Source organism: Streptomyces sp. R35, from assembly GCF_041053035.1.
Lineage (GTDB): Bacteria > Actinomycetota > Actinomycetes > Streptomycetales > Streptomycetaceae > Streptomyces > Streptomyces lutosisoli.
In genome coordinates this window covers 10055907-10283553 of the sequence record NZ_CP163440.1, presented here as the reverse complement: position 1 = coordinate 10283553, position 227647 = coordinate 10055907, and the positions used below count along the sequence as shown (strand labels likewise).

The following is a 227647-nucleotide window of genomic DNA, read 5'->3' as shown; positions in this document are numbered from 1 at the left end:
CGACTGGCCGGCCTTCAGACCGTCGGCGACGGTGCCCTTGGACGAGGCGTCCGTGATCGCGGTGTTGGTCGCGGTCTGGACCGGGCCCCACGTCCAGTCCGGGACGATGGTGTCGGCCGCCGCACCGGCGATCTTGTAGACGTCGTCGCCGCCGAAGTAGCCCTGGTCGTCGAAGACTCCGGCCGCCACCTCACGGAGTTCCGCGTTGGCGGGCAGGGCGCTGCTCGGGGCCTCCAGCTTGCTCAGCCGGGCCTTCACGGCCGCCGGCGTGGTGGCCGCCCACGCGGCGAACTCGGCCACCGCCTCGACGTGCTTGGTGCCCTTCGGCACGGCGTAGGAGGTGCCGCCGTACATGCCGGTGGCAGCGGTGCCCCAGTTCGGCAGCGGGGCGATGGCCCACTTGCCGGACTGCTTCGGGAAGGCCGTCATCTGGCCGCCCGCGCTCCACGAGGCGCCGATGTAGCTGGCGACCGTACCGTCGTTCCTGGCCTTGGTGAACTCCGGGCTGGTGAAGCCGGCCGTCGCGACGAGGTCGTCGTCGACCAGGCCCTGCCAGTAGTCCGCGACCTTCTTCGACGCGGCGTCGTTGATCCCGACCTTCCAGGCGTCGCCCTCGGTGCCGTACCACTTGGCGCCGGCCTGCCAGGCGAGCGCGGGGAGCAGCGCCGGGTCGTCGTTGGCCCAGTCGCCGATACGGACGTTCTTGTCGGCCTTCTTGATCTTCTTGGCGGCCGCCTTGTACTCGTCCCAGGTGGTGGGGACGGCGACGCCGGCCTTCTTGAAGATGTCCTTGCGGTAGTAGAGGAGGTTCGGGGTGGCGTCGTAGGGCACGGCCCAGGTCTTGCCGCCGAGGGTCACCCGGTCCTGGATGGACTGGGAGAACTTGGCCTTGACGGTGTCACCGACCTCGCTGCTGATGTCCTCCAGCATTCCCTGGCTGGCGAACTCGGGAAGCTGCGGGTACTCGATGCCGACGACGTCGGGGGCGTTGCCCGCCTTGATCGCGTTGGTGATCTTCGCGTAGCCGTCGGGGCCGCCGGTGATCGCCGAGAACTTGACCTTGATGTCCTTGTGGGTCTTGTTGAACTCGTCGGCCACCTGCTGGGCGCCGAGGCTCCACCCCCAGTAGGTGAGGGTGACCGGCTTGGTGGCGGTGCCGGCCTTGTCCGAGCCGTCGTCGCCGCCGCAGGCGGTGGCGAACATCGCCAGCGAGAGTGAGACGGCGGCCGCGGCAAGGGCGGAACGGGACGTGCGAGAGGTGAGCTTCACTGCTCGGCTCCTCGGGGGCGGGCCGCGGTGCTGCATGTCGCGGCGGGTGAGGCACATCTTTGGGCCCCGCCCCGCAAGGAGTCAATAGAAAAACAAGATTTCCGAAAGGAAACGAAAGCGAAGCAGCGTTTCACTTACGCTTCACTGGAAGCGCGCACGCGCAGCTCCGGCAGGATCGCGATACGGCGCCGCGGACGTCCCGGTTCCGCCAGCCTCAGCAGCAGCAACTCGACCGCCGTGGCGCCGACTTCGTGCTTCGACGGGGCCACCGCACTGAGCGGCAGATCGGCGAGTTCGGCCACCTCGTCGTCGTACGAGACCAGGGCCACGTCGCCGGGAACCGACAGGGACGCGGCGCGCAGGCGCTGGAGCAGGAGCATCGCGTCGTTGTCGGTGTGGACCAGGGCGGCGTCGATCGCCCTGTCCCGCACGCCCCGCACGAACTCCTCCAACGCCTGTTCGTAGGCGGGCTCCCCCACGTCGTAGTTGCTGAGGTCGATGAACGCGGTGTCCTCCGGGGCGTCGAGGCCCGCGGCACGCATCCCGGCCAGGTAACCCTCCCGGATCCAGGGCGCGGTCGGAGTCCCCGAGCGCAGCAGCAGGGCGACGCGCCGCCGTCCGCCGTCCAGCAGATGACGTACGGCGAGACGGGCGCCGTAGGCGTGATCGGTGCCCACGTGCTCGGCGGCGGCGTCACCCTGTTCCGGCCGGCGCTCGACCAGCACGACCGGCACGTCGAGATCCTCGTACCACTGCCGGCCCACGGCGCCCCGCGTCTCGGACGGTGCGAGCAGCAGGCCCGCCACGCCCTCCGCGATCAGCTGCTCGGCCTGCGACTTCTCCGTCTCGGGGTCGTAGGCGGAGACGCCGAGCAGCAGCCGGATTCCGCGCGTCTCGGCCGCCTCGCGGGCACCCTTGATCACCTCGGGGTAGTAGTAGGCGGAGGACGGAACGATCAGCCCGAGGGCCTGCGTTCGCCGCTCCACGGCCTCGGCCCCGGCCGCGGGCGTCACACCCTCCGTCCAGCCCTTCGGAAGCATCGCGCCGCCGTGCACCCGCACCAACAGCCCCTGCTCGGCCAGCACTTCTACGTCCTTGCGCACCGTGACCGGGGAGACCCCCAGCTCGGCGGCGAAGTCCGTCACACGCATCGATCCCTGCTCGCGCACCCGGCGCAGGATCACCTGGTGCCTCTCTTCCGCGTGCACGGCGGCTCCCCTCTGCTCACATGCCCTGATCAGGGCCAGACTATCGCTTCCGCACCCACCTTGACGTTTACTTTCGAACGAAGGTAAAGCAAGAATTCCGTGCGTAAACCATTGCTGGCGCGTGGATGAGCGTGTTAGAACCCCTGGACCGCCCACACCGCCCGGCTGCCGATCACACCGTCGGACTCTTCCGCCTGCTCACCACCCCTCCCGCAGAGGACATCAGTCATGCCTTCTTCCTGGTCCCGCCGACGATTCCTCCAGGGATCCACGGCGACCGCTCTCGCCCTCGGCGCTGTGAGCACCGCGTCCTTCCCCTCTGCCGCCGCCTCCGAGGACGACGAGTTCGCCGCCCTTCGCGCCAAGTGGCGCGACCTGATCCTCGGCACGGACTTCGACCCCGCCTCCGAGCCGTTCCGCACCCAGCTCGCCACCCTCGGCAGCACGGCCGCGGCTCATCTGGCCGCGATGGCCCCGGCGACGGGCTCACTGTGGCCGGACCTGGTCTGGGCGGACCCGGAGCCCGACACCGACGCGGAGTCGTACGCGTACTCCTCGAAGATCTCCGGCAGTTACAGCAGGCTCAGCACGCTCGCCCAGGCATACGCGCAGCCCGGCACCGGCCTCACCGGCGACCCGACGCTCCTGAACGGCATCGTCACCGGCCTGGACCACATCAACTCCCAGGTCTACAACGAGAACACCACGCGCTACGGCAACTGGTGGGACTGGCAGATCGGCGCCCCGCAGAATCTGATGGACGTCTGTGTGCTCGTGTACGACGCGCTGACGGAGACTCAGATCGCCGGCCACTGCACGGCGGTCGACGCCTTCGTGCCCGACTCGGCGGTCGGCGCGTACACCGGCACCAGCACCGGCGCCAACCGGGTCGACCTGTGCCGCGCGATGATGGTGCGCGGGGTGGTCGGCCGCAGCCCGGCGAAGATCACGCTCGCCCGGGACGCCCTCTCCCCCGTCTTCCCCTACGTCACGACGGGCGACGGCTTCTACGCCGACGGCTCGTACATCCAGCACACCTCGATCCCTTACATCGCCGGGTACGGAACGGTCCTCAACGACGGCCTCGGACGGCTCTTCGCGCTGCTGCGCGGCTCCAGCTGGGAGGTCACCGACCCGAACAGCGCGCTGTTCCTCGACACCATCGAGAAGGCCGTGGCGCCGTTCCTCTACAACGGTCTGATCATGGACAACGTCGCGGGCCGCGGCATCAGCCGCAGCGCCGCCGACGACCACACCCGCGCGCACGGACTGCTCGGCTCGATCCTGCTGCTCGGCCAGGGCGCGAGCCCCGAACAGGAGGCCCGCTGGCGGACGTTGGTGAAGGGCTGGCTGGAGCGCGACCGCCACGAGCCCGCCACGAGCAACCTCAATCTCAGCATCGTGCGCCTCGCGCCGCTGCGCGCCCTGCTCGCGGACACATCGGTCGAGGCCGCTCCCGAACCGGTCGAACACCGGATCTTCGCGAGCATGGACCGGGTCACGCACCGCCGCCCCGGCTGGGCCGCCTCGCTCAGCATGGCCTCGAAGCGGATCGCCCACTACGAGTACGGCAACGGCGAGAACGCGCGCGGCTTCCACACCGGCGCCGGCTGGCTGTCCTGGTGGGGCGACGACTTCGGCGAGACGCAGTACTCGGACGCCTTCTGGCCCACCGTCGACCCGTACCGCCTGCCCGGCATCACCGCTTCCAGGAAGCCCCTGGCCGACGGCGAGGGCGGCAACTGGGGCAACCCGAAGCCCGACGCGGCCTGGGTCGGCGGCGCCACCGACAGCGAGTACGCGGCGGTCGGTCAGCACCTCAAGGGCCTGTCGAGCACGATGAGCGCACGGAAGTCCTGGTTCTTCCTGGACGACTCGGTCGTCTGTCTCGGCGCGGGCATCTCCGCCGCCGACGGGTACGCGGTCGAGACCACCCTCGACAACCGCGCGCTGGGCACGTCGGGCTCACCCGCTCTCACCGTCGACGGCGAGACGCAGCCCAACACCCAGGGCTGGACGGGGAAGTTCAGAAACGCCTCCTGGGCCCACATCGAGGGGCACGCCGGCTACGTCTTCCCCGGCGGGGCCACGTTCAACGCCGTACGCGAGGAACGGACCGGCGCCTGGCGGGACATCAACACCGGCGGCTCCACCACCGCGCTCACCCGCCGCTATCTGACCCTCTGGACCGACCATGGCTTCCTCCCCGCCAGCGCCGGCTACGCGTACGTCCTCATGCCCGGCGCGAGTGCCAGGGCCACGGCGCATCGCGCGCAGGACGCGGGCCGGCTGAGGATCCTCGCCAACACCGCCCGCCAGCAGGGCATCCGCAGCCCCCAACTGGGCCTCACCGCCGTCAACTTCTGGGAGCCCGGCAGCCTCGGCCTCCTCACGGCCAGTGCTCCGGCCGCCGTCCTCGTGCGGGAACACCGGGACGGCACGGCCACCGTCTGTGTCGCCGACCCCGCCCGCGAGGCCACCGCCCTCGAAGTCGTGTGGCACCGCCCGGTCCGGGAGGTGCTCTCCCAGTCCCCGACGGTCACCGACGCCCGCACCGGGCACGGTCTCAAGCTCACCTTCGGCGACCTGACCGGAGCCGCCGGCTCGACGCACACCGTCAAGGTGCGGCTCGGCTGAGGACTTCGGCCGGTCCGCCCCTACGCCCATGTCACACCCGTACGACCTTTCAGGAGCAACGATGCACTGGAACAGCCCGCGCTCTCTCCGCCACCTCCTGCGCCGGACCCTCGGCCGGAGCGTGCTGCTCGCAGCCGCCACCGCACTGACCGTGCCGCCCGCCCTCGCCTCACCCGCCTCCGCCGCCGGCACCTTCCCCGTCTTCACCAACGAGCGCAACGCCACCACGCCCGGCCTGGAGCAGTACGGCGCGGTGAAGGCCACGGTGGCGTACGACTGGTTCGCCTTCACCTGTGACACCAGCGCGTGCTACTCGAACGGCGGGGCGCTGCCCACCGAGAGCGCGTACAAGACCAAGATGCTCGACTACATCAGCCAGTTCGGCGCGGGCGACACCGCCCCGGTGGTCCTGGACATCGAGAACATCGTCGTCACCAAGCTCTCCGGGACGGCCGCGGCCAACGCGTTCGACCTCTGGAAGGAGCTGATCACCTGGACGCACGAGGTCGCGCCGTCGGCGCCGGTCGGGATGTACGGCTACGACTACAACGCCACCAACAACACCCTGACGAAGGCGCTCCACGCCGACGGCCTGCTCGACTTCTTCGCGCCGCGTGCGTACTGGGACAGCGGGGAGACCGAGTCGAGCTGGAAGACCCAGTTCGACGCGTCCGTCGCCAACGACCGCTCGCTCGTCCCCGACCAGCCGATCTACCCGTACGTCAGCCCCAACATCATCGGCGGCGGCTATGTGTCGGGCACCACCTGGAGCTACATCCTGACCCAGGTCAAGGCGGGCGCCGACGGTGTCGTCGTCTGGGAGCCGGGCGCCGCCGACTCCACCGCCTGCAACTGGGTGTCGCAGAACTCGTACGAGATGGGTGTCATCACGGGGACCAGCAGCAGCGGACCGCTGACGGCGACCGCGTCCGCGCCCAGCGGCAACTGCACCGTCCCGCGCGGCGCCACCACCAGCGTTCCGGTGACCATCAAGAACACCTCCAGCTCCACCACCGCGGCCACGACCATGCAGAGCTTCACCGGTGCGCCGCAGGGCATCTCCGGCACCTGGCAGTACTGGAACGTGCCCGCGCTGGCGCCCGGCGCGACCTGGAACACGGCCCTCTACCTGACCATCCCGTCGGCCGAGACATGGAGCACCGCGCTGTTCCATCTGCGCACCGGTCTGAGCGACACCCGCTGGGCCACGGTCGTTCTCTGACATCGCCGGCTTCTCGTACGGAAGGTTCCATGCGCGGCTTCACGAATGAGCGCGGCGAGCGTGTGCCGGGCCTGCACCAGTTCGGTGCGGTCCGGTCCACGGTCGTGTACGACATCTTCAAGTTCACCTGCGACGACGACGGCGGCCACGCGCGCGGCGGCGCGCTCCCCGGCCGGGCCGCCTACCAGGCCCAGGTCCACGCCTATATCGAGCAGTTCGGCGGTGAGCCGGGCGCTCCGGTCGTGCTCGACTTCGAGGACATCCTGCTCACCGAGCTGTCCGGGCGGGCCGCCCGCCACGCGCTCGACCTCTGGAAGCGGCTCATCATCTGGACGAAGGAGACCGTCCCCGGCTCCCCGGTCGGGATGTACGGCTTCGACTGGAAACCCGGAAACCGGGAACTGACACGGGAGTTGTACGAGGACGGGCTGCTCGACCTCTTCGCGCCCGAGGCGTACTGGTGGCCCGATCAGACCCGTACGACGTGGACCGACCGGTTCGCGGCGGCCGTCGGCCACGCACGCGCCCTGGCGCCGGGCAAGCCGGTCCATCCGTACTTCCATCCCCACTACATCGGGGGTGGCGAACTGCCGCCGGACGTCTGGTCGTACAGCGTCGACCGGTTCCGCGAGCTCGCCGACGGGGTCGTCATCTGGGAACCCAGCACGACCAACGCAGGCTCGCCGGCCGCCGGTTGGGTGTCCCGGTACGCACAGGAGTGGTGCCATGTCTCCGACGCTGCCGGTCCTCTCACCGTCACCCTCGGGTCCGTCGCCGCCGTCCGCGGGTCGACCGTCACCGCTCGGCTGACCGTCACCAACGTGTCCGCCACGGCCACCGACGCCACCCCGATCGACAGCGCCGATGCCTCCTTCGACTCCCCCGTCGTTCCGGCACTGCCGCCCGGCGCCGCGTGGACCTGCGCGGCCGGCATCACTGTGCCGCCGCACCACCCCTACAGCACGATCCCGCTCCGTCTCGCCCTCGGTGCTCAGGAGGTGTGCCTGGGCATCGTCGTCGACTGAGCCGAGCCAAGGGCGCCGAAGGCGGATGCCCGCCGATGTCCGGGTATCTCTGGCGGATTGCGGGGACACCGGGTATCGAGACGGCCATGGACGACACCTCTCTTCCCGGTCTCCCCGTCCCTCCCCCGCCCGGCGCGAGCGCGCTGCCGCAGGGGACGTACGACGGCTCGCTCGTCCTGGTCACTGGCGGCGGGACCGGGCTCGGCAAGGCGATCGCGGCGGAGTTCGCGCGGCTGGGCGCCGATCTGGTGCTCGTCAGCCGCGGTGAGGAGCATCTGCGCTCCGCGCGGCGGGAGTTGGCGGCGCTGGGCACGCGGGTGACGACGGCCGTGTGCGACGTACGGGACGCGGAGCGCATCACCGAGGTGTTCGACGCGTGCGGGCTGCCCGACGTGCTGGTCAACAACGCGGCCGCCAACTTCCCCGTGCCCGCCGAGGACATGTCCCCGAACGCCTGGCGGGCGGTCGTCGACATCACCCTGACCGGAACGTTTCTGATGAGCCGCGAGTTCGGCCGCCGTCATCTGGCCGCGGGTACGCCCGGTTCGATCATCGACGTCGGTGCGTCGTACGCCTGGACGGGCGGCCCCGGTTTCGCGCACAGCGCGGCGGCCAAGGCGGGCGTGCGCACCCTGGTCCGGACGCTGGCCGTGGAGTGGGGGCCGTACGGCATCCAGGTCAACGGCCTGGTGCCCGGGCTGATGCCGCACGAGGACATGACCGACGACATCCGCGGGAACCTGGACCGGGCCGACGCGCACGACGCGCGCCAGCCCGCCCTCCGGGTCGGCGCGCCGCGCGAACTCGGCTGGGCCGCCACCTTCCTGGCATCCCCCTACGCCCGTTTCATCACCGGCCACACGCTGGTGGTGGACGGTGCGAACTGGCAGCGCAGGGGGCTCGTCAGCCCGCCGGTGGTGCCGGTGCGGGAGCAGATGGGGCGCGGGCCCTTCACCGGCTGATCGTCACCCGGCCAGTGCCCCGAGGTCGAGCCGCGCGAGGCGCTCGGGGTCGGCCAGGATGTTCATGGCCACGATCCGCCCGTCGGCGACGGTGACGCCCATGACCGACATCGGCTGCCCGTCGAGCAGCGCGACGACACCGACCTCGCCATTGATGAGCACGAGCCGCGAGGATGCCGCGAACCGCGCGAACGTGAGCGCCTGTCGGGCCACGGCCGCCGCACCGCGGACCAGCTTGGAAGCCGCCGCTCCGCCGACCAGCGGGCCCGAGTCCGCGCGCAGCACGACATCGGGGTCGAGGACGGAGAGGAGGGCTTCGAAGTCTCCGCCGCGCGAGGCCGCGAGGAAGGCGTCGAGGACCTTCTTCTGCCGGGTGAGGTCGGGCTCGGGTTCCGGAGCGGCTCCCTGTACCCGGCGGCGGGCCCGGCTGGCGAGCTGGCGGGTCGCGGCCGGGGAGCGGCCCACGATGGCCGCGATGTCGTCGAAGGGCACCGCGAACATGTCGTGGAGCACGAACGCGAGCCGCTCGGCGGGCTCCAGTGTCTCCAGGACCACGAGGAGGGCGAGCCCGACCGAGTCGGCCAGCAGCACCTCCTGCTCGGGGTCGATGCGTGCCAAGGGGCTGATGACCGGGTCGGGGACGAAGGTGTCCTCGATGGGATCCTCCCGGCGCGAGGCCCGGGAGCGCAGCATGTCCAGGCAGACCCGGCCGACCACGGTGGTCAGCCAGCCCCCGAGGTTCCTGACCTCGTCGGCGTCGGTCCGGCTGAGCTTCAGCCAGGCCTCCTGGACCGCGTCGTCCGCCTCGCTGAGCGAGCCGAGCATCCGGTAGGCCACCGCTCTCAAGTGGCCCCGGTGCGCCTCGAACCGGTCCGCGAGAAGTTCACTGTCGTGCATCGGTCCTCCCCCATCTTCCGTCGTACGGAACGCCGTACAGAACGTGTGCAGAACACTGACTGATCAAAACATGCCGGTCACTTTCCCTCGAAACGCGGCACGCGCCGGGCGCCCTTCGCCGCGTATCCCTCGCGCGCGTCCTCGGACGTCAGGGTGAGCGCCGCCGACATGGCCGTGCGGTCGAGGGCCGCGGCGAGGCCGGCGTCCGCGTAGGTGTCGATGTCGTGTTTGATGCCCTGCACGGCGAGGGGCCCGTTGGCCGCGATCTCGGCGGCGACGGAACGGGCCGTCTTGTCCAACTCTGCGGGCGCGACGAGGAGTTGAACCAGATGGAGGCGCTCGGCCGTGACCGCGTCCAGCCGGCGCCCGGTCAACGCAAGGAACTTGGCCCAGCCCGCGCCCGCCTCACGGGCGATCCGCAGATCACCGCCCGCGTCGACCGCGACCCCGAGCTGCGCCTCCGGCAGCGCGAACACCGCGTCGTCGGCCGCGACACGCAGGTCCGCCATCAGCGCGAGTTCGAACCCGAAGCCCAGGCAGTAGCCCCGTACCGCCGCCACGACCGGCTGCGGCAGCCGGGCGAAGGCCGCGAACCGTTCGTGCGCCCAGCGGATGCCCTCGTAGTAGGCGCGGGCACGCTCCGCGGCGGACCGCCCGGTGATCGCGCCGCCCGGCGCCGTGACGTCGATCCCCGCGCAGAAGGCCCGCCCCTCGGCCCTCAGCAGGACCACCCGGATCGACTCGTCGAAGCGGATCCGGTCGGCGAACAGCCCGAGTTGACGCGTGGACTCCCAGCTCCACGCGTTGAGCTTCGCCGGGCGGCAGAGGGTGAGGACGCCGATGCCGTCCTCGACGTCGAGGCGCAGCCGCTCCTCGCCCTCCGGGATGTCCGTACGTGTGGTGTCGATCATCCGTACCCCCTAAGGATTCTGACAGTCCGTCAGAATCCTAGGGGCGCTCGGAGACCTCAGACCTCGTCGCGCGTCAGCGCCAGCAACCGGTCCAGGACACGGGGCCCGCCGGCCCGTACGCCGTCGTGCTCGAACTCGTCCGTCACCCAGGTGCGCAGGCCACGGATCGCGCGTGCCGTGCGCAGGGAGTGCTCGGCGTCCACGTACATGTCGTCGTGGTAGACCGCAGCGGCGACCGGCACCTCGTTGGCGGCGAGGCGGGCGGGGTCGTACAGCGGCTGCCAGTCGGTGCGGGCGGCCAGATGCTCGGCGGTCTCGCGCAGCGGGCGCAGCGCCGGGTCGGTCTCGAACGTCCAGGGGTGCACGGATTCGCCGGTGAACAGCAGCGGTCCGTCGTCCGCGAGGGTCTTGGCCGCGTCGAACTGCGGGAACTCGGCGCGCACCCGCTCGGCGGACCAGGCGGTGGGGCGGTCGCCCTGGGCGTAGCAGGCCTCGTGGACGAGCGCGTACAGCGGGTGACCGGCGTACGACAGGAGGCCCTGGACGTCCTCCTGGAAGGCGTCGGAGAGGGCCGGGCCCTGCGGGGTGCGGACGAAGGCCTCCTCCAGGAGGTAGTGGAGGCGGTGGCTGCCCTCGCTGCCGCCGAGGACGATGCCGAGCGACTGGAAGGCCTCGACGGTCAGGCGGTAGCCGCCGTTCAGGACCGGCTCGTGCTGGAGCAGGTAGTCCGCGATCTGGCGGGCCCGCTCGACGTCCTGCGGGTAGCGCGCGTAGTGCGCGGCGACCTTGCGCTCGATGCGGGGGTACGCGGCCCGGTAGACGTCGTCCGCGTGCCCGTCGAGGGTGGGCAGCCCGCCGGTGATCACGGCGGCGCGCAGTCCCTCCGGCGCGGTCGACAGGTAGTGCACCGCGCAGAAACCGCCGAAGCTCTGGCCGAGGACGGTCCAGGGGGCGCCGCCCGTGAGCCCGGGCCGGATGGCCTCGCAGTCGCGGACGATGGAGTCGGCGCGGAAGTGCGTGAGGTAGTCGGCCTGTTCGCGCGGGCCGCCGCGCAGCGGGAGGGTCTGCCGGTTGGCGGGCGTGGAGTGGCCGGTGCCGCGCTGGTCGAGGAGCAGCACCCGGAACTCCTTCAGCGCACGGCCGAGCCAGGCCTGCTTGCCGACAAAGCGGTTGGCGCCGAAGCCGGGACCGCCTTGGAGGTAGACCAGCCAGGGAAGGTCCTGCTGTGCCTTGTCGGCCCTGTCGCTCGCGACGACCTCACGGGCGAACAGCTCGATGCTCTCCCCCGCCGGGTCGTCGTGGTCGAGGGGCACGGTGAAGCGGTGGTCGGTGAGGACGACACCGGGCTGGCGGTAGCTGACGGTCAACAGGGCTCCCGAGACGAACGGATTCCAGGCTGCGTCCCAGTTGAGCACATGTTCCGCGGGCGGCGGAGTCCAGGGATCAAGAACACTTACTGAACACCGGCTCAGCCCACTCGTCGGCGGGGGCCGCCCGGCAGCCCCTGCTCGCACTGAACCGACGGTCAGCGCACCGACAGACTGGAGCGGCGCACCACCAGCTCCGGCTGGAGCACGACCCGCCGGTGCTCGTGCGGCGCGGGGGCGGTCTCCGCCTCGATCTCCTCCAGGAGCAGCTCGGCGGCGAGCGCTCCCATGGTCACGGCGGGCTGGCGTACGGAGGTGAGCGGGACGGCCGCGGCGGCGGCGAACTCGATGTCGTCGTAGCCGACGATCGCGAGGTCGTCGGGTACGCCGACCCCGGCCGCGTACATGGCCTGCAGGACGCCGAGGGCCAGCAGGTCGTTGGCGCAGAAGACGGCGGTGGGGCGCTCGGCCAGGCCGAGCAGCCGGGCGCCGGCGTCGCGCCCCGCGGCCACGTCGAGACGCTCGGTGGGCAGCTCGCGCAGACAGTCCGGGCCGAGTCCCGCCTCGGCCAGGGCGTTCAGGGCGCCGGTGCGGCGGTCCCTGACCTGGTTGAGTCCGGGCGGCCCGCTGACGTACGCGATGGAGCGGTGCCCGGCGTCCACGAGATGCCGTACGGCGAGCGCGCCGCCCGCCACGTCGTCGACCGAGACCGAGCACTCGGTGGTGCCCTCGGCGACCCGGTCGACCAGCACGAACGGGATGCCGTTGCGGCGGAACGCCTCGATGTTGCGCCCGCTCGCGTCGGTGGGCGTCAGCAGCACCCCGCGCACCCGCTGCTCGGCGAAGAGCGACAGATAGTCGGCCTCCTCGCTCGAGCTCTGCGCACTGTTGCAGACCATCACACCGAGCCCGGTGTCCCGCGCGGCGCGCTCGGCGCCCCGCGCCACGTCCACGAAGAACGGGTTGCCCATGTCGAGGACGAGCAGGCCCATGATCCGGCTGCGACCGGCCCGCAGCTGGCGTGCGGATTCGCTGCGGACATAGCCGAGCCGGTCGATGGCGGACAGCACCCGCGCCCGGGTCTCGGAGGCGACCGAGTCGGGGCGGTTGATCACGTTCGAGACCGTACCGACGGAGACTCCGGCGACACGGGCGACGTCCTTGATACCCACCGGCTGGGCCATCGGGCTGGAACCTCCAGGGAAACAAGAAGCGGCGGGCTGGCCCTCACACTACCCGCGTGAGGGCCGCGCCCGGTGGTCACGAAGGCAGCTGGAAATCGACGACGTGGAGGGCCGACGGCGTCGTGCCGCTGGACTTCTCCTGGTACATGAACGACAGCTTCCCATCCTGCGAGACACGCATCTCATCGATCACGACCTCACCGAAGGCGTTGAGGGCGCTGCCGTCGTACAGAAGCGTCCAGTCGGTGTACCCGGACGACTTCGAGGCGCCGGCGATCCGGCCGAACGGCATGATCGCGTAGGCGTTGTTGTATTTGTCGAGGACCAGTTTGGTGCGCTGGCTGGAGTTCAGGGCGATCGGGATCTCGGTCTTGGTCCAGGTGCCCGAGGAGTTCTTGCGGACGTGGAAGGCGCGCCCGTTGGCCGTCCGGTCGGTGACGTAGTTGGTCGTGCACTGGCCGAAGCGGCCGGGTACGTAGCTGATGATCGCGTGCGGCAGGCCGGTGGAGTCGGTGGCCTGGCTCTCCTGGTTCATCAGGGAGTGGTCGGGGTTGAGGGAGTCGATGACAAGTCCGCTGTCGGTGACGGCGACCGTGTCCGACGCCCCGGTGGTGCCGACGAGGGCGCCCGCGTCGTTGCGCCAGGTGCGGCCGCGGTCGGTGGAGTAGACGTAGCCCGTGTCGTGGTTGGTGATGCCGCCGCTGTTGCACATCACGGCGGCGTTCTGCTCACGCCAGGTGAAGAAGGAGTGCAGCCGGCCGTTGACGTCGTAGTCGATGCCGTGCAGATACATGTTGCGGACGGTGCTGGAGCCGTGCGAGCTGGTGTACGTACCGGTCGAGCTGGACCACTCCCCGAGAGCCGTCCAGGACGAACCGTCGTACTCCGCGAGGGCGTTGCGGCCGTTTCCGGAGATGCCGACGCGATAGCTGAGCTGGAGCTTGCCCTCCGGTGTCGAGACGAACTGCGGATAGGTGAACTGTGTCGTGAGCGCGAGGCCGTCGAGGGTCGTCTGTACGGAGCCGAAGACGGCGGAGGTCCAGCTGGTGGAGGCCGGGTTGTCGAGCAGGCCCGCCACCGACTTCACGTAGAAGAAGCCGTCGCTGTGGGAGTCCATGTTGAGGTGCAGCCGGCCGTCGGTCTTCGACACACCCATGGAGATGACGTTGTGCGAGTCGGAGCTCTTGAGCGTGTGGGCGAGGGTGACCGTCGACCAGCTCGCCGCGCCGAGCACCCGGCGGGCGACGACCGCGCTGCGGTCGGTGGTGTACCAGGCCGCGTACTGGTAGCCCTTGTAGGTCAACAGCCCGTTCTTCTGGAACGAGTTGTTGTTGACCAGGCCGTCGTAGGACACGAAGAACAGGGCCTGGGCGTCGAGTTGGGTGGTGCCGGTCAGCGTGACGGACGGGCCGGGGTCGGCCGCCCGCGCCGTACCGGCTCCCAGACCGGGGCCTGCCACCGCGCCCAGCAGTGCCGTCGCGAGCAGTGTGCGTCGTCTCATCGTGCGGAGCTCCTGGTCAGGCTAGATGGAACACTTCGGTGAGAGGCTTCATGGCTTCGTCGGGTCTGGCGCCGTCCAGCGACTCGAAGAACGGCGCCATCTCCGCCTGCCAGCGGGCATTGATGTCGGTGGCCTCCATGCCTGCCTGTGCGGCCGCGAAGTCCTCGGTCTCCAAGTAGCCGACCAGCAGGCCGTCTTCGCGCAGGAAGAGCGAGTAGTTGTGCCAGCCGGTGGCCGAGAGCGCTTGAAGCATCTCGGGCCACACGGCGGCGTGCCGCTCGCGGTACTCGTCGAGGCGGTCCGCACGGACCTTCAGCAGAAAGCACACACGCTGCATCAATGACCCTCCCGGTCCTACAAGGTGGACGTCTAGAAGTTGAACTGGTCGATGTTCTTCGCGTTGAACACGGTCGGCTTGCCCAGGCTGATCACGCCGTCCTTGCCGATGGTGTACGAGCCCATGTCACCGGCCTTGAAGGTCTCGCCCTCCTTGCCGGTGATCTGCCCCGAGGACAGCGCCACGGCGGTCCGCGCGGCCAGCTCGCCGAGCTTCGCCGGGTCCCACAGCTCGAAGCCCTCGACGGTGCCGTTCTTGACGTACTTGCGCATGTCGTTGGGGGTGCCGAGGCCGGTCAGCTTGACCTTGCCCTTGTACTTGGAGCCGGACAGGTACTGGGCCGCCGCCTTGATGCCGACGGTGGTCGGGGAGATGATCCCCTTGAGGTTCGGGTGCTCCTGGAGCAGGCCCTGGGTCTGCTGGAAGGACTGCTGGGCGTCGTCGTTGCCGTACGCGACCTTGACCAGCTTGACGTCCTTGTACTTGGAGTCCTTCAGCTCGTCCTTCATGAAGTCGATCCAGGTGTTCTGGTTCGTCGCGGTCTGCGCGGCGGAGAGGATCGCGATCTCGCCCTTGTAGCCGATCTGCTCGGCGAGCAGCTGCACCTCGGTACGGCCCAGGTCCTCGGCGCTGGCCTGGGAGACGAAGGCGTTGCGGCACTCGGGCTTGGTGTCCGAGTCGTACGTGACGACCTTGATCTTGTTGGTCATGGCCTGCTTGAGCGCGGTGCACAGGGCGCCCGGGTCCTGCGCGGAGACGGCCATCGCGTCGACCTGCTGCTGGGTGAGCGTGTTGACGTAACTCACCTGGCCGGAGGTGTCGGTGGCGCTGCTCGGGCCGACCTCCTTGTACGTGGAGCCCAGCTCCGTCAGCGCCTTCTCGCCGCCCTTGTCCGCGGAGGTGAAGTAGGGGTTGTTGACCTGCTTGGGCAGGAAGCCGACGGTCAGGCCCTTCTTGGTGGCCGCGTTCGGGTCGGCCTTGCCGGTCGCGACGGCCGAGCCGCCCTCGTCCTTGACGTCGTTCTTGGTGGTGCCGCCGCAGGCGGTGGCGGCCAGGGCGAGCGAACTGACGGCGGCGAGGGCGACACAGGCCCGACGGATCGATGACTTGCGCATGGCGGAAGTTCCTTTACGAGGGTGAGCGGAAGGGTGACAGGGCGGGGCCGGGTGGGAGTTACGAGGCCGGAGTCGAGGCAGCTCTGCGGCCCGCCCTCGCTACGGAGATCTGCCGCGCGACCCGGGGGCCGAGCACGGAGACGACGAGCAGCACGCCGGTGACGACGATCTGCGACTGCGCGGAGACATTCAGGAGGCTCATCACGTTCTGCAGCGCGCCGAGCAGGAAGACTCCCGCGATCGCGCCGCCGAGCGTGCCCTTGCCGCCGTCGAAGTCGATGCCGCCGAGCAGCACGGCCGCGACGACGGAGAGTTCGAGGCCGGTGGCGTTGTCGTAGCGGGCGCTGGCGTAGTGCAGCGTCCAGAAGATGCCGGTCAGGGAAGCCATGACGCCGGTGGCGACGAAGAGGATCAGCTTCTGCCGCTTGACGCGGATGCCGGCGAACCGCGCGGCCTCCTCGTTGGCGCCGATCGCGAAGGACGAGCGTCCGAACGGGGTGGCGTGCAGTACTACCACGGCGATGGCCAGCAGCACCAGGAAGGGCAGGAAGGCCTGCGGGAGGAAGGTGTTCCCGAGGCGTCCGGCCGCGAAGTCCAGGTACTGGGTGGGGAAGTCGGTCACCGAGTCCTGGCCGAGCACGATCTGCGCGATGCCACGGTAGGCGGCGAGCGTACCGATGGTGACGGCCAGCGACGGCAGCCCGAGCCGGGTCACCAGCAGACCGTTGACCAGCCCGCACACCAGGCCGAGCAGCAGGCACAGCGGAATGATCGTCTCGATCGACATGCCCTGGTTCCACAGGGCGCCCATCACCGAGCCCGACAGGCCTGCCGTGGAGGCGACCGAGAGGTCGATCTCACCGGCCACCACCAGCAGGGTCATCGGCAGGGCGATCAGCGCGATCGGCAGGGTGTTGCCGATCAGGAACGACAGGTTGAGGGCGTTGCCGAAGCCGTCGACGAAGCCGAAGGAGAACAGCAGCAGAACGATGAGGAGGGCGCCCACGACCGTGTCCCAGCGGACGGCGCGCGCGAGAGCGGAGTCAGCCATGGCGGGCGTTCCTCTTCTTCAGGGCGGAGGCCACGCGCAGCGCGACGATCCGGTCGACCGCGATGGCGAGGATGAGCAGGATGCCGTTGATGGCGAGCACCCAGACGGAGCTGACGCCGAGGGCGGGCAGCACGCTGTTGATGGAGGTCAGCAGCAGTGCGCCGAGGGCCGCGCCGTAGACGCTGCCGGAGCCGCCGGTGAAGACGACACCGCCGACCACGACCGCGCTGACGACGGTCAGTTCATAGCCGGTGCTGGTGCCGGAGTCGACGTTGCCGAACCGGGCGAGGTACAGCGCGCCCGCGAGCCCCGCGAGACCACCGCAGACGATGTACGCGGTCAGGATCCGCTTGCGCACCGGGATGCCGGCGAGCCGCGCGGCCTCCGGGTTGGAGCCGAGCGCGTACAGCTCGCGGCCGCTGCCGAAGTGCTTGAGGTAGTACGCGGTGACCAGCAGCACCGCCAGGGCGATCAGCGCGAGATACGGGACCGCCGAGATGCCGCCGGAGCCGAAGTCGACGAAGCCGCCCGGGAGGTCGGCCGCGGTGATCTGCCGGGAGCCGACCCAGATGGAGTCGATGCCGCGGATGATGTAGAGCGTGCCCAGGGTGACGACGAGCGCGGGCACCTGGCCGAGGCTGACGAGCAGTCCGTTGATCAGTCCGCAGCCGATGCCGAGCAGGACCGCGAGGAGCACCGCGACGACGGGGTTTCCGCCGCCGTGCAGATAGGTGCCGGCCGCGAAGGCGCTGATGCCGAGCGTCGAGCCGACCGACAGATCGACGTTGCGGGTGATCACCACCAGGGACTGGCCGGTGGCGACCAGCACCAGGATGGTCGCGTTCAGCAGCAGGTCCTTGATGCCCTGTTCGGACAGGAACTGGCTGTTGCCCATCTGGGTGATGGCGATCATCACCAGGAAGACGACCAGGATGGCGAGTTCGCGCATCTTGAAGACGCGGTCCACCAGCCGGGTGCCGCTCGACCTGGGCACCTCGGCGGCGGGGGCGGGGTTGGGTGCGGTCACCGTCATACGGCGGCCCTCCGGGGGATGTTCGGGGTCATACGGGCAGCCCTTTCCATGACTGTCATGCGGCGGCCCTCCCGGTGGCTGCGGCCATCACGGTTTCCTCGGTGGCTTCGGAGCGCGGAATCTCGGCGGTGAGCCGGCCCTCGTGCATCACGAGCACGCGGTCGGCCATGCCGAGGATCTCGGGCAGGTCGGAGGAGATCATCAGGACGGCCACCCCGTCGGCGGCCAGCTCGCTGAGCAGCCGGTGCACTTCGGCCTTCGTACCGACGTCGATGCCGCGGGTCGGCTCGTCGACGATCAGCACCTTGGGGCCGGTGGCGAGCCACTTGGCGAGGACGACCTTCTGCTGGTTGCCGCCGGAGAGCGTGGAGACGGTGTCGGCGATCCGGGCGTACTTCACCTGGAGCTTGACCGCCCAGTCGAGCGAGCGGCTGCGCTCGGCGCCGCGGTCCACCAGGCCCGCCCTGACCGTCGTACGCAGCCCGGTCAGGCCGATGTTGCGTTCGATGGACATGTCCATCACCAGACCCTGGGCGCGCCGGTCCTCGGGGACGAGGGCGAGCCCGGCGGCCATGGCTGTGGAGGGCGCTCCGTTGGTCAGCGTCCTGCCGTCGACCTCGACCTCACCGGCATCCCAGCGGTCGACGCCGAACACGGCCCGGGCGACCTCCGTGCGCCCCGCGCCGACGAGTCCGGCGAGACCGACGATCTCACCGCGCCGGACGTCGAAGGAGACGTCGGTGAAGACGCCCTCACGGGTCAGCCGGCGCACGCTCAGGGCGACCTCGCCCGCCTCGACGTCCTGCTTGGGGTAGAGCTCGTCGAGGTCGCGGCCGACCATCCGGCGGACCAGGTCGTCCTCCGTCATGCCCTCCAGCGGCTCGCTGGAGATCCAGGCGCCGTCCCGCAGGGTCGTGACCCGCCGGCAGATCTGGAAGATCTCCTCCAGTCGGTGCGAGATGAACAGCACCGCCGAGCCCTGCTCGCGCAGGGTGCGGACAACGCCGAAGAGGCGGGCCACCTCGCTGCCGGTCAGGGCGGCGGTCGGCTCGTCCATGATCAGGACGCGGGCGTCGAAGGAGAGTGCCTTGGCGATCTCGACGATCTGCTGGTCGGCGATGGACAGGCCGCGCGCGGGGCGGTCGGGGTCGAGTTCGACGCCGAGGCGCTTCATCAGGGCGGCGGTCGCCGCGTGGGTGGCCTTGTGGTCGATCCGGCCGAACGCCCGCCGGGGCTGGCGGCCCATGAAGATGTTCTCGGCGATCGACAGATCGGGGAAGAGCGTGGGCTCCTGGTAGATCACCGCGATGCCCGCGTCGCGGGCGTCGGCGGGACCGTGGAAGACGGTGGGTTCGCCGTCCAGCAGCACCTGACCGGCGTCCGGTCGGTGCACGCCGGCGAGCGTCTTGATGAGGGTCGACTTGCCCGCGCCGTTCTCTCCGGCGAGCGCGTGCACTTCGCCGGGAAACAGTTCCAGGGACACGTCCCGCAGGGCTCGTACGGCGCCGAAGGACTTCGAGATGTCCTTGAGCGCCAGCACGGGGGCCGGTCCCGTATCGGACGGGTGGGTCATGAGGGGCTCCTCGACGACGCCGGCAGGACTGCCCTCGCAGCGTCGTGAAAGGTTTCAATTGGGTTGCCGGGACGTTAGGCAGGTCACCCAGGTCACGTCAATGGGTTCGTGTCGAAATTTTTCGATGACCAAAGGTCACAACAGAGTCACGGCCAACAGCCTGCGCCGCGGGGGTTGACAGCCCCTCGGGAGGCTCATAGCTTCGGCTCCTGAATCGTTTCAGAGTGAGCTTTCAAGAAGCCCTTCCACATTCGAAGTCGTAGGAGCCCCGAAGTGACCGAGCTCGCAGCGGTGAAGACCGCGCTCAAGACCCAGGCCGTCGAGACGCCGTCATGGGCGTACGGGAACTCGGGAACCCGTTTCAAGGTGTTCGCGCAACCCGGAGTGCCGCGCAACCCCTTCGAGAAGCTGGACGACGCCGCGAAGGTGCACGAGTTCACCGGGGCGGCGCCGACCGTCGCCCTGCACATCCCCTGGGACAAGGTCGACGACTACGCGGCCCTGGCGAAGTACGCGGAGGACCGCGGCCTGAAGCTGGGCACGATCAACTCCAACACCTTCCAGGACGACGACTACAAGCTCGGCTCCATCTGCCACCCGGACGCGGCGGTGCGGCGCAAGGCGATCGACCATTTGTTCGAGTGTGTCGACATCTTGGACGCGACGGGGTCCAAGGACCTGAAGCTGTGGTTCGCGGACGGCACGAACTATCCCGGGCAGGACGACCTCCGTGAGCGCCAGGACCGGCTCGCCGAGGGTCTGGCCCAGGTCTATGAGCGGCTCGGGGACGACCAGCGGATGCTGCTGGAGTACAAGTTCTTCGAGCCCGCCTTCTACTCGACGGACGTCCCCGACTGGGGCACGGCGTACGCGCACTGCCTCAAGCTCGGCGACAAGGCGCAGGTCGTGGTCGACACCGGGCACCACGCGCCCGGCACCAACATCGAGTTCATCGTCGCCACGCTGCTGCGGGAGGGGAAGCTCGGCGGGTTCGACTTCAACTCGCGGTTCTACGCCGACGACGACCTGATGGTGGGGGCCGCCGATCCCTTCCAGCTGTTCCGGATCATGTACGAGGTGATCCGTGGGGGTGGGTTCACGCCGGATGTGGCCTTCATGCTCGACCAGTGCCACAACATCGAGGCGAAGATCCCGGCGATCATCCGTTCGGTGATGAACGTCCAGGAGGCCACGGCCAAGGCGCTCCTCGTTGATCGTTCCGCGCTCGGTGAGGCTCAGCGGAGCGGGGATGTGCTGGCGGCGAATGCTGTGCTGATGGATGCGTACAACACTGACGTGCGGCCGCTACTGGCCGAGGGCCGCGCCGAGCTCGGGCTGGACCCGGACCCGGTTGCCGCGTACCGCCGCTGCGGCTGGGCGGAGAAGATCGCCGCGGAGCGGGTGGGTGGGCAGCAGGCGGGTTGGGGGGCGTAGCGGGCTGCATCGCGTCTGCCGGGTGACGCCGGTTGCAGGCTGCGGGCCGGATGTGGCTGGTCGCGCAGTTCCCCGCGCCCCTGAAGGGGCGCTCCCCTCGGCCCGCGGCTGAGATATCCACCCTCTTGATCTACTAAGGACTGAGAACACCATGGCAACCCATCCCGAGGCCGCCGCTCTGCTGGCACGGTCGCACCGGCTCGGCGCCGACCCCCGCAACACCAACTACGCCGGTGGCAACGCGTCCGCGAAGGGCACCGAAACCGATCCCGTGACCGGGGGTGATGTCGAGCTGATGTGGGTCAAGGGGTCGGGCGGTGACCTCGGCACGCTCACGGAGGCGGGGCTGGCCGTGCTGCGGCTGGACCGGCTGCTGGCGCTGAAGGACGTCTACCCGGGTGTCGAGCGCGAGGACGAGATGGTCGCCGCGTTCGACTACTGCCTGCATGGCAAGGGGGGCGCGGCGCCGTCCATCGACACCGCGATGCACGGTCTGGTGGACGCGCCGCACGTCGACCACCTGCACCCCGACTCCGGGATCGCGCTGGCCTGCGCGGCCGACGGGGAGAAGCTGACCGCCGAGTGCTTCGGTGACAGCGTGGTGTGGGTGCCGTGGCGCCGGCCGGGCTTCCAGCTCGGGCTGGACATCGCGGCGGTCAAGGAGGCCAACCCGCAGGCGATCGGCTGTGTCCTGGGCGGGCACGGCATCACCGCGTGGGGTGCCACCGCCGAGGAGTGCGAGCGCAACTCGCTGCACATCATCCGCACAGCCGAGGCGTTCCTGGAGGAAAAGGGGAAGGCGGAGCCGTTCGGGCCGGTCGTCGAGGGGTACGAGGCGCTGTCCGAGGCCGAGCGCCGGGAGCGGGCCGCGGCCCTCGCGCCCTACATCCGGGCCATCGCCTCCCAGGACCGTCCGCAGGTCGGCCACTTCACCGACGCGGACGTCGTCCTGGACTTCCTCGCCCGCGCCGAGCACCCGCGGCTCGCCGCGCTCGGCACCTCCTGCCCGGACCACTTCCTGCGGACGAAGGTCAGGCCGCTCGTCCTCGACCTGCCGCCGGCCGCCGACCTGGACGCGGCCATTGCCCGGCTGAACGAGCTGCACGGCGAGTACCGCGAGGAGTACGCCGCCTACTACCAGCGGCACGCCCTGCCCGACTCCCCGGCGATGCGCGGCGCCGACCCGGCGATCGTGCTCGTGCCCGGTGTCGGCATGTTCTCCTTCGGCAAGGACAAGCAGACCGCGCGCGTGGCCGGCGAGTTCTACGTCAACGCCGTCAACGTGATGCGCGGTGCCGAGGCCGTCTCGACGTACGCGCCGATCGAGGAGTCGGAGAAGTTCCGCATCGAGTACTGGGCTCTTGAGGAGGCCAAGCTCCAGCGGATGCCGAAGCCCAAGCCGCTCGCGACGCGGGTGGCGCTGGTGACGGGCGCGGGCAGCGGCATCGGCAAGGCGATCGCCGAGCGGCTGGTGGCCGAGGGCGCGTGCGTGGTGGTCGCGGACCTGAACGGGGAGAACGCCGACGCGGTCGCCTCGGCCCTCGGCGGCCCCGACAAGGCCGTCGGCGTCACCGTCGACGTGACCTCCGAGGAGCAGATCGCCGAGGCGTTCAAGGCGGCGGTGCTGGCCTTCGGCGGGGTGGACCTGGTGGTCAACAACGCGGGCATCTCCATCTCCAAGCCGCTGCTGGAGACCACCGCGAAGGACTGGGACCTCCAGCACGACATCATGGCCCGCGGCTCCTTCCTCGTCTCGCGCGAGGCGGCCCGGGTGATGACCCGGCAGGGCCTCGGCGGCGACATCGTCTACATCGCCTCCAAGAACGCGGTCTTCGCCGGCCCCAACAACATCGCCTACTCCGCGACCAAGGCCGACCAGGCCCACCAAGTACGCCTGCTGGCCGCCGAGCTGGGCGAGCACGGGATCCGGGTCAACGGCGTCAACCCCGACGGGGTCGTGCGCGGCTCGGGCATCTTCGCGGGCGGCTGGGGCGCGCAGCGCGCGGCGACGTACGGCATCGAGGAGGAGAAGCTCGGCGAGTTCTACGCCCAGCGGACCATCCTCAAGCGGGAAGTGCTGCCGGAGCACGTCGCGAACGCGGTGTTCGCCCTGACGGGCGGGGACCTGACGCACACCACGGGGTTGCACGTCCCGGTCGACGCCGGCGTCGCCGCCGCGTTCCTTCGATGACGCGGGTGACGCGGGTGACGCGGGCAACGCAAGTGACACGGAGACTCAATTGACTGCTCCCCTCCCTGAAGGGAGAGGAATCCTGGCTCAGGCTGCCTCCTGGAGCAGCGCTCCGGGAGGTCTCACGCCCTCGACACCAGCCGGGTTCAGACCAGCCCGGACGAGCATCACGCGGGCGGAGTTCTTGTCCCTGGGGGACACGGTTCCACACGCGATGCAGGTGAAGGTACGTTCCGAAAGAGGAAGTGCGTGCTTGGTTCTCGCTCCGCACGATGCGCAGTCCATGGTGGTGTGCGCGGGGTGCACGAGGCGGACGTCCCGCCCGTGCTTGCGGCCCATCTCCAGCAGGGCCTTCTTGGTGGCGCCGATGGCGGCGTCGGCGGCCTTGCGGGCCATGGTGGTTCTGGCGAGGAACTTGGGGCGGAAGTCCTCCACGGCGATCGCGTCGTGGTCGGTCACGACACCCTTGGCCCACTTGCGGCCGGTGTCCTGCCGCTGCCGGGCAACGTTCTTGTATGCCTTCGCCCGCAGCTTCTTCGCTTCGCGGTAGCCCTTCGACGCAGCCTGTCCCTTGGCGGGTTTGCGGCGGGCCATCATCCGGTCGTACCGCGACAGTTTCACCTTGGCCTTCCGGCCATGCTGGGCATGGGGGAGGTCATGGGCGTCCGAGGTGGTGGTGGCGGTCTCCTTGACGCCCCAGTCGATCCCGATCACGCGGCCGGTTGCGGGGAGCGGCTGGGCTTGGGCGGGGACAACGAAGGAGGCGTACCAGTGGCCGACGCTGTCGCGGTACACGCGCACGCTGGACGGGGCGGCGGGCAGCTCGCGCGACCACACCACGGTCAGGGCGATGCCGCCCGCGAGGTACAGGCGGCCGTCCTTCAGCCGGAACCCGCGCTTGGTGTAGTTGAGTGTCGGGTCGGCCTCGCGCTTCTTCTTCCACTTCGGCATCCCGGCCCGCTGCCGCTGCGGCAGGCGTTCCCTGATGTCCTTCTGCGCCTTCGCGCGGGACTTGCCGAAGTCCCGGATGATCTGCTGCTGCGGAACACTGGCACCCTCCCGCAGCCACGGCGTTCTCGCGCGGGCATCGGTCAGCATCATGTCGAGCTGGGCCGGACCGCAGGTCTGCCTGTCCTCGGGGTGCGCCTTGTTGTGCGCGTGCACGGCCTTGGACTTGGCCACGCACTCGTTCCACACCCACCGGCACCGGTCCCACTCCGCAAGCAACCGCGGGCGAGCGGTCGACGACACGCGGAGCCGGTAGGTGTACCGGGCATGCCCGATACCCTCCACCGCCGTTGGTGTCGTCATGACACCAAACTACCACTACGATTCGGGACATGACCGATGAAGTACGCATCACGCTCAGACTGCCCGCCGACCTTCATGCCTGGCTGGCCGCTCAGGCCAAGTCCGCCCGCAGGTCCCTCAACTCCGAGATCGTGTACCGCCTGGAGGGCGAGCGCACCACCGTCGAGCCAGACAGCGAATCGCCCTGACGGCGATTCGCCTTTCCCCGCCCTGCTCCGCAGAGGTCCGATCCCTCCCCGACCTGAAGGCCGGCGCATCCTCGGAGGAACCCGGTGACTGCTGTGAAGTCGTACGCCGCGGTCGACCTCGGCGCGTCCAGCGGGCGCGTCATGGTCGGCAGCGTCGGCCCCGACACCCTGGAACTCACCGAGGCGCACCGCTTCCCCAATCGCCCGGTGCGCGTCCCCGAGGGCCTGCGCTGGGACATCCTCTCCCTGTACGCGGGCGTCCTCGACGGTCTGCGCGCGGCCGGGCAGGTCGACTCGGTCGGCATCGACAGCTGGGCCGTGGACTACGGCCTGCTGGACGCCGACGGGGCGCTGCTCGGCAACCCGGTGCACTACCGCGACGCCCGCACGGAGGGCATCGCGGAGAAGGTATGGGCCACCGTGCCCGCCGCCGAGCTGTACGCGGCGACCGGGCTCCAGTACGCCCCGTTCAACACGCTGTACCAGTTGACGGCGGCCCGCCACTCGGCACAACTCGCTTCCGCTCAGCGCCTGTTGCTCATCCCGGACCTGCTGACGTACTGGCTCACGGGCGAGGCGGGCACCGAGCTCACCAACGCCTCGACCACCCAGCTGATCGACCCGCGCACGCGCGACTGGTCGTACGACCTGGCGACGCGGCTCGGCATCGACCTCAAGCTGTTCGCGCCGCTGCGCCGCCCCGGCGACCCCGCGGGACTGCTGCGGCCGCAGGTCCTGGAGGAGACCGGGCTGACCGGTCCGGTGCCGGTGACCACGGTCGGTTCGCACGACACCGCCTCGGCGGTGGCCGCCGTGCCCGCCACCGGGGAGCGGTTCGCGTACATCTGCACCGGCACCTGGTCCCTGGCGGGCCTGGAGCTGGACGCGCCGGTGCTCACCGAGGCGAGCCGGGCGGCCAACTTCACCAATGAGCTGGGCCTCGACGGCACGGTCCGCTATCTGCGGAACATCATGGGGCTGTGGCTGCTCCAGGAGTGCGTACGGGAATGGGGGCACCCCGGCCTGGGGGATCTCCTGTCGGCCGCCGCCGAGGTCGCGCCGCTGCGGTCCGTCGTGGACGCGGGCGACGCGGTGTTCCTGGCACCGGGCCGGATGGCGTCCCGGATCGCCGACGCCTGCCGGGAGTCGGGGCAGCCGGTGCCCAAGTCCCCCGCCGAGGTCACACGCTGCATCCTCGACTCCCTCGCGCTCGCCCATCGCCGGGCGATCACCGAGGCCCAGTCGCTCGCCGGCCACCCGGTCGACGTCGTGCACATCGTCGGCGGCGGCACCCGCAACGCCCTGCTGTGCCAACTGACCGCCGACGCCTGCGGCCTGCCGGTCGTGGCGGGTCCGGCGGAGGCGGCCGCGCTGGGCAACGTACTCGTCCAGGCCCGGGCCCACGGGCTGGTGGGCGACCGCGCGGAGATGCGTGAACTGCTCGCCCGTACCCAGCCGTTGCAGCGGTACGAGCCGCGAGGCGACACGGCGGCCTGGCAGGCTGCCGAGGCCAGGCTCGCCCCGTAATGAACCGCGAGGCGCGTACGCGGCCCGTGCGCGGTGTCTCCCACACTGCGCACGCGCCGCGTACGCTGCACTCATCCGATGATCGAGAACGAGGAGCCGCGATGCGTGTCGCTCTGTTCCTGACCTGTGTCAACGACACGCTGTATCCGGACACCGGCCGTGCCGTGGTGAAACTCCTGACCAGGCTAGGTGTACACGTCGACTTCCCGATGGGTCAGACGTGTTGCGGGCAGGCCCACTACAACACCGGGTATCGCCATGAGGCCGAACCGCTGGCCCGGCATTTCTCCGATGTTTTCGGGGAGTACGAGGCGATCGTGACGCCGTCCGGCTCGTGCGGGGCGATGGTGCGGGAGCTGTATCCACGGATGGGTGAGCGGGCGCGCGCCGAGGGGCGTGGCGACACCCTGGCCCAGACGCTGGCGCCGGTCGTACCGAAGACGTACGAGCTCACGGAGTTCCTCGTCGACGTACTCGGCGTGACGGACGTCGGCGCGTACTACCCGCACACGGTGACCTATCACCCCACCTGTCACGGCCTGCGCAGTCTGGGTCTCGGCGACCGGCCGCGCCGACTGCTCCAGGCAGTCAAGGGACTTGAACTGCGCGAGCTGCCCGGCGCCGACGAGTGCTGCGGCTTCGGCGGCACCTTCGCCGTCAAGAACCCCGATGTCTCAGCGGCGATGGGTGCCGACAAGGTGCGCAACGCCGAGTCGACGGGCGCCGATGTGCTGTGCGCCGCCGACAACTCCTGCCTGATGCACATCGGCGGCACGATGGGCCGCCTCAACACGGGCATGCGGCCCGTGCACATCGCGGAGATCCTGGCGAGCACGGAAGAGGAGCCCTTGGTATGAGCGGGACCTTCGTCGGCATGCCGGCGTTTCCGAAGGCCGCGCACGAAGCCGTGCACAACGCCACCCTGCGCGGCAATCTGCGCCACGCCACCCACACGATCCGCTCCAAGCGTGCCAAGGCGGTCGCGGAGGTGTCCGACTGGGCCGCGCTGCGCGGGGCGGGCAAGCAGATCAAGGACCACACCCTCCGCCATCTCGACGACTATCTGGTCCAGTTGGAGGAGTCGGTCACGGCGGCCGGCGGCATCGTGCACTGGGCCGCCGACGCCGACGAGGCCAACCGGATCGTCGTGGACCTGGTCAAGATGACCGGCGAGACGGAGGTCGTCAAGGTCAAGTCGATGGCCACGCAGGAGATCGGACTCAACGAGGCTCTCGAAGCCGAGGGCATCCACGCCTACGAGACCGATCTCGCCGAACTCATCGTGCAGTTGGGCAAGGACCGCCCCTCGCACATCCTCGTCCCCGCCATTCACCGCAACCGCGGCGAGATCCGCGACATCTTCGCCCGTGAGATGGGCGAGTGGGGCCGCCGGGCCCCCGAGGGACTGACCGACACGCCCGCCGAGCTGGCCGAGGCCGCCCGGCTGCATCTGCGGGAGAAGTTCCTGCGCGCCAAGGTCGGTGTCTCCGGCGCCAACTTCATGGTCGCCGAGACCGGCACGCTCGTCGTGGTGGAGTCCGAGGGCAACGGCCGTATGTGCCTGACGCTCCCCGAGACCCTGATCTCGGTCGTCGGCATCGAGAAGATCGTGCCGACCTGGCAGGACCTGGAGGTGTTCCTCCAGACGCTCCCCCGCTCCTCGACGGCCGAGCGCATGAACCCGTACACCTCGACCTGGACGGGCACCACGGACGAGGACGGACCCCAGACCTTCCACCTGGTCCTCCTCGACAACGGCCGCACCGACACGCTCGCCGACGAGGTCGGCCGCCAGGCGTTGCGCTGCATCCGCTGCTCGGCGTGTCTCAACGTCTGCCCGGTGTACGAGCGGGCGGGCGGTCACGCCTACGGCTCGGTCTATCCGGGCCCGATCGGCGCCATCCTGAGCCCCCAGCTCCGGGGCACCGGAAGCGAGATCGACGCTTCCCTCCCGTACGCCTCCTCGCTGTGCGGTGCCTGCTACGAGGTATGCCCGGTCGCCATCGACATCCCGGAAGTCCTCGTCCATCTACGGGAACGGGTCGCCGAGGGCGGTCAGGCCACGCGGGACGGCAACAGGGTCGTGCTCAAGCCCGCGAAGGGGCATGCCGCCGAGCGGGCGGCGATGCGGGCGGCACGCTGGGCGTTCAGCCATCCCGGCGCACTGCGCACCGGCCAGCGGCTCGCCTCGCGGACACGCCGCTTCCATCCGCGGACCCTGCCGGGCCCCGGCAGGGCGTGGAGCGAGACCCGTGATCTGCCGGCGGTGCCCGCGGAGCCGTTCCGCGACTGGTGGCAGCGTACGCAGGGCGGCAAGGAGGCGGAGGCGAAGTGAGCAGCAGGGATGTGATCCTGGGCCGGGTGCGGCGGGCGATCGCCGACGTACGACAGGACGACACGCCGTACGAGCAGGCCGTCGACCGGAGTTATCTGCGCGAGCACGGGGCTCGGAGTGTCGCGGAGACGGTTGATCTGCTCGCCGAGAACCTGGCGGACTACCGGGCGTTCGTGCACCACTGCGACGCCGATGGGCTGGCGTCGACGATCGCCGGGCTGCTCGCCGAGCGGGGTTCGGCGTCGGTGGTCGTACCGGCGGGCCTTGACGAGGCGTGGCTCGCGGCGACCGATGTGACGCGTGTCCCCGACCGGCTCGACAGCACACCGCACGAGCTGGACGCCGTCGACAGCGTGGTCACGGCGTGCGCGGTGGCGATCGCGGAGACCGGCACCCTCGTCCTTGACGGCTCCCCCGACCAGGGCCGCCGCCGCATCACCCTGGTCCCCGACCACCACATCTGTGTCGTACGGGTCCCCGACCAGGTCGTCTCCTCCGTGCCTCAGGCCCTGGAGCGCCTCGACCCGGCCCGCCCGTTGACGTGGATCTCCGGGCCGTCGGCGACCAGTGACATCGAGCTGGACCGGGTCGAGGGGGTGCACGGTCCGCGCACCCTGGAGGTGGTGCTGGTGAGCGGGGAGTGAAGGCCGCGGTTAGCGTGAGGGAATGATCCGGTTCGAGCAGGTCACCAAGCGCTATCCGGACGGTACGACCGCCGTGGACGGCCTCTCCTTCGAGGTCGCCGAGGGCGAACTCGTCACGCTCGTCGGCCCGTCGGGCTGTGGCAAGACGACGACCATGATGATGGTGAACCGGCTGATCGAGCCGACGTCGGGACGGATCCTCGTGAACGGTGAGGACATCGCCACCGTCGATCCGGTGCTGCTGCGGCGGCGCATCGGATATGTCATCCAGCAGGTCGGCTTGTTCCCGCACCGGACCATTCTCGACAACACGGCGACGGTGCCGACACTGGTCGGCTGGAAGAAGGCGAAGGCGCGGGCGCGCGCCGCCGAGCTGCTCGATCTGGTGGGCCTGGATCCGACGACGTACGGATCGCGCTATCCGGACCAGCTGTCGGGCGGTCAGCGTCAGCGGGTCGGGGTGGCGCGGGCGCTGGCCGCCGACCCGCCCGTGCTGCTCATGGACGAGCCGTTCGGGGCCGTGGACCCGGTGGTGCGCGAGCAGTTGCAGGACGAGTTCCTGCGGATGCAGCAGGCGGTACGCAAGACGGTGCTGCTGGTCACGCATGACATCGAGGAGGCGGTGCGGCTCGGCGACCGGATCGCGGTGTACGGGCAGGGGCGCATCGAGCAGTTCGACACGCCCGGCGCGGTGCTCGGCAGGCCCGCCACTCCGTACGTCGCCGAGTTCGTGGGCGCCGACCGCGGTCTGAAGCGGCTGTCGGTCACCACGATCGAGGTCGACGACCTGGAGCAGCCGCCGATCGCGCGCCTGGACGAACCCGCCGCACAGGCCGCCTCGCGACTGCACGCGGAGGGCGCACGCTGGGCCGTCGTGCTCGACACGCAGGGCGATCTGCACGGATGGGTCGGCGTCGACGAGCTCGGGGCGGGCGGCCATGTCGGCGACCTCGCCCACCGGATGCTGCATTTTCCGGGGGACACCCCCGGACCCCCAGCCTGGGTCCCGGTGGGCGCCCCGCTGAAGCAGGCCTTCGGTGTGATGCTCCAGCACGACGCCGGCTGGGTCGCCGTGCTGGACGGGGCGCGCTTCCTCGGCGTGCTGACCCCGGCGAAGCTGCACGAGGCGCTGCGACGGTCGGTGGACGCGGATGCGCGCGGCGTGCCACGGGGTCAGGTGGAGTTCGACTCCGTGGCGGACGCCTGAGTCGTGGACCGGGCGGTGCGGTCCGGCCGGTTCGAGCGGTCGAGGAGTCCGAAGGCCCAGCGTTCGTTGAAGCCCGCCAGGAAACCGACGGCGCACCAGAATCCCCAGAAGGCGGTGCCCTGTCCTTCCGCGTTGTCCGCGCAGATCTCGGCGGGCGTGGCGGGCATGTCGACCAGGGTGATGAAGCCGGCGTTGAGCAGGAAGTAGACGGCCAGCGCCAGGATCCAGCCGACGAAGACCCGGTAGACGCCTTCGTGCCGCATACCGCGGGCCAGCTGGCCGGGAGCGACCGCGCCCCGGTCGCCGTTCGTCCTGCGGCGCGTCAGCTCCTCGCCGCTGTTGCGCAGCCGTACGAGCACGCTGAGCACGGCCCCGAACGCCCCCACTCCCCCGCAGACGAAGGCGCCCATGAGGCTCCAGCGGTCGGTGCAGCCCACGTCGACCCGCAACAGGTCGAGCAGTCCTGCGGCTCCCACCACCAGGGGCACCATCAGCAGCACGACGCTGATGAGCGCCCCGAGGCTGAGCCCCACGTTGAGGCCGCGGCTGACGGCGAGCGCGCAGTCCTGGTCGATCCTCGCCCGCAGGCCGGAGATCTCCTTGCCGAGATAGTCCGCCAGGTGACGGTTGGGCTCGGTGTCGGTCAGCCGCCCGTCGCGCAGCACGTTGCTCAGTACGCTGCCGACGGTGATCCGCAGCGACTGTCTGGTCTGCGACTCGAAGGCCCGCTGCGATGCGCCGTAGAGCAGCTGAAGTTGCACCTGCTGCTTGGGATAGACGCTCTCGAACCGCTCGTACGCCGTCTCGCGGCCGGGCTCGACGAGATTCGCCAGCCCGTCGGCCTTGGTGTCGGTGCGGGCCCCCAGGACCGCTTCACGTAATGCCTGCCGCCATGTCCGGCGGAATCCCCCGTAATCCCCCATGGAGAACGTGTACCGAGGCCCGGCCACGGCGGGAACCCACCGCACCGCACCAGTCCGGTCACGGACGTCACGGACCTGTCACTTCAGCAGGCCCTTGTCCTTGAGAAAGGTCCGCGCCACGTCCGCCGGCAGCCGTCGCCAGCTGTCCACCTGCTGGTTCATGGATGCCAGATCGGCGGTGGTGAGTACGTCGTTGAGCTTGCCGAGCGCCTTGGTGACGCCCTCGCTGCCCGCGCGGGAGCGGTTGACGACGGGGACGATGTAGTCGGCGTTCTGCAGGTGCTTGTCGTCGGCGAGCAGGACCAGCCCGAAGTCGTCCAGGGTCGCGTCCGTGGTGGTGGTCAGCACCATCTGGTCCTGGCCGCTCTGCACGGCCTGCTTCGCCTGGGTGGTGCCGACACCCTTCGGGTCGACGGCGGTGATGCCGATGCCGTACGTCTTCTTCAACCCCGGTTCGCAGTACGGCCGTTGCACGCACTCGTCGCCCGCGGCGAGCCGCACCTCCAAGCCGGACCTCCCGAGGTCGCCGAGCGTCCTGAGGTGATGCTCGCGGGCGTACGCCCCGGTCACCGCGAAGGCGTTCTGGTCGACGGCCTTGCCGGGGTCGAGGACCGTGAGGCCGCGGGGCGTGGCCAGTTCACGCAGGGCTGCCGTCGTGGTGTCGAGGTCGGGCGAGCCGACAGGTGGTGCGCCGGCTCCGTTGGTCTTGGCGTTCAGCCAGTCCGCGAAGGTGGCCGCGTATTCGGGGACGACGTCGATCTGGCCCGATTCCAGGGCGGGTTCGTACAGTTCCCGGTTGGCGACGGTCAGCATGGACGTCCGGTAGCCGGCCTGGTTCAGCAGCTGCGCGTACATCTGGGCCAGCAGGTCGCTCTCGGTGAAGCCGGCCGAGCCGATGGTCAGGTGTTTGCTGTCGCCGGGCGCGGCGGTGACCGCACTCTGGTTCTCCAGGGTCGGGCCGGTGGTGCAACTGCTCAGCAGGAGCAGCGTCAGCAGGGCGCCGCGCCGTCTCGTGGCGAGCCCCTTGTGCGGCGCGAGGCGACGGCTCATCGCGAGCCCCTCACCCAGTGCGGTGCCAGCCGTTCCGTGACTTCGAAGATCCCCTCGACGATCAGCGCGAACACGGCGACCAGGACGGCACCGGCGACGACCTGGGGCGTACTCGCCAGATTGAAGCCCGCGGTGATGATCCGGCCGAGCCCGCCGCCGCCCGCGAGCGCGGCGATGGTGGCGGTCGCGACGAGCTGGACGGCGGCGATCCGCACCCCGTTCATCACCATCGGGAGCGAAAGGGGCAGTTCCACGTGAAACAGCATCTGTCGCCCGGTCATCCCCATCCCGCGTGCCGACCGCACCACGTCGCGGTCGACCTCGCGCATCCCGACGTACGCGTTGGTGAGCAAGGGCGGCACGGCGAACAGGACGAGGGCGACGACGGTCGGGCCCTCGCCGTACTTCCCCAGCGGGGTCAGGAGCAGCAGGACCAGGACCGCGAACGTGGGGACGGCCCTGCCGACGTTGGAGATGTTGACGGCGAGCGCGCCGCCCTTGCCGAGGTGGCCGAGGACGAGGGCGACGGGCAGCGCGATCAGACAGCTGATGATCAGACAGACGACGGTCAGCACGAGATGCTGGGCGAGCCGGTGCCAGATGCCGTCGTCGCCCGACCAGTGCGCGGGGTCGGTGAGCCAGTCCCAGGCGTCGGTCAGGGTGGTCATCCGCGGGCCGCCCTGGTCCAGGGGGTGATGAGCCGCTGCACGCCGAGCAGCAGGAGGTCGGCGGCGACGGCGATGACGACGCACAGCACGGACGCGGTGAGGACCTGGGCCTTGAAGTAGGTGTTCATGCCTGCGTAGATGAGGTTGCCGAGCCCTCCGAAGCCGACGATCGCGCCGACCGTGACCAGCGAGACGGCCGAGACGGTGGCGATCCGCAGCCCGGCCATCGCGGCGGGCACGGCGAGCGGCAGTTCCACGGTGAGCAGCAGCCGGATGGGCCCGTATCCCATGCCGCGCGCGGCCTGCCGGGTGTCCTCGGGGACGGCGCGCAGGCCCGCGAGGATGTTCCGTACGAGGAGGGTCAGGGAGTAGAGGACGAGGCCCGCGACGACCAGGGCGGCCGACAGTCCATAGACGGGCAGCAGCAGCGAGAACATCGCCAGCGACGGGATCGTGTAGAGGACCGTGGTCACCCCGAGGACCGGACCTGCCGCCCAGCCCCAGCGGCGGGCGAGGACGGCCAGCGGCACCGCGAGGGCGAGCCCGATGAGGACGGAGACCACCGTGAGCTGGAGGTGCTGGCCGACGGCGTCGAGGAGGATCTGGCGGCGCGTGCTCAGATACTCGCCGCAGATCCACTCGTTGCGCGCGAGGCAGTCGTCCGGGGGCGCCGTCATCTGTCCATTGCATCGGGGCCGCCGGGAGGTCGGCGCGTTCTGGTGACCCGTACGGGGTGTCGCTGGCTACACCCCGGAATACGGGTTCTGCGCCCCATGTGGCCCGGCCCGGCTCTCCGTAGCGTCGTGGGCGAGGCACAGGGCGTGCCGGACGGAGAGTGATGACGATGTTTCGCCGAGCGCGACGTACGCACGACTCGGGACCCGCCCCGGAGGCTCTGCGGCTGGTCAAGGTCAGCAGGACGTTCGGCGCCGGGGAGAGTGCCATGACCGCCCTGGACGGGGTGACACTCAGCCTGGCGCGGGGCACGTTCACCGCCGTGATGGGGCCTTCGGGGTCCGGCAAGTCCACGCTGCTGCAGTGTGCGGCCGGGCTCGACCGGCCCGACAGCGGCATCGTGATGGTGGACGGCGCGGAGATGACGGGCGGCGGCGAGGCCGAGTTGACGAGGTTCCGGCGCAGCCGGATCGGTTTCGTGTTCCAGCAGTACAACCTGCTGCCGACGCTGACCGTCGCGCAGAACACGGTCCTGCCGCTGAGGCTCGCCCGGCGGCGCGTCGACCGTGCGCGGGTCCAGGAGATCCTGACGGCCGTCGGTCTCGGTGACCGGCTCGGCCACCTGCCCGACCAGCTCTCCGGAGGACAACGGCAACGTGTGGCCATCGCCCGTGCGCTGGTCACCGAGCCTCGGGTGATCTTCGCGGACGAGCCGACCGGTGCGCTGGACACGCGCAGTGCGCGCGATGTGCTGCGCCTGCTCCAGGAGGCGGTACGGGTGCACGGCAGGACCGTGGTCATGGTGACGCACGACCCGGTCGCCGCCTCGTACGCCGACTCCGTGGTGTTCCTCGCGGACGGACGGCTGGCGGGCCGGATGCAGGCGCCGACGGTGGACGCGGTGGCCGAGCGCCTGGCGCACCTGGGCGACGACGCGTTGCTGGAGGTGTGAGGTCATGTTCGCTCTGGCCCTGCGTTCGATCCGCAAGCGCCCCGGGCGCTTCACGGCGACGCTGCTGTCCGCGTTCCTGGGCGCGGCGATCATCATGACGTTCAACTCGATGCACGACACGGCCGGGCAGCCGGGCGTCGACCCGGTGAGCGCGGAGTCGCTGTCCACCGCGGCGAGTGTCGTCGGCGGCTACGGCACGCTGCTGGTGTTCTTCGCGGTCGCCTCGACGCTGACGGTGAATGTCCGTCAACGCGGCGCCGAGATGGAGCTGCTGCGGTGCTCGGGGGCGACTCCGGCGCAGATCAGGCGGATGGTCGTCGGTGAGTCGGTGGCGGTCGCGCTGGTGGGCTCGGTGCTGGCGATCGGTCCCGCGATGCTCGGCGGGCGGGCCCTGCTCACCGTCTTCCAGGACAGCGGTCAGGTGGCGCGGTCCGTGGACTACTCCTTCGGTCCCATCGCCCTCGTGTCGGGCATCGACATCACGGTGCTGGCGGCGGCGGGCGCGGCGTTCCTCGCGGTGCGACGGGCGACGCGGCGGCGCCAACCCCGGGGCGGGGCACGGAAGTTCTTCACCTACACGGCCCTGACCGTCGGCGTCGTGGCCGTCTGCTCGACCTTCGCCTTCTCCGCGAACGACGCCGCGCTGATGGCGCCTCCCGCATACGGCGCGATCCTGCTGTCGGTGGGGTTCGCGCTGCTGTCCCCGAGGCTGCTGAAGGGGCTGCTCGACCGGCTCCCGCTGCCGGGCCCGAGCGGCAGTCTGGCCGTACGCAATCTACGGCGGCGCGCCGACGAGCTGTCCGGTGTCCTGATGCCGCTGATCCTGTTCACCTGCATGGCGACGGCGACACTGTGCATGCAGGCGGTCGAGAACGACGCGATCGACGCCTCGGGCGTACACAAGTCCATCGACGCCAAGAACCTGGAGACCCTCAACCTCGTGGTCGTCGGCATCGTCGTGGTCTTCTCCTGCGTCATGCTGATCAACTCCCTGTACGCGGCGACGACTTATCGCGGCCAGGAGTTCGGCCAGCAGCGGCTGGCCGGTGCGACACCGGGCCAGGTGCTCGCCATGGTCGGCACCGAAGGTGTGATCCTGACGGTCACCGGAGTCTTCTTCGGCACCGTGGCCGGGCTCGCGGGGATCCTCCCGTTCACCCTGGTCCGTACGGACACGACATGGCCGGGCCGGGGCCTGGGCATCTGGCTCGCCGTCGTCACGGTCGCGACGGCGGTGACGCTGGGGACCAGCCTGTTCACGGCCCGGCGCTCCTTGCGGACGCCCGCGGTGGCGGCGGTGATGCTTGCCGCGTGACCGGACGCCCGATGCGCCGATGGGGCACCCGCCCGAGCGGGTGCCCCATCGGTGGGTGACGCCCGCGCACCACCGCGCGGTCGGCCCGGCCGTCGGGCAACCGCTCTTCGTATCACCGCGATCATGCCGCTGACCAGGTGTTCCGTTCAGGTGTTCAGGTTGTGTTCAGGCACGTCGCCGCCCCTGGCAACTCCTGCACCAGAAGCCCCCAAGCGATGGCAAAGACCCCTGTGGCAACGTCAGTTCGCCATGTCATCGTGCGGGCATGAGCACAGAGCACCTCACCCGTCACCGTCGCGTCGCCACCCCCTCCGCCACCGCCCTGGCGAGCAAGGTTCCGGAAGTCACCGTCTACTTCTGGGTGATCAAGGTGCTGACCACCGGTATGGGCGAGACGGCCTCCGACTTCCTCGCCCAGAACCTCGGCCCCGTCCCCGCCGTCGGACTCGGCGGCGTGGCTCTCGCGCTCTCGCTGGCCGTGCAGTTCGCCGTCCGCCGCTATGTCGCCTGGATCTACTGGACGGCGATCGTCATGGTCAGTGTGTTCGGCACGATGGCCGCCGACGTGCTGCACGTGGGTCTCGGCGTCCCGTACACGCTCTCGACGCCCTTCTTCATGATCGCGCTGGCCGCCGTGTTCGCCGTCTGGTACGCATGCGAACGCACGCTCTCCATCCACAGCATCCGCACCCGCCGCCGTGAGATCTTCTACTGGGCCACCGTGCTGGCCACCTTCGCGCTCGGCACCGCCGCCGGGGACCTCTCCGCCACGATCGGCCTCGGCTACCTGGGCTCGGCCGTCCTGTACGCCGTCGCCATCGCCGTCCCGGCCGTCATGCACCGCTGGGGCTCCCTGAACGCGGTGGCCGCCTTCTGGTCCGCGTACGTCATCACCCGTCCGCTCGGCGCCTCCGTCGCCGACTGGATGGCGCTCGGCCACTCCCGCGGCGGCCTCGCCCTGGGGCTGGGGCCCGTCACCGTGTCCTGGACCGTCGCCATCATCGGCTTCGTCGGCTACCTGGCCGTCTCCCGAGGCGATGTGCAGGACGGCTCGGACTCCCTGTCCGGCGCCGTGTAAGCACGTCGGAGTCCTGGGGAGGGCTACCTCGCGGGGTGCCTGGTGTCGCCCGTCACCTGGGCGATCCCCCCTGATGAAGTCGGCCGCGTCGGTGTTCGCGCCGTGGCCCTCATCCCCGTACATGAGGGAGTTGACGTCGTCGCCGAGGTTGTCCAGAGCGGCGGCGAGATTGCCGACGACCGACAGCGCGGTGTCGCTGTCCTTGGCGCCGACGCATTGCCCGCCAGCGAGCTACGTTCCCCGCGACCACCGGTCATCGACGCCGACTGACCAGCGGGCACGGCCGGCCGCCGGCAGGCGTCTTCCCCGCAACCATAGATCCCCCGCGACGGCCTTGCCGGTGCCTTTCTCCGCTGAGAGGGTCATGCGCGGGGGCGGCACTTCACCACACCGAACACACCCGGTACACGCCGGGCTCCGCAGGAGGACGGTCCGACGAGACGTCCACATCCGACGCCGATCCCCAGGACGGCGCGCCCCTGGTCCGGATCATCGTCCACGGCCTGGCGCGACGCCCCGCCGCGGACGAAGGCCCCCTCCCCCGGTCCGTGGCCACCCCTTCCCCACGACGCGCCGGCACATGCATGACGAATTGAGGGATGTTGTCGATGAAGGAGCCTTGGTGACAACGCATTTGACCGTGACGAGCACAGAGATGATCACGCCCAGCCTGCGCCGGGTGTGGTTCCGCAGTGAGGATCTGTCGGCCTTCGCCGACAGCGTCCACACGGACCGCTACGTCAAGCTGGTGTTCCCGAAGCCCGGAGTCAGCTACCCGGAACCGCTCGACGTGCGCGCCCTGCGCCGCGTGCTGCCACCCGAGGACCTGCCCGACGTCCATACCTACACGGCGCTCTTCCCGGACGTCGAGTCGGGGACCATGGCCATCGACTTCGTGATCCACGGTGACGAAGGCGTCGCCGGCCCCTGGGCCGCGGCCGCCGCCCCGGGTGACCGGCTCATGGTCAACGGCCCCGGAGGCGGATACCGGCCCGACCCGTCCGCCGACTGGCACCTGCTGGTGGGCGACGAGTCGGCCCTGCCGGCGATCACCGCCGCCCTGACGGAGCTGCCCCGTGACGCGGTGGCCAGGGTCGTGGCGCTCGTCGACTCCCCCGCGCACGAGCCCGCCTTCCGTCTGCCGGAGAACGGCGAGGTCACCTACGTCCACCGGCGCGGCACAGACCAGGAGAACCAACTCGTAGCCGCCGTACGGGACATGGACTGGCTGCCCGGCCGAGTGCACGCGTTCGTCCACGGTGAGGCGCAGGAGGTCATGCACGGGCTGCGGCCCCACCTTCTCACCGAGCGCGGCCTGTCCCGTGAGCAGGTGTCCATCTCGGGCTACTGGCGGCGCGGCAGGTCCGAGGACGGCTTCCGGGTCTGGAAGTCCGAGTTCGACCGCAAGGAAGGCACGGGCCGCGCGGGCCGCCCCGGCGCTGCCGGCGGCCGCCGCGCCGGGACGGGAGCCCGGCCTTGACCTACTCCCGGTCGACCCCTACCCCATGCTCCCAGGGGCCTTTGGGGCAGGGCCGGTAGCTGTCCCTCGGCAACGAATGGGAACGCCTCGGCCGCACTGTCGTGGACGTACTGGAACGCCTCGCCGCGGGATCCCCGCCCGGGCCGCGCATCTCGCGAGCGCGGACGCGGGCGGGCTGGCTGGCTGGCTGGCGGACTGGCGGGCGGGCGGGCGTCAGCTTGTCCGGCTCGGCCATGTTCGTCCCGGGCGCCGGAGACCGACGGCCGACGACCAGGCGAGCCGGAGCCGGGCGTGGGCCCGACGGCTCACAGTTCACTCATCGATTGCAGCTGGGCGAACTCGCCGGCGAGCAGGCCCATCACGACGAGGTCGTGGTGCCGGCCGGCGAAGAACACTCGATCACGGAGGCGGCCCTCCTCCACAAATCCGAGCCGACGTTGAAATGCCAGCGATGACTCGTTGTGCGCGAAGATCCGCGCTTCGCACTTGTGATAGCGCCGCTCTGCGAACATGAAGCGCAGCAGAAGAACGACGGCTTCTGCCGCGTAGCCCTTGCGTCGATGATCAGCGCCGATTGTGACGCCGTACTCGAACCAGCCCGCAGTTGGGTCAGCTTGGTGCGAGCCGACGGCGCCGACCGTCTCCCCCGTCTCGATGGCTTCGACCACCAGCTGGAAGCGGTCGCCATCGGACTTGGCGGCGGCCTGCTCCTTCGCCCAGGCGCGGTAGCCCTCGGCGGAACGGGGTGGGTGCAGCAGGTCTCCCGACCGCTCCTCGTCGGCGGCGAAGCGCATGAAAGCGGTCCAGTCGTCGGGCTCGATACCGCGCAAGCGTACTCGTTTACCCGTCCAGAACGTTGTCATCCCCTATTCCATCACGCCGCAGGGCGCGAGTTCCGGGCTTTCACCCACCCCTGAAACCGTCTGTGACCTGGCACTTCGAGGTTTCCGTTCAGCCGAACCCGATCGGCATGGCGGACCGCTCGGCCAGCAGCCCCACTCCCAGAGCACGCCCGCAGTCGTCTCGTTCGAGGTCGCCCGGGGGCCTGCTCTGAACAGCACACGGGGTTCGGATCCTTCGGGGAGCCACGGCAGCGGCACGGTCGTGGTCGGCGGTGCTTCGTCTCGGCGCCACCGGGCCATCGCGGGTGGGACCCCGACAGCAGGTGCCGGCAGGTCCTGTACGTGTCCAACGCTCGCCGCACGACAGCTATCTGAGCCTCCGTCAGCATTGCCAGAAACCGTTGTGCTCGATCTCCCCGTACGCGACCATCCCACGACGTAAGGCCGCGCTCGCCGAGCGTCGCCCGGGACCAACGGAACTCGCCGCTCCATGGGTTGGCCGCCAGCCAAGCGCCAGTGACCGGACGCCGGTTCGCCTCCGGGTCCCGCTCTCCGGAGGTTCCCCGGCGCCACGACTCGCCGTGCCCGGTCAGACGGGGAACAGCAGGCAGCTGCTGGTGGTGTGGGCGAGCAGCCGGTCGGCGGAGTCGAAGAGCTCGGCCTGGGCGAGGGCCGTGCGGCGGCCGCTGTTGAGGACGGTGCCGACCGCTCGGATCTTGCCGGTGTCCACGGTGACCGGCCGCAGGAACTTCACGTTCAGGTCGAGCGAGGTGTACCCCGTGCCCTGCGGCAGGACCGACTGCACCGCGCACCCCGCCGCCGAGTCCAGCATGGTGGCGTACACGCCGCCGTGAACGCTGCCGATCGGGTTGTAGTGCTCCTCACCGGGCACCAGTGCGAAGACGACTCGGCCGTACTCGACTTCCTCGAGCGTCATGCCGAGGGTCGCCGAGATCGGTGGCGCGGGGAGCCGCCCGGCCTGCATCTCGCGGAGGAAGTCGAGACCGCTGTGCTGTCCGACCGCGCCGGCCGAGACGGCCGGGTCCTCCCAGTCGACTGTGCGTGACCTGCCCATGGCGCTCCTCGAATGATCTGGCTTCTGTATTCGAAGCTAGCCAGCGCCAGGCCTGGATGTCAATGTCGAAGCCAACCTACGATGGGGGGCATGACGTGGCTCGACACAAGCACGGAGAACTGCACGGTCCAGCGCACCCTCGACCTGGTCGGCGAGAAGTGGTCGCTGTTGGTCCTGCGGGACGCCATGAACGGCGTACGGCGCTTCGACGACTTCAGGCGGCACGTCGGGCTGTCCGAGTCCGTGCTGGCGGACCGGCTGCGCAAGCTGGTCGGGGCCGGGATCCTGGACACCGTCCCCTACAGCGAGCCCGGCAGCCGCACCCGCTACGAGTACCGGCTCACCCGCAAGGGCTGGGAACTGTGGCCGGCGATGATCGCCCTCAAGCAGTGGGGTGACCGCTACGCGGCGGATCCGGAAGGTCCGCCCCTGGAGGTCACGCACGCCGACTGCGGCGAGCCGGTCGAAGCCGTGGTCGTCTGCACCGCGGGGCACGGTGCGCTCACTCCCCCCAAGGCGCGCACGCGCCCAGGCCCGTCGGCGAAGCCCGCGGGCCTGACCGCTCGCTAGGCCCTGTCGTCACATTCCCGCGCGCCTCGCGGCGTCATGTGCGCTCCCCCACTGCCTCAAGGGCGTGGGAGGTGCCCCCACTCGCCCCGGTCGCGTCCGGGCGGCGCCGATACGATCCGTCGTATGAGAGCTGCCGGATCTGGTTCGACTACAAGCTCGGCGAACTCTCCTGATCCCGGCGCCCTGACGACCGGCCCCGAACCCTGGGCCGCGATGCTCGTCGGCCCCGCTTCCCGGGCCGGTCACCACCCGGTCACTGTTCGCGGAGATCCTTCACCCGGCGGAGCTTGCCCAGCGAGCGCTCCAACGTCTCGGGGTCGACGATCGCCACCTCGACGGTGACACCCACCCCGTCCTTCACACCCTGGACGATCGCCTTCGCGGCCGCCTCCCGCTGCTCGGTCCCGGCCCCGGGGCGTGCCTCGACGCGGACGGTCATGTGGTCCATCCGGCCGCGCCGGGTCAACTGCACCTGGAAGTGCGGCGCGACTCCGGGCGTTGCCAGCACGATCTCCTCGATCTGGCTGGGGAAGACGTTCACTCCCCGCAGGATGATCATGTCGTCGGAGCGGCCGGTGATCTTCTCGATACGGCGGAAGGCGGGCCGGGCGGTGCCGGGCAGCAGCCGGGACAGGTCGCGGGTCCGGTAACGGATGATCGGCAGGGCCTCCTTGGTGAGGGACGTGAACACCACTTCGCCCTCCTCGCCCTCGGCCAGCACCGTGTCCGTGAACGGATCGACCACCTCGGGGTAGAAGTGGTCCTCCCACACGTGCAGCCCGTCCTTCGTCTCGACGCACTCCTGGGCGACCCCCGGGCCGATCACCTCGGACAGGCCGTAGATGTCGACCGCGTGGATGTCCATGCGCTCCTCGATCTCGCGGCGCATCGCCTCGGTCCACGGCTCGGCCCCGAAGATGCCCACCTGAAGGGAGGTCGTGCGCGGGTCGACGCCCTGCCTCTCGAACTCGTCGAGCAGGGTGAGCATGTAGGACGGGGTGACCATGATGATCTCGGGCTTGAAGTCCTGGATGATCTGCACCTGGCGGGCCGTCATACCGCCGGAGGCCGGGATCACCGTACAGCCGGCCCGCTCGGCGCCGTAGTGCGCGCCCAGGCCGCCGGTGAACAGGCCGTAGCCGTAGGAGATGTGCACCTTGTGGCCCGCGCGGCCGCCGGCCGCGCGGATCGAGCGGGCGATCACGTCCGCCCACATGGAGAGGTCGTTCTCGGTGTAGCCGACGACCGTGGGGCGGCCCGTGGTGCCGCTGGAGGCGTGGATGCGCCGTACGTCCGCCATCGGGACGGCGAACATGCCGAAGGGGTACGTCTCCCGCAGATCCGCCTTGGTGGTGAAGGGGAACCGGGCCAGGTCCTCAAGGGAACGGCAGTCGTCGGGCTTGAGCCCGGCCGCGTCGAACTTCTTGCGGTACAGCTCCACGTTGTCGTACGCGTGCCGCAACGTCGCCCGCAGCCGGTCGAGCTGAAGCTCCCTCAGCTGCTCGCGGGTGAGGCGCTCGCCCTCGTCCAGCAGATCCTGGGGAAGCGGCTCACCCAGGCGGGCCGGGCTCGGTCCCGTGGCCGCGCCGGGCGTCGGTGCGGTGCTCATTGCGACTCCTTTGTCGTCGTGCTCCGGATGCTGCGGCTGCGTCCGCGGAACTCCGCGATCACGTCGTCGCCGCGCAGAACGCTCACGTCGTAGATGCCGCTGCGGCCGAACCGGATGCGCTCCCGAGCCGTGGCCACCAGGACGTCGCCCTCGTACGCCGGGGCGACGAAGTCGATGTCGGCTCCGGCCGCGACGGTCACGGGTCCGTGGCTGTTGCAGGCACAGGCGAAGGCGGTGTCGGCGAGCAGGAACAGATAGCCGCCGTGGGCGATGTGGTGTCCGTTCACCATCGCCGGGGTCACGGTCATCCGGAGCGTGGCGGTCCCTTCGCCCTGCTCGCGGAGCTCGATGCCCAGCGCCCGGGACGCCTCGTCCGCGGCGAACATCGCCTCGGTGGGTGTCGCCCCCGCCGATGTCGCGTCCGTGGTCTGCGTCACCTTTTTCACCACCTTGTGGCCCGACCGAACATTCGGTTAGCGTGCGGCACGGCCAAGTAATCCAGCATCACCACTGCCTGTCAAGAGGTGGAACGCATGCCCCGGAAAGCCCCCGAGCGTCCGGACTTCTTCGCCCGCCAGCGCACTCTGCTGGGGCAGGCCGGGGAGTCCACAGAGGAGTCCGTCCATGCCTGACGAGGTCTTTCTGATCGACGGAGCCCGCACCCCGCAGGGCCGCTACGGAGGCGCGCTGGCCTCCGTACGGCCCGACGACCTCGCCGCGCTGGTCGTCGGCGAAGCGGTGCGGCGCAGCGGGATACCGGGCGACGCCGCGGACGAGGTGATCCTCGGGGCGGCCAACCAGGCCGGTGAGGACAACCGGGACGTGGCCCGCATGGCCGTGCTGCTCGCCGGGCTCCCGGACACCGTGCCCGGTTACACCGTGAACCGGCTGTGCGCGTCCGGGCTGACGGCGGTCGCGAGCGCGGCCCAGGCGATCCGGTCCGGTGAGGCCGACCTGGTCGTCGCGGGCGGGGTGGAGTCGATGACCCGCGCGCCCTGGGTGATGGCCAAGCCCGGCACCCCCTGGGCCAAGCCGGGCGAGGTGCACGACACGTCGCTGGGCTGGCGCTTCACCAACCCGCGCTTCACGGCCGCCGACCGGGCCGTGGCCGCCGACGCGGGCCCCGGGACGGCGAAGGTGACCCTGTCGATGGGGGAAACCGCCGAAGAGGTCGCCGCGCTCGACGGCATCACCCGCGCCGACTCCGACGCCTTCGCGCTGCGCAGCCACCAGCGGGCGGTGGCCGCGCGGGAGGCCGGCCGGTTCGACCGCGAGATCGTGCCGGTGCCGGTGAAGGACGGCGCGGTCGTACGCGACGAAGGCCCGCGCCCGGGCACGACGCCGGAGAAGCTCGGCGGCCTGCGGACCATCTTCCGCCCGGACGGCATCGTCACCGCTGGTTCCTCCTCCCCGCTGTCCGACGGCGCCGCCGCACTGGTGGTGGCGAGCGCGGCGGCCGTCCAGCGGTACGGGCTCACCCCGCGCGCCCGGATCATCACCTCCGCCTCGGCCGGCGTACAGCCGAACCTGATGGGTCTCGGCCCGGTCCCCGCCACCGAGAAGGCCCTCGCCCGTGCCGGCTGGCAGACCGGCGCCCTGGACGCGGTCGAGCTGAACGAGGCGTTCGCCGCGCAGGCACTCGCGGTGATACGGCGGTTGAAGCTCGACGAGGAGCGGGTCAACGCCGACGGCGGCGCCATCGCGCTGGGCCATCCCCTCGGCTGCTCCGGCGCCCGCATCCTGCTCACGCTGCTCGGCCGGCTGGAGCGCGAGGACGCCCGCCGGGGCCTGGCGACACTGTGCGTCGGAGTCGGGCAGGGCGTCGCGATGCTCGTGGAACGCGTATGAGCGCCGCTTACGCGTCCCCGCTGGCCAAGGGACGCGGATGAGCACCCCGTACGAGACGCTCCTGGTCGAGGAGCGCGACGACCGGGTCGTCGTCACCCTGCACCGGCCCGAGGCCCGCAACGCCATCAGCGGGCTGATGATCCGCGAACTGCACGCCGTCTGCGACCTGTTGGAACAGGACCCGAAGCTCCTGCTGCTCACCGGGCACGGCGGGGTCTTCGCGGGCGGCGCCGACATCGCGGAGCTGCTGCGACGTGGCCGCGACGAAGCCCTGCGGGGCATCAACAGCCGTCTTTTCGAGCGGGTGCGCAGGCTGCCCATGCCGACCCTCGCCGCGGTCGACGGCTGGGCGCTGGGCGGGGGTGCGGAGCTGTCGTACGCCTGCGATCTGCGCATCGCGGGACCGGACGCGGTGTTCGGCAACCCCGAGCCGGGACTCGGCATCCTCGCCGCGGCCGGGGCCTGCTGGCGGCTGCCCGAGCTGGTCGGTGAGTCGGTGGCCAAGCAGGTGCTGCTCGCCGGCCGGAACCTGGACGCGCGGGCGGCGCTGGCAGCGGGGCTGGTCATCGATGTCGTACCGGCCGACAAACTCCTCGACGCGGCGCACGCGCTGCTGGACCGCATGGCGCGCTCCTCGGCCGCGGCTCTGCGCCTGACCAAGCTCGTGGTCGACTCGCCGGGCGCCCACCCGGTCGCCGACGACCTGGCGCAGGCGGTGCTGTTCGAAGGAGAGGACAAGCGGGAGCGGATGAGTCGCTTCCTGGAGAAGAGGAGCAGGGGATGAGCACCGCCGCAATGAGCACTCCGTCCGCACCCGCCGTCGTGGGCGTGATCGGCGGCGGCCGGATGGGCGCGGGCATCGCCCAGTCGTTCGCGGCCGCGGGCTCATCCGTGACCGTCGTGGAGAGCGGTGAGCGAGCCGTGGCCGCCGCTCTGGACCGGGTCGCCACCGGGATGGAGCGGGCCGCCGAGCGCGGCAGGCTCAGCGAGCCCGCCGCGGACGTGCTCGGCCGGGTCTTCGTCGTGGGTTCGGTCGACGAGCTGCCGCGTACGTGCGGTCTCGTCGTCGAGGCCGTCCCCGAGGACGCGTCGCTGAAGGCCCGGCTGCTCGCCGCCGCCGAGCGGGTCGTGAGTCCGGCGACCGTGCTGGCCAGCAACACCAGCTCCCTGTCGGTCACCGACCTCGCGGCGGCCCTCTCCCGCCCCGGGCGTTTCCTCGGCATGCACTTCTTCAATCCGGTGCCGGCCTCCGAGCTGATCGAGATCGTCGTCGCACCGGAGACCGGGGAGGAGACCCTGCGGCTGGCGCTCGACTGGACACGCGCGCTGGGCAAGAAGGACGTCGTCGTCAAGGACTCCCCCGGGTTCGCCAGCAGCCGCCTCGGAGTGACCCTGGGCCTTGAGGCGATCCGCATGGTCGAGGAGGGGGTCGCCGAGCCGGAGGCGATCGACGACGCCATGAGTCTCGGCTACCGGCACCCCATGGGCCCGCTGCGCCTGACCGATGTGGTCGGACTCGACGTACGCCTCGCCATCGCCGAACACCTGCACGCCACGCTCGGGGAGCGCTTCGCGCCGCCGCGGCTGTTGCGTGACAAGGTCGCGCGCGGCGAGCTGGGGCGGAAGACGGGACAGGGCTTCTACGCCTGGCCGTGAGCGGCACCGGTCCGGCCATGCCCGGCCCTGATCGTGCCCGGCCCTGACCACGCCCAGGTGCTGCCCGGCCGGGCGAAAGTCTTGCCCGGCCGGAAGAAAACCGTCACACTAGAACCGAACGAATGGTCGGTAGGGAAGCTGGTATCGATGACCACGACACACTCCGCCGCCGCGAGCGCCGACGGCGTCGGGCCGGCGGCCGAAGAGCAGCTCCAGGAGCACTTCGACGCGACTATCGCGCGCGACCAGCGGGTCGAGCCGCGCGACTGGATGCCGGACGGCTACCGCAAGACGCTGATCCGGCAGATCGCGCAGCACGCGCACTCGGAGATCATCGGCATGCAGCCGGAGGGCGAGTGGATCACCCGCGCGCCGTCGCTGCGCCGCAAGGCCATCCTGTTCGCCAAGGTCCAGGACGAGGCCGGACACGGGCTGTACCTGTACTCGGCGGCGGAGACCCTGGGCGCCGACCGCGCCGACCTGACCGAGCGGCTGATCGAGGGCCGGCAGAAGTACTCGTCGATCTTCAACTACCCCACCCTGAGCTTCGCCGACGTCGGCGTGATCGGCTGGTTCGTCGACGGCGCGGCGATCTGCAACCAGGTACCGCTGTGCAGGAGTTCGTACGGACCCTACGCGCGCTCCATGGTGCGGATCTGCAAGGAGGAATCGTTCCACCAGCGCCAGGGGTACGAGCTGCTGCTGACGATGATGCGCGGCACCGACGCCCAGCGGGCGATGGTCCAGGACGCGGTGGACCGCTGGTGGTGGCCGTCGCTGATGATGTTCGGTCCGCCCGACGACAACTCGCCCAACTCGGCCCAGTCCATGGCCTGGAAGATCAAGCGGCACTCGAACGACGAGCTGCGCCAGCGCTTCGTGGACATGACCGTCCCGCAGGCCGAGAAGCTGGGCGTCGTCCTGCCCGACCCCGAGCTGCGCTGGAACGAGGAGCGCGGACACCACGACTTCGGCACCCCGGACTGGGACGAGCTGATGCGCGTCATCAAGGGCGACGGACCGTGCAATGCCGAGCGGATCGCCCGGCGGCGCACAGCCCACGAAGAGGGCGCCTGGGTCCGCGAGGCGGCCACCGCCCACGCGGCCAAGCAGAATGAGCGAGCCCGGAAGGAAGCGGCGGCATGAGCGACACCGACGGCAAGAAGGACGGCTGGCCGCTGTACGAGGTGTTCGTACGGGGCAAGCGCGGCCTGAACCACGTACACGTCGGCTCGTTGCACGCCGCCGACGACGCGATGGCCCTGACCCACGCCCGTGACCTGTACACCCGTCGCAACGAGGGCGTCAGCATCTGGGTGGTGCGCTCGCAGCACATCGCCGCCTCCACCCGCGACGAGAAGGACCCGTTCTTCGCCCCCAGCGCCGACAAGGTCTACCGCCACCCGACCTTCTACGACATCCCCGATGACGTCCCGCACATCTGAGGAGCAGGGCATGAGTGACGACCACGTCTACATGACCCTCGCCGAGGGACACGAGGACGACACCCGCTGGGCGTACGGCACCGGCTTCGAGGACCCCCTGCACGGCGTCGACACCACCGTGCCCGACGGGGTCGACGCCGGGGAGCTGGCGGCCTCCTGCGTCGTGCTCGCCGACGACGCGCTCGTCTCCGCCCAGCGACTGGCCGAGTGGACCACCCGCGCCCCCGAGCTGGAGGAGGAGGTGGCGCTCGCCAACATCGGCCTCGACCTGCTCGGCCAGGCCCGCCTGCTCTACGCGCGCGCCGGCCAGGTCGACGGCACGGGCCGCGGCGAGGACGCGTACGCCTACTTCCGCGACGCCGACGACTTCCGCAACGTACGTCTGGCCGAACTCCCGTGCGGGGACTTCGCGTTCTCCGTCGTGCGGCTCCTGGTGCTGTCCAGCTGGCGGCTCGCGCACTTCGAGCGGCTCATGGCGTCCCCCGACCCCGTCCTCGCGGCGATCGCCGCGAAGGGCGTCAAGGAACTGACGTACCACCGGCAGTACGCGGCCGAGTGGGTGGTGCGGCTGGGCGACGGCACGGAGGAGTCGCACCGCCGGACACGTACGGCTCTGGAGCAAGTCGCCCCGTACCTGGGTGAGTTGTTCACGGCGTACGACGTACGGGACGAGGTCGTCGCCGTGCTGCGTCAGGTCACGGAGGCGGGCGGACTGCCCATGCCCGTGTACCGGCCGCTGCCCGGAGCCGGCCGCTCCGGTGACCACACCGAGCATCTCGCGCCGCTGCTGGCCGAGTTGCAGAGCGTGGCCCGTGCGCACCCGGAGGCGACATGGTGACCGTACTGACCGACGTGCGGCAGGCCCGGCACATCGCCGAGCAGGTGCCGGACCCCGAGCTGCCCATGCTGACGCTGGCCGACCTGGGCGTGCTGCGCGAGGTGTCGCTCGGCCCCGACGGCACGGTCGTCGCGAGCCTGACGCCGACCTACTCGGGCTGTCCGGCGATGGCGGAGATGCGGGCGGGTGTCGCCGCGCGACTGAAGGACGCCGGGTATGCGCGCGTGGAGATCCGCACCGTTCTCGACCCGCCGTGGTCCAGTGACTGGATCACTCCGGCGGGCCGCCGCAAGCTCGCCGAACACGGGATCGCCCCGCCCGGCGCCGCACCCCGTCGGACCGCCGGTCCGGTACCGCTGGTACTGACCCCCACCCGCCGGACGGTGGCCTGCCCGCGCTGCGGCTCGGCGGACACGGAGGAGACGTCCCGTTTCGCCGCCACGTCCTGCAAGGCGCTGTGGCGCTGCCGCGCCTGCCTGGAACCGTTCGAGTACGTCAAGGAGATCTGATGGACGACCTGATGGAGCCGGCCGGCGCCCCGGCGGTACGCCCGCGTACCCGCCGCCGGCCGGCCTTCCACTCCCTGCGGGTCGCCGCCGTGCAGCCCCTGTGCGAGGACGCGGCGGCGGTCAGCTTCGACATCCCCGCGGAGCTGGCCGAGGAGTTCACCTTCGCCCCCGGGCAGTCGCTCACCCTGCGGCGCGCGATCGACGGCCGCGACGAGCGCCGCTCGTACTCCATCTGCTCTCCGGCCGGATCGGTACCCCGCATCGGGGTGCGGGTGGTGCCGGGCGGGCTGTTCTCCTCCTGGCTCGTGAAGGAGGTGCGCCCCGGTGACACGGTCGAGGTCATGGCCCCGACCGGCGCCTTCACGCCCGACCTCACCACCCCGGGCCATCACGTGCTGATCGCGGCGGGCTCCGGCATCACGCCCATGGTGTCCATCGCCGAGTCGGTCCTGGCCGCGGACTCCCGCTCGACGGTCACCCTCTTCTACGGCAACCGGCGTGCCGGCACCGTGATGTTCGCCGACGAACTGGCCGACCTGAAGGACCTCTACCCGGCCCGGTTCGAGCTCGCCCACGTCCTCTCCCGCGAACCGCGCGAGGCCGAAGTGCTCTCCGGCCGGCTGGACGCCGAAAGGCTGTCCGCGCTCGTGGACTCGCTGGTCGACGTGGCGGGCGCGGACCACTGGTGGCTGTGCGGCCCGCACGGCATGGTCCGTGACGCCCAGCAGGTGCTGGCCGGGCTCGGCGTGCCGGGCGACCGTGTCCACCAGGAGCTGTTCTACGCCGACGACGAGCCCGTACGGGAGGTGCACCACCAGGACGCGGCCACCGAGGGCCCGGTCAGCCAGGTCACCATCACGCTCGACGGCCGCTCCACGGCCTCCGCCCTGCGCCGCGACCGGAGCATCCTCGACGGCGCCCAGAAGACGCGGCCCGACCTGCCCTTCGCCTGCAAGGGCGGTGTGTGCGGCACCTGCCGGGCCCTGGTCACCGACGGCAAGGCCGACATGCGCCGCAACTACGCCCTCGAACCCGCCGAGGTCGACGCCGGCTATGTCCTTACCTGCCAGTCCTTCCCCGTCTCCGAGACCCTGAGCGTGGACTACGACAGCTGACGGCCGCCCCCGTGTACGCGGGCGGGCCTACAGCTGCGTCGGCATCGCCGGTTCCGGGACGGCCGGTCCGGGAACCGCCGGCCCGGGAGCGGCCGGCTTCTGGAGCAGAAGCAGCGCCGCGTCGTCGTGCAGCCGGCCGCCCACATGGGCCAGCAGTTCGTCGTGGAGCGCGGTGAGGGTGCGCGCCGGCTCGTCGCACAAGTGGCGTGCCAGCCCTTCGGCCAGCGGGTAGAACTCACGGCTGTGGTTGCGGGCCTCGGTGACCCCGTCGGTGTAGAGCAGCAGCTGATCCCCGTCGGCGAAGGGCAGCACCTGGAGGCTGGGCGTCTCGTTCGTGAGGGCACGAATCCCGAGGGGCGGGGCCGGATGGGTCGGCTCGACCGCCACGACGCTTCCGGATGCGCGGACCAGCAACGGAGGCGCGTGTCCGCAGTTGACCAGCTCCAGATGCCCTGCCTGCGGGTATCCGGCGACCACGGCGGTGACGAAGTCGTCAGGTCCGAGGTTGCGCGCCAGGCTCCGCTCGATCCTGTCGACGACGGCGAGGAGATCGGGCTCGTCGTAGGCGGCCTCACGGAAGACACCGAGCACCAGTGCGGCGGTGCTCACGGCCGGCAGCCCCTTGCCGCGCACATCGCCGACGATCAGCCTGACTCCGTACGGGGTGGGCACGAGTGCGTAGAGATCCCCGCCGATACGGGCCTCCGCCGCCGCGGCGCTGTAACGGACAGCCACCTGGAACGGGCCCACGGTCGCGGGTACCGGCTTGAGAAGCGCGTGCTGGGCGGCCTCCGCGACCGAACGGACGGCCGCGAGCACCCGCTCACGACGCCCGCGCAGCGCACTGGCCAGACCACTCGCCAGTGTGACGGCCACCAGGGCGGACAGCACCGCCGACAGCTCGCGGGCCGGAACACCGTCCCTGGTTCCGAGCGTCGCGCCCAGCACCGCGGCGAGCAGGCCGACACAGAGGACTCCGCGCGGCCCGCTGGTGGTGGCGGCCAGCGCGGGGCCGACCGCGAACAGTGGCAGCCAGATCATCCCCGACACACCGACGACGCCGATGAGCACGATGGCGCAGACGAACAGCACGGGCAGTACGGGCGTAGCGGCGGCCATCTGCACGGCGATACGCCTCCGGACCGGTGCCCCGGGACCGGCCACCCGGTCCCTGAACGCCCGCATCGGCCAGTGGTCGCGACCGTGGTCTCGGGCCTGGCTCATGTCTTGTCCGCAGTCCTCATCTGTGCGCCGGACGCACTCCTGAAATGTCTGTTTCATCCAGGAAACGGGTTTGGCTCGGGCGCCACAAGAACAGGATTTTCAGATAGTGAGCGACAGGCCCCTGGTCACCCGATTCGCTGTCGGGATCAGTCGCTCCAGGACGTCCTCGAGCTGGGCGAGCCGGTTGGCCGGCATGGAGACACCGAGCGAGCCGAGCGTGTCCCCGCTGTAGACGGGCACGGCGACACAGACCGTACCGAGGGCATACTCCTCCAGGTCCGTGACCGCAGGGGCCAAGGGCGAGGAGTCGAGGTGGCGGAGCAGCCCCGGACGGCTGGTGATGGTGCGTGGTGTGAGGTCGGCGAGGTGATGCCGGGAGAGGTAGTCCTCGCGGGAGCCGTCATCCAGTTCTCGCAGCACCGCCTTGCCGAGCGCGGTGGCGTGCCCCGCGTCCTCGAATCCGACCCAGAGGTCGACCCGGGGCGCCCGGGGGCCGTCGACGATCTCGGCGACCCGGATCTCGCCCTCCTCGTAGAACGTGAGGTAGGCGGCGGTAGCGAGTTCGTCCCGCAGAGCGGCGAGCGTGGGACGGACCCGGCTGAGCAGCGCCTGCCCGCGCCCCGTGGTGTGCAGTGTCTGCACCTTGTCACCCAGGACGAACCCGCCGTCGTCCAGCTTCCGTACGTATCCGTCGTGGACCATCGTCCGCAGCAGGTGATAGGCGGTGGCCAGGGGCAGACCCGTCTCACGTGCCAGCTGCTTCGCCGGCACGCCGTTCTCGTGCTCGCCCACCGCCTCCAGCAGGCGGAAGGCCCGCCGCACGGATGTGATGAGCGTAGGCCCGTCGTGACCAGCCATACGACCAGCGTGCGCCGGGCACGCGGCGCGGGCAAGGCGCGCGGCCCTTCGCGACTCCGCGCGACCCTTCCTAGCCCTTGCGTCGCAGCCGTGCCGAGAGATGGTGCTGCAACGGCTGACCGACCGCCTCCAGGTCGTGGACGAACGTGAGCGTGCCGTCGTCGGTCAGCACGTAGTGACGGCGGGTGGCGCCGACCTTCTTGGCGGTGGGGGCGAGGGCCACCTCGTGGGTGGCGAGGTCGACCGTGTTGTCGCTCGCACGACCCACCATGATCTCCGCGATGCCGGTGGGCTGGGTGATCAGTGCCTCCACCCGGCCGTCGGGCTGAAGCCGCCACCAGCCGCTCTCCCGGGCCGACGGACGCAGCGGTGCCTCATCGGCGTCGAGCAGCCAGGCCCGGGCCTCGTAGCGCAGGAAGGGGCGGCCGTCGTGACTGAAGGTCACCTCCTGCGCGTACGAGAACTCCTCGGTGAGCGTCGGGTACCCGCCCTGACCCCGGCCGTACCAAGAGCCCAAGAGGCCGAGCACGGGCTCGAGCAGTGCGTGCGGTGCGGGCGCCTCGTCCGGTCGGTCGGCGTCGGGGTACGGGTGCTCCGCTGCGGGGTCGAACACGGTGTGCGCTCCTGGGGTCGGTGCCGGTGCCGGGTGGAAGCCTAGGGCGCCGATCCCCTCAGGGAGGCGCATGGGAGGCGCTCCTCTCCGCGAACGTTCGTTATAGTGAACACATCGTTTGGTGAAGTGGAGAGTGGCATGCAGGTCAGCACCTACCTCAAGGACACGTACCGGGATCAGGCCGACACACAGGTGATCGCCGTGGGAAGCCGGGAGGGCGCGCCGTGGGTGGCGGTCGCGGACTGCCTGTTCCACCCGCAGGGTGGTGGCCAGCCCGCCGACCGGGGGTGGCTGGACGGGAGCGAGGTCGTCCCGGTGCGGGACCACGAGTCGGGGCTGATCGTGGCGCGGGCGCCCGAAGGTGCTGGATTGCCGGTCTTCACTGAGGGACAGCCGGTCAAGGCCCGGATCGACCTGGAGGCGCGTAAGACTCATGCGGCGCTGCATACGGCCGGGCACCTGATCGAGGCGGCCGGCCGCGCCCAGGGATGGACCTGCGCCGGAAACATCCACTTCCCCGGTCAGGCGCGGATCGAGTTCACCGCGGACCGGCCCGATGCCCGGCTGGCCGACCCGCAGGGGCGGGAAGAGCTGACCGCAGCCCTGCGGGAGACGGTCGCGGCGGCCATCGCCGAGGACCTGCCCGTGACCGCGGACCATGGCGAGCAGGGGCAGCGCATCGTGCGTCTGGGGACCCTGCACGCCGCGCCCTGCGGTGGTACCCATGTGCGCAGCCTCGCCGACCTCGCCGAGGTGGCCCTGCCGACACTGAAGGTCAAGAAGGGCCGTATCCGCGTCTCCTACACCGCCGCGCACAGGCCCCGGTGATGGCGGGGGCACCGGCCGACCGGCGGCCTGCCAGCAGCACCGCCGCCGCGGTGGGCGCGCAGATCCGGCGGCGCCGTGAGCAGCGCGGCATGACCGGTTCCGAGCTGGCCCGGCGCTCGGGCCTGAGCAAGGCGACGCTGTCGCAGCTGGAGGCCGGCAAGGGCAATCCCACGATCGAGACACTCGACGCGCTCGCGGTGGCGCTGCGGATTCCGCTGACCGACCTGCTGACCCGGGACACCGATCCAGGCCCGGTGTTCGTGGCCGGTACGGCCGCGGTGGAGGGCGAGGTCGGACGGGAACTGCTGCGCCGGATCAGCGGCGGCAACAGCCTGGAGATCTGGCGGCTGCGGATGCCGCCGGGCACCGAACTGGAGGGCGTGCCGCACGCGACCGGCACGGTCGAGCACCTGCTGGTCGCCTCCGGCCGTGTCACCGCCGGACCCACCGACGCTCCCCATCGCCTGGGCCCGGGAGATCTCCTGGCCTTCGCCGGAGACGCCCCTCACATCTACCGCACCGGCACAGATGCCGCGGACATCACCGTCGTCATCGCTTCGCCCATCATCAACTGAGCGTCAGAACACCCCCTCTTTTCCTGCCTGAGGGCACGTCAGGGAAATGAGTCTGCCGCTGGTCCGGATGTGTATTTTGGCGGCTAATCAGGAAATACTCACTGAAATAGCCCTTTATATCAGGCTTGTGACCGTGTTTCAGTTCGGTTTCGCCTCCGCAGCGCACCGCCAGGAGGGCCGACCATGACCGAACCGATTCCCCCATCGCACTGGCGTCCACAACTGGAACCCTCGGCCTGTGAAGTGCCAGAGACCGATCACGAGTTCCCGCCACGCCCCGAAGTCATCATGGTGTCCGAAGCCGATCTGGCCCGGGACACAGGACAAGGTGGGTGAACCGTCCACGGTGTACCCGCCGGACCACTACAAGAGGACAGGAGCGAGGGGGCCGACCCAGGGTCGGCCCCCTCGCTGACGCATCCCCTCACTTCGGCGGTTCGACGACGAAGGTGCCCGGAGCGGGCCTGTTCTCGGCCATCGCCTCACCCGAGGCGGCCAGTCTGGCCCTCGCACGGATGGTGGACCCCGGCACCGCGTCCGTCATGAGTGGGCTGGGCACGGCGAACGGCATGCGCTGCCCGACGTTGCTCGACAGCAGGTCGGCGTAGCCGGCTACCGGCTCGGCGTCGAGTACGTCCACCTCTGCCCGGTCCCAGCCCGCCAGCCGCGGATGGGGCCCTGTACTGACCAGCCGCGCGACCAGATCAGTGCGGTTGTCGATCGCCTGCACCATGTCCGACGGTCACCGGTGAGGCGGGCCTTCGTGCCGGCGCGTGCCGTGGGCGTCGCTCGCTCTGGCGAAAGGCTGCGGGCCGCCCGTCGTACCCCTGAGCTCGGACCGCAGGCTCTGTTCGAGGAACGCCTCGGCGCCCGCCCAAGGCGCCATGGCCTGCTCCAGTGCGGCGAGCCGGTCCTGAAGGTCGTGGATCGTCTTGACCAGCCCGGGTACGTCCTCCGTCTCGTGCCTGGCCATGGCATGGACGGGCGCACGCACGGCACCCGCCGCCGAGATCGACACCGTGGCGGTCATCGTGGCGGCCGGCGCCGAGATGTCCGTGACGGAGACACCGGTCGCGGCCCCGGTGTACGACCGGGAACTGGGCTGGCTCGACGGGCTGAACGAGCTGTTGCCGGTGCTCCCGGGGTAGGTGTCGCCGTCGTCACCGCGGTTCGCCGCCCCTTCCAGGTCACGCTGGTTGTCCGCCTGGACCAGGCCCACCATGTAGTGGTTCTCGTTCGTGTTGTCCGACTCGCCTTCGTCGACATGCCAGATCAGCATGCCCGAGGCGGGCAACGAGCTGTCGTATCCGGTCTGTTGACGGTTCTCCACCAGGAAGTACTCGTTCCCCGGCAGGCCGTCCCTCCACAACCGCTGCACCTCGAAGCTGTTCTTGACGTCAGGGATGGACAGCGTCCCATTGCTCGTGACGTTGACGGCCTCGGCCCAGCCCTGCTGGACCTTGCACCACGCCGACGGATGCGTCGGGATGTCACCGCCGCCGCCCCATGAACCGGCGCCCATCAAGCACCAGTTGCCGACCCCTTCCGACGATCCGTCGATGTCGTACAGGTCGGGGAAACCGAACAGCAGGTGCCCCAACTCGTGGGCGCAGACGCCGATCTTGGCGTCCTCGGGAATGGTGAGATAACCGTAGATCCGGGCGCCGTCGGCGTTGTACGCGTTCGGCAGGACCCACTTGTGCGACCACATGTCCCCGCGGTTGCCGGTGGCTTCGCCCCCCGCGCCGGCGTGCAGGACGATGAAGGCGTCGACGAAACCGTTGCCGTCGTTGTCGTACGGCGCGTAGTTGATGAGCGGGTCGGCGCTGACGGCGGCGTCCCGGGCCATGATCTGCGCGCGCGCCTGCCCGGCCGGGCGGCCGATGCCGAAGTTGTTGTTGGCGTACCAGGAGAGCTTCTGCGGCAGCCGGACGGGACCGGTGACCTCGCCGACGATGTCCACCAGACCGTGCGTCACTTCGCGGTAGTAGTCCCGGACACTGCCGTGCGGGAGCTCACCGAGGGAGAAGAACAGCTTCTCGAAGTGCTCCCTGTCCGCGGTCATCGGCTTGTCCGCGAAGTCCGCCAGGACGACGACGACCCGTATCGCGCCGGTCAGCGAGGCGCGGGTGGCAGCAGCGGTGCGGATGGCCTCGTGCGGTGTGCCCGGCGGGAATTCGTCGGCCGGGATGATGGCGCCGTCGTCGAAGCCGAGCATGCGCGGGGCACCACCGAGCCGGAACATACTCGCCACGTCCGATTCGCTGCGGACCCGCTCCAGTTCCTGCAGCGTCCTGGCACGCAGTTCCGGACTGGGCGCGATGGCGCAGAAATCCGACCAGACGGCGACCGTGGAATCCTGCACAGTAGAAAGATCAACCATGTCAAATCCTTCCCAAAAGGGACCTTTTGGTTGCATCTACAGCCAGTGACGCACATATGTACGACGCCTGCAACGCGATCATCTGGGCAGCCGCGACCATGCCGCCGCAGGCACCGCAACCTCTCGACGATCGGGGCCGGGCGCCTGCCATGCGGAATTGGGTCCATCAGGTGACAGCTGTCCGTGTCGCCTGCGGAAATACGACCACCGGGGAGATCGGCCGTCTTAGATGACAAACAGGAAATGCCCCTTCACTGCGGGCAATTGACGTGAGGAGCGGAATAAATGCCGGGTAAGGATGCCACCGAGTTTACGGTGAGCGTGAGCCCGACCGCCGATTTCGGCGCATCGTCAGACGGCCCCAAGGTCCGCAAGTCGCTGAGTGTGTCGCACCGTCCCGGGCTGAGCGGGTCGGAGCATTCCCCCAGCTGGCCCGAGCAGAGCGCAGAGGCGAAAAGCAGAGGGCCTGCCGTACGACCGCTGAGCGAGGGGAACGACTGATGCTGAAATTCATCAACCAGTACCCGCAAAAGCTCTCCGTGACCATCATGTGGTACACGCCCAACTGCGTTGACGGAGGAGACTGGACGAAGAAGGGCTGGTGGAATCTGGCTCCCGGACAGAGCGCTGTCGTCCACGGCGGCGATCTGTCGGACATCAACCGCTACTGGTGCTACTTCGCACACGCCGCGGACGGAGCGTTCTGGGCCGGCGACCTCGCCCGGCAGGCTCCGTCTCGCGCGTTCGACTGGTGTGAGTGGACGAGCAGCACGGATTCCACACAGATCGGCTACCGCATGCAGGACGTCGGAGACCACGACGACCTGGACATCACGCTGACCCCCTGACGGTCGGCTCTCACCCGCGGCCAGGCCGACGCCACCGTGCCGGACGCCACAACCGCACAATCGGCCCGGCTGGAACTGCTCGGTCCGGCCGGCTCGTCGCCGGCCGGACCGAGCAGTTCCAGTAGCCACGTCACGGTGTCGCTTCAACGGGCGTGATCTGACCATGAATGGCGATCTTCCAGACCACGTGCAAGCCTGAGAAAGGCCCAAGGAGAAGTCCCCGCACGGGAACGACGGATGAACTTCGCAACGGAGATGATCCCGATGCCGATCGGCGAGCCGAAGGCTTCCCATGGAATGGTCGTGCTGGGTGAGGGGACGGTCTATCTGTCCCACATGCCGATGTTCATGGATCCCCACGCCGTTCAGTACGTTCTTGAAGTCACCCTGAAGAGCGCGACAGGTGACGCGCGGCAGATCTATGCCGATGACCGCCGGACTACGGGAACAGCTGTGTACACGCTGGCCCCCGAACCGTTCCGCATCTCAGATCTCGTCGCCCCGGAAGGGCAAGAGCCCAAGCTCACCTCGTTCACCGGTACGTTGTTTCGAGGTCATTTCGAGCGAGGCGGCACCGAAATCCTCGACCCGGTGACCGTCGAGGTGCAACGCGTTATCAATTTCCGGCACTTCGACCATCACGCCTCCCGGCCCCCGGCCCTGAATTACCTGGCCTTCGGGAAGGGAAGTGAGCTTTTCCTCGCGCATTGGATCACCAAGGCTCCGGACTTCGACCATCACATCGCGATTCGGCAAGCCTCAGGCAACGGGGGCACTGTGCTCACCGATGACATCCTCCGCAAGGGCCCGCGGCTTGAGATCGCCGGAAGGGCGGATCGCCCGGCAGACAGACTGCACGAGAGCAACCAGGTGACCGCGAAGTTTCTGGACGGCGGACCGGACGGCGTTGAACTGCAGCTCGCGATAGGGCGGGAGTTCTACGAAGAAGAAGGGGATCTGGCCACCGAGATGCATTTCCACTGATTCTCCTACGGCTGCCATGGCCGCGCCAAGTACATGGCCCTGCCCTGGCAGGGCGACTTCCACGCGTGCCACACCTACTGATGGCCTGCTTCCCACCCCGACGAAGTCCTTCCCGAGCCTGAGCACGACGCGCTCATTCAGGTCGCGGCCGAGGCGTTCCGGGAGTGGGACCGCGACGTCGGCGATGCTGACGAGATGGTCGCGAAGTGGAGCACTCACGGGAGCACGGACCGCCCAGTACCGACGCGAACAACGCTGGGACACCCCGTTCTGGCGCCGTCGGCACTGAAGCCGGACTGACGCACCAACGGGAGCGCGTCCTCGAGCTGAAGCGGCAGCTGCCGTAACTGCCGAACGCGCGGCCTTACTTGGCCGCCGGATTCACGCGGGCGACCATGGCGGAGGCCGAAGGGGAAAGGGCGGAAGCCGCGGCGCCCTGGCCGAGGCGGGCCGCCCACAGCCAGCCGGGACTGTCCGCGACCGCGTTCAACACGGAGGCGCCGGCCGGCGGGGCCACGATAATGATCTTGTAAGGCAAGGGCCTGTCACCGCGCGTACGGTGGATATGAGGCCTGACGGTTACGCCGGTGCAGGCACTGCCGGCAGCCGCCGCAGGCCACCGCACACGTCCGGTGGTGCTCCCGCGCAGGAGGGAGAAGGCAATGCCAACGCACAGGGTCGGCACACAGGAGGAATTCGACACAGCCCGCCAGGAGCTGCTCGTGGAGGAGAAGGAACTCACCCGGCGCAGCGACGAGCTCGCGCGGAAGCGGAGGGAGCTTCCGTGGGTGCCGGTCGAGAAGGACTACCGCTTCGAGACCGAGGACGGGACCAAGTCGCTCGCGGACCTCTTCGACGGACGTTCGCAGCTGCTCATATACCACTTCATGTTCGGTCCGCCGTACGAGGCCGGATGCACGGTCTGCTCCTCGATCGCGGACACCCTCGCGCCCAACGTGATCCACCTCAAGGCCCGCGACGTGACGCTGATCTGCTCCTCGCGGGCGCCGATCGACAAGCTCCTCGCCTACCGGGAGCGCATGGGCTGGAGCTTCGACTGGGTCTCCGCCGGCGGCAGCGACTTCCACCGCGACCTCGGCTTGCAGTACACCGAGGATGAGCTCAGGCCGTTCCTCGACGGCGACATCCCGCCGACCGTGAATCAGATGGCGGAACTGTCCGGCACGGACGTGCTCCACTACGTCACCGAAGGGCCCGGGATGAGCGCCTACGCGCTCTCGGACGGCACCGTCCACCGGACGTACGTCACCACCGCGCGCGGCCTCGAACCCGCCATGGCCTACTACGGCCTCCTCGACCGGACACCGCTGGGCCGCCACGAGGACGGCGAGGAGGCCTTCTGGCTGCGCCGCCACGACGAGTACGGCAAGGCCTGAATGGCCGTCCGGTCCCGACCTGCCCTGCGGGCAGGGATCTGGATTCCGTTTCCGTACAGCGGGGTTGATCAGTCGGGGCCGCTCCAGTCGAACGGGAAATGCTTGCTCGACTTGCCGCTGCGGTCCCAGCTGAAGCCGAAGGCGTCGGCCTGGTCCGTCGTGGCGCGGCCCCATGTGGCGATCTGGCCAGGGCCGACCTCGGCACCGCCGGCGTTGGGACCTGCACCCGCGCGCCGGCGGGCGGGGTGGGACCGGCCAGGGCCTCGGCGCGGGCGGTGACCCGGCCCGGGACCTCGACGCTCCACGGTCCCAGATCCTCGTCGATCTCCACGATGACAGGGGCGACTTCCATACCGCGCACCTCGAAGGGGGGCGAGCTCACCGAACTCCTTCGGCCAGCCCCCCACCTCACCGCTGAAGATGGTGCCGGGCGCGGCGCGCTGCTGGTCGTCGGCGCGCTCGTCGACGAAGAGGGCGGCATACGAGTCGGTGGCAGCGCCGGCATGCGTCTGCACGCCGAGGAAACCCCAGTCCTGCGCGGGGTCGCCGCCTCACCGCACACCGCCCGAAGCGGGGAAGACACAGCACTGAGCCGGTCTGGCCCGGCAGGGCATCTGCCTGCCGTTCTCCGCGTGCGCACGAGATCAGTTCGGTGGCCGCAGCCCAGCCATGGTGACCACGAAGAGCCGCCGTTCCGCCGCTTTGGAGAACAACCCGTCGGCCGCAGCACAAGGGAAGTCCGGTCACCGCCGAGAGCAGCTTCCCCTCCGTCCGCTTTTGGGCCCTCCGATTCTGTGATCTGCTGGAGGTGTCTTCGGACTGCTCACCGCTGTCCGTGGTGGGCGTTCCCAGGAGGCACGCCATGCTGCATCCTCACCTCGCCGCGCCGGAGCCCACCCGGCCCGGGGTCCTGCTGCCGAGGCGTGATCTGGCCCTCGGCTGGACTCTGCTGACGCTCATCGCCGCTCTGGCGTGGGTGCTCACGGTCGCTCAGTCCCGCGGCATGGGAATGCAGCCGGGCACCATGGGCCTGGCACTCCCACTCTTCCTGCTCCTGTGGGTGGTCATGATGGCGGCGATGATGCTGCCGTCACTGGCGCCCGTCGCCCTCACCTGGGTCCAGGCGATCAATCGCAGCGCGGCGGGCCATGTCCGGGCCCTGCGCATCAGCGAGTTCATCGGCGGCTGTCTGCTGGCCTGGGCCGGGTTCGGGCTGCTCGTGTACGCGATCCTGGCGGCGACCGGGTACCTGGTCGACGGCCACGCCGACGCGGGCCGCTGGATCGGCGCGGCAGCCTTCCTGCTCGCGGGAGTGCAGCAGTTCGGACCGCTGAAACGGATCTGTCTGCGGCACTGCCGCAACCCGATGTTCCAGCTGCTGCGGTACGCACGGTTCCGGCCGTGGGCGAAGGACCTGCGGGTGGGCGCGCACCACGGGCTCTACTGCGTCGGCTGCTGCTGGGGCCTGATGATCGTCCTGATCCCGCTCGGCGTGATGAACGTGGCGGCGATGGCGGGACTGGCCGCCGTGATCTTCTTGGAGAAGCTGTGGCGCGGGGGTCCTTGGCTCAGCTGGGCGGTCGGCCTCGCCTTCCTCGTACTGGCCGTGCTCGCCCCGTTCCAGGACTGGCTGCTGCCCGGTCTGCAGATGAGCGGTTCGTCGGTGGACCGGATGATGGCAGGCCCGGCGCTGTGAGCGGGCGTCGCTCGCCCCGCCAGGCGGCGCGGCGGCAGCTGAGGAATCCGGCGCTCGACACGCAGAACGGCACCACGTAGTTGACGGCCACGCGTACGACAGTGGCCGCACCGGCATCACCCGCCAGGATCACGGAGCCTTGATCGACCAGGGCTCCTCCCCTTCGCCACCCAGGCACTTGGTGGCGCCTCGCCCCAGCACAAGCGTCCCGCGAGAGGCCTGCACCAGGGCTGGAAGCCCAGGTCAGCGGACCCTTCCACGCGGTTTCAGGGGCACAGGCGGGAGTTCAGGAGCGGGCAGTGGCGCACCGTCGTAGCCCACCACCTCACCGAATCGGGAGCCCGTCATCCAGTCCGAACGGGCCTGTGCGATGTCCTCGTTGGACCGCCCGATGAAGTTCCACCACATGATCAGCTCCTCCTCGAAGGGCTCGCCGCCCAGGAGCATGAGCGCGGCGTCCGACTCGGCGCGCAGGGGGAGTTCGCTGCGGCCGCAGCCGAGGTAGAGCATCGAGCCGGGGAGTACCGGTACGCCGTCCACGTGGGCCTCGCCGGACATGGACAGGACGGCGTACTCGAAGTCGGGTTCCAGCGGCAGTCGTACGTCGGTGCCGCTCGCCAGGGCCAGGTCGGCGCCGACGATCGGGGTGTACGTCGTGCCGGGCGAGGTGGTGCCGTCGACGGTGCCCAGGATGAGCGTGGCCTTGAGGCCGGGAGCCGTGACGACGGGCAGGTCGGCGTGGTGCTCGAAGTGCGGGTCGGTGTGGCGGTGGCCGTCGGGGAGGGCGACCCAGAGCTGCGCGCCGTGCAAGAGGCGGGCGTGCGACTTGGGGCTCTCCTCGGAGTGGCTGATGGCGCGGCCCGAGGTCATGAGGCCCAGTTCGCGCGGGCGGATGGTCTGCAGGCTGCCCGTGGAGTCGCGGTGCAGCACCTCGCCCTCGTGCAGCCAGCTGACGGTCTGCAGGCCCATGTGCGGGTGCGGCGGGACCTGCATGCCGGGCTCGTCGGCGATGTCGTCGGGCCCGTAGTGATCGACGAAGCACCACGCGCCGACCATGCGGCGGCCCAGGTTGGGCAGCAGGCGGCGGACTTCGGTGGACTCGCCGAGCTTGACCCGGCGGGGGCTGAGGAGTTCACGCACCGGCTCGGCCACCACGAAACCGCGGCCACCGCAGAGTGCGGGAACCGCCTCGCGATCAAGATTGCTCATGGCGCACAACCTAGCCCCGTCGGGGACCCTCCGTCAGGCCATCGACCCGCCCATCGAGGGGCACTTGGCTCAGAACCGGCGCGGGACCTAGGACCTCGGTCGCAGGCGAGTACGCCGTTGGTCGGACCCGTCCGAAAATAGTAGCCATGGATATAGTAGCCATGTATGGTTTCTCTCATGAGTTCGGTACCCGAGAAGGCGACGCCAGGTTTCCTGGTCTGGCGTCTGTCGATGAAATGGCGCGTGGCCGTCGACCGCGCGGTCGCCCCGCTGGGCCTGACCCACGCGCAGTACTCGCTGGTGGCGTCGCTGTACGGCATGGACAGGGAGGGGCTGCGGCCCAGTCAGCGCCGGCTCGCCGACCACACCGGACTCGAAGCGCTCTACGTGTCGAAGCTGGCCCGCGCCCTGGAGGCGGCAGGCGTCGTCGACCGCACCCGGGATCCGGCGGACCCCCGGGCGATCCAGCTGACCCTTACGGACGAGGGGCGCGAGATCGCACGCCGCGCGATCCGGGTGGTCCAGGGACTCCTGGACCAGCTTCTCGAACCCCTGGGCGGGCTCGACGGCGAGCGTACGAAGGCGTTCAGCCGCGAACTGGCCACCCTGCTCGACGTACCACTCGATCCGCAGGCCGAGACCGACGCGCATCGCGGCATCGGCCCACATCGTGACAACGACCGACATCCCGACAAGGAGCAGTCATGACCATCACCACTCCCCCCATCAGCACTCCCCCCGTTGGCGGCCAGGCCATAGGTCTGGCGCACTACGCGAGCCGAGCCCTCCTGGAGAGCGTGCTCGCCCGCAGCGGCACCACCTTCAACCAGTCCGTGGCCCTCCGCGCCGTCTCCGACAACGGCGGGACCGTCGAGCGCGACTGGCTCGTGGGCCGGCTGACCGGGGCGCTGAAGATCGAGGAGCCCGCGGCCCGGGCCACCGTCGACGAGATGACGGCCCGGAAGCTGCTGGAGGAGCCGACGGCCGAACGGGTGTCGCTCACGGACAGCGGCCGGGAGCTGTTCGAGGGGATCCGCACCGCCGGCAACGAGATCGCGGCCCGGCTGTACGCGGACATTCCGGCCGAGGACCTGGCGACCGCCGGCCGCGTGCTGACCCTCGTCACGGAGCGGGCGAACGCGGAGCTGGCGGGCGCGTAAGCAACTTCCCGCAGCACAGCGGGGCGAGAGCCTGTTGTGGAATATTCAACCAACCCTGGCGGTTGTGGCCTCTCGAAGGAGGTCAGCAGTGGAAACGACGTACTACGACCACGGGACGGCCGCGGAGCGCTGGGAGCGGGCGCGGATGTACTTCGACGCCAAGGACTACGCCGCCGCGGCGCGGATTCTGGGCGGGCTGGTCGAGGAGGTGCCGGAGCAGGTCGGACCCCGGCTGCTGCTGGCGCGCTCCTACTACCACTCGGCTCAACTGCGCCGCGCCGAGACGGAGTTGCGTGCGCTCGTGGAGCTCGACCCGGTCGAGCACTACGCCCGGCTGATGCTGGGGCGCACGCTGCAGCGCCAGGGGCGGCATGACGAGGCGGAGTCGCATCTGCGGATCGCCTCGGCACTGGCGGGCGACTTCGAGCAGGTGTGATCACACCTGCTCAGGTTTCTTTCGACGACAGGCCGGTCACCTCGGTGACCGGCCTCTTCGCGTCTCCCTCCGGCGTTCGCCCGCCCGGTCACGCCACCGGGCCGCCGTAGGTGCGCTTCCCCTTCCGGTACGCGATCTCGCCGAGGAGGACGTCCACGGCGATGAACACCGCGAGCGGGATGCCGAGCAGCGGGACGAAGTAGCCGAGGACGGCGACGGCCGCCATCGCCGGGACCAGGATCTGCGGCGGGACCTGCTGCCAGGTGCCGCGCGGAATGGGCCGGCCGAACGCGGAGGCGCGGCCGCGCTGCCACCACATGCGATAGCCCCACACGATGAGCAGGATCAGCGAGAGCGCGAGGGCCATCAGGGCGATCTGGTTCACGAGGCCGAACAGGACGCCGGTGTGCGCGTCGATGCCCCAGCGGGTCAGCTTGGCGAGCAGCGGGTAGTCGGCGAAGCGGAGTTCGTCGATGACCTTGCCCGTCGCCGGGTCCACGGCCACCGAGTCCTGCTTCTCGGGCCAGCTGCGCTGGATCTGCTTCACGACGTAGGCGGAGGAGGCGTCGGCGGGCGCCACGATCTCGACGGGGTCGCCGAGGCCCTTGGCGCGGGCGGCCGCGAGGATCTTGTCGACGTCGAGGGCGATGTCCGGTGTCGTGGCCTCCGCGGTCCCCGTGCCGGTGTGACCCGCGTGCTCGCCGCCGGTCGCCGACGAGACCGAGGGCGTCGCCTGGCCGAGCGAGGTCCTGAGGGTGTCGATGTTGGCCCCGGCGTACGTCGACCAGGTCAGACCGGTCGCCGAGAGGAAGATGAACCCGGCTGCCGCCCAGACGCCGACGGTGCCGTGCAGCCCGAGGGTGCGGCGGCGCCCACTGGTGCCGCGCACCGTGCGCTGGGCACGGCGCCGGCCGAACCACAGCACCAGGCCGCCGCCCGCGATCACCCACAGCCAGCTGGCGGCAAGCTCGCTGTAGAGGCGGCCGTTCTCGCCGAGCTGGAGGTTGGCGTGCAGCCCGTCGATCCAGGTGCGCAGCGGGAGCGCACCGGTGGACCCGTACTGTTCCAGGGCTCCGCGGACCTTCCCGGTGTACGGGTCGACGAAGACGGCGAGGGTGTGGTCGGCGTCGACGCCGGGGACGCCGGAGAGCAGTACGCGGGTAGTGGCGTCCGCTTCCGGTGAGGGGCGTACGGCGGAGACCGTGCCCTCGGGGTGGGCCTTGCGGGCGGCGGCCACCTGCTGGGACAGCGGAAGCTTGTGGTCGCCGGCCGGGACGGTCAGCTCATGCGCGTACACGATCTTCTCGGCCTGGAACGAGGCGGCGTACAGCAGGCCGGTCGTGGCGGCCACCAGCAGGAACGGGGCGACGAGCAGTCCGGCGTAGAAGTGCAGGCGCAGGACCAGGGGGCGCAGCGGGGACCAGATTCTTCGGGACGGTGTCGGCGCTACGGACTGCGGGGACTCGTCCGTCGTGGTGGAGGGAGCGGTGGACATCGGCGGGGTTCTCCGGTCGGGCAGGGGACGGAAACGGGCCGTGGGCCGGGGAGTTGGGCTCCCTTCGCCGGTGGCGGTCCAGTAGTCGGGGCGCGGAGCAGCCGAGTTCCCGGGCATGCGAGTGGCGTGCGTCACATGCGGGAAGATGCGGGACTCGCCCGGCGCCGCCTCGCTCGGCGCGGGCCGGCTTGGCATCCTGGCGCGATGGCATCCGAACGTGACCCCAGCATCTCGCGCCCCCTGAGCGACCTGGTCGAGGAACTCCTCTCCCACGAAGGCCCGTTGCCGATCGTCGCCGCCGGCGACCCGGTGCTGCGCCGGCTGGCCGAGCCCTTCGACGGCCAGCTGGACCCGGGGCTGCTGGCCCGCTTCGTCGCGGCCCTGCGCGCGACGATGCACGCGGCGCCGGGCGTCGGCCTCGCCGCGCCGCAGGTCGGCGTACCGCTTCGGCTCGCCGTCATCGAGGATCCGGCGCCGGTGCCCGACGAGGTGCGCCTCGCGCGAGGGCGGGTTCCGCTGCCGTTCCGGGTGCTGGTCAATCCGTCGTACGAGGGGGTCGGCGCGGGTCGGGCCGCGTTCTTCGAAGGCTGTCTGAGCGTTCCGGGCTGGCAGGCGCTGGTGGTCCGGCACGCCGAGGTGCGGCTGACGGCGCTGGACGAGCAGGGCCGCCCGGTCGACGAGGTGTTCACCGGCTGGCCCGCGCGCATCGTCCAGCACGAGACGGACCACCTGGACGGCATGCTCTACCTCGACCGCGCGGAGCCTCGCTCACTGTCCTCGAACCAGGCGATGGCGGACCGCTGGAACCAGCCGACGCCGGAGCGGGCGGCCGCGGCTCTCGGCTTCACGCTGCCCGGCTGAGAGCCGGCCTCGGCCGCACCACGGCGCGAGTCGAAGCCCGGCAGAGACTGACGGAAGGCTCGGGCCCGCGGAAATCCCGTGGCGCCCGCCCAAGTCCCTTCAGTAGCCTGGCCGTATGTCTACGCCCCGCATCTCTTAGCTCAAGGACCCGCTTCCACGCCACCCGTGTGTCCTTTTGCTGATTGATTCCCCGGAGCGTATTCCCATGATCACCGTTCGCGGTGTCGACGTGCGCGTGGGCGCCCGTCTGCTGCTGTCCGACATCTCCTTCCACGTCTCCCCCGGCGACCGCATCGGTCTGGTCGGCCGCAACGGCGCGGGCAAGACCACGCTGCTGAACACCCTGGCGGGGCAGGCGCGGCCCGCCGCCGGGTCCATCTCCCGTACGGGGGCGCTCGGTTACCTGCCCCAGGACCCCCGTGCGGCCGACCCCACGGTGACCGTCACCGACCGGATCCTGTCGGCGCGCGGCCTGGACCATGCCGTACGGACGCTGCGCGCGGCGGAGGCCGCGATGGCCGACGGCTCCGAGCGTGCGATGAACGCCTATGTGCGGGCGGAGGCCGAGTTCCTGGCGCGTGGCGGGTACGCGGCCGAGGCGGAGGCGGCCCGGGTCGCCGCGGGCCTCGGGCTGCCGACCCGGGTCATGGGCCAGCCGGTCGGCGCCCTGTCCGGCGGTCAGCGCCGCCGGGTCGAGCTGGCCCGCATCCTGTTCGCGGACCACGGCACCCTGCTGCTGGACGAGCCGACGAACCACCTGGACGCCGACTCGGTCGCCTGGCTGCGCGGCTTCTTGACGAACCATCAGGCGGGGCTCGTGCTCATCAGCCATGACACCTCGCTGCTGGCCGACGTGGTCAACCGCGTCTTCCACCTCGACCCGTCGCGCGCCACGCTCGACGTCCACAACACGGGCTGGCAGGCCTACCTCACCCAGCGGGACGCCGACGAGCGCCGCCGGGCCCGGGAGCGGGCGAACGCCGAGCGCAAGGCGGCGACGCTGCACGCGCAGGCGGACAAGATGCGCGCGTATGTGTCGACGGCCGTGGCGGCGAAGAACATGGCCCGCCGCGCCGACCGCATGCTCGCCGAGCTCGAACCGGTCCGGCAGACGGAGAAGGCGGCCAGGATCCGGCTGCCCGAGCCCGCCCCCTGCGGACGGATGCCGCTCGGTGCGATCGGCCTGGCCAAGGCGTACGGCGATCTCCGTGTCCTCGCCGGAGTCGACCTGGCCGTCGACCGGGGCAGCCGGCTGGTGATCCTCGGCCTCAACGGCTCGGGCAAGACCACGCTGCTGCGTCTCCTCGCCGGCCACGACACCCCGGACAGCGGGCGCGTGGTGCACGGTCATGGGCTGCGCCTCGGCTACTTCGCGCAGGAGCACGACACGCTCGACCCCGCCGACACGGTCCGGGGGCAGCTGGCCGCCACGGCGCCGCATCTCACGGACGGCGAGGTGCGGCGGGTGCTGGGCTCGTTCCTGTTCACCGGCGACGACGCCGACAAGCGCGTCGGCGTCCTGTCCGGAGGCGAGAAGACGCGGCTCGCCCTGGCGGGTCTCGTCCACTCCGGCGCGAACGTGCTCCTCCTCGACGAACCCACCAACAACCTCGACCCGGTCTCCCGGGCCGAGGTCCTGGCCGCGGTGGGCACGTACCCGGGCGCGATCGTCATGGTCACCCACGACGTGGGCGCCATCGAGGCCCTGCGTCCGGACCGGGTGCTGCTGCTCCCGGACGCGGACGAGGACCTGTGGAGCGAGGAGTACCTGGACCTGGTCTCCCTGGCCTGACGAAGTCCCGCGCGGCTGCCGCGCGACTTCCACCACGCCGCCTACTTGTCCCGGTAGCCCTCCAGCAGCCGCAGCCACACCTCGCTCACCGTCGGGTAGGAGGGCACGGCGTGCCAGAGGCGGCCGATCGGCACCTCACCGGCGACCGCGATGGACGCCGAATGGATCAGTTCGCCCACGCCGGGGCCGACGAAGGTGACGCCGAGGAGGATCTCGCGGTCGAGGTCGACGACCATGCGGGCCCGGCCGCGGTAGCCGTCCGCGTACAGGCCGGCGCCCGCCACCGAGGACATGTCGACGTCCACGGCCCGGACGCGGCGCCCGGCGGCTTCCGCCTCGGCGAGGGAGAGGCCCACGGCCGCGGCCTCCGGGTCGGTGAAGACGACCTGGGGGACGGCCGCGCGGTCGGCGGTCGCGGAATGGGCTCCCCAGGGGTCGGTCTCCAAGAGAGGCACCCCGGCGGCGCGGGCGGCGATGGCGGCGCCCGCGATCCGGGCCTGGTACTTGCCCTGGTGGGTGAGGAGTGCGCGGTGGTTGACGTCGCCGACCGCGTACAGCCACTCACTGCCGACCACCTGGAGGCTGTCGTCGACGTCGAGCCAGGAACCGGGTTCCAGGCCGACCGTGTCGAGGCCGAGGTCGTCGGTGCGGGGCGCGCGCCCGGTGGCGAAGAGGATCTCGTCGGCCTCGATCCGGTCGCCGGAGTCGGTCAGCGCGACCACCGTGGAGCCCTCCCGTGTCACCGCGGACACCGAGGTGCCGGTGCGCACGTCCGCGCCCGCCTCCTGCAAGGCCTCGGCGACCAGCTCCCCGGCGAAGGGCTCCATGCGGGGCAGCAGGCCCTTGCCGCGGACGAGGACGGTGACCTCGGAGCCCAGGGCCCGCCAGGCCGTGGCCATCTCGGTGGCGACCACACCGCCGCCCACCACGATCAGCCGCCCGGGCACGGCGTGCGCGCTGGTGGCCTCACGGCTGGTCCAGGGTTTGACCTGGGCTAGTCCCGGCAGGTTGGGGAGGAGGGCGCGGCTGCCGGTGCTGACGACGACCGCGTGCCGGGCGGTCAGTACATGCCGCTCGCCGTCCGGTCCCTCGACGGTCACCCTGCGGGGTCCGTCGAGCCGCCCGTGGCCGCGGTACAGATCGGCGCCGATGCCGTCCAGCCAGGCGATCTGGCCGTCGTCCTTCCAGTGGGACACGTAGTAGTCGCGGTGGGCGAGGACCGCGGGGGCGTCGAGGGGGCCCTGCACGGACTGCCTGAGTCCGGGCACACGGCGGGCGTCGGCGCGGGCGATGGCCGGGCGCAGGAGTGCCTTGCTGGGCATGCAGGCCCAGTACGAGCACTCGCCGCCGACCAGCTCGCTCTCCACGACCGCGGTGGAAAGACCTGCCGCGCGGGTGCGGTCGGCGACGTTCTCCCCCACGGGCCCGGCCCCGAGCACCACAACGTCGTACGCGATGGATTCCGTTTCCGTCATGGGCACAGTCTCGTTCCTGGTGTGCGCCGTGGCCACACGGGTACGCACGCGGAATACGCCCCCGGGAGGCGGCGTTGTGCAAACCGGCATGACCCGGACGCGAGGAAGAGGGATACACGTATGAGCAGCACCGTGGAGCTCACCAAGGAGAACTTCGACCAGACGGTCACGGACAACGAGTTCGTCCTGATCGACTTCTGGGCGTCCTGGTGCGGGCCGTGCCGTCAGTTCGCCCCCGTCTACGAGAAGGCCGCCGAGGCCAACCCCGACCTGGTGTTCGCCAAGGTCGACACCGAGGCGCAGCCGGAGCTGGCCGCGGCCTTCGACATCCAGTCGATCCCGACGCTGATGATCGTCCGCGACCAGGTCGCGATCTTCGCCCAGCCCGGGGCCCTGCCCCAGGCCGCCCTGGACGACGTCATCGGGCAGGCCCGGAAGCTGGACATGGACGAGGTCCGCAAGTCCATCGCGGAGCAGCAGGCCCAGCAGGCTCAGCAGGACGGTCAGTAAGGCCGCGTACGCGGTCTAGAACGGGTACGCCGCCACATCGCCGCGCACCGTCGTCCAGCGCACGTCGGTGAAGGCCTCCAGGTTGGCCTCACCGCCGAAGCGGGCGCCGGTGCCGGATGCGGCGATCCCGCCGAACGGCGCCACGGCCTCGTCGTTGACGGTCTGGTCGTTGATGTGGACGATGCCGGTCGGGATGCGCTCGGCGAGTTCGAGGCCGCGCGCGGTGTCCCGGGTCACGATGCCCAGCGACAGGCCGTACGGTCCCTCCGCCGCGAGGGCCGCGGCCTCGTCCAGGGCGCCGAAGGAACGGACCGGCGCGACCGGACCGAACACCTCCTGCGCGTACGCCGGAGTCGTGTCGTCGACTCCCGCGAGGACCGTCGGCCGGTAGAACAGCTTCTCGTGCGTGCCGCCCGCCGCCAGTTTGGCGCCGCGTGCCGTGCTGGACTCCACCAGCCCCTGGATCTTGGCGAGTTGGGCGCTGTCGATGATCGGTCCGAGGTGCACCTGCTCGCGGTACGGGTCACCCACGGCGAGCGCGTCGGCCTTGGCGGCGAGCCGCTCCACGTACTCCTCGTACAGCGAGGCATGGACCAGGTGGCGCCCCGTCGTCATGCAGATCTGGCCCTGGTGGAAGAACGAGCCCCAGGCCGCCGTGGAGATCACCGCGTCGATGTCGGCGTCCTCCAGGACGATCAGGGCGGAGTTGCCGCCCAACTCCAGGTGCGCGCGCTTGAGATGACGGCCCGCGGCCTCACCGACCGTGCGTCCGGCGGCAGTTGATCCCGTGAAAGAGATCACCGGCACCTGAGGGTCGGTGACCAGCGCCTGACCGGCCTCGGGGCCGCCGGGCAGGATGTGCAGCAGCCCCTCGGGCAGGCCCGCCTCGGCGAAGACCGCGGCCAGCGCGAGGCCGCCGCACACGGCGGTGCGCGGGTCCGGCTTCAGGACGACGCCGTTGCCGAGCGCGAGCGCCGGGGCCACCGAGCGGATCGAGAGGATCAGCGGGGCGTTGAAGGGGGCGATCACCCCCACGACACCGACCGGGACGCGGCGCGTGTACGACAGGCGCGGCGCCTCGGACGGCAGGATCTGGCCGGTCGGACGCGAGGCGAGCGCCGCGGCTTCGTAGCACTCCTGGGCGGCGACGTGCAGTTCGAAGTCGGCCTTGCCCGGGATGGAGCCGGACTCGCGGACGATCCAGTCACGCAGTTCGCCGGCGTGCGCGGCGAACAGGTCCCCCGCCTTGCGCAGCACGGCGGCGCGGACGAAGTGCGGGGCCTTGGCCCACTCGGCCTGGGCGGCGCGGGCGGTCCGCGCGGCCGTCGCGACGTCCTCGGCGGCGGCGAGCGTGACGGCGCCGAGCGGCTCGCCGGTGGCGGGCTCGGTGACGGTGTACTCACCGCCTGACAGGGTGCGGGACTGCCAGGTGGTGGGGTCGAGCAGCGGCATGACGGCTCTCCGATCGTTCACTGATTACCAGCGGGGCACAGCAGGCTCGTAGGACTCGTGGATCCCGTGCGGCCCGTCGAGCTCATAAAGCCAGCGGAAGTCCCGTGTAGTTCGCGGCCAGTTCGGCTGCCGCGGGGCGGGATGCCGTGATCCGGCGCAGTCGCGCGAGCTGCATCCGGTGTTCGAAGGCATCCCCATCTGGTTGAGCGTGCAACATCCTAGTCATGTCGTACGAGAAACGTGTGGCCTGCCACACCCGGGCGAGGCACAACTCCGAGTAGCGGTCCAGGAGTTCGGTCGATCCCGTGCGGTGCAGCTCGCCGAAGCCGCGCGCCAGGACCCGGACGTCGGACACGGCGAGGTTGAGGCCCTTGGCGCCGGTCGGCGGCACGATGTGGGCCGCGTCCCCGGCGAGGAACAGGCGTCCGTACCGCATCGGCTCGTGGATGGAACTCCGCATCCGGGTCACGGACTTGGAGGTGATGGGGCCGCGCGCCAGCCGCCAGTCGCCGTCGACCGCGAAACGCGAGTCGAGCGCGTCCCAGATCCGCTCGTCGGGCCAGTCGCGGACGTCGGTGCCGTTCGGGACCTGAAGGTACAGCCGTGACACGGACGGCGAGCGCATGCTGTGCAGCGCGAAGCCGCCCGGGCCGCGCGCGTAGATCAACTCCTCGCAGGAGGGCGGCACATCGGCGAGGATCCCCAGCCAGGAGTACGGGTACTCGTGCGCGTAGATGCGGCCCACCTCGGCAGGGAACGCGTCGGCCGCGACACCGTGGGAACCCTCGCAGCCGACCACGTAGTCGCAGCTCAGGGTCTGTTCGCGGCCCTCGTGCAGGAACCGCACGACGGGTGAGTCGCTCTCCGGCTTCTCGACGGCGAGCGCCTCGGCCCCGAACAACAGCGGTGGTCCCTCGGCGAGTTGGAGGGCCACGAGGTCCTTCACGATCTCCGTCTGGGCGTAGATCGTGACGGTACGGCCGCCGGTGAGCCAGGGGAAGTCGATGTGGTGGCGCTCGCGGTCGAAGCGCAGCTCGATGCCCTGGTGGATCAGGCCCTCGGCGTCCAGGCGGTCGGCGGCGCCGCACTCGCGCAGCGCGTCCACCGTGCCCTGCTCCAGCATTCCGGCCCGCTGGCGCTGCTCGACGTACGAGCGCGTCCTGCTCTCCAGGACGACGCAGTCGATCCCCCTCCGGTGCAGCAGCCGGGCCAGCAGGAGCCCGGCGGGGCCGCCGCCGATGATGCCGACCGTGGTCCGCATGAAGCGCCTCCGGTGTCCGATGCGGTCGGGGGACCGGATCCAGCCTCCCTCAGCTCGACTCGCGATGCACGACCCGCGCTCCCAGTACCTCGTGGGTCTCGGGCCCGGCGCCGGGTTCACGGACCGCCCGGTCGACCAGCTCGGCGAGGTCGCGTCCGGACGGCAGCTCGATGTGGACGGTGCTCAGCCGGGGCCGCAGCAGCCGGCCCAGCATCAGGTCGTCGGCGCCGATGACGGCCGTCTCGTCCGGGATGCCGATGCCCTCGTCCTGCAGGGCGCGCATCAGCAGCATCGCGTACTCGTCGTTGTACGCGAACACGGCGTCGAGGCCGAGGGAGCGCCAGCGCGCCGCGAGCCGGGCGGCGGCCTCCTCCTCGTACGCCAGTGGCAGCTCGGTCGCCGACGCGTCGGTGTTGTGCAGGGCCCGGCGTACGCCTTCGAGGCGGGGCTTGGAGAAGATCTCCAGGCCGGCTTCCTCGGGCACCACGACGCCGATGCGGCGGCGGCCGCGGGCCACCAGGTGGGCGCCCGCGCTGTGGCCGACCCGGTCGTGGTCCATGAGCAGCGCGTGCGCGCCCTCGACACGCTCGGGGCCCAGGGTGACGACGGCGCGGGCACCAGAGCGCTTGAGGACGGCCACACCCTGCGGGCCGAGCCCGCTGCCGGGGACCAGTACGGCGACCGGCCTGAGCTCCGCCCAGGCGCGGGCGGCCTCGTCGCCGTGCAGGCCGACGCTGCCGTACTGCACGACGGTGTAGTCGAGACGGCTCAGCGCCCACTGGAGTTCGTTGAAGAACTGGCTGTAGAGGGGGCCCACGGGCACGGACGGCGCGGGCATCAGGACCATGCGGCTGTGCCCGGCGCGCAGACTGCGGGCGGCGGCGTGCGGGACGTACCCGAGCTCCTTGGCGGCCTCGTGGACGCGGCGGCGGGTGGGTTCGCTGATCCGGACGGCGCTGGTGTTGTTCAGGACGTACGAGACGGTCGCGCGGGAGACGCCCGCCAGGCGCGCCACATCGGCGCTCGTCGGCACGGGTCGTTGTGCGGGTGACGGCGGGGCGGACTGCTTCGGTATCTGCACCATGACGTATCGCATCCTTGCAGAGGCACTGCGTGCCGCTCGGTGCCGGGGGGAGCCCAGGGCCTCCGGACGGCGGAACTCCCGCTTCCACAAAGGAACTTCCGCGTCCGGTGTCGGATGGCCCGTCCGGAGGTTACCGTTCGGTAGACGACATGCTTCGGAGGTGACCCGGATGGCTCCCGACCGTGCCGCAGGTCTGGCGGAGTGCGCCCGCGCCCTCGCCGCCGGCGAGGTGACCGCGCGCGAGGTGGTCGAGCGGGCGCTGGCCCGGATCGAGGCGACCCAGCCCACCCTGAACGCCTTCCGGCTGGTGCGCGCCGAGGCGGCGCTCGCCGAGGCCGACGCGGCGGACAAGGAGCTGGCGGCCGGGGTGCGGCGACCGCTGCTCGGGGTGCCGGTGGCGGTCAAGGACGACATGGACGTGGCGGGCGAGCCGACCGCGTTCGGCTGCCGGGGCGACCATCCGCCGCAGGCCGAGGACGGTGAGGCCGTACGCCGGCTGAGGGCGGCCGGGGCCGTCGTCATCGGCAAGACCAACACCTGCGAGCTCGGCCAGTGGCCCTTCACCGAGGGTCCCGCCTTCGGCGCCACCCGCAATCCGTGGCACAGCGATCACACCCCGGGCGGCTCGTCCGGGGGCTCCGCGGCGGCGGTGGCGGCGGGTCTGGTCCCGGCGGCGCTCGGCTCGGACGGCGCGGGCTCGGTGCGCATTCCGGCCTCCTGGACCCATCTGATCGGTATCAAGCCGCAGCGCGGCCGGATCTCGACCTGGCCGCGCCCGGAGTCCTTCCAGGGCATCACGGTCAACGGAACGCTCGCCCGCACGGTCGCGGACGCGGCCCTGCTCCTGGACGCGGCCGGCGGCAATCACGACGGCGACCTGCACCAACCGCCCGCGCTGCGCGTCTCGGACGCGGTGGGCCGCGATCCGGGCCGGCTGCGGATCGCGCTGTCGCTGAAACCGCCGTTCACCGCGCTGCCCGCCCGGCTCGACCCCGTCGTACGGGCGAAGGTCCTCGCGCTCGCGGAGCGGCTCGCGGCGCTCGGGCATGTGGTGGAGGAGGCGGAGCCGCGATACGGGCAGATCGGGCTCACGTTCATCCCGCGCGCCACGGCCGGTCTCGCCGAGCGGGTGCGCGATGCGCCGTTCCCCCATCTCCTCGACCGGCGCACCCGTGACGCCGCCCGCCTCGGCCGGCTGCTCGGCGGCGCGCCGCTGCGGGCGGCCCGGCGGGCCGAGGCCACGCTGCACCGGCGGATCGGCGCGCTCTTCGACACCTACGACGTGCTGCTCGCGCCGACGACCGCCGCTCCCCCGCCGCGGATCGGCTCGATGGTGAACCTGAACGGTCTCGGCACCGACCGGGCCATGATCGCCGCCTGCCCGTACGCCTGGCCGTGGAACATTCTCGGGTGGCCCGGCGTGAACGTCCCCGCGGGTTTCGTGGGCGACGGCCTGCCCGTCGGCGCCCAGTTGCTCGGCCCGGCGAACAGCGAGCCGCTTCTCGTCTCCCTGGCCGCCCAGTTGGAGGCGGACCGGCGCTGGCACGAATGGTGGCCGCCGCACCAGACTCCAGCGGACTCTCCGGCGGCGTAAGCGAGTTCCGGCCGTACTCTGTGACCATGGACGATGCGTCGATGGTCGGGTTGATGGGGCGGGTGACCGGCACGGTCGGACCCGGGCTCGTCGGCGAGGTGATCGTCCGGGTGCGCGGTGGTGCCGAGCACTTCCTCGCGTATCCCGCCGCCGCGAAGGACCGCATCGAGCGGGGCACGGTGGTGATGGTGGTGGAGTATCTGCCGCCGCGAACGGTGTACGTGTCGGCCGCGTACGACGCCTGACGCGCGCCCCGTACACGCCAGTCGACAGCTCGTCTGTGACGGGTTCGCCCCAGGTGAGAGCCGTACGCGTCAAGATTGCAACAAGGATCCGTCAGCGTCTGTACCCGCGCCTTGCACAGGAGCACACTCCCGTTCGTTCGGTGCCGATAGGGCACCATGCAAAGGGGGCGTATGCCGATGGTTGTCGGCGTCGTGGCGGGGGCTGTTGTCCTCGCACTGATCTTCATCGTTGTGGTCTTCAAGCTCATGTGGCGTGTCGCGGAGCCCAACGAAGCGCTGATCATCTCCGGTTCGAAGCATCGGACCGAAGGCCTTGAAGAGGGCATGGGATTCCGCATCGTCACGGGGCGCGGAACTCTGGTCCTGCCGGGTGTGCAGGCGGTGCGCAAGATCTCGCTCGATCTCAACGAGACCGAGCTGCACGTGGACTGCGTGACCCACCAGGGCATTCCGCTGAAGGTGCGGGGCGTGGTCATCTTCAAGGTGGGCGACGACTTCGTGTCGATCGCCAACGCGGGCCGCCGGTTCCTCGACCAGCAGAAGATGATGGCGGAGCGGGTGCACAACGTGTTCGCCGGTCATCTGCGGTCCATCGTCGGCGGGTTGACCGTCGAGGACATGATCCGCGACCGGGAGAAGCTGACCGGCCAGACCCGGGCCGCATGCGGTACGGAGATGGAGAAGCTCGGCCTGATCGTCGACTCGCTGCAGATCCACGAGATCGAGGACCCGACCGGGTACATCAAGAACCTCGCGATGCCGCACGCCGCCGCCGTACAGCGCGACGCGCGCATCGCGCAGGCGGAGGCGAATCGTCTCGCCACCGAGGCCGAGCAGAAGTCGTTCGCCCGGATGTCGGAGGCCACCCGGGACAGCGAGATCCTCCAGGCCGGTTACCAGGCCGAGCGCGACAAGGCGGCGGCGAAGGCCCGGCAGGCCGGACCGCTCGCCGACGCGGCCGCCCGGCAGGACGTCGTCGTCCAGGAGACCCGCATCGCCGAACTCGACGCCCTCCGCCGGGAGCAGCAGCTCCAGGCGGACGTCCGCAAGCCCGCGGACGCGAGGGCGTACGAGATCCGGGCCCACGCCGAGGCCGAGCGTGACGCGCGTATCTCTTCGGCGCAGGCCAAGGCCAAGGAGACCGAACTCGCGGCCGCGGCCGAGGCGAGCCGGGTCAAGTCGGCCGCCAACGCCGAGGCCGAGGCGACCAAGGCGAGGGGTGCGGCCGCGGCGACGGCGACCCGTGCCACCGGTGAGGCCGAGGCCGCCGCCGCGCAGGCCAAGGGTCTGGCGGCCGCCGAGGCGACGCGTGCGCAGGGTCTGGCGGAGGCCGAGACCATCAAGGCGCGGGCCGCCGCCCTCGCCGAGAACCAGGAGGCCGTGGTCGCCCAGCAACTCGCCGAGAACTGGCCGGAGATCGTCCAGGCGGGCGCGAGCGCGTTCGGCAACGTCGACCACATGGTGCTGCTCAACGGCGCCGACGGCATGGCGGACATGTTCGCCAAGGCGCTCACCATGGGCGGCACCGGCCTTGGCCTGGCACGCCAGTTGCTCGCGTCGATGAACCAGGACGGGGCGACGGGCAACGGTGCGGGGGCTTCGGCTGGGCTCAACGGGGTCGTGGCGCCGCGCACGGAGAAGGTGACGGTGGAGAAGGACGAGAGGTGAGCCGTTGAGGCAGTGAGGCCGTGAGTCGGTGAGGCTTCGGGGGTACGGGAGTTGGCTTCCGTACCCCCGAAGTAACGTGTGCACCGTGACTGCCTCTATCGACGAAGACGTGCCCGGCCGCTACGGGCCCACCGCGACCACCGAAGCCGAACCCCGCGAGGTCGGCCGGGTCAAGACCGAGTACTCCCCCGCGCATGACGGCGATCCGGATCCCGGCGAGATCGTCTGGACGTGGGTGCCGTTCGAAGAGAACGACGGGCGGGGCAAGGACCGGCCGGTGCTGGTGGTCGCTCGCGAGGACGCAGGGACGCTGCTTGCCGTGCAGTTGTCCAGCAAGCGGCACGATGGTGACCGCGAGTGGGTGCCGATCGGCTCCGGTCCGTGGGACCGGTCAGGGCGCGATTCGTGGGTGGACGTGGATCGTGTGCTGCGGTTGTACGAGGACGGTATGCGGCGCGAGGCGTGTGCGCTGGACCGGATGCGGTTCAATCTCGTGGTGCATCGGTTGCGCGAGCGGTACGGGTGGCGTTGAGCGGGGCGCGGTAAAGGCCGGTGGGATGCTGCGGGTCCGTTGTGGCTGGTCGCGCCCACGCGGCGGAGCCGCATGTGTCACAGCCCCGCGCCCCTGAAAAGCGGCGCGTTACGGGGCCCGGAGACTAGATTCGAACTGTTGCTCGAAGGCACTGCGTGTCGCACTGCCCGGCGTGCGGTCCAGGATTCCGAAGACGACGTGCTCGAAGTGGGCCTCGAAGCGGCCCTTGATCAGCAAGTCACGGAAGGCTTTCGCCACCTGGGCCGGGTCGTTCTGGAAGACGCCGCAGCCCCAGGCGCCGAGGACCAGGCGGCGGTAGCCGTGGGCCGCGGCCACTTCCAGGACGCGCTCGGCGCGGGTGGCGAGGGCGCGTGGGAGGTCGGGCGCGCGGTCCGGGGCGGTGCGCAGGACCACTCCGGCGTTGGGGGCCGCCGCGGTCAGGAATCCGGCCGGGTACGGCTCGTCCAGGAGCCGGCCGCGATCGTCGCGGATGACGGGCACGGCGGGTGAGTGGATGACACGGTCCGTGTAGAACGGGTCGCGGTGGCCGCGGTGGTGATCGTAGAACTCCCTGGCCCCCAGCAGGCACGTGTACAGCGCGGAGGCCCGGCACAGGGCCTCTTCCTGGGCCTGCGCGCCGTTCAGATAGCCGCCGCCGGGATTGCGTGCGGAGGAGAAGTTCAGGACGGCCACCGGGTCCTCGGCCAGGGCCGTGAGGCGTCGGGCGGCCTCCAGGCTGCTCTCGGCCGTGACCTCGAACAATGTGCCCGGGAGAGCGGCCGACGTGTCCTCCGCACTGGTCTCCGGTGCTTTCACCGGATCCGGGCCGTACATCCGCGTCCCGGCCCGCGCGGCATCGACCGCCGCGGCGATCGGTACCTCGCGCCCGTGGGACGCGCGGTACCCGCCCGCCGCGACGATCTCCTCCGTCTGCTGGGCGATCGCACGCAGGCGCGCGCTCATGGCGCGACCCCCGTACGCGCCACGAGCGCCCCCCGCGTGATCTCCCCCGTCGTGCCCATGAACGCATCGTGAGCGATGCTGGTCGTGCGGCGCAACAGAGTTTCGCGGCTCCGCAAACAGTGTTTCCCGGTCCCGAAAGCGGCGATCCGCACCCTTGTGCGAACCGCCGAGAAGGTCTTGGGTGGGACGAGCGATTGCCGGTTCGGCCCAACAGGACGCCGGGCCGGCGACATGGTGGAATCTCAGGAGGATCCCGACATGTCCGATTCGGTAAGTGACTGTACGGAGCACCGCTCCGCTGTCACCGAGGCCGAGGTGGAGGCGCTGGTCCGTGGCATCTGCTTCAAGACCGGTCCGCCCCGCTTCCTCGGTGTCGAAGTGGAATGGCTCGTCCACGAGCTGCGGCAACCGCGGCTCCCGGTACCACCCGCACATCTCGAAGCGGCCTACGCCGCACTGCGGACCCTGCCCCTGCGTTCGGCGCTCACCGTCGAACCCGGCGGGCAGCTGGAGCTCAGCTCCGCTCCCGCCGCCTCCCTGATGGAGTGCATCGGGTCCGTCTCCGCCGACCTCGACGCCGTACGCGCCACGCTGCGCGAGGCGGGCCTCGGCCTCAGTGGCTACGGCCACGATCCCTGGAACCCCCCGAGCCGCTTCCTCCATGAGCCGCGGTACGACGCCATGGAGCGGTATCTCGACCGTGCGGGGCCCGAGGGCCGCGCGATGATGTGCAGCTCCGCCTCCGTCCAGGTGTGCCTGGACGCCGGGTACGAGGAGCCGGGCCCGCTGGGTCACGGGCGTCGCTGGTGGCTGGCGCACCAGCTGGGCGCGGTCCTGGTGGCCGCGTTCGCGCACTCCCCTGTGGCCCATGGGCGGCGGACCGGCTGGCGCTCCACGCGGCAGTCTCTGTGGGCGGCGATGGATCCCGGGCGGAGCAGCGCGCCTCCTCAGGGCGGCGAGCCGCGCGCCGCGTGGGCCCGGCATGTGCTGGACGCGCCGGTGATGTGCGTACGGGCGCCGAGCGGGCCCTGGGACGTACCGGAGGGCATGAGTTTCCGGGCGTGGACCCGGTCCGGCACACCGCCGGACCGGGCGGACCTCGACTATCACCTGACGACCCTGTTCCCGCCGGTGCGTCCGCGCGGTCATCTGGAGCTCCGCATGATCGATGCCCAGCCGGGCGACGACGGGTGGATCGTGCCGCTCGCCGTGACGGCGGCGCTCTTCGACGACGCGGAGGCCGCCGAGACCGCCTACCGGACCGTGAAGCCCCTGGCCGAGCGGGCGGACACGCAGCCGGCCCCGTGCAATCCGCTGTGGCGGGACGCCGCGCGGTACGGCCTGGCCGACCCGGAGCTGCGGGAGGCCGCCATCACCTGTTTCGCGGCGGCGTCTCAGGCTCTGCCCCGGCTGGGCGCCACCACCGAAGTCCTGGACGCCGTGGCGGAGTTCACCGACCGCTATGTGGCGCGGGGCCGCTGCCCCGCCGACGATCTGCTCATCCGGTTCAACGGTCAATCTCATGGCCGGTCTCACGGCCAGTTCCACGGGAAGGACATCCGCACATGACCGCGCCCGATTCGCTCACGGACCCGGAGTCGCTCAGGACACGTGCGCTGGACGCGCTGACCACGGCCCGCGAACGCACCGCGCTCCTCACGTCCTGTGTCGAGGATCCCGAACTGACCGCCCAGCACTCGCCGCTGATGTCCCCGCTGGTGTGGGACCTCGCGCACATCGGCAACCAGGAGGAGCTGTGGCTGCTGCGCGAGGTCGCGGGGCGCGAGGCGATGCGGCCCGAGATCGACGGGCTGTACGACGCGTTCGAGCATCCGCGTGCCGAGCGGCCCTCGCTGCCGCTGCTGCCGCCCGCCGAGGCCCGCCAGTACGCGGCCGAGGTGCGCGGCCGGGCGCTGGACATCCTGGAGAGCGCCGCGTTCCAGGGCACACGGCTGACCGAGGCGGGCTTCGCCTTCGGGATGATCGCGCAGCACGAACAGCAGCACGACGAGACGATGCTGATCACCCATCAGCTCCGCAAGGGGCCCGCCGCCCTGACAGCGCCGGACCCCGCTCCCGCTCCCCTGTTCACCGGACCCGCCGAAGTCCTGGTGCCCGAAGGCCCGTTCGTGATGGGCACGTCCACCGAGCCGTGGGCACTGGACAACGAAAGGCCCGCGCACCGGCGTACGGTCCCGGCGTTCTTCATCGACACCACGCCGGTCACGAACGCCGCGTACCAGGCCTTCATCGAGGACGGCGGCTACGGCGACCGGCGCTGGTGGACTCCGGAGGGCTGGGACCACATCCGGGCGCACGACATCGAAGCGCCGCTGTTCTGGCGTCGCGAGGGCGGGCAGTGGCTGCGGCGCCGCTTCGGTGTCACCGAGGTCGTACCGCCCGACGAGCCCGTGCTGCACGTCTGCTGGTACGAGGCCGACGCGTACGCGCGCTGGGCGGGGCGGCGGCTGCCCTCCGAGGCCGAGTGGGAGAAGGCGGCCCGCCACGACCCGGCGGCCGACCGCTCCACCCGCTATCCGTGGGGCGACGCCGACCCCACCCCGGAACACGCCAACCTCGGCCAGCGCCATCTGCGTCCGGCCCCGGCCGGCAGCTATCCGGCGGGCGAATCGCCGCTGGGCGTACGGCAGTTGATCGGAGACGTGTGGGAGTGGACGTCGAGCGATCTGCTGCCCTACCCCGGCTTCGTGGCCTTCCCCTACCGGGAGTACTCGCAGGTGTTCTTCGGGCCGGAGTACAAGGTGCTGCGCGGCGGCTCGTTCGCGGTGGACCCGGTGGCCTGCCGGGGCACGTTCCGCAACTGGGACTATCCGATACGGCGGCAGATCTTCTCGGGGTTCCGGACAGCCCGGGACGCCGCGCCCGGGAGTTCCTGATGTGCCGTCATCTGGCGTTCCTGGGAACCGAGGAGCCGCTCGGCGCGCTCCTCGTGGAGCCGGAGCACGGCCTGTTCCGGCAGTCGTGGGCACCTCGGCGACAGCGGCACGGGACGGTCAACGCCGATGGCTTCGGGGTGGGTTGGTATGCCGAAGGGGATGCCGTGCCCGCCCGGTACCGCCGAGCCGGGCCCATCTGGGGCGACCAGTCGTTCGCGGACCTGGCCCGTGTCGTGCGGACCACGGCCTTGCTCGCCGCGGTGCGTGACGCCACCGTGGCGGGCGCGGACGGGGAAGCCGCGGCGGCGCCGTTCGCCGCGGGCCCCTGGCTGTTCAGCCACAACGGCGCCGTGCCCGGATGGCCAGGCTCGCTGGCGCCGCTCGTCCAGACGCTGCCCGCGGTGGAGCTGCTGTCGCTGGAGGCCCGCTGCGACTCGGCACTCGTCTGGGCGCTGGTCCTGCACCGGCTGCAGGGCGGTGACGAGGAGAGTCAGGCGCTGGCCGACACGGTCCTGGAGGTCGCCGAGGCGGCCCCCGGTTCCCGGCTCAACCTGCTGCTCACCAACGGCGAGACGATCACCGCGACGGCCTGGGGCGACTCCCTCTGGTATCTCACCGAGCCCGGCCGGCGCACCGTCGTCGCCTCCGAGCCGTACGACGACGACCCGCACTGGCAGGAGGTCCCCGACCGCACACTGCTCACCGCGAGCCGCACCGAGGTGCTGCTCACCCCGCTCAAGGACATGAACGACAACATGGCATCGGCACCATCGAAGGAGCCCCGTACGTGAGTCCGTTCCTTCTCACCCGCACCCTGCCCGAGGACGCCACGGACGCCGCTCTGCGCGCCGACGTCCTGCACGGCCTCACCAGCACGCCCAAGACGCTGCCACCGAAGTGGTTCTACGACGCGTACGGCAGCGAGCTGTTCGAGAAGATCACCGAACTTCCCGAGTACTACCCGACGCGCGCCGAGCGCGAGATCCTGATCCGCCGCGCGCCGGAGATCGCCGCGACGACCGGGGCACGCACCCTCGTCGAGCTGGGTTCCGGCTCGTCCGAGAAGACGCGGTATCTGCTGGACGCGCTGCCGGGACTGCACACCTACATGCCCGTCGACGTCAGCGAGAGCGCGCTCACCCAGGCCGGGCACGCCCTGATCGAGGAGCACCCGGGCCTCGATGTGCACGCACTGATCGCCGACTTCACCGGCGGTCTCGCCCTTCCGGACACGCCCGGACCACGGCTCGTGGCGTTCCTCGGCGGCACGATCGGCAATCTGCTGCCCGCCGAACGCGCCGCGTTCCTGGCGTCCGTACGGGCGCTGCTGTCGCCCGGCGACGCGCTGCTGCTGGGCACGGACCTCGTCAAGGACGAGTCGGTCCTCGTCGCCGCCTACGATGACGCGGCCGGTGTGACGGCCGAGTTCAACAAGAACGTGCTGGCCGTCGTCAACCGTGAACTCGGCGCCGACTTCGACCCCGACACCTTCGACCATGTCGCCCTCTGGGACACCGAGCAGGAGTGGATCGAGATGCGGCTGCGGTCGCGTACCGCGCAGACCGTGAAGATTCACGCCCTGGACCTCGCCGTCGACTTCGCGGACGGCGAGGAACTGCGCACCGAGGTCTCGGCGAAGTTCCGCGAGGAGGGGGTACGCGACGAACTGGCCGTCGCGGGCTTGGAGTTGACCCACTGGTGGACGGACGAGGAGGGCCGCTTTGCACTGTCGCTGAGCATGGCCGGGTAGGAGTCCGCGGATCTCCACGGCCGGGAGCCCGTGGAGATCCGTCAGCGGAGATCCGTCACTCGCCCTTGTCCGCCAGCGCCTCGGTGATGCGCTCGGAGGCGCGCCGGGCCTCCGTCGCCGGGTCGGATCCGTTGAGGACCTTGGTCATGTAGGCCTTGATCGGGTTGTCGGCCTCGACGGCGGCCCACTGGGGCGAGGAGGGGGTCGCCCGGCCCTGCGCGGCGCCCGCCGCCATGGCCGCGGCTCCTTCCTCGCCCGCCACCGCTTTGGCGAGGGTCGTCTTGTTGGGCACGTAGTTCATCGTCCGGGCCAGTTCGGTCTGCCACTTGGCGCCGGCGAGTGCCGCGACGACGGCCGTGGCACCGGGGCGGTCGTCCGTGTTCTTGGGCACCACGAGGTCGGAGCCGCCGGTGAAGACCGCGCCGGGCGCGGCAGCGGTCCTGCCGGGCACCGGGAAGAAGCCCAGCTTGTCCTTGAGGGCGGGGTTCGTCCGCTCGATGGCCTGGACGAGCCCGGGCACGGCCACGAGCTGGGCGACCCGCCCCTTGGCGAACACCCCGGCCTGCGGCGGATGTTCCTCGTCGGCGTTCACGGGCCCGTCGCCGAGCGCCTGGAGCCGCCGGTAGAAGTCCATGCCGCGCAGGGCGGCCGGTGTCTGCAAAGTGCCCCTCCAGGTCCCGGCGGAAGCCTCCTTCGCGAGGTCGCCGCCCTCGTCCCAGATGAACCCGGAGAGGGTGTACCAGTCCTGTCCGGCCAGATAAATTCCCTGGTTGCCCGAGGAGTTGAGCAGTTCGGTGTCCGCGAGCCACTGGTCGCGGGTCTTCGGCGGCTGCTTGATGCCCGCCCGTGCGAACAGGTCCTTGCGGTAGATGACGACGCGGTTGGCCGCGTACCAGGGAATGCCGAACTGGCGGGAGCCGAAGCTGCCGGGCTGGGCGAGGCCCGGCAGCCAGTCCTCCCTGCCCCAGTCGCGCATCGATTCAAGGGTCAGGTCACTCAGACCTCCCCCGTCCACGTACTGCGCGACCTGGGTGTTGCCCACCTCGATGACGTCGGGTGCGTCCTTGTCCTCCCGCTTGAGCGCCGTCTGGACCTTCTCGCCGATCCCGGTCCACTGCTGGATGCGGATGTCGAGCCGGAGGTCACCGTGCGTCCGCTCGAAGTCCTCGGTGAACCGCTTCAGGAAATCCTTGGACGCGCTGTCCTTCATCAGCCACACCGTGACGGTCCGCCGACCGGACCCCGCTTCCGGCAGGGCACCGCAGGCGGTGAGCAGGGAGGCGGTGACGCATACGACGGCGAGGAGGCGATGTCTCACGAGGGGTCCTGTTCTGTCTTGCGGACAGGGATGAGGGGCCCGGCGTGGGGGACGAGCTCAACGCTCGTACGGGAGTTCTGATTTTGGTATGGACCAATCACCCCCGTCAAGGGGTTCAGGTTCCGGGCACGGTGTCCTGGAAGGTGGTCCCGGCGCTCCGGTACGCGGCGACCTTGGCCGCCACCTGGGCGGGGCTGAGTACCTGGTCCTTGACGTGCAGGACGTAGTCGACCTGTTCGTCGTAGGCGCGGGGTGTCGTACTGGTCTGCCCGGCCAGGTCGATGAGCCACTGGTTGAAGTTGATCGACATGGGCCGCTCCGGCAGATACGCGGCGTCGTGCGTACCGAAGAGCTGTCCGTCGATGTAGTACGTGATGCCGCTGCCGTCGATCGTCAGGACCAGGTCGTGCCAGCCGTCGTAGCTCCGGCGCCCCTCGGTGTGCTGGTTGACCGCCTGCCACGGGTCCGGGTTGTAGGTCTCCCAGGACGTCGTGTAGAGGATGTTCGAGGGCTCGCCCCAGCCGCCGTTGGGCAGATACTCGAAGTCGTACTCGGCGTAGTCGTCGGCCATCGGCGCGGTGAGGTCGTTGATGGTGAAGAACGTCTGGACGAGATGGTCGCCGTCGGGCCCGGTCTTGGGCGCGTCGGAGAACCTGACACGTGCCGCGTACGTACCGTTCTTGAACTTCATGGCCTTGGTGAGGACTTCGGTCTGTTTCGTCGAGGCACCGGTCCCCGCGGTCGACGTCTCCAGGTTCATCACCGAGCCGGCGCCGGAGCCGGTGAAGGTGACGTTCTCGGGGGCCCAGGTCGCACCGGAGACTCCGGGGCCACCGGAGTTGGAGCGGACGTTCCAGCCGTGCTCGGAGATCCTCGGGTCGGTGTGGCCGGTGTAGGCGAAGTCGTCGAAGAGCGCGCCGCCGTCGGTGGGCGGGTCGGTCGGATCGGGGTCCGGGCCGGGCTCGTTGCCCGCGGGCGCGGTCCCCCAGACGAGCGTGTTCGCGCGGGTCGCCGTCACCTTGTCCCAGTTCGCGTACGAGGTCCGCTCGGCGCCGAAGGAGTAGTCGTCGCTCTGGTTCAGGGTCTGCCAGTCGGAGCGGTAGAAGCGCAGCTGCATGTCGCCCGTGTCGGCGCCGGCCGCGAGGCTGCCCGCGCCGGAGGTGAAGCCGATCTCCAGATAGCGGTCGGCCGTCGCCGTCGGCTGCGCGAGCGTGCCGAAGGTGCCGGTGATGTTCGCGCAGCCCTTCACGGCCCACGAACACGCGAAGCGGTAGGCCATGCCGGCCGAGTCGGCCTTGAAGTAGTAGCGGACCTTGACCTCGCTCAACTGCACCGGTCCGCTACCGGTGTTGGTGACCTTCAGCCAGGGTTCGCTCTGGTCGGCGCTCGCACCGGTCGCGCTGGTGCGGTACTGCACACTGAGCCCGTCGGCGGCGGCGGACGCGGGCAGGGCGGTGAGTCCGGCGAGGGCGAGCCCCGCGGCCGCCGCGACGGCGATGGCCGTACGTGCTCTGTTGCCTTGTCGGTTCATGGATGTGTCTCCTCTCGGAGGGCCGGCAGCCGTGGCTCCCGGTGTGGGGGATGAAGCGGTACGCCGAGGGCGTGCAGGCGTACGCGGTGATGCCGCAGCCGGTGCGTGAAGTCCGGCCAGGGCCGGGGCGCCGACCAGGCGTTCTCCGCGAGGGCGCACAGCCGCGGGAACGCCCGGTACTCGATGTGCGCGGGCGTGGGCAGATACTCGGTCCACAACTGGGCCTGGGTTCCCAGGACTTGGGCTGCGGCCTCGGGCTCCCAGTCGGCGGGGGCCGGACGGAAGGCATGCACGGTGTCGAGGCCGATCGGCGGGCCCGGCTGGGCGGGCGGTTCGGTGCGACGCCCGGACTCCCGGTAGTCGAAGTAGGTGGACCGGTGGGGCGCCATCACCACCTCGTGGCCGCGCCGGGCGGCGGCGAGACCGTCGGCCGCGTCCCGCCATGGCAGCACGGTGAAGGAGCGCGGCAGGGTCACGCCGTCCTCGCACCAGCCGAGGGGCTTGCGCCCCCGGCGGACGAGGAACTCCCCGATCTGCCCCATGAACCAGCCGTGCAGTTGTTCGGGCCCGGCGAGCCCCTGCTCCCGCGCCCGCCGCCGCGCGTCCGGATGCGCCGCCCATTCGATGGTGGGGCACTCGTCGCCGCCGACGTGGAGGTACGGCGAGGGGAAGGTGTCCATGACCTCGTCGAGGACGGTGCGGCAGAAGTCCAGGGCCCGGTCGTGGACGCCCAGCACCTGCTCGGACACGCCCCACTCGGTCCACACGTCCAGTCGGCGGTCCGGATCGTTGCCGAGCTCGGGGTAGGCGGCGAGGGCGGCCCGGACATGGCCGGGCATGTCGATCTCGGGTACGACGGTGACACCGCGCGCGGCGGCGTGGGCGACGAGGCCGCGCAGCTCGGCCCGCGTGTAGCTGCCGCCGTGCGGGATGCCGTCCCCGGCGGTCTCGGCACGCCGGGCGCCGATCTCGGTGAGCCCCGGGTACGCGGCGACCGGCATGCGCCAGCCCTGGTCGTCGGTGAGGTGCAGATGCAGGGTGTTCAGCTTGTGCAGCGCCAGCAGGTCGATGAAACGCCTTATGTACGAGGCGGGTTGGAAGTGCCGGGCCACATCGAGCATCGCCCCGCGCCACGCGTGGCGCGGTCCGTCGGTGATCCGTACGCAGGGGAGGGTCCAGGCGACACCGCGTACGGGGCTGTCCGCGAGAGCGGCGGGTGGCAGCAGCTGGCGCAGGGTCTGTACCCCGCGCAGCAGACCGGTGGGGCCGGCCGCGTGCAGGTGTACCGCGTCGGGGGTGACCCTCAGCCCGTACCCCTCCCGGCCGAGGGCCGTGAGCGTCGGGTCGAGGGTGAAGGCGATCTGCCCGTCGGCCGCCGTGGGCAGCGACAGTCCGGTGGCCGGGGCGAGGAGCTCACGCAGCAGCGCGACGGCCGCTTCGGCGCCTGGGGCCGGCGTGACTGTCGTACGTCCGTCAAAGGTGAACCGTCCGGGGAGTACGACGAGTCTGCCGGGCGCGGGCAGAAGCGAGACGTCGGCTGCGGGCATGACGAAGAACCCTTTCGCGGCGGGGCGCGACCTTACCAATTGGTCATCTGACCTCTTGCGCGACTTGAAGGTGGCATAGACCAATAGGCGCGTCAAGAGGCCTTGCAGGGACGGAAATTGGGGGAGCTGGGGGCCCGTCGTATCGTCAACTGGTCAGGTGGGCGGTTAACATCGGGGCTGACCAGCCGAAGGACCGCCGGGCGCTGATCGGCGTCATCGAGCACGGAGTGGGGAGCACATGGACGGCGTACTCAAGCGGGAGCGGGTCCGCGACTTCCTGCTCGGTCTCGTCGAGGACCGCGGTCCGGGGGCCGCCATTCCTTCCGAGCGCACACTCTGCGCCGAACTCGGCGTCTCACGGCCCACGTTGCGGGCCGCCGTCGACGAACTCGTCGCCACGGGGCTGCTGGTGCGCGAGCACGGGCGGGGCATGTTCGTGGCGCCGGCGAAGATCACCCAGGAGATCGTCCCGGACCGGCAGACGGCGAGCGTGCCGCTCGCCACCGGCAGCTGGTCGAGCCGCGTACTGGAGCTCGCGACCATCCGCGCGGGCGCCAGGATCGGCCGGAAGCTGCGGATGTCACCGGCCGCCGAGCTGGTCTACATCGCGCGGCTGCGACTGGTCGACGGCTCCCCCATGGCGATCGAGCATCTGCACATCCCGGCCGCGCTGGTGCCCTCGCTCACGCCTGCCGAACTGGAGGCCGGGGACCTCTACGCCCATCTGCGGGAACACCACCGGATCCAGGTCCACGAGGCGACCCAGTCGATCGAGCCGACCGTCGTCAGCGAGGCCGAGGCCAAGGTGCTGGGGGTCCCGGTCCTCTCCCCCGCTCTGCTGATCGAGCGCCTGACCACGGACACCTCCGACCGGCCGGTGGAGTACGTCCACTCCCTCTACCGGGGCGACCGCTACCGCATCGTCTCGCGGCTGTCGCTGGCCGCGCACCACGGCCGTACGGCCCGGGACGCGCCCGACGACTTCACCCAGGGCATCCCCGACATCTCGCGGACCGCCGCGCTGTGGGGCACCGTGGAATGACGCGTGGCACACCCGCCACGGCGAGAGGAGTACCCGCATGTCCGAGAACACGTACCGGGTCACCGAGATCGTCGGTACCTCCCACGAGGGCATCGACCAGGCCATTCGCAATGGGATCACCCGCGCCTCGCAGACCCTGCGCAACCTGGACTGGTTCGAGGTCACGCAGGTCAGGGGCCAGATCGAGAACGGGCAGATCGAGCACTACCAGGTCGGCCTGAAGGTCGGTTTCCGGCTCGACGAAGGCGAGTGACGCGGCCCCGGCCCCCGGGGTCACCACCCCTGAGCGGGCCCCTCAGGTCCGCCCCTCCCGCTCCTGCGCGTCCCTCAGCGCCGCGGACGCGGCCGCCCAGCGCGCCCTGACGACCCTGAACCCCGCCCGCTCCGCGTCCTCGCAGACCAGCTCGTCGTCGTCCACGAGGACGCGGATCTCGCGGTTGCGGGCCAGTCGGCGGAGGATCTCCAGTTTGGTGCGCCGGGCCGGCCTGCGGTCGTCGTTGCGCCGCATCCAGATGCGCCCATCCGGGAGCCCCTGCGCGGCCAGCCAGTCCTCGGTGTCGCGGCGGCACCGCTCGGGGCGGCCGGTCAGGTAGACCACCTCGCAGTCCTGCGCGCTCTGCCGCGCCAGCGCGATGCCCTCGGCCAGCGGTGGATCCTGCGCCGCGGCCGCGAAGAACGCGTCCCAGTCCCGAGGCTTGCTCTCCAGGAACCGCTGCCGATGCGCGGTGTCCGCGAGTGTGCCGTCCAGGTCGAACACGGCGAGCGGTCTGCTGATCTTCTCCTTCACGCCGACCACCCTAGACAGGGCCCGGGACGCCCCGCGCACCGCGGCGGCCGATCTCCCTCGTGAACACGTCCAACTTCTGCCTCGTCAGGCTCTGTTCACATCACCCAGCAAGCCCTTACCGTAATGCCTCGCACAGCATGTCGCACAACATTCGGTATTTCGAACAAGAACAGGGTGGTGGAGGGACACCACCGCCCGGTTCTTCGGCATGCGGAGGTCTTGGTGAACCCCCCTCTCGACAGACGTGGCTCCTTCCCCGTCGACGGCTTCCGCGTGTACGGCAAGGCCCTCACCGCCGCGGAAGTCGCCGCGCCGGCTGAGTGAACGAACCAAGGAGAGCCGCACATGACCACATCAGACAGTCCGCCACTCCCTGTTCAGCCATCCCGCCGGAGCCTGCTCCGCGCGCTGGTCACCCTGCCCGCCACCGCCCTCGTCCTGGGTGAACTGCCCGGACTGCTCGGCACCGCAGCGGCGGCACCCGCCCAGGGTTACGCCACCCGCTACACCATCGTGCCGTTCCTCAACAGCGACGACGGCACGGTCAACGTCTACGAGTCCGACGACGCCACCGACTTCCGGCTTCTGAAGGCATCCGCGTACACGCCTCCCAGCAACCGCATCCGCGACGCCAGCGTGTTCAAGCACACGGACGGCTACTACTACGTCACGTACACCACGCACACCTGGCAGGACGTCAGCACCACCATCGGCTTCGCCCGCAGCTCCGACCGGGTCAACTGGACGTTCCTGTACGACTACACGGTCCCGATCACCAACCTGTCCCGGGCATGGGCGCCGGAGTGGTTCGTGGACAGCGACGGCAGCGTGAACATCATCGTGTCCTGCTCGCTCACCAGCGACGAGTGGATCTTCACGCCGTATCTGCTGAAGGCCACTGACTCCGCGCTCACCGCGTGGAGTTCACCCGTGGCGCTGTCCGGCATCGGCAGCAACCACATCGACACCTTCATCGTGAAGAGCGGGTCGACGTACCACGCGTTCACCAAGAACGAGACGACGAAGTACATCGAGTACGCGACCGCCTCCAGCCTCACCGGCTCGTACTCCATCCAGAAGACCGGCGACTGGGCGGGCTGGGGCGGCACCCGTGAGGGGCCGGCCCTGATCCAGCTCGACAACGGCGGCTGGCGGATCTTCTTCGACGGCTACGGCGACGGCAGTTACTACTACAGCGACAGCTACGACACCTTCGCCACCTGGAGCGCCCCGAAGAAGCTGCCGGGCATCTCCGGCACCGCACGCCACTTCACCGTCATCAAGGAGACGGTCTCCGGAGGACCGAGTCTGTCGGCCGGCGTCACCCGCTCCCTCCGGTCGGGCAACTACACCACCCGCTACTGGCAGGAGCAGTCCTCCCTGCTCAACCTGCCCGTGGTGACCAGCTCCAGCACCACCGCGGAGAAGCAGGCGTCGACCTTCACGGTCGTGGCGGGCCTCGCCGACTCGAGCGGCTACTCCTTCCGGGACGCGGCGGGCAACTACCTGCGGCACTACGACTACCGGGGCCGTTTCGACGCCAACGACGGGACATCGACGTTCGCGAAGGACGCCACCTTCATCGCCCGGACCGGCACGGCGAGCGGCTCGATCCGCCTGGAGTCGTACAACTACCCGGGCTACTACCTGCGCCACTACAACTACCAGCTCCGCGTGGACATCGCGGACGGCACCGCCCTCTTCCGGCAGGACGGCTCCTTCGTCCCCGTCACCGCCTGGGCATGACAGACACCGCACGAGAGAGGGAGACACCCATGAGCCAAAGCCCGCTCCAGCCGTCCCGCCGCACTGTGCTGGGGGCGATGGCCGCCCTGACCGCCACCTTCACCATCGGCTCCACGCCCGCCCGCGCGGCGACCACCTCCGCGTACGTGATGGGCTACTTCACCGAGTCCCCGAGCGGCAACGGCTCCGACTACGGCCTCCACCTGGCCGTCAGCCCCGACTCGCTCCAGTGGACGCCGCTGAACCAGAACAACCCCGTGGTGACCCCGACCGAGGGCACCGGCGGACTCCGCGACCCGTTCATCCTGCGCAAGCAGGACGGCACGTTCGTGGTGCTCGCCACCGACCTCAAGGGCACCGACTGGAGCCTGCAGAGCCAGTACATCCACGTCTGGAACTCCACCGACCTGCGGTCCTTCACCGGTTACCACCGGCTGAAGCTGCATGAGATGGCCACACACAGCTGGGCGCCGGAGGCGTTCTGGGACGCGGGCCGGAGCCAGTACGGGATCATCTACTCGGCCGTCAACTCCAGTGGCCACAACGTCATCATGGTCAACTACACCACCGACTTCGTGACGGTGACGGATGCTCAGGTCTTCTTCGACCCCGGCTACGACATCATCGACGGCGACCTCGCCGTGGGCGTGAACGGTGTCAACTACCTGTACTTCAAGAAGGACCAGACGCTGGTGGGCGCCAAGTCCACCACCCTGGACCCGGGCAGCTTCACCGTGTTCAGCACGCCGGTCGCGCACGGCGGCACCGAGGCTCCGATCCTCGTCAAGTCCCAGACATCCAGCACTTGGTACCTCTGGGGAGACACCTATACGCCGAACGGCGTCTTCTACGCCTGGCAGTCGGCCGATCTCTCGACCGGCACCTGGACGGCGGTCGACCAGAAGCTCTACACCCAGCCGCTCAACTCCAAGCACGGCACCATCCAGCCCATCACGACGACGGAGTACAACAACCTGCTCGCCGCGTACGGAGCGCCTGCCTGGAACCGGCTGAAGTCGTACAACTACCCGGACCGGTACGTCCGTCACTCCAACTACGTCGGCCGCATCGACGCGTACCCGTTCGACCCGTACACCGACTCCCAGTGGAAGCTCGTGCCCGGTCTGGCCGACAGCTCCGGAGTGTCCTTCCAGTCGGTGAACTACCCGACCCGCTATCTGCGGCACTCCAACTACCAGTTGGTGCTGGACGTGAACGACAGCACCACGACGTTCGCCCAGGACGCCACGTTCTACCGGACCGCGGGGCTGGCCGACACCTCATGGTCATCCTTCCGCTCCTACAACTACCCCACGCGTTACATCCGTCACTCAAACTACGTATTGCGCATCGATCCGATCTCCACCTCCACGGAAAAGTCCGACGCCACGTTCTCGGTCGGCTACTGACCCCCCTTCGTCCCCAGGAGGCACCCCCATGTCCCCCCTCCGCAGAGTTCTCGCCTGTCTGGCAGCGGCAACGGCCGCTGTCGGCGGGCTCACGGCGATCGCCTCCCCCGCGGCTGCCGCCGACTCGGGCACCTTCAGCGTGCTCAGCTACAACGTCGCCGGACTGCCGGAGAGCCTCTCCAGCGCGTCCACGCCCCGCGACACGAGCACCACGGCGATCGGTCAGCGGATCGCCCCGTACGACATCGTCCACGTCGAGGAGGACTTCAACTACCACGCCTACCTCTACGCGGCCGACACCGCGCACGCCTACCGCACCCCCACCAGTGGCGGCGCCGGCATAGGCAGCGGACTCAACACCCTCTCGAAGATCTCCTACGACACCGACGACTTCGAGCGGGTCGGCTGGAACTCCTGCCAGATCGACTCGGGTGACTGCCTGACGCCCAAGGGCTTCACGTTCATGCGGGAGCGCCTCGCCGAGGGCGTGTACGTGGACTTCTACAACCTGCACACCAACGCCGGTACGAACGACGGTGACCTGGCCTCGCGCGCGGACAACCTCAACCAGCTCACCGCGTTCATCAAGAGCCACTCGGCGGGCAACGCCGTCGTCGTCATGGGGGACACCAACACCCGCTACACCCGCTCCGGTGACACCATCGCCGAGTTCGGCGCGGCCAACGGCCTGACCGACGCCTGGGTGCAGCTCATCCGCGGCGGCACCCCGCCCGCCAAGGGCAGCGACGCGCTGGTCTGCGACCAGACCGGGGCCACCGTGCCCAACACCTGCGAGGTCGTCGACAAGATCCTCTACCGGGGCAGCAAGCTCGTCTCGCTGAACGCCACCAGCTACAACAACGAGCACGCGAGCTTCCTGACCTCCGACGGGCTGATGCTCTCCGACCACGACCCGATCACCGCGAAGTTCAGCTGGTCGCGCACCTCCGCCTTCCAGCTGAGCGACCAGTTCGGCGGCCCGCACGGGGACTACTTCAACGACATCGACAGCGTGCCGGCGGGCGCCCGGGCCACCACCGTCTCGCTGCGCGCCGGTTCCCGCGTCGACCAGATGGGGCTGACGCTCAGCAACGGCACGACGCTGACGCACGGGGGCACGGGCGGCACCGCCTCGTCGCTCACCCTCGGCAGCGGCGAGTACGTCACCTCGGCGCAGCTGTGCCAGGGCCAGAAGGACAGCCAGACGAGGATCTTCTACGCCAAGTTCACCACCAGCCTGGGCCGCAGCCTCGCGGGCGGCACGACGACGTCGGACTGTGTGACCCGCACCGCGCCGTCGGGCTGGCAGATCGCCGGCTTCCACGGTCGCACGGGCGACGAGGTCGACAAGATCGGCTTCATCTACACCCAGCGCTGACCGTTCTCCGTACACGGCAACGGCCCTCCCCGCCACGCTCGTTCACGCGTGGCGGGGAGGGCCATATGCGTGGTGCTACCTCACGAAGAGAGCCACTCGGTGGCGTTCAGAGCGAGCGCGGCGTTCGTGGCGCCGGTGTCGTTCCAGCCGTCGTACAGCGTGTTGCCGGACTGACCGGTGCCGTCGTCGATCGGCGAACTGTCGCCCCAGAAGGCGACCTTGCCGCTGCCGAAGGTGCTGGTGGCGAAGAACGCGCCGGTGTTACCGGAGTAACCGCTGCGGTAGAGCAGGCCCTTGACGGCCGAGTTGTCGGCGGGCTTGAGCGTGGCCGTCGTACCGCTGGCGATCAGGCTCTTGGTGACGGTGCCGAACGAGCCGTGCAGGACCGCGTTGGTGCTGTCCGATATCGCCGCGGGGTAACCGGAGCTGATGCTCAGCGAGTCGATGGAGAAGCCGAACGGGTCGGTGGAGTCGACGCTGTTGTTGGTCATCAGGTCGTTGAGGATCTCGACCGCGTCGTAACCGTCGCTGTTGCGGTCGGCACCGGTGTGGTCGGAGACCATGAACAGACCGCCGCCGTTCTTCACGAACGTCATGATCGCGGTCTTCTCGGCGGTGGTGAAGAGGGTGTTCGGCTCGGGCAGCACCAGGGTGTCGAAGTTCGACAGATCGGTCGCGGCCGTACCGCCGTACGTCAGCTTGGAGCCCGAAGGCAGCGTGTCCAGCGAGTAGTCGCCGGTCTGCTGCAGCGCCACGCCCCAGGACGAGAGGGCGCCGGTCCAGTCGGTCTCGGAGGACGGGGAGGAGTCCTGGCTGAGCGGGTTCGGCTGGCTGGTGGAGATGATCCAGTCGGCGTTGCCGGCCGTCTCGGCGTGGCCGTTGTCGAACAGGACGCGGTGCGTGGTGGCCGCGTGGGCGGGGGCGGCCGAGGTCGTCTGGAGTGCGGCGCCCGTGAGCAGCACGCCGAGCGCGGTGAGAGCGGTGGCGAGTCTGTGGCGGGGCTTGGTGGGGGTGAGCATCCGGCATTCCTCCATGAGTGGGGGGACGGTGGAAGAGGCGGTGCGGGTCGCCGATCTGCGCGCGTAGAACGGCCGTTGAACAACTGCCGCTCGACACAAGCGTGGACAGTACACACAAGATCACGGGCACCGGGAGACCCGTACGCCACTTCTTAGAAAGCTCTTACCGTGCGGCACAACCGCCCCATGGCGAGGCTGAATTGACGAATCGTCAGGAGGCGTCGGCCAGCCAGGGCCTGACCTGCTTGCGCGCCTCGTGGAGACGCGACTTGAGCGTGCCGAGCGGGATACCCACACGCTCGGCGACCTCGGCGTACTCCAGCTGGCAGATGTCCCGGTAGACCAACGGCGCGACCAGGTGCGGGTGTTCCCGCTCCAGTCGCTCCAGCGCCTCCAGGAGGTCGACCCGGGAACCGGCGATGACGCTCGTGGTGCGCGGATCGACATGCTGCGACGCGTCGATCGCACCCGGCTGCTCGGCCGCACGCCGCTTCAGCTCGCGGTACTTCTGGCGGGCGCAGTTGGCGACGACCGTGTACAGCCAGGTACTGAAGCGGCTGCGGCCCTCGAAGGTGGTGATCTTCCGGGCCACTTGGAGGAGCACGTCCTGGGCCGCCTCCTCGGCGTCCTCACGGCAGGGCAGGAAACGGCCGCAGCGCCGTACGACCTCGGGCCGGACCTTCTGGAGCAGCGCGTTCAGCGCCGGCCCGTCACCGGCAGCCGCACGCAGAGCGAGCTCCTCGGTCTCCGCCGCGTCCTGCACCGGTCGCTCCCCTCGATGTGAATCAGAGGCCAGGCATGTTAGCCGCATGCCCCCGGGGACGCCGCGCATGGCCATGTCGAACCGGCCCTCATCGCCGACGACCTCACCCGGGCGAGCGCCGACCCCGGAACCGGCCACACACCCTCCAGCGCGGCGCCGCACGGAGCGACCCGCCGGCCCGCCGCACAGCCCGCGCAATGAATTCACCAAGCTTTCCCTAAGTTGCTGCACACTTATTGTTAGGTAAGGCTTACCTCCCTTAGGTTTCGTGCGCACCCCGCACAGCTGACCGGAGTCCCCATGTCCAGCACGAACATCGCCCTGCTCGGCGCCATCGCCGGCTTCACCATCTATCTCGGCCTCCCCATCGGCCGCCTGCGCAGGCCCACGCCGCGCCTCAAAGCCGGCCTGAACGCCGTGGCCATCGGCATCCTCATCTTCCTCGTGTGGGACGTACTGACCCATGCGTGGGAGCCCATCGACGAGGCGCTGAGCGAGCACAAGTGGGGAACGGTCGCTTCCGGGGGCAGCACGCTCGCCGCGGGCCTGACGATCGGGCTGGCCGGGCTCGTGCACTACGACGCCTGGACGGCCCGCCGCCGTAAGGCCGCCGGCGCACATCCCGCGGGTCCCGGTGCCGCCGCCACCGCCGAGCTGGCGCCGAAGACCCACAGCCAGGCCGAGTCACTCGCGCTGATGATCGCCACCGGCATCGGTCTGCACAACTTCGCGGAGGGTCTGGCCATCGGCAACTCCGCCGCCCAGGGCGACCTCTCCCTCGCCGTCCTGCTGGTCATCGGGTTCGGCCTGCACAACGCCACCGAGGGCTTCGGCATCGTCGCCCCACTGGCCGCCGAAGGCGAACGCGCATCCTGGCTCACGCTGCTGTGGCTCGGCCTGATCGGCGGCGGCCCCACCTTCCTCGGCACGATCATCGGCCAGCACCTGGTCAACGACACCCTGTCGATCGCGTTCCTCGGCCTCGCCGCCGGCTCGATCCTCTACGTGGTCATCGAACTGCTCGCCGTCGCCCGCAGGACCGGGCTCAAGACACTCACCACCTGGTGCATCCTGCTCGGCCTCCTGCTGGGCTTCGCCACGGACGCCGTCGTCACGGCCGCGGGTGTCTGAATCCGCCGCATCAGCCTGACGATGGCGAGTCGAGCGCCACCTCCAACGGCCCGACCTCACCCTGGAGTTGGGTGAGCTGAAGGCCGCCCTGGAGCACGGCCGGCCAGGGTGGCGGGGGCGAGGTCGTCCGGATCACCTTCGAGTCCGCCGCGAGCGTGCATGGCCCGCGGGCCGTCCCGGACGGCGGCCTCCCTTCGCACGGGGCCACCGGGGCCTGTTCCCGATCCGGTCCGAGCCCGAGCCGTGGCGCGACAGCGACGGCTCCCGTGGATCCCGGCTTGTCCCGCCCCGGCTCACCGGCACTCGGTGCCTTCGCCGGGCACCCGGCCGGCCGCCCGAGGATCCTGGATGCAGCACCGGGCGGAACAGGAGCCCGACAGGACGGCGGCAGGGCGGCGGCACGATGACGATCGACGTATCGGTGGAACGCGTGATCCCGCTGCCTCCCGAGCGGGTGGCCGCGTACGCCATGGACTGGCGCCACGACGCCGAGTGGACCCAGGGCATCCGCACCGCGCAGCTCACCAAGGAGGCGGACGCGGGCGGATTCGGCGTCGGCGCCCAGGTCACCCGTACGGCGTACTTCCTCGGCCGACGCATCGACTACGTCCTGCGCGTGGCCGCCCACGAGCCACCGCGGCTGCTGGACATGACCTCCGTGGCGGGCCCCATGCCCATGCATGTCACCTATACCTTCGTCCCGCACGCCCACGGCACCCTTGCCCGCATCCGCGTCCGGGGCGGCGAAGGCGGCTTCTACCGACTGGCCGCACCGCCGCTCGCCCGCCAGGTCCGCTCCTCCCTCACCAAGGACCTGCGCGACCTCGAACACCGGCTCACCGAACGGAAATGAGGGGCTCACATGGCGTACGACGAAGGACTGGCCGAGCGGATCCGGGACCGGCTGAGCGGTGATCCTGACATCGCCGAGAAGCGCATGTTCGGCGGGGTCGCCTTCCTCCACCGCGGCAACATGGCCGTAGGAGTGAGCGGGGAGGACCTCATGGTCCGCGTCGGTCCCGACAACACCGACGCCGCCCTGGCCCGGCCGGGCACCCGCGTCTTCGACATGACCGGCCGCCCGATGCGCGGCTGGATCCTCGTCGCCGGCTCCGCCCTGACGCAGGACGACGTCCTGGGCGAGTGGATCGACGAGGGTCATGCCTTCGCCGCAGGCCTGCCACCCAAGTGAGGGCCACGCCTCCGCGGGCGACTCACCGTGTGTACGACGGACTGCCTCGACCCCTGCGACCGAGCGAACGTCATCGTCGTCCAGCCCTGACAGCCGCAGCCGACGCAGGCGGCATACCAGAGTCCCTCGGCGGTGACGCCGGCCACAGCACGCCCATGGGGGTGCGTGTATCTTGAGCTGCTGCGAAGGGGAGTAGCCCCGCAAACCGGTCGTCGACACACTGGAACCCTCGGGTTCCCGGTGGCCGGGCTCGTGCGACAGCGCGGGCGGGCGAGACCTTCGGCCAGGCATTGATGCGCCCGCACACCGTGCGGCGCACCCGTCATGCCGGGCCGATCGGTTCTCCCGCCGCCCCGCCAGGGTGTTTTCGAGAAGATCCGGGGGCCCGGCCCCACAGAAAGACCACCGGAATGCACCTCGACCCCCTGGCGATCATCACCGCCTTCGGGCTGATCTTCCTCGCCGAGCTCCCCGACAAGACCATGTTCGCGTCGCTCGCCATGGGCACCCGGATGCGCCCGCTGTATGTCTGGTTCGGCACATCGAGCGCGTTCATCGTGCACGTCGCGATCGCCGTCGGCGCCGGCGGGCTCATCGGGCTGCTGCCCGACTGGGTCGTCAAGCTCGTCTCCGCCGCTCTCTTCGCCTTCGGCGCCTTCATGCTGCTGCGCGGCGGCGGGGACGACGGCGAGGAGGACACGGGCGGCGAGACCGTCACCGGCTTCTGGCCCGTCTACACGACCGCGTTCATGGCCGTGTTCATCAGCGAGTGGGGCGACCTGACGCAGATCACCACCGCCAACCTCGCCGCAAGCAACGGCACTTGGTCCACGGCCATCGGCTCGGCGGCCGCCCTGATGTCCGTCTCCGCCCTCGCGCTGCTCGCCGGCCGCTTCATCGCCAAGCGCGTGCCTCTCAAGACCGTCCAGCGCATCGGCGGCCTGTGCATGACCGCGCTCGCGATCTGGTCCCTCGTGGAGATCTTCACCGCCTGATCCGGCGGAATTCCCCTGCCTGATCCAGTCCGCATCCGGGCCCCGGCCGAATCGCTCGGGGCCCGACGGGTGTCACCGGCCCCCGACCGGTACGAAGCATGGACCCCAAGCTCTTCCCGGGCACGGCTTCCACCGCCTCACCGTCCGCGTGACGCCGGCCGCGATGCCGCTCCCGGCCCGAGCCGTCTTCATGCCGGGGCTACTGGCCGGCCGCGCCCTCGTCCGGGCGCTCGTCCGCGCCGGCCGTTGTCGGGCCGGGTTCCTCGATGACGTCCGGCAGCGCCTGTTCGGCCCAGATCACCTTGCCCTGCGGGATGTACCGGGTGCCCCAGCGCTCGGTCACCTGCGACACCAGGAACAGGCCCCGGCCTCCCTCGTCCATCGTCGCGGCGTACCGCAGATGCGGCGAGGTGCTGCTGCCGTCGGCCACCTCGCAGATCAGCGTACGGTCGCGGATCAGCCGCACGTGGATCGGCTCGGAGGCGTAGCGGATGGCGTTGGTGACGAGCTCGCTCAGGACGAGTTCCATGGTGAAGCCGAGCTCGGACAGGCCCCACTCGTCGAGCTTTCGGTTCACGGCGTCGCGCATCCCCGCGACGGCGGCCGGATCCAGCGGCACATCCCAGTCGGCGATCCGGTCGGGCTGCAGCACCCGGGTGCGGGCGATGAGCAGGGCGACGTCGTCCTGGGGACGCCCGGGCAGCAGCTCGTCCAGCACGGCCTGGCAGCTCTCCTCGGGCGGCCGGTCGGGGTGGCCCGCCAGCGCATCGCGCAGCAGTTCCATGCCCACGTCCAGGTCGCGTCTGCGGTCCTCGATGAGGCCGTCGGTGTAGAGGATGAGCTGGGTGCCCTCCGCGAGGTCCAGCTCGGTGGTCTGGAACGGCATGCCGCCGAGGCCGAGGGGAGGCCCGGCCTGCAGGTCCGCGAAGGTGACGGTTCCGTCGGGGTGGACGAGCGCCGGCGCCAGATGCCCCGCGCTCGCCATGGCGCAACGGCGCGTCACAGGGTCGTAGATCGCATACAGGCAGGTGGCGCCCACCACGCCCACAGCGCTCTCCGTACCCGCCTCGTCCTCGTCGATGCGGCCGACCAGGTCGTCCAGATGGCTCAGCAGTTCGTCGGGCGGCAGATCGAGGGTGGAGAAGTTGTGCACCGCGGTCCGCAGCCGCCCCATCGTGGCGGCGGCGTGGAGGCCGTGACCGACCACATCGCCGACGACCAGCGCCACCCGGCTCCCCGGCAGGGGAATCACATCGAACCAGTCTCCGCTCACGCCCGACTGGGCGGGGAGGTAGCGGTAGCCGACGTCGAGGGCGCTCTGCTCGGGCAGGGCCCGCGGGAGCAGGCTGCGCTGGAGGGTGACCGCCAGGGCGTGCTCGCGGGTGTAGCGGCGGGCGTTGTCGATGCTGATCGCGGCACGGGCCACCAGTTCCTCCGCCAGTGACAGCTCCTCCTCGTCGAAGGGCTCATGCTGCTCGCAGCGCCAGAAGTTGGCCATGCCCAGCACGACACCGCGGGCCTGGATCGGAGCGGTGATGAGGGAATGGATGCCGTAGTCCATGATCGCCTTGGTGCGCTCCGGGTCCTGCACGTGCCAGCCCGTGGCGGTCGACAGGTCGGCCACCAATTCGGAGTGGCCACTGCCGTAGCCGCGCGCCTGAGGCGTGGAAGGCAGATAGTCGATCAGCCTGCCCGTCTCATAGAGCGGATGGTCGTCTCGGATGCCGCATACGGCCGTGCGTCGCATATCCGTTGCGGTAGACGCCGGCTCCTCGCCGCGCAGCACGGCGTCGGCCAGGTCCACGGTGGCGAAGTCGGCGAAGCGGGGGACGGCGACCCGCGCCAGCTCGTCGGCGGTGCTCAGCACGTCCAGGGTGGTGCCGATGCCGAGTCCGGCGTCGTACAGCAGCTTGAGCCGCTCCCGCGCGATCTCCGCCCTGCCGGTCAACGCCTGCAGCTCGGTGGAGTCACGCAGCGTCATCACTGTTCCCTTGGGGCCTCCGCCGCGATCTGTGGGGCGCTGGTTGACCGCCAGCAGCCGCTCTCCGGCGAAGTGCACCTCGTCAGTGGCCTCGCGCCCGGAGACGAGCAGCTCCATCGTCTCGGGGTCGAGGCTCGACAGCTCGGACACGAGCCGTCCCTCGACGTCCGGGGGCAGCTCCAGCAGCCGTCTGGCCTCGTCGTTCGCCAGCAGCAGCCGCCCGTCGCCGGCGACGATGAGCACCCCTTCGCGCACGGAGTGCAGCACCGCGTCATGGTGGTCGTACATGCGGGTCATCTCGTCCGGGGCCAGGCTGTGGGTCTGCCGTCGCAGCCGCTTGGCCACCAGTACCGTCCCGCCGGTGGCCACCACGAGCGCCGCGGCCCCGGCGCCCAGGATGATCGGCAGCTGCCGGTCCACCTGATTGGTCACGTTCTTGACCTTCAGCCCGGCGGAGACGAGGCCCACCACCTTGCCCTTCTCGTCATCGATCGGGACCGTGGCCTGTACCTCCTGGCCGAGCGGGCCGTGGACGCTTTCCACGTAGACCTTCCCCGCCAGCGACGGCTCGATGGTGCCCACGAACCGCTTTCCGATCCGGCTCGGCAGGGGGTGGGTGTAGCGGATGCCATGGGTGTCCATGACCACGATGAAGTCGACGCCGGCGGCCTTGCGCGCCGCCTCGGTGAGCGGCTGGAGAATCTTGCTCGGGTCGGGGGTCTGCAGTGCCGCCAGGACACCGGGAGAGTGCGCGAAGGTCTCTGCCACGGCTATGGAGCGGCGCCTGGCCTCGGCGTTGGTGTCCCGCTTCGACTGCAGGGCGACGGCGAACACGCCGCAGGCCACGAGCACCACGACCAGCGCCACCTGGAGAACGAGCACCTGCCCGGCAACGCTTCGCGGGCTCCTGCTCACCAGTGACTTCAGCGATTTGCGTCGAAAAAGGGCGAAAAAGCTCGCCATGCGACCTTTGTAGCACTGGTGATCCCAAGTGACCAGGGCACGCCCGAGGAGTGATGCCCGCCCGGATCGACCTCGGGTGACCGCTCGGGCATGTACCGCACGGCTTCCGCCCTGCGGCCACCACGGCGCCCCGGTCGACGGAAATCCTGGACGCTCCCGTATCGCTTCCCGACCGCGCCGCCGCCCGGACGAGACCGGGCGGCGGCGCGGTCAAGGTCATGGGCGGCAACAGATGGATGCGGGCGTGCGGCCCTGATCGCCGCACAGGAAGCATGATCCCCCAGAGCCCAATGTCGGCTTTGACCGATACAATGCACTTTGTGACCAAGTCTGGGCGGCTGCGGCGCCGTCGTTCGTCCTACCGCGGCCGATGGGAAGCCGCCCAGCTGTCACCGGTGATCCTCACCCTCGTCCTCGCCGTCCTGGCCTTCTCCACACCGCGGCAGATCGCCGTCAGTCGCCTTCTGCCCGCCGCCCCCGCCCTCGCCGCCGCGATGTGGGCCGTGCTCCCCACGATTCTGCTGGGGACGTTCTGCCTGCTGATCATGATCAGCCTCAGCTTCTTCTACACCGACCTGGGGACGCAGTACACGTCAGCTGCGATCGTCGCGGTCACCTTGGCGGCCGCATACGGGAGCCACGCCCGGCTCCAGCGGGAGGAGATACTCCTCCAGGTCCGCCTCGTGGCCGACGCGGCCCAGAAAGTGCTGCTGCGCCCCCTGCCACGTCACATCGAGAACGTCGAGATCGAGTCGCTGTATCTGGCGGCCCAAGTGCACGCCCGGATCGGCGGCGACTTCTACGAGGCGGCCGGCACACCGTTCGGAGTCCGGCTGCTCATCGGCGATGTACGGGGCAAGGGCCTGTCCGCGGTGGGGGCGGCCTCGGCGGTGATCAGCTGCTTCAGGGAGGCCGCATACGAGGAGCACGACCTGCGGGGCATCGTCCATCGCCTGGAGACCAGCATCGCCCGCCACAGCGCCGCGTTTCCCGGCCCGGATCTGCCGGAACGCTTCGCCACGGCTCTCATCGCCGAGATCCCGCACGGCGGCGGCCTCGTCAGGCTTCTCAACTGCGGACACCCTCCGCCACTGCTCGCGCACCATGGGAACATCCGCGTCCTGGACCCCACCATCCCCTCGCCGCCTCTCAACCTCTCGGCGCTCATCGGTGACCACTACTGCGTCGATACCGTTCCCTTCGCCCCGGGCGACCAGTTGCTGCTCTACACCGACGGCGTGTCGGAAACCCGGGACCGTGCCGGCGAGTTCTTTCCGCTGCCGGACTGGATGCGGCAGCAGGGCCCGGGGCCGCCCCGCGAGCTGCTCGACCGGCTTCACTCGGACCTGCTCCGCTTCAGCGGCGGAGGGCTCGACGACGACATCGCGGCCCTCTCCGTAAGGTGCCGACTGACGTGACAGGTAGGGTTCAAATACCCGACCGTTGCCAGGAGCAGCAGCCCGTCTACGGACAGCGGCCACAGTGCCGCGCTCGTGGCATCCGCCCCGCTCTGGAGAGCCAATGCCCGCTGGTGAACACAGGAGGCGTACGCCGCCACGGCCGCGACCAACAGGGCACAGCCACACCGCACCCCCACCTCGGCTCCAGCCGCGTGAGCCCCTGCTCACGGGCCTTCCGGCGGGTTGTCCGTGCTGAGGGATCCCCTGGAGCGGATCGGCCGCTACCGTCTGGACCGGCGCCTGGGCGCGGGCGGCTTCGGCGTGGTCTGGCTCGCCCATGACGACGTCCTTGAGGCGGCCGTCGCGGTGAAGGTGCTGTCGGAGAACTGGATCGACCACCTGGACATCCGGGAGCGCTTCCTCTCCGAGGCACGGCTGCTGCGCCGCGCCGACTCCAGCCGGGTCGTCCAGGTCTACGACATCGGCGAACTGCCCGACGGCAGGCCGTACTTCGTCATGGAGTACGCCGACGGGGGCACCCTCGCCGACCGGCTCAGCGTCGGACCGCTGCCCGTCGCCGAGGCCCTGCGGCTGACGGCCCTCGCGGCGCGGGGAGCGGCCGCGCTGCACGAGGCCGGCATCGTGCACCGGGACATCAAGCCGTCCAACGTGCTACTGCGCACCTCGCCCGGGGGCAGCGACCGCGTGCTGCTGGCGGACCTCGGTCTGGCCAAGAGCCTGGCCCAGGCGTCCGGGCTGACGATGGCGGCGGGTTCCGCGGGCTACACGCCGCCCGAGCAGGCCGCGCCCGGGTCGGGCATCGACGCCCGGGCCGACGTGTACAGCCTGGGCGCCCTCGGGTACCACCTCGTCACCGGCACGGTCCCCGGCCCGCCCGGCAAGGTCGTACGGCCCGACCGGCTCCGTACGGACCTGGCCCCCGACGTCCAGCGGGCGCTGCTGCGCGCCATGGAACCCGACCGCGAGCGGCGCTGGCCCACCGCCGCCGGTTTCGCCGCGGAGCTGGAGCGGCTGGCCGACCCCGGCGCCGGCCCCAGACCTCGCCGGCGCCGTCGGCGGGCGGTGATCACGGTGCTGGCCGCCGCGGTGGTGGCCTGCGCCGTGGGCGTCACCGCCGCGATCGTGACGCGAGGGTCCGCCGCCGGGACCGTCCGGGTCGAGGACAGCACCGGCCGGGTCACGGCCGAGGTGCCCGCCGCGTGGGACCACCAGCTGCGCGACTCCGGCTGGAATCCACGGACCTTGGGCCTCAAGGCCGCGAAGGAACCCGGTCTCGCCGTCGCGGACGATCTCACCGCATGGCAGGACCTAGGTTCGGACGTCAACGGAGCCTTCATCGGCCTGAGCGAGCAGGGCGACGTCACGGCCGAGGTCCGCGCGATCGCGCACACCGGATGCCACTACGACGGCAGCCGCACCTACACCGGCGCGCACTGGCACGGTCTGATACGGACCTGGAACGGCTGCCCGGGCACCGGCGGTTCCCTCACCGAGGCCGGTCTCACCCCGACGGGCGGCGCCGAGCAGCCCCAGGTGTACGTCCAGATCCGTCAGGACGGCGGCGACCGGAACGTGACCGACCGCGTGCTCGGGTCCGTGCGAGTCGGAGACTGACCGGGAGGGCGAGCCCGGCGAAAATTCCCCGACGATCCCGCGAACCTTTCCGGGTCCCGCCGCATCGAAGACTGATGACGGGGCACAAGGCGCCGTGCGCACGCGTCAGGGCGCGTGCGGTGATGCTCAAGGAGTGGTGACATGGCGACCTTCCGGCGCTGCGCGGCGGACACGGACCGGCTCGGCACGGTTCCCGCACCCCGCACTTCGACTCCCGCCCGGCGGGCGGCGCTGCTCGCGGGTGTCGCGCTGCTGGGCGTGCTCACCGCCTGCGGTACCGAGAACAGCGGGGCCGGTACGCCGCAGAAGCTGCCCGGCACGGCCGAGCCGGCCTCCGGTGACCGGACCACGGACGCCGGTTCGCCCACCACGGCAAGCCCCACCGGGAGCGCCGCCTCGGCCGGATCCGGTACGACGTCGGGATCGGGATCGGCCTCCTCGGGGAGCGGCTCGACCAGCACCCGCTGCCACACCTCCGAACTGCGCGCATCGGTCGGGAACAACGACCCGGGCGCGGGGCAGGAGAACTTCCCCGTCGTCCTGACCAACGGCTCCGGGCGCACCTGCACGCTGCGCGGCTACCCCGGCGCGGCGTTCGTCGACGCGTCCGGCAAGCAGCTGGGCCCCGACCCGCGGCGTTCCTCGGGCACGCCGACGACCGTCACGCTGGCGCCCGGACAGAGCGCGTGGTCCGGCCTGACGTTCTCCAACCCGGAGATCAGCGGGGCCGGTACGGCGACGCCCGCCTCGCTGCTCGTCACACCGCCCGACGAGAAGGACTCGCTCAAGGTGACGTGGACTCAGGGGAAGGTGCCGGTGTCCGGCAACGCCTCGTCGGTCTCCTTGACGGTCGTCCAGGCCGGCACCGGAGTCTGAACCCACCGGCCTCATTCCCCTCTGCCCCGCCACCTGCCCCGCAGGTCGGCGGGGTTTGTCACGGAACGGCTACATGGCCTGAATCACGCGACCCTTTCCGGAATTCCGCGCATCCCACCGTTTGACGCACCCCGCAGAACGGCGCGTCACAGGAACAGAAGCTCCCGCCGTACGGCGGGGGCCGTACCGAGGAACCGGGGGATGATCATGAGCGGTATCTCACGCAGGCGGCTGCTGACCGCGACGGCGTCGGCGGGCGCCCTGGGCGCGCTCTCCGCCTGCTCGTCGAACGACTGGTCCGTGGGGACCAGCAACGGGGGCGGGCCCAGCTCGGCGCAGAGCCGGCGGCCCAAGCTCATCGGCGACGGCTCCACCGCCGACACCGGAGCCCAGCCCAAGCAGCCGAAGGCGGAGCGGCTGAAGCCCGGTGAACGCCCGCCGCAGTTCGTGGTGTTCTCCTGGGACGGCGCGGGCGAGCTCAGCAACCAGCTGTTCTCCCGCTTCCGCAAGGTCGCCGCCGACCACGGCGCCTCGATGACGTTCTTCCTCAGCGGCATCTACACCCTGCCCGAGTCGAAGAAGCACCTCTACAGGCCGCCGCAGCACCCCGTCGGCGCCTCCGCGATCGGATACCTCTCCGACCGGCACATCCATGCCACGCTCCAGCAGATACGCGCGGCCTGGCTGGAGGGCCACGAGATAGGCACCCATTTCAACGGCCACTTCTGCGGCACGGACGGGGTCCGCCGCTGGTCCCCCGCCGAGTGGCGCAGCGAGATCGACCAGGCGACGCGCTTTGTGACCGAGTGGAAGACCAACACCGGCTTCACCGACCTCGATCCGCTTCCCTTCGACTACCGCAAGGAACTGATCGGCGGCCGCACCCCGTGTCTGGAGGGCCAGGCCAACCTGCTGCCCACCGCCGCCCAGCTCGGCTGGAAGTACGACGCCAGCTCGCCCGGTGGCCTCCAGATATGGCCGGGCAAGGTACAGGGCGGCCGGATCTGGGACTTCCCGCTCCAGTCCATCCCTTTCCCCGGCCACTCCTTCCAGGTCCTGTCGATGGACTACAACTTGATGGCCAACCAGTCGAACGCGAACCCGCTCGGTGACCGCTCCCAGTACGACGTCTGGCGCACCCAGGCCCGCGACAGCTACCTCGCCGGTTTCCGTCGCGCCTACGAGAGCAACCGGGCCCCCTTCTTCATCGGCAACCACTTCGAGCGGTGGAACGGCGGGATCTACATGGACGCCGTCGAGCAGGCCATCACCGAGATCGCCACGCATGACGACGTACGCATGGTCTCCTTCCGGCAACTCGTGCAGTGGCTGGAGGCCCAGGACCCGGCGGTGCTGCGGAAGTTGCGCACGCTCAGCCCCGGGCAGTCTCCGCTCGGCGACTGGGCGGATTTCCTGGGCACGGCTTCCGCACCGTCCGGCACCACCACGTCCTGACGATCAGCGGTGGCCTCCTTGGCCTCCCCCGTATCCGGAGCCATATCCGGAGCCGTATCCGCCGTACCCATAGCCATATCCGGAGCCGTACTGCCCGCTCCCCTGGCAGTAGTAGTAATACGGGTAGGAGCAGTAGCCGTACGACGGAGCGGCGGACGACGGAGTCGGCTGGGGAGTCGGCGTCGCCGAGGGCTTGGGTGTGGCGGTCATCGACGCCCTGGGCGGGGCGGGGGTCGTGGGCGCGGTCGATTCAGCGGCGGAGTCCCAGTTGACCACCTCCAGCTGGAGCGAGGGCGAGGAGGTGTCGAGGGTCCAGCGCTGCGCCGGCTCGTCCTTGCGGAGTTTGAGGACCAGCGCCGCCTCGGCCTTGGCGGAGGCGGGTGCGAGGGCCAGGTCCTGGTTCCAGCGCGGCACCAGTGTGCCCTGGAGGGTGAAGTCGTAGCGCACGTTCTTGGTGCCCGGCTGCGACTCGCCCGAGCAGGCGGCGAGTTGGACCGAGTAGCCCAGGTGGGAGTCGAGACACAGGCCGGGGTCGGCCACGTCGCGCAGCAGCCCGTCCGCCTCGTACGTCCACCGCTGGGCCGACTTCGAGGTGCACGAGGTGAGTTCGGTTTCCATGCCCTTCGCGGGCTTCTTGCCTACGATGCCGATGCACAGCCCGGTCGCGGCGTTGCGCAGGCGGCCCCCTGTGCCGTTCGCCTGGCCGCTGGTGCCGACCCAGGACGGGTTGGCGCCGGGCACCGTGCCCGAGCCGGAACTGGGCGCCTCCGAGGAGTTGGTGCCGTCGGCCATGCCGTTCTGGCCCTCGGAACGGGAACCGGCCGCCCACAGGACCAGTGGGACCAGGATCAGTGTGCTCACGGTCAGCACGCCGAGGGTGACGTTCCGGCGGCGCGGGGCGCGTCGGGGGGCCTTGTGCGTCGTGGCCCGGTGCGCCGACGGGCGGGAGCCGGCGGGCGACTGAGCGCGCCGCGCGGTGCGCGGGGGAACGTCGGGGCGGCGAGGGGCAGCTGAGGGAGAGGGGAACTCTCCCTGTGCGGGGGCGGGTTCGGACGTCGCTCCCATGGCGGTCTCGACGGCCCCGGGCGGTTCCGTCACCTCCACGATCGCGGTGGCACGTCCCACGCGGGAGTCGAGGTAGGGGCGCGCACCCCAGCCGAGCACGGCTTCGGCCAGCGGGAGGGCGAGTTGACCGTTGAACTGGTTCAACTGGTCGGCGGCGTACCGGCAATGTGAGCATCTGGCCATGTGCCGCCGCAGATCGGGGTCGAGGTCGACTCCGCCGCGCCGGAGGGACACGTCCAGCATGCGGTTGTAGCGGCGGCACTCCTGCTCGGGGGCCAGTTCGCGATGGATCTCCAGACAGCCCTCGCGCAGGCGTTCGCGGGCCCGCCGCAGTTCTATGGCGGCGTCGTCGACAGTGAGGCCCAACAGGGCGGCGGGCACGTCGAGTTGTTCGGCTTCCGCCTCCATGTGCCAGAGCAGACAGCGGGCGGGCTCGGGGAGCCGCTGGAACGCCCGGGAGAGCAGGCGTCTGCCCTCCGGCGGAAGGAGTCGCGCAGCGGCCCGGCCCTCGGGGTCGGAGCCGGAGACCAGTTCGGGATGGAGCAGCTCGCGCCGCTGGTCCATGAGCCACTCGGCGGCTATGCGGCGGACGGTGACCAGCAGCTGCGGACGCCACGCCGCCGTCGGCCCGGCCTGCCGCAGCGATTCGCCGAACAGGCGCGTGAATGAGGCCGTGGTGAGTATTCCGGCGGGACGCACTCCGTGGGTGCACAGGCGCGCATAAGAGAAGACCGCTTCCCAGTGGCGGTCCAGGAGTTCTCCGACGGGATGGTTCGCGGGCGTGTTCCCCGGGCTCTTCTTCAGGTCTGCCGCGAGCCTCTCATCCGAAACCTCGAACGAACGAGCGGGCGTTGGGGAATGAGACAGCGATGCGTCATTCACGTCCACTTTCCTCCCAAAGGTAACGCAGGAATTAGTCCATACCAATGGGTATGTAGCCCGCCCGCCGAAGCGGAGGGACTACCCATGGGGGGGTTGCGCCGCGAACGACCGCCTCTGGCAGCTCTTTTGAAGCGAGGGGGGAACGGGCGCACCGTTACGCGTACAGAAGGAAGTTGAACGTTTGTCTGCACGCCGACAAGGCACACCTTTGCACAGGGCACCGAGCCGGAACAAGCGGTCTCGCCTTTTTCCCATTCCCGTCGCCGGACCGAATATTGAACAAACGTCAGCCGGGCGCTCGCAAAGGAATTCGGATTCCCGTAGCCGACACGAACCGCCCCAGAAATCACCACATTGGGAGCGCTCTCGCGCGGTGGTGCGCCTCAGTGCCCGCTGATCGCCCGAGGCGTGTACGGCCGCTCCAGTTCCTCGATCTCCTTGTCCGTCAGTTCCAGGGCGAGGGAGGCGACCGCGTCCTCGACGTGGTGCGGCTTGGTGGCGCCGACGATGGGTGCGGTCACGGTGCCCTGGTGCAGCAGCCAGGCGAGAGCGACCCGGGCGCGCGGGACCTCGCGCTCGGCGGCGATGCGGGCGACGGCGTCGACGATCTCGCGGTCGCCGTCCCGGTAGAGCCTCCTGCCGAACTCGTCGGTGCGGCTGCGCGCCGTGTCCGTGTCCCAGTCGCGGGTGAGGCGACCTCGGGCGAGCGGGCTCCAGGGCAGTACGCCGACGCCCTGGTCCGCGCAGAGCGGCAGCATCTCGCGCTCCTCCTCGCGGTAGAGGAGGTTGTAGTGGTTCTGCATGGAGACGAACCCCGCCCAGCCATGCAGCCGGGCGGTGTACTGGGCCTTGGAGAACTGCCAGGCGTACATCGAACTCGCCCCGAGGTAACGGGCCTTGCCCGCCCTGACCACGTCGTGCAGCGCCTCCATCGTCTCCTCGACGGGCGTGGCGGGATCGAAGCGGTGGATCTGGTAGAGGTCGACGTAGTCGGTGCCCAGGCGGCGCAGACTGTTGTCGATCTCCGTCATGATCGCCTTGCGGGACAGGCCACGGGCGTTGGGGCCGTCGTGCATCGCGCCGTTCACCTTCGTCGCGATGACGATCTCGTCGCGGCGCGCGAGGCCGGCGAGCACCCGGCCGACGATCTCCTCGCTGGTGCCGTCGGAGTACACGTTCGCGGTGTCGAAGAAGTTGATCCCGGCCTCCAGCGCCTGGCGGATCAGCGGGCGGGAGGCCTCTTCGCCGAGGGTCCACTCGTGGACGCCGCGGTCGGGAAGACCGAAACTCATGCAGCCCAGGCAGATCCGGGAGACGTCCAGGCCCGTCGAACCGAGCTTCACGTACTGCATGCTCACTCCTGCTCTCGCTGGCGGTGGGGCGGGGCACTCCGACGACTTGAACCCTGCCCGCCACGAGCGCCGCGTAGCCCTACTCCACGGGGCCCGCCACGTCGTCGTACACATGCGCGGCAGTGATCAGGCCGTCCCCGCCACGCGTGTAGACGGCGAGGCCCGCCTGCGGCGGCAGGTCGGCGTCGCCCCAGCGGTCGCAGATGTACTCGAACGCGCTGCGGGTGCCGTCCTCCGTGACCGTGCACAGCTTGAGCGGGATACCGCCGCCCGCGGAGAAGAAGCCCTTGTAGAAGCCGGACAGCACCTCGGTTCCGGCATACCGGTAGGCGTCGCCGGACGGCTCGCGGAAGTAGCCGTCGGCCGCGAAGGTGGCGACCACGGCAGCGGCGTCGCCCGCACCGAGGGCCGCCTTGTAGGCGCCCACCACGTCGGAGGCGTGCGCGTCCGGGTCGTACGGCAGCAGCGGAGAACGTACGACGTGATGGCCGAGCAGCGGCCACCGGGAGTGGTAGATCCGCACCGGCAGCGCGACCGCGGGCTCCACGGCGACGGCGACGGGGAGCCCGATGCGCGTGCCGTCCGGGCCGCCCAGGTGCACGACCCATTCGCCCACGGCCTGCCTGTCGGTGACGGTGGTGGCGACCGGCTCGATGTCCACCTCGTGCTCCGCGCGCCACTTCTCCTGCTCGGCCAGCCAGGCGGCGAGCACGCCCGCGCCGCTGATACGTCCGGCTTCCGGGTCGTCGAGCGCGACGGGAACCGTGGCCGCTGTCGCATGGGGCAAGGCCTCCGGGTCGCGCAGGGCGGCGGCCAGGTCGGCGGCGCCGAGTCGGTCGGCGAGGTCGGCGATCTGCGGGATCCAGACCATGAGGACTCCAGAGAAGTGTGCGTCGGGTCGTCTTCGCATCGTGTGCCAGTACGGGGCGGCGCGCGACCTCAGCCGCGCAGCACCCGCAGGGCCGGCCCTGTGCGCCCTCCGGCAAGTTCGCGGCCGGTGACCAACTCGGGCTCGATGCGTATGAAGACGTCCTGGGGCGAGGCCACCCAGGAGCGTGGGCCGGTCCGGGACAGTCGGCCGTGCTCGACGGGGTCGGTCACCACAGTGGCGCGACCGGTGACGACGACACTCCAGCCGGAGTGCGTACGGGCATCGATCTCGTCCGCTTCAAAGGCGACGACCACACCGTCGATCGCGTGGACCAGTTCCGATTCCGCCGCCGTACGGAGCAGTACGGCGGCGTCCGCGTCCAGGCAGAAGTTGACCAATAGCACCGCGGGCAGCGCGTGACGCGTGTGCACGATGCGGCCCACAGGTACGGTGCCCAGCAGCCCAAGGCACTCCTGCCGGTCGAGTTCACGGAAGCCGTCGTGGGGATTCATCACCGGGGTCAACTTTCACGAATACTGCTGTGCGCATCGTCACGTGTCGCGGGGCGATGGTGGTCAGGGGCAGGGACCGTCGGTCCCGGGCGGCCCAAGAGTGGCAGCCCTACGGCGTCGGCATTCAGCGCACGGCGATCCGGCGTCCGGAGATGTCGACCGGATCGATGCACACCCACATGTCGCGCTCGCCGCCCGCCCAGGGCGCGCTGTACGCGAGTTCCTCCAGTCGGCGCACGGTGTCAGGGGCGGACACGGCCCGGGCCCGGCCGCGTACGAGGACGCTCCAGCCCTGGCTCAAGGCCTCGTCGATGTGGTCGATCTCAAACGCGACCCGGGTTCCGACGGCCATGGCAGGCGTGGCACCGGGTGCCGTCCTGAAGGCGACCGCACCGTCGATGACGCTGTAGTTCAGTGGCCCGATGAACGGTCCGTCGGGCGTGTCCATGGCGATCCTGCCGACGCCGTGTGTCGACAGCCGCGCCCGGCACTCCTCGTCAGTGAGGTCGATCATTTCCGGGTGGCCCGCGGCTCGTCCGATACCGGGTGGCAGGTCGGCGTCGCCGCCGCGCAGGGCCGCCACGGTGGTGTGCAGGACGTCGGCGACCCGGACGAGCACGCTGGTGCCGGGAGTGGCGGTGGCGTTCTCCTCCAGGTATTGGACGTATCGGGGAGCCGTACGCGCCCTTTTGGCCGTCTCCTCCCGGGTCAGGCCGAGTTCCTCGCGTCGCCGGGCGATGCGACGCCCGATGTCGCTCTGTGCGCGGTCCGCTGTGGCGGACACCGCGTTCGGCGGTCTCTGTTCGGACATGGCCTTTCACTTCCGTTCTTCCGGGAAGCCCTCACTGTCAGGGCGTCGTGCCGCGGACCGTCGAGGACGACCGGTCCACACCTCCTGCGCGCATGCCCGTGGATTCCGCTTGTGCGCTCCAGCCTGGTACCGGGGCGAGCACGGGTGGCAGGGGCCGGGCGGGCCCTTCCGGATGCCATGCGGCCCGGCCTCGGGGCCGGGTGGCCCATGGTGAAGGCGAGGTGTCGGAGCGAGATTGGAGTGGGCAGAACCACGCTCCAGAAAGAGGCGAGGATCATGAACGCTCCCCCCACTGCCGGCAAGCTGCGAGCGTTGTCCGCCGAGCACAGCGGGCGACTGATGGGTATCGCCCGGGAGGTGTCGTTCCCCCAGGGAACCCGCCTGTTCGAGGAGGGACGGCACGCGGACCGGTTCTGGATCATCCGGAGCGGCACGGTGGCCCTCGACATGCATGTGCCCGGCCGCCGCGCGGCCGTCATCGAGGTCCTCGGACACAACGAACTCATCGGCTGGTCCTGGTTGTTCGGACCGCACACCTGGCATCTGGGCGCCGAGGCCACGAGCCCGGTGCGCGCGTACGAGTTCGACGCCGAGACGGTACGGGCCATGTGCCAGGCCGATCCCGCGCTGGGCATGGCGGTGGCCCAGTGGGCGGGTGACATCGTCGCCCGCCGGCTGCGGTCGGCCAGGAACCGGCTGCTGGACCTGTACGCGCCCTACGGCAGCGGAAGTCTTCGCTGACCGCGTAGGAATCCGCCGAGGAGTCACCGTGCGGGGAGGAATACCGCGACGCAGCCGTGACCCGCGGCCGATCGGACAACTACGCTCTGGTTGGGCCGGTCGGCCCTAGTGCATCCGGTCCCGCACGGCGATGATCGTCGTCACAGCCAGCTCGTGGGCCGCAGTCCACCCGTGAACAAGGGATCGTCATGGCCGAGGCCCGTACCTTTTCGGAACAGAACCCCATCCGGGTCTTCCTGCTGGACGACCACGAGGTGGTGCGCCGCGGTCTGACGGACCTCCTGGACGCCGAGCCGGACATCTCGGTGATCGGCGACGCCGACAGCGTCGAGCACGCACTGGTGCGCGGGCCGGCGCTCCGCCCCGACGTGGCCGTCCTCGACGTCCGGCTGCCGGACGGCGACGGGATCAGTGTCTGCCGGGAGCTGCGCAGCCAGATGCCGGAGCTGTCCTGTCTGATGCTGACCTCGTTCGACGACGAGGAAGCCCTGCTCGACGCGATCATGGCCGGAGCCTCGGGCTATGTGCTCAAGCAGATCAAGGGCTCCGACCTGGTCGCGGCGGTCCGCACGGTTGCTTCGGGTCAGTCGATGCTGGACCCCACGACGACCGCCCGGCTGATGCGGTCCCTGCGCGCCGACCCCACCGAGGCACCGGCCCTCGCGCCCGAGCTCGCCAGTCTCTCGCCCCGCGAGCGGGACATTCTCGCGCTGATCGGTGACGGACTCACCAACCGCGAGATCGGCAAGAAGCTCTATCTGTCCGAGAAGACGGTCAAGAACCACATCTCCCGGCTGCTCGCGAAACTCGGTGTCCAGCGCCGAGTCCAGGCGGCCGTGCTGGCCAGCCACCTCGAACAGCCCGACTCCACCGACCACCCGACGCGCTGAGCCCTCCCGCCCTGCCCGCTTCGTCCTGACCCGCGGCACGAACCGTGCCCTCCGACGGGTCAGCCTCCCGCCGCGTCGCCGTCCGGGCTCACGGGAACCCGCCACACCAGCCGCGTGCCGCCGCCCTCCGGCCGTTCGGCGAGTGTCAGTGTTCCGCCGAGACCCACGGCCCGCTGCTCCAGGTTCTTCAGCCCGCTGCGCTGGACGTCACCGGGCACTCCGCAGCCGTCGTCCGTCACCGTGAGCGTCAACTCGCCCCCGGCGCACTGAAGTCGGACGTCCACGGCTTGAGCGCCGGAGTGCCGGGCCGCGTTGCTCAGCGCCTCGCCGAGCACCGCGACCGCGTGGTCGGCGATGTCGCCGGGGACATCGGTCTCGACGAGCCCCTCGATCCGCAGCGCGGGCGCGAAACCGAACGACGTGGTGGATGCCGTGACCGCCTCGGACACCCGGCCGCGCAATCCGTTGCCCTCCCGGCCTCTTCCGCCGTGTGTACGCAGGCCGAAGATCGTGGACCGGATGATCTTGATGGTGTCATCGAGGTCGTCGACGGTCCGCGCGAGCCGCTCCATGCCCTCGGGGTGCTCCATGAAGCGCTGGGCACTCTGCAGCGTCATCCCGGCCGCGAAGAGCCGCTGGATGGCGAGGTCGTGCAGGTCACGAGCGATACGGTCACGGTCCTGAAGCAGCGCGATCTGTTCCGCGTCCCGACGCCGTTCGGCCAGCTCCAGGGCAAGCGCCGCCTGATCGGCGAACCCGAGCAGCGGCCCGGTGTCCGCATCGCCGAACGGCGCGCCGCCCTGCACCCGCCCCAGCAGCAGCACGCCCCGGGCCTTCCCGCTGGTACCGAGCGGCACCGCGACCACGGGTCCGAGCCCGGCCCACTGGGGCTCTCCCTCACCGGTACGGGAGTCGTGCTCGATGTCGGTGCTGACCACCGGCTCCGTGGAGCTCAGCGCGGCCGCGACGAATCCGTCCCGGGCGGGCAGCACCAGTCCGCTGCGGTGCTCCGCGCCCAGGCCGACGGCGAGCGCCGGCCGCAGCACCTCGTCACCCGTCTGGCGCTCCGCGATCATGCCCATGTCGGCGGAGACGATCTTCCGGGCCTCGTCGACGATCAGCTCCAGCACCTCCGCGCTGGGTGCTCCGGTCAGGAGAACACTGGTGACCTTGCCGCTGGCCCGCTGCCAGCGTTCGCGGAGCCTGGTCTCCTCGTACAGCCGGGCGTTCTCGATGGCGACCCCGGCGGCCACGGCCAAGGTCGACAGGACGGACTCGTCCTCCGCGTCGAACTCCCGCTCGTTGCGCTTCTCGGTGAGGTAGAGGTTGCCGAACACCTCGTCGCGTACCCGGATCGGCACGCCGAGGAAGGAATGCATCGGCGGGTGGTGGGCGGGGAAGCCGTACGACTCCGGATGCTCCGAGAGCTCCGGCAGCCGCAGAGGCTCCGGGTGCCGGATGAGCTCGCCGAGAAGCCCGTGCCCACTGGGCAGCGCCCCGATCCGGGACCGCCGCTCCTCGTCGATCCCGACAGTGAGGAACTCGGACAGCTTCCGGTCACCGCCGATCACGCCCAGCGCCCCGTACTCCGCGTCCACCAGGACCACAGCGGCCTCGACGATGCTGCGCAGCACCTGCGGCAGGTCCAGCTCCCGTCCGACCGACAGGACCGCCTCCAGCAGGCTGTGCAGACGGTCCCGGGTACCCCGCACCGCGTCGATGCGCACCTGCAGCTCGCCCAGCAACTCGTCGAGCCGAAGCTTGGGCAGATGCTGCTCAGAACCCCCGCGCGCGTCCGCGCCCATCGCTTCCTCCGGCCGTTCAGCGGACAAGAGACCACGCACCAGTTCTCCTGCCCTCACCGTACTGCTCGGGATGCCTCGGTATCACTGCACAATGGGCCTAAGACAGGAATCCTGAACGCAGTTCAGGCGATCCGGGCGGCGGCCAGGTCGGCGCCGCGCCGCCGCCGCACAGTGGCTCATCGTCACCTGGCTTCACGGAACGTATGCAGAGTCAGCACACACGATTCCCCCGGAGCCAAGGAGACGGTGCGGCCCGCGAGGGCGACGTCGATCGGTTCCCTGTCGGACTCGGGCACCGCGATCCGCAACTCGTCGGCGCTCAAACGCAGTTGCACGCCGCGATGGCCCCGGTAGCGGATGGCGAAGCCGTACTCGGACAGCTCCGGCAGCGGCACCGGGTCGAACCGGAGCGCTCCGCCGCGGGTCTCCAGCCCCGTCAGGCCGCGCTGCACGAGATCGAGGGTGCCGGCCATGGCGCCGAGATGGATGCCCTCGCCTGTGGTGCCTCCCTGCAGATCCGCGATGTCCCCGGCCAGGGCCTCGTGCACATACGTCCACGCCTCCGCGCGCCGGGCCCGGGCCAGCACCCAGCCGTGCACCACGCTGCTCAGCGTCGAGCCGTGACTCGTACGGCGCAGATAGTAGTCGACCGTGCGCCGCCAGGCGGTGTCGTCCACCTCATGCCCGAGCCTGCGGAACAGGCCGCCGAGTTCGGCGGGCGAGAAGAGGTAGCCCAGCATCAGGACGTCCGCCTGCTTGGACGCCTGGTAGCGGTTGACGGTGTCGCCCTCGGCCTCCAGGATCCGGTCGAGCCGCCGGATGTCGCCGTACCGCTCCCGGTACCCGGCCCAGTCGAGCTCCTCCAGAGCGCCGTAGCCCTCGAACTGGCTGATCACCCCGGCGTGGAAGGGCACGTAGAGCTTCTTGGAGACGTCCTCCCACTCGTCGAGCTCGGCGGAGTCGAGACCGGTGCGCTCGCAGAGGTCCCGGCGCGGCAGTTCGGGCAGTTCGTGCAGGACCTCGAGGGTGCGGGCGAGCACCCAGGCGGCGGTGACGTTCGTGTACGCGTTGTCGTCGAGCCCCGGCCGGTCGGCGTCCGGGTAGGCGTCGTGGTACTCGTCGGGGCCGACGACGCCGCGGATCCGGTACCGGCCGAGCGTCCCGTCGTACGCCGCGATGCCGGCCCAGAACCGGGCGATCCGCACCAGCATCTCGACCCCCTTGGTGTGCAGGAACTCGGTGTCGCCGCTCGCCTCGCAGTACTGCCAGACGTTGTACGCGATCGCCGAGCCGACGTGGTGCTGGAGCCGTGAGTAGTCGGGCAGCCAGCGCCCGGAGCGCGGGTTGAGGTGCAGCTGCTGAGTCTCCTCCCTGCCGTCGCTGCCGCTCTGCCACGGGTACATCGCGCCGGTGTGCCCGGCGTCGCGGGCGGACCGGCAGGCCTGCTCCAGCCGGCGGTGGCGGTAGGTGAGCAGGGCCCGGGAGACCTCGGGAAGGTGCAGGTTGAGGTACGGCAGGACGAACAGCTCGTCCCAGAAGACGTGCCCGCGGTAGGCCTCACCGTGCAGACCGCGCGCCGGGACGCCGACGTCCAGGTCGGCGGTGTGCGGCGAGAGCGTCTGGAGCACGTGGAAGAGATGCAGCCGCAGCACCGGGCCCGCGCTGTTCGGCACGTCCAACTCCGCGTTGCGCCACAGCTGTTGCCAGGCCGTGCGGTGCGAGGCCAGCAGCGTCTCGACGTCCGGGGCTCGGCCGACCCGCTCCACGGCCGCGTGCAGCGGGTCCTTGATCGCCGGGTCGCGGGAGGTGTGCAGGGCGACCGTCTTGTCCACGGTCACCGTCCGGCCGTCGGCCAGGGAGAGCCGGCACAGCTGAACAGCCCGGGCGTTGTCGTGTGCGACACCGGTCCCGGCGGGTGCGTCGGTGCCGGCGGATGCGTCGGTGCCGGCGGATGCATCGGTGCCGGCGGGTGCGTCGGTGACGGTACGCGCCGCCATGCCGATACGGATGTCGGAGCGGCTGGTGCGGCAGCTGAGCCAGACCGTGTCCTGCGGCGATGTGCCGGTCCGGACATCGGTGAGGTGCTGGGAGGCGAGTGAGCGATAGCGCTCCACTCCGGAGTTGGTGACCGTCCCGTCGAGCGCCGACTCGACATCGATCTCTCCGGACCAGCCCTCGGCGGTCACCTGCGTGCGCAGCAGCGCCAGATGAGGGTCGGCCATGTGGACCAGCCGCAGCTGCCGCACGGCCAGACACCGGCCGTCCTCGTCCTCGTAGCGGACGGTGCGCTCCAGCGTGCCCGCTCGGAGGTCCAGGTTCTGGTGGTGGTCGAGGACCTTGTGGGTGTCGGGCGAGAGCCAGGTGCCCGAGCCCGTCCGCAGACGCAGCGGCAGCCAGTTGGGGAGGTTGACCATGTCCTCGTTCTCGACCCGGCGTCCCGCCACGTCCGACGCGAGGCGGTTGTAGCAGCCCGCCGCGTACGTGCCCGGGTAGTGGACGGAGTCCGCCGTGCACTCCGGGGCTGCGCCGCGGGTGGCGAAGTAGCCGTTGCCGAGGGTGCAGAGCGCTTCGCGCAGCTGCTCCTGCGCGGGGTCGTAGCCCTCGTATTCCCACGTCCAGTCGGCCATCCTCAGTCCTCCGATACGAGTAGCTCCGCCAGGTCGGCGACCACAAGGTCCGCGCCGTGCTTCAGCAGAGCGGCCCGGGTGTCCGGGGTGTCGGCGCGGTCGACGCCCACGACGAGGCCGAAGCCTCCGCGTCGCCCGGCCTCGACTCCGGCGAGAGCATCCTCGATGACGGCCGCACGGCCGGCGGGGACGCCCAGGCGGCGGGTCGCCTCCAGGAAGAGGGCGGGGTCGGGTTTGCCGGGCAGGTGCAGGCGGGCTGCTTCGGTGCCGTCCACGAGCGTGTCGAACAGTTCCCGCACTCCCGCCTGTTCGAGGAGTTCGCCCGCATGCCGGGAGGCGGAGGCGGCTGCCAGCGGAATCCCCGCGGCCCGTAGGATGCGGAGCAGCCGGACCGTGCCCGGATAGGCGTCGACGCCCTCGGCGCGCAGGTGTTCCGTGAACAGCCGCTCCTTGCGGGCGGCCACGGACTGGATCTCGGCGTCGGTGGGCCGCAGCCCCCGGGCGCGGAGGAAGGCAGCGGCCCCGTCCAGGCGCGACTTGCCGTCGACGTACCTCAGATAGTCGTCCCGTACGTCGAAGGGGCGTTGCTCCCCTGGACCGCGGTCGTGCAGGAAGCCGTCGAACGCCGTCTTCCAGGCGGCCGCGTGCACCCGCGCGGAGTCCGTGATGACGCCGTCGGTGTCGAGGACCACGGCTGCCATCCCCCGCAGCGCGCGGGGCACGGCAGCCGTGCCGCTCCGGTCCGTGCACATCAGGCGTCCACCACCAGTGCCGTGAGGCCGAGGAGCCGGTTGGTGCGGCCGAGGCCGCTGATGCCGACGCGTGCCGTCATGACAGTGAACTCCTTTGTGCGACAGGGGCTTTCAGGCGGTCCAGGTCCACTCGGCGACTTCGGGCAGGTCGGTGCCGTGTTCGCGGATCCAGGCGTGGTGCCGGGTACGGGCGTCGGCCATCAGCTGACGTACGGCGGCGGCGCGGACGCCGAGGCCGGGGACGCGGTCGATGACGTCCATGACGAGGCGGTAGCGGTCCATGTCGTTGCGGACGACCATGTCGAAGGGGGTCGTGGTGGTGCCCATCTCCTTGTAGCCGCGGACGTGGAGGTTGGCGTGGCCGGTGCGCCGGTAGGCGAGGCGGTGGATCAGCCAGGGATAGCCGTGGTAGGCGAAGATCACCGGTTTGTCGGTGGTGAACAGCCCGTCGTACTCGAAGTCGCTCATCCCGTGCGGGTGTTCCTCGCGCGGCAGCAGCCGGGTCATGTCGACGACGTTCACCACCCGCACGGCCAGCTCGGGCAGATGGCGCCGCAGCAGACCGGAGGCGGCCAGGGTCTCCTGGGTGGGGACGTCGCCGGCGCAGGCGAGGACGACATCTGGTTCGACGTCCCCGTCGGCGGAGCCCGCCCACTCCCAGATTCCGGCGCCCCGGGCGCAGTGGGCCCGGGCCTGGTCCATGGAGAGCCAGTCGAAGCACGGCTGCTTGCCCGCGACCACGACATTCACATAGTCACGGCTGCGCAGCACGTGATCTGCCACGGACAGCAGGGTGTTGGCGTCCGGCGGCAGATAGACCCGTACGACCTCCGGGCTCTTGTTGAGGACGTGGTCCACGAATCCGGGGTCCTGGTGCGAGAAGCCGTTGTGGTCCTGGCGCCAGACGTGCGAGGTGAGCAGATAGTTGAGGGAGGCGATCGGGGCGCGCCAGGCCAGCTCCCTCGATGTCCTGAGCCACTTGATGTGCTGGTTGACCATCGAGTCGACGATGTGCACGAACGCCTCGTAGCAGGAGAACAGTCCGTGCCGGCCGGTCAGTGTGTAGCCCTCCAGCCAGCCCTGGCAGAGGTGTTCGGAAAGGATCTCCATCACCCGGCCGTGCCGGTCCAGGTGCTCGTCCACTTGGAGGGTCCCCGCCTGCCAGGCCTTGCCGCTGGCGTTGAGGACGGCTCCCAGCCGGTTGGAGGCGGTCTCGTCGGGGCCAACCAGCCGGAAGTCGCGGCGGGCCGAGGTGTCCTTCATGACCTGTTCGAGGAGGTCGCCGAGGACCCGCGTCGGCTCGTGCACGGTGGCACCCGGCTTGTCGACGGGCACGGCGAAACGGTCCAGGGACGGGATCGGCAGATCGCGGACGAGCAGGCCGCCGTTGGCGTGCGGGGTGGCGCCCAGACGCTTCGTGCCGTCGGGAACGCAGGCGAGGACGTCGGCGACGGGCCGCCCCTCGACGTCGAAGAGCTCCTCGGGACGGTAGGAGCGCAGCCAGGTCTCCAACTGGCGCAGATGCTCGGGGTTTTCACGGACGGCGGCCAGGGGGACCTGGTGGGCGCGCCACGTTCCCTCGACCGGCTCCCCGTCGACCTCCGCAGGGCCGGTCCAGCCCTTCGGCGTGCGCAGCACGATCATGGGCCAGTGCACCCGCTCGGACACATCGTCCTCGCGGGCGGTGCGCTGCATCAGCGCGATGCGGTCCAGGGCCCGGTCGAAGGCGTCCGCCATCGCGCGGTGGACCTGCTGCGGGTCGTCGCCGGTGACATGGATCGGTTCGTGGCCGTAGCCGCGCAGCAGCTCGTCGAGTTCGGTCTCCGGCAGGCGGGACAGCACGGTCGGGTTGGCGATCTTGTAGCCGTTGAGGTGCAGGATCGGCAGGACGGCCCCGTCATGGACCGGGTCGAGGAACTTGTTGGAGTGCCAGGACGCGGCCAGCGGTCCGGTCTCCGCCTCGCCGTCGCCGATCACGCAGGCGACCAGCAGATCCGGGTTGTCGAACGCGGCGCCGTAGGCGTGCGCCAGCGAGTAGCCCAGCTCACCGCCCTCATGGATCGAACCCGGCGTCTCGGGTGCCACATGGCTGGGTACGCCGCCGGGGAAGGAGAACTGCCGGAACAGCTTGTCCATACCCGCCCCGTCACGCGACACGTCCGGATACGTCTCGCTGTAACTGCCCTCCAGCCAGGAGCCGGCGAGGACGGCGGGCCCGCCGTGACCGGGCCCCCATACGCACAGCGCGTCCAGACCGCGGGCCTTGATGACACGGTTGAGGTGCGTGTACACGAGGTTCAGACCAGGCGAGGTGCCCCAGTGGCCGAGCAGCCGCGGCTTGATGTGCGCGGGGGTCAGGGGCTCCGTGAGGAGCGGGTTGGCCAAGAGGTAGATCTGCCCCACGGCAAGGTAGTTGGCTGCCCGCCAGTGGGCGTCCAGGGTGCGCAGTTCGTCGTCGGTCAGTACGGTGCTGTCCTGGTGTTCGACCTTGGGCATGGTGACTCCGTAGTCATCGGGCGGAGGAGGCGGCATGGCCGACAAGAAGACGGCGACATTGCCGCGCGCGGCGTACGAGCGGGAGCTGCTGCGTCTGCAGACGGAGCTGGTGAAGCTTCAGGAGTGGGTACGGACGGAGGGCGCCCGGCTCGTGGTCGTCTTCGAGGGACGGGACGCGGCGGGCAAGGGCGGCACGATCAAACGGGTCTCGGAACATCTGAACCCGCGCATCGCCCGGACGGTGGCGCTGCCCAAGCCGACCGAGCGCGAGCGCACGCAGTGGTACTTCCAGCGGTACGTCGAACATCTTCCGGCCGCCGGGGAGATCGTGCTGTTCGACCGCAGCTGGTACAACCGCGCCGGCGTCGAGCGTGTGATGGGTTTCTGTACCAAGGAGGAGCACCAGCGCTTCCTGCGCCAGTGCCCGATCTTCGAGCGCATGCTGGTCGAGGAGGGCATCCTGCTGCGCAAGTACTGGTTCTCGGTGAGCGACGCGGAGCAGCAGAAGCGGTTCCGGCGGCGGCTGAAGGACCCGACGCGGCGCTGGAAGCTCTCCGCGATGGACCTGGAGTCGATCACCCGTTGGGAGGCGTACTCCCGGGCGAAGGACGAGATGCTGGTGCACACCGACGTCTCCGAGGCGCCCTGGTACATCGTCGAGAGCGACGACAAGCGCCGGGCGCGGCTGAACATGATCGCGCACCTGCTCGGCTCCGTTCCGTACAAGGAGGTGTCGCCGCCCGTTCTGGAGCTGCCGCCGAGACCGCCGTCGACCGGCTACGTGCGGCCGCCGCGCGATCTGCAGACGTACGTCCCCGATCACGCCGCGGGCCTGTGAGCCGCTCACGCGCGTTGTGGTACGACCGCGACCGGGCAGGCGGAGTGGTGCAGGACCGCGTGCGCGACCCGGCCGAGCTGAAGTCCGAAGTGTCCCTGGCGGCGCCGCGCGCCGACGACGAGCAGGTCGGCGTCGGCAGAAGCGTCCAGCAGCACCCGGCGGGCCGTGCCCTCCGTGATGCGCCGGCGTAGATCCACGGACGGATGGTTCGCCGCTGCCTCGCTCAGCGCCGAGTCCAGAACCTTCACCGCCCGCTCCTCGTGCAAACGGGCGGGTTCTCCCGCGAGCAGAGGGTGGTCGGTGCTCTCGTGCGCGGGCCAGCGCCAGGCCCGTACGGCGTGCAGAACGGCGTCGCGGGCCTCCGCCTCGGCGAAGGCGAAGCGCGTGGCCGACGAGGCGCGTGACTCCTCGCCGACCCCGAGGACGACGCTCCGGTGGGTCCCGGCCCTGACCTGGTTGTCGTGGCTGCCGCGGAGCACGATCACCGGACAGACCGCGCGGGCTGCGACGGCGAGACCGACCGAGCCGAGCAACAGCTCGGCCATGCCGCTGCGCCCTCGGGACCCGATGACCAGCGCGAAGGCACTGTGCCCCTCCTTCAGCAGCACACTCACGGCGTCGTCGGGCAGCACCTCGGTGGAAACCTTGACGTCGGCGTTGCGACGGTGGGCGCGCCGCGCGGCGGCCTCGACGATGTTGTCGGCCATCACCTGCTCCGAGGACCTGCCCAGCCCCTCGGCGAGCGCGGCGCCCTCGTAGCGCTCCCACAGCGAGGCGTACACCAGGCGCAGCGGTACACCGTGCAGCGCGGCCTCGTCCGTCGCCCAGTCCACGGCGCGCAGGCTCGACCCGGATCCGTCGACGCCCACCACCAGAGGCGGCTCCCACGTCTCCACGTTCTTCACCTTCCTTCGCCGAAGTCGAAGACGATCCGGGCCTTGACGTGACCGCGCAGGACTTCGTCCATCGACTCGTTGACCGAGTCCAGGGGACGGGATTCCCGGATGACCCTGGTCCGGCCCGCCGCGTGCAGGTGGAACACCTCGGCAAGGTCCTGCCGCGTGCCGACGATCGAGCCGATCACCGAGGTGCCGTTCAGCACGGTGTCGAAGATGGGGACCGGGATCGTGCCGTGCGCCGGCAGGGCGACCATCACGAGCTTGCCGCCCCGCCGAAGCCCGGTGTACACCGCTGAGAACGCCGCTTCGTTCACCGCGAGCGCGATGGCGGCATGGGCACCGCCGTACCGCTTGAGCACCTCGCCGGGGTCCTCCTTGCGGGCGTCGATCACGAGGTCCGCGCCGAGTTCGGCGGCGAGCTCGAGCTTCTCGTCGGTGACGTCGATCGCGGCCACGGCGGCCCCGGCGATCTTCGCGTACTGGACTGCCAGATGGCCCAGCCCTCCCACCCCCGAGATGGCGACCAGCTGGGTGGGCCTGACGTCGGCGACCTTGAGCGCCTTGTACGTCGTGACGCCGGCGCAGGTGAGCGGGGCGGCGTCGAGCGGGGAGATCCCGTCGGGCACCGGCTGGGCGAAGTCCGCCCAGGCCAGCATCTTCTCGGCGTAGCCGCCGTCGCAGCCGTATCCGGTGTTGATCTGCTGCTCGCACAGCGTCTCCCAGCCGGACAGGCAGTGCTCGCACCGTCCGCAGGCCTTGCCCAGCCAGGGCACCGCGACCCGCTGCCCCAGGGCAAGGTGCGTGACGCCGTCACCGAGGGCCTCGACGAGGCCGACGCCCTCGTGGCCGGGGACGAACGGCGGGTTCGGTTTGACCGGCCAGTCGCCGTGCGCGGCGTGGATGTCGGTGTGGCACAGCCCGGAGGCTTCCACCCGGACGCGGACCTGGCCGGGGCCGGGCTCGGGGTCGGGGCGCTCCTCGATGACCAGGGGCTCGCCGAAGGCTCGTACGACTGCTGCCTTCATGGGGTGTCTCTCCTTGGGTGAGTCAGTCGTGCGGGACGACGGCGACGGGGGCGGTGGCATGGTGCAGTACGGCGTGGGTGACGGGCCCGATGTGCGCGCCCACTGGCGAGCGGCGGACGCGGCGGCCCACGACGACCAGGGAGGCCTCGCGGGAGGCGTCCACCAGGTGGTTGGCCGCCTTTCCGGACAGGGAGTCCTCGACGACGTCCACGGCCGGGAACTTCTGGCGCCAGGGGCGCAGCGCCTCGGCCACGGCGGCGGCTTCCTCCGCGGCGATGCGGGCGTTCATTTCGAGGTCGGGGGGCATGCCGTACGCGATGTAGGGCGGCTCGTTCCAGCCGTGCACGACACGCAGGGAGGTTCCGCGCAGGAGAGCCGCCTCGAAGGCGAAGCCGATCAAGGCGTCGTCCGGGTTCGTGACGTCGAGTCCCAGCACGACGGGCCGGAAGGGGGCCGCGGCCGAAGGGATGCCGGCCGGGTCCATCGTGTGCTCGTCGGCCGCCTGTTCTCCGGCCCGTACGAGGACGACGGGACACTCGGCGTGTGCCACGACGGCCAGGCCGACGGAGCCCACCATGAAACCGCCCACTCCGCTCATTCCGCGGGAGCCCAGAACCAGCACCTCGGCATCCTTCGCGACGCCGGGCAGCACCTCTGCCGGCCGCCCGGAAAGTTGCTCCATGACTACGTCGACCTCTGGGTGGCGTATCCGGATTCCGGCGGCCGCTTCGCGAGGAATCTCTTCACTCCAGTGCTGCTGCGTCTCGGCTCCGAGGAGCGGGGCCTGAGCCATGGGCTCCGGGACCGGCTGCCAGACGTGGACGACCTTCAGCGGCAGTCCGCGGAGTTTCGCCTCACGGGCCGCCCATTCGGCAGCGGCCCTGCTCTCTTGCGAACCGTCGAGCCCTACGGTGACGGTGCGGGGCACGGTCTTCACCTCCTGAATCGAGCGATCCGATTCCATCGTCGTATCGCGGGGGTTCGTGATGCAGGGGCCGCAGGTCCCCGGAAGGGACCGATCGGCCCCATGGAGCCGCCGTCTGCGCGGGAGGGCGGAGCCCCGACCGGGTGCCGCCCTCCCTGCCGTGGTCAGCGCAGCCAGCCGTGGTTCCGGACGATGGGCAGCTTGGCCCAGAGCTTGCCGACGCCCAGGGTGTCGCCTGCCGCGACCAGCGCCAGGGCGATGAGGACGACGGCGTAGATGAGGTGGTAGTCCACGAACGGGTTGGGGGACATGCTGGCCGAGCCGTCGGAGAGGTGCTTGGCGGGCGGCCACTCGGCGATCCACATCAGCGCCATCAACGCCGTGCCCGCGACAGCGGCCAGCCGCAGCGCGATCCCGCCGATCAGGGCGAGCCCGATGCCCAGCAGGCCGGCCATGAACAGCCAGTCGGCCCAGGTGTCGCCCGCCCAGGAGTGGAAGGTGGACTCCATCGGCCCCGCGGCCACGCCACCGAGGAAGCCCTTGGTCGGCGAGCCGCCGTCGATCCAGCCCTTGCCCGACGCAGTGGCATAACCGAAGCCGAAGGTCTTGTCGAGGAACGCCCACAGGAAGACGAACCCCGTCAGCAGCCGGAGCGAGGCGAAGGAGTAGGCCCGCAGGGAGTGTGTGTCGGTGCTCGCCGACACGGCGGACTCAGAGGTGGACGCGGTCCGGCTCCTGCGGAACGACGGCAGGTGGAACCCCGGGCTCCGGTGAGGGTGCTCGTGCACGGCCATGATGGTGATCCCTTCGGGGAATCGGAGAGTGCCGGACGGGTGCCCGACAGCAACCACTCTGGTGGCTCGGGACCGTCCCCGCCCGGTGCCGAAGGGCCGTGGCCGTGGGGCTGAACGGCCCTCTCCGCCGGGTCTGTTGGGCTTGCCGCTACTTCCGCCTCGGCTGGTGAGAGCCTCCGCCTCGGTGCCACTCGACGTAGGCGGCCACGGCCGTGGGCAGTGTCGGGAAGATCCGGTCGGCGCCGATGGTCCCGGTCAGCCCGAAGGCGTCCAGGTCGTCGAGCAGGTCCTGCTTGACGCGGGCGAGCGCGAAGACGATGTGGCGCCGCCCGAATTCCTGGCGCAGGGCGTCGACCGCGTCGAGCGCGGTGATGTCCACCTCGACGATGGCCTCGGTGTTGAGGACGAACCACTCGACAGGACCTTCGTGTTGGTCCACCGCCGCCAGCGCTCGCCGTTTGAAGTCGTCGGCGTTGGCGAAGAACAGGGGCGAGTCGTAGCGGTAGACAAGCAGGCCGGGGACCGTGTGGGCCTGCGGATAGTCGTCCACGTCGTGCATGCCGGCCAGGCCCGGCACCAGGCCCTCGATCGCGTCGTGCGGGCGGGCCACCCGGCTGAGCAGCTCGGCGACCGAGAGCCCGACGGCCACCAGCACGCCGTACAGGATGTCCAGGGCGAGCACACCGGCCATGCAGCCCAGGGCCAGCAGCAGCTCCCGGCGCCGGAAGGCGGCCAGTCGCCGGAACCCGGCCAGATCCATCATGTGGACGGCGGCGTAGACAACCAGGGCTCCCAGAACGGTCACCGGGGTGTTCGCGAGGAGCGGGCTCAGGAACAGCAGTACGGCGAGGACCGCGGCGCACGCGACAAGTGAGTACACCTGGGTGCGGCCCCCGGCCGAGCGGGCGAGGGCGGTGCGACTGGCGCTGCTGCTCACGGGAAGGCCGTGCAGTACGCCCGCACCCAGATTCGCGGCCCCGAGCGCCAACAGCTCCTGGTTGGGGTCGAGTTCATCGCCCCGCACCGCGAAGGCACGCGCCGTGAGGATGACGTCGGTGTATCCGACGAGGAGCACCCCGAGCGCCGGCAGCACCAGTTGCGGCAGGTCACCCGGTGCCGGCAGGCCAGGGCTTGGCAGCCCGGACGGTACCGCGCCGATGACGGCGATGCCGTGGTCCTCCAGTCCGAAGGCCGCGACGGCCGCGGTGCCGAGCACCACGGCCAGCAGCGGGCCCGGAGCATTGCGGAAGAACCGCGGAACCACGAAGAGGAATGCGATGGCCACCACGGAGAAGATCACTGTGGCGAGTTGGGCTTCCCCCAGGTTCCTTACGAAGGAGAGCAGTTGAGGAAAGAACTCCGATCCCGAGGTGCTGACACCGGTCAGTCTGGGCAGCTGGTCGACGATCATGATGAGCGCCACGCCCGTCATGTAGCCGACCAGGATCGGCCGCGACAGAAGGTCGGCGAGGAAGCCCAGCCGCACCGCCCACGCGACCAGGCACATCAATCCGACCACGACAGCGAGACCGGCGGCGAGCACGGCGTACCTGTCCGGATTGCCGGCGGCGAGCGGCCCCACCACGGTGGCCGTCATCAGTGCGGTGGTGGACTCGGGCCCGACGGACAGCAACCGCGACGAGCCCAGCACCGTGTACAGCAGCAGGGCGGGGACGATCGCCCACAGCCCGGCGACCGGCGGCAGCCCCGCGAGGCCCGCATAGGCCATCACCTGCGGAACGAGATACGCCGCGACGGTCACTCCGGCCAGCAGGTCACCGCGCAGCCACGAGCGCCGGTAGCCGGCCAGTACGGCGAGACCGGGAGCCAGCCGCCGCATGAGACCGCGTCGGCGTTCCCCGGCCGCCTCCTCCGGGCGCTCGGACATGGGGCTCCCTTCGTCACCCCCTTCAGCATCGCCCCGCAGTCGGTCCGCCGCGAGGGCCGGTCGGCCCGGGTCCGGGCCGACCGGCTCCCGGATCCCCGCCGCTGGACTCCGCAGAGATCATGGGGACCTTGCCCGCCCCGGACACCACGCGGATCATGGAAGCCGCAGCGGACTTCAGCAGAGCGACAGCTGAGACGACAGGCACCGAGTCCTCCGGAGCAGGCATGCAGAGTCAGCAGAATCCCGACTCCTCGCAGGAGCCGGGCCCGCCCGGAGAAGCCGCCCGCTTCTCCGTACTCGACCGCTCACGCACCCGCGAGGGGCACGAGCCGCCCGAGGCGCTGCGCGACACCGTGCGGCTGGCTCAGGATCTGGAGAAGCTCGGTTACCACCGGTTCTGGGTCTCGGAGCACCATGGAGTGCCCGGCGTCGCCGGCTCCGCGCCCACCGTGCTGGCCGCCGCGGTCGCCGCCGCCACGCGGACGATCCGGGTCGGCACCGGAGGTGTGATGCTGCCGAACCACCAACCGCTCGTCGTGGCCGAGCAGTTCGGTGTGCTGGAGTCGCTGTTCCCGGGGCGGATCGACATGGGTCTGGGCCGTTCCGTCGGCTTCACGGACGGTGTGCGCAAGGCGCTCGGCCGGGACAAGGACGTCGCCGAGGACTTCGCGGCGCAGCTCGCCGAACTCCTCGGGTGGTTCCGGGGTACTTCCCCGACCCGCGTCCACGCGCGCCCCGCGGAGGGCCTGACCGTGCCACCCTTCGTGCTCGCGATGGGCGAGGGCGCCACGATCGCGGCGCGGGCGGGCCTGCCGATGGTCATTGGGGACTTCAGGAACCGGGAGAAGATGCGGCGGGGCATCGACCACTACCGCGCGGCCTTCCGCCCCTCCGTCTGGGCGCGGGAGCCGTACGTCGTCATATCCGGCACGATCGCGGTCGCCGAAAGCCCGCATGCGGCGCGCCGTCTGCTGCTCCCGGAGGCCTGGTCGATGGCGTACTCCCGCACGCACGGCACCTTCCCGCCGCTGCCGCCCGCCGAGCGCGTCGAGGCGCTCACGATGACCGCCAGGGAGCGCGGCTTCTACGAGTCCGGGCTCACCGGCCATATCGCGGGCACCGAGGAGCAGGTCGCCCACGAGCTGGAGACGGTGATCAAGGAGACCGGCGCCCAGGAGGTGCTCGTCACCACCAGTTCGTACGACCGGGACGCCCTCCTGGACTCCTACCGGAGACTCGCGCGGGTGGCTGGGCTGACCGGGTTCCCGGGGTCCGGGCCTGACCCGGACCCGACCCGGGCCTGATCCAGGAGACAGGCCCTGGCGCCCAGGTCGGCGCGGACCACCTCCCGCAGCGCCTCATGCGACGCCTTCATGTCGGAGTCGTACCGCTGCCGCGCCGCTTCCGGATCGGTGGCGGCGCCTTCGGGCCGCTGTTCCACCGGCTTCCCCCGTTCTGTGGGAGCGGAGCCTGGCAACGCCCCGCACACGGTAATGCGCGTGCCCGGGGCGAGAGTTCAGGCGGCCAGTTCCTTCAGCGGGGATTCGATGTGCGTCGGGTGAGCGTCCTGGTGGCGTTTTGCCCGGCGGACGGCGAGTGGTGCCGCCAGGCCCGTCAGGGCGAACAGCGCTCCGACGACGTACCACCCTGGGCGGCCCCAGGTGATGCAGAGCGCGATGAGCAGGCCTGGCCCGAGAGCTTCGGCCAGTCCGGCCCCCAGGCCGAAGACGCCCAGGTACTGGCCGGTGGCGTGCTCCGGAGCGAGGGCGAAGGACACCTCGAAGCCTCCGGCGGAGTGCCACAGCTCGCCGACCGTGTGGATCACCACCGCCGTCATCAGCAGCATCGCGGCGGCCCAGGCCGGTGCCCCCGCGGACAGCGAGATCAGCGAGCAGGAGACGAGGAAGGCCACACCTGACCGTCGGTAGGCGGCTCCGCCGGTCCGAGGGGAATCGATGCTGCGGCTGGCCCGTACCTGAAACGCGATGACGATGACGGTGTTGATGAGCATGGTGCCCGAGATGAGCCAGGGCGGGGCGGTCGTCGCCGCGACCAGCCACAGCGGAACGGCCACGGTGAGCACCTTGAACTGGATGGCCATGATGCCGTCGAGGGCGGTGATCAGGAGGTAGGGGCGGTCCCGCAGGGCGATCCACCGAGGGCCGCCGGCGGTGGGACCGGGGGTGACCGGCGGGAGGAGGACCAGGACGGCGGCAGAAGCCGCGAAGCCGATCGCGTTGCCGATGACAAGTAGCTGGTAGGCGGCGTGGGTGCCCACCTGGACGGCCCAGCCTGCCAGCAGGGCACCGAGGGATATGCCGATGTTGGTCACGGAACGGAGATGGGCGCGGAACTCCTGCGGCCGGTCCCCTCCGTAGCGCCTGATGATCGGACTGCGTGCGGCCAGTCCGGCCGCCTTCGCCCCGGTGGCCGCGCAGACCGCGAGAACGAACGGCCAGAAGCTGTCCACCAGCACGAAGCCGGCCGTTGCCAGCGCCTGGACCACCAGGGTGGTCGCGTAGACGCCGCGCGCTCCGCGTGTGTCCGCGAGATGGCCGACGGCGATGCCCACGGCCAGTGAGACGAGACCGGCGATGCCGAGTCCGAGGCCGACCTGGCCTGCCGGAAGGTGCACCGCCTGGGTGAAGTACAGCACCCCGGCGGTCAGGTAGAGGCCGCTGCCGACGGTGTAGACGAAGTTCGAAGCGGCGATGACGCGTTGCGGTCCGGCATCCGGGATCAGACGGGGCATGAAGTGGCTCCGCATTCGAGGCAGGCGGTAAGGACCGGTCCAGCTTCTTGCATATTACTTGCAAGAGCAAGACTTTTGCTATTAGACACACGGTGGCCTTGTATCGTGGGCTCCTGCCCCAAGCCGCAGGAGTCCAGCCCATGCACAGCCCCCACGACCCGTACGTCCGCGTCCGGGGCGCCCGTGAGCACAACCTCCAGGGCGTGGACGTGGACATCCCCCGTGACGTCCTCGCGGTCTTCACCGGCGTCTCCGGCTCCGGCAAGTCCTCGCTGGCCTTCGGGACCATCTACGCGGAAGCTCAGCGCCGCTACTTCGAGTCGGTCGCCCCGTACGCGCGACGGCTGATCCACCAGGTGGGGGCGCCGAAGGTCGGGGAGATCACGGGGCTGCCGCCCGCGGTGTCCTTGCAGCAGCGGCGGTCGGCGCCGACGTCGCGCTCGTCCGTGGGGACGGTCACCAATCTCTCCAACTCGCTGCGCATGCTGTTCTCGCGGGCGGGCGACTATCCGGAGGGCGCCGCGCGGCTCGATTCGGACGCGTTCTCACCCAATACGGCGGCCGGGGCCTGCCCCGAGTGCCATGGGCTCGGTCAAGTGCACCGTACGACCGAGGAGTTGCTCGTACCCGATCCGGCGCTGTCGATTCGCGAGGGCGCGATCGCCGCGTGGCCGGGTGCCTGGCAGGGCAAGAACCTGCGGGACATCCTCGACACGCTCGGCCACGACGTGGACCGGCCCTGGCGGGAACTGCCCGCCGAGGACCGGGAGTGGATCCTCTTCACGGACGAGCAGCCGGTCGTCACCGTGCACCCGGTGCGCGACGCGGAGCGGATCCAACGCCCGTACCAGGGTACGTACATGAGCGCCCGGCGCTATGTCATGAAGACCTTCTCCGACACGAAGAGCCCGACGCTCAGGGCCAAGGCGGAGCGGTTTCTCAGCAGCGCCCCCTGTCCGGCGTGCGGCGGCAGCCGGCTGCGTCCCGAGGCGCTGGCGGTGACGTTCGCCGGACGGAACATCGCCGAGCTGGCCGCGCTGCCGTTGGCGGAGCTGGCCCGTGCGCTGCGGGGAACCAGCGAGGCCGCCCGGGTCCTCACCGCCGACCTCAGGTCCCGTATCGCGCCCGTCTCCGAGCTCGGCCTCGGCTATCTGAGCCTCGACCGGGCGACCCCCACCCTCTCCGCGGGAGAACTCCAACGGCTGCGTCTGGCAACGCAGTTGCGCTCCGGTCTCTTCGGGGTCGTGTACGTCCTCGACGAGCCGTCCGCGGGACTGCACCCGGCGGACACCGAGGCCCTGCTCACCGTCCTGGAGCGGCTGAAGTCGGCGGGCAACTCGGTGTTCGTCGTGGAGCACCACCTCGATGTCGTACGGGGCGCCGACTGGCTCGTCGACGTCGGTCCGCGCGCCGGCGAGCACGGCGGGCGCGTACTGCACAGCGGCCCGGTCGCGGAGCTGGAGCGTGTGGCGGAGTCCGCGACGGCACGCTTCCTCTTCGACCGCTCCCCCGCTCCGGTACGCGACGTCCGGTCACCCGGCGGCCAGTTGAAGATCGGGCCGGTCACCCGGCACAACCTGCGCGGGGTCACCGCCGAGTTCCCGCTCGGCGTGTTCACCGCGGTCACCGGCGTCTCCGGCTCCGGCAAGTCGACGCTGATCGGCGAGATCAAGGAGGAACTCTCAGGTGTCGGGCGTCTGGTCTCCGTCGACCAGAAGCCCATCGGCCGTACCCCGCGCTCCAATCTGGCGACCTACACCGGACTCTTCGACGTCGTACGCAAGGTCTTCGCCGCGACTCAGGAGGCGAAAAGGCGTGACTACGGCGTGGGGCGCTTCTCCTTCAACGTCGCGGGCGGGCGGTGCGAGACCTGTCAGGGCGAGGGTTTCGTCAGCGTGGAGCTGCTGTTCCTGCCCAGCACCTATACGCCGTGCCCGGACTGCGGTGGGGCGCGCTACCGCCCCGAGACGCTCGAAGTGACGTACCGGGAAAGGAACATCGCGCAGGTCCTGGACCTGACGGTGGAGGCCGCGGCCGACTTCTTCGCGGACACCCCGGCCGTCGCGCGCAGCCTCACCACCCTCCTCGACGTGGGCCTCGGCTATCTGCGACTCGGCCAGCCCGCAACCGAGTTGTCCGGCGGTGAGGCCCAACGCATCAAGCTGGCCAGCGAGTTGCAGCGGGTGCGTCGCGGCCACACCTTCTATCTCCTCGACGAGCCGACGACGGGACTGCACCCGGCCGATGTCGAAGTGCTGATGCGCCAGTTGCACGGCCTGGTCGACGCGGGCCACACGGTCGTGGTCGTCGAGCACGACATGACGGTCGTCGCGGGCGCCGACTGGGTGATCGACCTGGGCCCCGGCGGCGGCGACGCGGGCGGGCGGATCGTGGCTGTGGGGCCGCCTGCGGAGGTGGCGGGGGCGGCCGGGAGCCGCACGGCGCCCTACCTCGCCCGTGCGCTCGGACAGGGCCGGTAGCCGGCAGGTCCCCCAGCCCATGGCCACGGCCGTCAGGGGTGGGCGTCGGCCGGTGAACAGACTTGTCGCAGGCCCCCTTGCGCCGCGTCCGCGAGGGCACGTCGGTCGGTGTGGGCGCCGGCCGCGAGCACGGGCCGCAGCTCCACCTCGGCCACCAGCCCCCGCGCCGACGCCACCCGCCACAGCGACGCGAGGAGCGAGTCGTCGCCGACGAAGGCGGGCGCGGTGCTGGCCGCTCCCCCGGTGAGCCGGTAGTGGAGGCGCACCGGCTGGACGGGCACGCCGGCGTCGAGCGCGGCCTGGAAGACGGCCCGGCGGAAGTGTCCCTGGGCCCGGCCGCACCATGTGCTGCCCTCGGGGAAGGCGACCACGGCCGCCCCGCCGCGCAGGGCCTGGGCGATCCGGTCCACGGTGGCGGGCAGGGCGCGCAGCCGGTCGCGTTCGATGAACAGGGTGCCGCCGCGGGCCGCCAGCGCGCCCGCCACGGGCCAGCCGCGGACCTCGGTCTTGGCGAGCATCCGCGCCGGGCGGACGGCGGCGAGCAGCGGGATGTCCAGCCACGAGATGTGGTTGGCGACGATCAGCAGTCCATCGGTGGGCTTGGCGGCTCCGGTGATCCGTGTCCGTACACCGGCGGCGCGCACGACGGTAAGACACCAGCGGCGGATCCACCGGTCGCGCGGCACCGCCCGCATGCGTGCCGCGAGCGGGGTCAGGAGGACGCCGGCGAGGACCACCAGCAGCACCGCGGCGAGCCGCAGAACGGCGCGCGGCACCGCCGCCCAGGTTGTCGTGGACTCCACGCAGCCGTGCGGGGAGCAGGGTGCGGTGGGCAGCCAGGCACTGGTCTGCGGGGCGGGGCTGGGCGCGACGAGCCGCGGCACCGTGGGCACGGGACCGGGAAGCACCGCGACGCCCCCCGGGACCCCGCCGAGGCGTGGGCGGCGGATGACCGCGAGGCGTGGCGCTCCGATGCGGGGCGCGCTCATCAGGCGGGGACGAGCGAGAGGAAGTGCCGCAGATAGCGCGGGTTGACCCGGCGCATCGACAGCAGCACGTACAGGTCGGCGACCCCGAAGTCCGGGTCGTGCGCGGGTTCGGCGCAGACCCACGCGCCGAGGCGGAGATAGCCGCGCAGGAGCGGGGGCAGCTCGGTACGGGCGGGCCTGGGGACGCCTTCCGCGCTCCAGGGCAGCAGCGGACGTACCCGGTACTCCTCGGGCGCCAGGTACTTGTCCTGGACCCGGTCCCAGGTGCCGGCGGCGAGCCCGCCGCCGTCGGCGAGCGGGATGGAGCAGCAGCCGGCGAGCCACTCGTGGCCGCCTTCGACCATGTAGCGGGCTATGCCGGCCCAGATCAGCCCGATGACCGTGCCGTCGCGGTGGTCGGGGTGGACGCAGGAGCGGCCGACCTCGACGAGCCCGGAGCGGATGGCGGCCAGCGGGCCGAGGTCGAACTCGCTCTCCGAGTACAGGCGTCCGGCGATCGCGGCACGCTCGGGCGGCAGCAGCCGGTAGGTGCCGACCACCTGGCCGGTCACCGTGTCGCGGACGAGCAGGTGATCGCAGTACGCGTCGAAGGCGTCGATGTCGTGGCCGGGCTCCGGGGTGGTCAGGAGGGCGCCCATCTCCCCGGCGAAGACGTCGTGGCGCAGCCGCTGGGCGGCACGGACGTCGGCCTCGTCGCGGGCGAGGGTGACGGTGTAGCGGGTCGGGGCGACGGGTTGCGGGGGGCTGTCGAGGGTGGAAACGCCGGTCATGGCACTCTCCTGGTCACGGGCCGGTTTCGGCTCATCGGCGGCAGACCGGATCGGTGCGGTCTGCGCGCTCCTGTTCTTCCGATGCCGGTTGGCGTGCGCGTGACCTGCGCCAGGAGGGCGGATGTGAGGATGTTGAATGCCAGGGGTGCCCGGGAATGCGAGACGGGACCGGGGCTTGAGCACCACACCCGGTCCCGCCCGTCCGCACCATACGGCGAACGACGTGTCGGCTAACGCTTGCCCGCCTTTCGGGTCGCGCGCAGCCACTCCTTGTTCATGCTGGTGATGGAGACCAGCGGGATGCCCTTCGGGCAGGCGGTCGCGCACTCCCCGGTGAGGGTGCAGCCGCCGAAGCCCTCGTCGTCCATCTGCGCCACCATGTCGAGGACGCGGGTCTCGCGTTCGGGCGCGCCCTGCGGCAGGACGTTCAGGTGGTTGACCTTCGCCGAGGTGAACAGCATCGCCGCGCCGTTCGGGCAGGCCGCGACGCAGGCGCCGCACCCGATGCACTCGGCGTGCTCGAAGGCGAAGTCGGCGTCCGGCTTGGGCACGGGCGTCGCGTGTGCCTCGGGCGCGGCGCCGGTCGGTGCGGTGATGTAGCCGCCGGCCTGGATGATCCGGTCGAAGGCCGACCGGTCCACCACCAGGTCCTTCACCACCGGGAAGGCCGAGGCGCGCCACGGCTCGATGTCGATCGTGTCGCCGTCCTGGAAGGACCGCATGTGCAGCTGGCAGGTGGTGGTGCGCTCGGGTCCGTGTGCGTCACCGTTGATGACGAGCGAGCAGGCACCGCAGATGCCCTCGCGGCAGTCGTGGTCGAAGGCGACGGGGTCGTCTCCGCTCAGGATGAGCGACTCGTTGAGGGTGTCGAGCATCTCCAGGAAGGACATGTCGGCCGAGATGTCGTCCACCTCGTACGTGGACATCGCTCCGTCGGCGCCGGCGTTCTTCTGCCGCCAGACGCGCAGGGTGAGCTTCATGCGTAGCTCCGCTGGGTGGGGTGGACGTACTCGAAGACCAGGTCTTCCTTGTGCAGGACGGGCGCGTCGCCGGTGGCGGTGAACTCCCAGGCGGCCGCGTACGAGAACTCCTCGTCCCTGCGGGCGGCCTCGCCGTCCGGGGTCTGCGACTCCTCGCGGAAGTGGCCGCCGCAGGACTCGGAGCGGTGCAGCGCGTCGAGGCACATGAGCTCGGCGAGCTCCAGGTAGTCGACGACGCGGTTGGCCTTCTCCAGCGACTGGTTGAACTCCTCGCCGGTGCCGGGCACCTTGATGCGCCGCCAGAACTCCTCGCGGATCTGCGGGATGCGCTCAAGTGCCTTGCGCAGCCCGGTCTCCGTACGGGCCATGCCGCAGAACTCCCACATGAGTTCGCCGACTTCGCGGTGGAAGGAGTCGGGCGTGCGGTCTCCGTCGACGGCGAGGAGCAGCCGCAGCCGGTCCTCGGTGTCGGCCAGCACCTCCTGTACGGCGGGGTGTTCGTCGGTGACCTGTTCGTGGTGCGGATGGCGGGCGAGGTAGTCGTTGATCGTCGACGGCAGGACGAAGTAGCCGTCGGCGAGCCCCTGCATCAGGGCCGACGCGCCGAGCCGGTTCGCGCCGTGGTCGGAGAAGTTGGCCTCGCCGATCGCGAACAGGCCGGGGATGGTGGTCTGGAGGTCGTAGTCGACCCACAGTCCGCCCATCGTGTAGTGCACGGCGGGGTAGATCCGCATCGGCACGCTGTACGGGTCCTCGGCGGTGATCCGGGCGTACATGTCGAAGAGGTTGCCGTACTTCTCCTCGACCTTCGCCCGGCCCATGCGGCGGATGGCGTCGGCGAAGTCCAGGTAGACGCCCTGGCCACCGGGGCCGACGCCGCGCCCCTCGTCGCAGACGTTCTTCGCGGCCCTCGACGCGATGTCGCGGGGCACGAGGTTGCCGAAGGACGGGTAGATGCGCTCCAGGTAGTAGTCGCGCTCGTCCTCGGGGATCTCGTTCGGCGGACGGGTGTCGCCCTTGGCCTTCGGCACCCAGATGCGGCCGTCGTTGCGCAGCGACTCGCTCATCAGGGTGAGCTTGGACTGGTGGTCGCCGGTGCGTGGGATGCAGGTGGGGTGGATCTGGGTGAAGCAGGGGTTGGCGAAGTAGGCGCCGCGCCGGTGGGCCCGCCAGATGGCGGTGGCGTTCGAGTTCATGGCGTTCGTCGAGAGGTAGAAGACGTTGCCGTATCCGCCGCTCGCGAGGACCACCGCGTCCGCGTAGTACGTGTCGATCTTCCCGGTGATCAGGTCGCGGGCCACGATCCCGCGCGCCCGTCCGTCGACCACGATCAGGTCGAGCATCTCGGTCCGGGGGTGCATCTCGATGTTGCCGGCGGCGATCTGCCGGGACAGCGCCTGGTACGCGCCGAGCAGCAGCTGCTGGCCCGTCTGCCCCCGGGCGTAGAAGGTGCGGGACACCTGGACGCCGCCGAAGGAACGGGTGTCGAGGAGGCCGCCGTACTCGCGGGCGAAGGGCACGCCCTGTGCGACGCACTGGTCGATGATCTCCACCGAGATCTGCGCCAGGCGGTGGACGTTGGACTCGCGCGCCCTGAAGTCACCGCCCTTGACGGTGTCGTAGAACAACCGGTGGACGGAGTCCCCGTCGTTCCGGTAGTTCTTCGCCGCGTTGATGCCGCCCTGGGCGGCGATCGAGTGGGCGCGGCGCGGCGAGTCCTGGTAGCAGAACTGGACAACGTGGTAGCCCTGTTCGGCGAGCGTGGCGCCGGCCGAGCCGCCCGCGAGGCCGGTGCCGACGACGATCACCGTGTGCTTGCGGCGGTTGGCCGGGTTGACCAGCTTGGCCTCGAAGCGCCGGGTGTCCCAGCGCTCGTTGATCGGGCCCTGCGGGGCCTTGCTGTCGACGACCGGCTCACCGGTCGGGTAGTCGGCGTATGTGGTCATGTCAGCTCACCACTCCGGTCATGACACCGACGGGTACGGAGATGAAGCCCGCCGTGAGCACCAGCGCGAGGACGTTGGCGACGGTTTTGAAGGCGCGGTCGCGGGTGCGGCTGCCGACGCCGAGGGTCTGGGCCGCGCTCCAGAAGCCGTGCCGGATGTGCAGGCCGAGCGCGAGCATCGCGACGATGTAGATGACGTTGCCGTACCAGGTGGAGAAGGTGTCCACGACGTTCTGGTACGGGTGGCCCTCCTGGAAGCCGCCGGAGTGCACGGTGCCGGTCGTCAGGTCGAGGATGTGCCAGACGATGAACAGGCCGAGGATGATCCCGCCCCAGCGCATGGTGCGCGTCGCGTAGCTGGACCGCGGCTTCTTGTGCACGTACTTGCTGGGGCGCGCCTTGATGTCGCGGCGGCTGAGCTGGTACGCGGAGACGGCGTGCGCGACGACGGCGACGACCAGCACCACGCGGACGAGCCAGAGCGTCCACTCGTAGTGCATGAAGGGCTCGCCGGCCGTGCGCAGCCAGTGCGCGTAGTGATTGAATTCGCCGGCCCCGAAGTAGATCTTCAGGTTCCCGATCATGTGGGCGACCAGGTACAGCACCATGATCAGGCCGCTGACGGCCATCACGGTCTTCTTGCCGACGGAGCTGTCCCACACGGTGCGCGCCATGGACGGCCGTCGGTCCGTCCGCGTTGCCAGAGCCATGTCACGGAACGCTAGGGCCCGAGGGGCCGATCGGTCCAAGACATGGTGCGGCTCGATTCCATAGGCATGCCCTATCGTGGCTGTGTGCAGTTCACGCAGCTCCAATACTTCGTGGCCGTCGCCGAGACCCGGCACTTCACCCGGGCCGCCGATCTGGTCCATGTGGCACAGCCGTCCCTGTCCCAGCAGATCAAGGCGCTGGAGCGGGAGTTGGGGGCGGATCTGTTCCTGCGAGCGCGCGGGAACATCACGCTCACGGACGCGGGCGAGGCGCTGCTGCCACTGGCCCGGCGCATCCTCGCCGACGCGGACACGGCCCGGCACGAGGTGCAGGAGCTGGCCCAGCTGCGCAGCGGCCGGATCCGCCTCGGTGCGACCCCGAGCCTGTGCACCGGTCTGCTCCCGGACGTGCTGCGCGCCTTCCACGACCGCTATCCGGGCATCCGGCTGCTGATCGAGGAGGGCGGTTCGCACGATCTCGTACGGGAACTCGCGCGCGGCGCCCTCGACCTCGCCCTGGTCGTCCTCCCCCTCCCGACGCCGTCCCCCGCGCTGACCACGGTGGAGCTGCTGCGCGAGGACCTGGTGGTGGTGTCGTCGCCGGAGGCCCCCGCGCCCGGCCGCGGCCGGCGCACGGTCCGTGTCGCCGATCTGGAGGGCGAGCGTCTGGTGATGTTCCGGCACGGCTACGACCTGCGGGAACTGACCGTCGCCGCGTGCCGCGCCGAGGGCTTCGAACCCGACTTCGCCGTGGAGGGCGGCGAGATGGACGCCGTCCTCGGCTTCGTCCGGTCGGGGCTCGGCGTGGCCGTCGTGCCGCGCATGGTCGCGACGCGGTCCGGGCGGGGGCTACGGGTGACACCGCTGGCCCGGCCCGGACTGCACCGGACGATCGCGCTGGCCCACCGCAGTGATGTAGCTCCCCCGCGCGCGGCGAGGGAGCTACAGAGGATGCTGCTGGAGCGTTGAACCGTCAGCTCGGCGTGGAGGGGAACGGGGGCAGGGGGCGGGTCACCAGGTCGGAACGAAGCCGCCGTCGATGATCAGGTCACTGCCGGTGATGTTCCGGGCGCGGTCACCGGCCAGGAAGAGGACCAGTTCGGCGACCTCGGCGGGCTGGGAGAAGCGGCCGGTCACGGTGGACCCGGCCACCTGCGCGACCACGTCTTCGGGAGCGATGCCGGCGGCGGCCGACACGGTGGCGGCCACTCCGTCCCCACCGAGCCACAGCTCCGTCTCCACCGGCCCGGGGCTCACGGTGTTGACCCGGATGCCCCGGGGCCCGACCTCCTTCGACAGCGCCTTGGAGAAGGCGACCAGGGCGGCCTTGCCCGCGCTGTAGTCGATCACCATGGGGTCGGGCAGCGTCGCGTTGACCGAGCCGACGGTCACCACGGAGCCCTGGCCGGCCTCCAGCATCAGCGGCAGGGCGGCCCGGGTGACCCGTACGGCCGTGAGCAGGTTCAGATCGACGGTGCGCGCCCAGTCCTCGTCGGTCACGGTGAGGAAGCCGCCGGTGCGAGCCGGGGCCGAGCCCACGTTGTTGACGAGGATGTCGACGCGCCCTCCCGCGGCCTCGACCAGCCGCTCCGCCGCACCGGGTTCGGCGAGATCGACGGGCACCCAGGTGACGGAGCCCTCCTTCACCAGTGCGTCCAGCCCCGCCGACGCGGTGCGGGACCCCGCGACGACCGTCGCCCCCTCACTGGTCAGCGCCTCCACGATGGCCAGTCCGATGCCCTTGCTGGCTCCGGTCACCACGGCGGTCCGGCCCTGCAGTTCCGTGCTCATTGTCCTCAACTCCCATGCTGCGGCGCCTGATTCGGGGCGCCTGGTGGTGTTCGTTCCGGTGGTCCGGCCGCTGGCCGGTGGTAGGGGTGGCTCTTGGATCGTCCGACGCCGTCGGCCGCCTTTGCGTCAGGCGCGCGACGTGTCCCGGCCGCAGATGCCCTGGCGGGCCAGCCACTGCAGCGTGTACTCGGCCACCGTCCGCCAGCCGTGGTCGACGACCAGCGAGTGCCCGCGGTCGGGGAACTGCTTGAGGTCGGTTACGGCGGACGAGTCGCCGTAGAGCTTGTACGCCGAGCGCGTCACGACGTCCGGCACGGTGTGGTCGGCCTGGCCGGAGATCATCAGAAGCGGGCCGCGGTCCGCGTTGTCGGTGGCCACGGCCGCCGAGGAGTTCCGGCTGAAGTTGGCGAAGGCGGCTTCGAAGAGCGGTCGGCCCGGCGAGGGAACGGTGAACCGCTCGTACAGGTCGTCGGACCCGGCCGGCGGCAGCGCGTTGCCGAAGCCGTAGCGGAACCGGGCGGCGGTCAGGGAGACGGCCCGGCGCCGGTTGGCGGGGTTGCCCAGGAACGGGAAGCCCGCGCGCAGCTGCGCCAGGGGCAGCGCCTTGACGCCCTTGATCTGGGCCGGGCCGATGGCCACGGCGGCCCGGCCCAGGCCCGCGCCCAGCAGCCTCTGTGCGATCAGGCCGCCGAAGGAGTGCCCGATGAGCACCGGCGGACGGTCGAGGGAGCGGATGATCCCCGCGTAGTGGTCGGTGACCTCGTCGATCCCGAGTCCCGCGACGGCCTCGGGGTGTCGCCGCGACTCGAGTACGGCAGCTCGGTCTCCGCCTCCACACCGGCCGCGCGGATCACCCGATGGCCCAGCTCGGCGGCCCGCGCCGCGGCGACTTCCAGCAGGACGCTCTTGCCGACTCCCGCCTCTCCGCGCAGCAGCAGGGCCCGCCCGTCGGGCGACGTGGCGAGCCGGGAGACCTCGGCGATCTCCGACTCCCGGCCGACAAGAGGCCCTTCGTCCGCCATCCGCCTTCTCCTCCCGCTGCGCTCCGGATCACACCGACGGCTTCCATGTGCCCGGGCGGCGCTGCGGCGTGGCTCCCGATGGAGGAGACCACGCCGCGTACGACGTGTCAGCCCGTCGCGTCCACCAGCGCCAGCTCGTGCAGCCGTTCCGGCGGTCCCGGCCGGGCGTAGTACCAGCCCTGGGCGGTGTCGCAGCCCAGTATCCGCAGCTGCTCGGCCTGGGCGCCCGTTTCCACGCCCTCGACGGTGACCGCGAGGTCGAGGCTGTGGGCGAGGGAGACGATGCCCTCGACGATCTTCAGGTCGACCGGGTCGGCGGGGAACTGCTGCATGCTCTGGGTGAAGGACCGGTCCAGCTTGAGGATGCTGACCGGCAGGCGGCGCAGGTTGGCGAGGTTGGAGTAGCCCGTGCCGAAGTCGTCGAGCGCGATGTCGACGCCCATCTCGGCCAGCCGGCGCAGCGGCTTGAGCAGGTCGTCGTCGGCGCCGATCAGCGCGGACTCGGTGACCTCCAGGCACAGCGCGTCCGCGTCGAGCCCTTCGCGCTCCAGGATGTCGACCGTGTCCTGGACCAGCCCGGGATGGGTCAGCTGGCACGGCGACAGATTGACGTTGATCCGCAGCGGGCCCGCGTCGGAGTGTCGTTCCTGCCACGCGCGGGCCTGGCGCACCGACTGCTCCAGGACCCAGCGGCCGAGCGGCACGATCAGGCCGGTGTGCTCGGCGAGCGGGATGAACTGGTCGGGGCCGAGGACGCCGTGCTGCGGATGCAGCCAGCGCACCAGCGCCTCCGCGCCGCGCACACTGCCGTCGCCGAGGTGCACCAGCGGCTGGTACTCGATGAAGAACTCGCCCCGGTCCAGGGCCGCGGGCAGCGCGGTGGTGAGTCCGTGCCGGGTGATGGCGCGGGCGTCGGCCTCGGGGTCGGCGAGCTCGAAGCGGTTGCCGCCCGCGGACTTCGCCCGGTACATCGTGATGTCGGCGCTGCGCAGCACCTCGGCGGGGCCGCGCTCACCGGCCGGTCCCTCGACGATGCCGATGCTGCCGCGCACGGTCAGTTCGCGGCCGTCGATACGGACGGGGGTGACGAGCGCGTTCATGATGCGGTCGGCGAGCGCGTCGACCTCGCGCTCGGTGTCGGGACCGGTGGTCAGCGCCACGAACTCGTCGCCGCCGAGCCGGGCGACCATCTCGCCGGGGGCGGTCGCGCAGGACTGCAGCCGGTCGGCGACCTCGACGAGCAGCCGGTCGCCGGCCGCGTGCCCGAGGCTGTCGTTGATGGTCTTGAAGCCGTCGAGGTCGAGGTAGCACAGCCCGAAGCGCTGGCCCTCGCCCGCGGACAGGGCCTTCTCCAGGCGCTCGAAGAACAGGGTGCGGTTGGGCAGTCCTGTGAGCGCGTCGTGCGTGGCCTCGTAGCGCAGCCGCAGATTGAGCAGCCGCCGCTCGGTGGTGTCCTCCATCAGCGCGAGCTGGTACTGGGGTTCGCCGTCCGCGTCACGCAGCAAAGAGACCGTCAGGTTGGTCCACAGGGCCGTGCCGTCGGGACGGTAGAAAGCCTTTTCGACGTGGTAGTGCTCGCGCTCGCCGCGTACCAACTCCTCGTACAGGCGCCAGACTTGGGGAGCGTCCTCGGGGTGCGTCCACTCGGGGACCTTGCGTCCGCGCACCCCCTGCTCGGAGCCGCCGAACATCCGCAGCAGTGCTCCGTTGACCTGCAGTATGTTGCCTTCGAGGTCGGCGATGCCGATTCCTATGGCCGCGCCCTCGAAGACCGCGCGGAAGCGGGCCTCGCTGGCGTGCAGCGCCTCGGCGACCGCGCTGCGGGCGTTCAACGTCGCCTGGGCGATGGCCTCTTGCTCGGTCAGCGTCCGCTCGCGCAGCGCCTGCGCGAACCCGGCGGCCATGGCGTGCTGCAGCCGCGCCGACCGGGTCCGCAGCGCGTCCTGGGGCCCGTCCTCGCCGCAGTAGAGCACCAGATAGGCATCCACGCAGTCGAGGGTGCGGCTGAGGGCCTCCGGGTCGGTGCAGTGCGCGGCGATGAGCGCGGTGCCGACCGCCTGGCCCTCGGCCGCGTCGAAGGCCCTGGCCCGCAGCGCGTCGCTCAACCTCCGGGCGAGCGGCACCAGTTGCTGCTCGAACTCCGGCCGGGTCAGCGACGTCGAGGTGACCGGGAAGACCGCCCGGCTCCAGATCGTCGCGAACCGGCGCAGTCTGTCCTCCGGTCCGTCCGGCTCGGCGGTCACGCCCTGCGCCCCACGCCGGCGAACCCGGAGAAGGAATAAGGATCCTCGTCCTCGGGTGCCGTGTCGGGCCGCCAGTTCGGCATCGGCACCAGTCCGGGTTCCACCATGTCGTACCCCTCGAAGAACTGCGCGATCTCGTCGCGCGTGCGCATGATCAGTGGATTGCGGATGCTCTTGTAGACGTCGACCGTGCCCTCGGCCCGCTCCGCAGGGAGCGGAATTCCCTCGTACGAGGCATGCGTGACAACGAGCAGGCTGCCCGGCGCGAGCGCGTCGCGCAGTTCGGCCACCGCACTGTACGGGTCGTCCGCGTCTTCCACGAAGTGAAGTATGGCAACGAGAAGAAGGGCGACCGGCCGGTTCAGGTCGATCAGGCGCTGTACCTGAGGGCTCGCCAGGATCTCCTGGGGCTTGAGCAGATCGGCGGCGACGACGTCCGCGTCCTCGTTGCCCTTCAGTACGGACTCGCTGTGCGCGACGGCCACCGGGTCGTGGTCGACGTACACGACGTGCGCGCCTGGCCTGGCCGCCTGGGCGACCTCGTGGACGTTGCCGAAGGTGGGAATGCCCGAACCGATGTCCAGGAACTGGTCGATGCCCTCGTCCGCCGCGAAGCGCACGGCGCGGCGCATGAACGCACGGTTCGCCTGCATGATCTTGGGAAGTCCCGGCATGAACTCCATCGCCTTGCGTGCCGCTTCCCGGTCGACCTCGAAGTTGTGCGAACCGCCCAGGTAGTAGTCATAGATACGGGACACACTCGGCACCGAGATGTCAATGCTCCGGGGGGCCCAGGCGGGACGCTCCATCTATCTCTCCAAGGCGTAGTCGACGGTGTAGGCGATCCGGTGTTCGAGCTGAGGCTACTGATCGCCCGCCAAAGGAGCGAGCCAAAACGGAAATTGACCGTCCGTTCCCGGTCACTGCCTCCGGCAAGTGCCGAATTGGCGCCCCGCGAGCGCCGCCCGAACACGCCTCTCACCGCCCCTGCGAAATCGCTCCGAAGCATTCCAAAAAGCTCCGGGGAGTTTCCCGCCCGGACACGCCAAGCGGTCCGCCCCCTCCGTGCGGTGCGGAGGGGGCGGACCTTGGGTCGCGCGCGTTGCTGTGTTCGTCCGGCACACTTGCCTGTCTGTTCCACTCCCTTCCGCGTTCCGTTGTCTTCCGGGTGAGGCGATCAACCCTGGGGAGGTGATCCGCTACTCCGACGCGCCGACCGGCTTTCCTTCGGGCGAGACGGCGTACCACGTGCCGCCGACGCCCTGACCGTTGGTGTCCCCGGGAGCCGTGTCACCGGAGAAGGTGTAGATGGGCCAGCAGTTGACTGTCATCTGCTTGACGCCGTCCGGGCGGGTGAAGCCCATGAGGCCCTTCTTCTTGACGCCCTTGGTGTCGTTGGCGGAGACCGGTGCGACCGCGGGCCACTTCTCCAGGCAGGCACCGGTGCAGGCCGACTTCGAGACCGGCCAGGCCTGGTCCTTCATGAAGCGGTAGACGGTCATGCCGTTCTTGTCGACGACGATGTCACCGAGCTTCGGGTCGTTGCGGACGGACAGGCCGGGCAGGTCGGCCAGCGTCGCCTTCTTGCCGTTGGGGGCCGATGCGAACCAAGTGCCGCCCACACCCTGGCCGTTGGTGTCCCCGGCCTTGGTGTCCTTCGCATACCGGTACATCGGCCAGCCGCCGATGGTCAGCTGCTTCGTGCCGTCCGACCGGGTGACCTCGCCAAGAAGCGTCTTGTCCACACCGGTGGCGGCCTCGGCACCCTCGGCGGGCACGGGCGGCCAGGCCTTCGCGCAGTCGCCGTCACAGCTCGACTTGGGCGGCTCGGCCGTGTCCTTGTCGAAGCGGTAGAGAGTGAAGCCGGCGCTGTCGGTCAGCACCTTGCCGAGCTGCGCGCTTTCCGCGACGGTGAGCTGACCCGCGGCTTCCGCCTGGGCCGCGGCGCTCTGCTGGTCCTTGGAATCGGCGCCGTAGCCATTGCCGGCGGTCGTGCTCGTTCCGTAATCACCGGCTGCGGCGGTCGCACCCACATTCTGGCTCCCCGTCGACTGGGTGCCCTGTTCCTGACCGCACGCCGTCGTGAGCGCCAGCACGGCCGCAGCTGTCGCTACGAGTGAGGCGCTCCGCCAGGAGGTCTTCATTGGTAACTCCCGCTGTTCGCATAAGTGTTGCAGCGCCCTGCTGCGCCGCGCATGGCCCTAGGTACGGGCGGGAGTGGCGGGAGTGTTCAACCGGCTCACAAATTTCTTTCCGGAACCTGTGACGCGAACCGCGAGGTTCGCACACACGTGCGTACACACCGGCGTTTCCCGCCCGGTTCGTCAAACCGCCGGAGGGCGCACGTCCTCCCTTCGGGGGCAATCCCCGGCACTCCGGCGTGCGCGGACGCTGCGCGCCCCATGATCTCCGTCGTGCATGGACCCACGCGGACCCGATCCGCCCTCGTCATACGGGTGTTGGCGCTGCTGACGCTCACCTGGATTCTCAGCGGCGCGCCGAGCGGAACGGCCGCGGCCGACTCCTGCGCGTATGCCTCCACGGGCCCGGACGGCGAAGGGACGACGGCGGTGGCCGTCGCGGGGAGCGGCGCGGTGGCGGTCGCCGGGAACACCACCTGGTGCCCGACCCCCACACCCACCCCGACGCCACCCTGCCCGACACCGACGCCCACTCCGACCCCCACGCCGACACCCACACCCACCCCGACACCCAAACCCAGACCGACGCCCACACCCACACCCACGCATTCGCCGAGACCCCAACCACCGCCTCCCCCGCCCCCGCCTCCTCCGACGCCGACACCACGGCCCGTGGCGCCGCGGCCCACCCCGCCGCCGAAGCCGAAGCCCACGCCCACACCGAGCGCGCGCCCCAAGCCGTCGCCGTCCCCGGTGAGTTATCCGGCGTACCGCATCCCGCCGCGCAAGCACCTGCCCCGCAGCGGCCCGTCGCTGGTCTCGCTCACCCTGCTCATCACCGCGCCCGCGGTGCTCGCCGTAGCGGCGCTGCGCCCGCGCTGACCCTGGAGGCATCCTTGTCGGAATGGCTTGTTCTCGTCCTCGCGATGGCGGCCGCATGCGTCGTCGTCCTCATCGTGACCCTCGTACGCCATCGGGCGGCCCCGGTGGACGAGGATCCGTCCGAGACCCCGGACGTGATCGAGTACATGAGCATGATGATCGGCGTGGTGTACGCCATCGTCCTCGGCCTGGCCATCGCCGGTGTCTGGGAGGGACGCGGCGTCGCCCAGGACCATGTGCAGACGGAGGCCCAGGCCCTGCACGAGATCACGGAGCGGGTCCGCGTCTACCCGCCCGACGTGCGCGACCGCATCCGCGCCGACGTCAACACGTATGTCAGCCACGTGGTCCACACCGAGTGGAAGACCATGGCGGACCAGGGCCATGTGACGGCCCAGGGCGGCCGGCTCTTCGACCGTATCCGTCAGGACGTCACCGACTACGAGCCGAAGACGGACTTCGAGGCCCAGGCGTACCAGCCGCTCGTCGACCAGGTCACGGCGGCGGACGCCGCGCGCAACTCCCGTGCCGACTCGACGGGGGCGACCATGCCGGGCGTGGTGTGGTTCGGGCTGATCGCCGGTGCCGTGGTCACCGTCGGCATGGTCTTCGCCCTGCAGATCCGGCGCACCACCCGCGAGCTGATCCTCGCCGGGCTGTTCTCCGCTCTGATCGCCTTCCTGCTCTTCCTGATCTGGGACTTCGACGCGCCGTACAGCCGGGGGATCACCGCCTCGGCGGAACCGTTCACCGCGCTGTTCCCGCACCTTCCCGGGTGACGGAGCCTCAGTAGGCGCTCGGCGTCGAGGGGGCGGGCGCCACGCCGCGTCCGTCCCCCGGCTGCACGCACACCGTCCCCTGTGCGGCCCACACCGTTGCTCCATTCGCGCGACTGCGATCGCGCCCCCGCGCACCCTTTCCTAGCGTTCCGATCATCGAGGTGCATTTCTCGCGCAAGCGGAAAAGGTCCGCGGCACGGCTCCTCGGGGACCTGGAGGCTCACCATGCGCGCGATACGCGTCGCTTCGGCCGCACTGCTGGGCTTGACCGCCCTGACCTTCACCGCACCCAGCGCCTTCGCAGGTGACGGGGACGACCACAACATCACCCCGTTCGGCTTCAGCGTCCAGCCGTCGACCATCACCGCGGGCGGCCGGCTCTCGCTGCTGCTGAAGAGGGACGGGGGCTGCAACGGGACCGTCAGGATCTCCTCGGGTGTCTTCGACACCGTCACCATCCCCTCGGGCCGGTCCTCGGCCACGGCCACGATCGACCGGGACGCCCGACAGGGGGCCGTGCACGAGGTGACGTTCGTGTGCGACGGCGTGAGCGGCCACACGAACATCACCATCGGCACCGGCACCGGCACCGGCACCGGCACCGGCCGTTCCGACGACCTGTCGCCCCTCCAGGTCCCCGTGCAACAGGGTGTCAGGGCCGGTGTCGGCGGCAGTGTCGGCGGCTTCGACGTGAAGGAGATCGGCCTGGGAGCCGCACTCGTCGGCGGCTCCGTCGGCGTGGCGTGGTACATGTCGCGCCGCTGTGGCGCGTCCGACGACGCCTGACGCGCCGAGACAGCCCTTCGCCCCGGACTCCCTCGGGAGGGTCCGGGGCGAAGGGCTGTCTCGTGCGGCTTCCGAAGGGGAGTTCCGGTCCCGAAGGGGCAGGACCGGCCTTTCGGGGCGATGCCGGTCAGATCCTCTTCTCGGATCTGCGGCGCAACCAGAACACTCCGCCGCCGACGACGGCAGCGGCCACCAGACCGCTACCGATGGCCATGTCGGTGCGCGTGGCGCCGGTCGAGCTGCTGCCGCCGAGACCACCGCGGACACCGCCGATCACCGTGAAGGCGGACGGACGGGTCAGCGCGCCCGCACCTACGCAGTTGACCGTGATGTCGTACGAGCCGGGGCGCGCGTCACGGTTCACGGTCGCCGTTCCGCTCGCCGTGTCGCCGTTGCCCGGGATCCGCGAAAGGGACGCGCGCCGGAACGCGGGCGAGGTCATGGTGCCGCCGTTCCGGCACCCGTCGACCGTCACCGTCAGCTGGCCGCCGGCGGCGATGACGCTGGGCGAGGCGATGATGTTCCTCGAAATACCCCCGAAGTTGCCGCCGAGCCCGTTCCCGTTGTTGTTGCCCGGTCGGCCCCCGTCGTTGTTGCCGAACCCCCCGTTGTTATTGCCGAATCCGTTGTTGTTGCCAAATCCGTTGTTGTTGCCGAATCCGTTGTTGTTGCCCGGCCGCCCGCCGTCATTGTTGCCGAACCCCCCGTTGTTGCCCGGCCGCCCCCCGTCATTGTTGCCGAACCCCCCATTGTTGCCCGGCCGCCCCCCGTCATTGTTGCCGAACCCCCCGTTGTTGCCCGGCCGCCCCCCGTCGTTGTCGCCGAACACGCCCTCGTTGTTGTTCCCGAAGTCACCCGCATTGTTGTCGCTCTGACTGCCCGCCTCGCCCATACCGTCCGCGACGGCCGCGGGGGCGGCGAGCCCGAGGACGGCGACCACTGTGGCCGCGGCCGCCAGGGCACGTGAGTTTCGCATGTGATCCTCCGCGGAAGACGCCCCGGGAACCGTCCCCGGTCGATCGGCGAGAAAACGCCTCCCAGACAGACCCTCAGATGCCGTGCACAGGGCCGCATTTCGAGAATGGTCCGTCCTGGTGAGAGGACACGCCGAGAGAATTCCACACAATCGGATATTGCCGCAGGTCACGGACCGTCAGAAAATTCCTGCCCGCGGCAACTCGGATGGCTCACGAGGGATGTACTCCGCCACCCGTTCGCCCGCGCCCCGTCGCCCGCCGGACGTGCTGCACTTAGCGTTCTCATATGCGCGACGGACGCGGCGACGGCCGCGTCGAGAGGGGATTGCGAATGTCTGCGTCCGAGCTGGCCGAAGAGGAGGAGCGGCAGCGGAAGCGCGCCCCGTGGGGCGTGATAGCGCTTGTCCTGCTGACCGGCCTCGCACTCATCCGGAATGGTTCCGGTGAGTTCGACGTGGGCCCTCCGCAGCCCGCTTCGGCGGCGGCAGCGGACAGCCTCATCCCCGGTGGCACCTTCTCTGGCTTGCCGGCCCCGCTGCCGTACTCCGTGGCGGACCGGATCAGGATCCCGGCGATCCAGGTAGACGCCCCGGTCATGCCGGTGGGCCTGGACGTCGACGGATGGGTCGGGGCGCCGCCGCCGGACAACCCGAATCTCGCGGGCTGGTTCACCGGCGCGGTATCGCCCGGCGAAAAGGGCACGGCCGTGATCGTGGGCCATGTGGACAACGCGCAGGGCCCCGCCGTCTTCTACGGGCTCGGGGCGCTCAAGAAGGGGAACCGGATCGAGGTCCCGCGCAAGGACGGGAAGACCGCGGTATTCGAGATCTACGGCATCGAGGTCTTCGCGAAGAGCGGTTTCCCCGGCGACCGCGTGTACAGCAGCAAGGGAGCTCCCGAATTGCGGGTCATCACCTGCGGGGGCGGTTTCTCCAAGCAGCACGGCTACGACGGAAACGTCGTCGTGTTCGCCCGCCTGGTCGAGGTGCGCTGAGCGTTCCCCGGCCGGGCGGGCGAAAGCCCGTCGGTGGTCCTTTTCGACGTCCTGCCGACCGGCCGAGGCGTATGACCATCGGCCGGCCGGCGGTCGCTAGACGAATTTCCGTCGCGGCACGGTGATGTGATAGCCGGAATCCAGCAGCTGCGGCAGATAGCGGCGCAGCGCCCGTACGCTCTGCGAGCGGTCGCCGCCCGCGTCGTGCGAGAGGACCACGACACCTGGGGCGGCTCCGCTCTCGACCCGGTCGATGATGGTGTCGGTGCCCGGGGTCTCCCAGTCGAGGGTGTCGACCGTCCAGGCCAGCGGTTCCATGCCCAGTTCGGCGCCGATCTGGAAGGTCGCCCGGTTCCAGGCCCCGTACGGCGCGCGGAACCAGACGGGCGGTTCGCCGTAGGCGTCGTCGATGACCTCGCAGGTGCGCTCGATCTCGGAGTGGATCGCCGAGCGGGAGAGCTTGGTCAGCAGCGGGTGGGTCCAGGTGTGGTTGCCGACGATGTGTCCGTCGTCGGCCATCTCGCTCAGCAGGTCCTTGTTGTCGACGGCCATCTCCCCGCACACGAAGAACATCGCGCGCACGTCGTACTTGCGCAGGGTGCGCAGGATGTGCGGGGTGTAGCGCGGGTCGGGGCCGTCGTCGAAGGTCAGCACCATGCGGCGGCCGCGACCGGACACGCTCAGGATCGGCTCGTGCCGGACGGCGGTGCGCGGGGGTGCGCTGTGCGGTGGGCCGAATCCGGTCATCGGCTGGAGGCGGTAGGCAGACGGCTTCAGGGCGCGGCCCGCCGGTGGGCCCGATACCGCACGGGCACTGCGTACCGGCTTCGCGGCCAGTTCGGCGGTCAGGACGCGGGCCGTGCCCGCCCCCCCGGCCGCTCCCAGGACGGCGGCGCCGGCGATCAACGCCCGGCGCCGGGTAATCAGCTGATCCTTTTTCATGACTCATCAGTCACCCCAAAAAGGGGCGACGCAGCTCAGCAACACCGGCGCGAACCTACGAAAGCACCCGCCCGGCCCATTTCAGCGACGGCGCACCAGGGGGAACGGCAACGTCTCACGAATCGTCAGCCCGGTGAGGAACATGACCAGCCGGTCGACACCGATGCCGAGCCCTCCGGTGGGCGGCATCGCGTACTCCAGTGCTTCGAGGAAGTCCTCGTCCAGCTCCATCGCCTCGGGGTCTCCCCCGGCGGCGAGCAGCGACTGCGCGGTCAGCCGCCGGCGCTGCTCGACGGGGTCGGTCAACTCCGAGTAAGCGGTGCCCAGTTCGGTGCCGAAGGCGACGAGGTCCCAGCGCTCGGCGAGGCGCGGGTCGACGCGGTGCTGCCGGGTGAGCGGGGACACGTCGGTCGGGAAGTCCTTGTAGAACGTGGGCAGCCGGGTCTTCTCCTCGACCAGTCGTTCGTACATCTCCAGTACGACATCGCCGCGTCCGTCGTCGGCGGTGTACGGCACGCCCGCACGGTCGCACAGCCGCTGCAGCGTCTCCAGCGGCGTATCGGCGTCGATCTCCTCCCCCAGGGCCTCGGAGATCGCGCCGTACACCGTCTTGACGGGCCAGAGCCCGGAGATGTCGTACTCGGTGCCGTCCTTGCGCGCGACGGGCGCGCCGAAGGCGGCGGTCGCGGCACCCTGGATGAGTTCGCGGGTGAGGTCGAGCATGACGTCGTAGTCGGCGAAGGCCTGGTAGGCCTCCAGCATCGTGAACTCGGGGTTGTGCTTGTAGGAGACGCCCTCGTTGCGGAAGGTGCGGCCCATCTCGAAGACCTTCTCCAGGCCGCCGACGCACAGCCGCTTGAGGTAGAGCTCCGGTGCGATGCGCAGATAGAGGTTCAGGTCGTAGGCGTTGATGTGGGTGGTGAAGGGCCGGGCGTTGGCGCCGCCGTGGATCTGCTGGAGCATCGGGGTCTCGACCTCCAGATAGCCGCGGTCCAGCAGGCCCTGGCGCAGCGCCTGTACGGCCGTGGAGCGGGCCCGGACGACCTGGCGGGCGTCGGGGCTGGAGACCAGGTCGAGATAGCGGCGGCGCACCTTCGCCTCGGGGTCGGCGAGGCCCCGGCGCTTGTCGGGCAGCGGGCGCAGGCATTTGCCGGTGAGCTGCCAGGACGTGACGAAGACGGTCAGTTCGCCCTTGTCGCTGACGCCCGCGAGGCCGTCGGCGGTGAGGTGGTCGCCGATGTCGATGTCCTTGCGGAACCGGTCGAGGGCGGCTCCGGAGTCCTGGCGAGTGAGGGCGAGTTGGCGGTCCCCCGACCAGTCGCGCAGCACGGCGAAGACGATGCCGCCGAAGTCGCGGACGAGGATGACGCGCCCGGCGACGGTCACCTGGGCGCCCTCGCGGACCTCGGCGAGGGCGTGGGTGCGCGGGGGGATGCCCACCGGGTAGGGGTCGGTGCCGTCGGCGCGCAGCCGGTGGAGTTTTCGGTGCCGGATGCGGACCTGTTCGGGCAGACCCGTGGTGGGATCGCCGGCCTCGACCGCGTCCCCTTCGTCGAGCCCGAGGGCCGGCAGCGACGGCAGGCCTTCGGTGCCGGCGGGCTTGGGTCCGCTCCTGGCGCGCCCCTTGCCCCAGAGCTTGCGCAGCGAGGGCACGGAGACGAAGCCCTCGGCGATGCCGGACGCCAGACCGACGCGCGCGAGGGCGCCGGTCTCGCCGTAACAGATGAAGCGCGGGTACCACTCGGGGTGGTACTTGGCGTTGGACCGGTACAGGGCCTCCAGCTGCCACCACCGGGAGAAGAACAGCAGCAGCCTGCGCCAGAGCCTGAGCACCGGCCCCGCGCCGATGCGGGCGCCCTCCTCGAAGACCGAGCGGAACGCCGCGAAGTTGAGGGAGATCCGCCGTACGCCGAACTTCCCGGCGACCGCGCACAGCTCCGCGACCATGAACTCCACGACGCCGTTGGGGGCGCTGCGGTCGCGGCGCATCAGGTCGAGCGAGATGCCGTCCCGGCCCCAGGGCACGAAGGAGAGCAGCGCGAGGAGCTTGCCGTCGGCGGCGATCGCCTCGACGAGGAGGCAGTCCCCGTCCTCGGGGTCGCCGAGCCGGTCGAGCGCCATCGAGAAGCCGCGTTCGGTCTCGGTGTCGCGCCAGGCGTCGGCCCGGCCCACGATCTCCTCCATCTCCTCGTCGGTGAGGGTGGAGTGGCGGCGTACCCGGCAGGTGGCACCGGTGCGCTTCACACGGTTGACGGCCTGGCGCGTGACACGCATGTCGCGGCCGTCCAGGTCGAAGCCGGCGACGTACAGGATCGCCTCGTCGCCGAGTTGGAGCGCGCCGAGCCCGGAGCGCACGAACGCCTTCGCGCCGTCCTCCGAGGCACCCATCACGGCGGGCGCCCAGGCGTAGTGGCGGGCCGCGTCGAGCCAGGCGCCGATGGCGTGCGGCCAGGCCTCGCGGTCGCCGACGGGGTCGCCGCTGGCGAGGCAGACACCCGCCTCGACGCGGTAGGTGACGGCGGCCTTGCCGCTGGGCGAGAAGACGACGGCCTTGTCGCGGCGGGTCGCGAAGTAGCCGAGGGAGTCGTCGGCGCCGTACGCCTGGAGCAGCGCCCGGATGCGGGACTCCTCGTCGCCGTGCAGGGCCGCCTCCAGGCGCTGCGAGCGGAAGAGTGTCGCGGCGGCGTTGAGCAGGGCGAGGGCGCCGAACAGGCCGAGGACGAAGGACAGGGCCTTCGGCGGGCGCCCGTCGAAGGAGCGTCCGGAGACGATGCCGCCGCAGACCCGGTTGGCTGCCCACAACAGCCGCTGGCCGCGCGGCAGCGTGCCCGGGAACAGCTCGACCAGGCCCCAGCCGACCAGGATGGCCACGGCGAGCCCGAGGAGGAGCACGGTGAGGGCCTGCCAGACGGCGCCGCGCCGGTGGGCCGCGTAGAACTCCTCGCGGGCCACGATCAGCAGCGCCAGCGCGAGCAGGCAGACGACGAGGGACGGGACCGACGAGGCGTACAGGCCGAGCGCGACGCCGAGGATGTCGCCGAGGACGAGGAGGCCCAGGTAGACGACGACCAGCCACCAGGCGACCTTCTTGCGGGCGGCGGTCGCGCCGGCGAGCAGGAAGAGGAAGACGGCGTACGCGAGGTTGGCGCTGACCGGGACGGTCAGCAGGTCGAGGAAGCGCACAACGGGGCGCAGCAGCCGCCGCAGCGGCTCGATGAAGGCCAGCAGGGCGCAGAGCAGTCCGAGGGCGCCGAAGAAGGCCGCGAACCCCTCGGGCACCTTGCTGAGGAACCCGCCCCGGGACGGCCGTATCGGACCTGTCGCGTCCTTCGGTGCGCGGGCCTCCACGGTGGCACTCATGGTGTCGACTGTAGGAAGAGCGGCGCGTACCCGCCCGTCGAGCGGCCTGCCCGGATCCCCGGCGGGGGCGGGACCTGCGGTTTCCGATAGCCTCACCACTGTGACGCAACAGCAGGGCTCGCATCGCTTCGAGCGGGGCACGGACGGTCCCAAGGTCATCCTCGTCGGCGTGGACGGCTCCGACTCCTCGCTGCGCGCCGCGGCCTATGCAGGTGGCCTGGCCCGACGGCAGCACGCGCTGCTCGCGGTGGTCTACGTCCAGCCCGTGATGGCGGCGGGGGCGGCGCTCGGGGTGCCGGTCGCGGAGACGACCGACGAGATCGCCGAGGACCTGGTCCAGTACATCCGCGACGCGACCGAGCGGGTGAAGGGCATATTCGAGGTGCGCTGGGAGTTCCACACCTTCCGCGGCGACCCCTACAACGGACTGGTCACCGCGGCGGACGAGCTCAAGGCGGACGCCGTGGTGGTCGGCGCCTCCGAGCAGGCGGGACACCGGATCATCGGCTCGGTGGCGATCCGGCTGGTGAAGGCCGGGCGCTGGCCGGTCACGGTCGTGCCGTAGACCGGCCGACGAGCGCCCGGGTTCCCGCCGGCGCGACGGCTACTGGCCCATGACGAGCCCGTCCTGGGCCGCGCCCCGGCTCAGGACGACGCCCCGGATCCGGTCGCGTACACCGCCGACCCCGGCCCCTTGGTCCAGGGCGGCGTTGAGGTTGACGACGCGACCGGCGTCGAGGTCGTAGGCCTGCGGGATGAACTCGGCCTTCGTCACCTTCCAGCGCCCGCCCCGGTGCGCGGGCGGGGCGAAGGTGAACCGCCCGATGGTGCTCTCGTTGCCGCGCGGGTCCAGGACGCCCTGGTAGTTGTACATCTCGCCGGCGACCTGGTCCCCCATACCGTAGATCACCCAGGTGCCGTTGACCTTCTCGTACGCCTGCGGGACGTGCGCGTGGGTGCCGAGGATCAGGTCGATGTCGGGCCTCCCGTTGGTCACGGAGGCGGTCAGCTCCTTGCTCAGCCGCAGCTGCTGCTCGTTCGGCGCGTCCTGCCATTCGGTGCCCCAGTGCAGGGATACGACGACGACGTCGGCGCCCGCCTTCCGGGCGGCGCGGGCGTCCGCGATGATCCTGACCGGATCGATCAGGTTGACGGCCCAGGGCTGCCCCATCGGGAGCGGCAACCCGTTCGTGTCGTAGGTATACGCGAGATGGGCGACCTTGGCGTCGCCCGCGCGCAACATGGTGACGCTGTTCGCCTCGTCCGCCGTGCGCGCCGATCCCGCGTGCCGCACGCCCACCCGGTCGAAGGCTTCCAGGGTGCGCCGAATGCCGGCGGCGCCGTCGTCCAGGCTGTGGTTCGAGGCGGTGGAGCAGGCGTCGTAGCCGGTCGCGGCGAGCGCCACGGCCACCTGCGGCGGGGACCTGAACGTCGGGTAGCCGGTGTAGTGGCCGTCCGCGCCGTACACGGACTCCATGTGACAGATCGCCAGATCGGCACCGGACACGACGGGCATGACCGCCGCGAACATCGGCCGGAAGTCGTACCCGTGACCTCCGGCGTCGAAGTTCGCCCGCTCGATGACCGAGGTGTGCGGCAGCACGTCGCCGGAGGCGACGAGGGTGAACCCGGGTGGGACGGAGGGGGCCGGGGCCGCGGGGAGTCCGCTCTGCGGGGCATGTGTGGCCGGGGTCTGCTGCGCCTGGCAGCCCACGGTGGCCGCGATGAGTACAGCCGCGAGGGCCGCGGTGCTCTGTCGCCTGCGTGTGGTCATCAGCCTCGTCCCGACGCGGTCATATCTACCCATGAAGTGACACGAATCCACGTACGAGGGCGGCCAAGAGTCAAGGAGCCACACACACTGCTAGCCCGTCCGGCGCCCGCGGACGAGCTCGTCAGGGCGAACGGGGTCTCGGGGCGGAGCCCCCGGCGGGGCTCGCCGAACCGTTCGGCGCACCGTTCACCGACGGCTTCGACCGCCCACCGCACAACCGTGCCCCGCCCCTGTCCCCGTGGGGCGGCACCCGCTGGCATACACGCCATGACGGCCGGAACCATCACCATCACCCGCGGAACGACCGCCGAGCACGAGCTGGCCGCGCTGCAGCGCGAGCACGGCCGCCCCCTCTTCGCGCTGCTGCTGCGCCTGTCCGACGGCGACCGGCAACGCGCCGAGGACCTGGTGCAGGAGACCTTCGTACGCGCCTGGCAGCATCCCGAGGCGCTGCGTGCCGACGACTTCGACTCCGTACGCCCCTGGCTGCTCACCGTCGGACGGCGGCTCGCGATCGACGCGCGGCGGGCCCGCCAGGCACGGCCCGCGGAGGTCGGGGACGCGGTGCTGGAGAGTGCGCGTGTCTGCGCCGATCACGCCGAACGGTCCGCGGCGACGCTCGATGTACGGGAGGCTGTGAAGACTCTCACTCCCGAGCACCGTGAAGTCCTGGTGCAGGTGTACTTCCAGGGGGCGAGTGTGGCGGAGGCCGCCGCGGCGCTCGGAATTCCGCCCGGTACCGTGAAGTCCCGCGCGTACTACGCGCTCCGCGCCCTGCGCCGGGTTCTTCCGGGATATGCGGCCGACCTGCGGTGAAACCGAAGGCCGAGTCAAACCTCCGTAAAGCGCCTGCCGAGGACCATGGTTGAGTATTCCGCTTGTCCTCATCCGTGTTCCGGACTGAGAGCCCGGGGTCGGGCGACGCGCACGCACACCGGAGGAAGGCAGGAAGGGATGCTGCACAGAGGTCAAGAGAGCACGGACGGCACCGGCGGTGGGGAACTCACCGTCCCCATGGCGTGGTTGTACGCCGAGTACATCGCCGACGAACTGCTGCGGACCGGCGACCTGATGCCGCCCACGTCCTTCGAGTTCCGCGCCGGACGCGACGCGCTGGCGCTGACCATCTTCCTCTCCGACAGTGGCGGTGAACTCTCCGGGATCCGGGTCGTCACACAGCTGGAGATGTGGCTTTCGCTGACGGCGTACGACCAGCCGTGGCAGGACTGGGTGCGCGAGCGGATGGCGGGGCTCGCGGCGGAGGCGGTCGAATCCGGTGCTCCCGCACCGGACTTGGAGCTGGCGTCGGCGGCCTGGCGCTGGCTGGAGGAGACCGAGCTGCTCGCCCCCGACCTGGACGCGGTGCCTGGTGGCGGGCCTGTGCCGGGCGAGGACGACGGTCCGAAGGTGTGGACGCCGGCCTGGCGGCTGGGGCTGCCGCTGGGGCATCTGGCGATCCACCTGTTCTGACCACCCTGTCCGACCACACGGTCGGGCAAATTTTTCGTGCTCGTACCAATCCGCGGGCCCTCGTGCTCCGAATGTCTTGGCCGCTATTCCGGACGGGGCTTGAGTGATTCGACGGTCTGGTGCGTACCGGTGGGCAACAGCAACACCACCCCACCCCGCACCATCGCCACAAGGATTCGGTATTCGGTATGAGGTCCCTGGAACGGCATCGTGACGTCGGCGCCTACGCGCTCGGCGTGCTGGACGAGGCGGAGGCTTTCCGCTTCGAGGACCACCTCATGGAGTGCCGTAGCTGCACGGCGTACGTGAGTGAGTTCCGGCCCGCAGCACGGCAGTTGATGTTGTACCGACGAGCCACACCGCGCTCCGTGCACCCCTTCGCCGCCCCCGGGCCCCGGCTTCTGGACCGGCTGCTCGGCGAGGTGGCGACACGGCACAGGACCGGGCGCAGGCGCTTCCTGTACGCGGTGGCGGCCTCCGTGGTGTTCGCGGCGGGCGGGCCCGCGATCGCGATGGTCACCGCGCAGGGTCACCAGTCGGCCCCGGTCGCCGCGACGGACGCGAAGACCGGTGTATGGGCCCAGGTCACCGCTGAGGACCGGGACTGGGGCAGCGAGGTCGACGTCAAGGTCAAGGACGCCGGGGGCCCTCGCCCCTGTCAGCTCGTCGTGGTCGGCAAGGACGGCTCGGAGCAGACGGTGGCGACCTGGATGGTGCCCCCGCACGACGGCAAGGCCATCAGCGTCCGGGGCGGTGCCGCGCTCCGGTCCGCGGAGATCAGCCGGTTCGAGGTGCGCACGACGGACGGCAAGCACCTGGTGACGCTCAAGTCCCGCTGATCGGCTACTTGAGAAGGCGGGACATCCGGCGGTCCGCCAGCGGCTTGCCGCCCGTCTGGCAGGTCGGGCAGTACTGCAGCGCGGAGTCGCTGAAGGAGACCTCGCGGATGGTGTCGCCGCACACCGGACAGGGCTCGCCCGCCCTGCCGTGCACCCGCAGTCCGCTCTTCTTCTCCGCCTTCAGACGTCCGGCGGCCAGTCCGCGGGAGCGCTCGACGGCCTCGGTGAGCGTGGAGCGCAGCGCCTCGTACAGGCGTCGTGTCTCCTCGGGTCTCAGCGAGGAGGCGAGCTTGAAGGGCGACATCTTGGCGGCGTGCAGGATCTCGTCGCTGTACGCGTTGCCCACACCCGCGATCAGGCTCTGGTCGCGCAACGCGCCCTTGAGCTGTCGCCGCTCGCCCTTCAGCAACTCGGCGAACCGCACCTCGTCGAAGTCGTCCGCGAGCGGGTCGGGGCCGAGCCGGGCCACGCCGGGGATCTGCGCCGGGTCGCGCACCACGTACACGGCGAGCCGCTTCTGGGTGCCGGCCTCGGTGAGGTCGAAGCCCTCGCCGGTCTCCAGCACGACCCGCAGCGCGAGCGGGCCCTTGCCCGGGCGCAACAAGAAGGGGTCGCGCGCAGCGCGTCGGTGAGGGGTGGTGGTCGGGCGACGGGCGGGACCGTCGGGCAGCGTGTCCTTCCAGTGCAGCCAGCCCGCACGGGCCAGGTGCGTCACGAAGTGCAGGCCGTCCGCCTCGATGTCGAGGAACTTGCCGTGCCGGTGCACGGCTGTCACCTCGCGCCCCTCGAAGGCGGTGACGGGCGGGTCGTACGTTTTGAGGACACTGATCGCGACGGGCAGCACGCGCACGACCTCACGGCCGACGAGATGGTCGGCCAGAAAGTCCTTGAGCGCTTCGACCTCGGGCAGTTCCGGCATACGTCCAGAGTGCCATCCGCCACCGACAACACCGGGCGAACGAGCTCAGTTCCGTTCCGGAACGATGAACTCGCACCACACGCACTTGCCGCCGCCGCGGGCCTCGACGCCCCAGACGTCGGCCAGCCGGTCGACGAGGAGGAGGCCGCGGCCCGAGACGCCGGACTCGCCGGCCTCGCGGCGGCGCGGCAGGGCGCTGGAGGAGTCCTCGATCTCGGCACGCAGTCTGCGGTCGGGGCCGGCGAGGACGCGCAGGGTGACGATGGCAGAGCCCTCGGTGTGCATCAGGGCGTTGGTGATCAGTTCGTCGGCGACCAGCTCGATCTCGTCGGAGCGCTCGCGGGCACCCCAGGCGCGGACGGCGGCGCGGATCATGTGGCGGGCCTCGGTGAGCGCCTCGGGGTCGCCGGGCGCCACATGCTGCTGGAGCCGGCCGCCGGGCTGCTGGGTGGTGGGGACGCGGCGGCGCAGGACCAGCAGCGCCACGTCGTCGTCGCCGCCGCGCTCCTCGGCCACGTCGATGAGCCGCTCGACGAGGTCGGTGACGTCCTCCGGGCCCGAGCCGATGAGCTCCGTGAGGGTGTGCATACCTTCGTCGAGGTCGATGCCCGGCTGCTCGACGAGACCGTCGGTGAACAGCAGCAGGCACTGGCCCGGGTCGAGTTCGACGGTGTCGACCGGATATTCGAGGCGGCCGAACTCGGCGGACAGGCCGAGCGGCAGGCCCCCGTCGACGGCGAGCCGATGGCAGCTTCCGTCGGTCCCCCGGATCAGCGGGTCGATATGGCCGGCCCGGACGAGCTGGACGACTCCGGTCGACAGGTCGGCCTCCGCGTACAGACAGGTCGCGAAGCGGTCGGTGTCGAGTTCGTGCAGGAAGACCGAGGCGCGGGCCATCACGGTCGCGGGGGTGTGGCCCTCGGCGGCGTAGGCACGCAGCACGATGCGCAGCTGGCCCATGACGGCGGCGGCGTGTGTGTCGTGGCCCTGGACGTCGCCGATGACGGCGCCGACGCGGCCGCCGGGCAGCGGGATCACGTCGTACCAGTCGCCGCCGATGTCCCGGCCGAGGGAGGCGGAGCGATAGCGGACGGCGATGTCGGCGCCGGGCACGCTGGGGATGGAGCGCGGCAGCATGGCCTGCTGGAGGCCCTGGGCGAGGTCCTTCTCCTGCTCGTAGAACATGGCCCGTTGCAGGCTCTGCGCGATGCTGCTGCCGAGCGCGACGAGGACGTTGCGCTCGTCCGACGAGAAGCCGTGCCGGTCGTTGTAGAGCAGGCCGATCGCGCCGATGGGTCTGGCCTGCACGATGAGCGGCAGATACGCGGCCGACGTGATCTTCAGATCGGTGATGTTCGGCCACAGCAGGGGGTACGACTCGGCGAACTCCTCCGGCGACTCGATGAAGTGCGGCGCGAGGGTCCGTACGACCTCGTTCATCGGGTACTGCGCGTCGATGCGCGTGACCCGGGTGCCGGGCACGTAGCTGTCCGAGGGGCCCGCGGCGACCATACGGATGCGGCCGGCCTCCACCAGGCCCATGACCAGGCTCTTCGCCCCGAGGTGGGTGAGGCCGTGGGTGTCCTCCAGGACGTCGATGACGTCCTGGACGGTGCGGGCGTGCGCGAGGGCCGCCGTGGTGATCTGGACGACGTTGGTCTGCTGGCGCCGGGCCTCGTCCTGCGCGGCCTGATCACGGCGCGCCGCGCTCTCGCCCAGCTCCTCGGTGGCATCGCGGACGATGCCGATGATCCGGCGCGGGCGGCCGGTCTCGTCGCGGCGGATGTAGCCCTGGGTGTGGGTCCAGCGCAGGGAGCCGTCGCGGCGGCGGACGCGGAAGTAGGCGCCGTAGTTCTCGCTGCCGTCCTTGATGGCCTGAGACACCACGGAGTCGAGTCTGCGGCCCTCCATCGGGGACACGCGGATCCCCAGGCTCTCCGGGTGGCCGTCGTATTCGTCGGGGCGCATGTCGAAGATCTCGTGGGCCTGGGCGTCCATGTGGAACAGACCGGCGTCCAGGTCCCAGTCGAAGCTGCCCATGCGGTTGAGCGCCAGGATCGGATCCGGGTGGGCGGGCCAGTCGTCCGGGAGTGACAGGGCGCTCGCACCCCGATCAACCATGGAGCCACCTTGCCAGGATTTGCTCGATTGTTCGACTTCTGGGGGAGCCCGTCTCCGGGCTCCCCGGCCGAGCCGGAGCTCAGCTGTCGAAGACGTCGGTCGGGGCGTCGAAGATGCTGTCCGACGTGGGCGGGTCGTCGGGGATCAGACCGCCGCCGTCGGGGACGTCGGGGCTGTCCGGAACGGTGTCGGGGCCGATGTCCTCGCCCGAGGTGTTCGATGTGTCCGGCTCACTCGACGGGGCCGGCGACGAGGGCTCGTCCGACGCGGACCGGCCGGGGGAGGTCGTGCCGGGCTCCGGAGCGGTGCTCCGGTCCGACGGGGACTCGCTCGGCGGAGTCCGGTCCGAAGGGGGCTGTGTACTCCCGGGCTCCGTGGTCGGCGGGGCCGTGACGGTGGCCGTCGGGCACTTCGGGGGCTCTGCCGCCCGGTCCGCCGGGTCCGTCGGCTCGTCCGCCGGGTCCATCGATTCGTCCGTCGGGGACTCGAGCTTCGCCGTGTCGGACAGCGCGGAGTCGGAGTCGGGGGTCTCGCCCGGGACGCTCTCGGTCGGTCCCGGCATGTCGGTCACCGTCTCGGTGGGCGTGATGCAGTCGGACTCCGATGCGTGGGGCCGCGGGCTCTCGTCGTGCGGGGCGGTGCCGGCCGAGTGGTCCGGCCTCGGGCGCTGCGTCTGCGTCTTCGTCCAGTCGTCGGCCGGCGGAACGACGTGGTCGTGGTGGCCGTCGTCGCCGATCCTGCGCTCGATCCAGGTGTTGTCGACGATGTTGATGATCGTGATGTTGGTGATCACGATGGGCGCCGGGGTCACCACGACGACCTGGGCGGGCCGGTATCCGTCCCAGGCCCGCCCCTGGGTGCCCGGGTTCCCCTCCAGCGCGGAGGGCGGGTTCAGAGGGTTGCCGCAGGCGCAGCGGACGCGGGGCACGCCCCGGTTGTCGACGAGGACGGCGGTGCCCGCCTGGAGCACGGACTGGTAGCTGGTCGCCTGTCCCTTGCTGAACCCATGGTTCGTGACCCGCGTGTCGGCGCGCAGCACCACCGAGGTCAGTCCGCGCAGGAAGTCCGGTACGGAGGCCTGGGAGATCCCCGAGGCCTGGGCGAAGGCACGCGCCTTGCTCCGGTCCGCGGCGAGGAACCCGATCTGCTTCTCGACGTCGCAGCTCCCGGTGTTCTGGGTGCCGCCGTAGAGGCCCGGCGTGGAGCCCGAGAGGGAGCGCTCGCCCTGGCCGCCGGAGGCGGCGCCGGTGGACGCCGGTTGCGGCATTCGGGTGACGGGTGGCGGGGTCGCGGAGGAGTCGGTGAAGGGGTGGGGACCCTGGGCCGCGACGGGCTGGAGGAAGACCTCGCTGCCGGATCCGCCGGATGCCACCTTGTCCTTCTGGTTGTCGCCGCCGCACCCGGCGACAACGAGCGTCGCCGAGAGTGCGCAGGCCGTGACGAGGGTTCTGGTGGGTATGTGCACCGCGTTCTCCCGTTCCTGCCGGGCCATGCGTTGACCCCCCGCCGATTTCGCCCACCATTGTCTGCGTCACTCACTTGGCTCACGCAAGCGGAGGCAGTCACCCAGCGTCACAATGGAAGGGAGAGGAGCACTCGACGTGCAGTGGTTCGTCGCCCCCGAGTACTGGCTGAGCCGGCTGGTCTTCCAGCGGGCGCTGGCCGTCGTGTACCTCGTCGCGTTCCTTGGCGCGGCGGTGCAGTTCCGCGCGCTGATCGGGGAGCGCGGGATGCTCCCGGTCCCCCGTTTCGTGGAGCGCGTGGCGTTCCGTCACGCACCGAGCGTGTTCCACTGGCACTACTCGGACCGCTTCTACGCGGCCTGGACCTGGACGGGCTGCGCGGTGTCGGTGGCGTTGATCGCGGGCCTGGACTCGCAACTGCCGCTCTGGGGCGGGATGTTGCTGTGGCTCGTCCCCTGGGCGATGTATCTGTCGGTCGTCAACGTCGGCCAGACGTGGTACTCGTTCGGCTGGGAGTCCCTGCTGCTGGAGGTGGGTTTCCTCGCGGTCTTCCTCGGCAACGACGAGGTGGCCCCACCGGTCGTCTTCCTCTTCCTGCTGCGCTGGGTGCTGTTCCGGGTGGAGTTCGGCGCCGGGCTGATCAAGATGCGGGGCGACGCCTGCTGGCGGGAGCTGACCTGCCTGTACTACCACCATGAGACACAGCCGATGCCGGGCCCGCTGAGCTGGTTCTTCCACCATCTGCCCAAGCCGTTCCACCGGGCCGAGGTGGCCGCCAACCACGTCACCCAACTCGTCGTCCCCGTCCTGCTGTTCACCCCGCAGCCGATCGCGACGGCCGCCGCCTCGCTGATGATCCTCACCCAGCTGTGGCTGGTCCTGTCCGGCAACTTCTCCTGGCTGAACTGGATCACCATCGTGCTGGCCCTGTCGGCGGTCGAGTTCCCCACCACTGCCCCGCACGTGGCCGGAACACCCCTCTGGTACGAGGTCGTGGTTCTCGCGGTGGCCACGGGCCTGGTGGCCCTCAGTTACCGCCCGGTGCGCAATCTGTTCTCCCGGCGCCAGGTCATGAACCGCTCCTTCGACCCGCTCCATCTGGTCAACACCTACGGGGCGTTCGGCAGCATCAGCCGGGTGCGGTACGAGGTGATCGTCGAGGGCACGGCGGACGGCCTCCCGCGCGAGGATGCGGAGTGGCGGGAGTACGAGTTCAAGGGCAAGCCGGGTGATCCACGGCATTGGCCGCGCCAGTTCGCTCCGTACCATCTGCGGCTCGACTGGCTGATGTGGTTCGCGGCGCTCTCCCCCGCCTACGCCGGTGACTGGTTCGCGGGTCTCGTGGAGCGGCTCCTGGAGAACGACCGCGACACGCTGCGACTGCTGCGCCGCTCCCCGTTCCCGGCCGACGCCCCGCCCCGCTATGTCCGTGCCCGCCTCTTCCGCTACCGGTACACGACCTGGCGCGAGCTGCGGGAGACGGGCGCGTGCTGGCACCGGACGTACGTACGCGACTTCCTGCCGCCGACACGGCTGGAGACGGAGGCCGAGCGTCGTGTCCGGTACTAGACGGTTCCCTCCCCCTGCCGCACCACAGCCATCCCCGGACCGGAGGCGTGCGGAGTGACCCGGTGCACGCGTCGCCCAGGGCATGCCGCCACCACCGTGTGCTGCACGGCAGGGGCGGCGGGGAGCCTAGGGTCAGATGGCGTAGACGCGGGTGGCGGTGCCCCCGAAGATCTCGGCGCGCTCGCCGCCGCTCAGCTCGACGACCAGCCCGGCCGCGATGTCACCGACTCCGGAGTACGTGGCCGCCAGCGTGCACACCGGCCAGTCGGAGCCGTACATCAGGCGGTTCGGGCCGAAGGCGTCCAGCACGGTGTCCGCGTAGGGGCGCAGCTCGGCCGGCGGATACGTCCCCTCCGGCCAGGACCTCCAGTTCGCCTCCGTCACCAGGCCCGAGAGCTTGCCCACCGTGTTGGGGAGCGCGGCCAGCGCCCGGACGTCCGATGCCCACGGTTCGAGTTCGCCCGACGCGATGGGCGGCTTGCCCAAGTGGTCCAGAACGAACGTGAGTTCCGGCAGAGCCTCGGCCGCCTTGACGCAGGCGGGGAGCTGGTGGGGCAGCACGACCAGGTCGTAGACCAGCCCGGCCCCGGCGACCGCCGCGAGTCCGCGCCGGACGTCCGGACGCAGCAGCCACTCGGGGTCTGGCTCGCCCTGCACCTGGTGGCGGATGCCCTTGAGGTACTGGCCGCCCGCCATCTCGCGCAGCCGCGCCAGTTCGTCGGCGGCATCCGGGCGGGTCAGGTCGGTCCACCCCACGACCCCCGCCACCAGTTCGCTCTCTTCCGCGAGGGCGAGGAACTCCGGGGTCTCCTCGGCCACGGTGATCGTCTGCACCAGGACCGTGCGGTCGAACCCGGCGGCCCGCGCCTGCGGTTCGAGCTCCGCGAGGGTGAAGTTCCGCCGCAGGGGCTGGAGTTCGGGTCCGGTGATCCAGTCCTGGTCGCGGACGGAGAGGTCCCACACATGGTGGTGCGCGTCCACGTTCACGGCAGCTCCCACACGACGGGCAGCCCTGCGCCGGCACCCTCACCGGAGTAGTCGTGGACGACGTCGAGGAGTTCGGCCATGCGGGCCTGCCAGGCGATGTTGACCGGCAGCTTCTCCAGTTCGGCGAGCATCCGCGCGTAGTCCTCGCACTCCAGGACATGGAACAGATCGGTGCCGCTGCGCCAGATCGTCCAGGAGGTGGCTCCGGCGGCCCTGATGGCCGCGGTGAGCTCTTCGGGGACCTCGCGGTGAGCGGTCTCGTACTCGGCGACGCGGTCCGCGCGGACCGTGGTGTGCAGCGCGACTCTCATGACGGCTCCTGTCCGGGTACGGGAGCGGCGGAGGGCAGCAGACCTTCCGCACGCAGTTCGTCCCAGAACTCCAGGGGTACCGGCGTCGCGAACTGCTCCGCGCAGTCGCGGACTTCGTGCGGGGAACGCGCACCCACCAGGACGCTCGCCACGGCCGGATGCGCGGCGGGGAAGGCCAGCGCGGCGGCGCGCAGGGTGCTGCCGTGCCGCTCGGCGATGGCTTTGAGGCGCAGAGCGCGTTCCAGCAACTCACCCGACGCCGTCATGTAGTTGTACGTCGCGCCCGGTCTCGGATCCGCCAGCAGCCCGGAGTTGAAGGCGCCGCCGATGACGACGGACGTGCCGCGCTCCTGGGCGGCGGGCAGCAGGTCGGTGAGCGCACGGTGGTCGAGCAGGGTGTACCGCCCCGCGCACAGCACCACGTCGACGTCCGTGTCGCGGACGAAGCGGGTGAGCATCCCGGTCTGGTTCATGCCCGCGCCGATCGCCCCGATCACGCCCTCCGAGCGCAGCTTCTCCAGGGCGGGGTAGCCCTCTCGGAAGGCCTGCTCGGCGTGGTCGTCCGGGTCGTGCAGATAGACGACGTCCACGTGGTCGAGGCCGAGCCGTTCGAGGCTGGCGTCCAGACCGCGTCGTACGCCGTCCGCGCTGAAGTCCCAGACGCGGCGGTGTGTGGCGGGTACGGCGAAGCCGTCGGCCAGGTCGTCGCCGTCCGCGTCCGTGGGCTCCAGGAGGCGGCCCACCTTCGTGGACACGGTGTACTCGGCGCGGGGCCGCTGGCGCAGGGCCGCGCCCAGGCGCCGCTCGGAGAGGCCGATGCCGTAGTGCGGCGCGGTGTCGAAATAGCGCATGCCTCCGGCCCAGGCAGCGTCGACCGCCTCGTACGCCTGCTCGTCGCTCACCGAGGTGAACAGGTTGCCGATACCCGCGGCGCCGAAGGACAGCTCGCTGACCTCGACGCCGCTTCTCCCGAGCGTGCTCACTGGCCCACCGGGCGCAGTCGCAGCCCCTGCATGCCGCCGTCGACGGCGAGTGCCGTGCCGGTGGTGGCGCCGGAGAGCGGGCTCGCCAAGTAGGCGACGGCGCCCGCGACTTCGGCTGCCGAGACCAGCCGGCCGGAGGGCTGGCGGGCCTCCAGCGCGGCCCGTTCGGCGACCGGGTCGTCGGCGGCGTCGAGCAGCCGGGCGATCCACGGGGTGTCCGCCGTACCGGGGTTCACGCAGTTGACGCGGACGCCCTCGCGGAGGTGGTCGGCGGCCATGGCGAGGGTGAGGGAGAGGACGGCGCCCTTGGACGCGGAGTACAGGGCGCGCTGGGGCAGGCCCGCGGTGGCGGCGATGGAGCAGGTGTTCACGATGGCCGCGTGCGCGGATTCCCGCAGATGGGGCAGGGCGGCCCGGGTCGTACGGACCATGCCGAGGACGTTGACGTCCAGGACCCGGTGCCACTGCTCGTCGTTGTTGTCCTCGACGGTTCCCTGGGCGCCGATGCCCGCGTTGTTGATCAGTACGTCGAGTCCTCCGAGGTCGGCGACCGCCGCGGCCACGGCCTGCCGTACGGACGCGTCGTCGGTGACGTCGGCGCGATAGCCGAGCAGCGGCTTCTCGACCGACGACGGGTCCAGGTCGAGGACGGCTACCTGGGCACCGCGCGCGGCGAGCAGGTCGGCGGTGGCCCGGCCGAGGCCGGAGGCGCCGCCCGTCACCAGCGCCCGGAGGCCGGCGAAGTCCTGAGGGTCCGTCATACTGCTGCGCCCTTCTTGTCGTTGAGCTTCTGCTGTGCCAGGTCGGCGGCCCAGAAGGTGCCGCCGGGGTAGGTGAACTCGGCGATGGACCCGGGCCGCATGGCGGCCGAGAAGCCCGGCGCGGCGGGTGCCGTGTAGTGACCCTCGCGGATCACGACCGGGTCGAGGAAGTGGTCGTGCAGATGGTCGACGTATTCGATGACCCGGTCCTCGGTGGTGCCGGAGAGCGCCACGAAGTCGAACATCGAGAGGTGCTGGACGAGTTCGCACAGGCCGACGCCGCCGGCGTGCGGGCAGACGGGCACCCCGAACTTGGCCGCGAGCAGCAGGATGGCGAGGTTCTCGTTGACACCGCCGACACGGGCCGCGTCGATCTGGAGGACGTCGATGGCACCGGCCTGGAGGAGCTGCTTGAAGATGATGCGGTTCTGGACGTGCTCGCCGGTGGCGACCTTGACGGGGGCGACGGCCTTGCGGATGGCGGCATGGCCGAGGACGTCGTCGGGGCTGGTCGGCTCCTCGATCCAGTAGGGCTGGAACTCGGCGAGCGCCTTGGTCCAGGTGATCGCCTCGTCGACGTTCCAGCGCTGGTTGGCGTCGATCGCGATGCGGATGTCCGGGCCGACCACGGAGCGGGCGACCCGGCAGCGGCGTACGTCGTCCGCGAGGTCCGCGCCCACCTTCAGCTTGATCTGTGTGAACCCGTCGGCGACGGCCTCCGCGGCCAGCCGTGTGAGCTTCTCGTCGCTGTAGCCGAGCCAGCCGGGCGAGGTGGTGTAGGCGGGGAAGCCCCGCTCGACGAGCAGGGCCCTGCGGTCCTCGGCGCCTTCCCGCCCGCGCCGCAGCAGCTCCAGCGCCTCCTCCGGCGTGAGCGCGTCCGTGATGTAGCGGAAATCGACCTGGCGTACCAGCCATTCGGGCTCGGCGTCGGCGAGCAGCTGCCACAGCGGCTTGCGCGCGCGCTTGGCGGCCAGATCCCATACGGCGTTGACGACGGCGCCGATCGCCATGTGCATCACGCCCTTCTCGGGTCCGAGCCAGCGCAGCTGACTGTCGCCGATCAGGTCCCGGCCCAGGGAGCCCGGATCGGCGCACAGCTCGTCGACGGACCGTCCGACCACATGCCCGCGCAGCGCGTCGATCGCGGCGACCTGGACATCATTGCCCCGCCCGATGGTGAAGGTGAAGCCGTGCCCCTCGGCGCCGTCGGCCGCGTCGCTGCGCAGCACGACGTACGCCGCCGAGTAGTCGGGGTCCGGGTTCATCGCGTCGGAGCCGTCGAGCTCGCGCGAGGTGGGGAAACGGATGTCGTAGGTGTCGACCGCGGTGATGCGGGCGGGGGTCGGGGACACGGAAGGCCTTTCGATCGGTGGCAAGGGATCCTCGGACTCGGGGATCCGAGAAGTCAGTCCTGGGCGCGGCCTGTCGTCACGCGGGCGATCATCAGGGCGACCAGGATGATTCCGCCGTAGATGGCCTGGATCCAGAAGGACGGCACCTGGGCGAGCGTGAGCAGGTTCTGGACGACACCCAGGAGGAGTACGCCGGTGAGGGCGCCGAACATGGTGCCCTTGCCGCCGTCGAGGCTGATGCCGCCGATGACCGCGGCCGCCATCACCGTGAAGATCATGTTGTTGCCCTGGTTGGCGCTGATCGCACCGACATAGCCGGTCTGCATGATCCCGCCGACCGAGGCGAGCACGCCCGCGACGACGGACACCCCGAGCAGCACCCGGTCGACGCGGATGCCTGCCGCGCGGGCCGCTTCCGCGTTGCCGCCGATCGCGTACAGGGCGCGGCCGATCCGGTGGTACTTGAGAATCAGCCCGGCGACACCGAAGGCGACCGCGGCCAGCCACACCGACAGGGGGACGCGCAGGACGGTGGAGGTGGCCAGCGAGAAGAACGCGTCGGGCATGCCGAACAGCGTCTTGCCCTTGGTGGCGCCGACCAGCAGCCCGCGCAGGACGATCAGCATCGCGAGGGTGACGATGAAGGCGTTGAGCTTGAACTTCACGACGAGGATGCCGTTGAAGGCGCCGATGACTCCGCCCACGACGAGGATCGCGAGAAGGGCGAGCGCGGCCGGCCACTGGGTGCCCCAGCCGGACTGCGCGGCCGGCAGCACCAGCAGGGCGCCGATGGCGGGTGCGATGCCGACCACCGACTCCAGCGACAGATCGATCTTGCCGGTGATCAGCACCAGCGACTCGGCGAGGACCACCATCGCGAGCGCTGCCGAGGCGCCCAGGATGGAGATCAGGTTGCGTTCGGTGAGGAACGAGTCGTTGACGATCGCGCCGAGCACCATGAGCACCAACAGGGCCGGTACGAGGGCGAGTTCGCGGGCACGGCGGAGGAGTACGGCCTTGGCGGCGCGGGGGTCCGGAGTCCGCGGCGGGGTGAGCGGCGGGGCCTTGGTGTCAGCCATGGTCCACTCCTTCGATGGAGGCGATCAGCTCGTGGTCGTGCCAGCCCGCCGGGTGCTCGGCGACGACACGGCCGTGGAAGAGGACGAGGACACGGTCGCAGCGGCGCAGGTCGTCGAGTTCGTCGGAGACGACGAGCACGGCGGTGCCGTCCGCGCGGGCGCTGTCCATGCGGGCCAGCAGGGACTCCTTGGACTTCACGTCGACGCCCGCGGTGGGGTTGATGAGGACGAGCAGGCGCGGGTCCGAGGCGAGGGCGCGGGCCATGACGACCTTCTGCGCGTTGCCGCCGGAGAGGTCGGAGACAGGCTGCTCGGGTCCCTCGGTGTGGATGTCGAGGCGTTCGATCAGCTCGGTGGCGAAGCCGCGTCTGCGGTCGGTGCCGATGAAGCCGTAGCGGCCGAGGCGGCCCAGGACGCTCATGGTGGCGTTGTCTCCGATGCTCATCCCGGAGACGAGACCCTGGTCGTGCCGGTCGCGCGGAACACAGCCGACGCCCGCCTTGAGCGCGGCATGCACATCACCGAACGGCAGCGGCTGGCCGTCGAGTCGAGCGGTTCCGCCGGTCGGCGTGTGCAGTCCGGCGAACGACTCGGCCAGTTCGATCTTGCCGCTGCCACTGGATCCGGCGAGGCCGAGGACCTCGCCGCGGCGGACGGTGAGGTCGATGCCGTCGAACGCGTGCGAGGTCAGCCCCTGGACGTCGAGCATCACCGGGGCGCCGGCGGCCACGGACCGGCGCGTGTCCCCCTGTTCGGTGATCGACTCCCCCGCCATGGCCTCCACCAGTGCCGGGCGCGGGAGTTCGGCGACCGGCGCGGTGGTGATCCAGCGGGCGTCGCGGAGCACGGTGACCGTCTGGCACACCTCGTACACCTCCTGGAGGTGGTGCGAGATGAACAGGAAGGTGACGCCGGACTCCTGGAGCGCCCGCATGCGGGTGAAGAGCCGCTCGATCTCCCGGTTGTCGAGCTGCGCGGTCGGTTCGTCGAGGACGATGAAACGCGCGCCGAAGCTCAACGCCCGGGCGATCTCGACCATTTGGCGGTCCTCGACCTTGAGGTCTGCGGTCCGCGCCTCCGGGTCGACGTGCACGTCCCAGGTCTGAAGGACCTCCGCCGCCTCGGCCCGCAGCCGGCGCCAGCTGATGAAGCCGCCGCGCCCGACCGGCTGCCGGTTGATGAAGAGGTTCTCGGCGACCGTCAACTCCGGTACGACCGTGGGCTTTTGGTAGACGCAGGCCACCTTGCGGCGCCAGGCGTCGCGGTCCGCGAGCGGGGGTGCGGGCTCGCCGTCGAAGCGGACCGTGCCCTCGTCGGGGGCCTGGAGGCCGGTGAGGAGGGTGACGAGGGTGGACTTGCCCGCGCCGTTGCGCCCGACGAGGGCGTGCGACTCGCCCGGCAGGACGGTGAGTCGGCCGTCTTGGAGTGCGACGGTGGGGCCGTACCGCTTGGCCACGCCCCGCGCCTCCACCAGTGGGGTGCTCATGTGACCGTGTTGCCCCAGAGCTTGGGGTCGTCGACGTTGTCCTTGGTCACCAGCGGCGCGGGCAGCTGGTCCTCCAGGATGCCGCTGGGCAGCTTGACGATCTCGGAGTCGTGGTCGGTCGGGCCGGTCTTGAACGTCTTTCCCTGCATCGCGGCCTTGATGTAGTACATGCCGTACTTGGCGTACGCGTCGGCGGGCTGCGAGACGGTGGCGTCGATCTCACCCTTGCGGATGGCGTCGAACTCCTGCGGGATGCCGTCGTTCGAGACGATCGCTATATGGCCCGCCTGGCCCGTCTTCTTCAGCATCCCCTTGGACTTGAGGGTCTGGAGGGTGGGGGCGAGGTAGACGCCGCCCGCCTGCATGTAGATGCCCTTGATGTCGGGGTTGGCGTTCAGCAGGGTGTCCAGCTTGGAGGCCGCGGTGTCGGACTCCCACTTGGCGGGGATCTCCAGGACCTTCAGCTTCGGGTAGTTCTTCCGCACGCAGGTGCGGAACGCCTCGGAACGCTCACGGCCGTTGACGGACGCCAGGTCGCCCATGATCTGTACGACCTTGCCGGAGCTGATGTGCTTGCCGAGGTACTGGCAGGCCTTCTCGCCGTACGCGACGTTGTTGGCGCGTACGACCATGGCGACCTTGCCCTTCTCGGGCGCGACGTCGACGGCGACCACGGGGACGCCCTTGCGCTCGGCCTGGTCCAGTCCGGCGGCGATGGCGGCGCTGTCCAGGGGAGCCACGACCAGGCCCTTCACACCCTGGTTGAGCTGGTTGTTGATGTCGGTGATCTGCTGCGACGGGTCACTGTTGGAGTTGACGGTCTTGAGCGCGTCCACACCCTCGGACGTCGCCATCTTCGGGACGTAGTCGTTGTACGACTGCCAGAACGGCGAGGTCAGCAGGGGCAGGATCACCCCGACCTTGCCGGTGCCGCCCCCGCCGCCCGAGGCGGCGGTGTCCTTGGTGCTGCCGCACGCCGTGAGCGTGAGGGTCGCGCAGGCGGCCACAGCCACCGCGCTGAGGGAGATCCGCCTGTTTCGCAGGGTTCTGCCGGCCATCTAACAGCTCCTCATTGAGCGAGATCGAGCAGGTGACCGCATATTTATCAGACCACTTCGCCGCCGCAACACCCTCCGGGGCCAAATTTCCCTGCTTTCAAGCGATAGTGGTCCGACCACTCCGGTGGTTAGACTGCGGCGCACCCGGCGACAGGAGGAAACGGCGTGGACGAGTCCGCCCCGCAGAAGGGCACCGTGACGCAGCGCGCCATCGAGCGGATCACGGCGATGATCGGCGAGGGCCGGCTCGAGCCGGGCCAGCGGCTGCCGACCGAGCGTGATCTCGCCGCCCAGCTGGGCATCTCCCGCAGCTCGATGCGCGAGGCGATCCGTGCGCTCACGGTCATGGGCGTCCTGGAGGCGCGGCACGGATCGGGCATCTACGTCACGCAGTTGGAGGCCGGGGACCTCCTGGAGACCTTCGGTGTCGTGGCCGATCTGTCCCGGGGGCCGCGCCTGGTCGAGCTGCTGGAGATCCGCCGGATCCTGGAGTCGACAGCGACCGCGCTCGCCGCCGCCCGGATCTCGGCGGACGAGCTCGCCGAGGTCGAGAAACACCTCGCGGCGATGAACGCGACGGACGATCCGGAGGAGATCCTCGCCCACGACCTGGCCTTCCACCGCGCCATCGGGGCGGCGGCGGGCAACGAGACCATGGCGGCCATCCTGGAGGGCCTCTCGTCACGCACCTTCCGCGCCCGCGTCTGGCGCGGTTACCAGGAGGAGGGCGCCTTCGAGCGCACCCGGCGCGAGCACGCGGCGATCCACCGCGCGCTGGTGGCGCGCGATCCGGAGGCGGCACGGGCGGCGGCGGCCGCTCACGTGGGTGAGGTGGAGGAGTGGCTGCGGACCCAGCTCAAGCCGTAGTGGCTTGAGCTGGAACCCGCTTCATACGGGGGCGGAGCGGCCTCGATCAGGCGCCCCCTGCACTCAGTGGCGAAGCGCCCCGGTCAGGCGCGCTTCAGCCTGAGTGTCACCAGCTCGAACGGGCGCAGCCGCAGCGTGATCCGGTCGCCTTCCCGCTCCGGTGCCGCCGCGTCCGCGAGCGGCCGTTCCAGCAGGTCGGTGACCGCGACGGCCGCGACCTCGAAGCCCGCCCTGAGCGAGGCGAGCGTACGGCCGCCGCGGGACTCGTGGAAGCGGACGACCACGTCGCCGCTGCCGTCGTCGGCCAGCTTGACCGCCGTCACGACGACCGCGTCCTGGTCGACGGTCACCAGCGGGGCGACCTCCTGGGAACCGGTCAGCCGCCGCTCCGGCACATTGATCCGCCACCCTTCGCGCACCGCGTCGCCGATCGCCGCACCCGGCACCAGCGCGTGCCGGAAGCGGTGGACGCCCTGGTCGGTCTCGGGGTCGGGGAAGCGCGGGGCGCGCAGCAGCGAGACGCGCACGGTGGTGGTCGTACCGGAGTCGGTGTCGCGGACGGTCCGGGTGACGTCATGGCCGTACGTCGAGTCGTTGACCAGGGCGACGCCCCAGCCGGGCTCCTCGATGTGCACGAACCGGTGGTTGCACGCCTCGAACTTGGCGGCCTCCCAGGACGTGTTGGTGTGCGTGGGCCGGTAGAAGTGCCCGAACTGGGTCTCGGACGCGTACCGTTCGGCGTGCACGTCGAGCGGGAAGGCGAGCTTCAGGAACTTCTCGGTCTCGTGCCAGTCGACCTCGGTGTCGATGCCGAGCCGCGGCTCGCCCGGAGCGAGCGACAGCACCTGGGTGACCCGCGACACGCCGAAGGACCGTACGATCCGCACCGACACGCCGTCCTGACCAGGCACGACCTCGTCCGCGTCGACCAGGTCGGTGACCGTGTTGCGGTAGAACTCGTCGACGTCCCAGGCGTCCCACATGTTCGGGAAGTCGGAGTGGAGTTGGAGGAGGCCCGCCGCCTGCCCGGGCGCGATCGTCTCGCGGTCGGCGAGGAGGTCGTACGCGGAGACGACGAGCCCCCGTGCGTCGATCTCGACGCGCAGCAGGCCGTTGTCGAGGACGTAGCCACCGTGCACGCGTGGCGCGAGCGCGGCCTCACCCTCGACGAGAGCCGCACCGGCTCCGCCCGCCGCCACCCCGTCCCTGCGGTGCGGCGCCGAGTTGAAGACCAGCGCCGCCGAGCCCTCCCCGGCCAGTGCGCGCTGGGCCGCGTCGATGATGCCGTCCAGCTCCTCGGCGACCTTTTCGTACGTCTTGCGCGCCTCCCGGTGCACCCAGGCGATCGACGACCCGGGCAGGATGTCGTGGAACTGGTGGAGCAGCACCGTCTTCCAGATACGGTCCAACTCCTCGTACGGATAAGGGAATCCGGTCCGTACGGCCGCGGTCGCCGCCCACAGCTCGGCCTCGCGCAGGAGGTGTTCGCTGCGTCGGTTGCCCTGCTTGGTCCTCGCCTGACTGGTGAGCGTGGCGCGGTGGAGTTCCAGGTACAACTCGCCGATCCACACGGGCGCGTTGGGGTATTCGGCCTCCGCCTTCTCGAAGAACTCGGCAGGGGTCTCCCACACCACGGTCGCGGAGCCTTCGAGGTCGCGGAGCCTGGCCGCCTTGGCGACCATCTCGCGGGTGGTGCCACCGCCTCCGTCGCCCCAGCCGGTGGGGGCGAGGGAGTGCCGGGCGACGCCCTTGTCCTTGAAGTTGCGTGCCGCGTGGGCGATTTCGCTGCCCTTCATGGAGCAGTTGTAGGTGTCGACGGGCGGGAAGTGCGTGAAGATCCGGGTGCCGTCGATGCCCTCCCACTGGAAGGTGTGGTGCGGGAACTTGTTGGTCTGCGACCACGAGATCTTCTGCGTCAGCAGCCACTTGGAGCCCGCCGCCTTGATGATCTGCGGCAGCCCCGCGGCGAAACCGAAGGTGTCGGGCAGCCAGGCCTCGTCGTTCTCGATGCCGAACTCGTCGAGGAAGAACCGCTTGCCGTGCACGAACTGACGGGCCATCGCCTCCGAGCCCGGCATGTTGGTGTCGGACTCGACCCACATGCCGCCGACGGGCACGAACCGCCCGTCGGTCACCGCCTTCTTCACCCGGGCCCACACCTCGGGGCGGTGCTCCTTCACCCAGGCCCACTGCTGCGCCTGGGACATGGCGAAGACGAACTCGGGCTCGTCCTCCAGGAGCGCCGTCATGTTGGAGGTCGTGCGGGCCACCTTGCGGACGGTCTCGCGCAGTGGCCACAGCCACGCGGAGTCGATGTGCGCGTGTCCGACGGCGCTGATGCGGTGGGCGGACGGGACGGCGGGCACGGCCAGGACCTCCGCCAGCCGGGCGCGGGCCGCGGCCGCCGTACCGCCCACGTCCTGGAGGTCCACGGCGTCCAGTGCCCGCTCGACGGCGCGCAGGATGTCCCAGCGCCGCGCGGACTCCACCGGCAGCTCGGCCATCAGCTCGCCGAGTACCTCCAGGTCGATGACCAGCTGCCAGACGGTCTCGTCGAAGACAGCGAGGTCCATGCGCTCCAGCTGGTACTGCGGCTCGCTGCCCGCGGTCTCCTTGTCGCCCAACCGCGTGGGCCGGAAGGGATGGTAGTCGAGGATGACCGGGTTGGAGGCGGCCTCGATGTGCAGCCTGACCTCCTCACCGCCCTCGGCCGGGGCGCCGATCCGCACCGACTGGTTACGCGGGTTGAGGCCCTTCACCGGAGTGCCGTCGGGCCGGTAGACGAGCCCCTCGCACTGGAATCCCGGCATGTTCTCGTCGAAGCCGAGGTCCAGCAGCGCCTCGACGGTCCGGCCGGCCCACGCCTCGGGCACGGTCCCGGTGACACGGAACCAGCTGGTGCCCCACGGAGCACCCCAGCGCGCGCCCACCTCGATCGGTTCCGGCGCGGCGGCCAGCCCTTCGGCGACCGGCACCGGCTCGCCGGGCGCGTGCCACACCGCCACCTCCAGCGGTACGGACTCGGGGTACACGGCGGGGCGGATGCGCTCGTCGAGGACGCGCCGGAGGCGGGCTTCGACCAGGGTGCGGTCGTCATGCATGAGAGTGCTCCGTGGGGTGAGGGTGCGGGCTACCAGGTGTGGGTGGTCGTGGCGGCGGTCGAGATGGTGAACAGCTCCCCCACCGCGCGCAGTTCGAACCGTGCGGCGGTCTCGCCCTGCTCGGGGACGAGACCGCCGGCGTAGAACGCGCACTGGCAGGTGCCGCCGAGGAAGCGGCGCGTCCCGTCGGGGAGTGTCCGGTACAGCTCGTAGTGGCGTACGGCACCGGTGGCGCCCTGCCAGGCGAAGCGCAGGCCGCCTCCGTCGGCGTCGGTGACGCGCAGGCCGGTGGGCGCGGCGGGGGTCACCACCGCGTCCCGGACGGCGAGCCCGCCGAGACGCCAGCGCACGGGCCCGCCGGTGGCGGTCAGCCGGACGCCGATCGCGCGCACGGTCCCCGACAGGCCGGTCAGCCGCACGGTCGACGTCCCCCAGCTGCCGCTCTCGCTCACCGGGAAGTACGTGTACGGGGGCGCCCCACCCGCCGTGCCCGGCTCGGCGGTGGCGACGGCGAGCTCGACCCGCGCACTGCCGGAGTCGAGACGGTGGGTGAGCTCCACGACCGTGTCCGCGCCGAGCGGCAGCCGTGTCGCGTACAGGTCCAGCGTGGCCGGCGCGTCGAGGGCGCCGTCGACCAGAAGGCTGCTGCCGCCGCGCCAGGCGTCCGCGAAGTCGAAGGTGACGGACGGGCGCCCGCCGGTGGTCCGCACCACCCAGCGGCGGGACGGCAGCCGGTCCTGGAGACCGAGGTGGTTCCAGGCGGCACCCGAGGTGACCTTGCCGTCCTCGTACCACTTCAGTCCGTGCCCGGTGTTGAAGACGGTCGCGAAGGGCACGGAGCTCACGGTGGACCGGTCGGCGACGGAGACGGCGGGGGCGCGCCAGCCGGCGGTCGGGTCCGGCTTGGCGGGGTCGAGGGTGCTGCCGGTCCAGAACTTGTCGTCGGCGGTGTGGAAGTCGCCGGGCGTGCGGCCCGCGGGCAGGTGGTTGCGGGTCCACTCGGGCCGGTAGAAGCCGATGGAGGTGACGTGCGTTCTGGTGGCCGGCACGATGGCGTCCCAGTTCACGGACGTGCCGGTTCCGCCCGCCTCGACGTCGACGCCGGCCCACAACTCGTAGCGGCTGCGGCCGAGTTGCTGCGCCGTTGTGCCCGAGGACGCGAGACTGCTCTGGGACCAGCGGAAGTCGATGAACATGGTGTCGGCGGCCTGGAAGAAGGTCTTGTTCTGGCTGTTCAGCGCGCCCTGCCAGCTCACCGAGCCGCTCACGGTCATCGAGTCGTACCAGGTGACGCGCTGGCCCTTGGCCGCCCCGAGCGTCTTCAGCTCTTTGAGGAAACCGAGCATGTCGGTGGCGAGCGCGGTGTTCCCGCCGCCGGTCTCGGCGTTGATGAACCAGCCGTCGAAGCCGTACGCGGCGGCCACGGCGACGAGTTGGGCGGCGAGCGGGTAGTGCCCGGTGGAGTCCTTCTGCACCAGGTCGCGGGTCCACTGGAGCCGGCCGCCGTAGGCGACGGGCGGCAGGAACACATTGCCGAGGACGGGTACGCCGTGCCGGTGGGCCGCGTCCACGATCGGGGCGTTCGGGGCGAGGATGAGGCCCTCGCCGGACGAGCCGCCCCAGAAGACGAGTTCGTCGACGTACGCCCAGTGGGTGAGGGCGTAGTAGTCGGCGGTGGCCGCGCCCTGCGAGGGGTTGCCCGACGTGGGGCCGAAGGAGACCAGGGACTGGATACGGGCCTGGCCGGAGCGGGCCGTCGTGTTCGCGGGGGTCGGTGTGAACCGCGCGGCGAGCGGCACGGACGCCGCGTTGAACGCCAGATCCGTGTCGCCGTCGGCGCGCCAGGCCTTGAGGCTGCGCCAGGTGATGCCGGTGCCGGGGGTGCCCGAGGGCAGCGAGTCGGGATACCAGTAGGAGGCGTACGGCTGGAGGTCGCGGGTGGCCGCGGCCGCCGTACCGGACAGGCCGGGGACGAGCCCCGCGGCGGCGCCGGCTCCGGCGAGCAGGACGGTGCGTCTGCTGAGGTTCACTGTGTGCTCCGTATCGTTGGGGGACGGATTACGGTGCTGGGGTCACGCGATGGCCTGACCCGGTGTGACGACCTCGCTGATACCGCGAGCGACGAGGTGCTCCTTGTCGTCGGCACGGCTCGCGAGGACAGTGGTGGGACGGACCCCGTCGGCGGTCAGCCGGGCGAAGGCCTCGAACACCGGGCCTCCGGGCGCACAGACCGAACGGCCAGGCGCGGTGTCGACGACCAGCGCGGTGGTGCGCGCGGCGGGTGTCTGCGGCCGGCCCTCCTTGACGATCCGGGCGAGGGTCTCCCCGGCCGGCTTGGTCTGCCGGTCATTGGTCAACAGGCCCAGGCTGTACTCGAGTTCGGGGAAGTCGGCGAGGTCGCGGCTGACGTCGTGCGAGCACCACCAGGTCACGCCCCACACATCGGGGCAGTCGAGGGCGTTCGCGACGGTCGCCTCGGTGAAGGCGGCCGCGTGCTCGGCGGGGATCAGCGGGGCGGGCGCACCGACCTCCTGGAGCCAGACCGGGCGGTGCGGGTCGTCCGCCCAGGCCTTGGCGAGTTCGATGAGGTACGCGGCGTGGTGCTCGGTGGCGACACCCGTGCGGCCGTGCCGCTGGGCCGTCCCGTTGAACACCCACGAGTGCACGGCGGTGACCGCGCCGAGCCGTGCCGAGTGCTCGGGCGTGAACGGCTGGTCGTCCTGGTACCAGGCGGCGTCGTACGAGGCGTGCAGATGCAGCTTGCCGGGGGCGCCCTCCGCGCAGGCGGTGAGCAGGCGCCGAAGCCACGCCCCCGCCTGTTCGGGCGTGATGCGGTCCGGGTCGGGGTGCGGTCCGGCGGCGAACTGGTTGACCTCGTTGCCGACGGTCATGCCGATGAAGTTCGGCCGGTCGGCGAGCGCCGCGGCCAGGGTGCGCAGATACTCCGCCTCCCCCTCCACCACCTCCGGATCGGTGAAGAGGTTGCGCCGGTGCCAGGTCCGCGTCCAGGCGGGCAGGAAGTCGAAGCTCGACAAGTGCCCTTGCAGTCCGTCGACGTTGACGTCGAGGCCGCGTTCGGCGGCGGCGTCGGCGAGCGCGACGAGCTGCTCCACGGCGCGCGGGCGGATCAGGGTGCGGTTGGGCTGGAAGTAGGGCCACAGCGGGAAGACCCGGATGTGGTCGAGGCCGAGCGCGGCGATCGAGTCGAGATCGGCGCGTACGGCGTCGAGGTCGAAGTCGAGCCAGTGGTGGAACCACCCTTGGCTCGGGGTGTAGTTGACGCCGAAGCGCACGGCAGCAGACATGCGGATTCCTTGCGGATCTGAGGTACGGGAGGTCAGCCCTTGACGGCGCCCTCACCCACGCCACGGAAGAAGTACCGCTGGAGACAGGCGAACAGGGCGATCAGCGGCGCCACGGCGATGATCGTGCCCGCGGCGACGAGCCGTTCGTCGTTGGCAAAGGTGCCGTGCAGATAGTTGAGTCCGATGGTCAGGGTGAACTTCGAGGGATCGCTGAGCACGATGAGCGGCCACAGGAAGTCGTCCCAGGAACCCATGAAGGCGAAGATCGCGACGACGGCGAGGGTGCCCTTCACCGACGGCAGCGCGATCCTCAGGAACCGCTGCCAGGCGTTCGCCCCGTCGACGAAGGCCGCCTCCTCGATCTCGTAGGGAAGGTTGAGGAAGGCGTTGCGCATCAGCAGCACGTTCATGGCGCTGATGCAGGCGGGCAGCACGACACCGATCAGCGTGTTGTTCAGACCGAGTTCCCGCATGGTCGTGAACTGGGCGATGATGACGCTCTCGGCGGGTACGAGCATCGCCAGGATGAAGACGAGTGTCGCGACGCGCCGGCCGCGGTAGCGCAGCCGGGCCAGGGCGTAGCCCGCGAGCGCCGATCCGGCGCAGTTCGTCACGACGTTGGCGGTGGCGACCTTCAGCGAGTTGAGGGCGTAGTCCCAGACCGGAATGGTGTCGGCAACTCGCTTGTAATTGTGGAGAGTTGGCTCGCCCGGCAGAAACTCGGGCGGTGAGCTGAAGATGTCCTCGTGCGGCCCTTTGAGGGACGTCGACAGCTGCCACAGGAACGGCCCGACCGTCAGGGCGAGTACGGCGAGCAACAGCAGGTAGCGCAGGGCGAGTTCCCAGACGCGGATGCGGCGGCCGTGCTCGTCGGCGACACGGGGCTCCCGCGCGGCCGCCGGACGCTCCACCGGTCGTGTCTTCTCGGCGACGCTCACGCCTCCTCCTTCCGGTCGGCGCGCAGCACCAGCAGCATCAGCACGACGGTGACGGCGAAGACGACGACCGAGATGGCGGAGGCGTAGCCGACCCGGCCGGTCAGCCCGGTGCCGGTGCGCTGGACGAGCATGACGAGGGTGGTGTCCTCGCCCGCGGGACCGCCGTCCGGGCCCGCCATCAGATACACCTCGGAGAACACCTTGAACGCGGAGACCGAGGAGAGCGCCCCGACCAGGACCATCGTGGAGCGGACGGCGGGCACCGTCACCGTGAGGAAGCGGCGCACCGCGCCCGCGCCGTCCACCATCGCGGCCTCGTGCAGCTCGCGCGGCACGTTCGCCAGCGCGGCCAGATAAATGATCATGTAGTAGCCGAGCCCCCGCCACACCGTGACGGCCATGGCGCTCAGCAGGAGCAGCCACTGGTCGCTGAGGAAGCCGACCCTGCCGACGCCGATCGTCTCCAACAGCGAGTTCACCAGGCCGCGTTCGTCCAGCAGCCACACCCAGATGAGCCCGACCACGACGATCGACGCGACGACCGGGGTGTAGAAGGCCGACCGGAAGAACGTGATGCCGGGGATGTTCTTCTGGACCAGCAGGGCGAGCAGCAGCGGCAGCAGGACGAGCGCGGGGACGACCCCGAGGACGTACAGCGTGCTGTTGCGCAGACCGATCCAGAACATGTCGTCGTGCAGCAGTTCGCGGAAGTTGGCGAGGCCCACGAACCTGCCCGGGATCAGGGTGCGGCGGTCGGTGAAGGCGTTGATGAGCGTGGAGACGAACGGGTACAGGATGAAGACGCCGGTGATCAGCAGCCCGGGCGCGGCGAACAGCCAGGGGCTGCTGGGCAGATGGCGCCGCACCCGCCGGGCGGGATGCCCTGGCCGCTGGGCGGGGGGCCGCACCCGCGCCGCACGCCGTGGTCCGCCGGAAACGGTGGAAGAACTCGCCATGCCGGATCAGCCCTGCTGCTGGAGCAGCGTGTCGCAGGCCTTGACAGCGTTGTCAAGAGCCGCCTTGGGGCTCTCCTTGCCCTGGAGCGCCTTGGCGACCTCGTTGCGCAGCGCGGTCTTCATCTGCTCGCTGAAGAGGACGGGCGTGTAATTGACCGCGTTCTTCAGGGACTTGGCGGCCGCGATCCGCACGCGGGTCTCGTCGGTGCCGTCCTCCTTGGTGAAGTACGGGTCGTCGAGCGAGCCGGCGGTGCTCGGGAAGATGGCGACCTTCTTGGCGAACGACATCTGGTTCTGGGCGTCGGTGACGTAGTGCGCGAAGGCGACCGCCGCCGGGGTGTGCTTGGTGCGGGAGTTGACCATCACCCCCATCACGTACATGTTCACCTTGCCGGTGCTGGTGATCTGGTCGGTGATGCCGATGTTCTTGTACAGGTTCGGCGCCTGCTTCTTGAAGTTGCCGAGGTCCAGGGCGCTGCCCGGGTTCATGGCGACGGCCTCGGTGAGGAACTTCTTGCCCGACGACTCGGGGGTCGCGGTCAGCGCCTGCGGGTCGAGCGCCTTGGCGTCGTACAACTCCTTGTACTTGGTGAGGAGTTCGACCCCCTTGGCGTCGTTGAACGCGAAGGCGTTGCCTTCCTTGTTCATCAGCTCGACGCCGTAGCGGCCGAAGTCCTCGATGGTGGGCACATTGGCGAGGGTGGCGACCTTGCCGTCGCTCTTCTTCGCCAGCTGCAGGGCGTCGGCGAAGAGTTCGTCGTACGTCGTGGGCGGCTTGGAGGCGTCGAGTCCGGCCTCCTTGAAGAGCGACTTGTTGTAGAAGAGCGGGCCGGTGTTGAGGTACCAGGGGAAGGCGTACGTGCCGGTCATGCCCGGTATCTGGTGGCTGGCCCAGGCTCCGTCCAGATACTCCTTCTTGTACTGGCCGGCGGACTTGTCGAGGTCGAGGGCGAGGCCCGCCTTGGCGAGCGGGGCGACGAGGTCGGGCGAGACGTTGACGACGTCGGGCAGGGTGCCGCCGGCCGCGTCCGCGCTGATCTTGTCGGCGTACCCCTCGGCGGGCTGGTCGATCCACTTCACATGGGTGCCGGGGTACTTCTTCTCGAAGTCGGCGATCACGCCCTCGAAGTACGGCTTGAAGTTGGCCCTCAGGTTCCAGGTCTGGAAGGTGATGTCGCCCTCGACCTTGCCGGAGGCGTCCGTCGAACCGCCGCCGTCGTCACCGGAACCGCAGGCGCTCAGCGGCAGGACGAGGGCGACGGCGGCGACGACAAGTGCGGGTGCTCTGCGAGGCTTTCGCACGGTGACCGGGCTCCTTCGCAACGGTGGGTGAACGGTGCCGCGCCAGACCTTGCATGCAACTCACCGGGGAAGTCAATGGATTTGGTTCAGCTAAATTCATTAGCGGCACAACATGGCTGGTCAGGAATCTAGGGCAGGCCACTTGAAGCAGATCACTAATGCGCTTTAGAGTGCAGCCACTCAAGCGCATTAGTACTCCGCCCCAGCAGAATGGTGAGCAACGTGCCAGCCAAGCGGTCTCCCGCGCGCCGGCCGACGATGAAGGACATCGCGCGGCGCGCCGGAGTCTCCGAAAGCGCGGTCTCCTTCGCGCTCAACGACCGGCCCGGAGTCTCCGAGGTCACCCGCGACCGGGTGCGCCGGGTCGCCGAGCAGCTGGGCTGGCGGCCCAGTACGGCGGCGCGTCAGCTGTCCGGCGAAGGTGCGGCCACGGTCGGTCTGGTCGTGGCACGCCCCGCCGACACGCTGGGCGTGGACTCGTTCTTCCTCCAGCTGATCTCCGGCATCCAGGAAGTGCTGGCGGAGCGTCATCTCGGCCTGCTCTTCCAGGTGGTCGAGGACGTGGACGCCGAGTGCGCGGTCTACCGTCGCTGGTGGGCGGAGCACCGCGTGGACGGCGTGATGGTCGTGGACCCGCGCGTCGACGATCCGCGTCCGGACCTCCTGGACGAGCTGGGCCTGCCCGCCGTGGTCATCGGCGGTGCGCCGGACGCCCGGCATCCCGGGCTGTCCGTCGTCTGGGCGGACGACGCGGGCGCCATGGCCGCGGTCGTGGACGAGCTGTACGCGCTCGGCCACCGTCGGATCGTGCACATCGCGGGCCTGCCGGGGCTCGCCCACACCGAGCGCCGGATGCGTACCCTGCGCGCGGAGGCCGGCCGGCGGGGTCTGGCCGAGGTGCGTTCGGTGCCGACCGACTACTCGGACGCGGAGGGGGCGGCCGTCACGCGCCGCGTGCTGGAGAGCGGCACACCGCCGACCGCGCTGGTCTACGACAACGACGTGATGGCCGTCGCCGGTGTCGCCGCCGCGACGGAGCTGGGCTTCTCCGTTCCGGGTGACGTCTCGGTGGTGGCCTGGGAGGACTCCGCGCTGTGCCGCATGGTCAAGCCGTGGCTGTCCGCCCTCTCCCGCGACACCGTGCAGTTCGGGCGCACGGCCGCGCAGGAACTGACCGCGCTGCTGGACGGCGGTCCGGCGCGCACGGTGCAGGTGCCGGTGCCGCGGTTGATCGAGCGGGACAGCACGGGTCCCTGCGGGGCGTGAGAGCGGCGCGGGGCGGAAGCGGGGTTCGGGTGGAGCGGAAGGGGTGGACGGCGTGCGGACGTCCACCCCTGAGACGGCGGGAGTCGGACCAGGTCAGCGGACGGTCGTGGCCCAGCAAGGTGACCGACCGCATATCCAGGCGCGGCAGCCCTCGACGCGGCACCCCACCTCCGGGCAGAGTGCTCCTCGCACTACTCACCAGTACGACAAGGAGCGCCCGTGACCACCTGGGTCGGCCGGACCGCCGTCGAGATCGCCGCAGCCGTACGCGAGAAGCGGGTCACTCCCCGCGAAGTGGTGGCCGAACACCTCGCGCGGATCGAGCGGCTCAACGGCCGCGTCGGCGCCTTCCGCACCGTTCGGGCGGCGGCGGCCCTCGCGGAGGCCGACGAACTGGCCACGAGGGATCTGGGCGAACTCCCCCTCGCGGGCGTGCCCTTGGCGGTCAAGGACAACCTGCCGGTGCGCGGCGAGTCGAACCGCAACGGCTCCGCCGCGACCCCGGACACGCCCGCCGACCACGACCATGTGACCGTGGCCCGGCTGCGCGCGGCGGGCGCCCTGGTCGTGGGTCTGACGAACGTGCCCGAGCTCTGCATCTTCGGCACCACGGAGGGCGTGCACGGCACCGCCCGCAACCCGTGGGACCTCTCCCGCACGGCGGGCGGTTCGTCGGGCGGCAGCGCGGCCGCGGTCGCCGCCGGGATGGTGCCGATCGCGCTCGGCAACGACGGAATGGGCTCGCTGCGCATCCCGGCCGCCAACTGCGGTCTTGTCACCTTGAAGCCCGGCCACGGCGTGGTGCCCGCCGGGATCGGTCACGGCGACTGGTTCGGGATGTCGGAGAACGGTCCGCTGGCGACCACGGTCGAGGACGCGCGGCTGATGTTCTCCCTCCTCGCGGACACCGAGGCGCTCCGTCCCTCGGAGCCCGTCACCCGGAAGATCGCCGTCTCGGTGCGCAGCCCCCTGGCCGGTGTGAGCGTCGGCCGACCGTATACGACCGCGGCCCGGGAGGCGGCCGGGCTGCTGGCCGGGGCGGGCCACCAGGTGCGTCCCGCCGACCCGCCGTACCCGCTGTGGCTGAGCACGACCTCACTCGCGCACTGGACGGCGGGCACCGCGGTCGACGCGGAGGATCTCGACCCGCGCCGGCTCGCCCGGCGTACCCGCATGCACGCCGCCGTCGGCCGCCGCTTCGTGGCCGGCGTCCGCAAGGGCGAGCGCCGTGAGCAGCTGCGCAAGCGTCTGGAGCCGTTCTTCGAGGAGTACGACGTACTGCTCACGCCGGCGCTCGCCCGGCGCGGTCCCGCCGCCGCGGCCTGGCACGAGCGGGGCTGGCTGCGCAATCTGATGGCCAACACGAACTACTCGCCGCTGACTCCGCCGTGGAACCTGACCGGCTGGCCCGCGATGTCGGTGCCGTTCGGGACGCTGCCGAGCGGTGCCCCCTGCGCCGTACAGCTCGTCGGCCGCCCCGGATCCGAGTCGGCTCTCCTCGATGTGGCGGGACAGCTGGAGGAGCTGCGGCCGTGGCGGCGGACGGCTCCCCTCGACCAGGTCGTGGCCGGCAGCTGATCAGTCCCACCAGTTGAACAGCAGGTCGCCCACTGCCTCGGGGCGCCAGTGACGGACCTGGGCGAGCTCCGCCTTCGCCAGCTCGCTCAGGTCCGCCTCGGTCATCGGCGCGCTCAGATCACCAGCGTGCAGGACCCGAAAGCCGACAGTCCCGAAGCTTCCCGCCCAGGCCGGCGGGTCGACGAAACGTGCCATCGGCCGGCCGGGGACTGGCGGAGTATCGGTGAAGGCGACAACGGGCAGGTGATCGTGGCACAGGACGACTAGCGACGCCCCGCGTCCGGCGACCGTGACCGCGTGGAAGCTGCACACTCCGGCGAAGGCCGGCTCATCCACGCGAGCCCCGATTCCCCGCGCCGCCTCGAAGCAGGCACTTCTGAACGACGCCCTGTCCGTCGGCGCGAGCGGCTCATCACTCCTGCCCCAGAACCCGGTCGCTCCCCTCACCAGCCGCATCGGCGCTCTCCCCTACAGAGCCCGGTACATGATGTGCAGCCCCACCAGCCCGTGCCGTGCGTGCTCGTACGCGTCCGGCACGGTGCCCAGGATCGTGAAACCGAGCGAAGTCCACAGCTTGACGGCCGGGTTGGTCTCCACGACGGCGTTGAACACCATGCCCTGGTAGCCGTCGGCCTTCGCCGCGGCGAGGATGTGTTCGGCGAGGGCGCGGCCGATGCCACGTCCGGACCGCTCCGGGTCGACCATGAATCCGGCGTTGGCGATCCGGGCGGCGGGACCGCCGTAGTTGGGGGTGACGAAGGCCGAGCCGACGACGGCTCCGGTGTCGTCCTCGGCGACGTACACCCGCTTGCCCGGGGCCATCCACAGAGCGCGGGCCGCTTCCTCGGAGGTGTCCGGGTCCCAGGTGTAGGTCTCGCGGGCGGCGACGATCCGGTGCCAGAAAGGCCAGATCCGCGGCCAGTCGTCGGCCGCGGCTTCTCTGATGAGCATGGGCGTGAGTCTGGCACGCCCATGCCGTCATCGATCGCGATGGGTCCTGCCGGGGCGGGTCAGTCGACGCTGGGCAGGATGTGGGGCTCGGCGAGGTCGTCCTCGTACCCCGCGAGGCGGATCGGGGCGGACCTGGCCCACACGTCCAGGCTGCCGAGCTTCTCGGGCCCACGGCTCGCGCGCTCCGTGCGTTCCTTGGGGCGCTGATCGCGATTCGTCTTCTCCGGTGTCACCGCGCACTCCTTATGTGTCGGGTCACCCTCGGGACGTACAGGACCGGTCTACTGCCGGTCGCCTGACGCCCGCTCGGGTCTGAGTGGAAGGCAGTTAGGGACGCGGTGGCGCCGGTAACTCGGGTGAGAGCAGGCCGTGGTGACCGGCTTGTCCCGGGACGGACCATGGGTGTGGGTGGAACCCAGAAAGGCTGCCCGTCCGGTACAGGTTAACCAAATGAGCGGCCGCCCGCTCGATGGGGCCGAAAACAAGAAGTTACTGTCTCAAGTCACCAGGCGCCCATCAGGCCCCGATCTGCGGTGATTTGAAACATGATGCCCTCTTCGGTACCACCCATTCGGCTCAATACCGACGGTGGGCAGGGTCACTGAATCGGCCGCGGGTCATGCCTGATTCCACCGATCGGGAGAGAGTCGAACCTATGGACGCGATCCTCCACGCACTGTCCCTCACGGGCTCGATGACCTGGGAGATCACCTGGGCGCTGATCCTCGGCTTCGGTCTGTCCGCCGTCGTCCAGGCGGTGGTGCGCCGCGCGACGGTCGTACGGCTGCTCGGCGACGACCGGCCACGGACACTCACGCTCGCCGCCGGGCTCGGAGCGGCCTCCTCCTCCTGCTCGTACGCGGCCGTCGCCCTCGCGCGCTCGCTGTTCCGCCAGGGCGCGAACTTCACGGCGGCGATGGCGTTCGAGATCGCCTCGACCAATCTGGTGGTCGAACTCGGAGTGATCCTGGCCCTGTTGATGGGCTGGCAGTTCACGCTCGCGGAGTTCGTCGGCGGGCCCGTCATGATCGTGCTGCTGGCCGTGCTCTTCCGGCGCTTCCTGCGCGAGCGGCTGCTGCGGCAGGCCCGGGAGCAGGCGGACCGCGGGATCGCCGGGTCGATGGAGGGGCATGCGGCGATGGACATGTCGGTCCAGGGCGAAGGGTCGTTCGCACGGCGGCTGCTGTCGGGCGCCGGTTTCACCTCGGTCGCGCATGTCTTCGTCATGGAGTGGGCGGCGATCCTGCGCGACCTGGTGATCGGTCTGCTGATCGCCGGCGCGATCGCGGCCTGGGTGCCCGACGCGTTCTGGAGTTCCCTCTTCCTGGACGGGCATCCGCTCGCAGCGAAGCTGATCGGACCGCTCATCGGACCGCTGGTGGCGATCGCCTCGTTCGTGTGTTCCATCGGGAACGTGCCGCTCGCCGTGGTCCTCTGGAAGGGGGGCATCAGCTTCGGCGGCGTCGTCGCGTTCATCTTCGCCGACCTGCTGATCCTGCCGATCCTGAACATCTACCGGAAGTACTACGGGCCACGCATGACGGGCTTCCTGCTCGTCACCTTCTACACGGCGATGGTGCTCGCCGGATACGTCGTGGAGTTCGTCTTCGGCGGCCTCGGACTCATCCCCGACCAGGCCGACGCGGAGATCCCCATGGAGGGCGTCTCCTGGAACTACACGACCTGGTTGAACATCGTCTTCCTGCTGCTCGCGGCGACCTTGGTGTGGCGGTTCGTGCGGACGGGAGGAGTGGCCATGCTGCGGATGATGGGCGGGGCGCCGGAAGCGGACCATCCGGGCCATCACGGCCATCCCGGCCATCACTGAACACGGCACGCAGTTCAGGTCCCGTTGGCCGATTCGCAAGGCAGTCATGATCTGCTGACGCCCGGCAACGGCTTTTCCCGCGCGAGGACTCGGGAGGACTGACGCATGGAGCTGCGCAGCGTCGAGGAGCTGATGGATCTGCTGCACGCCTGCCGGGGCGCCTGGGACACCCCGGATCGCAGTGGTGACCCGGTCGATCTGCACGATCACGCCCTGCAGACCGCCGCGCTGCTGCGCCGCGGCCATCCCAGCGACAAGGAACTCCAGGTGGCGGGCCTGGTGCACGACATCGGCCATCTGCTCAGGCCGGGTGACGACGCCGGTCACGCCGACCACGCGGCCGACGCGATACGGCCCCTGCTCGGTGAGCGGGTCTCCCGTCTCGTACGACTGCACGTGGCGGCGAAGCGCTATCTGGCCGCCACGTCGCCGGGCCGTGGGCTGTCCCCGCAGAGCGCGCTGACCCTGACCGTGCAGGGCGGCGCCATGACACCGTGGGAGGCCGCCGCGTTCGAGCACGATCCGCTCGCCGAGGACGCGGTGACACTGCGGCAGGCCGACGACGCGGGCAAGGTCGTCGGGCTGGACGCCGGGGTCATGGAGGACTGGCGCACGGTCCTGGAGCTGGTGGCGGCACAGCACTCACGGCTGGGGGCCGTCGACCGGCGGCACCGATGGCCGGGGGCTGCCGGCCGACAGCGCTCTCTGCCGGGGGCTGTTGACTGACGGCCCGTCATGAGACGGTACGCGGATGACGTCGCCGTACGGGATCGAGGGCAGGGCCGCCATCGTCACCGGGGCCTCGCGCGGGATCGGTCTCGCCGTCGCCCAGGCGCTCGCGGACGCGGGAACGCGGGTGTGCGTGACCGCCCGGGATCCGGACGGGGTGGCCCGGGCCGCCGAGCGGGTCGGGGGCATCGGGCTCGCGGGCTCGGTCGCCGACCCCGCACATCTGTGGGAGCTGACCGAGCTGGCGCTGCGGGAGTTCGGGCGCATCGACATCGTGGTGAACAACGCGGCGACCAACCAGCCGTACGGCCCCCTCATGGACGCCGACCCGGACCGCTGGCGCGAGGCGTTCACGGTCAACGTCGAGGCACCGCTGCGGCTGGTGCAGTGCGTCTGGCGGGCCTGGATGGGCGAGCACGGCGGGGCGGTCGTCAACATCTGCACGGAGGGCGCCGGGCATGTCGGCCCCCACGTGGGCGCGTACGGCACCAGCAAGGCCGCCCTGCTGCATCTGACCCGGCAGCTCGCGGGCGAACTGGCCCCCAAGGTGCGTGTCAACTCCGTCTCCCCCGGCCTCGTCCGCACCGAGATGGCCCGCTTCGTGTGGGAGGACGGCGAGGACGAGCTGGGTGCAGGACTTCCGCTGGGCCGCATCGGGCGGCCCGAGGACATCGCCCGGGCGGTGCTGTGGCTGGCCTCGGACGCGGCCGAGTGGATCACCGGCGCCGACCTCCTGGTCGACGGAGGGACGCGGGTCAGGGCCGCGTACACCGCCGCCCCCGGCCCCACCGTGCAGGAGCGCCTGCGGACGCGGACGCCCGGCGTCTAGAGGCCCCGCCGACTCCGCAGGACAACGACCGCGACCGCGCGTTGAATGGTGGCCATGGGTGTTCGGCGACGGGCGAGACACCACGGACGGACGGCGCTCACGGCAGCCGCGGTGGCCTCCCTGCTCTCCGCGGGCTACGCCGCCCCCGGATCAGCGTCGGCCGCGGCTCCGCCGCCCCAGCCTCCACCCCAGCTCACCCAGGCGAAGGTGGACGACGCGGTGGGCAAGCTCGACGGCATCGTCCAGAACGGCATGAAGAAGACCGGCGTTCCCGGCGTGGCGGTCGTCGTGGTCTACAAGGACCGCGTCCTGTACCTGAAGGGCTTCGGCGAGCGCCGGGTGGGGCAGTCGGCGGCCGTCGACCCGGACACGGTCTTCGAGCTGGCGTCCCTGTCCAAGCCCCTGGCCTCGACCGTGGTCGCCGGTGTCGTCGGCAGCAAGGCCATCGGCTGGGACGACCCCGTGGCAGGGCATCTGCCCGGCTTCGCGCTCAAGGACCCCTGGGTCACCGATCATGTGACGTACGCCGACCTCTTCTCGCACCGCAGCGGTCTGCCCGACCACGCCGGTGACCTCCTGGAGGACCTCGGCTACGACCGGACGTACATCCTGGACCATCTGCGCTACGAGCCGCTGACCCCGTTCCGGGCGAGCTACGCGTACACGAACTACGGGGTCACCGCCGCGGGCCAGGCGGCCGCGAACGTCAAGGACACGACGTGGGAGAAGCTGGCCGAGGACACGCTGTACGGCCCCGCCGGCATGAACTCCACCAGTTCCCGCTTCGCCGACTACGACAGGGCCAAGGACAAGGCCGTCAACCATGTGAAGGCCGCGGACGGCACCTGGCAGGCGAAGTACGTCCGTGACGCCGACGCCCAGTCGCCCGCCGGCGGCGCGAGCTCCACGGCCCGCGACATGGGCACCTGGCTGCGTCTGCAGCTCGCGAACGGGAAGCTCGACGGCCGGCAGATCATCCCTGCCGACCCGCTGGAGCGCACCCACCTGCCCGAGATCGTGGCCCAGCCCCCGCGTGCCCCGGCGGGCCGCGCCGGGTTCTACGGCCTCGGCTGGAACGTCGGCTACGACGACCAGGGCCGACTGCGCCTCAGCCACTCCGGCGCCTTCGAACTCGGCGCGAACACCAATGTGACGATGCTGCCCGGCGAACAGCTCGCGATCGCCGTCCTCACCAACGGAGCACCGGTGGGACTCGCCGACTCGGTCGCGCTGAACTTCTTCGACACCGCCCAGTACGGCAAGCCCACGGCCGACTGGCTCAGCCTGGTCGACCAGGTGTACCAGCAGCAGGAACGGGCGGGCCGCTCCCCCACCGACTACACCGAGCCCCCTCAGAACGCGGCCGCCGCCCGGCCCGAGGACGCGTACACGGGCACGTACGCCAACGACTTCTACGGCCCGCTCACCGTCACCGCCGACCAGGGCGGACTCACCATGAGCCTGGGCCCGAAGCCGATGAGGTTCCGGCTCAGCCACTACGACGGCGACACGTTCAGCTTCGAGACGGTCGGCGAGAACGCGACCGGACTGTCCGGCGTCACGTTCAAGGGCGGCGGGCCGGCGGCCAAGGTGACCGTCGAGGCCTGGGACCAGGACGGCCTGGGCACCTTCACCCGGCGATGAGACCGCGATGCGCGATGAGACCCTCCGGGGTTACCACTTGCCGGGCGCGTAGTCCTTCAGGAAGACGCCGTACAGGTCCTCGCCCTGCTCGCCGCGGACGATCGGGTCGTAGACGCGGGCCGCGCCGTCGACGAGGTCGAGGGGGGCGTGGAAGCCCTCGTCGGCCAGGCGCAGCTTGTCGTAGTGCGGGCGCTCGTCGGTGATCCAACCGGTGTCCACCGAGGTCATCAGGATGCCGTCGGTCTGGAACATCTCCTGGCCGCTGGTCCGCGTCACCATGTTCATGGCAGCCTTCGCGGCGTTCGTGTTCGGGTGCCCCGCGCCCTTGTAGCCGCGGCCGAACACGCCTTCCATCGCCGAGACGTTCACGACGTACGCGCGTCCGCTCGTCGCCTGCTTCGCGGCCGCGGCCATCAGCGACCGCAGATTGCTGATCAGGATGAACGGCGCCGTGTAGTTGCACAGCTGGGTCTCGAGGAGCTCCACCGGGGAGATCTGCTCGATGGTCTGCACCCAGGTGTTGGTGTCGACGACGTCGGGGACGAGGCCGCCCGCGTCGATGGCGGTGCCGTCGAGGTGCCGGGCGACGCTGGCGTTGCCCGCGACCAGGGCGAGTTCGGCGACCTTCTGTGCGTCCAGGCCGCTGGTCCCGAGGGGCAGCGCGGCGAGGCCGTCGACCGCGCCGGAGTTGAAGGCGCCGATGACGTGGTGGGCGGGCAGCTCACCGGCCGGCAGCGGGGCGCTCTCGCCCTCGACCAGCGCGGCGTACGCGGAGGGCAGGCGGCGCACCGTCTGTGTCGCGTTGTTGATCAGGATGTCGAGCGGACCCTGCTCGGCGATCCGGTCGGCCAGGGCCACGACCTGGGCCGGGTCGCGCAGGTCGGTGCCGACGATCTCCAGGCGGTGGATCCAGTCCGCCGAGTCGTCCATGGCCTTGAAACGGCGGATGGCGTCCTTGGGGAACCGCGTGGTGATCGTGGTGTGCGCACCGTCGCGCAGCAGCCGCAGCGCGATGTACATGCCGATCTTGGCGCGGCCGCCGGTGAGCAGCGCGCGCTTGCCGGTGAGGTCGGCGCGGGCGTCGCGGCGGGAGCGGTTCAGGGCGGCGCAGTCCTGGCAGAGCTGGTGGTAGAAGTAGTCGACCTCGACGTACCGCGTCTTGCAGGTGTAGCAGGAGCGCGGGCGCTGGAGTATCCCCGCGATCTGCCCCTCCTCGGTCACCGACGACGGCAGGATGCCCTCGGTCTCGTCGTCGATGCGCTGGGCGGAGCCGGTCGCCGTGGACTCCGTGACCGCCCTGTCGTGGGCGGTCTTGGCGGCCCGGCGCTCCTGGCGGCGGCGCTGCTTGACCGTGCGGTAGACGCCCGCGGTGGCGCGGCGCACGGCGATGGCGTCGGGGTGGTCGACGTCGATCTTCTCGAGTTCGTCGAGCACGCCGAGGCAGACCGCCAGCCGCTCCGGGTCGATGCCGGGGCCGTACGAGACCTCCGCGACCTCTGCCGTGTCCACGGCGGGGGTCGCCTGGCTGTCCTCTGTCACCGTCATCGCCGTTGCCGTTCCTCGGGTTGTGCGCCGCGTTCGAACCGCGCTCGCTTTCGAAGGCGGAATTTTACGGACCAATCGTCCGCGGCACCAAACCCGAGATGATCAACGGCCCTCAGGAACCACAGGCGATGATCAGCGTCTCGACCTCCTCGGACAGCGCACGGGCCAGCAGATCGAGGTCCGGCACGGCCTCCGCGTCGGCGACGAGCCCGTAGTGGACGCGTCCGCGGTACGTCGAGACGGCCACCGCCAGCGCCTGCCCGCGGGCCAGCGGGGCGAACGGATAGACCTCGGCGAGCGGGCAGCCGCCGAGCTTCAGGCCGAGGCTGGGCAGCGGCACGCTGGTGACGAGGATGTCGAACAGCAGCCGGGCCGCCTGGCCGACGACGGGCCCGCCGAGCCGGTGCCCGAGCGGCGGTACGTGGTCGGCGAGCAGCGCGACGGCGCCCGCTCCGCGGTGGGGCCCCGCGTCCTTGTTGCGGTCCATCGCCGTACGCACCGTACGCAGCCGTCCCAGCGGGTCCGGGTCGTCGACCGGGAGGTGTATCAGATAGCCGGAGAGCCGGTTGCCCTGGGGATGCGCGGTGCGCGGGCGGCGCCTGGAGACGGGGATCAGGGCACGGGGGGTGACCCCGTCGCTGCCGTCGCCGCGTTCGTCGAGCCAGCGGCGCAGGGCGCCCGCGACGACGGCGATCAGGACGTCGTTGACGGTGCCGCCGACGGTCTTGCGGACGCGGTGCACCTCGTCGAGGTCGAGGGCCACGCCCGCGGTGCGCCGGGTGCCGGTGGGCTGCGAGGTCAGGGCGGGCGTGGACCGCACGCCCAGGGTCGCGCGGGCGACGGAGGTGCCGATGTCGAGGGCGCGGCCCACGTCGGAGAGGGTGCCGCGGACCAGGCCCGGAAGCTTGCGGACGTCCGGGAAGAGCCCTCGGGGCGGCTCGGCGGGGCGCGGGCGGGGCTCCGGCATGTCCATCGGGTCCATGATGGCGGCGGCGAGCATCAGTGCCCGCAGCCCGTCGGCGAGCGCGTGGTGGAACTTGAAGAGCACGGCGAACGACACGCCGTCCTCGCCGGGCAGCACATGCGCCTCCCACGGCGGCCGGCCGCGCTCCAGCGGGCGCTCCATCAGTCGGCCCGCGACCGTGTGGAAGTCCGCGGTCGGCGCGTGCAGCCGTACGTGGTCGAGTGGCTCGAAGTCGGGCGCGGGCTCGCGGGCCGCGCTCCCGAAGGCGAACGGGTCGAGCGGCTGCCACACGTCACGGATCCGCATACGCAGCCCGGGAACGGCGGCCGCGCGGGCCGCGAGCAGGTCGGCGGCGTGCGCGCCCGCGGTGGGCGAGTGGGCCTCGAAGACGCCGAGGGCGCCCAGGTGCATGGGGTGCTGGGCGGACTCGATGTTCCAGAAGGCCAGGTCGAGTGGAGCGAGGAGATCAGGAGTCAAAGGCTTGCTCTCGCGTCGACAAACGGGTGAGAAAGCAGTCAATCGCCGACAGGCGATTACGGTCAAGTACGATCAAGCTACGCATAGTTAACAGCAGATTAAGTCCCGCCCCTCGCGGAAGGGGCGGGGCTCAAGGGCCTCAAGGGATGTCCGAGGTGCCCGTTAGCCCGTCTGCGGTCATTTCAGGGCAGGTGGCGCGGCCTCGGCGGATGTCCCCCAGTCGGACGGCTCGGGGCCGACCGTGAAGGCCAGCGAGCGCAGACCTCGTAGCGCCTCGGTCGTCAGATACGTACGACCGTACGAGAATCCGTCGGCCAGGGCCGCCTGGATGTACCGGTCGCTGCCCGAGGTGCCCGGCGCCATCACGGTCAGCGCGCCGCGCGGGTAGTAGTCCGGGTCGAGGGTCAGGTCGACGCGCTCGAAGACGGGCGTCGACAGGCCCCAGGTGTCGTCACCGGGCTGCACCGGGAAAATCCCGATGGACGAGAGCACATTCCAGGCGGACATCGTGCCCAGGTCGTCGTTGCCGGTCATCCCCGTCGGCGCGTCGGTGAACAGGGTCAGCGCGGCATGCACCACATCGGTCGTCTTCCACGGCTGGCCGGTCGACAGATAGGTGTACGGGGCGATGAGGTCGGGCTCGTTCTCCGGGTTGTACTTGTCCGCGTTGTAGTAGGCGTACGGGCCGTTCACCCACACCTCGCGGGCGGTCTTCGCGGGGTCCTTGAGCAGCTGCTCGTAGGCGAAGAACGAGTCGAGCCGGACGTTGGCCGTCCGCCGGCCGCCGATCAGGCCGACCATGCCCGGCAGGTCCTGCGGCACGAGCCACTGGTACTGCCAGGACGTGCCCTCGTGGAAGCCCACGCTCTTGGCCGGGTCCGCCGGTCCGGCGAAGGCACCGGAGGCATCCCGGGCACGGAAGAATCCGGTCGAACGGTCATAGACGGTGCGGTAGTTCTGGGCCCGGGCGGCGTAGCGCGCGGCGTCCGCGTCATGACCCAGATCCCTCGCCATCGCGCCGAGCATCGCGTCCGACAGGGCGTACTCCAGCGTCACGGACGCGCCGTGGTCGTAGTCCGAGTCGCCGAGCTTCGCGTGCGGACGGCCCTTGATGTAGGGCGCGTAACCGTCCGCGATGTACTCCTTGTCGGCCTCGCGGCCCACCGCCGGCGAGTCGGCGGGCGGCACGGCGTCGGCGTTCTTCTTCAACACGCGGTAGGCCCGGTCCTCGTACCCCTTCAGCAGGCCCTGCTGGTAGGCGTTGGTGAGGAACGGGGTGACCGGATCGCCGGTCATGATGTTCGTCTCGACCGTGCCGTAGCCCCACTTGGGCAGCCAGCCGCTCTCCTCGCCGATCCTGATGACGGAGATCGCCATGTCCCGCGCCTCGCGCGGCGCGAGCAGGGACAGGAGCTGCGACTGGGTGCGATAGGTGTCCCACAGCGACCAGTTCTGGTAGTACGTGAAGCCCTGGACGCGGTGGATCTTCTGGTCCCAGCCGGTGTAGCGGCCGTCGGCGTCGCTGCCGATGTTGGGCGCGAGGAAGGACCGGTAGAGCGACGAGTAGAACGTCCGGCGCGAGGTGTCGCTGCCGCCCTGGACGCGCACGTCGTCGAGCCTGTCCTCCCAGGCGCGGCGCGCCTCGCTCCGGATGGCGTCGAACGAACGTCCGCCCTCGGAGCGCAGGTTGGCGGCCGCGCCGGCGGCGTCCACGTACGAGAGCGCGGTGGTCGCCTCGACGGTACGGTCCTTGGTCGTGTCGAAACGGACGAAGGCGCCGTTGCCCCCCGTGCTCACCGACTCCTTGGAGCCCTCGGTGACGGTGTCGCCGTTCCAGGTTCCGGAGGTCGTGAACGGCCGGTCGAAACGGGTGAGGGTGTACACGGTGTACGGCTTCGTCGCCCGGCAGAAGCCGCTGCCCGTGATCGCCGTGCGCACGGTCCGGTCGTCGAGGATCTCGACCTTGGTGGAGACCGTCCTGTGCAGCGACTGCCCGGCGTTGAGCAGCACGTTGGCCTTGCCCGTGGCCGGGAAGGTGTAGCGCTGCACGCCGGTGCGCGCGGTGGCCGTCAGCTCGGCGTCGATGCCGGTCTTCAGGCCGGCCTTGTAGTAGCCGGGGCTCGCCTTCTCGGTGTGGTGGCTGAACCCCGCCTGGTACGCGGCGTAGTCCGTCCGGGTGACGTCACCCGTCGTCGGCAGCACGGGCAGGTCGCCGCCCAGCGCGCAGCCGACGCCCGACAGATGGACGAGGGAGAAGCCGCGGATGTGGTTCTGGGAGTAGTCGTAGCCGGTTTTGTGGCCGGTGTCCGGCGAGAACTGCACCATGCCGAAGGGCACCGCGGCGCCGGGATAGGTGTTGCCTTCGTTCGCCGTTCCGATGAACGGGTTGACCAGATCGGTGAGTTGGCCGTCGCGCGGCTCGGCGGCCTGGGCGGTGGGCGGGACGAACAGCGCGGACACTGTCACCAGCCCGGCCGCGCACAGGCGCAGGCGCCGGGTCCATCTCATGCGGGAGCCTCCGATGGTTCGACATCGATGTCTTCCCGCATGGTCGGGGCTGGAGCCCTGGTTCCCCGGCAGGGACATGAAAAGGGAGACAAAAGAGGCATGAAAGAGGCGGGAAAGGCGCGCGGACAACGGCCTCGGTGACCGGGGCCGTTGTCCGTGCGCGGCGGCTACGAGACGCGCTGGCCCTTGCCCAGCGCGATCACCCCGCCCTTCGACACCGTGTAGAGGTCGGAGTCCCGCTCCGGATTGACGCCGATGGTCGCGCCCGGCGGCACCTCGACGTTCTTGTCGAGGACCGCGCCACGCACCACCGCACCCCGGCCTATCTTGACGTTGTCTTGCAGGACCGAGCCCTGGACGACGGCTCCCGGGTCGACGACGACGCCCGGCGAGAGCACCGACCTCGTGACCTGCCCCCGTATCAGGCACCCCGCGCTGATGATGGACTCGCTGGCGATGCCACCGGCATTGAATCTCGCCGGCGAGAGCTGACCGGAGCTGGTGTAGATGGGCCAGCTGCGGTTGAAGAGGTTGAAGGCGGGGCGTTCGGCGATCAGGTCCATGTGGGCGTCGTAGTACGCGTCGAGGGTGCCGACGTCCCGCCAGTAGCCCTGGTCGCGGGTGGTCTCGCCGGGTACGTGGTTGTCGCTGAAGTCGTACAGCTGTGCCTCGCCCCGGTCGGTGAGCATGGGCAGGATCGAACCGCCCATGTCGTGCACGGAGTGCCCGTCCTCGGCGTCCCGCTGGAGCGCTTCGACCAGGGCCTTGGTGGTGAAGATGTAGTTGCCCATCGAGGCGAAGACGCACTCGGGGTCGTCCGGCAGCCCGGGCGGATCGGCGGGCTTCTCCAGGAAGCCCTGCACGGTCTGGCCGTCGGAGCCCGGGCTGATGACCCCGAAGGACGACGACTCGGCGCGCGGCACCCGTATCCCCGCGACCGTCACACCCGCGCCGCCCTCGATGTGCTGGGCGAGCATCTGCCGCGGGTCCATGCGGTAGACGTGGTCGGCGCCGAACACCGCGATGTAGTCGGGCCGTTCGTCGTGCACGAGGTTGAGGGACTGCAGGATCGCGTCCGCGCTGCCCAGGTACCAGCGGGGGCCGAGCCGCTGCTGGGCCGGGACGGGAGTGACGTAGTTGCCGAGCAGGCTCGACATCCGCCAGGTCGTGGTCACATGCCGGTCCAGGGAGTGCGACTTGTACTGCGTCAGGACGCAGATGCGCAGGATGTCGGCGTTGACGAGGTTGGAGAGCACGAAGTCGACGAGGCGGTACGTACCGCCGAAGGTGACCGCGGGTTTCGCGCGGTCCGCGGTGAGAGGCATCAGACGCTTGCCCTCTCCACCCGCAAGTACGATTCCCAGCACCGAAGGCCCACCGCGCCGCATACCGCCGCCCCTCTACGCCCGGTCGAGCCGCGCCCGCTGTACCGGGGCGGCCCCCTCGCTGAACTACGCCTGTCCGATGGTTACCCCGGTTTGAGGACTTCCTCGTACAGCTGCACGGTCCGCCTGGCCACCGCGTCCCAGCCGAACTCCCGCACCGCGCGCTCCCGTCCTGCCTCGCCCATCCGCCGGGCGGCCTGGGGGTCGGCGAGCACGGAGTCGAGGGCGAGCGCCAGACTCGCCTCGAAGTTGCCCTCGACGGGCACGAGGACACCCGTCACGCCGTCCTCGACCACCTCGGGAATCCCGCCGACCCGCGAGGCCACCACGGCCGTTCCGCAGGCCATCGCCTCCAGGTTGACGATGCCGAGCGGCTCGTACACCGAGGGGCAGACGAACACGGCGGCGTGGGTGAGGAGTTGGATGACGTCGGGGCGCGGCAGCATCTGCGGGATCCAGTGGACTCCCTCGCGTACGCGGCTCAGCTCCTGGAAGAGGTCGCGGAACTCCCGGTCGATCTCGGGCGTGTCGGGGGCGCCCGCGCACAGCACCACCTGCACGGCCGGGTCGATGTCCCGTACCGCGCGCAGGAGGTGGGGCACGCCCTTCTGGCGGGTGATGCGGCCGACGAACAGGACGTAGGGGCGGCCGGTGTCGAGGCCGATGCGGTCGAGGACATCCGTGCCGTGGTCCGGCTGGTACAGGGAGGTGTCGATGCCGTTGTGCACCACGCGCACCTTGGCCGGGTCCAGGGCCGGGTAGCAGCTGAGGATGTCCTCGCGCATGGCGCCGGAGACGGCGATCACGGCGTCCGCGGACTCGATGGCGGTGCGCTCGGCCCAGCTGGAGAGGGCGTAGCCGCCGCCGAGCTGCTCGGCCTTCCAGGGGCGCAGCGGCTCCAGCGAGTGGGCGGTCATGACGTGCGGGATGCCGTACAGGAGCTTGCCGAAGTGTCCGGCGAGGTTGGCGTACCAGGTGTGCGAGTGGACGAGCTCGCGGCCTTCGAGGGCGGCGGCGATGGAGAGGTCCACGGAGAAGGTGCGCAGGGCGTCGTTGGCGCCGTCGAGCGTGGGCCAGGGCCGGTGGCGTAAGACTCCGCCCGCGGCGCCCTCGCCCCAGCAGTGCACATCCAGGTCCGTGAGGCCCCGCAACTCGCGTGCGAGGAACTCGACATGGACGCCCGCACCGCCGTACACGTCCGGCGGGTACTCCCGGGTCAGCAGTCCCACGCGCACACAGAACCCCCCGTCATAGCGGCTGGTGTCCCTCATGGTCACTCAGATGGGGCAGTTGGGGAAGAGCACACGAGGACCGCGGCCGTCAGGAACGGCGGGGTGCGGGCCGCGGCGGGCGGTCGAAGCAGCAGTCGCCGCACAGTCCGCCGCCGGGCAGGCGGTAGTAGAGGCAGCAGCTGCGGCGGCGGAGGGTGCGGGGGTCGAGGGTGCCGGAGAGGTCGGGGTGCGCGAAGAGTGCGGAGGCGAGGCCGCGGGCCCGATCGCCCACCTCCGTACGGTTGTTGGCCCGCGCCCAGCGGTCGAGCTGGCGTACGGCGCCGGCCAGGGCGGAGCCCGCGTTGCCCCACATCAGGCCTGGTGAGACGCGGTATCGGGAGTGCAGGGCCGCCGCCAGCGGGACGAGGTGACCGGCTCGTACGACCTCGTCGGCGGCCGTGACGGGCAGGGCGCGCACCTCGGACAGCCACAGATCGTCCGGAGCGCTGCCGTCCGGATCCCAGTGGAGCAGTTTCGGATCGAGGTCGGGCAGCCGGCCGTACAGTGCGGCGGCGCCGAGCGCGATCGAGCACAGCCGGGCCGCGAGGGCCTGGTGCGCGATCGAGGCCGCGATCCGCGATTCCGGCGCATGGAGACTCTGCGTTACTTTTCGGACACGGAAAGTTAGCGGATCCGCGTAAACCTCATCGTGGGTGTCAACCGGTGGCGAACCGTACGCCTGCGCGAGGGTCGGCAGCGGGCCGCGCGGCGGTACGCCGGTGCGTAGTACGAAGAATCCGCCGAGGGTGTTGAGCGCCGAGAGTTCGGGGTCGAGGTCCACGAAGAGCAGTAGTACCAAGCCCCCTAGGGGATTCCACCAGCGGGTCGGAGCTCTGTGTAACCCACCCTGGGGAGGACAGTGGGCGATTCGTACTCCATCGGCAGTAGGACCCAATGCCTGCTCAGGTACGACGACGAGAACTAAATCGCGGGGCAGAGTTGTTTGCATGGAAGCCGACCGTTCGCCGCGCCGGGCAGATCGCCCGCGCCGTACGCAGAGGAGGGACTCATGAGCGCCCTCGCTTTGTCCGTGTTGCTCTCGTTCGTTTCCGCCGTCGCGTACGCGGGCGGAGCAATCGTTCAGGAGCAGGTCGCCCTGACCTCCCCCGGCCAGACCTACGCACCGCTGCGCAGGCCGGGCTGGTGGGCAGCCGTGGGGTTGACCGGGCTCGGCGGGTCGCTGCACGTGGTGGCCCTCGCCTACGGCCCGCTGAGCCTCGTACAGCCGCTCGGCGCGCTGACCATAGTCTTCGCCCTTCCCATGGCGGCCCTGTTCGTCGGCCGCAAGGCCGGGGCGACCGCCTGGCGCGGCGCGATCATGGCCACGGTGGGCCTCGCGGGCCTGCTGTCGCTGGTCGGCGCCTCCGACGCGCAGTCCCTGAGCGACGCCCAGCGGGTGGCGCTGGCCGTGGTGGCGGGCGGCTCGGTGGCGGCCCTGATGGTGGCGGGCCGCGCCGCGCACCGGCACCCGGCCGTGCGCAGTGTGCTCCTCGCGGTCGCGGCGGGCATCGCCTTCAGCATGTCGTCGGTGTTCACGAAGACGGTCGCGGTGGACTGGTCGCAGCAGGTCTCGCTCTCCGACCTGTCCAGCCTCGCCGTGATCGCTGTCTTCGCGACGGCCGGCATGCTGCTCTCGCAGGCCTCCTACCGGGACGCCGGCCTGGCGGCGCCGCTGGCCACGCTGACGGTCGTGAACCCCGTCGTGGCGGCCGCCGTAGGCATCACGATGTTCGGCGAAACCTTCCGCTACGGCTCGACCGGCACCGTTCTCGCACTGGGCTGCGGAGTCGTCGCGGCGGGCGGTCTGATCCTGCTGACGACGGAGCGGATCAGCAGCACGCGGCCGGCGACCGCACCCGCCGCGCTCGCGGTCGAGTCGGACTCCGGCGATCTCGTCGGCGCACCGGCTCCTGTCACCGTCGGATCGGCTCCGGTGGCCGACGCGGCCGGTCCGGGCCCGCTGCCCGGCTTGGTCGAGTCGGACCTGGCCGCGCTCACGGCCGCCGAGGCGGAGCTGCTCGCGGGGCTCCCCGGGCAGCCCGTCGGCAACGACATCTTCGTACCGGCTCCGACGAGGGCGCCGGCGGTGGAGAGCGCGTCGCGGGACACGGTGGCCGAGGACGAGCTGCCGTACTACACCGCCCTGTACGGCGGCCCCTATCTACCGGTGCCGTTCGTCAACCACCACCGCACGCGCGTCAAATCCTGACCCCGCCCGCCCTCAGGTAGGCCACCGGGTCGATGTCGGTTCCGAAGCCGGGCCCCGTCCGCACCTCGAAGTGCAGATGGGGCCCTGTGCTGTTGCCCGTGGACCCGGAGCGGCCGATGCGCTGGCCGCCCGCCACGCTCTGCCCGGCCTTCACGGAGATCGCGGACAGGTGGCCGTACTGCGTGTAGCGGCCGTCGGCGTGCCGGATCACCACCTGGTAGCCGAAGGAGCCGCCCCAGCCCGCGCTCACGACATGACCGGCCGCGACCGCCTTCACGGACGTGCCGGTGGGCACCGGGAAGTCGACACCCGTGTGGTAGCCCTTCGACCAGGACGAACCGGCGGCACGGTAGGGCGTGCCGGTCGCCGCGTTCACGGGGGCGACGAAGGAGGGGGCCTTCTTGGTCTTCTCCGAGGAGGTCTTGTCGGCCGAGGGCTTCTCCGTCGAGGCCGGCGCGCTCTGGGTGTGCACGGGCGCCTGGGCCTTGCCGCGCAGGTTCAGCCGCTGCCCCGGCAGGATCAGGTCCGGGTCGGAGCCCACGGTCTTGCGGTTCGCGGCGTACAGGCGCTCCCAGCCGCCCTGGACGTGCCGGGAGTCGGCGATGCCGGAGAGAGTGTCGCCGTGGACGACGGTGTACATCTCGGCGGTGCCCGCCTGCGACTGGGGCGTGGTCTGCGGCTTCACGTCCCGTACGGAGCGCTGCGTCGTCTGGGGCGAGGTGCCGGACGGGCTGATGTCGGGGGTGTCGCCGCCTCTGGTCAGTCCGGCGCGCACCGAGCACACCGGCCAGGCGCCGGGCCCCTGGCCCCGCAGCACCTTCTCGGCGATGGCGATCTGCTGGTCCTTGGTGGCCTGATCCGCGCGCTGGGCGTAGACCTTGCCGCCGTACGCCTCCCAGGTGGACTGGGTGAACTGCAGCCCGCCGTAGTAGCCGTTGCCCGTGTTGATGCTCCAGTTGCCGCTGGACTCGCAGGCGGCGACCTTGTTCCAGGTGCCGACATCGGCCGCGTGGGCGACACCGGCGCCGACGAGCGGGAGGGCGATGCCCGCGCCGCCGGCCGTGAACGTGAGTGAGGCACGGTTGATCCTGTTGGGCTGGTACCGGCGGTGCCGACCGCGTACGGACATGGGCGAGCCCCCCTCGACATGCGTCAGGAGCGGCAAAAGTAAGCGCTGCGAACAGGCCATGACAAGAGGGCAATCGGTCGTGCTGTGCCCCTCGCGTGACCTACGAGGCGGCCGCCTCCCTCTGACGCCGCGTCACCTCGTCACGGATCCCCTCCGCGTCCTCGACCGTGCTGTGGTACGTCAGTTGGGGCTCGTCCCCGTGCGCCACGGTGACCGTGATGGCGCGTTCGGCGAGGAGCGTGGCGGGCAGGACCGCGCGGGACAGGGCGCGGGAGAGCACCCCTCTCAGCTGCGCCACGGGGGCGTCGCTGCGGACGGTGAGGCGGATGGCCAGGTTGTGGAAGCTGCTGGAGATCTCGCGGTGGACGTTGAGCATGCCCCGGGTGTCGATCCGGCCGTCGGCGCGCAGGACCGGGTCGTGGAGCTCCGTGCCGTCGGCGGCGGCCTCTTCCTCAAGGAGCGCGGCCAGCTCGCCGCAGAGCGCGGAGAGCAGGATCTCCTGGGAGTTGGGGCCCTTGTCGATGCCCACCAGCTGCTTGGGCTGGTCCGCGATCAGGGGCGCGGACTGCCTGCGTACGCCGTTCACGGTGAGCGCCGTGCGGTAGACCGCCTCGGAGCCGTTCTCCCAGACGACGTCGGCCTCCACCGGGCAGACGGCGGCCGCCTCCGCCGCCGCGGGAGTCCAGGGGACCGAGACGTCGACGGTGGTGCCGTCGGGGCGCTCCACGCGCGCGCTGACGGTGATCGGTGACGCGTCCAGGAACACCCGGTGGTTGGGGCTGAAGGCGGTGACGAGCCGGTTGATGGAGGTGACCGTGTCGGTGGACGTGTAGCCGTCGAGCGCGCAGTGCCACGCGAGGCGGCTCAGGGCTGCGCCCGCGGCCGGCTTCCCGTCCGTGTCGAGCGCGAGGTCGGCCCGTACGGTGACGCGCAGCGCGCCGAGGGTGACGCCGCGGGCCGTGTAGCCGTTGACCTTGGTCATCAGCACGCAGGCGCCGAGTGCCGCGAGCGCGGACTCGTACGGTGTGGGGATGCCCTCGGCGTCCGAGCCGTGCGGCGTGGGATCGCCGGCGGCTTCGACGGTGAACGACCGTTGTTTCAGGCGGAAGTCGCGGGCGACCCGGATCGTGCCGGCGCGCAGGGTCTGTGCCCTGGCCCGGAAGACGCCGTGGTCGTCGGTGCGGGCGCTCGCGGCGACGGCGAAGTCGGCGATCGCCTCTTCGGGGTACTCGCGGAGTTCGTGGACGGTCTCCGAGACTCCGGTGATATTCAGTCCGTTGCGCATGCCTGCGGGCCCTTCGTCACAGTCCTGAGAGTGCTTGGTCGAGGTCCGCCAGCAGGTCGTCGGGGTCCTCGATACCGGCGGAGAAGCGGACCAGGCCGGGTTCGATGCCCACCTCACGCCGCTGGCGCGCGGTCAGAAAGCTGTGGGAGGTGTTGAACGGCAGGCTCACCAGTGACTCCACACCGCCGAGGCTGGTGGCCACGACGGGAAGCTCCAGCCGGTCGAGGAGTTTCAGGGCCGCCTCGTCGCCGCCGTGCAGCTCGAACGCGACCATGCCGCCCCAGCCGTCGGGACAGATGTCGTGCAGCCAGCGGTAGGGGTACTCGGGGCGCGACGGATGGTGGACGGCCCGGATCGCGCGGTGTTCGGCGAGGAACGCGGCGAGCGCCGTGGAGTTCTCGCTGTGGCGGCGCATCCGCAGGGCCAGGGTCTTCAGTCCCCGCTCCAGCAGGAAGCACATCATGGCGTCCAGGGAGCCGCCGAACTTCAGCAGCTGCGACCAGGTCCGGTCCACGTACTTGCGCGAACCCGCGACGACGCCCGCCGTCACGTCGCTGTGCCCGTTGAGGTACTTGGTGGCGCTGTGGATCACGAGGTGCGCGCCGTGCTCCAGCGGCCGCAGGTGGACGGGCGACAGGAAGGTGTTGTCGACGATGAGCAGCAGGCCGCGCTCGCGGGCCAGCTCCCCCAGTTCCACCAGGGGTACGGCCTTGAGGAGCGGGTTGGTGAGCGTCTCGAAGAACAGCACCTGTGTGTCGTCGCGCACCGCGGCCCGGATGGCGGCCATGTCGGTGGGGTCGGTGAAGGTCACGGACCTGCCGAGCTGGTGCATGTCCTCGCGCAGCAGATTGAAGGTGCCGCCGTACACGTCCCGTGAACTGACGATGTGGCCACCGCGGTTGGTGAGCGCGAGCAGGGTCGTGGTGATCGCGGCCATGCCCGAGGAGAACATCAGGGCGCTCTCGGCGTTCTCCAGCGAGGCGATCTTCTCCTGGACCGACCACTGGTTGGGGCTGCCGTACCGGCCGTAGATCGGCACGTCGCGGATGTGCCCCTGGTCGAACGCCTGGTAGGTGTCCTCGGTGAAGGTGAACGTGGTGCTCTGGAACACCGGGGTGCCCACCGCCCCGGTGATCGGGTCCTCATAGGTGCCCGCGTGCACACTGCGGGTGCTGGGCCCGGTGCCGTCCACCACTCGCTGCTGGGGCAGCCGCGGGCCGGGGACCCGGCCGCGCTGAAGACTGTCCGTCCAGGGCCGGTTCTCCCCCGCGCCCGGGGCATTCCCCTGGGACCTCGCCATGGTGTCAGTCCTTCCGTTCGGTGGGTACGGCCCGCGGCACCTGGTGCTCGCGTACATCGCGTGCGGCCAGTGGGGCGAGCGCGATCGCCAGGTGGGAGAGGCCCACGGCGAGCAGCGTGCGCCGGATCCCCAGCACGGCGGCCGCCGGTCCGGCCAGGGTCATACCGAAGGGCTGTGCGGCGTAGGAGCCGAGCCATTCGTACGCGCTGACCTTCGACAGCGCGGTGGACGGCACCTCCTGCTGGAGCACCGTCTCCCACAAGGGGTTGAAGACCATCAGGCCGATGCCGCCCAGGAACGCGGCGACGGCGACGGGCACCGCGGACGACGACTGCGACATCACGAGTGCGGGAGTCGCGAACAGCGACACCGCCAGTACGGCGAACCTGAGCGGCCGGCGCGGTCGCAGCGTCAGGGTGATCGCCCCGCCGCTCACCGCACCGGCTCCGAAGGCCGTCAGAATCGCGCCCCAGGCGCCGGGGCCGCCGAGTTCACGCTCGCTCAGGGCCGGTCCCAGGACCATGAAGACGGCGTAGCAGGCGTTCGTCAGCGAGGCCGCCGAGATCAGACTCCACACCCAGGTCCGGGAGGTGAACTCCCGCCAGCCCGCCCGGAGATCGCCCACCAGGTCCCTGGCCGCCGGCCCGCCGACGCGCTCCGTGCGGCTGAGCCGCAGCCGGCTGAGGCAGACCGCGCTCACCACGAAGGTGAGGGCGTCGGCGCCGACGGCCCAGCCCGGACCGGCGGTCACGACCAGCAGGGTCGCGGCCGGCGGGCCCGCGATCATCGCGGCCGACTGGGCCATGCCGCGCAGCGCGTTGGCGGCCTGGAGCTGCGCGGACGGCACGGTCTGCTGGATGAGGCCGGAGACGGCCGGGGTGAACAGCGCGCTCGCCGTGCCGTGCACGGCCTGCAAGGCCATCAGCTGCCAGATCTCGGCGTGCCCGGACAGCACCAGCGCGGCGGTCACCGCCTGTGTCACCGCACGGGCCGCATCGGCGCCGATCATCACCAGATGCCGGGGCAGCCGGTCGGCGAGCACACCGCCGACCAGCATGAACAACACGATGGGCACCGTGCGGGCGGCGAGCACCAGACCGATGTCGCCGACCGATCCGGTGAGATCGAGCACCGCGAACGCGAGCGCCGGTCCGACCACGTAGTCGCCGAACGCGGAGGTGAACTGCCCGAGGAAGAACCAGCGGTAGGACGCGATCCGCAGGACCGACAGCCGGGAGGCCGTTACCGCCGGGGTGTCCGCGCCGCCTGAGGTGACCGCGTCGCCGGCCGGGCCGCCCGGTCCGGCTCGTCCATCTGGTTCAGTACGTGCCATGTGCTGTCGGGCCGTTTCTGCTCGCGGGCGGTCACGTGGTCGATCTGCGGCATCAGCGCGCAGACGTGCGGGGGCAGCAGGTGAACCGTCCCGGACCCCGGGCGCGGCATCCGCTCGCCGGGGGTCTGCCACGGGTAGGGATACGCGTCGAGCAGGGCGTCGCCGGCACCCGGTTCGGCGGTCACGGACACGGCAACGTCCTCGGGCGCGCACACGCCGATCGCGGCCATCCCGGCGTCTTGAAGTGCGTAGGCACCGGAGCACACCTCGGTCACCCCCTCCACCGCCATGGCGCCTTCCGCCGTGGGGGTGCCGCCGACGGCGACCGTCCGGAAGGTGAGCCCGTGGGCGCGCAGCAGTCCCGCGCTCCGTACGGCGTACTCGGCGGCTGCCCGGCCGACGGCCTCGCGGTCCGGCGCGGACTCGGCGGTGGTGAGGGCCTGGTATCCGGTGATCCCGTCGAGGCTCAGGGAGCGTGCGGCGGCCGCCGCACGGGCCAGGTCGACCAGGGTGTCGTCGGCCGTGGCGGTGATGTCGTCGCCGGTGCCCAGCTGTACGCGGATCCCCACGACGCTGTCGGCCGATGCCGCGGCGGCGGCGAGCCCGGCGACGGACTCCAGGCTGTCGACGTGGACCGCGACCCGGCAGTCGCGAGCCAGCTCCGCGATGAGCCGCCACCGCCAGGGATCACGCCAGGGGTGCGCGATCACCACGTCGGTGATCCCGGCGGCGACATAACCGCGGGCCTGGGCGACCTGGTTCACCGCGATGCCCCGGGCGCCCGCCCGCAGTTGACGCCGGGCGATCTCCACGGTGCGGTGGGCCTTCACATGGGCCCGTACGGCCGGACCGTGCGCGGCGGCGAGGGCGTGGAAGCGGGTGAGGTTGCGCTCCAGGCGGTCGACATCGACGTACGCCGTCAGGAGGGGACGGCTCGGGCGCCCCGCGTCATCGCTCACGCGTCGCGTCCGTCCCATGCGTCCCCGGCGAAGGAGAAGTCGGCGGTGCCGCCCGCCAGCATGGCCCGTTGCCGGGCGACTTCGTCCTCGGCGGGGATACCGACGCCGTTCAGGCCGAGCAGGATCTCCTCGGTCCAGTCGAGGCCGAGGGCGTCCTCGATCTCGGCGTCGCGCGTCGCCGCGGTGAAGAGCATGCCGAGACCGAGGGCGGTGCCGACCAGATACGCGGTCTGGCTGAAGTGGCCGAGCTCCATGAAGAGGGTGCGGTAGACGCGTCCCGTCCGGTACTTCCACGCCGTGCGCTCCAGCACCGCCGTGTAGAGCAGGAGCACGCCGGTGTCACCCAGATAGGTCTGGTCACCGCACCAGTGGGTGATCCGCTCGCGGTCGAGGGGGCCCGGCCGCAGGGCTTCCAGGGCGTGCGCGCCGGAGTGGTAGTGGTAGATCCCCGGGGCGACGCCCGTGACGTTCAGTACGACGGGGTAGATCTCCAGGGCGTGCAGGGCGCCCGGAGAGGGGCTGGCCTTCAGCACGGCGGGCCGCAGCCCCTCGGGCCGCACTTCGTGCAGTGGGCCACCGACCCAACGCAGTAGGGAGGCGAGCTGGCCCTCCGACAGCGGCTTGCCGGCGTCGAATTTCCGTGTCGAACGCCGGGCGCGCAGCACCTGCGCCAGGTCCGACCGCGCGAGCGGACTGTCATCGCCATGGGACAGCGGAATTCGCTCGGCGTCCGGATATTCCTTGAGTCCCGAAGGCTGTGGGCGGTCCGGCAGGTTTTCCACGAGCCAGGCGGTGTCCTCGGCCGCGGACGTGAATTTCTCGTCGCTCGGATTACGGCTCGCCAGGTGGTAATACGTGGCCGCGGTGCCCCATTGCGCCCACGGGCCCCGGTTCTCCTCGAAGCGGTGCTCCGCGGAGCCCTGCTCGACCAGGACGTGCGCGGCGAGCAGCTGCCCGATCAGGCGGGACTCCGCGTCCTCGGCCCGCTCGACGTCCGTCCAGTCCGCGAACCGGTGCAGCAGCCGCTGGGCACCTGAGCTCAGTGCCATCTGGCGGCGCCGCACCGGGTCGTCGCAGACCAACTGCCCGTCGCGCCAGGTGAAGACGCACAGGCGTGATATGCGCAGTCGCACCGTTGAGTCTCAGGCCGCCGTAGGAAGCTGACAGGTCTGGGCGACCGCGTACTCGTCCTCGACCAAGCTGTCGAAGGCGGATTCCTCGAATTCCATTTCCATTCCCTCGGACATGGGGACTCCATTTCTTCGATAGGTCTTAATTCTGGCGCGGCTGACCGTAGTTCAACGCTCTATGAAACGTCCAGAGTGGCTGGGTGATATCCCGCCAGCTGGGCGGCAGACGAAATGCGCCGATTCCTGCACCGCCAGGCCGCCGCACCACGCCGACACACCTGATACGCGCATGACAGAAGCCGGGGCGACGGCGGCACCGGCAGGCGCCCGGCAGCGGACCGGCAGCAAGGGCGTGACTGAAAATCACCCCTGTCCTGTGACGTCGGATGATGAGGCACCGAGGGGTTCTTCTGCGTACACCTCCCCGACGCGTCAGGATGGCCGGGGGCAATACTGACGAGCAGGACCAGCAGTACGGACGAGCACGACCGGCATCACCGATACCAGGACCTCTTACCAGGACCTCTTAGGAGCCAACCGTATGAGCAATACAGCCCAGATCGGCGTCACGGGACTCGCGGTCATGGGGCGCAATCTCGCCCGCAACTTCGCACGCAACGGCTATACGGTCGCCGTGCACAACCGCACCGTGGCGAAGACGAACGCGCTGGTGAACGAGTTCGGCCACGAGGGCGAGTTCGTGGCGGCGGAGACCGCGAAGGAGTTCGTGGCGGCCCTGGAGCGGCCGCGGCGCCTGGTGATCATGGTGAAGGCGGGCGAGCCGACCGACGCGGTGATCCAGGAGTTCGCCCCGCTCCTGGAGCCCGGCGACATGATCATCGACGGCGGCAACGCGCACTTCGCGGACACCCGGCGCCGGGAGCGCGCACTGCGCGACCAGGGCATCCACTTCGTCGGCACGGGCGTCTCCGGCGGTGAGGAGGGCGCGCTGAACGGGCCGAGCATCATGCCGGGCGGCTCGCCGGAGTCGTACCAGTCGCTCGGTCCGATGCTGGAGAAGATCTCCGCGAAGGCGGCGGACGGCGCGCCGTGCGTGACGCATGTGGGCCCCGACGGCGCCGGGCACTTCGTGAAGATGGTCCACAACGGCATCGAGTACGCCGACATGCAGCTGATCGGCGAGGCGTACCAGTTGCTGCGCGATGTCGCCGGGTACTCCCCCGCGCAGATCGCCGACATCTTCCGCACCTGGAACACCGGCCGGCTCGACTCGTACCTGATCGAGATCACGGCCGAGGTCCTGTCGCACGTGGACGCGGCGACGGGCAAGCCGTTCGTGGACGTGGTGGTGGACGAGGCGGAGCAGAAGGGCACGGGCCGCTGGACGGTCCAGATCGCCCTCGACCTCGGTGTCCCGGTCTCCGGTATCGCGGAGGCGGTCTTCGCCCGCTCCCTGTCCGGCCACGCGGCGCTGCGCGAGGCCTCGCGCGGGCTGGCCGGGCCGAAGGCGTCACCGCTCGGCGAGTCCGAGGCGGCGGCGTTCGCCGACCGGGTGGAGCAGGCGCTGTACGCGTCGAAGATCGTCTCGTACACGCAGGGCTTCCACGAGATCACCGCGGGCAGCGACGAGTACGACTGGAACATCGACCTCGGTTCCGTCGCCACCATCTGGCGCGGCGGCTGCATCATCCGGGCGGCCTTCCTCGACCGCATCCGCGCCGCGTACGACACCCGGCCCGACCTGCCGAGCCTGCTGTCCGACGACACGTTCGCGCAGGAGATCGCGGCCGCGCAGGACGACTGGCGCGAGGTCCTGGTGGCCGCCACCCGCCAGGGCGTCCCCACCCCCGGCTTCGCCGCGGCCCTCGCGTACTACGACGCCCTGCGCGCCGAGCGCCTGCCCGCCGCCCTCACCCAGGGGCAGCGGGACTTCTTCGGCGCGCACACATACCGGCGTACGGACCGCGAGGGGTCGTTCCACACGCTGTGGGGCGGGGACCGCTCGGAAGTGTCCTCCTAGCAGGCAGCGGGGCCGATGGGCGACCCGGTGCGGTCACCCGTCGGCCCCGTGGCCCGGATGCGTCCTCCGCCCGATGCCTGCGTGGATGTCCGCTCAAGAGTAGGGCGACGGCTCCGGAACCGGGTCGGGGCCCGGCGGCTTCGGAATCGGAGACGGAGGCGGGACAGGCTCCGGAGAGGGACCCGGGCCCGGGTTCGGGTCCGGGAACGGCGGCTCCGGGAAGGGCTGCGGGCGGTCGGGGCCCGGGCCCGGGGTGGGGCTCGGCTTCACCGGGTCGGGGATCGGATGCGTCATGGTGTCCTCCAGCCAGTCGTACGTCGGCCCTGGACTTGTCCCACGCTACCCGGCCCCCGCGCACCGGCTCACCCCCTCGCGCGAGGGATGCGGGCCAGGTGGGCCTACTGGGCGTGCGCCACCCTGCCCGGCCGACCGTCCCGCGCAGCTTCCGCCCCGGCTGCGAGCCCCAGGCGGGGGCTGGACAGAACCGGGGTCGAGGTCACGGTCAGCCGCTGGGCCGGAGTCATGGACGCCTGGGCGAGGATGATCGCGTCGGCGTCGGTGACCGCGTCGGCGGCGGCCGCCACGACGTGGGCGGAGCCGTCGATGTCGCCCGCTTCGAAGAGCGCCCATGCGCCCTCGACCAGCACCGTACGGATGCCGACCGGGCGGCCGGCGCTCCGGGCCTCCTCCTCGACGAGGGCGACGGTCGGCTCCAGGGTGCTCTCCACCGTCGCGAGGACGACGACGCGCGGGCCCAGGGCCACCGCGGCGGCGGCCATCGGGCGGTCCACGCGGAGCACGGGCACCGCCCCGGCACCGGCCCGCTCCGCCACATCGCCGATCGTCGAGCAGGTGCACAGCACGGCCCCGGCTCCCTCCGCGACGGCCTGGTCGAGCAGCGCCCGTACCTCGTCGGCCACCGCTTCGGGACCCTCGCGCCGGGCCCGGGCCAGCAGTTCCTCGACCACCACGTGCCGCAGTTCCAGCCCCTGGTGCTCCTCGTCGCGCAGTGCGTCGAAGACGGGAACGTGCAGCGGCGAGGTGTGCAGCAGGGTGAGCGGTTCGAACCGGGACATCACCGGCAGGCTCTCCGCCATCAGAAACGCCCCGGGTGCGCCTTGAGCCACTCCACCGCCGCTTCCAGCAGCCGCGGGTCGGCCGCCGGCGCCTCCTCGGGGTGGCGTGCCGCCCACTTCACGACGTACGGACACAGCGGCGCGACCACGATGCCCTCGCGCGCGGCGATGGCGTACAGCTCACGGGCGAGGGAGCCCGCGATGCCCTGGCCCTCGTGCTCGGGTTCCACGATGGTGTGCACGGGGACGAGGGCGCGGGCGGGCGCTTCGAGGACGAAGTACGCGATGTGGCCGACGACTTCCTCCCCGGCGAACGCCTCCAGGCGACCGCCCGCCCGGTCGTCGCGGATCTCTGGGTCGCTCATGGACAACTCCTCGGGTCGTCAGGTCCGCCGCGTCCTCGGCCGCCGTCGGCCGGGGTTCAGACGGTGACCGCCTGCGGGCTGCGCTCCTGGTCCGAGCCCGGTACCGGCTCGGACGGATCGGCGCCGAGGGCCACGATCCGGTTGTCGTGGTCCACGTGCACGACCCGCGGCCGCAGCGCCCGCGCCTCGGCATCGGAGACCTGAGCGTAACTGATGATGATCACCAGATCTCCGGGATGGACGAGATGGGCCGCCGCCCCGTTGATGCCGATGACTCCGGAGCCGCGCTCGCCCTCGATGACGTACGTCTCCAGGCGGGCGCCGTTGCTGATGTCGACGATGTGGACGAGTTCGCCCGGCAGCAGATCGGCGGCGTCGAGCAGGTCGGCGTCGATGGTGACGGACCCGACGTAGTGCAGGTCGGCCTGGGTGACCGTGGCGCGGTGGATCTTGGACTTGAACATGGTGCGAAGCATGAAAGAGCTCCCGGTTTGTCTGCTCCCTGCCCGCTGAATGCGGGTCAAGGGCGGTCTCCGGAGGCTACAACGATTCGCCTGTCCGGTCAGCTGTCGCCAGGTGTTCCAGGACTCACACTGACCCGTTGCTGACCTTTCTGACGCCGCTCCAGTCACGTGCGCACGCGCGTCATGGGTTCTCGGCGCATTTTCCGTTTCCAAGCGATGTCGAGTGCCTGGAGGAACACTTCGTCCGGCTGGGCACCGGACACGGCGTACTGCCCGTCGAAGCCACGCGTACGGCGGTCCGGGGACTGGGTGGGCAAGTACATGGTGCCACCTCTGCTTGCACTCTGAGCGACCCGAATAGCCCGAGGTCACCGAGCGTTCCTTTCGAGAGCCAGCCGTCGGATGGCCGACTCGTACACGACGACAGTCCGGCGCAGGGAGGTCCTTGAAGAGCCTCTGCGACAGCCGTGCCGCCCTCGGAGGTGAGAGGACGGCACGGCGTGCCGATGGGCGCTCTTTGTCTTGAGCGCGTCAGTGGATCGCGACGGATGCCTGACCTGCTTCGGCCTGCGTTCCCCCGCCAAGCCGGCAGCAACCCGCGAGCCCGCGCCGTGCTTCCCCGCGTTGATGAGCGCCGTGGCGAGCACGACCGCGAGGACCAGGAGAGCGGCTGCAATGAACGGGAGGTCGGCGAAGGACTGCGCCGCTCCGGAGTGGACCGCGCCGAGGTGTTCATCGAGACGAAGATCCGGGTCACGGACTACGGCTACGACGAGACGCTGCACGCGTTCGAGAAGAGCACCGGCAAGCTCGGCACGGACGTCCCGACCGAGGACGTCGCCGGCACGGTCAAGGAGCTGATCGCAGAGAGGAAGCCGGGCTCGCGGCGCAGCCCGGATGGCGGCGCACGCCCGGACTGCGCCGCGAGGAACTGGCCACCCTCGCCGGCATCAGCATCGACTGCTACACGCGCCTGGATGGCTCCTGGGGTCGCCTCCCGAAATGTGATCGCTCAGGGCCGGGCTCGGGCGATGAGCAGCGCCACGTCGTCCTCACCACCGGGCGAGCGCAGAATCTCCAGGATGCGGTCGCAGGTGCCTTCCAGATCGTGGCCACGTGTCGCTGTGAGGGTGTCGAGGAGGGTGTCCAGGCGAGCGTCGATGGGTTCGCTTCGGGTTTCGACCAAGCCGTCGGTGTAGAGGACCAGTTCGTCGCCGGGGCGGAAGGTGATCGTGGCGGCCTCGAAGGGCACCCCGCCGACGCCCAGCGGCGCGCCGGTGGGAAGGTCGAGAAGCTGCGCTGCGTGGCCGAGCCGCATCAGGACCGGGGGCAGGTGGCCGGCGAGGCAGATCTCGCACGTGCCATGGTGCGGATCGTAGACGCAGTAGATGCAGGTGGTGATGGTCTGCTCGACACCTTCGCTCAGGTGATCCAGGTGATGAAGGGCCTCGGCGGGGGCGAGGGCGAGCTCGGCGAAGGCTCGGGCAGCACTGCGGAGTTGCCCCATGGTGGCGGCGGCTCTGATGCCGCTGCCCATGACGTCCCCGACGACCAGGGCGGTTCTGTCGCCCTGGAGAGGTATGGCGTCGTACCAGTCGCCACCGATCTCGCTCGTGGCGTCGGCCGGCTCGTAGCGGCACGCAACCTCCAAGCCGGGCAGGTGCGATGGGCGCTCCGGAAGCAGACTGCGTTGGAGGGTGAGGGCCGCTTGGCGCTGCGCCTGGTATCCGCGGGCGTTGTCGATACAGACCGCGGCTCGGGCGGCCAGCTCCCAGGCGAGGAGCGCGTCGTCGTCATCGAAGGGTGCAGGGTTCCGGGTGCGCTTGAGGTCGAGAGCGCCGAGGACTTCGCCCCGTGCCAGGAGCGGTACGGCCAGGTAGGAGTGAACGCCGGCCGCCGCGAGAAGGGAGGCGGCCTCGCCGTGTCGGGCGATGCGCTCCAGATCCTGAGGGGTGGTGTGGGGAACCAGTACCGGTTGGCGAGTGCGCACGCACTGGGTGATCAGGCGGTCGCTGTCGTAGGAGGCGAGTCCCCCTGGTGGGTCGGCCGCGCGGACCGCCTCGGTGGACTGGGCCGCGCTGACCGCGAGTGCGCGGAAGAGGGCGGGTCCCGCGTACGGCGCGGTCCGGCCGTCAAGGGCGCTGTCGAGTACGTCCACGGCTGCCACATCGGCCAGGTCCGGTACGACGACGTCGGCAAGCTCGCGCGCTGTCGTCTCCAGATCGAGGGTGGTACCCACGGAGGCGGAAGCCCTGGCGATCAGCGTCAGCCGTTGCCGGGCCTGTGCCGCCTCGGCAGCGGCACGATGACGCTCGGTGACGTCGATGACGGAGTAGGCCAGGCCCAGCACCCGCCCACCGGAATCCTCCAGCCGGTAGTACGAGACGGACCAGGCATGCTCGTGGTCCGGATCGGCGGGGGGACAACAGACGATGTCCCGGTCCACGACCGACTCGCCCGTCTCCAGGACACGGCGCAGACGTGCCTCGGGGTCCGTGTCCAGGAAGGTCAGGACCTCGCCGACCGGCCGGCCGAGACGCTCGGCGGCGGACTGACCCGTGATGCGTTCGAGAGCGGGATTCACGGCCACGTACCGCAGCTCCGGGTCCAGAATGGCCAGCCCAACCGGGGACTGGGACACCAGACGCATGGCCAGGGCGGCATCTCGCTCGATCCGCTCCACAGCGGCCTGGTCCGCAACAAGGCCCAGGGCGTAGACGTCACCGAGGTCGTCCAGCAGCCGCATGTTGCGGAACTCCACCAGGCGGGTGCTGCCGTCCTTGTGCCGGATCGGGAACGCCCCTGCCCAGTCGGTGCCGGATTCCATGACCTCGGCGAACAGCTTGATCACCGCGTCCCGGTGTTCCTCGTGGACCGTCAGCCGAGCCGCGTGCTGACCCAGCGCCTCCGCCGCGGTATAGCCGAACAGTTCCTCGGCCTTCGGGCTCCAGAAGACCACCTCGCCCTGCGCATTCAGCACCACCGCAGCGACGCTGAGCAGATCGAGCAGGCCACTGGGCGGCGCTACAGGACCTGCCACCGACCGGCCGCGGCCTGCTCGGGAGGAGTCCGTCGTACCCATGCCTCATTTTCCCTCCCGCTCGGCGCCCCGGCTCTTGCCGTACCGGCGGGTGTTCTGCCTTCATCCATGGTCGGCACAGACCCAGGCAGCACGCACCTGGACCGACTGCTGACACACCGGCCGGCGATGCCGGCGGCAGTACCCGGACCTGCACGGGGGCTACGCCAGCAGTCGCCTTCTGTGGGGTTCGGCGGTGTCGTCGATGTCGCGGTCCCGGGCCTCGATCAGCCCGTCGGTGTACAGCACGAGCCGGCACCGCGGCCGCCGCGCCGACCCGGTGTGCCGGCCGGGCGCGCACGTCGGTGCAGCTCACGCCGTAGGGAAACCGCCTTCAACGGTCGGCCGACCGCCGGTCCTGGTACCGAATGACGTCGCCCTTCGGGCTCGAACCGGACCTCAGAGGCTGCGCGTGACCGCAGCCCTCCGGCAGGGCCCATGCGCTCGTCGCCGTCCCTGAGCGGACCAGTCCGTCCCGGTCGCTTCGTGGTCGGCCACCCAGAAACGATACAAAGGGTATATGGGTGGAGTTTCGGATCAATCCGGGCGGGATGTGCCTGATGTGTCCGTGCGGACTCATCGGCCCGGTCGGCCCCGTCAGGCGGAGAAGGCGAGGCGGTCGGGCTCGCTGCTGAGCGTGCACAGCCTCGCGGGCCAGGTGTTCCTGCTCCAGCTGGCCGTTGTGATGCTGCTCGTCGCCGCCGCCCTGGTGGCGCTCGTGGTGCAGGCTCAACGCGACGTGATGGCGGACGCCCGCCGCCGGACGCTCGCCACGGCGCAGACGTTCGCGCACTCCCCGGGGATCGTGGCGGCACTGAACAGCGCGAACCCGACCGCCGTGCTGCAGCCACACGCCGAGGCGGCCCGGAAGGCCGCAGGCGTCGACGCCATCATCGTGTACGGGCTGAACGGGATCACCCTCACCCACAGCGACCCGCATCAGGTCGGGAAGCACATCATCGGGCCTTACGCGAAGGCGGCGACGGGCAAGCCCTTCACGAGTACCTTCCAGGGGTCCCTGGGGCTCTCCGTGATCTCGGCAGTTCCCGTCAGGGGTCCCGACGGCTCGGTCGTCGCCATCGTCTCCGTGCCCGTCACGGTCGAGAGGGTGCAGCACAGGCTGAACATGCAGCTGCCGGTCCTCCTCGGCGGTGCCGCAACGGCCCTGGCAGTCGCCGCGGGCGGGTCGGGCCTGGTGAGCCGGCGGCTGCGGAGGCAGACCCATGGGCTGGGGCCGACCGAGATGACCCAGGTGTACGAGCACCACGACGCGGTGCTGCATGCGGTGCGGGAAGGAGTGTTGATCGTCGACGGTGACGGCCGGCTGCTGCTGGCCAACGACGAGGCACGCACGCTCCTGGACCTGCCGGCGGACGCGGAGCGGCGAGACATCACCGATCTGGGGCTGGATGAGGACCTCGCCGGGCTGCTGGCCTCCGATCGCCCCGCCACCGACGAGGTGTACCTGGCGGCCGACCGGCTGCTCGCGGTCAGCAAGCGGCTCACCGCACCTCACGGACCGGCCGGCAGCGTGGTGACGCTCCGGGACACCACCGAGCTGCAGGCCCTCTCCGGCCGGGCGGAGGTGGCGCGCGGACGGTTGAACTTGCTCTACGACGCCGGGCTGCGGATCGGCACCACGCTCGATGTGAAACGCACAGCCGAGGAACTGGCCGAGGTGGCGGTGCCCCGGTTCGCCGACATCGTCACCGTCGAGTTGCTGGACCCGGTCCTGCGCGGTGAGGAGTCCTCCGGTGCGACCACCGGGATCACCGAGTTGCGCCGCAGCGCCGTGGCCGGTCTCGACGCGGACCATCGCCTCCATCCCGTCCGCGAGCTCATCCGGTTCGTCCCGGGCCACCCCGTCTCCACGGCGATGGCCGAGGGCCGACCGGTCCTGGTCGGGGACCTGAGCGCCTCCGACGGCTGGCTGGCCCAGCAGCCCGAACGTGCCCAGTGGATCCTCGATCGCGGCATCCGCTCCACGCTCGTGGTGCCCCTCCGCGCCCGTGGCGTGGTGCTGGGCGTGGTGGACTTCTGGCGCGCGCAGGACTCCCCGTCGTTCGAGGACGAGGACGTGTCGTTCGCCGAGGAGCTGGCCGCCCGGGCAGCGGTGTGCATCGACAACGCCCGCCGCTACACCCGCGAACACGCCATGGCCGTCACCCTGCAGCACAGCCTGCTGCCCCGCGCGCTGCCCGAGCAGTCCGCCCTCGATGTGGCCTACCGCTATCTGCCGGCCCAGGCCGGAGTGGGCGGGGACTGGTTCGATGTCATCCCGCTGTCCGGTACCCGGGTGGCGCTGGTCGTGGGTGATGTCGTCGGCCACGGTCTGCACGCCGCGGCGACGATGGGCCGGCTGCGCACCGCCGTGCACAACTTCGCCGGCTTGGACATGCCCGTGGAGGAGCTGCTGGGCCGGCTGGACGAGTTGGTGGCGCAGATCGACGCCGAGGAGGTCGCCGCCGCCCAGGACGAGCAGGGGATGATCACCGGGGCCACCTGCCAGTACGCCGTCTACGACCCCACCTCCGGGCGACTGGCCATCGCCACCGCCGGCCATCCGGGACCGGCGGTGGTCCGGCCCGACGGAACCGTCGACTTCCCTGAGCTGCCCGTCTCCCCGCCACTGGGACTCGGAGCAGGCCTGCCTGTCGAGACCGCCGAGCTCACCGTGCCCGAGGGTTCCCGGCTGGTGCTCTACACCGACGGACTGATCGAGGACCGCACCCGAGACCTGGACGCCGGTCTGGAGGCCCTGCGCGATGCTCTGGCAGGGCCGGGTCGCACGCCGGAGGCCACCTGTGCGGCGGTGATGGAGGCCATGCTGTCCGACCGGCCCAGGGATGACATCGCGCTGCTGGTGGCCCGCACGCGCCGGCTCGGGCCAGAGCAGGTCGCCGAGTGGGACGTGCCCCGTGACCCGGCGGCGGTGGCCCCGGTGCGCAGCGCCTGCGCCCGCCGGCTGACCGAGTGGGGGCTGGAGCAGGTCGCATTCACCGCCGAACTCATCCTCAGCGAGCTGATCACCAACGCCGTCCGCTACGGAGCCGAACCCATCACCGTGCGGGTGCTGCGCACGGAGCCGATCGGCAGCCCCGATGCGGGCACCCTGATCTTTGAGGTCGCGGACGGCAGCAGCACCTCGCCGCGGCTGCGCCGGGCGAAGCTCACCGACGAGGGCGGCCGCGGACTCTTCCTGGTCGCCCGCTTCGCCGAACGCTGGGGGACCCGCTACACACCCACCGGCAAGGTCATCTGGGCCGAACAGTACCTGCACCACGGCGCCACGCCGGAGGGCGAAGATCTCGGCGAGATCTTGCTCGGCCAATGGGACGACACCGCGCTGTGAGGTGCGCCGGTACATCCCTTCCCTCCGCCGTCGCGCACGCCGCGTGCCGGCATGGGCGCGGCCGGCCCCGAGACGTACGGCGAAGCCGAGTGCCGGGGCAAAGACGGTGATCGCGGGCTTCCCGGACGACATTCCGCCATCCAGGCTGCCGGGTACTCTGGCCTTGATGACCACTTCGCCGGCGCCGTGGAGCCGAGGAAGCGGGAGGCACAGCGGAAGGCCCGCCACTCCGGGCCCAGTGGCACTGCCGACAGCCGGTCGAGGTGACCACCGTGCCCCCCACGTCTGGGAGCAGCCGTGACTACACCGTGTGCCCGAGCAGCGGCGGTCTTCGGCTGCTTCGCTCTTGTGGCACTGGGCCTGAGCGCTTGCGAGAACACACCGACCGCTGGCCTCGCACAGCCGTCGGTGGCCACGTCCGCCGAGAGCATGGGCGGCATGCGCGCACTGATCGCCGCAGCGAAACGGGAGGGCACGCTCAGAGCGATCGCGCTGCCGCATGACTGGGCCAACTACGGCGGCCTGATCAACGGCTTCGAGAAGAAGTACGGGATCAAGGTCACGGTCGAGGATCCGCTGGGCCACAGCGAGGACGAGATCGACGCCCTGAGGAAGAGGGGGAACCGGCCGACCGCGCCCGACGTGATCGACGTGGGCGATACGTTCGCGCGGAAAGCAGCGGCGCAGAATCTTCTCGCGCCGTACAAGGTAGCCGCCTACGATTCGATCCCCGGCAATCAGAAGGATTCGAAGGCCCGCTGGTCCAACAACTACGGGGGCTACATCTCCATCGGCTGCGACGCCAACCGGGTCAAACCCTGTCCGGAGACTTTCGCCGATCTACTGAAGCCCGGTTACAAAGGCAAGGTCGCACTCGAAGGCGACCCGCCCCGGTCGGCCACCGCCTTCGCCAGTGTCTACGCGGCCGCGCTGGCGAACAACGGGTCTTTCGACAACGTCCAGCCGGGTCTCGACTTCTTCGCCGAGCTCAGGAATCGCGGCAACTTCAACCCTCTCAATTCCAACTCGGCGACGGTCGCGAGCGGCCGGACCCCCATCAGCATCAACTGGGACTACGTCAACCTCCATTACACCGACCAACTCCGCGACAAGGGCGTGAACTGGCAGGTCTCGATCCCCTTCGACAGCAGCTTCGCCCAGTATTTCGCGCTGGCGATCAACAAGAACACCCCGCACCCGGCGGCTGCACGCCTGTGGCAGGAGTACCTCTTCAGCCCAGAGGGCCAGAACCTCCGGCTGCGCGCCTATGCCCGCCCGGTGCTCATGGACGCCATGAGACAGGATGGCACCCTCGACAAGGCCGCCGCTGCACGACTGCCGACGGTTGAGGGAACGCCGCAGTTCCCGAAGGACGCACAACTGGAGAAGGCGAAGGAGACGGTCACCCAGGGCTGGGCGAAGGCCGTCTCCGGCTAGCTGGGACGATCCCGGCGCCCAGCAGTTGTGCGGCGAAGGGGCACCGACACGGAGCGGGCCCGTCATCGCTACCCGCACCGAGCAGGGCAGGGTGACGGACCCACGCACCGGTCTGCGCAGCGGTCGGAAGGTCGACAGGCGGGGACGCGGCCGCGGCGCATGCTGACTTTTACTGACCCGGGGCGAGCCTAAAGGGCTCTGACCTGCACAAACGTCCAGATGCTAGATCTTGGACCTGAACATGGCGCGAAGCATCGAGAAGCTCCCGATTTGTCCGCGCCCTGCCCGTTGATTGCAGGTCAAGGGCGGTCTCCGGAGGCTACAACGATTCGCATGTTCGGTCAGCTGTCGCCTGCTGTTCCAGGACTCACACCGGCCCGTTGCCGACTTTCCTGACCGGGACCGCCACAAGCCCTTCATTCCTGCCGCAACGACAGCCTGTGGGCGAGGTCTGACTCGCCATGGCCCGCATCGCTGCATTCGGCGACCGCGACGACGACCTCGATCCGCAGGCCGACGGGAAGCCTGAGGCAGTTACTTCCCCAAGAAGGTGAGGAGGGCGGTGTTGACCTCCTCCGCGTGGGTCCACAGCAAGCCGTGCGGGGCGCCTTCGACCTCCACATAGTCGGCGGACGGGAGCCCCTTGTGGAACGGTCGCGCGGTTCCCTCGGCGGGCAGGATCCGGTCGGCCGTGCCGTGCAGGATCAGGGCGGGCACGTCGATGGCCGGGATATCGGCGCGGAAGTCGGTGTACCAGGTCGACGGCGCGGCGGCAGCCGCGAAGAAGCCACCGCCCGCCGCGACGTTCCAGCTGTTGCGAACCGCCTCCTCGCTGATCCTGGTGCCCAGGTTCTCGTCGAGGTTGTAGAAGTCGTTGAAGAAGTTGGTGTAGTACGCGTAGCGGTCCGCCTTGACGGCCGCGACCACGCCGTCGAAGAACTCCTTCGGTGCGACCCCGTTCGGGTTGTCGTCGCTCTTGAGCAGGAAGGGTTCCAGCGAGGCCAGGAAGGCGACCTTGGAGACCCGGGCGGTTCCGTAGGTGGACACGTAGCGGGCGACCTCACCGGTGCCCATCGAGAAGCCGACCAGGACGGCGTCGCTCAGGTCGAGAGTCTCCATCACGGTGTTCAGATCGGCCGCGAAGGTGTCGTAGTCGTAGCCGGTCGTGGCCTGGCTGGACTGCCCGAAACCGCGACGGTCGTAGGTGATCACCCGGTAGCCCGCGTCGAGCAGTACGGCGCTCTGCCGCTCCCAGGAGTGGCCGTCGAGCGGAAAGCCATGGATGAGGACGACCGGCTGCCCGGCTCCGTGATCCTCGTAGTAGAGGTCGATGGTGGTGGAGTTCTCCTGGCCCACGGTGATGTACGGCAAGTGCTCGTTCCTTCGTCCGAATGACTGGTGCACGCGCAGGACCGCGCTCCGTCTCGCTGAGGGAGGGCGCTGTACGGACGGCATCGACCCATCGGCGGCCGACGTCCGGGCATGCGCGGCACGGAATGTCATCACGCTACGGAGAACCTCCCGTCGGCTGTTGTCCCCGAGCGCACCGCCTATTGCCTGGAAGTGCCAGGAGGGGGACGCGTCCCGGCGCGCCGCTGCGCAAGCCTCGGAGGCGTCCCTCTCCCCGCCCCCTCGTAGGCGCGGACGGACCACAGGTGGTGCACCGACAGACAAGATGTCTCCACCGGCCCTCCCTAATGTGCTGTTCACGCCTGCGGTCACCGCGCGGCTCGGACACCGCGTGCGCCGGTCCGGCTCGGCGAAGCGCCTCGGCTCAGGCAGCCGTTGGTGTCTCCGGCGCCGCTCACCCCGACGAAGCAGCGAACCCGACCCTGACCGCCCGGCCGCGCATCAGCTGATCAACACGACATCAACAGGGAGTTGTGCCATGTCCCGTTCCGACAGCCCGACCGTCGTCCTGGTCCACGGCGCCTTCGCCGACGCGTCCAGCTTCGCCCGCATCATCCCCGAACTGACCGCCCGTGGCCTGGAGGTAGTGGCCCCGGCGGTGCCCAACCGCAGCCTGCTCGGCGACGCTGCCTACATCGCCTCGATCGTCCGTCAGATTCACGGCCCGGTCGTCCTGGTCGGACACTCCTACGGCGGTGCCGTCATCACCGTCGCCGGCGTGGAGGACAACGTCAGAGCGCTGGTCTACCTGGCCGGCTACGCCCTGGAGGAGGGCGAGAGTCTGGGCGAGTTGCAGGGCGCCTTCCCCGACTCCGACCTGGCCACCGCGCTCGTCTACACGCCCTTCCCGATCGAGGGCTCCCCGACTCCCGGCACCGACGTGTCGGTTCAGATCGACAAGTTCCCGTCCATCTTCGCCGCCGACGTCGACCCTCGCCTCGCCTCCGTACTGGCCGTGTCCCAGCGTCCGCTGGCCGCACAGGCCTTCAGTGAGAAGGCTCCGGCCGCGGCGTGGAAGACCAAGCCGTCCTGGGGTCTGGTCGCCGCAGCCGACCACACCATCAACCCCGATGTGGAGCGCTTCGGCTACAAGCGGGCCGGCATGACCACCGTCGAGGTCGAGTCCTCGCACCTGGTGATGCTTGCCCACCCCGAGCGCGTCATCAAGCTGATCGAGGAGGCCGTCCGGGCCACCGCTCACTGACCCCGGCCTGCCCCTCGGCCCCTTGCCATCGTGCCGCGACCGCAGGCCGGCAGCCGTTCCTCCGCGACGCGGACACTCATGGCCCCAGCCGTTCGCGTGGCAGCTTCGGAGGGCGGCGCTCTCCGCTGCCGGACCGGGCGATCATCTGCGGACGCGGCCGATTCGGGCTGTCGCGGAACCCGGGGGCGCCCTGCCCACGCGTCGCCCCGTCCCCGTCCGTCCGGGGACGCATCCGCTTCACCGCCCCGTAGGAAGTCATTGATGAACTCACCGATCTCCCGCCGCGCCGTCGCCGCCTCCCTCCTGGCGAGCGCCGCCGTCCCGGCGACCCCCGTCCAGGAGCAGGCCACCGCGGCCGCGTGGAAGAAGATCCCCAGCTGGTACCTCGTGGCCGCCGAGGACCGCGACATCCCACCGGCCGCCGAGAAGTGGATGGCCGAACGGGCCGGCGCCCGCACCATCACGGTCCGCGCACCCCACGCGGTCGCCGTGCGCGACCCCGGCCCCGTTACCGATCTGATCTTGAGCGTTGCCCGCTGAGCGGACCGAGGTGGCGATCACCCACGTGGGGATCCGGGTATCAGGGGGATCGCGCGGACGGGGTGCTTGCTCAGGATGGAGACGCGGTTGAACGCGTTGATGGTGATCGCCACCCAGATCACCGCGGAGATCTCGTCGTCGTTGAGGACCTCGCGAGCTATTTCGTAGGCGCTCTCCTGCGCGACGGCGTTCGCGGGTCCGGTGGTTGCCTCCGCCAGGGCGAGTGCCGCGCGTTCCCGTTCCGTGAACAATTCGGTGTCGCGCCAGGCGGCCAGCACGCCCAGACGCTGGGTGGTCTCGCCGGCGCGCAACGCGGCCCTGGTGTGCACGTTGAGGCAGTAGGCGCAGCCGTTGATCTGTGACACACGGATGTTGATCAGCTCTACCAAGCCGCGGTCCAGCCCCGCCTCGGCGGCGACCGCACGAACCGCATCGGCCGTCTCGACCAGTGCGTGATAGGCCTTGGGACTCTGCTTGTCGATGAAGACCCGTCGACTCGCGGAGTCTGCTGTGGTGTCACTCAACGTGGACTCCTTCAGGGCCGCTCCCGGCCCTCGCTCGCTCTGCCGTGCATGTGATGGGGCACGGACTTACTATCAGGCATGATTGTTGAATATGAAATCATCCTCGGATGGGAGAGGGCGTTCGATGAGCGACGTCGAAGTGGATCCCGCCGCACTGCGTTACGGTGCCGCCGACCACGGTGAGGCCGCCCCGCAAGTCGACATACTGTCCGCGCGGGACGTCCCGTTGGGCGGCCCAAGAGCCATGACGGTGCGGCGCACGCTGCCACAGCGAGCCCGGACGCTGATCGGGGCCTGGTGTTTCGTCGACCACTACGGCCCGGACGACGTCGCCGACACGGGTGGCATGGATGTCGCTCCCCATCCGCACACCGGTCTGCAGACCGTGAGCTGGCTGTTCAGCGGGGAGATCGAGCACCGCGACAGCCTGGGCAGCCACGCGTTCGTACGGCCCGGTGAGCTGAACCTCATGACGGGCGGGTATGGCATCAGCCACTCGGAAGTCTCCACCACCGGCACCACGATCCTGCACGGAGTCCAGCTGTGGGTGGCCCTGCCCGAAGAACACCGATACACGGCCCGTGACTTCCGGCACTTCGTGCCGAGCCCGGTCCGGGTGGGCGGGGCACACATCAGAGTGTTTCTGGGATCCCTCGCCGGTGAGACCTCCCCGGTGCGGACCTTCACGCCCCTGCTCGGCGCCGAACTCGTCCTCGATCCGCGCTCGAAGACCACACTCCCGGTGAACGCCGCCTTCGAGTACGGCCTGCTCGTCGACCAAGGGGACGTCCGCATGGCCGGAACACTCCTGCGCCCGGCGGAACTGGGCTACCTCGGCACGGACAACGACACGCTGACGCTGATGAACGAGACGGACACCCCCGCCCGGGCGGTGCTGCTCGGCGGCACGCCGTTCGAGGAACGGATCGTCATGTGGTGGAACTTCATCGGCCGTAGCCACAAAGACATCGTCGAAGCCAGGGAAGCCTGGGAGAACGCATCCGACCGCTTCGGCAGCGTCGATGGCTACGACGGCGACCGCCTTCCCGCACCCGCCCTTCCGCATGCCACCATCTCGCCTCGCAACAACCCAACGCGCCACTGAAAGGCTCACGATGACACAGCCCGCCGCCACTCCCACTGTCCAGCGAGTCGACGCCAAGCACCGGTACGAAATCCTGGTCGACGACAAAACCGCAGGCCTCACCGCGTACCGCGACCACGATGACCAGCGCGTTTTCTACCACACCGAAATCGACGACGCCTTCGCCGGACAGGGGCTGGCCGCGATACTCGTACAGCAGGCCCTGACCGACGTACGCGCCTCCGGGAAGCGCATCGTGCCGGTCTGCCCCTACGTGGCGAAGTTCCTCAAGAAGCACGACGAGTTCGCCGACATCACCGACCCCGTGACCCCCGAAGTCCTGCAGTGGCTGGAGACCGTACTGGCGAAGTGATCGCCTGCGCCGGCACCTGATCGAGGCGGGACCGGAGCAATGCGCCCCGCGGCGTGGTCACCGCCGCGGGCTCGGTTGAGGTCAAGGCCCCGCGCGTGAACGACAAACGCGTCGATGAGGCCACCGGCCGGCGAGCGACGGCGGTTCTCCTCGAAGATGGTGCCGGCGTGGTGCCGCAAATCGCCGAGGGTTTCCGAGGTACTGCCGCTGCTCTACCTGTACGGGCTGTCCAGCAGCGACTTCGTCCCGGCGTTGGAACACTTCCTCGGCAGCGCGGCCGAGCTGTCCCACGCGACGGTGACCCGGCTGACGAAACAGTGACAGGACGACCACGCCGCCTTCCGCG

The 227647-nt window shown here is 70.5% G+C and carries 200 protein-coding genes and 3 pseudogenes (2 of these 203 only partly in view); 90 read left to right on the top strand and 113 right to left on the bottom strand.

Features of this window, described 5'->3' with window-relative positions:
- Both AB5J50_RS46190 and AB5J50_RS46185 read right to left on the bottom strand, forming a co-directional pair.
- A protein-coding gene (locus AB5J50_RS46190; protein WP_369264531.1) for an ABC transporter substrate-binding protein crosses the window boundary here: on the bottom strand, positions 1-1269 show its 5' portion. The gene continues 48 nt to the left of window position 1, outside the view; the window shows 1269 of its 1317 coding nt (coding positions 1-1269); its start codon is at positions 1267-1269; its stop codon lies off the left edge, out of view.
- 134 nt (positions 1270-1403) lie between these two features.
- A complete protein-coding gene (locus AB5J50_RS46185) occupies positions 1404-2477 on the bottom strand; it encodes a substrate-binding domain-containing protein (protein ID WP_369264530.1) in 1074 nt (357 codons plus the stop codon).
- A gap of 228 nt (positions 2478-2705) precedes the next feature.
- Between AB5J50_RS46185 and AB5J50_RS46180 the strand changes: the two genes are divergently transcribed.
- The 4 genes from AB5J50_RS46180 (at position 2706) to AB5J50_RS46165 (ending at position 8323) form a co-directional block, all read left to right on the top strand.
- Entirely contained in the window at positions 2706-5114 is a 2409-nt protein-coding gene (locus tag AB5J50_RS46180) for a polysaccharide lyase 8 family protein (RefSeq protein WP_369264529.1), read from the top strand.
- 61 nt (positions 5115-5175) lie between these two features.
- Entirely contained in the window at positions 5176-6336 is a 1161-nt protein-coding gene (locus tag AB5J50_RS46175; protein ID WP_369264528.1) for a hypothetical protein, read from the top strand.
- A gap of 29 nt (positions 6337-6365) precedes the next feature.
- Positions 6366-7361 (top strand): hypothetical protein, encoded by a 996-nt coding sequence (locus AB5J50_RS46170; protein WP_369264527.1) that lies wholly within the window; start codon positions 6366-6368, stop codon positions 7359-7361.
- 86 nt (positions 7362-7447) lie between these two features.
- Complete coding sequence (locus tag AB5J50_RS46165; protein ID WP_369264526.1) at positions 7448-8323, top strand: SDR family oxidoreductase; 876 nt, start codon at positions 7448-7450, stop codon at positions 8321-8323.
- A 3-nt stretch (positions 8324-8326) separates the two neighbouring features.
- Here AB5J50_RS46165 and sigJ read toward each other — a convergent pair whose 3' ends face one another.
- From sigJ to AB5J50_RS46115, 10 genes are all read right to left on the bottom strand, one after another.
- Complete coding sequence (gene sigJ / locus AB5J50_RS46160; protein ID WP_369264525.1) at positions 8327-9220, bottom strand: RNA polymerase sigma factor SigJ; 894 nt, start codon at positions 9218-9220, stop codon at positions 8327-8329.
- 77 nt (positions 9221-9297) lie between these two features.
- Complete coding sequence (locus AB5J50_RS46155; RefSeq protein WP_369264524.1) at positions 9298-10131, bottom strand: enoyl-CoA hydratase/isomerase family protein; 834 nt, start codon at positions 10129-10131, stop codon at positions 9298-9300.
- A gap of 56 nt (positions 10132-10187) precedes the next feature.
- Entirely contained in the window at positions 10188-11498 is a 1311-nt protein-coding gene (locus AB5J50_RS46150) for an alpha/beta fold hydrolase (RefSeq protein ID WP_369264523.1), read from the bottom strand.
- A 158-nt stretch (positions 11499-11656) separates the two neighbouring features.
- Positions 11657-12682, bottom strand: a complete 1026-nt coding sequence (locus tag AB5J50_RS46145; protein ID WP_369264522.1) for a LacI family DNA-binding transcriptional regulator — start codon at positions 12680-12682, stop codon at positions 11657-11659.
- A gap of 76 nt (positions 12683-12758) precedes the next feature.
- Entirely contained in the window at positions 12759-14183 is a 1425-nt protein-coding gene (locus tag AB5J50_RS46140) for a BNR repeat-containing protein (RefSeq protein ID WP_369264521.1), read from the bottom strand.
- A 16-nt stretch (positions 14184-14199) separates the two neighbouring features.
- Positions 14200-14520 (bottom strand): L-rhamnose mutarotase, encoded by a 321-nt coding sequence (locus tag AB5J50_RS46135; protein ID WP_327433972.1) that lies wholly within the window; start codon positions 14518-14520, stop codon positions 14200-14202.
- Between the two features lie 32 nt (positions 14521-14552).
- Complete coding sequence (gene rhaS, locus AB5J50_RS46130) at positions 14553-15635, bottom strand: rhamnose ABC transporter substrate-binding protein (protein ID WP_327433971.1); 1083 nt, start codon at positions 15633-15635, stop codon at positions 14553-14555.
- Between the two features lie 58 nt (positions 15636-15693).
- Positions 15694-16686 carry an ABC transporter permease gene (locus AB5J50_RS46125; protein WP_327433970.1) on the bottom strand — a complete coding sequence of 331 codons (993 nt, stop codon included), beginning with the start codon at positions 16684-16686 and terminating at the stop codon, positions 15694-15696.
- The gene (locus AB5J50_RS46120; RefSeq protein WP_369264520.1) at positions 16679-17719 is read right to left on the bottom strand and encodes an ABC transporter permease; all 1041 of its coding nucleotides are present in this window, start codon (positions 17717-17719) and stop codon (positions 16679-16681) included. The genes AB5J50_RS46125 and AB5J50_RS46120 overlap by 8 nt, the downstream gene beginning before the upstream one ends.
- A gap of 55 nt (positions 17720-17774) precedes the next feature.
- Positions 17775-19292, bottom strand: coding sequence for a sugar ABC transporter ATP-binding protein (locus AB5J50_RS46115; protein WP_327433968.1), 1518 nt, complete (start codon positions 19290-19292; stop codon positions 17775-17777).
- Between the two features lie 273 nt (positions 19293-19565).
- Here AB5J50_RS46115 and rhaI point away from each other — a divergent pair, with 273 nt between their 5' ends.
- Together rhaI and AB5J50_RS46105 are read left to right on the top strand one after the other, a co-directional pair.
- On the top strand, positions 19566-20726 hold the full coding sequence (gene rhaI / locus AB5J50_RS46110) for an L-rhamnose isomerase (RefSeq protein WP_369264519.1): 1161 nt from the start codon (positions 19566-19568) through the stop codon (positions 20724-20726).
- Positions 20727-20877: 151 nt separating this feature from the next.
- Positions 20878-22917 (top strand): bifunctional aldolase/short-chain dehydrogenase, encoded by a 2040-nt coding sequence (locus tag AB5J50_RS46105; RefSeq protein WP_369264518.1) that lies wholly within the window; start codon positions 20878-20880, stop codon positions 22915-22917.
- An 87-nt stretch (positions 22918-23004) separates the two neighbouring features.
- On the opposite strand, the gene AB5J50_RS46100 is transcribed toward AB5J50_RS46105, so the two are convergent.
- Positions 23005-24228 (bottom strand): RNA-guided endonuclease InsQ/TnpB family protein, encoded by a 1224-nt coding sequence (locus AB5J50_RS46100; protein ID WP_369264517.1) that lies wholly within the window; start codon positions 24226-24228, stop codon positions 23005-23007.
- Between the two features lie 29 nt (positions 24229-24257).
- Here AB5J50_RS46100 and AB5J50_RS46095 point away from each other — a divergent pair, with 29 nt between their 5' ends.
- The 6 genes from AB5J50_RS46095 to AB5J50_RS46070 all read left to right on the top strand — a co-directional run bounded on the left by AB5J50_RS46095 (position 24258) and on the right by AB5J50_RS46070 (position 30129).
- Positions 24258-24416 carry an Arc family DNA-binding protein gene (locus AB5J50_RS46095; protein WP_330309281.1) on the top strand — a complete coding sequence of 53 codons (159 nt, stop codon included), beginning with the start codon at positions 24258-24260 and terminating at the stop codon, positions 24414-24416.
- A gap of 93 nt (positions 24417-24509) precedes the next feature.
- On the top strand, positions 24510-25943 hold the full coding sequence (locus AB5J50_RS46090; protein WP_369265697.1) for a rhamnulokinase family protein: 1434 nt from the start codon (positions 24510-24512) through the stop codon (positions 25941-25943).
- A 101-nt stretch (positions 25944-26044) separates the two neighbouring features.
- A complete protein-coding gene (locus AB5J50_RS46085; RefSeq protein ID WP_369264516.1) occupies positions 26045-26800 on the top strand; it encodes a (Fe-S)-binding protein in 756 nt (251 codons plus the stop codon).
- On the top strand, positions 26797-28278 hold the full coding sequence (locus tag AB5J50_RS46080) for a LutB/LldF family L-lactate oxidation iron-sulfur protein (RefSeq protein WP_369264515.1): 1482 nt from the start codon (positions 26797-26799) through the stop codon (positions 28276-28278). The genes AB5J50_RS46085 and AB5J50_RS46080 overlap by 4 nt, the downstream gene beginning before the upstream one ends.
- On the top strand, positions 28275-28922 hold the full coding sequence (locus AB5J50_RS46075; protein ID WP_369264514.1) for a lactate utilization protein C: 648 nt from the start codon (positions 28275-28277) through the stop codon (positions 28920-28922). The genes AB5J50_RS46080 and AB5J50_RS46075 overlap by 4 nt, the downstream gene beginning before the upstream one ends.
- 22 nt (positions 28923-28944) lie before the next feature.
- Positions 28945-30129: an ABC transporter ATP-binding protein gene (locus tag AB5J50_RS46070; protein WP_369264513.1), complete on the top strand. Its 1185-nt coding sequence runs from the start codon at positions 28945-28947 to the stop codon at positions 30127-30129.
- Here AB5J50_RS46070 and AB5J50_RS46065 read toward each other — a convergent pair.
- The 4 genes from AB5J50_RS46065 to AB5J50_RS46050 all read right to left on the bottom strand — a co-directional run bounded on the left by AB5J50_RS46065 (position 30096) and on the right by AB5J50_RS46050 (position 33447).
- A complete protein-coding gene (locus tag AB5J50_RS46065; protein WP_369264512.1) occupies positions 30096-31052 on the bottom strand; it encodes a hypothetical protein in 957 nt (318 codons plus the stop codon). The genes AB5J50_RS46070 and AB5J50_RS46065 overlap by 34 nt on opposite strands.
- 78 nt (positions 31053-31130) lie before the next feature.
- Entirely contained in the window at positions 31131-32102 is a 972-nt protein-coding gene (locus tag AB5J50_RS46060) for an ABC transporter substrate-binding protein (RefSeq protein WP_369264511.1), read from the bottom strand.
- Complete coding sequence (locus AB5J50_RS46055; protein WP_369264510.1) at positions 32099-32770, bottom strand: ABC transporter permease; 672 nt, start codon at positions 32768-32770, stop codon at positions 32099-32101. The genes AB5J50_RS46060 and AB5J50_RS46055 overlap by 4 nt, the downstream gene beginning before the upstream one ends.
- Positions 32767-33447, bottom strand: a complete 681-nt coding sequence (locus tag AB5J50_RS46050; RefSeq protein ID WP_369264509.1) for an ABC transporter permease — start codon at positions 33445-33447, stop codon at positions 32767-32769. The genes AB5J50_RS46055 and AB5J50_RS46050 overlap by 4 nt, the downstream gene beginning before the upstream one ends.
- A 167-nt stretch (positions 33448-33614) precedes the next feature.
- On the opposite strand from AB5J50_RS46050, the gene AB5J50_RS46045 reads away from it, so the two are divergent.
- The 5 genes from AB5J50_RS46045 (at position 33615) to AB5J50_RS46025 (ending at position 38270) form a co-directional block, all read left to right on the top strand.
- A complete protein-coding gene (locus AB5J50_RS46045) occupies positions 33615-34397 on the top strand; it encodes an ABC transporter ATP-binding protein (RefSeq protein ID WP_369264508.1) in 783 nt (260 codons plus the stop codon).
- Positions 34398-34401: 4 nt separating this feature from the next.
- Positions 34402-35712 (top strand): FtsX-like permease family protein, encoded by a 1311-nt coding sequence (locus AB5J50_RS46040; protein WP_369264507.1) that lies wholly within the window; start codon positions 34402-34404, stop codon positions 35710-35712.
- 265 nt (positions 35713-35977) lie between these two features.
- Positions 35978-36790: a hypothetical protein gene (locus AB5J50_RS46035; RefSeq protein WP_369264506.1), complete on the top strand. Its 813-nt coding sequence runs from the start codon at positions 35978-35980 to the stop codon at positions 36788-36790.
- Positions 36791-36832: 42 nt separating this feature from the next.
- Positions 36833-37060, top strand: a complete 228-nt coding sequence (locus tag AB5J50_RS46030; protein WP_369264505.1) for a hypothetical protein — start codon at positions 36833-36835, stop codon at positions 37058-37060.
- Between the two features lie 370 nt (positions 37061-37430).
- The gene (locus AB5J50_RS46025; protein WP_369264504.1) at positions 37431-38270 is read left to right on the top strand and encodes a siderophore-interacting protein; all 840 of its coding nucleotides are present in this window, start codon (positions 37431-37433) and stop codon (positions 38268-38270) included.
- Positions 38271-38575: 305 nt separating this feature from the next.
- Here AB5J50_RS46025 and AB5J50_RS46020 read toward each other — a convergent pair whose 3' ends face one another.
- Together AB5J50_RS46020 and AB5J50_RS46015 are read right to left on the bottom strand one after the other, a co-directional pair.
- Positions 38576-39133, bottom strand: coding sequence for a GNAT family N-acetyltransferase (locus tag AB5J50_RS46020; protein WP_369264503.1), 558 nt, complete (start codon positions 39131-39133; stop codon positions 38576-38578).
- 568 nt (positions 39134-39701) lie between these two features.
- Positions 39702-40187, bottom strand: a complete 486-nt coding sequence (locus tag AB5J50_RS46015; RefSeq protein ID WP_327433952.1) for a PaaI family thioesterase — start codon at positions 40185-40187, stop codon at positions 39702-39704.
- Between the two features lie 90 nt (positions 40188-40277).
- Between AB5J50_RS46015 and AB5J50_RS46010 the strand changes: the two genes are divergently transcribed.
- A complete protein-coding gene (locus AB5J50_RS46010) occupies positions 40278-40757 on the top strand; it encodes a helix-turn-helix domain-containing protein (RefSeq protein ID WP_327433951.1) in 480 nt (159 codons plus the stop codon).
- 253 nt (positions 40758-41010) lie between these two features.
- On the opposite strand, the gene paaK is transcribed toward AB5J50_RS46010, so the two are convergent.
- Positions 41011-42366 carry a phenylacetate--CoA ligase PaaK gene (gene paaK / locus AB5J50_RS46005; RefSeq protein ID WP_327433949.1) on the bottom strand — a complete coding sequence of 452 codons (1356 nt, stop codon included), beginning with the start codon at positions 42364-42366 and terminating at the stop codon, positions 41011-41013.
- On the bottom strand, positions 42363-42752 hold the full coding sequence (paaI, locus tag AB5J50_RS46000) for a hydroxyphenylacetyl-CoA thioesterase PaaI (RefSeq protein WP_327435332.1): 390 nt from the start codon (positions 42750-42752) through the stop codon (positions 42363-42365). Before paaI ends, paaK begins: the two co-directional genes overlap by 4 nt.
- A 238-nt stretch (positions 42753-42990) precedes the next feature.
- Here paaI and AB5J50_RS45995 point away from each other — a divergent pair, with 238 nt between their 5' ends.
- The 8 genes from AB5J50_RS45995 to paaE all read left to right on the top strand — a co-directional run bounded on the left by AB5J50_RS45995 (position 42991) and on the right by paaE (position 49777).
- Positions 42991-44214: an acetyl-CoA C-acyltransferase gene (locus AB5J50_RS45995; protein ID WP_369264502.1), complete on the top strand. Its 1224-nt coding sequence runs from the start codon at positions 42991-42993 to the stop codon at positions 44212-44214.
- 37 nt (positions 44215-44251) lie between these two features.
- On the top strand, positions 44252-44998 hold the full coding sequence (locus AB5J50_RS45990) for an enoyl-CoA hydratase/isomerase family protein (RefSeq protein WP_369264501.1): 747 nt from the start codon (positions 44252-44254) through the stop codon (positions 44996-44998).
- Positions 44995-45870 carry a 3-hydroxyacyl-CoA dehydrogenase family protein gene (locus tag AB5J50_RS45985; RefSeq protein WP_369264500.1) on the top strand — a complete coding sequence of 292 codons (876 nt, stop codon included), beginning with the start codon at positions 44995-44997 and terminating at the stop codon, positions 45868-45870. The genes AB5J50_RS45990 and AB5J50_RS45985 overlap by 4 nt, the downstream gene beginning before the upstream one ends.
- 147 nt (positions 45871-46017) lie before the next feature.
- On the top strand, positions 46018-47016 hold the full coding sequence (gene paaA / locus AB5J50_RS45980; RefSeq protein ID WP_369264499.1) for a 1,2-phenylacetyl-CoA epoxidase subunit PaaA: 999 nt from the start codon (positions 46018-46020) through the stop codon (positions 47014-47016).
- On the top strand, positions 47013-47315 hold the full coding sequence (gene paaB / locus AB5J50_RS45975; protein WP_327433944.1) for a 1,2-phenylacetyl-CoA epoxidase subunit PaaB: 303 nt from the start codon (positions 47013-47015) through the stop codon (positions 47313-47315). The genes paaA and paaB overlap by 4 nt, the downstream gene beginning before the upstream one ends.
- A gap of 10 nt (positions 47316-47325) precedes the next feature.
- A complete protein-coding gene (gene paaC / locus AB5J50_RS45970; protein WP_369264498.1) occupies positions 47326-48153 on the top strand; it encodes a 1,2-phenylacetyl-CoA epoxidase subunit PaaC in 828 nt (275 codons plus the stop codon).
- Positions 48147-48662: a 1,2-phenylacetyl-CoA epoxidase subunit PaaD gene (gene paaD / locus AB5J50_RS45965; RefSeq protein WP_369264497.1), complete on the top strand. Its 516-nt coding sequence runs from the start codon at positions 48147-48149 to the stop codon at positions 48660-48662. Before paaC ends, paaD begins: the two co-directional genes overlap by 7 nt.
- Positions 48662-49777 carry a 1,2-phenylacetyl-CoA epoxidase subunit PaaE gene (gene paaE, locus AB5J50_RS45960; RefSeq protein WP_369264496.1) on the top strand — a complete coding sequence of 372 codons (1116 nt, stop codon included), beginning with the start codon at positions 48662-48664 and terminating at the stop codon, positions 49775-49777. Before paaD ends, paaE begins: the two co-directional genes overlap by 1 nt.
- Positions 49778-49804: 27 nt before the next feature.
- On the opposite strand, the gene AB5J50_RS45955 is transcribed toward paaE, so the two are convergent.
- The 3 genes from AB5J50_RS45955 to AB5J50_RS45945 all read right to left on the bottom strand — a co-directional run bounded on the left by AB5J50_RS45955 (position 49805) and on the right by AB5J50_RS45945 (position 52472).
- Positions 49805-50896 (bottom strand): PP2C family protein-serine/threonine phosphatase, encoded by a 1092-nt coding sequence (locus AB5J50_RS45955; protein WP_369265696.1) that lies wholly within the window; start codon positions 50894-50896, stop codon positions 49805-49807.
- 204 nt (positions 50897-51100) lie between these two features.
- The gene (locus tag AB5J50_RS45950) at positions 51101-51859 is read right to left on the bottom strand and encodes an IclR family transcriptional regulator (protein WP_369264495.1); all 759 of its coding nucleotides are present in this window, start codon (positions 51857-51859) and stop codon (positions 51101-51103) included.
- Positions 51860-51929: 70 nt separating this feature from the next.
- On the bottom strand, positions 51930-52472 hold the full coding sequence (locus AB5J50_RS45945; RefSeq protein WP_369264494.1) for an FABP family protein: 543 nt from the start codon (positions 52470-52472) through the stop codon (positions 51930-51932).
- A gap of 138 nt (positions 52473-52610) precedes the next feature.
- Between AB5J50_RS45945 and AB5J50_RS45940 the strand changes: the two genes are divergently transcribed.
- Complete coding sequence (locus AB5J50_RS45940) at positions 52611-53300, top strand: metal-dependent hydrolase (RefSeq protein ID WP_327433937.1); 690 nt, start codon at positions 52611-52613, stop codon at positions 53298-53300.
- Entirely contained in the window at positions 53300-53875 is a 576-nt protein-coding gene (locus AB5J50_RS45935) for a helix-turn-helix domain-containing protein (RefSeq protein WP_369264493.1), read from the top strand. The genes AB5J50_RS45940 and AB5J50_RS45935 overlap by 1 nt, the downstream gene beginning before the upstream one ends.
- A 424-nt stretch (positions 53876-54299) precedes the next feature.
- Here AB5J50_RS45935 and AB5J50_RS45930 read toward each other — a convergent pair whose 3' ends face one another.
- Together AB5J50_RS45930 and AB5J50_RS45925 are read right to left on the bottom strand one after the other, a co-directional pair.
- The gene (locus AB5J50_RS45930) at positions 54300-54608 is read right to left on the bottom strand and encodes a hypothetical protein (protein ID WP_369264492.1); all 309 of its coding nucleotides are present in this window, start codon (positions 54606-54608) and stop codon (positions 54300-54302) included.
- 9 nt (positions 54609-54617) lie between these two features.
- A complete protein-coding gene (locus tag AB5J50_RS45925; RefSeq protein ID WP_369264491.1) occupies positions 54618-56258 on the bottom strand; it encodes a M6 family metalloprotease domain-containing protein in 1641 nt (546 codons plus the stop codon).
- Positions 56259-56758: 500 nt separating this feature from the next.
- Between AB5J50_RS45925 and AB5J50_RS45920 the strand changes: the two genes are divergently transcribed.
- Together AB5J50_RS45920 and AB5J50_RS45915 are read left to right on the top strand one after the other, a co-directional pair.
- Complete coding sequence (locus AB5J50_RS45920) at positions 56759-57106, top strand: DUF1036 domain-containing protein (protein ID WP_327433931.1); 348 nt, start codon at positions 56759-56761, stop codon at positions 57104-57106.
- A gap of 237 nt (positions 57107-57343) precedes the next feature.
- Positions 57344-58090 (top strand): hypothetical protein, encoded by a 747-nt coding sequence (locus AB5J50_RS45915; RefSeq protein WP_369264490.1) that lies wholly within the window; start codon positions 57344-57346, stop codon positions 58088-58090.
- A gap of 364 nt (positions 58091-58454) precedes the next feature.
- Here the strand turns inward: AB5J50_RS45915 and AB5J50_RS45910 are convergent, their stop codons facing one another.
- Positions 58455-58607, bottom strand: coding sequence for a hypothetical protein (locus AB5J50_RS45910; protein ID WP_369264489.1), 153 nt, complete (start codon positions 58605-58607; stop codon positions 58455-58457).
- A 145-nt stretch (positions 58608-58752) separates the two neighbouring features.
- Here AB5J50_RS45910 and AB5J50_RS45905 point away from each other — a divergent pair, with 145 nt between their 5' ends.
- A complete protein-coding gene (locus tag AB5J50_RS45905; protein WP_369264488.1) occupies positions 58753-59487 on the top strand; it encodes a DUF899 domain-containing protein in 735 nt (244 codons plus the stop codon).
- A 68-nt stretch (positions 59488-59555) separates the two neighbouring features.
- Here AB5J50_RS45905 and AB5J50_RS45900 read toward each other — a convergent pair whose 3' ends face one another.
- Positions 59556-60002 (bottom strand): DUF1326 domain-containing protein, encoded by a 447-nt coding sequence (locus AB5J50_RS45900; protein WP_369264487.1) that lies wholly within the window; start codon positions 60000-60002, stop codon positions 59556-59558.
- A 347-nt stretch (positions 60003-60349) separates the two neighbouring features.
- Here AB5J50_RS45900 and AB5J50_RS45895 point away from each other — a divergent pair, with 347 nt between their 5' ends.
- A complete protein-coding gene (locus AB5J50_RS45895; RefSeq protein WP_369264486.1) occupies positions 60350-61183 on the top strand; it encodes a DUF2182 domain-containing protein in 834 nt (277 codons plus the stop codon).
- A 243-nt stretch (positions 61184-61426) separates the two neighbouring features.
- On the opposite strand, the gene AB5J50_RS45890 is transcribed toward AB5J50_RS45895, so the two are convergent.
- Positions 61427-62392, bottom strand: a complete 966-nt coding sequence (locus AB5J50_RS45890) for a pirin family protein (RefSeq protein WP_369264485.1) — start codon at positions 62390-62392, stop codon at positions 61427-61429.
- Positions 62393-62569: 177 nt separating this feature from the next.
- Here AB5J50_RS45890 and AB5J50_RS45885 point away from each other — a divergent pair, with 177 nt between their 5' ends.
- From AB5J50_RS45885 to AB5J50_RS45875, 3 genes are all read left to right on the top strand, one after another.
- The gene (locus tag AB5J50_RS45885) at positions 62570-63100 is read left to right on the top strand and encodes a MarR family winged helix-turn-helix transcriptional regulator (protein WP_369264484.1); all 531 of its coding nucleotides are present in this window, start codon (positions 62570-62572) and stop codon (positions 63098-63100) included.
- A complete protein-coding gene (locus tag AB5J50_RS45880) occupies positions 63097-63552 on the top strand; it encodes a MarR family winged helix-turn-helix transcriptional regulator (RefSeq protein WP_369264483.1) in 456 nt (151 codons plus the stop codon). The genes AB5J50_RS45885 and AB5J50_RS45880 overlap by 4 nt, the downstream gene beginning before the upstream one ends.
- Before the next feature lie 88 nt (positions 63553-63640).
- Positions 63641-63988 carry a tetratricopeptide repeat protein gene (locus AB5J50_RS45875; protein WP_327433923.1) on the top strand — a complete coding sequence of 116 codons (348 nt, stop codon included), beginning with the start codon at positions 63641-63643 and terminating at the stop codon, positions 63986-63988.
- 88 nt (positions 63989-64076) lie between these two features.
- On the opposite strand, the gene AB5J50_RS45870 is transcribed toward AB5J50_RS45875, so the two are convergent.
- Positions 64077-65483 (bottom strand): PepSY-associated TM helix domain-containing protein, encoded by a 1407-nt coding sequence (locus AB5J50_RS45870; protein ID WP_369264482.1) that lies wholly within the window; start codon positions 65481-65483, stop codon positions 64077-64079.
- Between the two features lie 204 nt (positions 65484-65687).
- Here AB5J50_RS45870 and AB5J50_RS45865 point away from each other — a divergent pair, with 204 nt between their 5' ends.
- On the top strand, positions 65688-66344 hold the full coding sequence (locus AB5J50_RS45865) for a peptide deformylase (RefSeq protein WP_369264481.1): 657 nt from the start codon (positions 65688-65690) through the stop codon (positions 66342-66344).
- A 205-nt stretch (positions 66345-66549) separates the two neighbouring features.
- Complete coding sequence (locus AB5J50_RS45860) at positions 66550-68136, top strand: ABC-F family ATP-binding cassette domain-containing protein (protein WP_369264480.1); 1587 nt, start codon at positions 66550-66552, stop codon at positions 68134-68136.
- A 41-nt stretch (positions 68137-68177) separates the two neighbouring features.
- On the opposite strand, the gene AB5J50_RS45855 is transcribed toward AB5J50_RS45860, so the two are convergent.
- The gene (locus AB5J50_RS45855; RefSeq protein WP_369264479.1) at positions 68178-69611 is read right to left on the bottom strand and encodes an NAD(P)/FAD-dependent oxidoreductase; all 1434 of its coding nucleotides are present in this window, start codon (positions 69609-69611) and stop codon (positions 68178-68180) included.
- Between the two features lie 120 nt (positions 69612-69731).
- On the opposite strand from AB5J50_RS45855, the gene trxA reads away from it, so the two are divergent.
- Positions 69732-70121 carry a thioredoxin gene (trxA, locus tag AB5J50_RS45850; protein WP_369264478.1) on the top strand — a complete coding sequence of 130 codons (390 nt, stop codon included), beginning with the start codon at positions 69732-69734 and terminating at the stop codon, positions 70119-70121.
- Positions 70122-70136: 15 nt separating this feature from the next.
- On the opposite strand, the gene AB5J50_RS45845 is transcribed toward trxA, so the two are convergent.
- The 3 genes from AB5J50_RS45845 to AB5J50_RS45835 all read right to left on the bottom strand — a co-directional run bounded on the left by AB5J50_RS45845 (position 70137) and on the right by AB5J50_RS45835 (position 73918).
- Positions 70137-71573 carry an aldehyde dehydrogenase family protein gene (locus tag AB5J50_RS45845; RefSeq protein WP_369264477.1) on the bottom strand — a complete coding sequence of 479 codons (1437 nt, stop codon included), beginning with the start codon at positions 71571-71573 and terminating at the stop codon, positions 70137-70139.
- 82 nt (positions 71574-71655) lie between these two features.
- On the bottom strand, positions 71656-72834 hold the full coding sequence (locus AB5J50_RS45840; protein ID WP_369264476.1) for a 4-hydroxybenzoate 3-monooxygenase: 1179 nt from the start codon (positions 72832-72834) through the stop codon (positions 71656-71658).
- 49 nt (positions 72835-72883) lie between these two features.
- Positions 72884-73918 carry a LacI family DNA-binding transcriptional regulator gene (locus AB5J50_RS45835; RefSeq protein ID WP_369264475.1) on the bottom strand — a complete coding sequence of 345 codons (1035 nt, stop codon included), beginning with the start codon at positions 73916-73918 and terminating at the stop codon, positions 72884-72886.
- A 169-nt stretch (positions 73919-74087) separates the two neighbouring features.
- On the opposite strand from AB5J50_RS45835, the gene AB5J50_RS45830 reads away from it, so the two are divergent.
- The 4 genes from AB5J50_RS45830 to AB5J50_RS45815 all read left to right on the top strand — a co-directional run bounded on the left by AB5J50_RS45830 (position 74088) and on the right by AB5J50_RS45815 (position 77957).
- Positions 74088-75512: an amidase gene (locus AB5J50_RS45830; protein ID WP_369264474.1), complete on the top strand. Its 1425-nt coding sequence runs from the start codon at positions 74088-74090 to the stop codon at positions 75510-75512.
- Between the two features lie 20 nt (positions 75513-75532).
- A complete protein-coding gene (locus AB5J50_RS45825) occupies positions 75533-75757 on the top strand; it encodes a hypothetical protein (RefSeq protein WP_327433913.1) in 225 nt (74 codons plus the stop codon).
- Positions 75758-75928: 171 nt separating this feature from the next.
- Positions 75929-77425 (top strand): flotillin family protein, encoded by a 1497-nt coding sequence (locus tag AB5J50_RS45820; RefSeq protein ID WP_369264473.1) that lies wholly within the window; start codon positions 75929-75931, stop codon positions 77423-77425.
- A gap of 85 nt (positions 77426-77510) precedes the next feature.
- Positions 77511-77957 carry a type II toxin-antitoxin system PemK/MazF family toxin gene (locus AB5J50_RS45815; protein ID WP_327433911.1) on the top strand — a complete coding sequence of 149 codons (447 nt, stop codon included), beginning with the start codon at positions 77511-77513 and terminating at the stop codon, positions 77955-77957.
- 108 nt (positions 77958-78065) lie between these two features.
- Here AB5J50_RS45815 and AB5J50_RS45810 read toward each other — a convergent pair whose 3' ends face one another.
- Positions 78066-78920 carry a TIGR02452 family protein gene (locus AB5J50_RS45810; protein ID WP_369264472.1) on the bottom strand — a complete coding sequence of 285 codons (855 nt, stop codon included), beginning with the start codon at positions 78918-78920 and terminating at the stop codon, positions 78066-78068.
- Between the two features lie 258 nt (positions 78921-79178).
- On the opposite strand from AB5J50_RS45810, the gene egtA reads away from it, so the two are divergent.
- The 4 genes from egtA to egtD are packed head-to-tail and all read left to right on the top strand — an operon-like array spanning position 79179 to position 83567.
- Complete coding sequence (egtA, locus tag AB5J50_RS45805) at positions 79179-80489, top strand: ergothioneine biosynthesis glutamate--cysteine ligase EgtA (RefSeq protein WP_369264471.1); 1311 nt, start codon at positions 79179-79181, stop codon at positions 80487-80489.
- A complete protein-coding gene (egtB, locus tag AB5J50_RS45800; protein WP_369264470.1) occupies positions 80486-81817 on the top strand; it encodes an ergothioneine biosynthesis protein EgtB in 1332 nt (443 codons plus the stop codon). The genes egtA and egtB overlap by 4 nt, the downstream gene beginning before the upstream one ends.
- Positions 81817-82608 (top strand): ergothioneine biosynthesis protein EgtC, encoded by a 792-nt coding sequence (egtC, locus tag AB5J50_RS45795; RefSeq protein ID WP_369264469.1) that lies wholly within the window; start codon positions 81817-81819, stop codon positions 82606-82608. Before egtB ends, egtC begins: the two co-directional genes overlap by 1 nt.
- Positions 82605-83567 (top strand): L-histidine N(alpha)-methyltransferase, encoded by a 963-nt coding sequence (gene egtD, locus AB5J50_RS45790; RefSeq protein ID WP_369264468.1) that lies wholly within the window; start codon positions 82605-82607, stop codon positions 83565-83567. Before egtC ends, egtD begins: the two co-directional genes overlap by 4 nt.
- 55 nt (positions 83568-83622) lie before the next feature.
- Here the strand turns inward: egtD and AB5J50_RS45785 are convergent, their stop codons facing one another.
- The 3 genes from AB5J50_RS45785 to AB5J50_RS45775 form a co-directional block, all read right to left on the bottom strand.
- The gene (locus AB5J50_RS45785; RefSeq protein WP_369264467.1) at positions 83623-84885 is read right to left on the bottom strand and encodes an extracellular solute-binding protein; all 1263 of its coding nucleotides are present in this window, start codon (positions 84883-84885) and stop codon (positions 83623-83625) included.
- Positions 84886-85000: 115 nt separating this feature from the next.
- Complete coding sequence (locus AB5J50_RS45780; protein WP_369264466.1) at positions 85001-86416, bottom strand: cellulose binding domain-containing protein; 1416 nt, start codon at positions 86414-86416, stop codon at positions 85001-85003.
- A complete protein-coding gene (locus tag AB5J50_RS45775; protein WP_369264465.1) occupies positions 86413-87963 on the bottom strand; it encodes a beta-N-acetylhexosaminidase in 1551 nt (516 codons plus the stop codon). Before AB5J50_RS45775 ends, AB5J50_RS45780 begins: the two co-directional genes overlap by 4 nt.
- A gap of 238 nt (positions 87964-88201) precedes the next feature.
- On the opposite strand from AB5J50_RS45775, the gene AB5J50_RS45770 reads away from it, so the two are divergent.
- On the top strand, positions 88202-89005 hold the full coding sequence (locus AB5J50_RS45770) for a GntR family transcriptional regulator (protein WP_369264464.1): 804 nt from the start codon (positions 88202-88204) through the stop codon (positions 89003-89005).
- Positions 89006-89042: 37 nt separating this feature from the next.
- Positions 89043-89258, top strand: coding sequence for a dodecin (locus AB5J50_RS45765; protein ID WP_330309222.1), 216 nt, complete (start codon positions 89043-89045; stop codon positions 89256-89258).
- A gap of 42 nt (positions 89259-89300) precedes the next feature.
- On the opposite strand, the gene AB5J50_RS45760 is transcribed toward AB5J50_RS45765, so the two are convergent.
- A complete protein-coding gene (locus AB5J50_RS45760) occupies positions 89301-89801 on the bottom strand; it encodes a hypothetical protein (RefSeq protein ID WP_369264463.1) in 501 nt (166 codons plus the stop codon).
- A gap of 336 nt (positions 89802-90137) precedes the next feature.
- Between AB5J50_RS45760 and AB5J50_RS45755 the strand changes: the two genes are divergently transcribed.
- Genes AB5J50_RS45755 through AB5J50_RS45745 form a run of 3 tightly spaced genes read left to right on the top strand, consistent with a single transcriptional unit; the run spans position 90138 to position 94325 of the window.
- Positions 90138-91538, top strand: coding sequence for a glycoside hydrolase family 43 protein (locus AB5J50_RS45755; protein ID WP_369264462.1), 1401 nt, complete (start codon positions 90138-90140; stop codon positions 91536-91538).
- Positions 91539-91567: 29 nt separating this feature from the next.
- Entirely contained in the window at positions 91568-92947 is a 1380-nt protein-coding gene (locus tag AB5J50_RS45750; protein ID WP_369264461.1) for a glycoside hydrolase family 43 protein, read from the top strand.
- A gap of 28 nt (positions 92948-92975) precedes the next feature.
- Positions 92976-94325, top strand: coding sequence for a jacalin-like lectin (locus tag AB5J50_RS45745; RefSeq protein WP_369264460.1), 1350 nt, complete (start codon positions 92976-92978; stop codon positions 94323-94325).
- Positions 94326-94405: 80 nt separating this feature from the next.
- Here the strand turns inward: AB5J50_RS45745 and AB5J50_RS45740 are convergent, their stop codons facing one another.
- Entirely contained in the window at positions 94406-95344 is a 939-nt protein-coding gene (locus AB5J50_RS45740; protein ID WP_369264459.1) for a hydrolase, read from the bottom strand.
- A 211-nt stretch (positions 95345-95555) separates the two neighbouring features.
- Positions 95556-96107 (bottom strand): RNA polymerase sigma factor, encoded by a 552-nt coding sequence (locus tag AB5J50_RS45735; protein ID WP_369264458.1) that lies wholly within the window; start codon positions 96105-96107, stop codon positions 95556-95558.
- A 300-nt stretch (positions 96108-96407) separates the two neighbouring features.
- Here AB5J50_RS45735 and AB5J50_RS45730 point away from each other — a divergent pair, with 300 nt between their 5' ends.
- The 4 genes from AB5J50_RS45730 (at position 96408) to AB5J50_RS45715 (ending at position 99425) form a co-directional block, all read left to right on the top strand.
- The gene (locus tag AB5J50_RS45730; protein ID WP_369264457.1) at positions 96408-97238 is read left to right on the top strand and encodes a ZIP family metal transporter; all 831 of its coding nucleotides are present in this window, start codon (positions 96408-96410) and stop codon (positions 97236-97238) included.
- Between the two features lie 403 nt (positions 97239-97641).
- Positions 97642-98091: an SRPBCC family protein gene (locus AB5J50_RS45725; RefSeq protein ID WP_369264456.1), complete on the top strand. Its 450-nt coding sequence runs from the start codon at positions 97642-97644 to the stop codon at positions 98089-98091.
- A gap of 9 nt (positions 98092-98100) precedes the next feature.
- Complete coding sequence (locus tag AB5J50_RS45720; protein ID WP_369264455.1) at positions 98101-98430, top strand: TfoX/Sxy family protein; 330 nt, start codon at positions 98101-98103, stop codon at positions 98428-98430.
- A 410-nt stretch (positions 98431-98840) separates the two neighbouring features.
- A complete protein-coding gene (locus tag AB5J50_RS45715) occupies positions 98841-99425 on the top strand; it encodes a TMEM165/GDT1 family protein (protein WP_369264454.1) in 585 nt (194 codons plus the stop codon).
- A gap of 199 nt (positions 99426-99624) precedes the next feature.
- On the opposite strand, the gene AB5J50_RS45710 is transcribed toward AB5J50_RS45715, so the two are convergent.
- Positions 99625-102369 (bottom strand): SpoIIE family protein phosphatase, encoded by a 2745-nt coding sequence (locus AB5J50_RS45710; protein WP_369264453.1) that lies wholly within the window; start codon positions 102367-102369, stop codon positions 99625-99627.
- Between the two features lie 320 nt (positions 102370-102689).
- Here AB5J50_RS45710 and AB5J50_RS45705 point away from each other — a divergent pair, with 320 nt between their 5' ends.
- Entirely contained in the window at positions 102690-103787 is a 1098-nt protein-coding gene (locus AB5J50_RS45705; protein ID WP_369264452.1) for a PP2C family protein-serine/threonine phosphatase, read from the top strand.
- On the opposite strand, the gene AB5J50_RS45700 is transcribed toward AB5J50_RS45705, so the two are convergent.
- A complete protein-coding gene (locus tag AB5J50_RS45700) occupies positions 103706-103927 on the bottom strand; it encodes a DUF2637 domain-containing protein (RefSeq protein WP_369265695.1) in 222 nt (73 codons plus the stop codon). The two genes, AB5J50_RS45705 and AB5J50_RS45700, sit on opposite strands and share 82 nt — an antisense overlap.
- Positions 103928-104018: 91 nt before the next feature.
- Here AB5J50_RS45700 and AB5J50_RS45695 point away from each other — a divergent pair, with 91 nt between their 5' ends.
- From AB5J50_RS45695 to AB5J50_RS45685, 3 genes are all read left to right on the top strand, one after another.
- On the top strand, positions 104019-105404 hold the full coding sequence (locus AB5J50_RS45695; RefSeq protein ID WP_369264451.1) for a serine/threonine-protein kinase: 1386 nt from the start codon (positions 104019-104021) through the stop codon (positions 105402-105404).
- Positions 105405-105545: 141 nt separating this feature from the next.
- Positions 105546-106280, top strand: a complete 735-nt coding sequence (locus tag AB5J50_RS45690) for a DUF4232 domain-containing protein (RefSeq protein ID WP_369264450.1) — start codon at positions 105546-105548, stop codon at positions 106278-106280.
- Between the two features lie 207 nt (positions 106281-106487).
- Positions 106488-107735, top strand: coding sequence for a hypothetical protein (locus tag AB5J50_RS45685; RefSeq protein WP_369264449.1), 1248 nt, complete (start codon positions 106488-106490; stop codon positions 107733-107735).
- A gap of 3 nt (positions 107736-107738) precedes the next feature.
- Here the strand turns inward: AB5J50_RS45685 and AB5J50_RS45680 are convergent, their stop codons facing one another.
- From AB5J50_RS45680 to AB5J50_RS45660, 5 genes are all read right to left on the bottom strand, one after another.
- Positions 107739-109499 carry an RICIN domain-containing protein gene (locus AB5J50_RS45680; RefSeq protein WP_369264448.1) on the bottom strand — a complete coding sequence of 587 codons (1761 nt, stop codon included), beginning with the start codon at positions 109497-109499 and terminating at the stop codon, positions 107739-107741.
- A 566-nt stretch (positions 109500-110065) separates the two neighbouring features.
- Positions 110066-111034, bottom strand: a complete 969-nt coding sequence (locus tag AB5J50_RS45675) for an aldo/keto reductase (protein WP_369264447.1) — start codon at positions 111032-111034, stop codon at positions 110066-110068.
- Positions 111035-111113: 79 nt separating this feature from the next.
- Positions 111114-111905: a nuclear transport factor 2 family protein gene (locus AB5J50_RS45670; RefSeq protein WP_369264446.1), complete on the bottom strand. Its 792-nt coding sequence runs from the start codon at positions 111903-111905 to the stop codon at positions 111114-111116.
- Between the two features lie 68 nt (positions 111906-111973).
- Positions 111974-112417: a pyridoxamine 5'-phosphate oxidase family protein gene (locus AB5J50_RS45665; RefSeq protein ID WP_369265694.1), complete on the bottom strand. Its 444-nt coding sequence runs from the start codon at positions 112415-112417 to the stop codon at positions 111974-111976.
- 124 nt (positions 112418-112541) lie between these two features.
- Positions 112542-113228, bottom strand: a complete 687-nt coding sequence (locus tag AB5J50_RS45660) for a helix-turn-helix domain-containing protein (protein WP_369264445.1) — start codon at positions 113226-113228, stop codon at positions 112542-112544.
- 276 nt (positions 113229-113504) lie between these two features.
- Here AB5J50_RS45660 and AB5J50_RS45655 point away from each other — a divergent pair, with 276 nt between their 5' ends.
- Together AB5J50_RS45655 and AB5J50_RS45650 are read left to right on the top strand one after the other, a co-directional pair.
- Positions 113505-113969 carry a cyclic nucleotide-binding domain-containing protein gene (locus AB5J50_RS45655; protein WP_327433877.1) on the top strand — a complete coding sequence of 155 codons (465 nt, stop codon included), beginning with the start codon at positions 113505-113507 and terminating at the stop codon, positions 113967-113969.
- Positions 113970-114157: 188 nt separating this feature from the next.
- Positions 114158-114859, top strand: a complete 702-nt coding sequence (locus AB5J50_RS45650; protein WP_369264444.1) for a response regulator — start codon at positions 114158-114160, stop codon at positions 114857-114859.
- Between the two features lie 59 nt (positions 114860-114918).
- On the opposite strand, the gene AB5J50_RS45645 is transcribed toward AB5J50_RS45650, so the two are convergent.
- The 4 genes from AB5J50_RS45645 to AB5J50_RS45630 all read right to left on the bottom strand — a co-directional run bounded on the left by AB5J50_RS45645 (position 114919) and on the right by AB5J50_RS45630 (position 122539).
- Positions 114919-116664: a GAF domain-containing protein gene (locus AB5J50_RS45645; RefSeq protein ID WP_369265693.1), complete on the bottom strand. Its 1746-nt coding sequence runs from the start codon at positions 116662-116664 to the stop codon at positions 114919-114921.
- Positions 116665-116846: 182 nt separating this feature from the next.
- Positions 116847-119291, bottom strand: coding sequence for a glycoside hydrolase family 65 protein (locus tag AB5J50_RS45640; protein ID WP_369264443.1), 2445 nt, complete (start codon positions 119289-119291; stop codon positions 116847-116849).
- A 2-nt stretch (positions 119292-119293) separates the two neighbouring features.
- Complete coding sequence (locus AB5J50_RS45635) at positions 119294-120043, bottom strand: HAD family hydrolase (protein ID WP_369264442.1); 750 nt, start codon at positions 120041-120043, stop codon at positions 119294-119296.
- A 111-nt stretch (positions 120044-120154) separates the two neighbouring features.
- Positions 120155-122539: a phosphoketolase gene (locus AB5J50_RS45630; RefSeq protein WP_369264441.1), complete on the bottom strand. Its 2385-nt coding sequence runs from the start codon at positions 122537-122539 to the stop codon at positions 120155-120157.
- 34 nt (positions 122540-122573) lie between these two features.
- Between AB5J50_RS45630 and ppk2 the strand changes: the two genes are divergently transcribed.
- Positions 122574-123377, top strand: a complete 804-nt coding sequence (ppk2, locus tag AB5J50_RS45625; RefSeq protein ID WP_369264440.1) for a polyphosphate kinase 2 — start codon at positions 122574-122576, stop codon at positions 123375-123377.
- A 5-nt stretch (positions 123378-123382) separates the two neighbouring features.
- Here the strand turns inward: ppk2 and AB5J50_RS45620 are convergent, their stop codons facing one another.
- From AB5J50_RS45620 to AB5J50_RS45600, 5 genes are all read right to left on the bottom strand, one after another.
- A complete protein-coding gene (locus AB5J50_RS45620) occupies positions 123383-124273 on the bottom strand; it encodes a universal stress protein (RefSeq protein ID WP_369264439.1) in 891 nt (296 codons plus the stop codon).
- 5 nt (positions 124274-124278) lie between these two features.
- Positions 124279-125301, bottom strand: coding sequence for a zinc-dependent alcohol dehydrogenase (locus AB5J50_RS45615; RefSeq protein ID WP_327433871.1), 1023 nt, complete (start codon positions 125299-125301; stop codon positions 124279-124281).
- A gap of 22 nt (positions 125302-125323) precedes the next feature.
- A complete protein-coding gene (locus AB5J50_RS45610; RefSeq protein ID WP_369264438.1) occupies positions 125324-126229 on the bottom strand; it encodes a universal stress protein in 906 nt (301 codons plus the stop codon).
- A gap of 161 nt (positions 126230-126390) precedes the next feature.
- A complete protein-coding gene (locus AB5J50_RS45605) occupies positions 126391-127020 on the bottom strand; it encodes a hypothetical protein (RefSeq protein ID WP_369254672.1) in 630 nt (209 codons plus the stop codon).
- A gap of 148 nt (positions 127021-127168) precedes the next feature.
- Positions 127169-128860, bottom strand: coding sequence for a SulP family inorganic anion transporter (locus AB5J50_RS45600; RefSeq protein ID WP_369265692.1), 1692 nt, complete (start codon positions 128858-128860; stop codon positions 127169-127171).
- A 272-nt stretch (positions 128861-129132) separates the two neighbouring features.
- Between AB5J50_RS45600 and AB5J50_RS45595 the strand changes: the two genes are divergently transcribed.
- Positions 129133-130212, top strand: coding sequence for an LLM class flavin-dependent oxidoreductase (locus AB5J50_RS45595; protein ID WP_369264437.1), 1080 nt, complete (start codon positions 129133-129135; stop codon positions 130210-130212).
- A gap of 212 nt (positions 130213-130424) precedes the next feature.
- Here AB5J50_RS45595 and AB5J50_RS45590 read toward each other — a convergent pair whose 3' ends face one another.
- The gene (locus AB5J50_RS45590) at positions 130425-131660 is read right to left on the bottom strand and encodes an MFS transporter (RefSeq protein ID WP_369264436.1); all 1236 of its coding nucleotides are present in this window, start codon (positions 131658-131660) and stop codon (positions 130425-130427) included.
- A 140-nt stretch (positions 131661-131800) separates the two neighbouring features.
- Between AB5J50_RS45590 and AB5J50_RS45585 the strand changes: the two genes are divergently transcribed.
- On the top strand, positions 131801-134140 hold the full coding sequence (locus tag AB5J50_RS45585; protein ID WP_369264435.1) for an ATP-binding cassette domain-containing protein: 2340 nt from the start codon (positions 131801-131803) through the stop codon (positions 134138-134140).
- 32 nt (positions 134141-134172) lie between these two features.
- Here the strand turns inward: AB5J50_RS45585 and AB5J50_RS45580 are convergent, their stop codons facing one another.
- The 5 genes from AB5J50_RS45580 to AB5J50_RS45560 all read right to left on the bottom strand — a co-directional run bounded on the left by AB5J50_RS45580 (position 134173) and on the right by AB5J50_RS45560 (position 139498).
- On the bottom strand, positions 134173-135129 hold the full coding sequence (locus tag AB5J50_RS45580) for a lysophospholipid acyltransferase family protein (protein ID WP_369264434.1): 957 nt from the start codon (positions 135127-135129) through the stop codon (positions 134173-134175).
- Positions 135129-135899: a GNAT family N-acetyltransferase gene (locus AB5J50_RS45575; protein WP_369264433.1), complete on the bottom strand. Its 771-nt coding sequence runs from the start codon at positions 135897-135899 to the stop codon at positions 135129-135131. Before AB5J50_RS45575 ends, AB5J50_RS45580 begins: the two co-directional genes overlap by 1 nt.
- Positions 135900-136129: 230 nt before the next feature.
- On the bottom strand, positions 136130-136879 hold the full coding sequence (locus AB5J50_RS45570; protein WP_369264432.1) for a succinate dehydrogenase/fumarate reductase iron-sulfur subunit: 750 nt from the start codon (positions 136877-136879) through the stop codon (positions 136130-136132).
- Complete coding sequence (locus tag AB5J50_RS45565) at positions 136876-138825, bottom strand: fumarate reductase/succinate dehydrogenase flavoprotein subunit (RefSeq protein WP_369264431.1); 1950 nt, start codon at positions 138823-138825, stop codon at positions 136876-136878. Before AB5J50_RS45565 ends, AB5J50_RS45570 begins: the two co-directional genes overlap by 4 nt.
- A gap of 1 nt (position 138826) precedes the next feature.
- Positions 138827-139498, bottom strand: coding sequence for a succinate dehydrogenase (locus tag AB5J50_RS45560; RefSeq protein ID WP_369265691.1), 672 nt, complete (start codon positions 139496-139498; stop codon positions 138827-138829).
- A 120-nt stretch (positions 139499-139618) separates the two neighbouring features.
- Between AB5J50_RS45560 and AB5J50_RS45555 the strand changes: the two genes are divergently transcribed.
- Entirely contained in the window at positions 139619-140503 is an 885-nt protein-coding gene (locus AB5J50_RS45555; RefSeq protein ID WP_327433859.1) for a LysR substrate-binding domain-containing protein, read from the top strand.
- Between the two features lie 42 nt (positions 140504-140545).
- Here AB5J50_RS45555 and AB5J50_RS45550 read toward each other — a convergent pair whose 3' ends face one another.
- From AB5J50_RS45550 to AB5J50_RS45525, 6 genes are all read right to left on the bottom strand, one after another.
- Entirely contained in the window at positions 140546-141325 is a 780-nt protein-coding gene (locus AB5J50_RS45550) for an SDR family NAD(P)-dependent oxidoreductase (protein ID WP_369264430.1), read from the bottom strand.
- A gap of 126 nt (positions 141326-141451) precedes the next feature.
- Positions 141452-142093, bottom strand: coding sequence for an alpha/beta hydrolase (locus AB5J50_RS45545; RefSeq protein WP_369265690.1), 642 nt, complete (start codon positions 142091-142093; stop codon positions 141452-141454).
- Complete coding sequence (locus AB5J50_RS45540; RefSeq protein WP_369264429.1) at positions 142006-142347, bottom strand: ATP-binding protein; 342 nt, start codon at positions 142345-142347, stop codon at positions 142006-142008. Before AB5J50_RS45540 ends, AB5J50_RS45545 begins: the two co-directional genes overlap by 88 nt.
- Before the next feature lie 107 nt (positions 142348-142454).
- Complete coding sequence (locus AB5J50_RS45535) at positions 142455-144590, bottom strand: putative bifunctional diguanylate cyclase/phosphodiesterase (RefSeq protein WP_369264428.1); 2136 nt, start codon at positions 144588-144590, stop codon at positions 142455-142457.
- On the bottom strand, positions 144587-145399 hold the full coding sequence (locus tag AB5J50_RS45530; RefSeq protein ID WP_369264427.1) for an SAM-dependent methyltransferase: 813 nt from the start codon (positions 145397-145399) through the stop codon (positions 144587-144589). Before AB5J50_RS45530 ends, AB5J50_RS45535 begins: the two co-directional genes overlap by 4 nt.
- Positions 145400-145789: 390 nt before the next feature.
- Positions 145790-146734: an SCO0930 family lipoprotein gene (locus AB5J50_RS45525; protein ID WP_327433854.1), complete on the bottom strand. Its 945-nt coding sequence runs from the start codon at positions 146732-146734 to the stop codon at positions 145790-145792.
- An 893-nt stretch (positions 146735-147627) separates the two neighbouring features.
- On the opposite strand from AB5J50_RS45525, the gene AB5J50_RS45520 reads away from it, so the two are divergent.
- Entirely contained in the window at positions 147628-148392 is a 765-nt protein-coding gene (locus tag AB5J50_RS45520; protein WP_327435325.1) for a hypothetical protein, read from the top strand.
- A gap of 225 nt (positions 148393-148617) precedes the next feature.
- A complete protein-coding gene (locus AB5J50_RS45515) occupies positions 148618-149178 on the top strand; it encodes a hypothetical protein (RefSeq protein WP_369264426.1) in 561 nt (186 codons plus the stop codon).
- A 127-nt stretch (positions 149179-149305) separates the two neighbouring features.
- On the opposite strand, the pseudogene AB5J50_RS45510 reads toward AB5J50_RS45515, so the two are convergent.
- A pseudogene (locus AB5J50_RS45510) lies at positions 149306-149701 on the bottom strand (hypothetical protein); the annotation flags it as partial.
- Positions 149702-150486: 785 nt separating this feature from the next.
- Between AB5J50_RS45510 and AB5J50_RS45505 the strand changes: the two are divergent.
- Entirely contained in the window at positions 150487-151149 is a 663-nt protein-coding gene (locus AB5J50_RS45505; RefSeq protein WP_369264425.1) for a class F sortase, read from the top strand.
- A gap of 96 nt (positions 151150-151245) precedes the next feature.
- Here the strand turns inward: AB5J50_RS45505 and AB5J50_RS45500 are convergent, their stop codons facing one another.
- Entirely contained in the window at positions 151246-152091 is an 846-nt protein-coding gene (locus tag AB5J50_RS45500) for a polysaccharide deacetylase family protein (protein WP_369264424.1), read from the bottom strand.
- Positions 152092-152172: 81 nt separating this feature from the next.
- Positions 152173-155451 carry a bifunctional lysylphosphatidylglycerol synthetase/lysine--tRNA ligase LysX gene (gene lysX / locus AB5J50_RS45495; RefSeq protein WP_369264423.1) on the bottom strand — a complete coding sequence of 1093 codons (3279 nt, stop codon included), beginning with the start codon at positions 155449-155451 and terminating at the stop codon, positions 152173-152175.
- Between the two features lie 100 nt (positions 155452-155551).
- Between lysX and AB5J50_RS45490 the strand changes: the two genes are divergently transcribed.
- Positions 155552-156016 (top strand): universal stress protein, encoded by a 465-nt coding sequence (locus AB5J50_RS45490; RefSeq protein ID WP_369264422.1) that lies wholly within the window; start codon positions 155552-155554, stop codon positions 156014-156016.
- Positions 156017-156055: 39 nt separating this feature from the next.
- On the opposite strand, the gene AB5J50_RS45485 is transcribed toward AB5J50_RS45490, so the two are convergent.
- Positions 156056-157225 (bottom strand): CapA family protein, encoded by a 1170-nt coding sequence (locus AB5J50_RS45485; RefSeq protein WP_369264421.1) that lies wholly within the window; start codon positions 157223-157225, stop codon positions 156056-156058.
- 267 nt (positions 157226-157492) lie between these two features.
- On the opposite strand from AB5J50_RS45485, the gene AB5J50_RS45480 reads away from it, so the two are divergent.
- The 3 genes from AB5J50_RS45480 (at position 157493) to AB5J50_RS45470 (ending at position 159534) form a co-directional block, all read left to right on the top strand.
- A complete protein-coding gene (locus AB5J50_RS45480; protein ID WP_330309177.1) occupies positions 157493-158041 on the top strand; it encodes a sigma-70 family RNA polymerase sigma factor in 549 nt (182 codons plus the stop codon).
- 138 nt (positions 158042-158179) lie between these two features.
- Positions 158180-158695 (top strand): hypothetical protein, encoded by a 516-nt coding sequence (locus tag AB5J50_RS45475; RefSeq protein WP_369264420.1) that lies wholly within the window; start codon positions 158180-158182, stop codon positions 158693-158695.
- Between the two features lie 188 nt (positions 158696-158883).
- Positions 158884-159534: a zf-HC2 domain-containing protein gene (locus AB5J50_RS45470; protein ID WP_369264419.1), complete on the top strand. Its 651-nt coding sequence runs from the start codon at positions 158884-158886 to the stop codon at positions 159532-159534.
- 4 nt (positions 159535-159538) lie between these two features.
- On the opposite strand, the gene AB5J50_RS45465 is transcribed toward AB5J50_RS45470, so the two are convergent.
- The 3 genes from AB5J50_RS45465 to AB5J50_RS45455 form a co-directional block, all read right to left on the bottom strand.
- Positions 159539-160453, bottom strand: coding sequence for an Fpg/Nei family DNA glycosylase (locus tag AB5J50_RS45465; RefSeq protein ID WP_369264418.1), 915 nt, complete (start codon positions 160451-160453; stop codon positions 159539-159541).
- A 45-nt stretch (positions 160454-160498) separates the two neighbouring features.
- The gene (locus AB5J50_RS45460) at positions 160499-162574 is read right to left on the bottom strand and encodes a SpoIIE family protein phosphatase (RefSeq protein WP_369264417.1); all 2076 of its coding nucleotides are present in this window, start codon (positions 162572-162574) and stop codon (positions 160499-160501) included.
- A 79-nt stretch (positions 162575-162653) separates the two neighbouring features.
- Positions 162654-164066 carry a DUF6777 domain-containing protein gene (locus AB5J50_RS45455; RefSeq protein ID WP_369264416.1) on the bottom strand — a complete coding sequence of 471 codons (1413 nt, stop codon included), beginning with the start codon at positions 164064-164066 and terminating at the stop codon, positions 162654-162656.
- Between the two features lie 109 nt (positions 164067-164175).
- Between AB5J50_RS45455 and AB5J50_RS45450 the strand changes: the two genes are divergently transcribed.
- The gene (locus AB5J50_RS45450; RefSeq protein ID WP_369264415.1) at positions 164176-165606 is read left to right on the top strand and encodes a lipase maturation factor family protein; all 1431 of its coding nucleotides are present in this window, start codon (positions 164176-164178) and stop codon (positions 165604-165606) included.
- Positions 165607-165738: 132 nt separating this feature from the next.
- On the opposite strand, the gene AB5J50_RS45445 is transcribed toward AB5J50_RS45450, so the two are convergent.
- The 8 genes from AB5J50_RS45445 to AB5J50_RS45410 are packed head-to-tail and all read right to left on the bottom strand — an operon-like array spanning position 165739 to position 173623.
- Positions 165739-166593, bottom strand: coding sequence for an amidohydrolase (locus AB5J50_RS45445; RefSeq protein WP_369264414.1), 855 nt, complete (start codon positions 166591-166593; stop codon positions 165739-165741).
- A complete protein-coding gene (locus AB5J50_RS45440; RefSeq protein ID WP_327433840.1) occupies positions 166590-166904 on the bottom strand; it encodes an L-rhamnose mutarotase in 315 nt (104 codons plus the stop codon). The genes AB5J50_RS45445 and AB5J50_RS45440 overlap by 4 nt, the downstream gene beginning before the upstream one ends.
- Positions 166901-167887, bottom strand: a complete 987-nt coding sequence (locus tag AB5J50_RS45435; protein WP_369264413.1) for an aldo/keto reductase — start codon at positions 167885-167887, stop codon at positions 166901-166903. The genes AB5J50_RS45440 and AB5J50_RS45435 overlap by 4 nt, the downstream gene beginning before the upstream one ends.
- On the bottom strand, positions 167884-168648 hold the full coding sequence (locus AB5J50_RS45430) for an SDR family NAD(P)-dependent oxidoreductase (protein ID WP_369264412.1): 765 nt from the start codon (positions 168646-168648) through the stop codon (positions 167884-167886). The genes AB5J50_RS45435 and AB5J50_RS45430 overlap by 4 nt, the downstream gene beginning before the upstream one ends.
- Positions 168645-170000 (bottom strand): L-fuconate dehydratase, encoded by a 1356-nt coding sequence (locus tag AB5J50_RS45425; protein ID WP_369264411.1) that lies wholly within the window; start codon positions 169998-170000, stop codon positions 168645-168647. Before AB5J50_RS45425 ends, AB5J50_RS45430 begins: the two co-directional genes overlap by 4 nt.
- A 53-nt stretch (positions 170001-170053) precedes the next feature.
- Complete coding sequence (locus tag AB5J50_RS45420; RefSeq protein ID WP_369264410.1) at positions 170054-171079, bottom strand: ABC transporter permease; 1026 nt, start codon at positions 171077-171079, stop codon at positions 170054-170056.
- A complete protein-coding gene (locus AB5J50_RS45415) occupies positions 171072-172565 on the bottom strand; it encodes a sugar ABC transporter ATP-binding protein (RefSeq protein WP_369264409.1) in 1494 nt (497 codons plus the stop codon). Before AB5J50_RS45415 ends, AB5J50_RS45420 begins: the two co-directional genes overlap by 8 nt.
- A complete protein-coding gene (locus AB5J50_RS45410) occupies positions 172562-173623 on the bottom strand; it encodes a sugar ABC transporter substrate-binding protein (protein WP_369264408.1) in 1062 nt (353 codons plus the stop codon). Before AB5J50_RS45410 ends, AB5J50_RS45415 begins: the two co-directional genes overlap by 4 nt.
- A 165-nt stretch (positions 173624-173788) precedes the next feature.
- Here AB5J50_RS45410 and AB5J50_RS45405 point away from each other — a divergent pair, with 165 nt between their 5' ends.
- Positions 173789-174490, top strand: a complete 702-nt coding sequence (locus AB5J50_RS45405) for a FadR/GntR family transcriptional regulator (RefSeq protein WP_327433833.1) — start codon at positions 173789-173791, stop codon at positions 174488-174490.
- An 83-nt stretch (positions 174491-174573) separates the two neighbouring features.
- Here the strand turns inward: AB5J50_RS45405 and AB5J50_RS45400 are convergent, their stop codons facing one another.
- Genes AB5J50_RS45400 through AB5J50_RS45375 form a run of 6 tightly spaced genes read right to left on the bottom strand, consistent with a single transcriptional unit; the run spans position 174574 to position 184092 of the window.
- Positions 174574-177591 (bottom strand): alpha-mannosidase, encoded by a 3018-nt coding sequence (locus tag AB5J50_RS45400; protein ID WP_369264407.1) that lies wholly within the window; start codon positions 177589-177591, stop codon positions 174574-174576.
- A 29-nt stretch (positions 177592-177620) separates the two neighbouring features.
- Positions 177621-179621 (bottom strand): endo-beta-N-acetylglucosaminidase, encoded by a 2001-nt coding sequence (locus tag AB5J50_RS45395; RefSeq protein WP_369264406.1) that lies wholly within the window; start codon positions 179619-179621, stop codon positions 177621-177623.
- Between the two features lie 42 nt (positions 179622-179663).
- Entirely contained in the window at positions 179664-180896 is a 1233-nt protein-coding gene (locus AB5J50_RS45390; protein ID WP_369264405.1) for a glycosyl hydrolase, read from the bottom strand.
- A gap of 32 nt (positions 180897-180928) precedes the next feature.
- Positions 180929-181834 (bottom strand): carbohydrate ABC transporter permease, encoded by a 906-nt coding sequence (locus AB5J50_RS45385; protein WP_369264404.1) that lies wholly within the window; start codon positions 181832-181834, stop codon positions 180929-180931.
- A complete protein-coding gene (locus AB5J50_RS45380) occupies positions 181831-182790 on the bottom strand; it encodes a carbohydrate ABC transporter permease (protein ID WP_369264403.1) in 960 nt (319 codons plus the stop codon). Before AB5J50_RS45380 ends, AB5J50_RS45385 begins: the two co-directional genes overlap by 4 nt.
- Before the next feature lie 6 nt (positions 182791-182796).
- Positions 182797-184092: a sugar ABC transporter substrate-binding protein gene (locus AB5J50_RS45375; RefSeq protein ID WP_369264402.1), complete on the bottom strand. Its 1296-nt coding sequence runs from the start codon at positions 184090-184092 to the stop codon at positions 182797-182799.
- 222 nt (positions 184093-184314) lie between these two features.
- Between AB5J50_RS45375 and AB5J50_RS45370 the strand changes: the two genes are divergently transcribed.
- Positions 184315-185358 carry a LacI family DNA-binding transcriptional regulator gene (locus tag AB5J50_RS45370; protein WP_327433826.1) on the top strand — a complete coding sequence of 348 codons (1044 nt, stop codon included), beginning with the start codon at positions 184315-184317 and terminating at the stop codon, positions 185356-185358.
- Positions 185359-185577: 219 nt separating this feature from the next.
- On the top strand, positions 185578-186936 hold the full coding sequence (locus AB5J50_RS45365) for an amidase (protein WP_369264401.1): 1359 nt from the start codon (positions 185578-185580) through the stop codon (positions 186934-186936).
- Here AB5J50_RS45365 and AB5J50_RS45360 read toward each other — a convergent pair whose 3' ends face one another.
- The 3 genes from AB5J50_RS45360 to AB5J50_RS45350 all read right to left on the bottom strand — a co-directional run bounded on the left by AB5J50_RS45360 (position 186937) and on the right by AB5J50_RS45350 (position 188120).
- Positions 186937-187272: a hypothetical protein gene (locus tag AB5J50_RS45360; RefSeq protein ID WP_369264400.1), complete on the bottom strand. Its 336-nt coding sequence runs from the start codon at positions 187270-187272 to the stop codon at positions 186937-186939.
- 132 nt (positions 187273-187404) lie between these two features.
- The gene (locus AB5J50_RS45355; RefSeq protein ID WP_369264399.1) at positions 187405-187887 is read right to left on the bottom strand and encodes an N-acetyltransferase family protein; all 483 of its coding nucleotides are present in this window, start codon (positions 187885-187887) and stop codon (positions 187405-187407) included.
- A gap of 59 nt (positions 187888-187946) precedes the next feature.
- Positions 187947-188120 carry a hypothetical protein gene (locus tag AB5J50_RS45350; protein ID WP_369264398.1) on the bottom strand — a complete coding sequence of 58 codons (174 nt, stop codon included), beginning with the start codon at positions 188118-188120 and terminating at the stop codon, positions 187947-187949.
- A 422-nt stretch (positions 188121-188542) separates the two neighbouring features.
- On the opposite strand from AB5J50_RS45350, the gene AB5J50_RS45345 reads away from it, so the two are divergent.
- The 4 genes from AB5J50_RS45345 (at position 188543) to AB5J50_RS45330 (ending at position 192917) form a co-directional block, all read left to right on the top strand.
- Positions 188543-189715, top strand: a complete 1173-nt coding sequence (locus AB5J50_RS45345) for a permease (RefSeq protein WP_369264397.1) — start codon at positions 188543-188545, stop codon at positions 189713-189715.
- A gap of 105 nt (positions 189716-189820) precedes the next feature.
- On the top strand, positions 189821-190441 hold the full coding sequence (locus AB5J50_RS45340; RefSeq protein WP_369264396.1) for an HD domain-containing protein: 621 nt from the start codon (positions 189821-189823) through the stop codon (positions 190439-190441).
- Positions 190442-190466: 25 nt separating this feature from the next.
- On the top strand, positions 190467-191273 hold the full coding sequence (locus AB5J50_RS45335; RefSeq protein ID WP_369264395.1) for an SDR family oxidoreductase: 807 nt from the start codon (positions 190467-190469) through the stop codon (positions 191271-191273).
- A 54-nt stretch (positions 191274-191327) separates the two neighbouring features.
- Positions 191328-192917 (top strand): serine hydrolase, encoded by a 1590-nt coding sequence (locus tag AB5J50_RS45330; protein ID WP_369264394.1) that lies wholly within the window; start codon positions 191328-191330, stop codon positions 192915-192917.
- Between the two features lie 30 nt (positions 192918-192947).
- Here the strand turns inward: AB5J50_RS45330 and AB5J50_RS45325 are convergent, their stop codons facing one another.
- The 6 genes from AB5J50_RS45325 to AB5J50_RS45300 form a co-directional block, all read right to left on the bottom strand.
- Complete coding sequence (locus AB5J50_RS45325; RefSeq protein ID WP_369264393.1) at positions 192948-194462, bottom strand: SDR family NAD(P)-dependent oxidoreductase; 1515 nt, start codon at positions 194460-194462, stop codon at positions 192948-192950.
- 112 nt (positions 194463-194574) lie between these two features.
- Positions 194575-195903 (bottom strand): wax ester/triacylglycerol synthase family O-acyltransferase, encoded by a 1329-nt coding sequence (locus AB5J50_RS45320; RefSeq protein WP_369264392.1) that lies wholly within the window; start codon positions 195901-195903, stop codon positions 194575-194577.
- Positions 195904-196080: 177 nt separating this feature from the next.
- Positions 196081-198411 (bottom strand): GH92 family glycosyl hydrolase, encoded by a 2331-nt coding sequence (locus AB5J50_RS45315; protein WP_369264391.1) that lies wholly within the window; start codon positions 198409-198411, stop codon positions 196081-196083.
- A 167-nt stretch (positions 198412-198578) separates the two neighbouring features.
- The gene (gene glgC / locus AB5J50_RS45310; RefSeq protein WP_369264390.1) at positions 198579-199799 is read right to left on the bottom strand and encodes a glucose-1-phosphate adenylyltransferase; all 1221 of its coding nucleotides are present in this window, start codon (positions 199797-199799) and stop codon (positions 198579-198581) included.
- Between the two features lie 80 nt (positions 199800-199879).
- Positions 199880-201031: a glycogen synthase gene (gene glgA, locus AB5J50_RS45305; RefSeq protein WP_327435324.1), complete on the bottom strand. Its 1152-nt coding sequence runs from the start codon at positions 201029-201031 to the stop codon at positions 199880-199882.
- An 85-nt stretch (positions 201032-201116) separates the two neighbouring features.
- Positions 201117-201866, bottom strand: coding sequence for a (2Fe-2S)-binding protein (locus AB5J50_RS45300; protein WP_369264389.1), 750 nt, complete (start codon positions 201864-201866; stop codon positions 201117-201119).
- Between the two features lie 210 nt (positions 201867-202076).
- On the opposite strand from AB5J50_RS45300, the gene AB5J50_RS45295 reads away from it, so the two are divergent.
- Positions 202077-203276: a DMT family transporter gene (locus tag AB5J50_RS45295; RefSeq protein ID WP_369264388.1), complete on the top strand. Its 1200-nt coding sequence runs from the start codon at positions 202077-202079 to the stop codon at positions 203274-203276.
- Here the strand turns inward: AB5J50_RS45295 and AB5J50_RS45290 are convergent.
- The 6 genes from AB5J50_RS45290 to AB5J50_RS45265 form a co-directional block, all read right to left on the bottom strand.
- Positions 203266-204405, bottom strand: coding sequence for a transglycosylase family protein (locus tag AB5J50_RS45290; protein ID WP_369264387.1), 1140 nt, complete (start codon positions 204403-204405; stop codon positions 203266-203268). The genes AB5J50_RS45295 and AB5J50_RS45290 overlap by 11 nt on opposite strands.
- A 100-nt stretch (positions 204406-204505) precedes the next feature.
- Positions 204506-205690: an OsmC family protein gene (locus AB5J50_RS45285; RefSeq protein WP_369264386.1), complete on the bottom strand. Its 1185-nt coding sequence runs from the start codon at positions 205688-205690 to the stop codon at positions 204506-204508.
- Positions 205691-205706: 16 nt separating this feature from the next.
- Entirely contained in the window at positions 205707-206990 is a 1284-nt protein-coding gene (locus tag AB5J50_RS45280; protein WP_369264385.1) for a PLP-dependent aspartate aminotransferase family protein, read from the bottom strand.
- A gap of 4 nt (positions 206991-206994) precedes the next feature.
- Positions 206995-208323 carry an MFS transporter gene (locus tag AB5J50_RS45275; RefSeq protein ID WP_369264384.1) on the bottom strand — a complete coding sequence of 443 codons (1329 nt, stop codon included), beginning with the start codon at positions 208321-208323 and terminating at the stop codon, positions 206995-206997.
- Positions 208233-209282 carry an alanine racemase gene (locus tag AB5J50_RS45270; protein WP_369264383.1) on the bottom strand — a complete coding sequence of 350 codons (1050 nt, stop codon included), beginning with the start codon at positions 209280-209282 and terminating at the stop codon, positions 208233-208235. Before AB5J50_RS45270 ends, AB5J50_RS45275 begins: the two co-directional genes overlap by 91 nt.
- Complete coding sequence (locus AB5J50_RS45265; RefSeq protein ID WP_369264382.1) at positions 209279-210415, bottom strand: SagB/ThcOx family dehydrogenase; 1137 nt, start codon at positions 210413-210415, stop codon at positions 209279-209281. The genes AB5J50_RS45270 and AB5J50_RS45265 overlap by 4 nt, the downstream gene beginning before the upstream one ends.
- Positions 210416-210953: 538 nt before the next feature.
- Here AB5J50_RS45265 and gndA point away from each other — a divergent pair.
- A complete protein-coding gene (gene gndA, locus AB5J50_RS45260; protein ID WP_369264381.1) occupies positions 210954-212393 on the top strand; it encodes an NADP-dependent phosphogluconate dehydrogenase in 1440 nt (479 codons plus the stop codon).
- Between the two features lie 93 nt (positions 212394-212486).
- Here the strand turns inward: gndA and AB5J50_RS45255 are convergent, their stop codons facing one another.
- From AB5J50_RS45255 to AB5J50_RS45235, 5 genes are all read right to left on the bottom strand, one after another.
- Positions 212487-212687, bottom strand: coding sequence for a hypothetical protein (locus AB5J50_RS45255; RefSeq protein WP_369264380.1), 201 nt, complete (start codon positions 212685-212687; stop codon positions 212487-212489).
- A gap of 104 nt (positions 212688-212791) precedes the next feature.
- The gene (locus AB5J50_RS45250; protein ID WP_369264379.1) at positions 212792-213469 is read right to left on the bottom strand and encodes an aspartate/glutamate racemase family protein; all 678 of its coding nucleotides are present in this window, start codon (positions 213467-213469) and stop codon (positions 212792-212794) included.
- Positions 213470-213489: 20 nt separating this feature from the next.
- On the bottom strand, positions 213490-213834 hold the full coding sequence (locus AB5J50_RS45245; protein WP_369264378.1) for a GNAT family N-acetyltransferase: 345 nt from the start codon (positions 213832-213834) through the stop codon (positions 213490-213492).
- Positions 213835-213890: 56 nt separating this feature from the next.
- Entirely contained in the window at positions 213891-214310 is a 420-nt protein-coding gene (gene panD / locus AB5J50_RS45240; protein ID WP_327433801.1) for an aspartate 1-decarboxylase, read from the bottom strand.
- A gap of 152 nt (positions 214311-214462) precedes the next feature.
- Positions 214463-214621, bottom strand: a complete 159-nt coding sequence (locus tag AB5J50_RS45235; protein WP_369264377.1) for a hypothetical protein — start codon at positions 214619-214621, stop codon at positions 214463-214465.
- Between the two features lie 572 nt (positions 214622-215193).
- Between AB5J50_RS45235 and AB5J50_RS45230 the strand changes: the two are divergent.
- Positions 215194-215277 (top strand): annotated as a pseudogene (locus tag AB5J50_RS45230) (transcriptional regulator); the annotation flags it as partial.
- Between the two features lie 33 nt (positions 215278-215310).
- Here AB5J50_RS45230 and AB5J50_RS45225 read toward each other — a convergent pair.
- Entirely contained in the window at positions 215311-217380 is a 2070-nt protein-coding gene (locus tag AB5J50_RS45225) for a SpoIIE family protein phosphatase (protein WP_369264376.1), read from the bottom strand.
- A 682-nt stretch (positions 217381-218062) separates the two neighbouring features.
- Between AB5J50_RS45225 and AB5J50_RS45220 the strand changes: the two genes are divergently transcribed.
- The gene (locus AB5J50_RS45220; protein WP_369265689.1) at positions 218063-220729 is read left to right on the top strand and encodes a SpoIIE family protein phosphatase; all 2667 of its coding nucleotides are present in this window, start codon (positions 218063-218065) and stop codon (positions 220727-220729) included.
- 354 nt (positions 220730-221083) lie between these two features.
- The gene (locus AB5J50_RS45215; protein WP_369265688.1) at positions 221084-222166 is read left to right on the top strand and encodes an ABC transporter substrate-binding protein; all 1083 of its coding nucleotides are present in this window, start codon (positions 221084-221086) and stop codon (positions 222164-222166) included.
- Between the two features lie 534 nt (positions 222167-222700).
- Here the strand turns inward: AB5J50_RS45215 and AB5J50_RS45210 are convergent.
- Positions 222701-223537 (bottom strand): alpha/beta fold hydrolase, encoded by an 837-nt coding sequence (locus AB5J50_RS45210; protein ID WP_369264375.1) that lies wholly within the window; start codon positions 223535-223537, stop codon positions 222701-222703.
- Positions 223538-224054: 517 nt separating this feature from the next.
- Here AB5J50_RS45210 and AB5J50_RS45205 point away from each other — a divergent pair.
- Both AB5J50_RS45205 and AB5J50_RS45200 read left to right on the top strand, forming a co-directional pair.
- Positions 224055-224780 (top strand): alpha/beta fold hydrolase, encoded by a 726-nt coding sequence (locus AB5J50_RS45205; RefSeq protein WP_369264374.1) that lies wholly within the window; start codon positions 224055-224057, stop codon positions 224778-224780.
- A 78-nt stretch (positions 224781-224858) separates the two neighbouring features.
- A complete protein-coding gene (locus tag AB5J50_RS45200; RefSeq protein ID WP_369264373.1) occupies positions 224859-225320 on the top strand; it encodes an alpha/beta fold hydrolase in 462 nt (153 codons plus the stop codon).
- A 17-nt stretch (positions 225321-225337) separates the two neighbouring features.
- Here AB5J50_RS45200 and AB5J50_RS45195 read toward each other — a convergent pair whose 3' ends face one another.
- Positions 225338-225844: a carboxymuconolactone decarboxylase family protein gene (locus tag AB5J50_RS45195; RefSeq protein WP_369264372.1), complete on the bottom strand. Its 507-nt coding sequence runs from the start codon at positions 225842-225844 to the stop codon at positions 225338-225340.
- 124 nt (positions 225845-225968) lie between these two features.
- Here AB5J50_RS45195 and AB5J50_RS45190 point away from each other — a divergent pair, with 124 nt between their 5' ends.
- The 3 genes and pseudogenes from AB5J50_RS45190 to AB5J50_RS45180 all read left to right on the top strand — a co-directional run.
- The gene (locus AB5J50_RS45190) at positions 225969-226949 is read left to right on the top strand and encodes a pirin family protein (RefSeq protein WP_369264371.1); all 981 of its coding nucleotides are present in this window, start codon (positions 225969-225971) and stop codon (positions 226947-226949) included.
- Between the two features lie 10 nt (positions 226950-226959).
- Positions 226960-227301 carry a GNAT family N-acetyltransferase gene (locus AB5J50_RS45185; protein WP_327433792.1) on the top strand — a complete coding sequence of 114 codons (342 nt, stop codon included), beginning with the start codon at positions 226960-226962 and terminating at the stop codon, positions 227299-227301.
- A 47-nt stretch (positions 227302-227348) separates the two neighbouring features.
- Positions 227349-227647, top strand: a pseudogene (locus AB5J50_RS45180) (transposase); its annotated part runs 516 nt beyond the window's last position; the annotation flags it as partial.

Coding starts and splice junctions, on each gene's coding strand:
- AB5J50_RS45890 (WP_369264485.1), bottom strand. CDS start 62,392: ATGAGCAATCTTGATCGCGAGGCGGTTCCCGCACTCTGCGGTGGCCGC.
- AB5J50_RS46165 (WP_369264526.1), top strand. CDS start 7,448: ATGGACGACACCTCTCTTCCCGGTCTCCCCGTCCCTCCCCCGCCCGGC.
- AB5J50_RS46125 (WP_327433970.1), bottom strand. CDS start 16,686: ATGGCTGACTCCGCTCTCGCGCGCGCCGTCCGCTGGGACACGGTCGTG.
- AB5J50_RS45930 (WP_369264492.1), bottom strand. CDS start 54,608: ATGGTGCAGGCGATCGACAACCGCACTGATCTGGTCGCGCGGCTGGTC.
- AB5J50_RS45955 (WP_369265696.1), bottom strand. CDS start 50,896: ATGGCCGCCGCTACGCCCGTACTGCCCGTGCTGTTCGTCTGCGCCATC.
- AB5J50_RS45885 (WP_369264484.1), top strand. CDS start 62,570: ATGAGTTCGGTACCCGAGAAGGCGACGCCAGGTTTCCTGGTCTGGCGT.
- AB5J50_RS45225 (WP_369264376.1), bottom strand. CDS start 217,380: ATGGGTACGACGGACTCCTCCCGAGCAGGCCGCGGCCGGTCGGTGGCA.
- AB5J50_RS45250 (WP_369264379.1), bottom strand. CDS start 213,469: ATGTCCCGGTTCGAACCGCTCACCCTGCTGCACACCTCGCCGCTGCAC.
- AB5J50_RS45810 (WP_369264472.1), bottom strand. CDS start 78,920: ATGAGCGCGCGCCTGCGTGCGATCGCCCAGCAGACGGAGGAGATCGTC.
- AB5J50_RS45660 (WP_369264445.1), bottom strand. CDS start 113,228: ATGTCCGAACAGAGACCGCCGAACGCGGTGTCCGCCACAGCGGACCGC.
- AB5J50_RS45465 (WP_369264418.1), bottom strand. CDS start 160,453: ATGCCGGAACTGCCCGAGGTCGAAGCGCTCAAGGACTTTCTGGCCGAC.
- paaC (WP_369264498.1), top strand. CDS start 47,326: ATGAGTGACGACCACGTCTACATGACCCTCGCCGAGGGACACGAGGAC.
- AB5J50_RS45530 (WP_369264427.1), bottom strand. CDS start 145,399: ATGGAGCGTCCCGCCTGGGCCCCCCGGAGCATTGACATCTCGGTGCCG.
- AB5J50_RS45860 (WP_369264480.1), top strand. CDS start 66,550: ATGATCACCGTTCGCGGTGTCGACGTGCGCGTGGGCGCCCGTCTGCTG.
- egtC (WP_369264469.1), top strand. CDS start 81,817: ATGTGCCGTCATCTGGCGTTCCTGGGAACCGAGGAGCCGCTCGGCGCG.
- AB5J50_RS45845 (WP_369264477.1), bottom strand. CDS start 71,573: ATGCCGCTGCTCGACCCCACCACCTGGCAGTCCCGCACCCTGTCAGGC.
- AB5J50_RS46050 (WP_369264509.1), bottom strand. CDS start 33,447: ATGACGGCGCCCCCGGACGACTGCCTCGCGCGCAACGAGTGGATCTGC.
- AB5J50_RS45480 (WP_330309177.1), top strand. CDS start 157,493: ATGACGGCCGGAACCATCACCATCACCCGCGGAACGACCGCCGAGCAC.
- AB5J50_RS45780 (WP_369264466.1), bottom strand. CDS start 86,416: ATGAACCGACAAGGCAACAGAGCACGTACGGCCATCGCCGTCGCGGCG.
- AB5J50_RS45775 (WP_369264465.1), bottom strand. CDS start 87,963: ATGCCCGCAGCCGACGTCTCGCTTCTGCCCGCGCCCGGCAGACTCGTC.
- AB5J50_RS45895 (WP_369264486.1), top strand. CDS start 60,350: ATGCTGCATCCTCACCTCGCCGCGCCGGAGCCCACCCGGCCCGGGGTC.
- AB5J50_RS45235 (WP_369264377.1), bottom strand. CDS start 214,621: ATGTACTTGCCCACCCAGTCCCCGGACCGCCGTACGCGTGGCTTCGAC.
- AB5J50_RS45685 (WP_369264449.1), top strand. CDS start 106,488: ATGAGCGGTATCTCACGCAGGCGGCTGCTGACCGCGACGGCGTCGGCG.
- AB5J50_RS45580 (WP_369264434.1), bottom strand. CDS start 135,129: ATGAGCGCGCCCCGCATCGGAGCGCCACGCCTCGCGGTCATCCGCCGC.
- AB5J50_RS46140 (WP_369264521.1), bottom strand. CDS start 14,183: ATGAGACGACGCACACTGCTCGCGACGGCACTGCTGGGCGCGGTGGCA.
- AB5J50_RS45635 (WP_369264442.1), bottom strand. CDS start 120,043: ATGTGCACGGACCGGAGCGGCACGGCTGCCGTGCCCCGCGCGCTGCGG.
- AB5J50_RS46115 (WP_327433968.1), bottom strand. CDS start 19,292: ATGACCCACCCGTCCGATACGGGACCGGCCCCCGTGCTGGCGCTCAAG.
- egtB (WP_369264470.1), top strand. CDS start 80,486: ATGACCGCGCCCGATTCGCTCACGGACCCGGAGTCGCTCAGGACACGT.
- AB5J50_RS45675 (WP_369264447.1), bottom strand. CDS start 111,034: ATGCAGTACGTGAAGCTCGGTTCGACGGGCCTGGACGTCTCCCGGATC.
- AB5J50_RS45820 (WP_369264473.1), top strand. CDS start 75,929: ATGCCGATGGTTGTCGGCGTCGTGGCGGGGGCTGTTGTCCTCGCACTG.
- AB5J50_RS45715 (WP_369264454.1), top strand. CDS start 98,841: ATGCACCTCGACCCCCTGGCGATCATCACCGCCTTCGGGCTGATCTTC.
- AB5J50_RS45460 (WP_369264417.1), bottom strand. CDS start 162,574: ATGGTTGATCGGGGTGCGAGCGCCCTGTCACTCCCGGACGACTGGCCC.
- AB5J50_RS45650 (WP_369264444.1), top strand. CDS start 114,158: ATGGCCGAGGCCCGTACCTTTTCGGAACAGAACCCCATCCGGGTCTTC.
- AB5J50_RS46035 (WP_369264506.1), top strand. CDS start 35,978: ATGAGCACAGAGCACCTCACCCGTCACCGTCGCGTCGCCACCCCCTCC.
- AB5J50_RS45605 (WP_369254672.1), bottom strand. CDS start 127,020: ATGGCCGTGCACGAGCACCCTCACCGGAGCCCGGGGTTCCACCTGCCG.
- AB5J50_RS45515 (WP_369264426.1), top strand. CDS start 148,618: ATGCGCGCGATACGCGTCGCTTCGGCCGCACTGCTGGGCTTGACCGCC.
- egtA (WP_369264471.1), top strand. CDS start 79,179: ATGTCCGATTCGGTAAGTGACTGTACGGAGCACCGCTCCGCTGTCACC.
- gndA (WP_369264381.1), top strand. CDS start 210,954: ATGAGCAATACAGCCCAGATCGGCGTCACGGGACTCGCGGTCATGGGG.
- AB5J50_RS46155 (WP_369264524.1), bottom strand. CDS start 10,131: ATGATCGACACCACACGTACGGACATCCCGGAGGGCGAGGAGCGGCTG.
- AB5J50_RS46010 (WP_327433951.1), top strand. CDS start 40,278: ATGACGTGGCTCGACACAAGCACGGAGAACTGCACGGTCCAGCGCACC.
- paaA (WP_369264499.1), top strand. CDS start 46,018: ATGACCACGACACACTCCGCCGCCGCGAGCGCCGACGGCGTCGGGCCG.
- AB5J50_RS45500 (WP_369264424.1), bottom strand. CDS start 152,091: ATGAAAAAGGATCAGCTGATTACCCGGCGCCGGGCGTTGATCGCCGGC.
- AB5J50_RS45380 (WP_369264403.1), bottom strand. CDS start 182,790: ATGGCGAGTTCTTCCACCGTTTCCGGCGGACCACGGCGTGCGGCGCGG.
- AB5J50_RS45505 (WP_369264425.1), top strand. CDS start 150,487: ATGTCTGCGTCCGAGCTGGCCGAAGAGGAGGAGCGGCAGCGGAAGCGC.
- AB5J50_RS45400 (WP_369264407.1), bottom strand. CDS start 177,591: ATGCATGACGACCGCACCCTGGTCGAAGCCCGCCTCCGGCGCGTCCTC.
- AB5J50_RS45985 (WP_369264500.1), top strand. CDS start 44,995: ATGAGCACCGCCGCAATGAGCACTCCGTCCGCACCCGCCGTCGTGGGC.
- AB5J50_RS45345 (WP_369264397.1), top strand. CDS start 188,543: ATGGACGCGATCCTCCACGCACTGTCCCTCACGGGCTCGATGACCTGG.
- AB5J50_RS45905 (WP_369264488.1), top strand. CDS start 58,753: ATGCCAACGCACAGGGTCGGCACACAGGAGGAATTCGACACAGCCCGC.
- AB5J50_RS46080 (WP_369264515.1), top strand. CDS start 26,797: ATGAGCGGGACCTTCGTCGGCATGCCGGCGTTTCCGAAGGCCGCGCAC.
- AB5J50_RS46120 (WP_369264520.1), bottom strand. CDS start 17,719: ATGACGGTGACCGCACCCAACCCCGCCCCCGCCGCCGAGGTGCCCAGG.
- AB5J50_RS45940 (WP_327433937.1), top strand. CDS start 52,611: ATGCAGGTCAGCACCTACCTCAAGGACACGTACCGGGATCAGGCCGAC.
- AB5J50_RS45950 (WP_369264495.1), bottom strand. CDS start 51,859: ATGGCTGGTCACGACGGGCCTACGCTCATCACATCCGTGCGGCGGGCC.
- ppk2 (WP_369264440.1), top strand. CDS start 122,574: ATGGCCGACAAGAAGACGGCGACATTGCCGCGCGCGGCGTACGAGCGG.
- AB5J50_RS46015 (WP_327433952.1), bottom strand. CDS start 40,187: ATGGGCAGGTCACGCACAGTCGACTGGGAGGACCCGGCCGTCTCGGCC.
- AB5J50_RS45745 (WP_369264460.1), top strand. CDS start 92,976: ATGTCCCCCCTCCGCAGAGTTCTCGCCTGTCTGGCAGCGGCAACGGCC.
- AB5J50_RS46070 (WP_369264513.1), top strand. CDS start 28,945: ATGATCCGGTTCGAGCAGGTCACCAAGCGCTATCCGGACGGTACGACC.
- AB5J50_RS45880 (WP_369264483.1), top strand. CDS start 63,097: ATGACCATCACCACTCCCCCCATCAGCACTCCCCCCGTTGGCGGCCAG.
- AB5J50_RS45765 (WP_330309222.1), top strand. CDS start 89,043: ATGTCCGAGAACACGTACCGGGTCACCGAGATCGTCGGTACCTCCCAC.
- AB5J50_RS45340 (WP_369264396.1), top strand. CDS start 189,821: ATGGAGCTGCGCAGCGTCGAGGAGCTGATGGATCTGCTGCACGCCTGC.
- AB5J50_RS45990 (WP_369264501.1), top strand. CDS start 44,252: ATGAGCACCCCGTACGAGACGCTCCTGGTCGAGGAGCGCGACGACCGG.
- AB5J50_RS45995 (WP_369264502.1), top strand. CDS start 42,991: ATGCCTGACGAGGTCTTTCTGATCGACGGAGCCCGCACCCCGCAGGGC.
- AB5J50_RS45730 (WP_369264457.1), top strand. CDS start 96,408: ATGTCCAGCACGAACATCGCCCTGCTCGGCGCCATCGCCGGCTTCACC.
- AB5J50_RS45200 (WP_369264373.1), top strand. CDS start 224,859: ATGGCCCCAGCCGTTCGCGTGGCAGCTTCGGAGGGCGGCGCTCTCCGC.
- AB5J50_RS45755 (WP_369264462.1), top strand. CDS start 90,138: ATGACCACATCAGACAGTCCGCCACTCCCTGTTCAGCCATCCCGCCGG.
- AB5J50_RS46135 (WP_327433972.1), bottom strand. CDS start 14,520: ATGCAGCGTGTGTGCTTTCTGCTGAAGGTCCGTGCGGACCGCCTCGAC.
- AB5J50_RS45565 (WP_369264431.1), bottom strand. CDS start 138,825: ATGACCACATACGCCGACTACCCGACCGGTGAGCCGGTCGTCGACAGC.
- AB5J50_RS45420 (WP_369264410.1), bottom strand. CDS start 171,079: ATGGCTGACACCAAGGCCCCGCCGCTCACCCCGCCGCGGACTCCGGAC.
- AB5J50_RS45865 (WP_369264481.1), top strand. CDS start 65,688: ATGGCATCCGAACGTGACCCCAGCATCTCGCGCCCCCTGAGCGACCTG.
- AB5J50_RS45670 (WP_369264446.1), bottom strand. CDS start 111,905: ATGGTCTGGATCCCGCAGATCGCCGACCTCGCCGACCGACTCGGCGCC.
- AB5J50_RS45550 (WP_369264430.1), bottom strand. CDS start 141,325: ATGAGCACGGAACTGCAGGGCCGGACCGCCGTGGTGACCGGAGCCAGC.
- AB5J50_RS46105 (WP_369264518.1), top strand. CDS start 20,878: ATGGCAACCCATCCCGAGGCCGCCGCTCTGCTGGCACGGTCGCACCGG.
- paaB (WP_327433944.1), top strand. CDS start 47,013: ATGAGCGACACCGACGGCAAGAAGGACGGCTGGCCGCTGTACGAGGTG.
- AB5J50_RS45540 (WP_369264429.1), bottom strand. CDS start 142,347: ATGGCGGACGAAGGGCCTCTTGTCGGCCGGGAGTCGGAGATCGCCGAG.
- AB5J50_RS45725 (WP_369264456.1), top strand. CDS start 97,642: ATGACGATCGACGTATCGGTGGAACGCGTGATCCCGCTGCCTCCCGAG.
- AB5J50_RS45710 (WP_369264453.1), bottom strand. CDS start 102,369: ATGGCGAGCTTTTTCGCCCTTTTTCGACGCAAATCGCTGAAGTCACTG.
- AB5J50_RS45330 (WP_369264394.1), top strand. CDS start 191,328: ATGGGTGTTCGGCGACGGGCGAGACACCACGGACGGACGGCGCTCACG.
- AB5J50_RS45280 (WP_369264385.1), bottom strand. CDS start 206,990: ATGGCGAGGTCCCAGGGGAATGCCCCGGGCGCGGGGGAGAACCGGCCC.
- AB5J50_RS45870 (WP_369264482.1), bottom strand. CDS start 65,483: ATGTCCACCGCTCCCTCCACCACGACGGACGAGTCCCCGCAGTCCGTA.
- AB5J50_RS45690 (WP_369264450.1), top strand. CDS start 105,546: ATGGCGACCTTCCGGCGCTGCGCGGCGGACACGGACCGGCTCGGCACG.
- AB5J50_RS45740 (WP_369264459.1), bottom strand. CDS start 95,344: ATGCTCACCCCCACCAAGCCCCGCCACAGACTCGCCACCGCTCTCACC.
- AB5J50_RS45600 (WP_369265692.1), bottom strand. CDS start 128,860: ATGCGGCGGCTGGCTCCCGGTCTCGCCGTACTGGCCGGCTACCGGCGC.
- AB5J50_RS46065 (WP_369264512.1), bottom strand. CDS start 31,052: ATGGGGGATTACGGGGGATTCCGCCGGACATGGCGGCAGGCATTACGT.
- paaI (WP_327435332.1), bottom strand. CDS start 42,752: ATGTTCGCCGCGGACGAGGCGTCCCGGGCGCTGGGCATCGAGCTCCGC.
- AB5J50_RS45655 (WP_327433877.1), top strand. CDS start 113,505: ATGAACGCTCCCCCCACTGCCGGCAAGCTGCGAGCGTTGTCCGCCGAG.
- sigJ (WP_369264525.1), bottom strand. CDS start 9,220: ATGCACGACAGTGAACTTCTCGCGGACCGGTTCGAGGCGCACCGGGGC.
- AB5J50_RS45750 (WP_369264461.1), top strand. CDS start 91,568: ATGAGCCAAAGCCCGCTCCAGCCGTCCCGCCGCACTGTGCTGGGGGCG.
- paaE (WP_369264496.1), top strand. CDS start 48,662: ATGGACGACCTGATGGAGCCGGCCGGCGCCCCGGCGGTACGCCCGCGT.
- AB5J50_RS45220 (WP_369265689.1), top strand. CDS start 218,063: ATGCTGCTCGTCGCCGCCGCCCTGGTGGCGCTCGTGGTGCAGGCTCAA.
- AB5J50_RS45830 (WP_369264474.1), top strand. CDS start 74,088: ATGGCTCCCGACCGTGCCGCAGGTCTGGCGGAGTGCGCCCGCGCCCTC.
- AB5J50_RS45855 (WP_369264479.1), bottom strand. CDS start 69,611: ATGACGGAAACGGAATCCATCGCGTACGACGTTGTGGTGCTCGGGGCC.
- AB5J50_RS45355 (WP_369264399.1), bottom strand. CDS start 187,887: ATGCTCATCAGAGAAGCCGCGGCCGACGACTGGCCGCGGATCTGGCCT.
- AB5J50_RS45485 (WP_369264421.1), bottom strand. CDS start 157,225: ATGACCACACGCAGGCGACAGAGCACCGCGGCCCTCGCGGCTGTACTC.
- rhaS (WP_327433971.1), bottom strand. CDS start 15,635: ATGCGCAAGTCATCGATCCGTCGGGCCTGTGTCGCCCTCGCCGCCGTC.
- AB5J50_RS45935 (WP_369264493.1), top strand. CDS start 53,300: ATGGCGGGGGCACCGGCCGACCGGCGGCCTGCCAGCAGCACCGCCGCC.
- panD (WP_327433801.1), bottom strand. CDS start 214,310: ATGCTTCGCACCATGTTCAAGTCCAAGATCCACCGCGCCACGGTCACC.
- AB5J50_RS45470 (WP_369264419.1), top strand. CDS start 158,884: ATGAGGTCCCTGGAACGGCATCGTGACGTCGGCGCCTACGCGCTCGGC.
- AB5J50_RS46180 (WP_369264529.1), top strand. CDS start 2,706: ATGCCTTCTTCCTGGTCCCGCCGACGATTCCTCCAGGGATCCACGGCG.
- AB5J50_RS45720 (WP_369264455.1), top strand. CDS start 98,101: ATGGCGTACGACGAAGGACTGGCCGAGCGGATCCGGGACCGGCTGAGC.
- AB5J50_RS45440 (WP_327433840.1), bottom strand. CDS start 166,904: ATGAGAGTCGCGCTGCACACCACGGTCCGCGCGGACCGCGTCGCCGAG.
- AB5J50_RS45840 (WP_369264476.1), bottom strand. CDS start 72,834: ATGCGGACCACGGTCGGCATCATCGGCGGCGGCCCCGCCGGGCTCCTG.
- AB5J50_RS45590 (WP_369264436.1), bottom strand. CDS start 131,660: ATGCCCCGTCTGATCCCGGATGCCGGACCGCAACGCGTCATCGCCGCT.
- AB5J50_RS45390 (WP_369264405.1), bottom strand. CDS start 180,896: ATGTCTGCTGCCGTGCGCTTCGGCGTCAACTACACCCCGAGCCAAGGG.
- paaK (WP_327433949.1), bottom strand. CDS start 42,366: ATGAGCACCGCACCGACGCCCGGCGCGGCCACGGGACCGAGCCCGGCC.
- AB5J50_RS45915 (WP_369264490.1), top strand. CDS start 57,344: ATGAACTTCGCAACGGAGATGATCCCGATGCCGATCGGCGAGCCGAAG.
- AB5J50_RS45585 (WP_369264435.1), top strand. CDS start 131,801: ATGCACAGCCCCCACGACCCGTACGTCCGCGTCCGGGGCGCCCGTGAG.
- AB5J50_RS46085 (WP_369264516.1), top strand. CDS start 26,045: ATGCGTGTCGCTCTGTTCCTGACCTGTGTCAACGACACGCTGTATCCG.
- AB5J50_RS46175 (WP_369264528.1), top strand. CDS start 5,176: ATGCACTGGAACAGCCCGCGCTCTCTCCGCCACCTCCTGCGCCGGACC.
- AB5J50_RS45245 (WP_369264378.1), bottom strand. CDS start 213,834: ATGAGCGACCCAGAGATCCGCGACGACCGGGCGGGCGGTCGCCTGGAG.
- AB5J50_RS45630 (WP_369264441.1), bottom strand. CDS start 122,539: ATGCCCAAGGTCGAACACCAGGACAGCACCGTACTGACCGACGACGAA.
- AB5J50_RS45920 (WP_327433931.1), top strand. CDS start 56,759: ATGCTGAAATTCATCAACCAGTACCCGCAAAAGCTCTCCGTGACCATC.
- AB5J50_RS45255 (WP_369264380.1), bottom strand. CDS start 212,687: ATGACGCATCCGATCCCCGACCCGGTGAAGCCGAGCCCCACCCCGGGC.
- AB5J50_RS45325 (WP_369264393.1), bottom strand. CDS start 194,462: ATGACGGTGACAGAGGACAGCCAGGCGACCCCCGCCGTGGACACGGCA.
- AB5J50_RS45430 (WP_369264412.1), bottom strand. CDS start 168,648: ATGACGGACCCTCAGGACTTCGCCGGCCTCCGGGCGCTGGTGACGGGC.
- AB5J50_RS46170 (WP_369264527.1), top strand. CDS start 6,366: ATGCGCGGCTTCACGAATGAGCGCGGCGAGCGTGTGCCGGGCCTGCAC.
- AB5J50_RS45455 (WP_369264416.1), bottom strand. CDS start 164,066: ATGGCCCGGCAGGAACGGGAGAACGCGGTGCACATACCCACCAGAACC.
- AB5J50_RS45835 (WP_369264475.1), bottom strand. CDS start 73,918: ATGGTGCAGATACCGAAGCAGTCCGCCCCGCCGTCACCCGCACAACGA.
- AB5J50_RS46060 (WP_369264511.1), bottom strand. CDS start 32,102: ATGAGCCGTCGCCTCGCGCCGCACAAGGGGCTCGCCACGAGACGGCGC.
- AB5J50_RS45640 (WP_369264443.1), bottom strand. CDS start 119,291: ATGGCCGACTGGACGTGGGAATACGAGGGCTACGACCCCGCGCAGGAG.
- AB5J50_RS46020 (WP_369264503.1), bottom strand. CDS start 39,133: ATGACAACGTTCTGGACGGGTAAACGAGTACGCTTGCGCGGTATCGAG.
- AB5J50_RS45560 (WP_369265691.1), bottom strand. CDS start 139,498: ATGGCGCGCACCGTGTGGGACAGCTCCGTCGGCAAGAAGACCGTGATG.
- AB5J50_RS45525 (WP_327433854.1), bottom strand. CDS start 146,734: ATGAAGACCTCCTGGCGGAGCGCCTCACTCGTAGCGACAGCTGCGGCC.
- AB5J50_RS45190 (WP_369264371.1), top strand. CDS start 225,969: ATGAGCGACGTCGAAGTGGATCCCGCCGCACTGCGTTACGGTGCCGCC.
- AB5J50_RS45665 (WP_369265694.1), bottom strand. CDS start 112,417: ATGAATCCCCACGACGGCTTCCGTGAACTCGACCGGCAGGAGTGCCTT.
- AB5J50_RS46040 (WP_369264507.1), top strand. CDS start 34,402: ATGTTCGCTCTGGCCCTGCGTTCGATCCGCAAGCGCCCCGGGCGCTTC.
- AB5J50_RS45595 (WP_369264437.1), top strand. CDS start 129,133: ATGCAGAGTCAGCAGAATCCCGACTCCTCGCAGGAGCCGGGCCCGCCC.
- AB5J50_RS45285 (WP_369264386.1), bottom strand. CDS start 205,690: ATGCGCAACGGACTGAATATCACCGGAGTCTCGGAGACCGTCCACGAA.
- glgC (WP_369264390.1), bottom strand. CDS start 199,799: ATGCGGCGCGGTGGGCCTTCGGTGCTGGGAATCGTACTTGCGGGTGGA.
- lysX (WP_369264423.1), bottom strand. CDS start 155,451: ATGAGTGCCACCGTGGAGGCCCGCGCACCGAAGGACGCGACAGGTCCG.
- AB5J50_RS45315 (WP_369264391.1), bottom strand. CDS start 198,411: ATGAGATGGACCCGGCGCCTGCGCCTGTGCGCGGCCGGGCTGGTGACA.
- AB5J50_RS46100 (WP_369264517.1), bottom strand. CDS start 24,228: ATGACGACACCAACGGCGGTGGAGGGTATCGGGCATGCCCGGTACACC.
- AB5J50_RS46095 (WP_330309281.1), top strand. CDS start 24,258: ATGACCGATGAAGTACGCATCACGCTCAGACTGCCCGCCGACCTTCAT.
- AB5J50_RS45615 (WP_327433871.1), bottom strand. CDS start 125,301: ATGAAGGCAGCAGTCGTACGAGCCTTCGGCGAGCCCCTGGTCATCGAG.
- AB5J50_RS45925 (WP_369264491.1), bottom strand. CDS start 56,258: ATGGTTGATCTTTCTACTGTGCAGGATTCCACGGTCGCCGTCTGGTCG.
- trxA (WP_369264478.1), top strand. CDS start 69,732: ATGAGCAGCACCGTGGAGCTCACCAAGGAGAACTTCGACCAGACGGTC.
- AB5J50_RS45770 (WP_369264464.1), top strand. CDS start 88,202: ATGGACGGCGTACTCAAGCGGGAGCGGGTCCGCGACTTCCTGCTCGGT.
- AB5J50_RS45570 (WP_369264432.1), bottom strand. CDS start 136,879: ATGAAGCTCACCCTGCGCGTCTGGCGGCAGAAGAACGCCGGCGCCGAC.
- AB5J50_RS45475 (WP_369264420.1), top strand. CDS start 158,180: ATGCTGCACAGAGGTCAAGAGAGCACGGACGGCACCGGCGGTGGGGAA.
- AB5J50_RS46145 (WP_369264522.1), bottom strand. CDS start 12,682: ATGGCCCAGCCGGTGGGTATCAAGGACGTCGCCCGTGTCGCCGGAGTC.
- AB5J50_RS46055 (WP_369264510.1), bottom strand. CDS start 32,770: ATGACCACCCTGACCGACGCCTGGGACTGGCTCACCGACCCCGCGCAC.
- AB5J50_RS45295 (WP_369264388.1), top strand. CDS start 202,077: ATGAGCGCCCTCGCTTTGTCCGTGTTGCTCTCGTTCGTTTCCGCCGTC.
- AB5J50_RS45290 (WP_369264387.1), bottom strand. CDS start 204,405: ATGTCCGTACGCGGTCGGCACCGCCGGTACCAGCCCAACAGGATCAAC.
- AB5J50_RS45410 (WP_369264408.1), bottom strand. CDS start 173,623: ATGGCCGGCAGAACCCTGCGAAACAGGCGGATCTCCCTCAGCGCGGTG.
- AB5J50_RS45205 (WP_369264374.1), top strand. CDS start 224,055: ATGTCCCGTTCCGACAGCCCGACCGTCGTCCTGGTCCACGGCGCCTTC.
- paaD (WP_369264497.1), top strand. CDS start 48,147: ATGGTGACCGTACTGACCGACGTGCGGCAGGCCCGGCACATCGCCGAG.
- AB5J50_RS45275 (WP_369264384.1), bottom strand. CDS start 208,323: ATGGCACGTACTGAACCAGATGGACGAGCCGGACCGGGCGGCCCGGCC.
- AB5J50_RS45415 (WP_369264409.1), bottom strand. CDS start 172,565: ATGAGCACCCCACTGGTGGAGGCGCGGGGCGTGGCCAAGCGGTACGGC.
- AB5J50_RS45335 (WP_369264395.1), top strand. CDS start 190,467: ATGACGTCGCCGTACGGGATCGAGGGCAGGGCCGCCATCGTCACCGGG.
- AB5J50_RS46045 (WP_369264508.1), top strand. CDS start 33,615: ATGTTTCGCCGAGCGCGACGTACGCACGACTCGGGACCCGCCCCGGAG.
- AB5J50_RS45575 (WP_369264433.1), bottom strand. CDS start 135,899: ATGACCGGCGTTTCCACCCTCGACAGCCCCCCGCAACCCGTCGCCCCG.
- AB5J50_RS45185 (WP_327433792.1), top strand. CDS start 226,960: ATGACACAGCCCGCCGCCACTCCCACTGTCCAGCGAGTCGACGCCAAG.
- AB5J50_RS45645 (WP_369265693.1), bottom strand. CDS start 116,664: ATGGGCGCGGACGCGCGCGGGGGTTCTGAGCAGCATCTGCCCAAGCTT.